Here is a 230,686-nt window from a genome sequence, read left to right as displayed (position 1 = left end):
TTGTTCGGTGTTTATATATTGGACTGAACTTCACTACGATAATTTGCTGGAAGTTGTCCAAACATGCCTTTGAAGTGTCTACTGAAGTAACTATGAGATGTAAAGCCAACCCGATAAGCAATTTCAGATATTGGGCTTTGTGTTTCCACCAGCATACGACGAGAGTTCTCTAATCTGACTTCCCGAACGAATTGCATGGGTGTTTTATCCAGATATTTTTTGAATCGCCGCTCTAGTGCACTAACCGATAAACTCGCAACCTCTGCCAAATCTTCAACCGCAATTGGCTGACTATAGTTATTTTTTATGTATTCAACTGGCCTTTTAAGTTTATCCATTCTAGAGAGAGTCTTAACCGTTTCTTTAAGGTCTCGAGCTACACCATAGGTTCCTATGATTTCTCCATTGGCACTCTTTAATGGGCGCTTTGATGTCGTAAACCAAACTAACTCGCCTGTTTTACCAATATTCAATTCCAGACGATCTGTAATCGTCTCTCCTGACATCACCCTTTTGTCATCACGTATATAGTTTTTAGCGAGATAAGAAGGGGAAAAATCCATATCTGAACGGCCAACTACCTGATGTAATGACCTGCAGCCGACATGCTCAATAAATTCCCGGTTACAATGCACCACATAGCCGGATTCATCTTTTACCCAGAAAATAATATCTGATATAAGGTCAAACACCGCAATGATCTGCTGCGTAGAGACCTGTTCCAAGACTGATTTATACTTCATTATTCTTATTTACATTTTGTATAAAACTGGAATATAGCTGAGCTTACTGGCTAACCTCTTAAAAATTAACAAACTCAATAAGTTTTTCTAATCAAGACACTAAAAGTATCAAAATGCCCCCTCTCTACACTCACCCCGCACTTCTCCCCCATATGGGGAGATAATTCGCTCAATTTCAAAATAACCACGCTCGCAGAAACCGGTTTCTATCAACTTCTGCTCCAGAGCCCAATCAAAATAGGCTTCTACCCGACGACTTGAAGGGCCACCGCTCTCCACTGGCCCTCTCGGCATACGGGACTGAGCACTGGAACCTGCCACAACTGGCGCAGGGATATCACGCTGCTTTCCCTTTAGCGTAAAAGTAAAACGCTTGGCGCCATTGGGAGCAACTTCTGTCTCAAAGGATTCCTTCATTCCTGGTATCGGGCTGTTACTGGTACAACCTGTTAATATCAGGGCAATTGCCAAGCCCCCAAATAGTCGTATTGGGGATAATGAGGAGTTAAATTTATTTTTATTCAGCACAGCAAGCCCTCTTGGCTCATCAATAGCTTCCATAAAAGGCTATTAGCCTCAGGAGACTTTATCAATTATTTGAATACCACGGTTTTATTGCCATGGATAAATACCCGCTCCTGCAACAGTAACTGCAGTGCGCGGGACAAAACCAACTTTTCCACATCGCGGCCCGCATCCGCCATGGACTCCGCCGAATAGGCATGATCCACATGTATTACATCCTGTTCAATAATCGGGCCCTCATCCAGATCATCAGTCACAAAGTGAGCGGTGGCACCGATAATTTTAACTCCGCGCTCATAGGCCTGCTGATAGGGCTTGGCCCCGATAAAGGCCGGCAGGAAGGAGTGGTGAATATTAATAATTCGGCCAGCATAATGAGCGACAAACTCCGGGGTGAGTACACGCATATACTTGGCCAGAACCAGGTAATCCGGATTGTACTCATCTACCAGAGCAGCCACTTTTTCCTCGTGCTCGCTGCGTTTCAGGTCTTGTGCCGGTACACAGTGGAAGGGAATATCAAACTTCTCTACCAACCCACCCAGGTCTGGGTGGTTGCCAATCACAGCGGCTATCTCAACATCCAGTGCGCCCGAATAGCACTTCATCAAGATGTCACCCAAGCAGTGAGGCTCGCGTGTCACCATCAACACCAGGCGCTTGCGTTTGGTGGACACCAGGCGCCGCTCGGCTCCCTGCGGCAGGGCCATATCCAAATCTTCCAGGAAGGTAGTGTCGTTGAAGATACCTTCCAGGGCGGTGCGCATAAAAAAGCGGCCCTCCGCGCGGTCTACAAATTCATCATTCTTGATGATATTGAGCTGGTGCTTGTAGCAAATATTGGTAATCTTCGCGATCAGGCCCTTATCATCGGGGCAGTCGGTTAGCAGTATCTTCTTTTCCATGGTCGAATTTCAGGCCAAATATCCAGAGTTCAGACTATACACTATGCCGTCTAATCGATTCAGCGATCCATTCCGGGGAGAACATGGATAAAAACCTTTACGCAGATCATATGGCCACCCTGTGCCGCCGCTACGATGAAATATTGGAGTCCTGCGGCTTCGATACCCTGAATGTATTCAGCGGTGCACCCAGGATGCAGTTTCTGGATGACAACCCCTACCCTTTTAAGGTCAATCCCCAGTTCAAGGCCCTGGTACCGATCACCGACAACCCCAACAGTTGGGTGATCTTCAGGCGCGGGCAGAAACCCAAACTCTTGTTCTATCGCCCGGTGGACTTCTGGCACTATGTCCCACCCGCGCCACAGACCTTCTGGAGTGAGCTCTACGATATCGAGCTGTTGAGTAAGCCAGCAGATGCCCGGGAATTCCTAAACGCGGATAACGCCGCCTTCATTGGTGAGGCCGACAGGTTCCAGGACTGGCCACTCGGTGAGATCAACCCCGAAATCCTAATCAACCGTCTACATTGGGCGCGTGCCAACAAGACCCCTTATGAAGTCGCCTGCCTGCGCGAGGCCAACCGCATTGCGGTGGCAGGGCACCGAGCCGCTGAACTGGCTTTCCGCGGTGGCGCCAGCGAGTTCGAGATCAACCAAGCCTACTTGAGTGCTACCGGCCAGGGCGAGAACACCATGCCGTACGGCAATATCGTGGCCCTCAATGAACACGCGGCGATACTGCACTACACCCACCTCTCCACCCAACGCCTGCCCGGCACAGAATTAAAAACCTTTCTGATCGACGCCGGGGCCGATTGCAATGGCTATTGTGCGGATATCACCCGGACCTATAGCTATGCCGACAGCGAGTTCGCTCAGCTGGTGGCATCGATGGATGAAAAACAGCTGCAACTGGTGGACGGCCTCAAGCCCGGTCTGCCCTACCCGGATCTACACCGCCAGTGCCATCTGAAAGTTGGCGAATTGCTGGCCCAGTTCGATATCATCAAATCTTCTGCCGAGAGTGCGGTGGAGTCCGGATTAACCCGGCCATTTATGCCTCATGGTCTGGGCCACTTCCTCGGTCTGCAGGTACATGATGTGGGTGGTCACCAGAGTGGCCCCGATGGCGGTAGCACACCCCCACCTGCGGAGTACCCTTTCCTGCGCACCAGCCGCACTATTGAAGAAAACCAAGTGTTTACTATTGAGCCGGGGCTCTATTTTATCGATAGTCTGCTTGCGGAATTGAAAGTCTCCTCCCTTACCAGTGAAGTTAATTGGAATAAGGTTGAAGAGTTCCGCCCCTACGGCGGCGTGCGTATTGAGGACAATATTGTGGTGGGTGCCGAAGCGAACGAGAACCTCACCCGCGCCTGCGAGGCAGAGTATTAATGCCATAGGTAAACAAATACTCTAACTCGCTCTCGCCAAGAGTAAGGCAATCTGGCAGGTTTTGCTGTCTTCCAGGTTGCCGGATCTCCTCAAGCTCTCCCTCACCCTTAACAGGTAAAATAAAAAACCACTGAGGTTTATCCCAACGCCCTGTCGCCCTGATTCATCCTTCTGCCGAAATTACTCCTAAAGCCATCACTCTCTGTACTGCTATCTCTTGCCTGAATAGTAAAAAACAGCCAACCTCCCCTGCGCAAAAACAACAAGAAAGGTTCACCCTATGAAAAAGTCCAGGCTAGCGACACTGGTCGCCGCAGCGGTATTTGCCACGGCCAATTGCGCCTATGCAAAATCAATCGAATATATCTTTTACGATAAAGAGGGTATCGCCGGCAGCGAGGTGATCGAACAAAAGGGCTCGAAAATTTCCGGAGAATTAAAGCTCGGTTGGAATAACCGCCGACTCAATCTAAAGGAAAGCTTCACGATCGGCGCGGCCAAAATGCCCGAGCAGGTCCACATTGAAGGTATCAGCCCCTTTGGCGCGCCAGTTAATGAAGAATTTACACTGAAAGATGGTGTGGCCACTTGGCAAGGCACCGATGAACACGGCAGCGCAAAAACTTCCGAAGCGCAGTTTTATATTCCCAAAAACTCGACTCTGGCCGTACAAACCCAGCTGGTAAAAGCGCTACTTGCCGATAAGGATCACAGCATAGGTTTACTACCCCAAGGACAAGCTCAGCTACACAAGCTGGATCAGCTCACTCTTGAGCAGGGCGATGAGAAGAAAACCGTGTATCTCTACGGTGTGAGTGGCCTGGGTTTTACTCCGGACCTGGCCTGGTACGATGAATCCGGTGATCTGTTTGCTGCCGATGAAGGAGGCTGGTTCGCCATACTGCGCAAAGGCTGGGATAAATCCCACCTGCAACAACTCAAAGAACACCAGGTTGCCGCTTCCGACCAGTATTTACTGGATATCGCCGAAAAGCACACCCATACCTCCGCCCAACCGATCCTGATTAGCAACGTCAATCTGGTCGATGTAGAAGCGGGCAAGCTTCGCAAGCGTCGCCACCTACTGGTGGAAAACGGCAAAATCACCAAGATTAGCCGCCGCCCAATCAAAGTCCAAAACGCCACCCGTATCGATGCCAAAGGCCACACCCTGATTCCCGGGCTGTGGGATATGCACGCACACCTATCACCCACTGATGGTGCCCTGAATATGGCCGCCGGTATTATTAATGTGCGCGATATCGGTAATACCCACGAAAATATTATGCGCATCTCCGGCCTGTATGAATCCGAACAGATTATCGGCGGTGACCTGTTCCGTGCGGGCTTTATGGACAGGGAAAGTGAAAATGCCATGCGCATGGGTAAAACGGCAGATAGCCTGGAAGAAGCCAAGGAAATTGTCGAGTGGTATGCGGAACATGGCTACCAGCAGATAAAAACTTACAGTTCCATGGAGCCCGAGTGGATCGCACCCTTAGCCAAACATATCCACGAAAACGGCATGCGCTTATCCGGGCATATCCCCGCCTTTATGACCGCAGAGGAAGCGGTGGATGCCGGCTTTGATGAAATCCAGCATATCAATATGCTGTTCCTCAATTTTATGGGCAAGATCGACACCCGCAAAAAACTACGTTTTACCGAAATTGGTGAACATGCCCACGAGCTGGACTTGGAAAGTGCAGAGGTTGATGAATTCCTGGATAAACTCGCTGAGAAAGGTACAGTGGTAGATGCCACGACTACCGTATTTAGCTCTATGTTGCTGCGCCAACCTGGCAAAATAGATCCGGAGTTTGAAGATATCGCCGGCCATTTACCGGTGAATATTCAGCGCGCATTTGTCGGTGCCGAGCTGGATGTAAAACCGGAACACAGGGATGACTACGACCTCTCCGCCGATGCCCTGCTGAAAATGATGCGTAAACTGCATGAGCACAAGGTGACCATGGTAGCGGGTTCCGATGGTATTCCCGGGTTTACCCTGCTGCGCGAGTTGGAGCTCTATGCCAAATCCGGTATACCCGCTATGGATGTACTACGTACTGCCACACTGGTACCTGCCCAGGTAATGGGAGCCGATCAATATACTGGCAGTATCACCGTGGGTAAAAATGCAGACCTGGTTTTACTGGAAGGTAATCCGCTGGAAGATATCAGCGCACTGCGTCGCACCGCATTGGTTATTGAAGGGCAAAATCTCTATCGCCCTGATGAACTGTATCAAGCCCTGGGCATCAAACCATTTCACCCCTCGGTACCATTTGAAATAAATGGTACGACTACCATTGCAGCCAAGTCTGAATAAAAAGACAAAGCGGTAAGCAAAAAAAGAAAAGTAAAAACCGGCAGTCAGAAAGACTGCCGGTTTTTTTATTAGCCAAATATTAGGCCAACTCGCTGCGCACAGTGCGCGCCGCTTCCACCATGTTCAGTAGGGAGGAGCCCACTTCGGCCCAGCTGCGGGTTTTTAAGCCACAATCTGGGTTCACCCAAAGCCGCTGTATCGGCACTACTTCGGCAATTTTCTTCAGACGCTCAACCAGCTCCTCCCGCTCAGGCACATTAGGGGAGTGGATATCGTAAATTCCCGGCCCTATTTCATTGGGGTAACCGCCATTCCTATCGGCAAAAGCACTGAGCAGACGCAGATCTGAGCGGGCGGATTCGATAGTAATGACATCCGCATCCAAAGAGACAATCGCCTCCATGATTGCATTGAAATTGCTATAACACATGTGGGTGTGAATCTGGGTTTCCGCTTTTACCTCGCTACAGGTAAAACGAAAACATCCCACCGCCCAGGCAAAATAATCAGCATGCTCGGATTCACGCAGGGGAACCCCCTCGCGCAGAGCCGGCTCATCAATCTGAATGATTCCTATACCCGCATTCTCAAGATCCAATACTTCCTGGCGTAATGCCTCGGCAATCTGCAAGCAACTTTCACTTCGGTGGATGTCCTCACGAGGGAAGGACCAGTTGAGAATCGTCACTGGACCTGTGAGCATGCCTTTTACCGGCCTTTGGGTCAGGCTCTGGGCATAGCGGCTCCACCCCACCGTCATAGCCTGTGGACGAGAAATGTCACCGAAAATAATGGGCGGTTTTACACAGCGGGACCCATAGCTCTGTACCCAACCATTGCCAGTATGCACAAACCCCTGCAGTTGCTCGCCAAAATACTCCACCATATCGTTGCGTTCGGCTTCACCGTGTACCAACACGTCCAAGCCAAGAATTTCCTGGCGACGGATCGCCTCGGCGATCTCCGCACGCAAATGCTGGGTGTAATCCGACTCACTGATCTCACCGCTGCGATGCTGGCGGCGTACCTTGCGCAATAGGTCCGTTTGTGGGAAAGAACCGATCGTGGTGGTCGGCAACAGTGGTAACTGCCAGCGTTTTTCCTGCAGTACCGCGCGCTCCTGATAGCGCGGTGCACGCCAGCTGTCCTGTAAGCGCTCAGTGACGGAGTTGCCGGCGATAGGGTTCTCTGCAGGAGTTACCATTGATGGAACTGGCTCGGCCAATAGTTTTTGCAACTGGGCCAACTCCGCTAACTTCTGGCGACTGAAGGCAAGCTTTTGTTTTTGCTCAGCCGGCAACGATGTTTCGGTATCCAAGTCCACCGGACTGTGCAGTAGTGAACAGCTGGCCGAAACCCATAGGCGCTCGCCCAAACGATCCGCCAGAGGCTTCAACTGTGAGTGCCACTTCTGCAAATCCGCTCGCCAAACATTGCGGCCATTCAGTACCCCCGCGGAAAGTACCTGATCTTCCCCAAGCAACTGCGTGGCTTCCGCAAGCTCCTCTGGCGCCCGTACGCAGTCAATGTGTACTCCCGCAACCGGCAGGGAAAAAGCCAACTGCAGGTTTTCCCGCAACGGGGAAAAATAGGTCGTCAGCAACAATTGCAAATTTGCCGTGTGGTTGAGTTGGGCATACACAGCGTGAAACGCTTTGCGCCACTGCTCTGGCAAATCCAAGCCGAGAATCGGCTCATCAATTTGCACCCACTCCACCCCCAGGCTTTCAAACTGGGAAAACAGCTCGGCATAGCAGGGCAATAGATTGGCGAGCAAATCCAGAACATCATCAACACCCCGCCCCAACCAGAGGTAAGTGAGCGGCCCGAGAACCACCGGCTTGGCCTTATAACCCTGGGATTGTGCTTCACGTATTTCTTCCAGCAACCAATTACTATCCAGGGTAAAAGTTTGCTTCTCGTGAAGCTCTGGCACTAAATAGTGATAATTGGTATCGAACCACTTGGTCATGGCACTCGCCGCAACCGGTTGACCGGAGGGCGCGCGGCCGCGGGCCAGACGAAAGTACTGGTCCAATTTATTGTTCGCAGCCCCTTCGGCAAAGCGCTCAGCAACCACACCAAACATCAGCGAATGATTAAGCACCTGGTCATACCAGGCAAAATCGCCAACCGTCACTGAATTGAGCCCCTCACTTGCCTGGGCCTGCCAGTTCTCCCGGCGAATACTCTCACCAACCTCCAGTAGCCGCTGCTGAGATATTTCACCGCGCCAATAGGCTTCCTGAGCTTTCTTTAGTTCGCGATCAGCGCCGATGCGCGGATAACCAAGGACATGCGTTTGCACCATTTTCTACTTTCCCAAGTCCGTTCCTGTGAGAGGGGCCAAGCCCTTTTTTCCTGCCCACACATGTCGGCGCTATTTGTCTACCGATTGCGGCTTCACCACTTGTGAGGCTTAGGACTTGATTGTGTGCCTGCAATGTTATTCAATCAATTTCATATTTTTTGCCATAAACATGAATAATTTTAATAATGATAGAAATGCGCCATCTGCGCGCCCTCTCTGTTCTGCGTGAGACTGGCAGCCTGGTGCGCGCCGCTGAGCATCTACACCTGACCCAATCGGCCCTCTCTCATCTATTCCGGGAAATGGAGGAGCGCCACAACCTGCCACTATTTGTGCGTAAATCCCGCCCTCTGCGCTTTACCAGCGCCGGCTTGCGCCTGCTGCAGCTGGCCGATGACATATTGCCGCGCGCGGCTCTAGCCCAGCGAGACTTGGCTCGGCTGGCCTCCGGCCAGTCGGGACGCTTGAATATCGCGATCGAATGCCACAGCTGTTACCAGTGGTTGATGCCGGCTTTGAATACTTATCGCGACGACTGGCCCGAGGTAGAGCTGGATCTGTGCAGTGGCTTTCACTTCGCACCGCTACCAGCCCTTACCCGCGGTGACTTGGATCTGGTGGTCACCTCTAATCCAGACCGGGATTTGAAAGGCATCCACTATCAGCCACTATTCAGCTTTGAGATGTGCCTAGCACTCAGCCGCAAACATCCCCTATTGCAAGATGATGCCAAACGCCGCTGGGTGACTCCCGGGGAGTTGGCCGGGGAGGTACAGATCACTTACCCGGTGGAGCGGGAGCGGCTGGATATTTTCCAGAATTTCCTCGAGCCCGCTGGCATCGAGCCCGCGGGTGTACGCACGGCAGAGTTGACGGTTATGATGGTGCAGCTGGTAGCCAGTGGCCGGGGTGTCTGCGCTCTGCCCAACTGGGCCTTGCACGAATATCTGCAAAAAGGATTTGTGGCGCAGCTGCGTCTGGGAAAAAAGGGTCTATGGAGTACCCTTTATGCCGCCGTACGCGAGGAAATGCTGGAGCAAGCCTATGCCGCTGACTTTCTGCGGACCGCCCGGGATACCTGTTTTAGCCATCTAAACGGGATTCGCGCGGCGAGTTAAGCGGACTAGCCACTACTATCAGCAACAGATAACTGGAGCGGGTGCACACGCCCGCCGCAACCTAACGCCCGCGCTGGGCGCTGCTTTACAGGAGACGTTCTATGTCCACAACGAATGATCGCTGGAACTCAGTGAGTAAAGGCTTACATTGGCTGTTTGTGATTCTACTACTGGCGGTATGGGGCGCCGTAGAGCTGCACGAATTCTTTGAACGCGACGATCCAATGCGCGGCTGGTTTATGCGCCTGCACTTCTCTCTGGGTGTCGCGGTGTTAATGCTGCTGGCAGTTCGTCTCTACTGGCGTGCGCGCCACAAGCGCCCGCAGATCCAGGGCCGCTCCTGGCAGAAGGCCTTATCCAACCTGACCCATGGTGCTCTCTACTTGGTTTTACTGGCAATGCCGGTTTCCGGTATCGCGATGCGTCAGCTGTTCGGCAGGGATACAGAGTTTTTTGGCCTTTTTGCCCTACCGCGCCTACTGGCAGAGAATTCAGACCTGGGCAAACAGCTCGGCTTCCTGCATAAGGATGTTCTGTGGCCGGCCCTGCTGATATTGGTGGGACTGCATATCGCCGCCGCGCTCTGGCACCACTTCGTCATGCGCGACAGCACTCTGACCCGTATGCTACCGCAGCGCTAAGCACAGCTACCCTAGATTTGCGGCATAAAAAACGGCGCTATAAGCGCCGTTTTTTATGCCTCGGGATTCCCAGGGAAAAGATTACTCCCCGCCATTATCCCGTTTGAACTTGGGCTTGCCCTTCGGTTTGCCCTTGGGCTTACCTTTTGGTTTGCCCTTCGCCTTAACGGCCGACTCATCGAAACGGGAAATCTTCATGGGCTTACCAGCCACCCGTACCTTCTTCAGATGCTGGAAAATTTCCTTGGGCATACCTTCCGGAAGGTCCACGGTGGTGAAGTCTCCATAGATCTCAATACGACCTATAAAGGAACTATCCAGATCCACCTCGTTGGCAATGGCACCAACGATACCACCCGGACGCACACCGTGCTCGCGACCAACTTCGATACGGTAGCGCTCCAGCCCCTCATCGGGTGCTGGCATCTTGCGGTCTTTTTCATAACCGTCTTTCTTACGACGACGCCCTTCAAAATCATCGTCCCGCTCGCGGCGTTCCCTTTCCCTGCGCGGCTTGGACTCTTGCTCTTTGATCAGCAGCGGCTGGTCACCCTGGGCCATGGAGGCCAAGGCAGCAGCGACATCCAGTGGGTCCACTTCATTCTGGGCGAGGAATTCCTCCACCAGCAAGCGGTAGGGTGCCAAGTCTGTCTGGCCTTCCAGGGTTGCGGTAATACGCTCGCGGAAGCGCTGCATACGGGCACTATTAACCATCTCGGCACTGGGTAACTCCAGCTTCTCAATGGGTTTCTTGGTGGCCTTCTCAATAACACGTAGCATACGGCGTTCACGCGGCGCCACAAACAAGATGGCATCCCCTTCACGACCGGCGCGGCCGGTACGGCCGATACGATGAATATAGGCTTCGGTATCGTAAGGGATGTCGTAGTTGATCACGTGGCTGATACGCTTCACATCCAGTCCTCGCGCTGCCACATCAGTGGCCACAACGATATCGAGCTTGCCGTTCTTAAGCTTATCGATTACCTGCTCGCGCAGGTTCTGCGCCATATCGCCATTCAGGGCGGCACTGGCAAAACCGCGCGCGGCCAGCTTGTCTGCAAGCTCAACAGTGCTGTTTTTGGTGCGTACGAAAATAATCGTGGCATCTACTGGCTCGGCTTCGAGGATACGAGTCAGGGCATCCAGTTTATGCAAACCGCCCACGGGCCAGTAGCGCTGGCGGATGGTCTCCGCAGTCTCTTGCTTGACACGGATTTTGACTTCAACCGGCTCGTGTAAATGCTCGCGAGCTATCCGAGCGATCTCTTTGGGCATGGTGGCGGAGAACAGCGCGATCTGGCGCTCTTCCGGAATCTGTTCCAATACCCACTGCACATCGTCGATAAAACCCATGCGCAACATTTCATCGGCCTCATCCAGCACCAAGGTACTCAGATTGGAGAGATCCAGGGAACCGCGACGCATATGATCCATCACTCGGCCAGGGGTACCCACCACTAGCTGCACACCGCGTTTTAATTGTTGGATCTGTCCACGATAGTCGGCACCGCCATAAATTGGAGCCACGTGGAAGCCTTTCAGGTTAGAAGCATAAGCCTGGCACGCCTCAGCTACCTGGATAGCCAATTCACGAGTCGGCGCTAGTACCAAAGCTTGAGGCCGACGGTTTTTCAGATCCAGTTTGGACAGTAAAGGCAGTGCAAAAGCAGCTGTTTTGCCGGTGCCGGTCTGGGCCTGGCCCAGCACATCGCGATTCTCCAACAGGGAGGGGATTGTCTGTGCCTGAATCGGAGAGGGGGTCTCATAGCCCAGTTTTTCGATGGCAGTTAGGATTTCAGGCGGCAGGCCCAGCTGGTCGAAGCCGGCCGGTTTTGGGGTATCGGTCATTTCGGAATTCACTTGAAGCCTAAGTCCCTGTCGTGGGACCGGAGCGGTGGGTCAAAAGGTCGCGCAGTCTAACAGGTTAGGCGTCCCAGATCAGCCTGTTTTTTAAGCAGATATCAGAAGAAAGCCACAACAGCTGCGAAATCTCGGCCCCACAGTGGGAGAATGATAGAAGAGAAAAGACCAGGCAGGGGCCGCAATCTAGTGAAAAAACCACTGAACACTCATTTTGCATCGGTCCTGATATTAGTGCCGACAGGCTTTGATAGCGGCAAAATGGAGTCTTTTCTACCAACTTCCTTCAAACGGGCACAAACCCTGTCCACTGTCGACTTAAGCCCTCGGGAAAAGCTGCCATCCACCTGTGTGCGCTCATACAGATAAGTATGAAAACGCCGGAAAAAATTGATGTCTACCGGCTCTGGCTGTTTCCAGAAACTAGAAAGGCTGCCCTGGTGCGTCAAACCCGGCAAATCATATAAGGACCGCCCCATTACCTTGGTAGGCACCTTGTGAAGCAGTGCGGAAATGCCCACAGTACTGTTGATAGTTACCACACCCCTTGTATGGTCCAACAAGGTCGGTAAATGCAGATCATGACAATAAATCACCCGCCCACTTATCCGATAACGCGCTTCCAGTACACTGATCAGCCTTTGATAGTGGCAAAAGCCGCGGTCCATCGGATGGTGCTTAAAAACAATGACCGTATCTTCAGGCGCATTTCGTGCAAAAGATTTACACACGACATCTATCGCATTCTCAATCGAGAGCAGGTCAGAATGCTTGCGCAACTGAAAATCATCGCAGGTCTGCAGAGGAAACAGGTAAAAACGGCCACTGTACTTTCCAGTCATCTGGCGGATAAGGCCGCGCTCGTTGAACTTATAGAGCCCCTTACGATAAAAGCTTCTCAGCCAACAGACGCCCTCCTGTAACCAACTGCGATTCCGGTGATGGCGATAACTGGCAAACTCTGATTGGGCAAAACGCATAGCCAAGTAATAAGCAGATGCGAAGTAGGCACGCCGCCAAAAAGTATGACCAACTGGCGCCGCCGGGGTACAGCCTCTAGGGAGATATTGGTCTATTGCCTGCCTGGACCAATCAGTTGAGGAAAAAGCATTAACCCCACCCCACTCCATAGTGACAAAATCGGGGCGCAGATAGCCTTCCTCGAAAACGATAAAAGCAACTCCCATCGATTGGCATACTTTTTTGGCGCTTTCATGCAGCCTTCTGCAGTCGCCATATGCAAAAACCGTATCAGCGCCATGCTCAGAAAGATAACGACGAAAAAAAGATGGCCAGTCAGCTTCTCTACCGGTGAAATCTACTTGGTAGTTCCCCCAGCCAAAGTAGCGATCACCTCCATTGAAGTTGATCTTGTGGGTAACAACACCGAGTTGCGAAAACCGCTTTGCCAGCTGGGCAAAAAACGGGCCATGCGGTCCCTGTAAAAATACTGCCACAGACATGAATAGGCCTACTCCGGAGTCACCCTACTAGGGGCATTGAAACTGAACAATGAAACATCAAGGGTACGATCGATAACTCATCACATACAAACCACTGCTATAGCAGACCAATAAACATCGCAACAAGAAACACAAAGCTGGTCATTCAATAGCCCAAAAATTTCCAAATAAAAAACGAACATCGATTGTACAGGCACTAAGTTAGCGGCATAAACAGGTCTTCAGGATACATTACCGCAAATTTATCCATCAGGCGATAGCCTGAAAAGCCACCTTTAGAGACAAGTTTGCCCGATAAATAACGATGCGGGCCTGTGGATACTTCTCTGGTAAATTGATGCAGATTCAAAATTCATTTCAGTAATGGGGTTGGAAGAAGGCTCTATAGGAACCGGAATAGACACCAGTAGCCTTCACTTTATATATAGCAGAACAGATGACTCTCTGAGATTGCTCATTTGAAGAGTGTGGCGTACTTCACGGACGGCTATTCTAGAGAGTAAAGAAAATAATGCCAAGACAACCTATTACACGAGGAACTCGCCAGCAATGTTCGTCTCTAGCGGGTTTAAAATCCTCTAATATATTTCAAATAACTTGATGCGCGCTCACTTTTTCAAGAGCCAACTTTTTCTCTGCACTACAGTGCCCAACTTAAAATAAAATGTATTTCAATCGATTGCATTCAGAATTATTCAGACTCAAGTATTTTGGAAGCCATCACACTTTTAGCACGATTAAAGGTACCAAAATAGTTACTCTGTTCTCCTCCTTCTGTTTTCCGGCTATCAATCTTCATCAACGCCTTCTTCCATATCCACTCAAATAGCAACGCTGTTGATCTCGGAAAAGGGGTGAACAAGGGGTTAAATGGGTTATCACGCGCCTGCATCCAAACCGTCATTCGGTGTGACTTTTGTAGCGCCCTACCACGGCAATGGAAACCATAAACATTGCCAATGATAAGCGTATTTTTCGGCACGGATAGCTTCTCCGCTTTAAAACCCATTTCAGCCAGTTCCTGAGCACTTACGCGAAATGAGCCATCCCAATAGCGCCCTGGAGCACGATCGGCCCCTTTCTTACATGCTTCCAAACTCTGCCTGTATTCCCATTTGAGCCGCTTCCATGTCAACCGGTTGGAACCGGGAACATAAACAAATGAGCCATTAGTATCTGAAGAATCATCTATGTATAACCAGGCTTTTACACATGGATGAAACGTGTCTGCATGCAAATCCCGCTGAGGATCTGGCCGTGGAATGACGTTCGCATGGTTACATAAATTTTCAATATAAAAGAGTGGAGGTCGATTCTTTGAAGAACAATAACGCATCAATCTATCCAAACCTTTATGGGAATAAAGCCTTTGAAAGTTTGGTGTTTTAGCTCTCTCCGTAGAGTCCATAAAGACTCGTTGGGTAACGGTAGTTCCCTCAATAACCTCTCTGACAGGGGCCTTCAGCTCAGTCAACTCTTTAGTCAAGCGTTGAAACTCAGCCTGAGAAAGAAAATTTTTCTTAAGTAAATAACCATTACGTATGAATTCACGCCGATCTTCTGAGGAGACCAAAGGAGATAATAGTAAAAGACGAAATCGAAAAAGCAGGTGGGCCAGAATAACTCTGATCACATGTAACCCACAGCGATTTAAGAAGCTATTGCCCAGCAGGGGATTATTCTTAAAACTTTTACCCCAGCTGAGCAACTCAAAAATCCACTTTGGTACTTTCCAGCTTAGCCCAACCATAGAACGCCACATAACACTCCCCAAATTAAAATATGTTCTAAGCAGGTTTTACCCCTCCCACAAAAAAGAGGGAGGCCCAACAAAATCAAACACTCAAAACCGACTTATATTTGTTGCCAAATTAATTGACAAAACATAGATAAAAAGTATTGAGCTGAAATTCAATACTTTAAAAATCGACTCCGATACCAACGAAATATCTGCAAGAAAAAGCTTGCCGATTGATCGGATTTGCGGCTTATTTGCAAGATCTCAATATTGGTTTTTGCATCAATAAATTCACCGCTCACCGGATCCACATATACAGGATAGAAAAGTAGAGTACCAGCGATTAACTGCTCCAAACTTAACCCTCTTTGCCGCCGAAGTTTAAAAGACTGCAAATCGAAAGCGTCATATACTGGCGCACTGAGAAGTATATCTTCTGTAAGCCCCCAACCAGCATAAAAAGGAAGCCCATAAGTTACCACTTTGATTTCTCGCAACAAAGCCTCAAAACCACACAGTGAACTCATGGTATGTACTTCATCCACTTTATCCAAAAGCAGAGAAATATCACCTTTTTCAATTAAACTGTCGTAAAGGGATTTTCCACCTACAGGCATCCCCCCTTCTCTTGCACCTTCAACAACATCTGGGTGGGGCTTATAGATAATATGGGCACTAGGATTTCTCACCCTCACCTCTTTCAACAAAGCATAGTTACTTTTTATTAGCGGCGATCCAGTGGCAATGGAAGCATCACTCTCAACTTGACCGGGAATTAGAATAATTTTTTTATCCCTCGGAATCTCCAGCTCATAAGGTGACAATTCTCGACCAATATTATATTTAGTTACTCTTTTACTTATTAAATTATCTCGCAATATTTTTGCTTGAATTAAACTTTCCGATGAAAATCTAGCACTATTGAGATACACTTCCAGATCACTGGAATAGCGGGCATCAAAATAAATACCACACGCATCCAATACCAATGAGCTTGGTTTTACCAGGTCAGCACCCAAACCCGCTGAGCGTAGAAAACCATCTTCAATTCTCCATAAATTTAATTGATTTTGTTGACACTGCTCAACCAAAGAATCTGTAACCTTACTGGCCCACACCAAAATATTGGTATTAGGTCTGGTTATTGCAGCCCTATCAAGAGATCTGAAGAAAGTAATCCTAGATTTACCCCCCAAAAAATTGGGAATAAAACTGCGTTTCCATGGGGAAAATCCAATTCCTAACCATGTCCCCTGAAAACGTTGCCACTGTCTTTTTTGTTCCAAAATCAATGACAACGTATCTTCAAATTCGCATGTAACACCCGTATAAGGATTGATATAACGGCAATAGCGAAGATAGGCCGCACAGAAAATTTCAGCCAGTGTTCGTTTTACATTGCGTCTGTCAACAAACTGGCGATCCTTTGTGAGCCCCCAGCCTGCATAGAAAGGAACACCAAAACAGTGCACTTCCTTACCTGCGATCAATGCATCAAAACCCAGCTGACTGGTAACTACATAGACTTTTTCAACGCGGTCAAATATTGACCATGGAGATAAATCCTGTCCAATAATCCTACAGCCTTCTTGCTTTGCAAGCTCTTGCAAATAACCACGTTTTCTGCCTGAAATAACGTCAGGATGTACTTTGACACAGATCTCAGCACCTGGATTTTCAGTAATCGCACTTCGCAGCATTTCCCGGAAGTGGCTCTCGGAAGCCAACCCAGCGGTTATTGATATATCACCATAAGTCTGGTCTACCACCAGGATCGCCGGACGCTCATCTGCTAAATCCAGAGGGATGTCAACCGATTTGTTATATTTGCACAAACGGTGGGTACGAAGAAGATAAAGTCCATTTTCAGCCCTATTGAGTTCTTCAACGCTAAAATCACTCGCACTGATCAAGCCCTCAAGATCACTGGGGCGAGAGGCGTCGTAATAAATACCGCTATAGTCCATGACCAAACTATGCGCTTGTGCTCCCTCCACTCCCAATCCCAGAGAGCGTAAAAAACCATCCTCAATACAGAAGTAAGGAAGTCCATTCCGTGTGGCTATTCGCTTTGCCTTTATCGACGTAGCCTTGAGCCCCCAGCCCACCATTTGGCTTACGTTTCTATTAGGTCTGGAAAATACATATTGACACTTAGCGCCAAGAAAACGCTCTAGGGTACGCATTCTGCTAAGTCCTAAAGAGCAGTGCCCAACTACAGGCATTTTTTTGCCTCACTCAGCAGTTTTCCTCTTAAAGCATCATCAGCTGCCAATTGTAAAATGCCTTCTATCCAGAGTGATGGCTCCATAGGTAATAGAATTCCATTCTCCTGATGTCGAACCACCTTACCGTAGATATCCCCCTCAGCATAAATGCCCACCGCACCTGCCTGCGTAATATCATAAAATTTGGTATGGGATCTTGCCCTATTGAAGGGGCTATCCAAAAGAGGAGCTAAGCCTATAGATCGTCCCGGCCTTCGCAGTAAGGATAAATAAGTAGGCCATTTCATAGGGTACAGTACCCGCACTCTTGGTACACCACTAAATAAACGATTTACATGTTTATCCCCAATAATCTCAAAACTCAGATCCGGATTTTCCGCCATTACTTCTTTAATAATTTGATAGAGCCAGTTGATATCCTCATAGTGGGACGCTGATCCATGATAGAAAATAGAAAGTTGCTGTCCTTTATCTAGATCTAGTGGCTCTGCCGACAATAACTCAGGGGACCAATCCCGATATTTACTCTGTAGAAATGGAGTTGAGACCAGTAATTTCGCCCCTATAGACTTTAGCCAACGTTGTTTGGACCAGCTATAGCGCAGGATTTTGGCCTGATAGCGCACTGGCATCCTCGCGAAGGCCGACCAATCCAACAAATCATCATCAAGAAATATCGAAACGCCAGATAACTTGCTTAAATTCTGTTGTATCAGTGATTGCCAGGAACGAGAAATATAACGTACAAAAATGAGCTGCGCCCCTTTGAGCTCACCTTCAGAAGGAAGCTCATTGAAATTCAAGCGCTTGATATTTACCCCAAGCTTGCGTAAGTAGGGAATAACAAAGTAATCGGTCGAGGGATTAGGCCCCTCCTCTACAACGATCCAACGGCTGACTACTTCCATTCATACTCCAATAGTTCAGGTAAATATAGGGTCATCACTTAAAAGGAAATATGATTGGCAGTAGTATCAAAACTGTAATTGAATAGGCAATTGTGAGGGGTAAGCCTGCACGTAAGAAGTCACGTAAATGATAACCACCCAAGTTTTGTACAATTAAATTAGTTTGATAGCCAAAAGGTGTCAGGAAGCTTGCACTGGCCCCATAGGCTACAGCCATCACAAACGGCATCCAACTAACGCCAAAGCTATCGGCTAAACTCCAGGCTAATGGAAATGTGAGCGCCGCTGCAGCATTATTGGTCATCAATTCGGTTAACAACAGAGTTAACAAAAAAATACCAATAACCCCAACAAATGGCCCGGCCCCCTGGAGTGAATCTCGCATTGACAGAGCAAGACTATCTGCCAGTCCACTACCGGAGAAAGCTTCTGCTAAGACTAACGCACTGGCAATAATGATCCAGATCTGGAATGGAAAGCGCCGCTGTAGTTCAGTGGTAGTAACGATGTTCAATATCACCATAAAACCTAGCAATACCACCAAGCCTTTTAGTAGTGAAAAAAACCCCAGAGCTGATCCTGCCACAACACTCGCAAACCCCAGCCCCAGTAACCAGCTGTCCCTAGAAGTTAGTTGGCGCTGTACATCAGTACCACTGATTACATAGAAGTTCTTATCAATATTACGATGGTGCTTAAAATCCTGTCCTACCGCTAAAAGTAAGGCATCTCCGGGTTGAAGCTCAATCTCACCAAGCTTTCCGGACAGGCGATCTCCGCCTCGGCGCATTGCCACCACGGCTGCATCGAAACGAGTTCGAAACTGACAACTTTTTAAGGTTTCACCGACGATACTGGAATTGGGAGTTAGAACGACCTCTGTCAGGTCCATATGCAGAGTATCATCATCCAATGCAAACAAATGCAGCCCCTCTATAGCCTGGAGCCTTTGTATGTCACGTACATCACCACTAAAAATCAGCTTGTCACCACTACGAATAAGTTCGGTGGGGGCCACAGGGCTAATACTCTGCCCTCCACGGACAATCTCGATTAGGTAAAGTGTTTCCAGTTGGCGCAAATTGTTTTGCTCGACACTACGACCATCCAACGGTGAAGCGGGAGTGACTTCAGCCTCCAACAAATATTGAGCCGCCTCCTCCTCTACAGTGCCTCCTTCAGGGAGCAGACGATTGCATAGAAACAATACTACCAGCCCGACCACAACCGCAGCACTACCAATAGGTAGGAAAGCAAAAAAGTCCAGTGACGCTTCCCCCCTATCCAGAACAAAGCTATTCACAATCAAATTTGTGGAGGTACCTATCAGTGTCAGCGTACCACCGAGAATAGCCGCATAAGATAACGGCAACAGCAGCTTGCCTGAGGGGTGGCGCTTCTGAGCCTTAACGCTGGATGCCAACGCCGCGACAATAGCTGTATTATTTAAAAAAGCAGAGCTCAAGGCTGTAGCACAAGTAAGTCTTAGTAAGCTGGATTTCAACCTACCACCGATCAATCCATCAGAGATCGCCCTGAGCCAGCGTGCTTTCTCCAAACCAATAGAGATTAGTAGTAACACGACCAATGTCACCAAGCCAGGGTTAACCGCTTTTTGTAGCACCGACTCGGCTGGAACCAAACCGGTCAAAAAACATACAGTAGCAGCAGAGGCAAAAACCAGAGAGGGACGAACGCGACTAAAAATCAAGGTAAAGATAACTAGAACGAAAGTGCCGGCAACAAAGAATTGGGAGAAAGTCATAAAGTTGGAGTGTCGCTCTGGTAACCTAGGTAGATACTTCACCTGATAGATATCTTTGGCAAAGGCAAACTATACTAAATCTGTTGCCAACACCCAACGATTAGCTTATCCCCCATCCTCGAGATTAACTCAGCTCTTCTATCAAAGGAGTTCATACCGTCACGTTATTCAGAGAACTCCTTAGAGAGACTAATAAGGGAGCCGGTTCTCAATACCGCAAACATGATTCTCACCGCAAAAGTTACAATCTGGTTAAAACATAACCACATAAAGCAATATACCAACCCAGAGGGTCATCATAGGATAAATTGATTTCGTCCGTGAACACTCATTAAAACCTCATATGAAATTTGGCAATGAGTATGAAAGCGGCTGTATGATAGGGAGTATCAGCTATTAATCTATATACTATCATATATACAAAATCTTATTGATAGCTGGGAACTTACTCATCTCGTGATCGAGCGATTTAGGGGGTCAGCTCTATAGAGCCGGCATATTCGGTCAACCTGAGATATAGGACAAACTGATATTACATCTACAAAAGACTTAGAAGCTTAAAACAAATCCTAAATTTTAGTTTAACCCTCATCGAGCTTTCTTTCAGTTTTTTCGTACTCCTAAACTGGAGCGCTTTACATCCTGAGTAGCTACTCAAATACTATAGTCAGAATAAATTTTTCGGTCTTGACAGACAAGCAACCGAGCAAACCATAACCCCCTGACATTTGTCGTCGGATTTTATCATTCAACGCCACAAAGGGGCTTTTGTTCTCTCATTTAGTCCTAGAGAAAAATCCTCTCTTGTGTGAGTCAAGAATGGACTGTAGTAAGGGTCTTTTCCCTCATCTGTAGACCACCGTGTCTTCAAACTCATTGCCTCACGATCAAATCGAGCCCGTTTTGTTGGCGTATTATCAATACCGCGACTGATAGATTCATGGTGATACATTTCTGCCCAAGGCGTCCATAAATTACGATAACCAGCTTCCTTAACCTTCAAACAGAAATCAACATCATTGAAAGCCACCTCAAAATGTTCTTCGTCTAACCCACCAACAGTTTCATAAATACTCTTGCGTACCACTAAGCAAGCCGCTGTAACCGCGGAGAAATTTTGTGTACACATCAGACGATTCATATATCCTTCTTCATGGCGATGATAGAACTTATGAGCATGACCTGCTAATCGCCCCAGACCAATAACGACACCAGCGTGTTGTATACGGCCATCACCATAATACAATTTGGCACCAACACAGCCTATATCTGGCCTTAAGGCATGGGAAACCATTTCATTCAGCCAGTCAGGAGAAATCACTTCGATATCATTGTTTATCAGGCCTATGATATCACCACGAACATGTTGGACGCCAAAGTTGTTGATTGCCGAGTAATTAAAAGGTGCATCGTACTTAAGTACTCTAACATTGGGATATCTTTTCAACGCAGACAAATATTTTAGTGTTTTCGGATCAACACTTTGGTTATCCAGAACCAGTATTTCGTAGTTTCTATAGATGGTCCGACAAACAATACTTTCGATGCATTGACGAAGTATCGATAACATATCTCGAGTGGGGATCAAAAGAGAAACCAGGGGTTCTTCTTTTTGAAGAGGCCAACGAACTTTAAGTACCTTATGATTTTTAATAGCCTTTACTTCAACATTCCTACGTCCTACATCATTTAAATACGCCTTTAAAATATGCTGGCTCTTTTGTAGATAGCTTGTATTATCAAAGGATTTCTGCCTGTGAAAAAGGACTCTGGGAACATGGATAATTTCCCGTTGCGGTTTCTTTATCTTTCGTAAAGCCAGGAGAAATAACGAATAATCCCATGCCTCTTCAGAAAATAATTTATAAATTTCAGAGAACTCTACCAAGCCGGGAGCAAAAAGGACAAATTCACCAATATAATTTCTTGAAAAGAAAAGATCAGGATTCCAAGCAGGCTTGAAATCAGGCAGACATCTTTTCCCAGCTTCATTAAGAAAATCCTCATCCGCATAGATTAGTTTTGCATGCGGCTTGCTCTGCAAGACATACAGTAGACAAGTGAGTGCTTTGGAGGCAAGTGATGCACGCGGAGGACATAAAAGTTGATAAGTATCAAAAGAAATAAGATTTGAAAATTGATTTATAGATATAGATTTATCAAACCATTTAATTTGATTATTTACACTCACAATTTCATCAAGCACATTAAAAGTGTCTCTTTTAATGTCATCTGAAAGCAAAATAAACAATTTCCAAGTTTTATAATCTTGGTCCAGAATAGAATCTATGGTACTTCTAATAGAGTCCAGGGAGTCACTTTTATTAATGGGCATTAACAATAAAAATTTAACTTTATCAGAGGAATCAAGCGAATCGGGCCAAAACGTTGGTTCTATTTTATTAACCCAATCTCTATAAGAAACCCGCACCCCAGCTGGTCTAAATGTGGCATCGTAACAAGCCCAGCGATTTGTGAGCCTGAATGGCACTTGTAATTGGCGGCGTTTGAGTCGTGAACGCATTCGATCACGAGCAAAAAGTAACGACACACGAACAAGGGTTAATTGGCGAATGGTAAATTTGCACTCAGTTTGAGCAGGAGAAAATTGTAGTTCCTCTCCTCCCCTGGCAAACCAAAGCAAACGCTTGGATATACGCCCATTACGAACAGGCAAACGAAGATATTGGGACCTTCGTCGACCTTGATGTTGAAGTATAAAACTAGAGTCTAAGTAGCTATGATCCGACTCAATTAAAACTTCTACCATGTACCAACCACGAGAAAACTCACCATTAGTAATAGAAAATTTAGATTGACGAGAGGTAGATTTTCCAATAATACAACCATCAATACTTTTATTGATTTTGATGCCTTGAAGCGGCCGCAACAATGGTCGTAGGTCGTATCTAGTAAAATGAGGAACAGTAATTCTTAAATGTTTAGACTCCATATACATCCCCACAAGCTCCCATTATATGAACTATGCATCTCAGGCTAATACTGCGTATTAACTTTAAAATATTATTAATAATTATTCACAAAAAAACCCAAAGAGATTGATAATTCTTGGGCGAATTAACTGCAGAAAAAGTTCCATGGATCATTTTACAACTCAAATCATTAAGAAAAGTCATACAAAAACCGGGAGGTAAAAATGGATGCCAGAAATACCAACTTAACATTTTTTCCATAACACTTAGGCCGACTATATAATTTTTTTAAATATAATATGATGTCGATATAACAAAAAATAAGATTATTAACAACCATCTTTTAAGCGTCAAAATTAATTGTCAACCTTAATATTTATAATTATTTGAGCTGCCATCTATCTAATACCCTTTATATCAGAGACAAATAGAGTGTTCGATTGAATACAAAGCACGACAAAACCAATCACCCTCTATGGACCAGCAATCAAGTATAAACATAAATCACCATAAAAACTTTATGAGGAATTTTATGCCACAATCGACTCTAAAGGGCTTCTAACTAAAAATTCGAGAATGTTACTAGAGGCTGTTTCATAACTTATCTCGCAATTACAGAGAAAAAAGTCCAGTAATAGTGAGCCGATTCAAGTCAGAGTTAACCGATGATCAATGGAGATTGATCGAACCTTGTCTTCCTGAGTTAAAACGAGGAAAGGGAGGCCCAAAACCCATTGATAATCGAGCCTGTTTTGAAGGCATCCTGTGGGTTTTGCGTTCTGGAGCGCGATGGAAAGATCTTCCCTCACACTATCCATCACCGAGTACATGCTGGAGAAGGCTTCAATTTTGGGAAGATCATGGAGCTTGGTTACAGGCATGGAGAAGATTCCTGGAGCTGGTGGATCAACAGTCTTTACTTAACTGGGAGGAGGTCTTTTCTTATGGCAGCTTTGCACCAGCAAAAAAGGGGGCTTCGAAGTCGGGGAAACCAAATTACTTCGGCCTCACCAGCAGAAGTAAAGTTATTACACCCATTACTTGATGTTACGTATAAAAATACAAAGATCCATCGCTTAGTTTATGATAAAGCGGCGGAGTCTGATTCACTTCGAGATAGGCTGTTAAGTCGTGGAATCGACCTTATCTGTCCACATAGGAGAAATAGGAAAAAAGCCTCAAGGCTGGATGGTAGGAAGCTTAGAAGGTATACTCGCCGTTAGGAAGTTGAGCGGACTTTTGCGTGGTTGGGAAATTACCACCGTTTGGTTGTTAGATGGGAGCGATATTTGTCCACTTATCGTGCTTTTTTCTATATTGCATGCATGTTAATTACGATAAAGAAGTTATGAAATAGCTTCTAGTGATGGAAGCTATTTCCGCTGTCAACCCACAAATCGATCAATAAACATCCCAATAATATTTGCTTATCAATGAAGCTGTAATTAATTAAGAGCCCGTGTAATAATTAACTCTCATAGCTGCATTCACTTAAAGTCAAATCAAAAATAAATAAGAAACAAATTAACATCCAGCGAAGAACATCGAAAAAGAAATATTTTCAACAAAAATTGAAATCAGAGTGCTCGTATCTAGTTAATATTGAAAACTCATTATAACTCTCTACTTATAAAAAGTATGATATTAAACATAAAAATCAGACCTGACATTTTGTACTGTTTAATTTAAGTATAATCTATCTTGGCATGTTTTCTTCTATCTTAAGGGAACAACTTTTATAATTATTTTTTAGCTGATACCTTATTGCTTAAGAATATTGTTAAAAAAACAATATTTGCTCGATTTAAAAAGATTTCGGGATTTTTCAGGAGGCTTAAGAGAAATATATATTTCCGGAGGGTATGTAAGACGGCTTGGCTGTAAGCAAAAGTCATATAATAAAATACGATACAAGAGGGTGAAAGATTAAATATCAATCCCCCATCAAATACCAAACAGTAACTTTATGTATCACTCATAAATTTTATATTAAAGAGGAAATTATTATATTTAATCCAGCTTTAATGTTATATATCGATTAAAATATTTTCTCTTGTATAGAGATTAGGGCATATTTCATAAACTTACCATTTTCAAGGATACAAGCCTTGGAATGCATTCCCGAAGAATTCATCAATACTGAAATTTTAACTGGGTGTTTTACAAGCGTAGTAATAGGATAAAAATGAACTATTTTGTAAAAATACAAGCCACAACTTTAAGTAAATCCAATTTTGATATTTGCATATTTTTCCAGACTACTAACTTCAGCTTTTCCCGAGATAACTTTAGAACATACTCACTGTAGAGGTTAACCATTTGATATAAAAATAATATATCAGGAACCACTGATCCATTAACAAGTACCATAGGCAGTCCATACGCGAATACGCGAATACACAAATCAATTCGCAGCTCCTAGGAAGAATCCATATGATAACATCAAAAGCATTTTTCTGAGACTTAATGTACCTTTATCTTTTATTAATTGACACATTGTAGGATATAAAAACTTAAGCAGAGAAACACTCCGCAAAATACCTTCATTATCGTTCAAAACAACTAATTAATTAGCAGTATTAATGTTTTTAGCGCAATAAAAAATAATTTTCGTTTTAGATTTGACATAGAGGTATATTTCGATAAAATAACTTTTTGGATCTCAGCCGAAAAAATCTAGCCAGAACATTAAGCAATTCAAATTAACAGTGTTTTTCTGGTCAAAAAATTGCGAAGCATACCTACGCAGTTAGTAATCGGACTAGTTAGATGGATATGAAATATATCTTCTATTAATAAGCCTCTAAGTGTCGTTAGTAAGCCAAATATTTTATTGCGGCAAAGATGTCTGTTCAGCTATCTTCGATAGTACTGTTTTTAATCGATCACGCAATACGGTTTCACTAAAGTATTTTCTTGCATGCATACGACCCGCTTTACCAAAATTCAGACGTAGGTCCTTACTCTGAACTAATTCAATTATTCTGTCAGCTACAGAATTTAAATTTTTAAATGGAATCAGGAAGCCAGTCTTTCCATTGACTATTAGCTCTGGTAGAGCCCCCCAGTGATATGCAACAACTGGTAACCCTGCAGCCATTGCCTCCAATACAGTACGCCCGAATGACTCCTGAAAATTTGATAAATTCACCACGATATCCACATTGGATAACGCTTGCCATGGGTAGGCTGTATAGTTATTAAATTCTAAGCATTTTGCTACCTCACCATTGCGCTTCTGAATTTGTAAAGACTTAATATACTCAGTCTCTGGGCCAATCAATTTACAAATTACGGGAATCTCCCGTTGCTCAAGTATATCAGCTAATTCAACAAAATCTGCTAGTCCCTTCTTGGGTAAGTTACTGCTAATAAGGGCAATGGTAATAAGCTTATTGTCAGGAGCAACAGGAGACTGAATAGACACAAATTTGGAGACATTCACTATATTTGGTACCACAACAGTGTTACTTGAAGCTATTTCTCGCTCTACGGCCAGAGAGTTAACTAAAACAATGTCTGCTAATTTACGCACTCGATCAGTGATTAATTCAGGACCCGCGCCCAAAACCCAACAAAGTGCCTCATCTGCGAATGGTAGCTCTCGTACATGCACAATATTAAGGATATTTAGCTGTTGAGCTGCTATCAACGGTTCATCAAGAACTAATGTATTGGCATAAACAGCACGAATATCAAATCTCTTGATCAGGTTCTTAAACTCTTCCAGAGTATGGGAATTAATACTTCGCCCAGCCTTCCACCAGCCATAGGGTATAACTGTAAGTGCTACTGCCTTAGACTTAATAGACTCAACATAGTCAATATTGATAGCGCTTGGTAATACAACAAATAGGTTTACTCCCAATTCGTTTAAGACTTTAAGCACATCTAGTAAGCTACGTTCTGCTCCATATAAGTGCTTGCCAGCCTGGTGTGCACATATTAATAGATTCGGTGCTCCAGAACGCTGAACTTGATTTCCAGGTATTACATCCAGAGATTTTAATCCTTGTACACGGCCCACAGTTAAAAAGTGGAGCAATGCCGGTAAATTTGCCGCCCTGGCCTGAGGGAAGCGATACTCATAGTAAGAGGTACTAAACAATGGGCCTGGATCCTTCCCCTCCGTAGATCCCACCTTCCAATAATGTTCAAATAGATCTACCGGTGCATCTTGCAAATCTGGGTACTGCTCCAAATACCACGCAGGATCAAAATAACCAGACTGCTGTACCAGATCCATAGGGTTAAATAAATTTTCAATTTTTCCGGTGGTACCGATTACGTAGGGAGCCTGGAAAGGCCTAACCTTGGGTATTTCAGGTAAATAAAGATCATTTAGGGACTTAATTTCTGAATGCCAGCGCCTAGCTGCATCCTCATAGTCTTTTCTAACCCCATAATAACGTGTAATAAGGTGGGTCTCCTCACAAAGACTTAAAGAATCCTTGTGAATACGACCAAAGCTAAGAGGTACCCCGGGTAAAATTTCGGTTAAAGCATCCTCCCCAAAATATTTGATAATTCTTAAGTAATACTCAGTATCACTATTAACAGAAACCCTATCCCAATAGCCCAGTGCGTTAAAAACTGAGCGACGAAACATTAAAGAAGAAATATTGCGATAAACCCAACTATCCTCCAATCTCCAGTGCGAAAAAAGAAAATTTTCAGTGGTCCGTACCCAATGAGAGGTACAGGCAACTTTATCAGGATTAGATAATAGGGTGTTAGCCTGATATTCGATCTTTTGAGGGTGTGACCAATCATCGCTATCATGAGTTGTAATTAGGTCACCTTCTGCAACAGAAAGTCCTGTATTACGAGCGGCATAGGTTCCTAAATTTTTGTTATGACGTAGCAATCTAATTACTATACCAGGGCGTAAAGAAGTATTTATTACGTAATTTTGCATTAATTGCCAAGTGTTATCTTCACTGGCATCATCAACAATCAAAATTTCCAAATTTCGCCAAGTTTGCTCACTCAATGAACGAAGTGCCGTAATTAGAGTCCGTTCCGCATTATAAACAGGAACTATCACCGATACTTTCGCTTCCTCACAATTTTTAGCAATAGGTAATGATTTTATCAGATAGAGAGAATCGAGATTTAGAGTAGCATTACATTTTTCATCCAGAGCATATAGCCCATGCTGTAAAAAAACTCTGTTCAGTATTGTTAAACGAGATTCGTCTTGGTTTCTATTGACAAAACCGTTAATGATTCTGAAAGAAATTAAATTAATCTCTGCAAGAGATACATCAATCTTACTTCCAAAACGTCGAGAAAATAATTCAAACGTTTTCTTCGCTATATTCCAATGATTACATTGTAATGCAGCTTCCAATAATAGTAGATAGGGACCGGCATGAGAAGGATAGTAATGATGAGAAGTTAGAAGCAGTTGAAGAGAGTTCAACACCTTCACCCACTCATTATGTACGGCATACCAACGTGCTATGGTCCAGGCTGCATATTGACGCTCTTGTTCTATTGAATTGGTCTCTAATAGAAAATGCTCTAGGCGAGGCAAAAGTATTCTATCGCCTCCCCTCCACAGATGATATTCCCATGCCATAACTCGATTTTGAAAGGGGCGTCGCCCCTCAAATCTACCATAGTTAACATAGTGAATCCAAGGGTTGACTCCTGCAGCGGCAACATCTGGGTAGGTTTTGAGATACCAATCCGAGTCGAACTGTTCGGCAGTAATCAAAAGATCCTCATTCCTCGTAGAATAGGATTTTGAAAGTTTGCCTTTTAGCATACGAAACAAGCGTTTGATACAAAACACAGGATAGAATAACTCAACAGGGTAGTGGCTGTCGGCCCTCATCCTTTCCCATAGAGATGTAGTGGATCAAAGGATTAAATCCGCTATCTTTAACATCAGGATTACTATCAAGGTACCACTGACTATCAAAATCAGGCCCTGGGTTACGCCCCTCGAAGGCACCAAGATTTAAGTAATGTAATGCTGGATTGCTTGCTGAGTTTTTATCTTCTGCTATGTCCGGATAGGAGTTTAAGTACCATTCAGCATTGAACAAACCTGATTGAGTAATTTGATCTAAATCTTTTTTCTGCTTACGCATTTTTTTCGCGCGTTTACTAAAAGGAATAGCAACCTGAAGGCTCTTTTTACTGCCAACCTGCTCTACCTCAGTTAAGCACTGGTCAAGGTTTCCATCTATCTTCATACGAAGACTAGTCATTTCTTCTTCTTTTTCTTCCAATAAACGAGTCAGTAATGAAAGTTCTTTAAAACGTTCATCGACAGCCCCTTTTGCACCAGCTAGATCCGACTTTAAAGATTGAATACGGAGCTGTAACTGTTGTTTCGATTGCAAAAGTGTATCCCGTTCATTTTCTACGGACTTCAGTCCTTGGTCTAAACTCTTACATCGAGAACTTAGTTCCTCACGTGATTTTTCTATTTCTTGTCTTTCTTGTCGAGCTTGTCTTAGATTCTCTTCAGTAGACTTAAGTGATTTTTCCAGCAGAAGCACACGTTCTTGACTTTTTTGAGAGTGCATATTTTTTGTCGATAAATCTTTTTTCAAATGTTCAAAAGCCACCTCTTGTCGATCATGAGATTCCTTAAACTCAACGAGCTTATTGTTTCGATCTATCAATTCATTCTCAAGATTTTTTATCTTGTTATTTAAATTAAGGTTCTTTTCTTCATAGTTAGACTCTAAATCCGCCTTCTGTTTTTCAGAAATAGCTAACAACTCAGTAAGATTTGATATCTTATTAGAACTATTCTTTAATAAAGACTCTTTTTCAATTAATTCCTGAGCCAGTTTTTGGCTTTTACCCTGGAATAAACTCTTATCTGATTTGATCTCATCAATCCTTTTCTTGAATTGATCGGCTTCATTCCTATATTGTTTTTCAGTATTTTGTGCTTTCTGCCACTCATCATGAAGAACACCGACCCTAATTTCCAACTCTGATTTTTCCAAGTCTTTACTCTCACATTTTTTTTGAACCTCCAAGATTTCCTGTTCTAATAGCAAAACCCTGTCTTCAAGTTTAATTTTTTCATCAAAAATAACACTTGATTTTTCCTCGAGCTCCTCTAGATCCAACTCTAATTTTTCAGTGAGATCTTGTGCTGTTTTTCTTCTCTGCTCTTCCTCTTCTAGAGCTTGTATCCACTCATTAAGCTCGCCTTCTTCAATTAAGGCAGCTTCTAATTTACTTTCTGCTTTCGCAAGGTTCCGCTCAAGTTCTTCGGCATACTCCTGAGTCTGTAGCCACTGTTTCTGAGCTTCCTCGAATACGTGGAGCTTTTGTTCAATTTTTATTTTTTCTTGATCTGCAGCATTAAACTTACTTTGTAGATCAATCAAATTTGATTCAACTTTCTTAGCCCGTTCTTGTGCTTTGTGCCAGATTTCTTTTTCCTTATTGAGAGAATCCAACTGAGTGAACAGTTGATTTTTTTCAGAGGATATTTTCTTATAGTTAGATTCCATTTCAGCAAGAGTACTTTCTAGCTTCTCAGCACGATCTCGGGTCTCTTTCCATTTTCTATGCTCTTGCTCTAGCTTCTGTGTTCGTTGCAACAACTGTGCCTTCTCTGAATAAGAAACTTTAAGCTTAAATTCAATATCTTCAATATTTTTATGCAATTTTTCTGAATTGCTTTTTACCTCATTCCACTGAAGCTTTTCCTTCTCTAATTTCTTAACCTTAAACTCAGAAGCAACTTTTTCTCTGGATTCATTTTCTAAATTTCTCACAAGGTCGGAAACTTTTTTCTCCAGTTGCGTCGACCGCTCTTTCGAGTCAAGAAGCAACTGGTTCTCGCGCTTTAATTTTTCCAGATGTTCTTGAAGTATTTTATTCTCAGCAGAAATACTTTCTGAATTTTTACCTAAATCGGAGAGACTCTTCTCAAGTTGAACCACACTATCTTGGGCCTGCTTTCTTAACTGCTTCTCACCCTTTAGGGAATTCACCTGCTCTACTAATAATATCTTTTCTTGAGCATGATTATCAGAAACCTTTTTCAACTCAACAATGCTTTTCTCAAGTTTAGAAACATGGTCTTGAGCCACTTTCCTAAGATTTTGCTCTTCGCTTAATTTCTTTAGCTGATCTTGAAGCTCTTTATTTTCTAAAGACGTACTCTCTGATTTTTTAACAAGTTCAGCATGTTTTTTTTCCAGCTGAACCAAACGGTCTTGCGCTTGCTTTTTTAGATTATGCTCCCCTTGTAAAGTTTGCATTTTTTCTTCAAGCTTCTTCTTCTCTAAAGAAATACTATCCGAATCTTTCTTAGCTTGAGCTAGATTATTTTCTAGTTGAGATAATTGGTCTTGCGTCTGCTTTCTTAACTGCTCCTCTTCCTTTAGAGAATTCACCTGCTCTACTAATGTTATCTTTTCTTTAGCATGAAGGTCAGAGGCCTTTTTCAACTCAACAATATTTTTCTCAAGCTTGGAAACATGGTCTTGAGCCATTTGTTTAAGCTTTTGTTCTTCGCTTAATTTCTTTAGCTGATCTTGAAGATTTTTGTTTTCTAAAGATGTACTCTCTGATTTTTTAACAAGTTCAGTATGGTTTTTTTCTAACTGAACTAAACAGTCTTGTACTTGCTTTCTAAGCTTTTGCTCCCCGTCTAAACTCTGTATTTTTTCTTCAAGCTTCTTCTTCTCTAAAGTAATACTGGCCGAATCTTTCCTAGCTTGAGATAGGTTTTTTTCCAGTTGAGAAACTTGGTCTTGTGCCTGCTTCCTAAGTTGTTCTTCACCCTTTAACTTAAGGACCTGTTCTTCAAACTTATTCTTGGCTAAGTCAATAGTTTTAGACTTGTTGATAACATCAGCGAGATTCTTTTCAAGCTTCAAAACACTTTCTTCAGCTTTCTCCCTGATCCGTTTTTCTTCCTGAAATTTTAGTTGCTCTTCATCAAACTTTTTCTTGTCCCGTATATTAACATCGTATTTAGCTTTAATTTCAGAAAATTTAGCTTCCAATTCTGAATAGTTTTTCTGGAGCTGAACTCTAATCTGTTCTTCTGCCTGTAATTTTTTCAAATTTTGCTCAAGTTCTTTTTTAGAAGCTCCGGCATTAACAGATTGGCATAAAACTTCTTCTAGCTCTTTCTCTAGTTTTTCAGCTCTGGTTTGAATCTTTTTTTGCTTCTGTTCCTGAATTGATAAATCTGTTTTTAGAACATCATTTATAGATTTTTGTGCATTTAATGTTTCATCGTTCTTAGAGATAACGTCTTGGAGTTCTATTTTTGTTTTTTCATTCTCCTCAAGCTTTAGCTTTAAAGCTGCAACCTCATTGTCTTTTTTTTTGTGGGAATCCCGTTCACTTGTTAATTCATGTTTTATAGCTTGCAGCTTCTCATCTTGCTTAGTTAACTCCTCTTTTCGTGAGTTAATCTCTGCAAGATTTTTAATGCCCTCATCTTTTAATTGTTTTAATAACTCATCCTTTAAGGAAAGCCTATTCTCTAAATCCTTGATATTTGTTGATAATTTTTCAGATTCGTCTTTTTGCTTCTTAAACAACTCTTTCAGCCGTTGATGCTCAGACTGAACTTTGTTCTTTTCTTCAGTGCTATATTCTGAACGTACTTGATATTTTGTTAACTCTTGTCTCAGCTCAATACCTTCTGCATGAAATTGTAAAAGTTGTTGATTACGCTCATTTACTTGTTGGTATTGTTCATCTAGCCTCTGACGTAGTTTTTCAACTTCAAGTTTCAGATCATCACGGAACTCCTGTAAAACACTGACTCTCTCAGCCAATTGGCCACGCTCATGAGCGTTTTGTTCAACAATTTTCTCCATGCGCAGGCTAAAATTTTCCAACTCTCTTTTTTTAGAGTCCAGTTGAATCTGAGCATTTCCATAATCTGCCCCCAACCGCTTCAATTTAGTCTCTTGCTCGCCTAAATTGGTCTCCAATATTTCAGCTTTTTGTTGATATTCTTTAGCCTGTAATGCATCTTTACAAGTCCTGCCCAGACGGGCAAAAACATCTCTGACTACTTGCAAGGATGAATTTGAATCAACCCTATCAAACAAATTAGTCATTAGAGGGCCTAATTCTCCACCTACAGAAACAACACCCAACCCTTCGCCATGATGAAATGTAAAAGTTGGATATTCTTTTGAAAATTCTTGAAAGACATGATTAATTTCACAGTTTGGTGCCAATTTTGAAACACCTGGTATAAGCAGTATTCCGTAGGGAGAGAGTTTTGACTTCCAACGTGTTAATAAGCCATCTAGATCCTCTTCCTCAGTGGGATTCACTAAGAGAAGATCAATAGTTCTATCTTCAAACTGACTAGCAGCTTTTAGCAGGCTACTATCTAGCCTAAGCGAGAAACTATCATAGTTCTGATCATTGAAATTTATAGCTTCAAAACTTGAAGAATCTAGATCATTCACAACTTGTGGATAAGTCACATAACAACGCGTCTCCATTCTCAGTCTTTGAACAGCTTGACAAAGTGCAAGATGAGCAACACCAGTCTCCAATCCTAAGGTCATTGAAATCCTTGGCTGGTGTGCCTCCATCAACCAAAATAGAAAGGGAACATGCTCTAACCATAAGGATTTACGAAGAAAAGTTGGCGCCCAAAACATTGAACTTTGGGCCAAGTTATTTATTGCGGGTTTTAACGCCAGATCAGATTGCATTTCAATAGTTCCCTTATCGGCCTAGTGTACTTCTTAAAAGATACATTAGATTTGTAACAATAAATGCTTTATAGGTGACTAATACATACAATTGAAAAAATTAAAAACATCAGCATGTCAAGCAAAAATATTTTTGTTAACTTAATGTTCTTATTGAACCTGTATTCTTAACAAATATTCAGAGAAAAAATTTAAATATGTTGTGATTCTTAAAATTAATAAAAACACACAAAATAGTTGGAACAAACAACCGCCAACAGTCAAGTTAGTTTTAATATCCTTACATATATAAATCTAAAGATTAATTTAGAGGTCATGAAGACTAAATTACCTAGCTATTGCTCATATTAAAATAATTGAATCTTATGAATGTAATATGCGACAACAATATATGTTTAAATTTCTCTCATCCGTAAATGTATGGCACATTCAAATTTTATATTTATATCCACTAAAAAACAGAAGTAGCAAGTATCTCACTTGGTTTTACTTATGACAAAAGAAAATTTTCCTTTGGCGGGTAATTTTATTATGGTGAAATAAGACGGCCCAAGCCTTTTTCCATTGGATAGTATTCCAAAATTAAACCGTATTTCTTCGACCACTGTTCACAGATATCTCGCTCTTCTTTACGGATAGTATCGTCCATCCATATTTCAGCCTTAGACGATAGCTTATCTGACAAAGCTGGTAGTGCAGGGTAGCGGCTATGCCGACATGTGGCACCAGGAGGCCCGTCAACCAAAACTAGATCTACAAATTCAATCCCTTTTAATAGTGATAGAGGATACCAGAGTAAAGGCATGACAATATTATCATTTTTATGCAGATGTTCCCCATTCCAGACTTCTAAGTCTCCAATGCGAAGATCTACCCATGATTGCAGAAACTCTCTTTCGAGAGCAGATTGTGTCTGCTTACCATAGTGAATACTATGTTCAATAGAGATTAGCTTGCCAAGTCCATTTTGACGCAGTGCGTCTGCCATTACTAATGTAGAGGCTCCACTACCAAATTCAACAATCACTTTTGGACGGTGTGTCATAATATGAGTATGGAGCTTTAGTAAAATATCTGGAGATGTAGCCCAACCTCTCAGTGGTGGCAACTGTCCCTTAATAGATAACCGTTGCTGTAGCCAGCTAAGGGCCTCTAATTGCATATAAAGCCGATCCTGAACCCTAATAAGATCTCGGGTGAACTTATTAGAATTTTCGTTACCAACCACACAGATCTTACTTTCTATTTTTTCCATTAACTCATTCAGGGTATCCATTTGAGTTTCAGACATAATGGTAGATAACCCCTCAGAGTTTCATGAGTATTAAGATGAATGATATCATCCCAAATGGTGAACTGGATAATGCCATGTATTCATAAAGCTTTGGTTTGTAATTTATTGATCATAATAACTTTTAAGTTTCAAAAAATAATCAATCTAATTAAATACAATTGCATTGGACAATAGCACAATTAAATTCTCTATGTTTGTCTTTTTTTGACATAATTAACATCGCCCATAACTATCTTCGAAGCGTACAATATCATCTTCTCCCAAATATTCTCCACTTTGCACTTCAATCATAATGAGAGGAATTATTCCAGGATTTTCTAATCTATGTCGATGCCCAGCTGGGATGTAGGTAGATTCATTGGTCCTCAGAAGAATATCATTATCACCATTGATTACCTTAGCCGTGCCTTTTACAACAATCCAATGCTCACTTCGATGATGATGCATTTGTAAAGACAGAGAAGCTCCAGGCTTGACCTCAATACGCTTCATCTTAAAACCTTCGCCCTCCTCTAAAACGGTATAGGTTCCCCAGGGTCGATGCGAAGTTACATGTTGATGATGTAATTCTCCACCGCTATCCTTAAGACGCTTTACTATTTGCTTGACTTTCTGACTACTATCTTGATTAGCTACCAGTAGGGCATCAGGTGTATCGATAATCATAAGATCTTCAACACCTACCGCAGCCGTTAGTCGGTATGAACTTTGAATATAGATATTAGAGCAATCCTCAAGTTCAGCAATACCGATTACTCGATTTCCATTGCTGTCTGATTCCACCAGTTTAGACATGGCTTGCCAACAGCCAATATCACTCCAACCCAAGCTACAAGGAACCACAGATATTCTTGAAGATTTCTCCATCAGTGCATAATCGATGGAATCGTCTTCTACCCTGGCAAAAATTTCTGGGTCAAACCGAGCCAACGTACAACCTCTCCCCTCACTGCGATGACAGAATTCGAAGGCACTATCTACACTCTTAGCAAGACTTGGTGAGTGAGTAGTCATCTCTTCCAATAATGTACCTACACGGAAACAAAACATGCCTGAATTCCATAAATAGCGCCCACTGGAAAAGTATTGCTTAGCCAAGCTATGACTTGGCTTTTCTACAAAGCGCTCTACATTGAATGCATGTCGACCTGAAGTGTCACATCCCTCAGCAATTTCTATATAACCAAAACTCGTTTCTTCACGTGTTGGTTGAATACCAAATGTAATAAGACGACCTTCATTAGCTATCTCTGAAGCAAATGAAACTGCTTCTATGAAGGCATCTTGATTTTTTACCAAATGATCAGCTGGAAGGACCAACATCAATGCATCACTACCATAGCGAAGCTGTAACTCCAAAGCTGCAGAATAAATCGCAGGTGCAGTATTACGTCCACAGGGTTCTAATAAATAATGAAGTGGTATGGTGGGTGATAGTTCACGATACTCGTCTTCAATACGAAAAAAAAGTTCCGTATTTGCTACTGTGGTAACACTTTCCACGGAATCTATAGAAATTCCTCTAAGGAATGTTTTCTGAAGAAGTGAAAGCCCATCATTCATTTTTATAAATGGCTTAGGGTTTGCCTCTCTTGATACAGGCCATAAACGAGATCCCGAACCACCGGCTATTATCACGATATGCACAGCACTCCTCCAATTAGCGTAATTATTTAGAATCAACATCCCTAATCATAAAATTTTAAATTCATACAAAAATCAATGAACATATTTATATATAAAAAAAAGAACCGCCTACAAATTGATTTAACGAAAACTTATAAAATAAAGTGTTTTTTACTTACTTTTCTTTTTTTAAACTAAGATCTACAATCAAATCAATCAGGAATTCATCCCTTGCTGAAAACTCATGTTTCATTGTTATTTCATTTTTTCTCTCCTTTAAAAATGGTTCGAAATCACCTTTAAGATATGGATATTTAGCAATAACTCTTTCATTAGAAACTTTACATTGATCATATATTCTTAAAACATTAGCGTGTGATAAGACTCCATATTCTTCACCAAAATCAGAATATTTTTTCCTGAATTTATGAGCCCAGCGTTCAGTTTCCATTTTTGAGAGCCCCTGCTTCCAAAAACGTGACGTAAGTCTTCTGATCAAATCTGTTAATTCGAAACTAACCCGATTATTTACATTTACTTGCGATGTATTTAAGTAGATTGATGGCACTCCTATGGTAGAAAGAAAACAAGGTAAAACGCCATCGCCATTAATGCATCTATTATAAGAAAAAAAAGTAGTATGAAAATAACTGGACCAAGAACGTAATAAATCAAAATAATTGAATCTAGGTTTTGGAAGCTGTTTTGTTACATAGTCATCGATAGATAATATGTTCTGTCCTGATTTAGTTTCCTGTAACCACAAGGACTCTATCAGTTCATATTGAGGCCTTAGATAACATATGACATCGATATCAAATCTGTATTTTTGTGCAAAGCTATAGATATAGTGGGGCATAAGATCACCCCCTTGTAAAGTTGAAAATGCTTCACAACTTAATACTACATTTTCACAATTTGATTCATTAATCTCTTTCAGTAACTCAACCCACCCTCCTAACTTAGTTTTATAGCGTGGATCATTTGTTATTTGAAACTGTAAATTATGATGAGACCCATGGCTTACTCTTGCCACTTTTGGATATAGAAAACCATATTTGATTAAATTTGAGTAATTATCTGACATGAACTTCTGAATGGATGAAGTTCCTGTTTTATGTGTACCGATATGCAAATATATTTTTCTCACATCAACCCACTTTTAAATATATTCATTACCATATAACCTTGCAGTGAAAAAAAATAATGCGTCCAGCTCATTCTATTCATTAAGTAATCTATGGTCGGCAATTAAAAGTGTTAAAAAAATATTAAGCTTCGACACAAGTCTAAAAACTTATGGATAATAGTTATTCAAGTAATATAGCCTGGATATTTGTAACCTAGGTAACCAGCAAGTTCTCCCAACTCGTTTTTAAATATATTTGAATAATCAGTATTAAGTTTTCCCTTTTTCTTAGAGTCAAAATTTATAGATGAATCATTTTCAACATGCCCGCCAGTCTCTATTAATATGTCTCTTGCCTTCCAAGCCTCCGGAAATTTTGTCTTAGCTAGAAAAAGCACATCATAAACAGAAGAATAGGTTTTTGTAATTAAATCTTCATAGCGAACAATATCATCGAAATTATTTTCTTCTTCAAATGCCAGATGATAAAAACGTTTAACATTATTTACTTGTTTAATTAAATACTCTCTATCGGAGGCCTCTGGATCTATTTGAACTCTATAAACATCTTTTCTAAAAGATCTTGAATAAGCAATATCAAATGGGTTTCTCATCAAAAGTATTAAATGATTCTCTCCCATATCCTTCACAAAAGTTGTTGGTGTATCATCCCTTAAATGCATAATGTTGACTGGTACGATATTATAGTTTTTATCTCGCAGCCCCGAAGAAGGAAAGTAGCTCACCAGATCAAAAAGCATTTTTCTTTCTTTTTCTGATAGACCAGTACCTCTTCCTCCACAGAGAGAAAGTAAAGCAGGAGGATAATAAACCTCTTTAATCAGATCAAAGTTTCCGATAGAGGAAAGGATTTCTCCAAGTAAATCACACCCTGAAGAGCCGCAACTTATTATATAAAGAGTTTTACTTTTATTTTCAAATCTTTTCTCTAGATCTTCTATAAGCTGATCAACAATCTCCTGCCTACTAAAATCCCTCATATTATTTATGGATTTCAAAATCTTTTCGCGATTTCTCTTATGAAACAGGGTGTCATCAGGCCAGAAAACTTCTGGATTGAAGAGATAACCTTTTAGGAGACTAAAAAAATTATTCAAACCCATAAGAATACCAATAGTTTCTAACAAGAGACTTTAGTGCAGACGAAAAAAAAGTTACTTTCATTGGCAGATGAACTAACTACCAATGAAGGTGCTCTAATTATTTTGGAATGGCCTACACAACGCTCGGTTTCTAGGAAATTAATATCCGTATTGTCCATGGTAAGTCGAAGGATAATTCTATTTATACAATCAGGTTTACTTATTTCAAATACACCCTCTCGAATCTGTCTTAATCCACAATTTTCTGCAAAGTTATAATATAATTCCCAATCATTATCGGATGAGATAGACTCATGAAAAATTATTGTGTCACTATAAGCATAAATCGATCTAAGGTGATTTGATGATTTGGATTTTGAATGACCTACAATTCCTGTTCGATTCAGTAAAGCCACAAGGGATAAATCGATAATATCCTGATGGTTATCATTTTTTACTGCCAATGAATTATGACCATTAGCAGCTTTAAACCAATCATATCTAAGTTTAGAGCCATATTTGTAAGGTCCACCTGAGTCAACTAGTAAACCTCCAAAATCCTGAAACCAAACATCTGTATGAAGAGGTGAATGATGTCCATGAGCACTCTCTGCATTGTGAGACAGTGTCAAGAAATGCACAGTATCATCATTCGCCCGACCCCGAAAATATCCTATTTTATCAAGCCGTTCCCAATGAGAGACCAATTGATCTGCTTCAGGTATAAATTTTTTTTGATGATTACTTAAAGTTCTACCAAGTGTTGTATCACCGGAAGCTGGGAGCGTTCCATCAGGAAATGATAAAGAAGCCATATGATAATTCATGTTTTTCTCAATCAGCCCTATATCAAAATCTAGTTCAGCTGAAAGACGAGACATGGTTTCTATTACGTTCTTAATAGCAATTATGTCAAAAAAACAGTACGTAATACACTGTTCAAGAGCAAAACCTGTATCACGATCTATCAAAGAATCAATAAAATCAGCTATGCAAAGTCTTAACTCTTCCTTTCTAATAATATCTCCAGAAGATTCAGAATGTATAAACGCAGCTAAAAGATGAAAAATTCTGTGATTATTGTTGCTCCATTTATCATCTTTAATAAAACCATTTAACCGATTTTTAATTTCATCCACATGAAAATCAATTTTTTTTGAAAGTTGATCATCAAAGTTTAATGAATCAGTGTATTTTCTTATTTCAAGCAATACACACAAACGCTCACATATTGCATGATCATCCCACAGCATGTTCCAAGCTCCCGTTCGTTCTTCTTCGGGAGTTATATTCAGTACTTTATGAATAATTTGTAAGGCAACTATAGTTTTCTCTGAATCACCACTTTCTATGACTGGAATAATCCAAGCAAAAGAGTAGAAGTAGAGCTGTATAGTCTTGTCCTCTTTATCCAAAGCCTGATAGACATCATTTTCTGATTCAATCGATAATGGCTTATGGCATGGATGGACAAGAATCTCTGTACAGCTATTCATTAAAGAGATGACTTTGTCATTATCAATATAATCGTCCAAGTGTTTAATCCAGGACACATATGGAGAAGGCTTATATTCCACCAACTAGATCACCATTTTATTTATATTATTGAAAAATAATCGCGAAACATAAGAAGGGGAAAGAGACTTCTTGGATTCACTAAAAACATTCAGTGAAATATTTTTTTTGTCTGTATACAACAACATTTGTTCTGCAAGTGAATCATCAACACAATTGTCAAAAGTGACACAAAATCCCCATTGCTTAAGATCTTGAAAACCACCACTATTTGGCCCAAGCACAGGAGTATTAAAAGTTATGGCCATCATAGCAGCACCGGAATTCATTGTCCGATAGTAGGGGCAAACAGCTAAATCGGCTGAACGAAAATATATCTGTAACTTATCATTAGGGACCGGTGTCATGTCCAAAATTACATCATCTTTCTCTGAAGCCCAATGCTTAATCTCTCCAACTAAACGACCATCGGTAGGAAGCCCTGCAATTATTAACCAAGTTTTAATTTTTGACCTTTTCCTTACAAATTCATAGGATTCCATCAATCGGTCATAACCTTTATATTCCATAATTGCCCCAAAACAGAGAAAAACAAAATCACCACCAGTAATTCCCAATTGGTTTCTTGCTTGATCTCGTGAAACTGTATCAGGTTGGGCTCCCTCATAACTGGGATGTGGAACTAAAAAGGTTTTCTTCTCATTTAGTGAATAGTAATGACTCGTCTGCTTTACACTATCACTAGCCATGATATGCACAGAGTCAGCGGCATCTGCAACTAATTGATGTATTTTTTTATCTTGATCAATCCAGACTGTTTCATGTGGCATTACATTATGTACCGTCCACACTATTTTATGACCATTATCTTTAATTCTTCTGATTAGTTTTTCCCAATACACTACAGCCTTATTGGCATCATCTTCAGTTTTAGCGTACTTTGTTTTATCGTGCAGCCAGTGAAAATGACAAATCACTTTACCGGGCCATGGTATCTCGCCGCATAGATCTAGTTTATGGATAGGTAGAAGACTAACATTATATTCAGTATGAGCAGAATATAATAAAGCTTGATATTGATTTCTCTGTGCTACAGGCCCATAGGCCAAGACGCAATGATCATTACTGGTATTTAACAGCTCCGACTCTAATACATTATTATTTTTTGAAAGTTCAGCACAGCTTTGCCATAGTTTTTCTGGTATATCAATAACTTTAAGCATGAAGAACTTCCTCTTTAATCATATTTACCTGTGTAACCAGCCCTTTATAGATTGTTTCATAACGAATAGCATTAGCACTCCAGGTACGTTCAGAAAAGACCCAATCTTTGGCTATTTTTACCTTATTCTGCCTCAAAGCTGGATCATTAATATAAATTAGTAGTTGATCGACAAGGCTATTTACATCTGCAGGTTTTGCAATTAATCCTCTATCTCCGTTCTCTCCCACAACTTCCTTTAAAGCTGGCAGGTCTGTTACTATGATTGGTCTCTCCAAAGCCATGGCCTCGTAGGGTTTGAGCGGGGTAACCCAATCCGCAGCATAATCTGGGATACGTGGAATAACAAATAGATCAATTGCTTTGTAGTAAGAATTAATCAAACTATGATCAACTTCACCAGAAAAATGAATAATTCCGGAAAGTTCTAATTGATCAGCTAAGTCCTGTAAATTTTGTCGTTCGGGACCATCACCAACCAAAAGGCCTCTAATATTCAATCCAGAGATTTCACGTAGTCTTTTAATTGCCCGAATTAAATATTGATGTCCTTCTCGACGGGACATGTTTGAAATATATCCAACCACATAATCGGCACCTTGTAACTCAGGTATTTCTACAGGCTTAAATTTTTTTCCGAGATATTTTGTCTCATCAATTGCATTTGGTATCACTCCAATCTTTTCTGGTGCAACACCTCTCTCAATCAGAATTTTTTTCATACTATATGAAATTGTGGTCACGAAATCTGCCTGAGACATACAAAAGTCTTCTTTAATTATTCGCAACTTTGTTTTCTCTAGCTCCATCACATCACCACGAACAGAAGTCCAGGTATGCTCGTGAAATGAACGGACTTCGTATAAGAGAGGCAAGCCAGTAGCTCTTTTTATAGCTAGCGCTTGAAGTGCCAACTCATATCCTCGAACACCTGATGCAGCATGAATTAAGTGAGCACCACGTGCTTTAAGGATCATAGCGATATGAAATGCTGAATAACTGCTTCGATCAGCAAGTGAAATGCCTCTCAAACCTTCTGTATTTGCACCAATGCGAAAATGTTCTATTCCTTCTATTTTTTCATAATTTCTCACACCCGAGATGCCAGCAGATCTTGGATACCCTACTGGTGAGATAATAAAAGGATCAATACCAATTCTCTGTTGTGAAAGAACCGTATTTAGGCAGCGGATTGCTCCACCTGTATTCTCATATGGATATGCAGTTTTGTGTAGATGAGCAACTGTTAATTTCTCGTTTTTTCTAATTTTTAAAATTCTGTCATTTTGAATGAGATTTGGTACCCAGGTTCGATCTAACTCAACCATTTCCTGAATTGCGCTATTGAGCTGATTCAAATCATTTTTGTGTCCCGAGACATTATATTTGTAGCTCAATAGGGCAAGCCTCAAACTTGTAGCGCCCTCTTTATGAATAAATGGTTCAATAGCCTTAACCCAATGCGTACCTGGCATTTTTTGACTAAGCCAACGAGCAGTATCCTCTACGCGTACTTTTCCAAGGTTTGCTTTTTGTATTTGAATTTTTCCAATTGTAGAAAAAGCAACAATATCTGCCTCTACCTTTGAATAATTTGAATTCTCAGGAATAGTAAATATTAGTAGCCTCAAAGCCCCCTTTTCTTTAGTTGTGTCCACGTATTGGTAGTGGGGGTATGCTTTTGAAGCAGCAAACCCAGATATTTTACCTTTAAGCTGTTTACCACTTTTATCGAAGAATCTAAAACTGGCAACTATACCCTTTGAGTTTCCACCAGTTTCATCATTAACCTCTAATTCAAGATAGTATAGACCGCTACTATCGATTGTTTGACTTATTGTAAAAATTGTTTTGGGGGAAAGAACCTTTATTGGGTCATTGTAATTTGAAGACCCTTCAATTCTGTTGATGAGTTTTAAAAATGCATCTCTATTATCCGGATCATTTGGAAATAGATAATAACTGTAGTCAGAAAATTCTTCACAAGTTCTCTCGATTCTATATTTATCAGTGAAATTAATATTCGAATAATATGAACAAGTACTTTCATCAATAAATGCATCTGCATAAAACAAATGCTCTTTAATCACTGGTAGGGAAACTTTTCTTGCTGATATTATAGCTGGTAAAGATGTTGAGAAATTTCCTGAGGCGATTAGGATAGATGGACGATGAATCTTGAACATCTCTATGTAAGCGTCAACTTCTGCTTGTAAGTAAGATTTATTATTCTTTACATATCTGTTACCAACTTCATCATATAGAATATGTGATATTCCATCTATCGTTAGTTCTCTTTTATATAACTCAGAACTTGTCCCCTTATCCAATCTATTTTCTGATCTAATAAAACAGAAAATTTTATAACCTCTTATTTGGAGTAGCTTTGCCATTTTTATAATTCGCTTAGCATAACCCTCTTTTACATTATCCGGGTTATAACTTCCTACAAACGCTACACATTTATTAACTGGAACAATTTTGGTATCTATAGGTTGTTCTATTAGTTCTTTTGCAGTATTAATAAGTTCTGTTACATCAATTAAGGGTCTACTTTGGGAAACATTCTCTACATTGTCAGTAAATCTCTCTCGTAAAGAATTTACCAGTACACTCAATTGTTCATTCATTGATGGTATCCTGTTAGAAGATACCGGCATACTTAATACTTGTTGAATCCCATTTCTTAGGCTAGTCACATTAGCTGCTTCAAATGAAATAACTCCATCATACTTAGCAGAAATTTCTAATAGTGGCTCCACATCTGATACGACTAGCCTTTTACCAAACGCTATTGACTCTAGAGCCTTCATTGGTGATACTAATTCAGATACTAGAAATTTCTTTCTAGGAATTACAATTACGTCAATTAGAGCATAATAATCTGCAACTTTCTCATGTTCTACTCTGCCTACCTGAATTATCCATGATTTGTTTGCAAGTTGACGTTGTGAATGAACCAATTGGTTAGTTGGGTTCTCATCTCCCACAAGTAAAAGCTTATAATGAGCGCGCCGATGATTAAGTTCTTTACAAGCTTCTATAAGAGTGTCTATACCCTCATACGAATTGAAGCTACCTATATAGCCTATCACTATATCATCTGGATCTATACCTAATCTTTTCTTTACTTCGGGGTCAGCATGCTTTTTTATAGGTAACCTATTAATTCCTAAAGGAAGAATATTAATCTTTTCAATTTCTATACCACGAACACTTAATTCAGTTCTCATCAAATGATTAAGTGTAAATACCTTTGTAGCTTTCTTACAAACGAATGTATTACGTTCTGCCTCTATTTTAAATAAGGAGGTTTTATCAAATCCTGGTTCTCGAGCAGCTCGAGACAATTCCCAGAATCCACGCACCTCATAATAAAAAGGTATACCATGGCGCTTAGCAGCAACCCATGCTGGAAGTCCCACAATATAATCTGACGCAGCTAATACAAATTCGGGTCTATAAATTTTAAAAAGCTCACAAAAACGAGCAACACTAGATTCGAGATGATCTCTTTCGTCATTTGGAGCTTGATTTTTTTTCCAACGGCTGTGTATATAGCGGACTCCATCAATCACTATTTCAGGGGCAACGTTATTCTTCAGTGAACCTAATTCCCATGGTCTTCCAGGACGTACAAAACACAGAGTATCAAAACCTTGCTCATTCAATGATTTAGCTACTTCTTGTGTACGAACCGCGTAACCATTACTGGCATAACTTTCTCCATGGCTCACTATATAGGCTATGCGGCCAGGTACTGATGAATACACTCTGCTTAGTGAATGTTCTGAGAGCATTTCAGCGTGTTTTAACAGCACATCCATAAAATATTTTGTCCAGTGATTAGTAAACTGTAAAATCCGTTTATGTTTACTTAATTAATCTGTCCAACCCTTAGGCGAGAAGGCCAACCGCGTCTATCAGATTACTTTTGCTTGTTAATAGGCTTTTTTGCTCTGAAAATAGGCTATGTTTAACTAATATACATACAACATCAGCGTCATTCAGTGAGTTCTCTAAAGTAGAAAGCTCAACGTTCGAATGTTCGAGCATCTTGGGCAAGTTCTCAATATTTGGTTCAACCACTTTTAATCTACAACCCAAAGTCGCAATTGCATTCACTATATTAAGGGCCGGGCTTTCACGAAGATCATCAATATCTGGTTTAAAGGCGATCCCCAAACAGGTAACTGTAATATCACCATAGGTATAACCTGATTTTTCTGCTTGAATTTTCTTTAGATGTTCCTTAACTTGATTAATAACCCACTTTGGTTTATCGTCATTAACCTCACGGGCAGTACGTATCAGTTTGGCTTCTTTAGGACACGAATCAACAATAAACCAGGGATCTACAGCTATACAATGTCCGCCGACACCGGCACCTGGCTGAAGGATATCGACACGTGGATGGCGGTTAGAAAGTGAGATCAGCTCCCAGGCATTAATACCTAGCTTATTACAAATAACAGATAGTTCATTGGCAAAAGCAATATTCACATCCCTGAAACTGTTCTCCGTAAGCTTGGTCATCTCAGCCGTTCTGGTTGTAGTTATCAGACACTCACCTTCGATAAATATCTGATAAAGATTTTTAGCCGCTTCGGAGCATTTATGAGTCATACCCCCTATAACACGATCATTATCAACTAATTCACGAACCACATGCCCGGGTAATACTCGCTCCGGACAGTATGCTATTCGAATATCGGATAGCTCACCATGAGTTTGCGGGAATGTCAGATCTGGCCTAGCCTCCGCAAGCCATAACGACATTTTCTCTGTTGTTCCTACAGGAGAAGTTGATTCCAATACCACTAAATCTCCAACCTTTAATACGGGAGCTAATGCTTTAGAAGCCATTTCAATGTAGCTAAGATCCGCTTTATGAATATTTCCTTCAGATTCTTTGATGAATGGTGTTGGTACGGCTATCAAAAAGGCATCAGCGGCTTGAGGCCTGGTCGTTGCATTTAAAAAGCCTTCAGTTACCGCGGCATGGACGATCATATCCAATTCAGGTTCTACGATATGAATATTTCCTTTATTTATGGTATCAACCACATGCTGGTCTATATCTATACCTATTACTTTCTTACGTCTGGAAGCAATTACAGCAGCTGTGGGCAATCCGATATACCCCAGCCCAATAACAGAAATGGTTTCGAATTCCATAAATATTCCTATTAATTTTCATTGGAAGTGCCATTAGAAATGGCAGTTTCATGAAGTTCCCTGTATCACTCAAAATATCACTGAAATTCAATCAGAGATTCTATTATTCTGTTACATGCTTGCCCATCTCCATAGGGATTATGAGCATAACTCATCTTTTTATATTCATCATCATCGGTGAGAAGTCTAGATAGTTCACTAGTAATATTTGAGGTATCGGTACCTACTAGCTTTACCGTACCTGCCAATAATGCTTCGGGGCGTTCGGTCGTATCACGCATTACTAGAACAGGCTTACCTAGAGATGGTGCCTCCTCTTGGATTCCCCCAGAATCGGTTAGAATAATATTTGATCTATTCATCAAATATACAAATGGCAAGTAATCTAAAGGGTCAATAAGATAGATATTATCTATATGTTTTAAAAGGCGATTTACAGGCTCCCGTACATTTGGATTTAAATGTACAGGATAAACTATCTGAGTATTAGGATGAGATTTCGAAATTTCAACAAGTGCCTTACATATACGTTCAAATCCACCACCAAAACTCTCACGACGGTGCCCAGTGACTAAAATTAATTTTCTTGTATCATCTAGGAAACTGAAGTCTCTAGTTAATCCCTCATAATGGGATTGATTGTTATCAAGTTTGCGTACGACCTCAAGCAAAGAATCAATAACTGTGTTTCCAGTTACATATATCTGATCTTCACTTACTCCATCATTTAGTAAATTTATTTTTGAATTTTCCGTCGGTGTAAAATGTAGAGTAGCCAGAGACCCTGTTAGTTTTCGATTTGCTTCTTCTGGCCAGGGTGAGTAAAGATTCCCTGTACGTAGGCCGGCTTCTACATGGCCAATAGGAATTTTATTGTAATAAGCAGCTAAACTTGCTATTAAAGTAGTTGTAGTATCCCCATGTACCAAAACCATATCCGGGTTGGCTTTAGTAATTATTCTGCTTACACCTGTCAGAATATTTGCACTCAGGTCAGCAAGATTCTGTCCTGGTTTCATTAAGTTAAGATCATAGTCTGGATTCAATTCAAACAAGCTGAGTACTTGATCCAGCATTTCACGATGTTGTGCAGTCACACAAACCTTGGTCTCGAATCTAGAATCATCTTTAAGCCTTAAGGATAATGGCGCCATTTTTATCGCTTCGGGGCGAGTACCAAAAACAATAAGTACTTTCATACAAGTATTCCTTTACTAAATCACATCTGATCCCTTTTCATCAATAATCAAGTACTCAAGTTCTTGACAACGTCTTACATACTTTTCCAGTAGACATTGAGTCTCTTTTAATTGTGATTCCACAATATTATCGGTGTCATTTTCGAAACTTCTCTCTCTATATTTTAATATGTTAACGCTTTCATCATTTTTGATATTCCAGTTACTTTGCCTTACTGGCTGAACTTCCCTACCCTCACGTCTACCAAATCGCAGGTAGTGAATAAGAGGATTTTCATTGCTTTGGGCGACATCTGGATATTTCTTTTGATAACTTGCACTGCAAAATAAAGCGGATGGACTTCTCCCCATACGCCAGCCGTAGCGTAAGTAATGTAGCTCTGGTGTTAGCTTGATACTCTCTACATCAGAATGATGCGATAGGTACCACTCAGCATCAAATAGTGGAGTATCTTTCAATAACTGAACTTGGTACTTCTCATTCATTGCTTTTTTACCATGAATAGGTGAAACCAATAATGAATTAGTTGCCAAAATTAAGTTAAATTTATTTATATTAACGGAAACACTGTTGACCACTTCATTTAAGACTTTTATTTAACTTTTATTCAACAAAATCTTTAAGAACTTTTCTAAATTTGAAATGAGCTGTTAGATTCAACGAATATATAGAACACTCTTCACTTAAAGGTAATTCAACCTTGATCGTGCTAGATTTATATTCTAACAATTATTTATAATTTTTAAGTTGCAAAATTTTATTACAGTGAAAATAATTAAATTTTTTGCTTAATGTTATTGTTTGAAAAAATTAACGCCCAAAATTATGATCTCGCACTGACTCGCCAAGTAAACGCATCAAATAGTCTCCATAGCCACTTTTCATAAGCAATCGAGCCTGAGTTTCAAGTTCATCAGCTGAAATAAAACCTTTACGAAAAGCCACTTCTTCTGGGCAGGCAATTTTTAGCCCCTGACGACGCTCAATGGTTTGTACAAAGTGTGCAGCGGCTAGTAAATTATCATGAGTACCGGTATCTAACCAGGCAGAACCTCGCCCCATTAATTCCAAATTTAATTCACCTCTATCTAGATACATTCGATTTAGATCTGTAATTTCCAGCTCACCACGATTACTTGGTCTAATCTCTCTCACCAATTCACAAGCTTTATGATCATATAAATACAAACCGGTGATGGCGTAGTTTGATTTTGGTTCTGTTGGTTTTTCCTCAACACTAATAACTTTACCTTCTGGATTAAATTCAGCAACACCATAAGCACCTGGATCTGCAATCCTATATCCAAATATAGTGGCACCCTGGAGTCTGGCATTAGCTCTATTCAACAGATCACTAAATTGGTGCGCGTAAAAAATATTATCTCCAAGAATGAGAGCACTGGGATTGTTGCCAATATGATCACGTCCGATTATAAATGCTTCAGCCAATCCATTTGGAGACCTCTGAATTGCATAACTTAAATTTATTCCCCACTGTGCACCATTTCCTAATAGTGCTTTGAAAAGACATTGATCCTGAGGTGTTGTGATGATTAGAATTTCTCTAATACCTGCTAACATCAATGTGGTAAGTGGATAATAAATCATTGGCTTGTCATATACAGGCATCAGTTGCTTACTGATACCCTTGGTCAGTGGATAGAGCCGGGTTCCAGTACCACCAGCTAATATGATCCCTCTACGCCCATAATGAGTCGCAGTCACAATTCCTCCAGCATATTTAGATTAGCGCCAGGGTCAAAATATGTTGTACTACATTTATATTGAAAATCAGTTAATTTAATTGTCTCTATAGATCAAGTAGTATCATATGAATAAAAAATTTTTTTAACACTCCTAACCTCAGAATGATAGAACAGCTGCGGTTCCAACGGCAATTCGATACAAGATTTCTGTGATATCTTTTGTCACCTGCAATTCACTTGCGTTTATCTTTGGCATCACCATAATCTCATCTCCGGGACGCAACCGATTCCCAAGGCGATTATCAAAATCTCTATCTTCAATACGCGTAATTGTTCCATCCAGATGTAATACTACTAATTCATTACGATTGGCATTATTAGCAAATCCACCAGCTAGTTCTATATAGTCTTCCAAAGTATATTTTTTATTATAAATAAGAGATGTTGGAAATATCACTTCGCCAACTATGGACACTGTAGAAGCTTTTAAAGGGACAATTATTTCATCGCCATCCTCTAGTAACATATCAGAAGCTTTTGGATTATTTGCGATAACAACCTGTCCCCTAGGTTTTGCTTTACGAGCTTGCTTGATGAAATTCTGAATCATTAAAGCATTATCTTTTTGAGAGTCCTTTTCAAGATCGGTAGTAGGCTGACGGGTCAAAACTTCCATCTGGAGTGCATCAAGGGATCTACCAAGTGCTGCTCTTTGCTTCTCCGCCACACTTTTCCGATAGAGTTGAATCGATTTTTGATCAGCATTTTCACGATAACTTAATTGAATCAATAACTCATGAAGCGTGGCACCATAAGGCAGTATATATGTAGCGGGTCCGTTTAGTTCTCCAGAAACTAAGATTGATATTGACCGTACATCATTATCACGCACCAATTCGACCTCTGCACCAGGATACAGTCGAGTTGTCATCGCCTGAGATAAGGGTAAATAGTAAGCTTGTTGTACTCCATCAATAATTTGCGTGATACGTGCGAAGTTGGCTTGTGGATCTGGTTTACTGACCAGCAACATCTCACCCAATTGAGTATAAGGACCTGAGAACTCCAATTGCGCAGCCTGTTGAACGGCTCCATCGATAGTAACAGAACCTTTTCTGGCCCCGACTACAATGACATCACCACTACGCAGCTGCAAAGCTGGCATAACACCATCGACTAAGAAATTATACAAATTGACCTGTTGTATTAATTCCCCTTGCCTAATCACCTTTATATCGACAAAGCTACCACTCTCGGCGTCTATTCCACCAGAACTATCCAAGTAGTACAAGATAGAGTCGGAACTAAAACCATTATATAGCCCTGGATTATTCACATATCCAGTGACGAATACTTTTACAGGCTGGCTAGCCTCAAGGTTCGCATAAGCTTGTACATTGTTTTTGAAAACCCGTTTTACGTGGCGAAGAACAAAATCATTTAGATCTCCGTTTTGAACACCTCCAACATGTACTGGGCCCACCTCTGGTACAAAAATATTTCCCTTAGGATCAACTGGTAAAGTAGCACTAAAGCTATATGCTCCCCATAGTTGCAAGTTAATCTGATCTCCAATTGTTATTCTATAATCAGGGTTAAATCCGTTGAAAGGTTGATCCTTAAATCCACCTTGAAAAAGAGTTTTCCCAAAAACGGGAACTTCAGATTGGTTTTTTTCACTTGTTTCTATTTTGTCTATAAGCTGTGTTTCTAGGGCAAAGACCTCACCACATGAGAAAACACTGAATATAATAAAAATAGATGCGAAATATTTAATTCTATCTTCACTGGTAAGTTTCATTTTTCAATTGAGCATCCTAGCTTATAGATGATTCATATTTAAACCGCACACCCAGAATTAGTATTACATTTAACATATATTTTTATATGCGATTATCTCTTATACTTGCTATTAGCATAACTACAATGCCATACAATAGTAAAAGTATTATTGTGAGGCTCACTAAGTTATAAATCTTATGTGGGTATTCTGCCTCTTCAGCGAGTGATGGTTGTGTTACAACCATTAGATGTTTTAATTTACCAGAAGCTTCCATTCTTGCACTTTCCAGAGCCTTAAGTGATGCTGCGTAAGCATCAGTTGCAAATTGTAGATCTAATTCTAGATTCTGAAAGTGTGCACCTAATGTATTGAGTCTCTGTTCACCTTTCTCGTCACCTATACCAACCAATCGAACTTTTTCTAGTTCGATTTGATTTTTCAAGGCGCCAATTTCTGCTTGCATTGAAATTATTTGTGATGAGTCAGTATTTAGATACGTTTTAGCGGCTGTAAGTTTGGCGCGTTCTTCGGCCAAACGAGCCTCCAAACTCTGGATAATACTGCTGATTCCCTTTGTTAGCTCTTCAGGACTTACCACATTATTACTATTTTGGAAATCCAAAATATCCTGCTTTGACATTCGGAGCTTGCTCTGCGCAAGTTCCACCTCATTCTCGACGAAGTCTACTTGCTTATCAGCAAGTTGGTTACTCAGCGCATTAACAAAGTTCTCAGATTTCAGTATTACCGTTTCAATGAGTAGCCGTGCAAAATTTGGATCGAAGGCCTGCATTTCTATAGTGATTATTCCAGTAGTTTCAGCATGATTTACTACTATGTGATTTCGATAATACTCTAGGTACTCTTCTTGAGTAGCATCAGTAGATAGGCGAGAAAATATATCACGCTTATTGCTTTTGTAGTATTCTGATAACTTCAATTCATTGTCTAAATACAAAGCCATATCTAGTGATTGAATGTAGTTCACTACCAGAAAAGAATCCTGATTATCATTCCCTATTCCAGGAATCAAAAAGCCTAAGCCAGTCGATGCCCCCTGAGAAGATGCAGTATCTTTGACTATCAACTGTGCAATGCTTATATATCGCTCAGAGACAAAAAATACATAGTAAACAGCTACCAGAAATACTGGCATAAGTACGAATAACAAAAAACCAATATGCCTAAAGAGTAATGCTCTAATTTCCTTTTTAAATTTTTTTATGAAAATACTGCTTAATAGGGTAAAATTACCCAGTGACCTTTCTAGTTTATCTGTGATGCTCCGCAACATTTCATTCATATAATTAAATTTTAAATTTTGCACAGCTTTTATCGACTTATTTATATTAATTCATTAAATGCTTACTTATTATTTTTTCTCCCCCCCCTGAGTAATCTGGTATATCTGCTCGATATAAAGCAATCGCTTTTCCTATCGACTTGCATATCTTCACACCACCATCATCAATATAGATACCTACATCACAATTTTTTCTTAAAATTGGCATTGCATGTGTCACGATAATAAAATTAGATTTTTTTCGTTTTTCAGCAATAGTTGCTTCACATTTTCTTCGAAAATGAGCATCACCCACCGACATTACCTCATCCACTAAATAAACATCAAAGTCCAAGGCAATACTCAGTCCGAAAGCTAATCGAGAACGCATACCTGAGGAATAGTTTTTTATTGGAGCATCAAAATAATTACCAATTTCTGAAAACTCTTGGACCTGTTTCATTACTTTGCATTTATCTTCTCTCCAAACACCATGTATTCCACACACAAAAGCAACATTCTCTCTACCAGTCATACTTCCTTGAAATCCGCCGGACAATCCCATAGGCCAGGATATTCTTTTATCTGTTACAATTTTTCCAGAGTCTGGGTAGTCAATTCCGCCCATAATTCTTAATAAAGTCGACTTGCCTACTCCATTTCTTCCTAGAATACCTATATTTTTCCCTTCTGGAAAATTAGCATTTACATTTTGAAATAGGATCTTTCGTCCATGGGGCGTACGGTATGACTTGGTAAGGTTTTTTAATTTGATCATTGACTTCTCACCAAATCTCTCCAATAAGCCCTGTAAGTTAATAAGCCCAACGCAAGCATACCTGCTGAAGAAAAAATCAAATATTCAAAATTAGAAAATTTACCTTCGTAGGACGCAAATAAACCTTCTCTTGTAAATTCAATAACATGCAATAAAGGGTTCCAAAGTAAATACTGATGGTACTCCTCTGGGACTTGCTCCAGTGAGAAAAATACCCCAGAAATAAAATAAAGAGGCCTATTCACCAGAGGAATTACTTTTGACACCTCGGGATGCTTTTCACCAAGTACACATAACACCAAACTAAGACCAAAACAGAAACAAAAAAATAAAATATTTACTTCAAATAATAAAAGTATATCTCCAAAAGGAACATAAATCCCAATCCAAGCAAGTATAATCATTAGAGTAAACAGACAAAGTATGTAAACTGAAAATTCTAAAAAGACTCTTGCTATTACAGTATCAAAGGGTCTCAATTGCCGATAATTGAATAAGCCACGATTAGATGATACGGCCGCAATTCCTTTTGATAAACAGTGACTAAAAAACAAAAATGGTGCAATACCACCAAGCATAAACAATGTAGTTGGGATACCTGGATAAAAATTTCTTCCAATTAAATTGAAGATGGTTGCCAACACCATTATGTGTAAAGCAGGCTCTAGTAACGCCCAAGCATATCCGAGCCGCCACTTACCGAAGCGGGTCTTCATCTCGCGAATAAGGAGTGAATATATCACATCCCGTTGGATCTGCCAGTTTGAACGTTTGGCTATAGGGTTCATAGATAATATTTCTTGAATATCGTTCTATATAACACTCTTATTATTGTGAGTGATGCTAAGGGTACACATATATATAGCGAATATTCCTGAGAATGCCACCTAAATCTCAAGTTGGCGCCACATTCCACCTAAATAAACCTTATTAGTTCCTTGGTTTTTTTAATGGCGTGGATGTGATCTTTATAGGATGATATTTGTGATGTAGAAATTTTATTTGTGTAACTGGTAATACCGGAATCCATCCTCTCTATAAATTCATCAAGTAGTATGACACTTAAAACAACTTCGAAATTGTACTACCTAATTCATAAAGAACTAATGAATTAATAATATTCATCATGGTGATTGGAACCTAACCCGCTTTTGAACGCACCTCCACTTAACTGGTATGGAGGTGTCTTATGGCACGAAGAAAGCACTACAACCGTTATGATGACGATTTTAAAGCAACAGCCGTATATCTAATCGATATCCCCGGTGTACTAGTGAAGCACGTGGCTGACGCTCTCGATATCCATGAAGTGATGATTTATTGTTGGTGCATAGAAATGTGACGGATGCAGATCATGGCAAAGAAGAAAAATATAAACATAGGTCCTGAGGTAAAGTCCGAGCAGAAGCGTCCCATGAAACTGGAGCGGGAGCATAATCTGCTTCAATAAGAGCACGCCCTTTTAAAAAAACCATCCGATTCTCTTTACAACAAAAAGGGAAATCTTCGAGTTCATCAATCATTACCGGGAGAAGCACAGTATCGCAATGATGTGCTGGATCTATGACGTCACCCTGATGGATACAATTACTGGCGCCACCGTGGCGTATGTGAACATCGATAAGAAAATAGTGAGCCGTTTGCACATATAAGATTAGTTTTTAACCGACATGATGGCTGCTATGGTAGTCCCAAGAACACCCAGGAGCTGGAAAGAGGGTATAAAAGTTGATCAAAAGCAGGGGGAGAGGATCATTCGAAATCTTGGTCTTAGGGCTGTACAATCGAAGCTCTACACGGCTAGGTCGGGTACTTACAGATATGTATACGGGATCACGCGCCGGAACCAGCTATGGATAGGTGATGTTACTTATATAAAGCTCAGAGATGGCAGCTGGTAGTATTTGTCAGTAGTCATGGATCGCTACAGTAGGAGGGTTGTCTCTTGGTCCCTGAGCGATAGAAGGGATGTCTCTCTAACAGGCTAGTATCGATAGGATGGTACGAAACCGTGGACATCATCCGGAGCTGATCTTTCACTCTGACCGTGGCAGAGAGTACTTATCGGGCCTATATCGTGAGCGATTGCGCCGATATCGGATCTGTCAGGGTATGAATCGCGTGAAGAAAATGAATGACAATGCATTCATTGAGTCATTCTTTCACCAATTTAAAACGGAGCGTATTAAGCACCAGGAATTCGATTCTGCACAACAGCTAAGAGCGATAGTGACCGAATATATCTGTTACTACAACAATCAGAGATCGCACTCGTCTATTGGGTATGTTTCACCTCAAGATTTTGAGTGTAAAATGAAATGCTAAAACTAGGTGTGTGCAAAAGCGGGTTAAGTCCCATTTCCAGCTAGAAGTTTTTTAGCAAAACTTTATTATTCCCTAGCGTGAAAATTAAAGAACAGCTCTATTTCATTTTTTTATGTTCGATAGAATGCATTCACAAAAATAAGAAACATTACTCTCAGGTTAAAGTAAGCTCTCAAGATTCCATAATGTGTCTCTGGTCATTATCAAATATTAAATGCTACATTTACAACCAACTACAGACTATTGTTATAGAGTACTTGAACTATATAACATTAACTATAGATTGGTCTATCATAGGCTAGCAAATAAAACTATGATAACTTTTTCTTGAAAAAGATAATATTTTTCCCATATCCTAATTCATATTTTCAAAAATCATGTATTATGAATTTATTGATAGCGCAGCATGAAACTCTCAAAATACTTCATCTTTTAAAGCTATAGCGCAACGATATTAAAATATGTTACCCAATGTGAAACTTTAACTATGCTAGTGAAAAGTCTTCATGCACGAGCGTCAGGTTTGGGTTGTAGGCTGGATCTGTATCCAATTGATCTCCCCAGCGGTCACGCATATATTCCGCCTCTTTTTGGGCTCGACGCCGCTTAGTGAGTGTATTGTCCGCTCCACGGGATACTGACTCATGATGATAGAGTTCTGCATAAGGAGTCCACAAATTCCTATAACCTGCTTCTCGAACCTTCAGACATAAATCTACATCATTGAAGGATATCGCTAGATTTTCTTCATCTAACCCTCCGACGTGCTCAAATACTTCTTTACGAAGAAGAAGACAAGCCGCTGTTACCGCTGAAAGATTTTGTACCAAATGCAAGCGCGAGAAGTAACCATATTCATTGCGACTAAAATATTTATGTGAGTGACCAGCCACACCACCAATTCCCAGAATTACACCGGCATGTTGAATCGTATCGTTAGGGTAATAGAGTTTGGCTCCTACACAACCAATTTCAGGCCTCACTGCCTGACTCACCATCTCAGTCAACCAAAGGACATTGATAGGCTCTATATCATTATTGATTAATCCTATAATTTCCCCTTTAGCTAAACTTACACCATAATTATTAATGGCTGAATAATTAAATGGGTGATCCCACCGATGAACAGATACACGTGAATCTGTGTTTCTGATTTCATCAAGGAATTGTAACGTTTCCTTGCAGCGACTTTGGTTATCTAAAATGATTAGTTCAAAATTGGAGTAATTGGTTTTGCAAAGAATAGCCTCAACACAAGGCCTAAGGATATCAATGCCGTCTCTTGTCGGTACCAGAAGACTCACTAACGGAGCTGGCTCAGGAATGGACCAACGGACCCGATAGCTATTTGGTGCAGTTCCAGGCTCGGCCGTTGCACTTAGCTTTTCTCGTTTTAGGTAATCAGAGACGGCTTGTAAACCCGCAGTAGCGGCATAACCCTTTGCATTACTTTCTTGTGCTGTTGATCCGCTAATGGCTCTCCAGTGGTAGAGTATCTCTGGAATATGTACCACATTGTTGGAATCAAGATGTGGCATACAACGCAACAGTAGATCATGATCCTGACTGCCCTCCACACCTACTCGATAACCACCAATTTGTTTTATCAAGCTCGTCTTGAGCACAGTAAGATGGCAAATATAATTCTGTGAAAGTAAAAGATCAGGATTCCAACCTGGTTTTAGGTGAGGATCAAAACGTTCGCCATATTCATCAATTTTGTCTTCATCACTATAAAACAGTAAAGCTTGTGGATTTTGCGAAATCGCTTCTACTATACTTTGTAAAGCATTAGACGCCAGAACATCATCATGATCAAGCAATGCAATATAGTCTCCTTTCGCTAAGGATAAAGCACTATTGCTCGCTGCAGAAATATGTCCATTTTCGGTTCGAAAGGAGACTCTAATACGACTATCTTGTTGTTGATACCCCTCTAAGCACTCCTTTACTTCTTGTTTCCGAGAAAAATCATCGGCAATACATAGCTGCCAGTTGTTATAACTTTGCCCAATTACTGATTCTAGACAGTCTCTCAATAGGCGAATATCTGTATCGTAGACAGGAAGTATAATTGAGATCAAGGGATGACTGGCATCTACCGTTATATCGTAAGAATTTTCACGTGGATAAATATTTTTTATTTCTTTTTTTTCAATCCACTCAGAATAATCATAAGTCTGACGTTTTTTAACAAATGTTTTTTCATAGTAGTTGAGAGCAATATCCTGCCAGGCACAAGACTTCTCACGGGCTTCAGCATTAATCTTTTTTAGGACATCATTCTTATTTATATTCCTAAATTTAAAGTGCATGTTAGCTAAGCGTTGTGACAGCCTATCTTTTGCAAACTGAGGGAAGAGTTTCACCAAATGGAAATGGCTCACAGAAAACATTCCTGTGCTTTCCAGAGGATCAAATCTGAGAGCGCGTGTACGTGATGTGAAATAAATGAGCCGTTTCGTAACCCGGCCAAATTTTATCGGGATAAAAAAGCTATCTGCCTCATTAAATCCATTTCCATAATCAACATATAATTTGGAATCTATGCTAGCCTGGTTATGTCTCAGTACAATTTCGATCATGTACCAACCAGAACGCAAGGTAGAGCCTTCGATAGTAAATTGTGGGTCGTTATCTATAGATTTCCACTCAAAATTTTTATCCGATTCTTTAATACACTCAACCCCTATTACAGGCTTTAGCCTAGGAGCCAAATCAGAATGAAACCACGTTTTTATTAACTTGAACACCACAAACAATCCAATTAGACAACTGAGTAACTTATAATCTGAATATACAGTATTCAATTAGCAGTTCAGCGAGAATAATTTTAGAGCCGACTTTTACATCAATTCTTCCCAAAAGACTCAATGAAAGTTAACTTTTGCTTCTACATTTGTTCCATAGATGTATGCTTCAATCTTATCTTCTGAAGATATAATTTTAGCGGTTTTAAAACTAAAGCCACATTGCAATTTTTTAGAAAGCCCTTTACGAACAACATCTGGACGACTTCGATTTACCTCTACAAGGTATTCCACACCGTTGATCAATAAACGAATCTTTATCGGGCCATCATATTCAGTAACAGCCCATCCGGTAATCAACTCTGGTTTTACATCAACAAAAGCTTTCCCGTAACAGAGAAATGGTGTCTCTGTAGCAATACGCCCCCTAAGCTCTGCAATACCTTTTTTTACATCACACGCATAACTGAGTAGTGCTTCATCAACTACATCATTTAAGTCATGTGCTTTAAAATAGGCTTCCCCTTTCTTTCTACCCGCACTACCTGCTCCGGAGCCCTTATGTTCTTTCTTCATAATATGCTCATGACGGGACTTAACAACATAGTGGTTAATTCTAATTCCACTATATGAAACCTTATTCGTTCTGGGCTCACATGGCTCACCACTTTCAAATACAGCTGGTCTGAGGTCCCCGGTGTAATATCGGCCTGATTTTAAAATGCACTCATGGACATGCATTCTATCCACCATATTAGGCTTCAGGATAGTCTTAATATGCCGATTGAAATCATGGTCTTGTATAGAGGCACGAGTGAATCGCTCTATTACCAGGCCCTCTTCTTTAAACTTATAACCTGATGAACCGAAATTTCGCCAATTTAATGCAAGTGCACCCGCATCTTCCAGCTTATGGAAATCAGATAAAATACTTTTTAATTCGCAATTATTTTCACTAACAAGAAATTCATCGGCGTCGATAAAACACAGTAAATCAACTTCAGTAGCGAAGCGGTTTAAAATATAATTATATGCAGGCATCTGTGGCCCACAGTCGCCAGTTCTGGGGAAGTGCACTCTATTTATCACTCCCAGGCTATCTAGCGCCTCTAACAGCTGAGAAGAGCCATCATCACTGATATTATCAGCGATATAAAAAGCATCTACACCAATTAGTTGATGGTATACGATCCACTCAAGAATATAGTCATATTCATTTTTAAAAATTGCGGCAATTCCAAACTTCACATGCACTTCCAAAAACTAATCGTAAACCCTAAATAAGTAGACATTCTATATAGCCCCAAAAGCCCGGGCTAGTTCTAACCTTTAGCTAACATTATATAATAATGGCTGCCCGGTAGCTGCCACGATACACTCTATAGTATTTATGTTTATGTTTCTGTCTATTTCTAGAGAGAAACCAACAAAGCCGCCTCGCCCCTGTTCCTGAGCCTTAAAGTAGGGGCGGTATTCATTGGCTTTACATTCAGCAATCACGTTACCTCCCATCCTTGCTTGAATTAATACTGCTTCATGTAAATTCTCTGCAATAGCCCAACCTTTTAGCTTACCAGCTTCAAAATTAGTTACAGAACCAGAAACATAACCTACTTTGGCATTAATAAGACGAAGACGCCAATCAAACTGAAATCTAGCACGATTATAAAACTCTATCTCTTCGGCATTGAGGCTTTTTAACTCTTCTATTTCTCCTATGGGTAACATGCATGATTCCACAGCCTTATCCTTATTGATATTTTTATGTAGATAAGGAATATCAATGTTAAACTTTCTATTGAGCAAGCGTAGAGATTCCTTATAAGACTCTACGAAACCAATAAAACCAAACTCAGTCCATGTTTTACGCCCTACGAGACGAAGTTGTCTATTAATATTTTCTGAGCGACGATAGAAACTCTGAAAGCTCTCCTCGTGATCACTATTTTTTATTAGATGATTATATTCAGAGACGATTCTTTGTACCGGATCACGCAAGAAAGTGATCATTCTACCGACACCAAAAATATTAGCGTATTTTGCTGAATGGAAATGCCCCGTTAATAATTGATATCTCTGCTTATTAAAGGTATTTGCAAAGTGCCACCCATCCCTCTCGCTTTCGACCCAGCTTTTAACAATACTGCTCGTTATCGCTGAATTCACCCCATAATCTAGGCATATTTTCTTCTTGCCGAAAAAAGAATCTAGCCCTTGACGAAAACTGGTGCCCGCTGTTTTGGGGATATGTACAAAAACAATAGGTTTCAAAACAACATACCACTATTAATAAACACTTAGATCACCTATTCCATCAGCAAACACACATAAATCTATATGATGATAAAACCAATCCTTTCTCTATACGCGAGGCTGGATACGTTTTATGCAAAATATTGCAAGTATCCTACTTGCTTAGGGTTAATTTCGACTACCCATCCACCTTAAAGAAATGGCATTTTGTACTAAAAAAAGAGCCCAGGCCTTGCCTGGGTTGACTTTTGAAAATCTTTACCTTTCAACTTTGTGTCAGCCGTGCCCGTCAGAAGTATATAGATGTTACAAATCCTCACTCTCAAGGCTTTAGTAGTAGGACTTATAACAATTATGTAACTAGAAGGGGAGCCTTGCTCAAGTTTAACCCATCCATCTGGGTCAGCCCAATATACTTCTGTGTGAAGGCGCGTCCAGTAAACCATATTGTTATATTCAATAACTACACAACGATTTTACTGGATTTAGTACATGCCTGGTTAGTAGAACAAGCTTTCACTCTATTACTTTGTTTATCTTTCATTGGTGTCAATGCCGTAGCCATGGGGATTGTTTGTCTGCCAGTGCCATGTATCAACCATCATTTGTTCTAGCCCCAATCTTGCCACCCAGCCCAGATCCTGCTTCGCCTTGGAGGCATCAGCCCAAAAAGCTGTTAAATCACCTGCTCTCCGAGGCGCCACTCTATAGGGGATGGATACACCTGAGGCCTGTTCAAAAGCCCGCACTATATCTAGAACAGATGTACCCTTTCCTGTTCCAAGGTTGAAGGCCATAGTACCAGTTTTACCTTCAAGCCACTCCAGGGCGCAAACATGCCCCTCCGCTAAATCCATCACATGTAAGTAATCCCTCAGGCAGGTACCATCCGGTGTGGGGTAGTCATCACCAAATATCGATAACTCTTTGCGTTTACCCACTGCAACCTGAGCGATGTACGGTAACAAATTGTTAGGTATACCCTGGGGATCTTCTCCGATTAGACCTGAGGGGTGCGCGCCAACGGGATTAAAGTATCGTAGGAGTGCTACAGAAAGCTCTGGGTTGGCGAGGGCCGCATCCTTTAAAACCTGCTCCACCATCCATTTACTAGTTCCATATGGGTTACTGGTGTTACCAGTTTGCAAGGTTTCCACATAAGGCACAGGAGCCTCACGACCGTAGACAGTCGCCGATGAGCTGAATACCAGCTGCTTAACTCCATACGCCTGCATTGCCTCCAGCAACACAAGGCTTCCAGTAACATTACTCTGGTAGTAGTCAATCGGCTTTTGCGAAGATTCACCTACAGCCTTCAATCCAGCAAAGTGGATCACAGCATGGATTGTATTCTCAGTAAAAATCCGCTCTAACAGCGCGCGATCTCTAATATCACCATGGTAGAAACGCACTGGTGTACCGGTGATCATCTGTACACGCTGTAGCGCTATTTCGGAGCTATTGCAGAGTGAGTCGATGACTACCACCTCAAAACCAGCCTCTTGCAGTGCCACCAAGGTATGGCTGCCTATGTACCCAGCTCCCCCGGTAACCAATACGCTTCTACCCATTGCTCACTCAACCTCCATCATGCAACAGCATCCTGTGAAATATGGTTCTGAGTTTCGGAAATCTTATTCTCAGATAAAATCAACGTATTTAGATAAGCTCTGTAACTCTTAGCTAAATCGGGATGGCGCAAACCATACTCAACATTTGCCATCAAGTACCCTAGCTTAGAGCCGCAATCATGGCTCTTGCCCACCATGCGATAGGCTTCAACGCTTTCTTTGGTCATCAAATCGGCGATTGCATCTGTGAGCTGAATTTCATTACCAGCACCTGGTAACGTTTGTTCAAGGAGTGGCCACAGCTTGCGAGAAAGTACATAACGTCCAACCACCGCCATATTCGACGGCGCCTCTGCCATAGGAGGCTTCTCCACAATAGCCGTCATTGGCTGCGAGGTATTTGGAGACAATGCGGCCCCCTGGCAATCCGCCACACCGTATTGATGTACCTCCTCTTGCGGCACCGGCTCCACCATCACCTGGCTGACACCGGTTTGATCGAACCGAGATAACATTTGCGCTAAATTATCGCGGCTAAGATCTGAGGCAGCATCATCGATAATCACATCCGGCAGTAATACTGCAAAGTCCTCATCACCCACCAATGGTTGGGCGCATAGAATTGCATGACCCAGGCCTTTCGCCTCACCCTGCCGTACGTGCATGATAGTGACGTCTTTCGGACAGATGGACCGCACCTCGTCAAGCAGCTGACGCTTGACCCTAGCCTCTAGGGTCGCCTCCAATTCAAAACTGGTATCAAAGTGATTTTCGATAGAGTTCTTACTGGAATGAGTAACCAGTACGATATGCTTGATACCGGCAGCCACCGCTTCATTAACTACATATTGAATAAGTGGTTTATCAACAATAGGCAGCATTTCTTTGGGAATAGCCTTTGTTGCTGGCAGCATACGAGTTCCCAAGCCGGCAACGGGTAAAATTGCTTTCATTTAAGATCTCAATAGAGTCATGGATTTAAGGTAAAAAAATCAACAGCCTGTAAACAGCAGACAAAAGTCGAATCATAAATTTATAATGATTAGCATTAAATTAAAATAGAACCTTTAAATGAAGGCTTCTTAACTTATAAAGCATTTAAAGTTTTTGGAAACTTTAACGTCAAGGCTTTTAAAAACATCCCAATAAATATTAGCAAGCCTTAATCTATTATTATCAAACTCTTTACCTGAAAAATTAAACTCAGAAAAAATACTCAACATCTTCTCCTTAGTATTATATATATCAGAAAAAGTTAGGCTTTCAACGGATGGAACTTTCAATACATTACAAAGCTCACGAGTCCTCGTATCAGTTGTTATACATACAGCTGGAGTTTCAGCCTGTAGGGCAAGAATGTTTCCATGTATCCGAGTGCCAACTGAGTGGCTGTGCAAAGAAAGACTTGTAAGCCACGAGTCTATATCACCATGAAATACTGAAAATTTCCGAAGGAAATTAACAAGTGCAGCCCCATCCTTTACACCAAGAAATCTTTGTGCCAGATTTTCTGTCAGTGTTGCTTCACTAGCATCTAAATTTTGATTCATTAGTGCTTTAAAGAGAATTGGTGGGTGCTGTATCGTATAGCTACCACAACCGATGCTTTCTAAAAGATTCAGTAGATCTCTTTCAACCTGCTGCACTGCAGGATTTACTTGCCCGGAAGCAATATTCAATCTACTTATTGGCCTATTAAACTTATCCTCAAGCCTCACACCTAAGTTTTTATTCCCATTTATAAAAACTGTTGAACAACCACCAACAACAACATTGAAAATTCCAAGGTTATTTAGCAAGCGCTTAGTATATTCACCTCTGCACAATATTGCAGGAGAACGTTTCGCCACAGATTGCAAAAATCTTAATGTACCATTTTTTAATTCTGGGAATGTCGCTTCATTATCTGACTGTGCACCCAAACCAATTACTAAACATGGTACATCTAGCTCTTCCACGATATCAGCAATCGCCCCCATGTCCGAATTTGGATTTAGCTGATTGGAAGCCGGAAAAACAAAAAGATCAACCTTACCTTTCAATGCTATTGCATGTGCCATTCCCTGAATAATATGGAATTTAGCATCAAACATTCTAGGCACAGAGTACCAATATGCTAAATTGCCTGTATTATTTCCAGTTTTCTTCATTATCTCTTGGGCAGATAATATCCAGGGCTCTGATATACTCCCAAAATTGGGAGAAAATATTGCTACATTCATAAAACTATTAATTCTCTAAAAGAGAAACCACTTCAGATTTTTTTTCTAAAATTGCATTTTCAAGTATGGCTCTATCAACATCATCATAAGATTGATAAAAACCTCTAATTACTTCATCAAGCCCCAGAGTTTTTCCTTGAGCAAAATATACTTCATCATCTTCAAAGTCAAAGCTCAAACTATTGCGCATGCAAGAAAGCGATGGGCACCTAATTCCATCCAGATATCCAGGCCCATCCCAATCTAGATCTGAAGAATAAGGTCGCACACCAACTCTATCCAAAATATTATTCTTCAAAAACTCAAAGACTGGTTTTCTCGGGTGATTGAATTGATTAAACAGTTTATAGGTCCGCGAATTAGCTCTTAAAAAATCAGACACTGGAAGATCTATATTGTTAACCTTTTCTCTATTATACAGTCGTTCTATAGATCTTTCGTAATAGTTAACAGCTTTCGTTTCTTCGATTAAACTTTCGCTCAGCAGCCTCTCTTTGCATAAGGCCTCTGAATAACCATCAAGATAGAATTTCAAAATGAAAAAATCATGAACTAGATTTAGTGGGGACTGAATTCCCGGCAACATCTCCAACTGGGGAAAGTATCCATCAAAGTAAAGAGGCGGAAAAGATAGAGAGATACAATTTTCTGGCAGTTTCGTTACAACCGACTCAGATGAAAGCTCCTCTACTCCCCTACCTCCAAAAGGCTGATAAATAAACAGGTCTAGATCACGTACTTTATTAAGGGTATCATTTATATCCGTACTATCTAAAGTATGAACGGGCTTTATCTCCACCAACTTATATACGCTGCTAAAGCCCTGATCACTAAGCAAAGTTTTCGCTAGTGCCACGCTCTGACAGTTTGCATAAACGCTAAACTTTTTCATTTCTTATTTCTAAACTTAAACTTCATATCCCAATGAATTTAGCTCTTCACCTAGATGCTCATTAAAAATTTCACAAAGTGACGAATCCATCTCACTTTTCCATCTAATAACTGACTCAGGTGCAGTAATGTGCTGATCCACAGAGCTTCTATTAGCAAGAACCTGATTATAATCAAGAGTCAAACCAAGCCATTCGCTGATATCATTTGTCTTATCAAATGGAGACAACATAAAATCTTCGTACTTTATAAAGTAACGCCTATCGTCACACTCCATATTGGCTACATGTCTCATAAAGCTCTTTCTCATTTTACAGAGTCTTATCGCATAACTTTCATCTGTATCGCTCTCCTCCCATCCAAACCCATTAAAGCCACGCTTTTTATTAAAGCTTTTTATGGAAAGAAATTCATCTCTAGGATCTCTCAGCAAGAATAAATTTTTAGCGGCAATAACATTATTTACTTCACTGCAAATATCATGGACGACTTTCTCCGCATAGTACACGGGATTATTACTATCTATTATATCTGAATTAGCTTTCTTTACTTGGGTAGAAAATCCATTCCAAAGCCTTTTCAAAAAATCTTTAGAAAGCTCACTCCTATCGAAGATACTTACTTCAGAATATGGTATAGGGCCAACTTTATTTAGCTCTCTATTAAAAATGGAATCTGGATTCCAATCCGAATCATTAGCAGTATCTTTACCAACCAATCCCGACAATCTGCATAAATAAGTTAAATGACGTTTTTCGAATGGATAATGCCTATCAAAAACTACATTATTAGAAGAACCTAGGACCTGCATTAACAATGTGGATCCTGACCTTCCAAAACTGCGCAACATAATTGGTGTAATCATAATTATGCCTATTACTCAATCTAAATATTAATAAATTGATAGATGAATATTTGAGCATTCACTAATGCTCAAAGGTTTAGGGGTATCGCTAGCAACCAAGTCCCAGCTATTCCTCTCATCACAAGCTTTCAAAATAGCCTGCTTAAGGGAGTTACTACTTCCACTGCGAAAATTGTAGCCATTAACGCCTTCGGTAATTTTTTCAACCATTCCGCCAATATCACTTCCGATCAATGGGCGCCCGTGGTTAAAGGCTTCCTGAATCACCATTGGTGAGTTTTCCCACCATACTGAGGGAATAATCACCCAGTCTGCCTGCTCCATTAGACGACCCATCTCATGGGACTCATAAGAGCCGTGCAAAGTAACCAAATCACCAAGGTCTTCTAGCAGAGCATGGATTTTTTCCTGAAATGCCTCTGTTTGCCCTTGCAAATTAGCACCGTGAATATCCAGATGAACTTTATCCCGAATATCTTCCGGCAGCAGTTTAAAGGCCTCCAGTAATACATCTACACCTTTGAAAGGATTAATCTGACCAAAGAAAGCAAAACGGCCGCGCCCTTCCCCTTCTGCTAACGGGCGAGGTGCTGGCGTTTCGATCTCCGGTTGACCATTTTCAATCATCACCATTTTTTCTTCAGGTATTCCCCAGGCTTTATAGCGCTCAATCAGAAAATGGCTAGGCGAGACAAACATATCCACTAAATTAAAAATGGATTTTATATATTTCTCTCTAAGGAAAAAGTCTGCAGCTGAGCGCTCAGGGAAACAGCGAGCACAGTCAGTGGGAGATGATTTATAGCACAGCTTCATCTGTTTGCCCGGCTTAACCATTTGGCCGTTATTAGCACAGATGGCTAAATATTCATGCAGTGTTACAACAATACGTGCATCCGGCAGTGTGTTTCTTACTTCACGTATTAACTCCAACCCCATATGTATATAGTGATGGAAATGAATCACTGTTGGCTTATAGCGCTGTAATAATGCGCGAAATTCCTGCCATACATGCTTTTTACAACCGGACTGGAATAGGAAGAAATCGGACATATGGGTATGAAAAAGAATTTCTTTATCCGAATTAATCGTAGAAAAGGCGGAGCCTCCATGAGAAGGCTGATCGGTACGAGCCAGAAAAACCGTATCCAAACCCAGCCGCTCATATTCCTTAAATAAATTATAGGCAGCCACTTCTGCACCGCCTTTGCTGTGATCGGGGTGACCATGGGAAACAATCAGTATTCTGTGTTCAGTCATCGATAATTCCTTAACGAACCAGCTGTTCTATCAGGCTTCCCCAGCGCTCAGTATGTTGCCAGGCATTGTAAAGTGTGATTTTAAATTTCCAGTCACGGTTTTCGAATAAATTTTGTGACATTCTCTCTAAATGGTAGAGCTTTTCATCGGTGAGTACATAGTGTCGATAGCCTGCTTTTCTTAACTGCAGACAGAGATCAGAATCCTCAAAGTCTCCGAGTACATAGGTTTCATCCAGGCCGCCCACAGAATCGTACAAGGCTTTGCTAATAAACATGCAGGCACCCGTAACCGCAGGTGATTCCATTACAGAATCAATATCAATCAGCCATTCAGGGTTTCCTTTTCCTGGATGTTCATTCAGCCATAAATTACCAAATTGCACACTTTTGGAAAAACTCATTCCAATATGTTGAATTGTGCCATCATCAAAAACCAACTTCGGTGCAACTACGCCAACATCATCTAGTGAAGAAGCTTGTTGTTCAATTCGTGAAATCCAACCGCTGCTACTTGGAATAATATCTGAATTAAGTAGTACTAACTTATCAGCACTGGCATGGCGCGCCCCCAAATTATTAGCCCCGGCATAACCTAAATTACGGCCACCGTAAATTACCTTGAAGCTTACAGGGAACAATCTACTGGTGTCATAGCAGAAAGGTATAAATGCATCATAGAGCCTGGGGTCATCCAGAACGTAAATCAGCTCTGTCTCAGCAAAATCGGCATCTTCTGTAAATTGTGCTATCTGATGTAGCAGAAAATCATAGCGCCCATAGAGCGGCACTATAACACTGCGTTTGGGCTCTTTAATTTCTTGACCGAACTGTATTACTTCTACTTGGGGTTCTTCGAGAAGATAGCGTCTATTCGTCCAAAGCGCTGAGAGCGCCGGACCTATATATTTCCGCATGTTCTTCTGGTATTCACGACCATCGACATTGAAGTTCACCAGCACCTGCTGACTTGCATGGGTAATATCCCCACGAATATTAGTCTGCTGAATCGGGACAACCCCCAGGCGGCCCTCTTTAGTGAAGAAGAGTAGCTCCAAGCGGGCTTTCTCTATCAAATGCGGCATAGGCACCCAAGTGAAGAAACCCGCTTTATAATTAGCTTCCGCTCTGCCTGGAAAGGCTTCCAAAACATCCGAGCGGGTAAACCTTGCAGATTCCTCAAGCAAATTTTTGCTGTAGCTACCATCGGTAGTGCGCAACACTAAACTTGCCAGATCCAGCTGACCGTCAAGTAGCCAACCAGAAAGAAATAGTCCATGACCAGGTACTGCCAGAATACTGTCCCAGTGCCAGTCGACCAAGGTCTTGAGTTGTTCTTCCTCCAGTTTCTTTAGGCCTGGAATCTCAAAAACTCCATTGCCCATGCTCTTAAACATCGCGTTAAGCAATTCGGCTTTTTCACCAGTACGCCAAGTCATGCAGTGGCCAAACAAGGCTTCGCCACTCAATTCCACGAATGGCTTTAGCTCAACCTCTTTAGTCTGACCTTCAACCCTTACGGTCATACGCAGGGAACTATTTTCTATAGCGATATCATAGGGCCACTCCACCAACAGGCTGTAGCCCCAACGACTATTTCCTTCGAAATTAAAGTGTCTATTTACATCCAGCCTGGTGGTACGCAGGGTACTATAATTAATCTTGTCGATACTTTCCGTATCAGTATCTTCATCACTACCAATATATTCGAGTTGAAAATCCAGAGTTTCGTGATCAGGGTGAAATGCCCAGCCCTGGATCAAAAGGTGTCGCCCGGCGATAACCCCGCAAATATCCACCCATACCTGTACCTGTTCAGAGAACGTCTTCTCTGCTGTGCTGCGGGCAGCCTTGAAACGCCTTCTAATATTAATTCCCATTATCTATCTCCCACTTGCTCAGCAGTGCTATATTGCTGGTCTATCCACTGACGATAGCTGCCATCCATCACTGCCAGCCACCAGCGGTCGTTCTCTAAATACCACTGCAGCGTTTTACGAATTCCGCTAGCAAAACTCTCCTGTGGTTGATAATCCAGTTCACTATTGGACTTCTGGGGATCTATGGCATAGCGACGATCATGTCCGGCCCTATCCTTTACAAAGGTAACCAGACTCTGTGCTTTCCCTGCTATTGCAGATACCGCTTTGGGGTACTTATTAGTGAGTTCAGGGTTCTCAGCGAATTCTGAGTTCATTAGCTCACAAATCAGCTTAACGATGTCGAGATTTGCCCATTCATTAATGCCACCAATGTTGTAACACTCTCCCAAGTGGCCTTTTTTAATTACTAAATCGATGCCTCGTGCATGGTCCTCTACATACAGCCAGTCGCGAATCTGCTGACCATCACCATAAATCGGTAATGGTTTATCCTGCAGGATATTAGTGATTACCAGTGGTATCAGTTTTTCTGGAAAGTGGTAAGGGCCGTAATTATTGGAACAATTACTGGTGGTAACCTTCAGTCCATAAGTATGGTGATATGCACGCACCAAGTGATCTGATGCAGCCTTGCTAGCTGAATAGGGGCTATTGGGTGCATAGGGTGTGATTTCGCTAAAGGCAGGATCCTCAGGGCCCAGGGTTCCATAAACTTCATCAGTGGAAACATGGTGAAAGCGGTGATTGTCTTTATTCACTCCGTCATCCAGCCAGACTTTTTTGGCGGCCTTAAGCAGGCTATGAGTACCAATAATATTGGTTTCAATAAAGGCGTCTGGACCACTGATAGACCTGTCAACATGGCTTTCCGCTGCAAAGTGAACCAATGTATCAATTCTATGCTCTTTGAGCAGCGTTTCTACCAAGTACGTATCGCAAATATTTCCTTGGAAAAAATAAAAATTAGCATTTTCCGCTACCGGCTCCAAGTTAGCCCTGTTACCAGCATAAGTTAGTGCATCTAGAACGACTACCTTATCTTGTGGGTAAGTGCTCATCCAATAGTGGATAAAGTTTGCGCCTATAAAACCAGCACCGCCGGTTACCAGTAAATTACTCATTTGTTTTTTGACAATACTTTTTTGGATGTTTAGGAAACTAAAAGCGTATCTTTACAAGATTAAACTTTTAGTTCTTCAGTACTTTCTGGTGTCTATCCAGTGCATGCGCCTTTCTCGCGTGTGTCACTTCATGCATATGGATGTCTACTAATATAAAGGACAGCATGATCTGAATTTTTTATGACGCAGTCTTTTCCTGTAAAACTTTACGTAAAACCCTACGCCAATGCTGTGGTTCAAGATTCAGATCATTCACCAATTTAGACTTATCCAGAACACTATAAGCCGGCCTAGCTGCGGGAGTAGGGTAATCTGAGGTATTGATTGGCCTAATTTCTACATTTTTCGCTTCTGCAAGTAGCTCAAGCTCCTTGGCTTCTTCATAGATTGCGACAGCAAAATCATACCAACTAGCGGTGCCAGCATCCGTACAATGGTAGATTCCGCATAAATCGGGCTTGCCTATCATTGTGAAGATTGTCTCAGCCAATGTTTGGGTGCTCGTAGGTGTACCTATCTGATCCGCCACTACACCCAATTGATTACGTTCACGCATAAGCCGAAGCATAGTGTTGGAAAAATTAGCTCCGTGGGCACTATAAACCCAGGCAGTCCGTAAAATGATTGCTTGTGGCAATACACTTTGCACGGCAGCTTCACCGGCAGCCTTACTTTCTCCATAGATACCCAGTGGGCACATCGAATCCTGGGGCTTGTATGGGGTGGAGCTCTGACCGTCAAATACAAAATCTGTGGAGATTTGTATTAAACGAGCCCCCATTTCACGACAAGCTTTCGCCAAGTTTTCTGGACCTGTCGCATTAGTGGCGAAAGCTTGCTCTCTCTCTGATTCCGCCTTGTCTACCGCTGTGTAGGCAGCAGCATTGATGAGAGTATCTGGTTGGTACTTATTAACAGCTTGCATAACCTGGTCACTATCTGTGATATCCAGATCGTTGCGATCTAGCGCTATCAGATCAATACCGGCTGGTTTGCGTTTTTGCAATTCCGTTGCCAGCTGGCCATTCTTACCGGTTACTAGGATTCTCATTCACTTATTCACATTGAATTAGGTTAGGCCAGTGGTACCCGGCCCTAATAGTGGAAACTAGCGGCGATAAAGCCTTGTATTCAGAATTATATACCGGGCCCCACTGATAGTTTATGGCTATACCTTAAGGTATAGGTCTCGTCTGCAACGAGCCGTTACTGGAAAACAATCGCGTCTTTTAGATGTTTCCCCTCAGCATCTTTCGCTGAGAGCTTGGGCGCTTGGCCATTAATCAAGGGCCATTCGATCGCCAGATCAGGATCATCCCAACGAATAGAATGTTCATACTCAGGTGCGTAGTAATCGGTACATTTGTAAACGAACTCTGCCTCAGCACTAGTAACATAGAAGCCATGGGCAAAGCCTTCCGGTACCCAAAGTTGACGTTTGTTTTCTGCTGAAAGCGTCACACCAACCCACTGGCCGAAAGTTGAGGAGCTTTTACGCAAATCGACCGCAACATCAAAGACCTCACCTTTGGTAACGCGCACTAACTTACCTTGTGTTTGCTTGGTTTGATAATGCAGACCACGTAGTATGCCCAAGGTAGACTTACTATGGTTATCCTGGACAAAGACTCTATCTGCACATTCCTGACTGAATAAATCTTGCCGAAAAGATTCGAAAAAGAAACCACGCTCGTCACCAAAAACCTTTGGCTCCAGGATTTTCACATCAGTTATTGCAGTTTCTATCACTTTCATACTGTGTATTTCTTGATTATTAACAAGGCAAAGGAAAAAGGTTGTTGTTCTAGAGTACAGCGGTCAATCGATGCTGAGTTAGAGCAGAGGTCTCTCCAGATTCTAGCAACAAGCTCATTAAATATTCGCCATAACCGCTCTTCAAGAGTGGTTGAGCCTGCTTTTCCAATTGCTCGGCACAAATAAAACCTTTGCGATATGCCACTTCCTCAGGGCAGGCAATTTTCAGCCCCTGACGCCGCTCCAAGGTTTGAACAAAATGCGCAGCCTCAAGCAGGTTGTCATGGGTTCCAGTATCCAGCCAAGCACTGCCACGGCCCAATAACTCAACATTTAGTTCATCGCGCTCAAGGTAGATATTGTTGATATCGGTAATCTCCAATTCTCCACGCGGGCTAGGTTGAACCTCCCTGGCCAAGTCGCAAACTTGACTATCATAAAAATACAAGCCTGTTACTGCGTAGTTAGATTTTGGACGGGTCGGTTTCTCTTCTAAGCTAACGGCTTTGCCTTCCTTATCAAATTCTACGACGCCATAGGCTCTTGCATCGGCAACACGGTATCCGAAGACTGTAGCGCCTTCTTCCCGATCATCTGCACGCTGCAAGATCTGACTAAAGTGCTGGGTATAGAAAATGTTATCTCCCAGCACCAGAGCACTTTTGTTGTTACCCACATGCTCACGACCAATAATAAAAGCTTGCGCGAGACCATCTGGGCTCGGTTGTATCGCGTAGCTAATATTAATTCCCCATTGAGAACCATCTTCCAACAAGCGTTGATAAAGATATTGCTCTTCTGGAGTAGTAATGATCAATATGTCTCGGATCCCCGCCAACATCAGAGTTGTCAGCGGGTAATAAATCATCGGCTTATCATAGACCCCCATCAACTGCTTACTGACTCCCCTGGTAAGAGGATACAGACGGGTACCGGAACCTCCAGCCAGAATAATCCCCTTTCTGGTTGAACTTCCCTTCGTGATCATCTTTTTCTCCTTGGAGCTATATATTGCTCACTACTTTCGCCTCCTCCTCTTCCTTTTTTATCTAAAGGTTATAAAGAAGAAGAGTTATCCGATTCACCTTAGAAAGACAGTACTGCAGCCGTGCCCACTGCTATACGATAAAGAATTTCTGTGACATCTTTAGTCACCTGTAGCTCACTGGAGCGCACCTCTGGCATCACCATTATTTCATCACCTGGACGCAAGATATCTTTCAGACGATTATCGAACTTCCTCTTTTTAACCCGGCTGATAGTGCCATCCAGATGTAGGATCACCAGTTCATCTTGATTGGCGTTATTGGAGAAACCGCCGGCCATTTCAATATAATTTTCCAGTGTATGACGCGCATTAAATACCAGTGATGTGGGAAAAATCACTTCACCTACCACTGAAACCGTCGAGTTCTTCAGGGGCACCACCAGCCTGTCACCATCTTCAAGCAACATGGTTCCAGCATTGGGATTGTTAGCCAGTACCACTTGACCACGGGGTTGTGCTTTTCGTGCCTCAGCAATAAATTTCTGAATCATTGCCGCATTTTCAGACTGAGCGCCTTTTTCTAACTCAGTGTTTGGCTGTCGGGTAAGGACTTCCATCTGAAGAGCATCAAGGGAGCGTTCTAGCGCTGCACGCTGCTTCTTAGCCACGCTCTCACGGTACAACTGCACCGCAGATTGATCGGCATTACCTCGGTACTGGAGCTGTGACAAAAGATCCTCCAGCGTTGCGCCGTAGGGAAGCACATAACTGGCAGGGCCATCCAATTCACCACTTACGGTAACGGATATCGATTTAATGTCGTTATCTCTTACCAACTCAACTCTGGCTCCAGGATAAAGCGCAGTATTTAGAGCTTCCTCTAGAGGTAAATAACTGGCTTGCTGCTGATCATCGATCACTTGGGTAATACGGGCAAAATTAGCCTGAGGATCTGGCTTGGTAACCAGTAACATCTCCCCTAATTGAGTGTAAGGACCGCTAAATTCAATTTGTGCGGCCAGTTGCACCGCGCCTTCTATAGAAACTGCTCCGTTACGTGCCCCAATTACAATGGCATCACCGTTGCGCAACTGCAATGCGGGCATGCTGCCCTCGGTGAGGAAATTGTATAAATTAACTCTTTGCAGCAGCTGATCACCACGTACAACTTTAACATCTATAAAGCTACCGCTATCGCGGTCTATACCACCAGCACTATCCAGGTAGTAAAGAATGGAGTCAGAGGAATATCCGTTATACAACCCTGGATTCTTGACATAGCCAGTTACAAATACTTTTACCGGCTGACTTGCTTCCAAATTGGCATAGGCACGTACATTTTTCTTGAATACGCCTTTTACATGGCGCAGAACAAAATCGTTGAGCTCGCCATTTTTTATGCCGGCTACATGTACAGGCCCAACCTCGGGTACAAAAATATTACCCTGCGGGTCCACAGCCAAGGTTGCACTGAAACTATAGGCACCCCAGAGCTGCAGGTTGATTTGATCACCCACGGTAATGCGATAGTCTGGGTTGAATCCACTAAAGGGCTGATCCTTAAAAGCGCCTTGGAATAGGGACTGACCAAAGACCGGCACATTGGATTTTGGAATCTCTGTAGATTCATTCTTATCCAACTGTTGGGTTTCCAGCGCCTGAGCATTTGGCAAAGCAATACTAGTCAGTAAACCTAGTAATACCCCTAGAGTTTTTAAGTTTCTCACGATCATCTTTTCGATCTTTTAGTTTGCGTATCTATTTGTAATAGTCCAGATTTTATAACGCAAAACCTAGACCAATATTGTTTTCAATAATTCAGCTGTTTTCAGCTTCCCTCTAACACTTCATCAGGAAGTAACTAATATGCTAAATCCTGTGATCGCGGATACTGGATACCAGCATCTTCACAATGCCATAAATTAATAGCAGGATAATTGCCAGGCTAGCCAGGTTATAAAGTTTGCGTGGATATTCCGCTTTCTCAGCCAACGACGGTTGGCTGACAACCATTAAGTGCTTTAGCCTTCCAGAGGCCTCCATACGCGCAGTTTCCAAAGCTTTAAGAGATGCGGCATAAGCATCGGTGGCAAACTGAAGATTCAATTCCAAATTCTGGAAGTGTGCATTCAAGCTGTTGAGGCGCTGTTCTCCCTGAGCGTCTGAGACACCAACAAGGCGCTCCTTTTCTGCGGCTATTTGTCCTTCCAGGGCATTAATTTCAGCCTGCATTGAGACAACCTGAGAGGAATCGGGGTTTAGATAGGTTTTGGCAGCCGTCAGCTTGGCACGTTGCTCGGCAAGTTTGGCCTCCAACCCTTGGATAATGCCGCTGATGCCTTTGGTAAGCTCTTCCGGGCTGACTACTTTGTTGCGGTTTTGAAAATCAAGAATTTCCTGCTTGGAAGCTCGGAGTTTATTTTGCGCCAACTCCAGCTCACTGCGAACAAAAGCCACTTGCTTATCAGCCAGCTGATTGCTAATCGCATTAACAAAATCTTCAGACTTTTGGGTAACAGTCTCAACTAACGTACGGGCGAATTCAGGCTCAAAAGCCTGCATTTCGATTGTAATAATGCCCGTCGACTCATCGTAACCAACCGCAGTATGTTCGCGGTAGTATTTCAGGTAATCTTCCTGAGTAGCGTCAGAGGTGAGCCGCGAGAAGATGTCGTAACGATCGCTTCGGTAGTAGTTACTTAACTGCAATGTCTTATCCAGATATACAGCCATATCCAAGGATTGGATATAGTTAACCACTAGGAAAGCATCCTGATTGTCAGCTCCCGCCCCAGGCAATAAGAAACCGAGAGAAGATGACATTCCCTGGCTGGAGCCGTTGTCTTTTACAATCAGCTGTGTACTGCTGACATAGCGATCCGAAACGAGGAAAAGATAGTAGGCAGACACCAGAAGCAGCGGCAAACCAACACAAAGCAGTAATCCACGCCAGGGGCCCATGCCCGAGCGGTCTGCTCCAGGTTGAGACTGCGGCTCATTCGCCGCGAAGCCTGCAAAAATACCTTTTACAACTTCAGCAGTTCTTTTTAATGCACCATTATCGGGCTTAGTCTTTTGTTCTGTGACAAGCTGCGTATTTGTTTCCATTGTCTATGCCTTAAGTGCCTGTGCGGCCCTGTTCTGTTGTTGCACCTTGGGCTTGGGGATTCCGTGCTGATAAACCTCTATGGCCTCTTCTACGGTGTCGTAAATCTGTAGCCCTTGTGGTCCGAGATAGATACCGACATCGCAATTTTTTTTCAGTTGCTGCATTGCATGGGCCACGATAATAAAATTGGCTGATTTGCGTTTTTCGGCGATAACTTGTTCACACTTGTGTTTGAAGTGTGCATCACCAACCGACATCACTTCATCTACCAGGTAGCAGTCAAAATCCACAGAAATACTCAAGCCAAACGCCAAGCGGGAGCGCATTCCGGAAGAATAAGTTTTCACAGGCGCATTGAAGTAGTCGCCTATCTCGGCAAAGTCCTGAACCCTATCCAGTACCTTTTGCCGGCTCTTACCCCAAATTCCATGAATACCACAGATAAACTCGGCATTCTCTCTACCTGTCATACTGCCCTGGAAACCACTGGCAAGCCCCATAGGCCAGGAGATGCGCTCGTTGGTAATGACCCGTCCATAATCGGGATAATCAATGCCGCCCATAATCCGCAACAGGGTTGATTTGCCGGCACCATTGCGCCCAAGGATGCCGATATTCTTACCCTCGGGGAAAACGGCATTCACATCTTTGAACAGTACCTTGCGTCCATTCGGCGTGCGGAAAGACTTGGTGAGATTGCGTAACTCGATCATTTACTGCGCACCAAGTCTTGCCATTGACTACGATAGACCAGCAAGCCAAAGCCAAGCATTACCAGTGAGCTGAAGGCTAGATATGGCAAGTTAGCAAACATTCCGTGGTAGCTACTGAACAAGCCTTCACGAGTTAACTCAATCACATGCAGTAAAGGATTCCAGGAGAGATACGGGTGGTATTGCTCAGGCACCTGTTCCAGGGAGAAAAACACCCCAGACATAAAGTACAGTGGCCTCTGGATTAAGGAACCAAACTTTGACATCTCTGGGTACTTTGCACCGCCCACACAGAGCGCCAAACTCATGCCGAAGCAAAAACACAGATAGAGAAAGTTCACAACAACCAGTAACAGGAAATTATTAAAGGTGGCAGATACTCCAAACCAAGCCAATATTCCCAGTAGCGCAACCAAACTAACCAGGTAGATTACAAACTCCAACATCACCCGGCTTACAACGGCATCAAAAGGACGCAGCTGGCGATAGTTGAATAGGCCGCGGTTGGAGTCCACAGCCGCTATAGACTTATTAAAGCAGTGAGAAAAAAATAAAAACGGCGCGATACCAGCGAGCATAAACAGCATGGTGGGAATCCCTGGGTAGAAATCTCGCCCAAGGAAGCTAAAGATCGCGGCCAGGACCATGATATGCATGGCTGGCTCCAACAATACCCAAGCATAACCCAGTTTCCATTTACCGAACCGAGTTTTCATCTCGCGTACAAGCAGCGCGTAAATCACATCCCATTGGATCTGCCAGACTGTGCGCGAAGTTGTTGGGCCCATAGCAGCTTTTCTTGAATAACTGTGAACCAGTCCCACTATCTAAAACGTGGAACTGGGATAATGATCTCAAATCCATTTGGAAGGATTTACTTCAAATAGCCGAGTGATACCTGGTAGAACTTCACTCATCTTTAGCGTGCTAGCTTCAAAGCTTGCAGAAATAGATGATGACTCCTCCTGAGTACATCAGCAGCTTTGTTGGTCAGCGCGGCATATTATCGCGGCCTTTCACCCACGTCACACCAAATTAATTACGCGCCATTACGTAAACCCGCCTGATTACTTGCTTTACAACAAGTCGCAGAACTTACACAGATTAAAATCCAGTCTCAATGTGCGTCTGGTGCCTGTCATCAATAGGCAAACCGATAGCCTCTACTTAGCCCTCCTCCTGAGCATTCACTTCCTTCAAAAGCTTTCTAGAAGCGCCGTACTATTTTTATACGAATCGATCTGATTTTATACGCATCCAGAGGGAAGACTCGAGCTAGCCCTAAAATTTTATCCCCAGCATGCAGGGTGGCTTTTGGAGGTTACTTCTAAAAAATAGTGGAGTGACCCAGATTCCAAAGGCTCCTCTAAGCCTCCTTAGGAGTATGTAGCTTGTGCTGAACGCAAATATGAAAGAGAGCAGGCTAGCACTTAAATACCCAAGTGAGTACTCGCCAACCATCTAAAAGTTATACCGACCTCACAGGTCGGCAAGTAATCAGTACGAAAAATCTCCAACCGGTTGAAGACCAAGATCTACAGGCGAAGCCCATTTTCAAAAATGACTTGAAGCTATTGTACAGTTTTCATGAGGTAGCTAGACCGAGCACCTTGAACTTGGCCATGGTTACCAGTGAGCTGGCAAAGGCCATCTGCCTGCCACCAGAATTATGAATGTACAAACGTACCAGTCTAGCAATTAAGAAATTTTGAGCGCACGGGGATCAAATCTTAAAGATCTTTCGAGCTTTACTCCTACTTTAACAGCATGCTCCATGATACTTACCAGCACTGAAGTCAAACCTTCAACATGGAAATCTGTCACGATCTTAACTTGTGCGCTGTCGGCGTCACAGAAAACACAACTCTAGCCTTCTTAGAAGTTTCAATTTTAACGGCTGTCAATGTATAAAGCATCTCAACATCCGTGTTAGCACTTGAACAAAGATATGTGGTTAACGATGGTCAGCCTAGGAACGGGCTAGACCTGTTGTCAGGTTGAGAGCAGATAAAGCAGTAGTCGAGTAAGGAAATGGGCAGGCCTAAAAAGCCCCGCATGGTGGGCGACACAGCATTACCGGGAAACCTCTAGCCTGAACCGCGCCAGGGAAAGCTGCTGGCGCTATCACTGCCCGGATGGTTCCTACAAGATCTTCAAAGTTTCCCTTGTAAATGCTCAGCGTATGGCGAAGCAGACCAACGCTCATCGGGACGATAACGTGAAACGCAATCTCAGTAGAGTACCCGGTAGAGCCTACTTTGCACATAATGTTGCACGATATATGGAATGGTGGCTAGAGAGTCACCCACGCTTAGTCAACAAAGCCAGTTGGCGTAATCGCTGTAACGCACTAAAGCGGTTTGGGGAGAGATTTGAGGCCATCCACATACACAAGGCCAAACTCGCAGATCTGCGCAATTGGTGGGAATCCCTTACCATTCACTAGCGCATACACGCCGTAGAGAATTTAATTAATTCTTTGATTTCTTAATGGTAGAAGGGTTGTGCAAACTGGAAAGCAATCCATTTACCACCGCCGATGATCGCCCGCGTCTACTAGAAAAAGGCAGACCCAACAAGAGGCGACAGCGCCTCAGCCTGGAAGCTTACTGGGCTATTTATGAAAAGGCTAATGGTAGGGGTTTTTAACATAGAAAGCCTTGATCAAATAGGGCATCAACTATGTATTAAATTACGATTCGATCTGAGAAGGATTTTATATTACATCCCCTAAACATACTTCGAAGTTAAGATGTAGATTTTCACTAATCGCATATCATTATTTGAGTTGTTCATAGGGATTGGATACTGTATATCTCAATGCATGAAAGACTTATCGGAAAAGCATAATCAACTATAAACCAATGTAGGTCCGCGTCTTCAATAAATATCTATATTTTCTATCAAATAGCTTTAGTAACTGCGATATCTGATCTGCGATAAGTACTTTTTTATTGCTCCAACTGGATTTTGAATGTCCTTTAATTGCATTTTAAAGGACTAGACATTAGCCCTGAAATTTACAGATTCTTGAGGTAAATCCAGCTCTTGATCTCGGAGGTTAGTTATAGTTTTCTCAACTTCTTCTACTTTATCAGCAGCAGATAGAACATTCTCTTTTGCACTGCCAATTTTTTTAGCTTGAGTCGACCAACAGTAGTAAAGTGTAGAGTTTCGTGGATCTTCTGGGTAACTAGGAAGAATCAGCTCATCAAGAGCTTCACTAAACGTTTTTTAAACCGCAGTTATGCGAATCTTACACTCTTACAAAGCCTCATATGAGCATCACAGAAATTGAATCAATAAATTAAAGCTGACAACAAGTAAACCATTGTAAATAAGCTCATTACTCAGATCCTCTCCAGAGAATCGAAACGCAGGCGGAAGATAAAGCCCATCCCAACAAAAAAAAGCATCAACCCTTGGGCTAACTTATGAATAGAAAGGGCTAGAAATTTCAGAAGAAAAAAAGAGCCCTGAAGGCTCTTTTTTCTTTCTTGCGAGTTTGTGTTCACGTTTATGTTCACTTGACAAGAAGCCGTGAGATTCTTCTCGCAAACCCTTGATATGCAAGGGAAATATTGTGAAGTTAAGCGGGATCAAACCGCTTATCTCAACACTGCCAGTCTTCAGCACACAAAAAGATTAGTCATTGTATCTTAAACGGAAACTGCCCTATTCCAACCTCAAGCAGCTCACTCATCTCGTTAATAGCGTACAAATGTCTTAATTGTAAGCTGTACATGAATGATAAATTTTTTGAATATGAGCTTACTCAGTATTGACCAATATCTACATGGCCTTATAAATAATCGTTGCAGTAATTGAATCAGCCGTAAAAGGCCTGGTTAGTTTTCCTTATACCCTTGATGTTTCCACTAATGTAGCAAGTAGGATGTACTTTATATCCTCAATGATATAAATACTAGAGCCAGCTTGGATTTACTGTTTCTGATAGAGACTAAGAATTTATTTCTAAGCTGCCAGGATTAGTGTTTCACATGACTAAATCTTTGCTGCCCTATCGATGCTTTCAGGGCGGCTTGATTTCCGCCCGTATAAAGCTGAGAAACCCTAGCAGATATTTATATATCCACTCTATAAATCAACGGGTAATTATTTCCGTTGCCATCCCTACAACCCTCTAAACCGAAACCTACGGTAGCAGATTTTGCAAAATATGCAGATAATAAAGATGAAAACTGCTCTTTCGTATCATGTGCATCTGTCCCATCATTGCGGTCAAATTCTATGACCACATGGTTGCTGGACCCCGAAGCGCAGCCTTCCGCTACTTCACCACCGCTAGCATCTGGTGAGAATTTAATAACTGCATAGTATTTATAGGTAGTAATACCTTCAATGGTTTTATCAGGCTCAATTGTACTTGATGCAAAGCTGTTACCAGACAGTAGCACCAAGAGTAATCCGAAGGATAGGTCAAACATTTTCATAAAAATTAACACTCCTTAATACATAGCTCAATCAAAGTGACAACATAATAATATATTAATCAATAAAATTATGAAAACCTTTCCTGCTACTTTTTGTACTGCAATATTACCATATATTGCTACCAAAGCTTCGACTTAGGTAGCACCATGACTACTATTGACCTTTCTATTTTTTTTCATGCTCTTCAACTCGAAAATAAAATTCAAATAATCATTTGTATATGATTTATCCTGGCTTAAACCACATTTCCTCAAGATACGCCATACTCGACTGAGATTTACATTCCTTGTAGTTTTCATATAACAGTAAAATTAACGTAGCAACATATTATTTAGCCCCCACTATCAGAGGGCTAAACTTAAATCTTATTTAGTATTTTATATTAATTTATAAAACCAATATCCTAACCTGCCGTATCCCAAACAACCTCTCCATTTGTGAAATTAAAATGTTGTCCAGCATTAGGGTTAAAATCAGGGATTGTATACTCTGTGGGTGATTTTTTGGGGCAACCATAGCGTGCTAGCTTATCCTTATTCAGATCAAAACCCAATATATTAATTCCTGAAATCAAATTACAAGCTGAGAAAAAGGAATTTAACATTGGCCATTTCGTATATGGAATTACTCCGTGAGAGCCAAATCCTGGTAGACTGCCGCTGCTGCCCTCTGCCATGCCATATATGCTGCCCAAACTTTGTGAAAATTGGAATGGCGTCAATTTTTCATATGTAACCGCTGCAACTATCGCACAAGAGTTGTTTGCCTCAACCTTAATTTCATTTTCACCAATAAATGAACCGTCATATACATATGAGAAAGAACCAGTTACTTCACCTTTAGATCTCCACTTATACTCCCAATCGTGCCAACCCTTATCATAAAGCTCTACTGTGGCGGGTCTTCCATTTAGCCCAACGGCTATACCGGTTGTTTCATTAAGAACACTTTCTGCTGCAAAAAAACCAGCCCCGTATTCTTTTCCTTTTCGAAAATTTAACAAATTAACAGATCTATCAATTTCATAGGCATCCCAAATAGAATTATCCGGCAACTTGCGCTTTAACAGGTCAAGATTTACTGGGTGTAGAGCACTTTCCGCATTCCAATTAATTGCCCCTTCCTTCGTTGTATAAACAATATTATCATTTTTTACAGGAATGAAGAACATAGGGTCGGAAGCTGCGATTGGAATATATTTAGGCTCACCAGATACAACTATTACCTCATCGATTTTTCCATTATTCTCTGGATATAAATTTTCTACGTTCTCTCCACCTATCAACTTATCTGCATTTGACGAATAATATAACCCCCCATCCGCCACCGTAAGAACACCACCATTGTAAGATCGAACCGCCTGAATGGCCTTTGAAGTATTCTCAATAAATTTACTACCTGTTGAACTAATAAGATCATTTATAGATCCAAATGATCTTATATCCCCCTCCTTAGTTTGAGCAAAAATATCTCCATTAGCGTACCCAATAAAATCATACATGGTAAAAAAATAGGACCCCAAAGGTCCTGAGGAGTTAAAAACATCGACACTAAGAGCGCCAAATTTTTCCCTCAGGATAAGCACCTTTGCTTCATCTTCAACCTCTACGACACTTGGCCGTACAGAAAAATTATCAAAACTTCCAACATTACCTAACTTTATCGTGCTACCGCCCCCACTCAGGTCCAATGCATTAGGGCTATAAAACACATCCCCATTTTTAACTACTGAGACAACACCAGCCTCTCCCAAAGAAGAAATCCCATAAAAATACTCGCCAGGTGCGTGCATTTGAACTGAGCCAGCCCCTCTTAAGTACTGTGGTGCCACAGAAAAATTAACACCACAGTTATTTACGCTACCAATTACCCCACCATTATACTCAGCTAAAATCTGATCATATGTAGAGGCCAATACACTATTTGATATAAGCGACAAGCAAATCGCAGAAAAAGTTTTATTCATTTTAAAACCACATACATTTTTAATATAACCTAAAGCAGAAAAATATTAATTTCTCTCCAGATTAAGCATCTTAATAATCTACATCCACTCTGTAGATAGTTGGATAACCTAATGATTCGGAGGTACAGCCACTAATACCGAATCCTACTTTTTTCTTTGCTGCAGCTGCAGCAAGTATTGACGAATACATTTCTTTAGTGCTTCCATCGTCAGTAAACTCTAATATAACTTGCTCTTGAGTGGCATGGGCACAGCCTTGAGTATTAGGGAAACCAGGTTTAAAATATACTACTGCAAACCCTTTGTAGGTCTTAACTCTGTAAATTTCTCGATCAATTGGCACCTGATCATTCCCTGCATAAGCACTGCAACAAAGAGCAACTGGCAACGCAACCAATAGTTTTTTCAACATATATTTACCTTCATTTAAGAAAAATATTTTGAACAATCAGTTAAAATGCATCTTTTAACTGAAGGGTATCTGAACAATTATTGACACCCTTAATTTTGAACCCGATTTAAAATAAATGCCTGAAGCGAGACTCTAATCTTTAAAAAATAACACATAATACAAATAAACCAAGAGCCTCATCGAAGATAGATAAAGGCCACATCTACACTGAAAATAGGTTAGATATTCTTGGCAAGCTGCACCTAATGGATTCATCGAGCATTTCTCACGACCACTTAGATTTTTCTTTTAACACAACCTAAATATTAAAAATATATATCCCCAAATTAAAACAAATGAATGAACACTTTGTTTTTTGAATAGCTCAGTCACTATTGTCTTACGTAAAATGTTTGAATTACTGGTGCTCCAGATAAACACTCTGCAGTATTCAAATCACTATATCCAACATTTACTGTTTTTTTAGCCGCTAAGGCTGCTAAGGCCGCAGAAAAAACCTCTTTATGAATTTCACTATCATTGATAGAGATTCTGACTTGAGTTTTATTTGTACACGGACTATTAATAATGTTAGGAGAAACATCAATAAAAATGGTTTTTGTAGATTCACTAATTCCCACCCCCGAAATAGTAACATCCTGAGTAGCTGACAACGCAAAACTAGACCAGGACATAAAAAAGAATAAAATACCCAATCTCATAAACACACCTTAAAAATTAAACTAAGAAATTTATTGTAAATTTTTCCTCGGACCACAGACTCTCACTTCAAAAAATTTCAGAAGCAGACAAAAACGTTATGTAGTCCTTGCTAGCAAAAAAGCCGATGAATTTTAGCTTTTTTACGGGGCTTAATCTAGCATTTTTTACCCTCAAAACCTATAAAAATAGAATTTACTACTGCAAATGAAGTCTAAGTGAGTCGTTCAAAGAAGTGCGCACTCACTAAACCCTCAATATCATTACAACCAGAAAAATTATGCATTTTAAATACCCAGTCAGCTCAACAATCATAGAGAAATATTACAAACCATATAAACCCATACGCACCAGCAGCCGCAGTCACCCCTAGATTTTCACAACAACTAACACACTTGGCGCTACCGAAAGAGGCTTATAGCTCTTGAAATAACACTAGAAGCTGTTTCATAACTTCTTTAGCGTAATTAACATGCAGGCAATATAGAAAAAAGCTCTGTATGAAGATAAGTAGCGATCCCACCTAACGACTAAACGACGGTAGTTCCCTAGCCATGCAAAAGTTCGCTCAACTTTCCAGCGTCGCACATATCTCCTAAGCTTTCTGCCATCTTGTTTCGAAGGTTTTCTTCTATTCCTACTGTGAGGGAAAATCAGATCAATTTCACGGCGGGCCAAACTATGGCGTAGTGGATCAGAATCTGCAGCCTTGTCGTACACTAGTCGTCGAATTTTTGTATTTTCATAGGTAACATCGAGTAGTGGATGTAAAAAATTTACTTCTCCTGGTGAGGCCGAAGTAACGGTGCCTCCCAATGGAATACCTTCACCACCGACCACCACCATCCGCTTTGTACCCTTGCCCCGCTTAGTTTTTCAGACTTCTGCTCCCCTTTTTTGCTAAAGCAAAGCTACTATCCGAAAAGACTTCTTCTCAATTAAGCAGGGATCTTTGATCGAGCTGTCCGAGAAATTTTCTCCAAGCCTTCAACCAAGCGCCTTCTCTTCCCAAAACTGGAGCCTTCTCCAGCAAGTACCCGGCGAAGGGTAAGATGGGGGAGATCCTTCCCTTCCATCGTGCTCCTGAGCGCAAAATCCACAAGATACCTTCAAAACATGCACAGTTATCAATGGGTTTGGGACCTCCTTTTCCACGTTTTAGCTGGGGAAGGCAAGGCTCAATCAATTTCCACTGGGCGTCGGTTAATTCTGACTTAAATCTACTCACACTTACTGGTCTTATCATTCCATGAAGTCGCAAGAATAACTGATTTCAAGTTACGAAACAGCTTCTAGCAGATCGAAGTCCTCAACGGCCAGAACTATTATTGTATAATTGCTCAATTACTCAACCGATACAACAAAACTGTCTATCTAGAGCAAAAATGCTTTAGTCCTTAACACACAGTGGGTGCTCTCCCGCAGACATTGAAACGTGGGGGGCGGGCTTGCGTGTTGTCGCCATGAGGACGCAAATCAATCACTAACTGAAAAATGCAAACTCTGAAAAGATACCCCAACACATGACGCTGGCGAAGTACATCAAGAAAGTTAGCTACTCAATCATTTATTGCTTGATCAGATAACCTTACTGACAGCCTCACCTACCACGAAAAGCCACAATCGCATGAGTCCCGAGGTGGGAGTGAAGCACGTTCCAGGCCGCATTGATATTAACGGGCGCCCAGTATTGTTGATAAAAGCCAAGGATAAGATATCTAGCTGGCGGCATTGGTGGGCGATCATCCAAGCTGTTAACCACCCACGGAACAAAAAAATAAGCAGTCAGTGAGCCTAGCGGTGAAATGGATAGATAAAGCAAAATCAGGCACTGTATAATACCATAAGCTTCGGTAACGGATACTAATTTTGGATCACCAGCCGATCGACTAAATATAATTTTTAAAATTTATTTTACTAAGCTGTAGCACTCCTAAGAACGGAAGTTAGATGAGAATGCCAAGGGGTTGTTGAAGTGTTTCTTCCCAACTAGATGAGAGTGGGCAAGCTCTCGAAAACCAGATTGACCATTAGGTCTTCCGTATCAATGCCCCGCTGAGAAAAGTATTAAATTACTGGATCCCATTAGAATTTTAGCGGGACTGTTGTGGCCCTGGAACTGAACAAATTCAACTTTACCCGCTCAGCCGAGGACAAAAGAGTGGCTATGCCCAGCTCTGTTCCTTGCCCCTACTGGCAGAGATCAGTATTGTCGCTGCCGTTAGGTTTCTAAGCACCCACTGTGAAAAGCAGCAATTGTAACAATCTGGTATACCAATCTCTCCTATAGCAGAATAACCCCCTAAACTCATAGGTATTAAATCTTCAGTATATCAGCTTTCTCGGCCAGGCTATCATCACCTGTATAACGGGCCCTGGTTACGCTATTCGCTTTTAATATCGATGCAACGGTAGCTAAAGGCCCCACAACATAGCTGTAACAGCCCGAAGCAACAAGACCAAGCCAGCCTCCTGAACGAAGAAAAGCAACTATTGACCCAGTCCATCCGCGCCAGCGAATTCGGGCACAAGCCAGTGATGCTCAACATCATTAACGATATGTGTCTCAGACACCCCACTGTTGAACCCTTTTTCGACGCCCTATAACAGACAGGCACAACTACACGCAGCGGCCAGGGGTTTGCCCTAGTACACCATGGAGGGCTGTCCAATGAGTAAGCTGGTAAAAGGAACAGCCTGGGCCAAAGAGCAATTCGAAAAGTCTCCCGCCCCGGCAAAGATAAAATCCCCGAGTGGATTGTGGCCGAGCATATCCCCGGCTAGATCATCACCGAGGAGCCCTATTTGGATGCCGACAGTTCGCCATACGCGATCACAGCGGAAAAACCCCAGCACAGAACACCGCCGCCAACGCTGGTCAGCCCAGAAGCGGGTTAGACCTGTTGGCAGGCTGAGAGCAGATTAAGCAGTAGCCGAGCAAAGAAATGGCCAGACCTAAAAAGTCCCACATATGGGGCGATATACCACTCCCAGAAAACCTCTACCCAGATGCTCGCGGCGGGGAAAAATATTGGCGTTATCGTCGCCCAGACCCGAAGGATAAAGTCTTCTCTGCATCACCTGAAGAAGCAATCCGAATGGCCGAGCAAGCCAATACTCAGCGTGGTTTGAAGGTAGAACGCAAGCCAGCAAAAGCTCCTGATAGAGCTAGCTTTACCTACCACGCTGCATGCTATATAGACTGGCACATTGAAAATTACCAACGCCTATCCAACAAGTCCATCTGGCGCAATCATTGTAGCGCCCTGAAAAGGTTTGTCGGAGACTTCGAAGCCATCTCTATACATAAAGCCAAATTAGTAGATCTACGCAAATGGTGGGAATCTCTCACCTATCACCAACAGCACGCACACCGCGCCTACTGGACGATTAAAAAACGCTAACGCTTAACCCTGGAAGCTTACTGGACCATCTATGAAAAAGCCGAGGAATTAGGCTATGCAGCGCTACAGATTGCTATGGGTATCAGTATGCTACCCACCATGCGCCGCGCCGATATTTGTGAGCTGAACTTTGAGAAACAACTGCAAGGTGACCACCTTCGCAAAACGATTAATAAATCTGAAGCGCAAAGGGGTAGCCTCGCCGCCAGCCATTTGAGTTTTAATTTAAAAACCCACCAACAACTTGACAAACTTATTAGTCGCGCCAGAGAATTCAGCCCAAGAAATTACCGCTGCCACTACATACTGAGTCATATACCTATGCAACGGCGAACGGGAAAAATTAAAGAGCATGTTTGCCAAGTAATACCCGACCGGTTAAGTGATATGCTTACCGAAGCCCGCAACGCTACCGGGCTCTATATCGGCTTCCCCAAAAACCAAACGCCACCCAGCTTCCATGAAGTGCGCAGCCTGGCCTCAGACCGGTTTAAGCGAGTGTGATTCGACGTGCAGTCATTGCAGCAATTGATGGCACATACTGATGAGCGGGTTACTCAGTCTTATTAAGCGCGACACGGTATTGATTATGAGGAGATTAGTATCTATTTGGATAGGCAAGTAATAGGAAGGGAGTTTTAATAGGGGAAATTTTTAACACTAAGATAAATACTAGTCCAGCACCTAGACTAGTTAGAATTATAATAAATTTACTAAAGCTCTATTCTGCCCAAAGTTTCAATATTATTACTGGGCTCTAAGTAGCATATCTTCTTTGATCGGTTCAGCTTGTAATAGCCAAGATTTTTCATGACTCTTCATGAGGCCTCTTAGGTAAACAATACACCGTTCAGAAGGGAAAATTTGAACCCAATTCGCTTACTCATTATTCAACAAGCCAATTTCGTGGGCAATCTCCACGATTGGTTGGTACATTGAGTTATCGGCTTTGATAAACTCTTTACGAGGAAATGCGGCAAGTAGTTTTGGATCACGCATATTCAAAATCGCCTGTTGTACCTTGTCTGTGAATCCATCACCCCAGGTATCATCGACATCTCAACGAATTGTCCAGTTGTAATCTGGATATCCCGGAGTTTTCCAGATCACTTGTACTTTACTCTCATCCACTTTGCCAGCTTTCTTTTCATTCTCCCACACTTTGTGATTCAGGGCTCCAACCTGATATTTCCCAGACTGCACATGATCCAAGGTATTGGAATGGTGGCCACCAAAACCAACGTGGCTAAACACATCGGCTGGAGACTTACCGAATGCCTTTCGGATAAAATATTCCGGCATTAGTCGTCCAGAAGTAGAGTGTTCTGAACCGAAAGTAAACGTCATACCCTCTATACCACGGGGAAAGTCTTCTGACGGTTTGAGTCCGGTGCTTTTATTGGCAATAAAGTAGGAAGTAAAATTTTGATCTTCTTCACCTTGAGCAATGGCTTTGGCGCCAGGATCCGCAATACGAGCCTGCACCCCAGTAAAACCACCGAACCAAGCCAATTGAACTTTATTATTTTTAAAAGCTTCGACCGTATCGCTATAAGACTCTACTGGTAAGTACTTAACCTCAACCCCTAGCGTATCAGATAAATACTGTGCAACTTTGCCAAAACGTTTCTGTAAGCGTACCGGATCCTGGTCCGGGATGGCAGTAAAAACAAACGGCTTTATATTTTCTTGGGAAAATATGAGGGATATGCCGAATAGCATTATGAGACTGAGAATAGACACGGTTAAACGTTTTAACATTCTATTGGTCCTCTATAGATCCACAATTCGAAACTTATAGACTAAAAGTAAGGGAGTAAATATAAGTGTTATATATAGGTCAGAAAATGTAACCAAATTGTATGGTGTTATTTAGGTTTATCAAGAGCGAGATATATTTTCACCATTATAAGTATTATCTAAAATGTTAATATAAAGACGGCGGGGAATACTTTGACGGAGGTATACGGAGGCGAAAACCTGCACCACTTTGCGCAGATCCCCTTTCCTCCGTTGATTACCCTGCTGTAATCCAAGCTACCACAGGGGTTTAGCCGGGTTATTTTAAGAATAGCTAACCGTTATAGAAGCGATCGACGATAACGCCCCACTAACGCACAGCCAACCCCGCATGCTTGATGCTTGATGCTTGATGCTTGATGCTTGATGCTTGATGCTTGATAATGTGAGCGAAACAACCTCACATAAAATGTACAATGTTGATCGCCGGCCTACAGCATTTGCATGGCATGTCACCATGGACAACCATTACAGCCCATGGCGTAATTAGTATTGAAGTTTTCTAACTCTTTAAGTCTCTGAATTGTCCTTTCTGACAAACATATATTCATTCGAATTGCCTGCCCATCACTATAAAAATTGCAATCGGAATCTCTAAACTTGACCCAAGTTCTCTGTGTACTTACAAGTCTTTTCTTATGGGTTTTATTCTCTAAGCCATCTAAATATTGCATTAGCTGAGAATATTCTTTATTAAGAAATTTATCACTTTCATTATAAACCTCTGAAAAACAAACCTCAATTTCTGGATAGTTTGTAAATCCTCCGCATTTCGCAAATTCCGACATTAAATTCTCAGATTGTTCGCCAGCATAAATTATTGGCACATAAAATATAAATATGCTAAAAAAAACCTTCAGAAATCGGTGCATCTTATTTTCTCCTTGAATGCCCGGCGCACAGAACAAAAGCCTAAATCGCAGTTTTTTAACACGCAATATTGAATAAATTGGATACATATTGAAACGACCGAAGACATAGGTCTTGCACATCGTTCTGATAAGTCTTACCCATCTTCAACTTTCTCCAAGATTATACATATCTCTAAAGAAAATTAAGTCTTTAACAAAAGGAAGATCAGGTGATTTTTTCTCAAGCTCGTCAAATACCGCGCGCACTTTTTCATAACGCCACTTAAATTCATCCACAATCCAAAGCTCATCTTCACTCTCATAGGAGAGCGTATGTTGATGATTTTCTGCCAATCTCATAAATGCTATATATGATACGACAAACTCTTCATGCTCAGATCCACGATTGATTACATACTCGTCAGCATAGTGCAGAGATTGCCCATCATTAAGTCCCATGTGCTTCTTTGAATAGTCATAGTGAGACTCTAGATCTTTAATAATGCCATTATAAAAATTAGACTTTAAAACAGAGTTCACAAAACCTAACCCCAATAGTTAACACTTTGCTAAACGATAGCCGTAACGAATTTCAGCAACTTGTTATATGCCTACCGACGTGCCACCAATAGTACACCTGCTATTATAAGTAGCGCGCCACACACCCTTGAAATTGACAATTCTATCTTGGGATACCCAAGCCATCCGTTATGATCTAGCACTAGAGACGCTATAACTTGGCCACAAACAATAGAGATTGCCAAAACTAGCGCTCCCAGCTTTGGAGCCAAAAATACAGACATTGCAATATTGAATGCTCCGAAAGCGCCACCAAGCCAAGCCCACCATGGTATGGAAGTAATTGACTCTTTAGTAAACCAGCTTTCACTTTGAAAAAGTGAGATAGATCCTAGTATGAGCGTGCCTATCAAGAAAGAGATAAATGCCGCTTGGATGGGAGTATGGAGAGCTACACGAAGCTGTGAATTCACCCCCGCTTGTGATGCAAGAGAAGCTCCAACAATCAGAGCAAAAACCAGTAAGGTATACGTACTTAAACTATTCAACTTACAATACTCTTTACTACTTATCGCACTAAGCGCTAAGCGCTTATCGTAGGAGCGGAAACTCGTCCAACGATTTTGGGGACCGGGCCTGTAGGGCCGTACTGCCGGTACTTATTATATGCTCTTACTATCATTTAGACTCATTGCTGCTTTTACTAAGATTCTCTCTACTTCCTTGTTTCTACACTCGAAGTATCGATGAACATCAAGGGCAACTAATGCAGGGGCATTTTCTTTAATAGCATCGAGAATAGCAGCCCGTTGTTCTGAGTTTGCGCTTTCTAGCTTGGCAATATTTTTTATAGTAGCAGCAATAGTTCCTTTTCTTACTCTTACCCCTTTAATAGTTTTGTAATCCTCATCATCCTTGAGTAAATCTTGTGCCTTAACTAGTCTTTCATCCATACAGTTCGACTCCTTCATCGCGAAATACTCGCAACACATAACGTCGCCAGCAGGGGCTGGAGCAAGCAGTGCGGAAGTCCCTCTGGCTTGCCTTATTAAACATTGCTTTTCAGTTTTTGAACATACTTGTACGAAGTTTTGGTGAAACCAATACTTTCATAAAACTGTTGAGTCGACTCACGTTTGAGCGATGTTGTTACTTCAAGTGTACTACAACCTTTTGCGGCAGCATTATCTCGCGCGAAATCAATTAGTCTTGTACCCACACCATACCCCCTGACATCTGAATCCACGACAATGGCTGTAATTCGGCAAAACCTTTCAGCTGAAGGAAAATAGTCAAAGTAGATGACAGACATAACGCTTACGACAGATTTGTCTAAAATTCCAACAACCGTTTCATAGCTATCGCAAATGGGATTTGATATCAGCGATTCAATTGCCTGAATGGATGGCTCATATCCTAGCTGTTGCAGCAAGCTCACAACGACTTGAATATCATTTTTCTCAACTTTTCTTATTTCGAAATTAGCCATAACTTTGAGCGATGTTTAACAACCAGCTTTGGGGCAACCAGAAGGCAGTGTAGGCTGTCCTAGCCATGTGGAGCATGGCGACAACAGCGTTTTTTATGTGTTTTTGGCATGTCGCCTAATCAGAACCTTATTGAGTATCATTGCTGATAGCACTAGGGCGAATGACAAGGCTATGCCACATGTAACCCAGAACTCTACGTATTGAAACCCGTGATTATTAGCATACAAATCTGGCGACGGATTCCTAGCCAGTTCCTCCATTATTTTGGAAGCATATATTTCGCCAAGAAAATGAATACTAACAGTTCCCAGAACAATATATATCGCAACACAGATTCCCCTAATCCTCTTACTCATTGTTGCCTCGGATTACACATAACATTGCGAGAAGGGGCGGCACGTATGCGGCGTCCACTGCCTTACCTTGTATGGTTGTTCTTGCCCTCTAAAAATCTTCCGAATCAGAATCTAGTCTGACCTGCAACTCTTCCATCGTACTAAACTTTTCTGTTCTAGGATAAGGAGCTTCCTCCTCCTTACCAGACCAAGTTAGATGAACTATATAGAATGCACTCTGGTCAGTTAAGAGTATATCGTCTTGGTCTTCACGCTTTGCGAGAGCTTGAAGCTCAATCCCATACAAGCAATGATCTTTCGAGAGTTCCTTAAACAACTCTCGCTGTAAAGCCTTGCTATGACTTTCAACGTATTCATTTATATCTGACCAAGGTTCCTTGTACATCACTACCTCTCAAGAGGCATAACGCCGCCAGCAACGGCCGCAATGTAGGGGGGGAAGGTTCCGTAAGCCGTCCCGCCCCGATAGAGACGAACAAGGTGCGCTTTTTAAGCATGACGTGGCCCAAGCATGATGATTGCCATCCCAATTAGGCAGAATATAACACCGATAAAGTCCGTGACTACTGGTCGAGTTGATTCTACTGCCCAAAGCCAAAGTAGCGCGACTGAAACATAGACGCCACCATATGCTGCATATGTACGGCCTGCAGCTTGTGGATGTAAGGTAAGCAACCAAACGAACAATGCCAAGCTTAATGCAGCAGGAACGAGCATCCAAATAGAATAACCTTGACGCAACCAAAGGTATGGGAGATAACAGCCCACAATTTCCGCTATGGCAGTAGCTATAAAAAGAAATAATACCTTTAATATTTCCATAGTTCTTTATGAATGCTTAACGCCTCAAGAAGGGGGCTAGTTACGGCGTCCCGCTTCCTTAATTTGTTAGTACCTTTGACGAATTTAGGGAGCCAAATAATTAGTGATAGTAATACTTTGAATATCAATTAAACCTGAGGAACCATCATAATCACGGATATTATCATTCAACTCTCCAGGTTGATCAGTAAACTCATTCACCCGCGGGTAGTAGTCCCTTGATAAAACAGTTTCTTTATTTGGCCCAGAGAAAAGAATTGCTTCTACATTTGTTAAGACGTTACCGCTAACGAGATTATCAAATGTGCTCTTAGTAAATTTTCCATGATAGCTCATAGTTAAATGTAAGTACCCATCTACATTCGTGAGTTCATACGAAAGGTCGCGCCCTCCAAGAGTGCAGCACCAGCCTATAATATCTCCATAGCTCCAGGTAAAGAAGTAATCTGTCTGATCGCAATCTTCATAGCCGCTTGGACAATCCATATTATAAAATAGGGCAAAGTCCTGCCCCATAATATCACCAGCTCCATCGGTAGCCACCACAACTTTTACTCCTATATCGAGAGCGTCTTCTCGCGATACGTTCTGTGAAAATCGTACAACAACTTCAAAAGAAGGAGGATCAATTGAAAGTATTTCGGAGGAGGTAAAGCTTTCTATTTCAGCGGGCATCTCTACTGGATCAGAACTATCTCCGCCGCTGCCACCGCTGCATGCGAGCAGAAGGCCCGCAAAAGAAGCTAGAGAGATCAAATGTAGAATTTTTTTAGTATATATAACATCTAAGTTTAGGCTAATTTATTTTTGGTATCACTACTAACGCCGTGTTAACTGGCCCAGTGTAGCGAAACCAGCGTGTGGCAACGTGAGCGAAAGCGAGCCACATGCTGGTAGAACGTAGCTGGATCCACGTTCAACACTTAGCTAGAAACATCATATGCCGCTTTCTGGCTTTAATCTCTGCTTATCACTTTCAGCTTTCTGTTGCCACTTAGGCAGATACTTAGATTTCAATTTTTCAATTTCACTTGCTTTGTTTTTTGCCCAATTTAAACCAGTCTCGTTAGGCACAACTTCAGCCGTGCTATTGTACCAGCTATCAATCTGTTGTTGAGATACGTCTCCACTTGCAGGATTTAAACTAAACCTAGCCTTCCATACTCCCATTCTGGGCGACACCAAAACATAGTATGTTTTATTTTCCAAAAGATTCGCTTCAAGAAAATCTGCATTTTCTCCAATTACCATAAACATATGCTTGCCCGGTTCCGCTTGGTAGGCAACTCTTGTTTGCGCTGATACTGTACCTAGATAATTAGAGTCATTATAAATCGTCGACTGAATTGCTCCGCCATAATTGGAAGGCCTCATGAAATGAACCAACGCCTTACCGTCTTCAGGTTTTGTTACAACGGATTCCGGTGTAACTCTTGTCATATGATTGCTTTGGGTTGTACAGCCTGAAAAAAACAAAACCCCAAGAAATACAATTATCAACCTATTAAACATCTATCTTTCCTCTTTCTGTGAATGAAAATTTTTTCTAACCGCTTATTAAAGAGCCAGGGGCTCACTATCCTTTTGGCTACTATTTCTGGGATGGAGCCTTCAAGCTCCACAAAAAAGCCTTTATTTACAACAGGCTATAAACCACTGTCTAAATAGCAATCAGGGATAGTGAGCCACTGACTCAAGTCGTCCGGCTCAACTTCCCGTTCTAAAACACACTTTACCCATAATTCAACCAATAAGTTAGGGAGCACCTTTCTGTAGATGTAAGCCATGGCTCTATAATTCGGGCCCTCGCACCGGCGACACGCTTTCTCCACTGCCCAGCTTTTCGCTCGAAAGAACTTATCCAGAAACTAAAGCTACAAGCTTTCTTCTTCCTTCCTTTACACGAACACGAAATAGTTCAGGGTGAGCCTCTGCCATCTCTATCCATGAACCTGCTGATTCTGGTTTTCTTTGAAGCTCTCCCCCCACCCCCTCTTCGCTTCTACTCGTGCCTTTATGATATGCAAGGACTTGTATTAACGACAAAACCTCTCCCAACCGTGCAAGCTCTAAATAAAATGATTTTTTGCCACTCATACCATCTTCCTTAATGCGCAAAAAATTAATTCAATAGAAACTTCGTTATGTGCAAGTATCTTCGCTGCTATAGAACACCTTGAGCCCCCTTAAAAAATCAACTGAATAGCACCTCTACCAGTGAATGGGTGAGTGAAGACGCTGTTGATTCTAATTAACCCAGGCAAAGAGCTTGATGTTGCACATGAGAAGAAATCAATATTTGTCCAGGCAAGCGAGTGACTAAAAGGGATTTTTTGTGAAAAGGTAAAATTTCAGACGAAAAAAAAGGGCCTAAAGGCCCTTTTTTCTTTCTTGTGAGTTTTGTCCGGTTTTTACTCACCGGATAAGAGATCATTACCCTCTTCTCACAACCCCTTGATAGACAAGGGAAATTTGGTGGAGCTAAGCGGGATCGAACCGCTGACCTCAACACTGCCAGTGTTGCGCTCTCCCAGCTGAGCTATAGCCCCAAATCCTTTTTGCTTAACGTTTCCGTTGAAAGCGAGGCGCATTTTAGCAAGGTTTAGACGCCTGTCAACAGAAAAAATAACTTTTTAATCAATTAGTTAGCAACTTACCCGGCACAGCCCCCTACCGGGGGCTGTGGGGTACTTAGGAGAGTGAGGCGTACTCTTTCTCCCAACGTTTGAGGACTTTTTTCCCGGCGCCGCCCAGGGCGTCGATGGCCTGGCGCAGGCGGGCGCGGCTGAGGTCTGGGCCCAGTAGTACCATGGCGTCCATCACAGAGAAGGAGGCGGTGGTGCCACTAATGGCAACAAACAGGGGCGCGTTGAAGTCCTTGAGCTTAATCTCCATGGACGTGGATAGAGTCTTCACCGCCTGGAAAATACTGTCGCGGTCCCAGGCACGCAGGGCTTCCAGACGCCACAGGGCGAATTGCAGCAATTTCTTCTGCTCATCCAGCTCCAACTTATTGCCACTGAAGCTCTCCTCGGTGAGCGGCAGCTTACCGGAGGCAAGGAAGCTCACCAGCGGTGCGAAATCGCCGAAAGTCTCCATACGCTCTTTGGCATGGGGCAGTACCTTAAGCAGGTTCTCGCGGTTAAACATCCAGTCTATAAGGCGGTCGGCAAGCTGCTCATTTTCCAACTCGCGAATCCACAGGCCGTTCAGCCAGGACAGTTTCTCTACATCGAACACCGGACCACCCAGGGAAACGCGGTGGATATCGAAATGTTCGAGCATTTCCTCCAGAGCAAACTTCTCGCGCTCATCCGGCATGGACCAGCCCATACGGCCCAGATAGTTGAGCAGCGCTTCGGGCATAAATCCGGCACGCTGGTAATAAAGAATAGAAGTCGGATTTTTGCGCTTGGACAGTTTGGTTTTATCCGGGTTGCGCAGCAGCGGCAGGTGGCAGAGCACCGGCATTTCCCAACCGAAGTATTCATATAGCAACTGGTGCTTGGGTGCGGAGTTAATCCATTCCTCACCGCGCAGCACATGAGTGATCTCCATCAGGTGATCATCCACCACGTTGGCCAGGTGGTAAGTGGGCATGCCATCGGACTTGAGCAGAATCTGCGCATCGACTTGGGCCCAGTCGATCTCAATAGTACCGCGCAGCAGATCTTCCACTACACAGGTACCGCTCTCCGGTACGTTCATGCGCACTACATAGGGGGCTCCGGCGGCGCGACGCTTCTCTACGTCCTCTTCCGACAGCGCCAGGTCACTGGGTTTCAGTGAGGTGCGGCCGGCTTCGCGCAGTTCTTCGCGCAGCTGCTCCAGCTCTTCGGCGGTGCGGTAACAGTGGAAGGCATGGCCTTTCTGCACCAGTTCATCGCAGTAAGTTTTGTAGATATCACCGCGCTCACTCTGCCGATAGGGGCCATGGGGACCGCCTACGTCTGGACCTTCCTGCCAGTCCAATCCGAGCCAACGCAGGCTATCGAGAATCGCCTGCTCGGATTCCGGGGTGCTGCGCTGCTGGTCAGTATCTTCGATGCGCAACACAAACTGGCCGCCCTGGGCGCGGGCAAAACACTGATTAAACAGGGCGATATAGGCGGTACCAACGTGGGGATCACCGGTTGGAGACGGTGCGATTCGGGTTCTTACGGTCATGACAAACCTGGTTGAAGATAAATAAAGGACTCTAAAGGCGCGGGATTATAGCGCTGGCCGCGCGTCGGGCACAGATACAAGCTGGTCGCCAATAAGATCTTTTAGGCGCCATAAATCAAAAATTACCCGTAAATGACGTGACTTGCATCACAAAAAAAGTATGATCCCCGCCATAAAGATGGAATAGCTTGACTAACGCATTACCCCTGACAAGTGCAGGATCTTCGCGAGCGGCTTTTCACAGAACGATAACCAACGGCTCAGGAAGATACGCCATGCACAAAAATGTAGTTCGTTCACTGGCCTCTGCTCTCGCAGCAGGCATGCTTTTCAGCGCTTCGGCCGCCACCGTGGCAGCCACCAATAGTGCCAGTAGTGATATCACCCTTACCTTTAACCCGAGCATTGTAATTGCCGATGTCGGCGATATCACAATTACCGACCCTGCCCTGGGGACCGATGCCGTTGCCAGTGATGCCTTTTGTATCGGCGGTTTTGGTTTTCCCACCTTTAGCATTACCTTTGAAAGCAATGATGGCAATAACGATACGGCTTTCAGCCTCTCCGGCAACGGCCTAGACGTTCCCTACAGCGTCGGCTTCGACAACAGCACTAACGGTCCCTTTACTGTGGTTAATGAGGGTGAGCCACTAACTGGACTAGATCGTAACGCCGCTTCTTGCAGTGGTTCCGACAATGCCAGATTCCAAATCACTGTTGCCAATAGCGCCTGGCAGACCAACGATGTGCTGGATGGCACCAGCTACACCGATACGCTGCTGATCACTGTAGCCTCAGAATAATTTTGTGGCGTGGCCGGATAGGATTTCCAGCCAAACCCATCGCAGTTTATGGCAGGACGTCTTAACCAATGGCATGCGCTGGCATTTTGTCTGGCGCAGGCCATTCACGCCGATAGCTTTGCAACAACAGCAGCCACTTTTCTGCTGGAGACCTCTGCACCGGAAGGGTTTGATTCACTGACCGAACCACAGCAGTTATTGGTAGACCTCTACTATGGCGGCCGCCAAATAGGCGCAGCGCCAATTACTGTTGACCCCACCCATATCCAATTCGACGAGCCAGAGCAATTGCTCCCTCTTCTACCTAAATTATTGGATAGAAAAACCGTAATAGCGGCGTTGGCCGATCCTTTGCCCAGAAATTCACAGTATCTCTGTCGTTCAAGCTGGCAGCGAAAGTGTGGCTATCTAGTGCCTGAGCAGGTGGCGGTTATCTACGATGAAAACCGCTATCGGCTCGATTTATTTTTCTCCGCAAAGTTACTGCCACAAGAAGCCGCCATCAGCGATCCCTATCTCCCGGCCTCCACCAGTGAATTTTCCATTGTTCAAAACCTCAGTGGCGCCTGGAGTGGTGTGGAGAGTAATCTCGGTGAAAACAGTCATAACGCCACTTTGAATGGCAACACCATTATCAGCTTTGGCGAGAGCGCCCTTCACGCCCAGTGGTCAGCTGCCACTGCGCAGCACAATCAGATTAGCGCCCTACATTGGTCCAGGGATTATCGTGGAAGAGCCTATTCGATTGGCTTACTACAACCCCAAGGGGGCTGGCACTATTTCGGTAACCACAGCAGCCTGTATGGGTTAGAGATGCGCAGCTCCCAGCTCAGCCGTACAGACATTAAATATCGGCAGGGCAGCCCACTGGAAATCAATATGCCGGTACGCGGGCGTGTGGAAATTTACCGGGATCAGCGGCTGATCCACACAGAAATGCTGGAGGCCGGTAACCGGTTGCTAAACACCAGCACCCTGCCGCATGGTTCCTACGAAATTGAGGTGCGAACTTTTGATGAAATGGGGCGCTCGCTGCACAGCCACTCAGAGTTCTTTACCAAAGACTCCCTGCTACCGGCCCCAGGGGAATGGTCCTGGAATTTTTATGCCGGACAACCCGCGCACAATTACAGTAACTATCAGACGCTACCCGAGCGCTACGAGGATGTGCTGGCTCAGGGATCTATAGCTCGACGCTTAAGTGGCAATCTTGGTTTCTTTGCCTCGGCAGCCTCAACCCGTGAGCAACAACTTTACGAGATTGGCGCCCGCTGGATAGGTGGCTTCTTCGAAGTTTCGCCGAGCATAGTGACTAACAAGGATGGGCGCAATGGTCACAGGGTTCAGGCGCTGTTGAAAACCCCATTCGCCACACTGAGTGCTATTGATACCAGGCTGGATGACGCTGCCGATTTTGATCAAACCAAGGGTCTGCAACTGCTACCACTAGGTTACTCGCAGCGCAGCCTGGCTCTACAGAGCAATCTACTGGGAGGGCAACTCTCTCTGCGCTTGCGTGAGCGAGACAGCGGGTATCGCTTGTTGCCCGGAGAGCAAGTCGACAAATTAGATAATGCGAGTAAGCTCACCAGCCTATCCTTCAAACGCAACTTCTTACAAAGTGCTAAGTGGCTGGGCAGTGCCACTTTCTCACACCATAAGGCCGACGGGCAGCAGTATACCGGCCTGGAAATAGAACTCCGACGCCGCGCCAAACACTGGCAGCACAGCGTCAATCTACACAGTGAGCGCAGTAATCACAGCGATCGCGAACAGCGCTTGCTTCTGGAGAGTCGCTGGCACGATAGGGACCTGTGGGCAGCAGAATTTGAGCAACAAATCACTGCAGAAAAAAGCACACATGGCCGTTATCTTGAGAGCAGCAGCCATCTCGCCGGCCACTTCGGATATTTAAACAGCACTCTCAGTTTTAATAACGTTAACCATAGCAAGGCTTTCAATTATCTGGGTGGCTTCAGTACCAACCTAATTGTTGCAGAAAATACCTTCGCCTGGGGTGGTGAACGCGCACTAGAAAGTGCGGTAGTTATTGAAATCGATGGCAGCGACCAACAGAATTTTGAAGTACTAGTTGATGGCAACCGGCGTGGCTATGCCAAAGGCGGTGATAGGTCTGTAATCAACTTGCCGGCATTTCAGAGTTATGACTTGTCTCTGCGCCCATTGGATAATGGTTTCTTTGATTACCGCGAACAAAGTAAAACCTTCACCCTATATCCCGGTAATGTTAGTTCCACAACTTATCAGATAGAGCAACAGCTGCTTATTTTGGGGCGTCTAACCGATATGGGTGAGGGGTTACCTAACACCCGATTATTTATCGGTGAACACAGTACCACCACCGATCGGTACGGCGTTTTCCAATTAGGTATAAATACCAACAAGAAGAGCCTGCTTACTCAAGCATTAACTTGGGATCACTGTCAGGTTCCCATAAATATTCTGTCTTCTGGGGATAGCTGGTTGAATCTAGGCAGCATTGAACAATCCAAGGCCAACTGCCACATCGAAACTACTGCGGGGTTAACCAGTGCGCAGCATTAAACACTTAATTGGAAAACTCCTTTGGCTGGGTGTTCTTTTTTTACATTGTCATAATCCGGCCAAGGCACAAAGCTGCTCCAGCAATGACAGCTTGCGCACCTGTAATCTGGGCGACACACACACCCTAAATTACCAGTCCAATAGCCAAGAAGTTCCCTTCACCTTGCGCAGTCGCAGCGCATTCAGTGGCCGCGCCCTAGCATACTACACGGAGCTCACTCCTTTAAGTGGTAGCACTTACTCTCTAACTGCCGACAATGGCGACACTTTGGATATCTCCTTTACATTAAACCCTAGCAATAGTGATGCTCAGCTACTCACACTGAACAATCTCGCTGGCCCCTTTAATGGTAGTAGCAATGATGTCAACGCCTCCTTAACCCTGAACATAGACGATACTAAAACGCCCTCCTCCAATCGCTACAATGGTAGTTTTCAAATCACCCTAGAGCAGTACTTCCTTATTTTCCTGGTTGATAGCGAAACAGTAGAATTTGATATTGTTTTGCAGGTAGAGCCCCGTATTGCAATTCGTAACCTGGGGGATATTAATCTCAGTAACTCGGGCATTTCCTTCGGCCAGGCGATTGAGGGACAGGAAGACTTCTGTATTGGCGGCATTGGATTTGACCGCTATACCGTAAATCTATCTAGCAGCAATGGAAGCACAGGTGGAACTGGGATTCAGCCTTTTTCCCTCAAAGGAGTTAATGAAAATATTACCTATTCGGTTGGCTTTAGTAATACGTTAAACAGCAACACGTTCAACAGCCCTAATAGTCAGGGTGATATCGCGGGATCATTTTCTAGACAGTCAGATGAAGCTTGTACTATTGATAACGCCAGAGTATATATCTCAGTTGCTCCCTCAGATTGGGAACAGGCCGGGGAACCTGTATATACTGATGTACTGACAATTACGGTTAGTAGCCAATAATAACTTTTACAACTTCTTACTGACCGCCAGCTTTGTAAAACAACTTTAGTATTAAATAAAATAATTACGCCAACCAAAAAAACTCCATTAGCTGGCGCTAATCCTTCAAAACTCTTATACACCTCCCTCATTAGCGTTTCTATGGGAATCGCTCTGCTAACACCTATCTCAAATTCCATGGGCGCCGCATAAGAACTCTTGATTCATATAAAACGGCATTTTAAATACTCTAAAAACCCCACAAATCCAGGCAAGCAAATATTGTGACAATTCAGGCGCACCATTTATCCAAAAATAAGAAATTATCACTATTTTCTACCGACCCACTGGGAAATTTTCCCTATTCTTTTAGCCGCAAGATCAACTATACCCTTCTCCGCTCACACTTAACAAAAGGACATCAATAATGAAGCACATGTTAAGAGGTTGTGTCATCCCTGTGGCGATGGCTGCTATATCCACCGTTGGGGCACAATTTGCCCTAGCAGCCACTGATCAGGCCAATACAGAAATAATGCTAAAGTTTAATGAGTCGATTGATATAAATGGCCTCGAAAACCTCACCTTTGAAGACCCCGCCCCAAGTACTGATGCCGAGGGCTGGGTAGATTTTTGTATTCGAGGCATTGGATTCACAAACTTCGAGATTCAATTTGACAGCTTCAATGGAGACGGTGCATACATACTAAGTAATGGCTCCACGGATATTCCCTACCAAGTTAGCTTTAGAAATGTTTCGGGAGGAAGCTTTTCTCCAACAAATGAAGGTGTAGCCCTAAACGGACAAATTCTTCAAAATCCTGGCAACTGTAATGGAGCTCCAGATAACTCCACCTTTGAAGTATTAATTCCAAATGCAAATTGGGAAAATCCCAATGTTTTAAGCGGCACTATATATACCGACGTTTTGACAGTGACAGTTACGTCAGAATAACCAATAGAAATAATAAAATATAATTTTGGTCAGGGAACAACCTCCCTATGGTAATGGTAAATAAAAGCAACGTCGGGAAGTTTCCCTGGATGCTCTTACCGCTATGGCTCTGGCATACAACTGCAGTATCAACAGAACCAATGCATCTCGTAAGCACAGATGTACCTGCAGGTTTTGCAGATCTAACCAAGCCCCAAAGGATTGTGGCAGACCTGTACTATGGCGGGCGCAGTTTGGGCTCGGCGCTAATTATTGCCGAGCCTGAATTCGTGCGTTTTGTAGAACCTGAGGAGGCTATCAAGCTTCTCCCTGTCAGCCTAAACCCCGAGCGCCTGCTGCTTTCATTACAGGCTTCACTGGAAAAAAATAGTGATCGAATTTGTCGTGATAACTCCCAAACAGATTGTGGATTTATAAATCCAGAATACTTCGCAGTAATCTATGACGAAGAGAGGTATCGATTGGATGTCTTTTTCTCACCAGAGCTACTTCCTCAACAAGAGGCCCTGACCGACCGATACTTGCCCCCAGCCAGCAATAGTTTTTCCATTGTGCAAAATATCAGTGGTTCCTGGTCGGGAGCACAAAGCGATGAAGTAGACAGCAACACACAAACTACTTTATCTGCTACCAGCATTATTGGATTTGGTGAGAGCGCTATTTACGGGGATTGGTACACAGCCAACGAAATTGGTACCCGTGTCAGTAGCCTGCATTGGGAAAGGGACTTCCGCGGAAAAGCCTATAGCCTGGGATTACTGCAACCAAAAGGAAATTTCAGTACTTTCCAATCATTACACCGTCTCTACGGATTTGAGCTCCGTGATTCTCAGTACAGCCGCACAGACATCGGCTATCAACACTCCGCCCTGGTAGAAATAAACATGCCAGTGCGTGGTCGGGTGGAACTGTACCGAGATGGTCGTATGATTCACTCCGATTTAATGGAAGCTGGTAATCACTTACTGGATACCACTACCTTACCACATGGCGCTTACAACATAGAAATTCGTATTTACGACGAAGCTGGCAGATTAATTAATAATACTACTGAATTTTTTACCAAGGATTCACAACTGCCCGCACCGGGTGAGTGGCGCTGGAGCCTGCAGGGAGGAATGCCAGTAAAACCTGAATTATCCTCCGGAATGCCGGATCATTATCAGCAAGAGTTACTGCAAGGATATATTGCCCGCCGCCTTTCAAAAAATTTTGGCGTTTTCTCTACACTAGCAGCCACAGAAGGTCAGCAATTCATGGAGGTTGGTGGTCGCTGGGTAAGCTCTTATTTAGAACTCTCCCCCTCTATGGCTCGGGAGTCCAATGGTCTAGACGCCTATAAATTACAGGCTCTGATAAAAACGCCCTATGCAATGTTGAGTGCCTATCGGATCAAGATTGATGAGCAGAGAAATGATGTAAAGCCCGATAGATATACCCTGCTAAGCAATAGGTTGTCTCAAAGCAGTATTAGTCTGAGAGCCCCACTTTTTGGTGGTAACCTAACGCTAAGACGCAGTAAGCGCAATCGAAGTCCTGGAAATTACACTGACTCACTCTCTCTAGACAGTCAATTCAGTGAAGCCCAAGAACTTAGGACCTTGGAATATCGAAGGAATATATTTCGAGGAAGAAAATGGCAAGCTACAGCCAATCTGGCCTACAGTGACGCTGACGGGGAAAAATATACACTGCTGAGTATTGAACTTCTTCAAACCAATAAAAATTGGCAAAACTCATTTAACCTACGTGGTGAGCGCCAACAAGGAAGCGGTGACAACCAATATCTAGAAGTCCAAACTCGCTGGCGTGATGCCGACCGCTGGGCAGCAGAAGTAAACCAGGAGTTCACTATAGAAGCAACGCCGGAAGATTACTATTTAAGAAGCTATAGTCGACTTGCTGGACAATATGGTTTTATCAGCTCCACCATTAGTCATAGTGACGTTAACAATAGCCGCTCTACAAATTATATTGGGAGTTTTAACACCAATATCATTGCCACAAAGGACCATATAGCCTGGGGCGGTGAACGCTCATTGGAAAGTGCCATCATTGTAGATATTGAAGGCAGCCAACGGGAAAACTTTGAAGTATTAATCGACGGTAGCCGCCAAGGTTATGCGAAAGGCGATAGTAGGTCCGTGATCAATCTTCACCCGTTTAAAAGCTACGATATATCACTTCGTCCTCTAGGGGATGGTTTCTTTCGCTACCGTGAAAATACCGATCAAGTGACGCTTTATCCTGGCAGTGTGACCACCGCTACTTACAAGATTCAACCTGTCTATCTGACCGTAGGTCGAGTTATGGCTAAGGGTCAGGGGTTAGACAATGTGTTAATTTCCATTGAGGGAGAATCAACACTCACAGATAGTTTTGGTGTTTTTCAATTGGAAATACCTCTTTCTGACGAACCCCCTTCACATCTAGAAGTCACCTGGCTTGATTGTAATGCCAAAGTTGAGGTTGTGGAGTCCAGTGAAGATTGGTTAAACCTCGGGGTTATTGATGAAAGTTCAGCCAACTGTCAAATCTCACAGACTGCTAAAACAAATGACACCCAATAAAAAATCAAGAAAATTTATTAATAATTTTTTAATAGTTATTTTTTTACTCTACCTGTCAAATAGCAGCCTTGCAAACTGTCTAGGTGACTCCCATCTACGTATCTGCAATCTATCTGGATGGCACACAATACATGGAAAAGGGAAGCATCAGGATATCCATTTTACTTTTCGCAGTCAGAAGCACAGCTCAGCCACTCCCTTTTCACTGGAAATTCAACCCGAGCGTGAGGGGTTCTATAGGTTATATGCAGAAAATGGAGAAGCTGTTGATATAATTTTGGCCTTATCAGCGCCACATCATAGATCCTTTACATTCAACCCCGGTACAGTTTATCAAGACATTCCGGGTACTAATAACGATGCCAATGCAGACTTGAGAGTAAAGCTAGTTAGACCTAGAAATTTTTCCTCTAATAGCTATCAAGGAAACTTCCAATTATTGATAGCGCAGACAGAGTCTGGAAAAACTCAAAAAATAGATTTTTCGATAGTATTAAAAATTCAACCCAAAATTTATATCAAGCAACTCGACGATATCTTTCTTAGTAATATGGGCGTCTCACCCGGGCAAGATATTGTTGGCCATGAAGACTTTTGTGTTGGTGGCAGCGGCTTTAGTCAGTACTCCGTATCCCTGTCAAGTAGTGGGGGGATCAGTGCGGGAGCCTTTGTACTTACTGGTATCAGTGAACACATGCCCTATATAGCCAGTTTCTCAGATAATATTCACCGAAGTACTCCCTCAATACCCGGTGCATCCGGGCGCATTCCAGGTCTTTTCAACCGCTCAGCGCCAGAAGAATGCCTCAGCAATAATGCCAGAATCACGATTACGGTACCTTCGCCCTTCTGGGAAAGGGCAAATGAATCGAAATACACCGATGTTCTCACCGTGACAGTTACTAGCCAATAGCCATGTGCAATGAGGACTTCGGCTTTTCTATACCAACAGGCCCCTACCAACAGTTCATTTAGAGTTTGAATGATTGGCTTAGATTAAACCCCAGACATAAAACAACAATGAGCTTCCTTCTTAAAACTGAAAAAAATCATTGCTCTGAATCAGATATACACTTTCGATATTATAAGAGGGATACCAAACCAGGCCTTAGATATCCCCTTATCGTATTTAATCTATATCACCAAGTCAGTAAAATCTTAGCTAATGACTCTTAACCACCCAAGGGAAGGCGCACTCGCTCGCTATCACGCCCTCTGAGTAAAACCTCCAACTCACCTTCGGTGGGAAGGCCCTCTAACGTCAGGCTTGTTCCAGCATAAAGACGACCTGAAATATCAAGCTTTTGACACTCACCCTCGCTTGGGCAATGGCGAGCCTCAACCACTTCAACATTGATATTTCCGGTATTCTTTAAGTAGCGTTGACTCCCGTCGGCCTGTAACTCCAGCTGGTAACTTCCATCCTCAGGCTGAACAAATACTAATGCCTGGTAGGCCACAAGAATTTTCAGTGCGGTTTGCTCCGATTTAACCTCCCCAACTACCGGCTTGAATGTAACCCGATAGACCTTCTCTTCCTTTAAATCTCTATCCAACGCCATTAGACGAAAACGTTTCCGCTCTCCTGGCGCCAATATGGCCTTGGCCGGACTCACCAACAACCTGAATTCATCCGGGTTAATCACTCGAATGCGCTCTTCGTTCTCTAGCCCGGGATTATCTACCCGAAATATTTCTGTCTGAACATACAGGGTCTCTTTATCCGGATTAGTGATAACCACGTCATCACGCGCATTGGGAGCATCATCAAGATAGAAAATTATTTTATCCAGGGACATGGCTGCCAGTGCGGGCTGCCCCAATAGCAACAAGAAAGAGAGCAGTATTTTTTTCATCGCTCTATCATCCACCTAAATTAACCATTATTTTAAAAACTGCATTCATCGAATTTATATGGCTGTTTGTAATACTCTTGCCATATTTCTGTTCCAACTCAGGGAGTCCTACAGAAATTCACCCCCATACAAAAGAATTAACTCAGAGCCAGTCATTCAAAAATGATTTGTTCTTGAAATGATTACTCCGCTGAAATCATCACTCCCGAAAAGTTCTCAATGGACTTTGTTTCCAGGCACTTATCAGCACCTGAATAATATACACGCTGCTCAGAGGAAGACAGCAGAGCTTCGCCTGTTAAACGAAAATGTTTGGCCGGTATGTTGCGTAGACAAAACCTTGCCGATTCCCTGCTTCGCTCATAACGCCACTGCACCTGAGGTGTAAAACTCAGCACTATCTGTGAAGTTGCCTGGGCAGTCTGTCCTGCAGACTGTACATGCTCCGCTAACGCTAGCACAGTGGTGGAAATTGCCAAAAGCAGAATACGTCTTTTACTACTCACGGGGGCTATATACCTCTTTAACAGCGCAGTTATGCCACAGCTGCACAGACATCTAAAGGGCACACCTTAAGTTTAGCTGGCTATTCCCTAGTCTTGAGGAATGCACTTGAGCATTGAAATTTCCGCCCAACTCTACTTGCAACAACCTCTCCAGGGTCTATTTTTCCTGTAAGACCCAATTCCAGCCTGGGTCATTTGACCCTTGGGTTACAGAGCGCCTAAGCGCCTATATCCACTCGACAATAACGCCTGCTTTCCGGATTTGACTCACATGCTAATCGCGCACCGAGGCGACAAAACCCGCCACCCGGAGAATACCATCGCCGCCTTCGAGGCGGCCCATAATCTGGGCGCCTGCGCCATTCAGTGCGATGTCCGTTTTAGCTTGGATGGCACTCCCTGGTGCTACCATAGCGATACACTGCCTATGCCAAGTGATAAGCGCCAACATTTCTTCCACGATCTAAGGGACTCCCAACTCAACCGCTTGCCTATCGACTCCTTTATAAAATTAGTGGACTGGGCCAGCTGTCACCGGCACCTGGATTGGTTTGTAGGCATCTCCGCAGCCAATATCACCAACATAGGTTTTACAGCCGCGGTAAAGAAGCTCATGGAGTTAATGCGTAACGAACGCGAGTCCTTCGCGCTGCTCACAAAAGACTGTCGCAGTCTTCGGGCCGCCCGCAGCATGGGCTGGCATAGGGTGGCCTTGCAAATCAACAGCGTTCCACGTTGCTTGTCTGCCGATATCGTCACTCTCGCCCCGGAGTTTCTGCTGATTCGCGACAGCTTCGTCGATTGCGAAGAATTACCCCCTGGCCCCTGGCAGTGGGTTGTCTATGAAATTAACTCTGCTGAAGAAGCTGTACTCTGGCGAAAGCGAGGTGCGCACCATATCCTCACCGGCAACCTGCCACTATTGATGCGCTCCTGGGAAGCGAGTGATGTCTACGGATTTTGATGTACTGGTAGTTGGCGCGGGAATTCTTGGCGCAGGCACCGCAGAGGCCCTGGCCAAGGAACGGCATTCAGTCGTGATTCTGGAACAGCTCGGCATCGCCGCAGCCACCTCCTCACGCTCATCCAAGCTTATCCATGGGGGCCTGCGCTACCTCGAGAGCGGTCAATTCCGACTTGTCTATGAGTGCCTGCGCGAACGTCACTGGCTGCTGGAAAATAAGCCGCAGTTGGTGCGTATGGTGCCCTTCTATATTCCTATTTACCGTGACAGCAAACGACCACCATGGATGGTCAGACTGGGGCTTAGCCTTTACGCGCTCCTCTCGGGTATCGGCAGTGAGGCCTCGCGCTTTCGCGCTTTACCCAAATCCGAATGGGATACCCTACCTGGCCTTAAGCAGGAGGATCTACTCGCAGTATTTCGCTATTACGATGCGCAAACAGACGATGCCGCCCTAACCCGTGATGTAGTCGCCTCAGCAATTGCGCATGGTGCGCAAATCATCTGTCCCGGCAGTTTAGTTGGGGCGGAAGTTACCGAGGAGGGGGTGCGGGTTGATTACGTTGCCGACGGCAAACTCAATACTCTACACACCCGCGCCCTGGTTAATTGCAGCGGCCCCTGGGTAGCGACCACCAACGCGCGCTGTTCTCCCTCTGTAACCCTACCTCCTATAGACCTTGTCGCTGGCACCCACATATTGTTGCCACTGTCGCTCGGCAATAAGATCTTCTATGTGGAAGCCGAAGATCATCGAGCAGTCTTCGTAATGCCCTGGCAAGACAAAACCTTAGTTGGCACCACAGAGCGCCCCTTCTTCGGCGATCCACGGGAAGTGGTTCCCACCATGGAAGAGGAGGCTTATTTGCTACGTACGGTACAGCAGTATTTTTCCCAGACACGCAGCCTACAGGTGGAGGATATATGTGATAGCTATGCTGGATTGCGGGTTCTACCGGAAGCGGAAAAAAGTCCTTTCGCCCGTTCGCGGGAATCCATGATTTGCAGTGATAATGAGCGCAAGCCTCGTATTCTCGCGGTTGCCGGCGGCAAGCTTACCAGCTACCGCGCCACCGCACGCAAGCTGGCTAAAAAATTACAAGCCACCCTGCAAGGTAAGGGCCCCCCAAGCGAAAACTATTCCTCACACATTAATACGTCCAGCACCTCAGAAAGGGAGCGCAATCTTTAAAATTATCTAAACAGCATTTAGAAGTCTGTAAATACCTAGATCCATTTATAGTGTTTTAGATAAATAATGCGATGCTTGCCCCTTGGGGCGACCGGACAAGGTTGCCATGTGCTCATAGCCATTTTTTTCATAAAATGGCTTTGCCTGCCAGCTTGTTGTCTCAACCAATGCTTTCTCACACCCTTTCTCTCTTGCGAAAAGTTCAGCGTTTTTTACAAGTTCCGCACCCACACCTTGGCCTCGGCACTCTTCCGAAAGCCAAAGCAACTCAATATGCAAAGTATTCCAATAACAAGAAGCACGGATACCACCAATTATCTCATTAGAGGAATTTCTAGCAAAAACTGTAAATTTAACCTCATCTTCATTTCGCTCAAGCCCAGGAACACTTGCTTGGTTAAAGTCGATAATACCTTGACTTAATATATTGGATTCATCTTTAGACGGTGACATTGTAATATCTATACTGAACATTTTTCACTCTTATACTTAACAACCAATAAAGCTGGACCAATACCAATTTTCACTTTTTAATTTGCATAAAAAATTGACCATCGAAGATGGTATGGTTTCCACTGTTGCAACCAAGACTTTTAATCACTTGAACTTAGTCTAATTATTATTTTTCTGCTAATACCAATTACTCCCTGAAGCACTACACAATAAGTAACAAGAGGTAGTACTCACAAGTGCGATATGGTTGAAATTTACATGACCAATTATTAACCCATCTCGCACCAAAGTACAAAAAATCCACTCTTTAGAGATTTAAGTCAAGTGTTATATATGACTGTTTCTTAACGTTGTCGCGAGAAGATAAAACCCATTTAATTTCTAAAAGGTACAAATCGATAAGCAACTGGAAGAAAATATTAAATACGAATTTACAGAGTTAAGATATTGATTGAATTACTCCTACCAACTCCCAATTACCTTAATTTCTCACTCTGAGGGCGAGCTAACTTTGTCACTCAGTTTTTTATAAAGCATTCAAGTATATTGAGCCACCCTCTAGCCCACTTCTGCCCCCTCTCTTTTATGCAATGTACCCTAACACTATGGGGTCTTTGTTTTACATCCCATATAATGGCGGGCTACTCTGTTTTTATTAGTCTTTTACATCGTAGTTTATGTCTGATTACAGTCCCCACCGCTTTTGCACCGCGCCACTACTCGATTGGAGTGACCGTCACTGCCGCTATATGTGGCGCCTACTGAGTAAATGCGCTCGCCTTTATAGCGAAATGGTGACCACTGGGGCAATTTTGCACGGAGATCGCCAGCGCCACCTGCAATTTGACGCTGCCGAACAACCTGTCGCCCTGCAGCTCGGCGGTAGCGACCCGCGCGAGCTGGCGGAGTGCGCACGAATTGCCGAGGAGTGGGGGTATGCGGAAATCAACCTCAACTGCGGCTGCCCCAGTGACCGGGTTCAGTCTGGACGTTTTGGCGCCTGCCTGATGGCGGAACCAGATGTTGTAGCTGCCGGCTTATCTGCAATGCGTGACTCAGTGTCTATTCCGGTCACAGTCAAACACCGTATCGGTATAGACGATATGGAAGACTACCCTGGCCTGACCCGTTTTGTGGAGGCGCAGGCAGCCATCGGCACAGAGACATTTATCGTCCATGCCCGCAAAGCCTGGCTGCAGGGCCTCAGCCCAAAGGAAAACCGCGAAATCCCACCGCTTAACTACGATATGGTTTACCAGCTGAAAAAGGATTACCCACAGCTGCAAGTCATCATTAATGGTGGCATTAATTCTCTGGAAGAATGCCAGCAACATTTACAGCGGGTAGATGGTGTTATGCTCGGTCGCGCCGCCTATCAGACCCCAGCACTTCTTTCACAAGTGGACAGTGTGTTGTTTGGAGAAAATGAAGGACCCGATGCCGCGCAAGTGGTCGAGCAGATGTTGCCCTATATCGAGCGAGAACTGGCAAGTGGTCAACGCCTCAACCATATTACCCGGCATATGCTCGGGCTCTTTCAGGGCCTGCCCGGGGCACGCCGTTTCCGTCGTCATCTGAGTGAAAATGCTCACAAGAAAGGGGCAGGGCCTGAGGTTGTGGAGCAAGCTTTGTCACTGGTCACCCAAGCGGCTTAACTTGGAAGGCCAGTATTTCATAGGAAGGGAAGCCAAATACTATCGAGGGAATCGCGATGAATAAACTGGATCAACTCAAACAGCGCAGCCAGGTGGTAGCAGATACTGGCGATATTGATGCCATACGCCGCTATCGCCCCCAGGATGCCACCACCAATCCCTCTTTACTCTTTAAGGCTGCCCAACTGCCCCAATACAAGGGCCTGATCCAAGAGTCACTGGACTGGGCAACTCACCACCACAGTGGCGCTAACTCCTCTGAAACAGCGCGGCTGGCTGCAATCAAGCTGGCTGTCAGTATCGGCAGTGAAATATTGCAATTGATCCCTGGGGTAGTCTCTACCGAGGTGGACGCGCGCCTGTCTTTCGATACTCGCGCCACTATTGATTACGCCAGACACCTTGTGGCCCTGTACGAGCGCGAAGGCGTAGCCCGGGAGCGAGTACTAATTAAAGTCGCCGCCACCTGGGAGGGAATAGCAGCAGCAGAGATACTGGAACGGGAGGGCATTCACTGCAACCTCACCCTGCTGTTCTGTTTGAGCCAAGCGATTGCCTGCGCCGAAGCTGGAGTGACACTGATCTCTCCCTTTGTGGGCCGCATCCTCGACTGGCATCTAGCCAATGGGGACCGCAAAGCCTTTAGCGGTGAAGAGGATCCCGGTGTACTGTCGGTACGCAATATCTATCATTATTATAAGTCGCGCGACTACTCCACCATTGTGATGGGCGCCAGCTTCCGCAACACGGAGGAGATCGAAGCGCTGGCCGGATGCGATCGCTTAACCATCAGCCCTCAGCTACTCCAGTCTCTGGAAGAGAGCGAGGGTTTATTGGTTGGTGGGCTTCCCACGGTCAACGAACCGCTGCCACGCCCTGAGGGGCGACTCTGCGAAGCAGCATTCCGCTACCAACTCAACAGTGATGCCATGGCCACAGAAAAGCTCGCCGAGGGTATCCGTAATTTTGTCAAAGACCAGGAGCGGCTCGAAATGCTGCTGCAGAGCCAAGTGATGGGACGCCGGGAAACTGATGCTGCAACAAATCCGTAAGCTGTTTGAACAGATTGGCAACAGTGCCGATGTCGAAATGCACGATGAAAAAGACGTGCGAATGATCAGTGCCGCCTTACTGGTTGAAGTGGCTACTGTGGATCAAAAGCTAGACCCGCGCGAACGTAACACTTTGATCGAACTACTTTGCCAACACTACGCGCTGAGTAGCCATGCGGCGGCAGAGATTATTGATGAAGCCATAGAGCAAAGGGAGCGAGCCACTTCCCTGTTTGAGTTTACCCAGGCCGTCAATGACCAGTTCAGCGAGCGAGACAAGTACCTGCTGGTTCGGCAGATGTGGCAGGTGGCTTTTTCCGACGATGTGATCGAGGCTTTTGAAGAGCATCTAATCCGCCGGGTTTCCGAGTTAATTTACCTTCCCCACGGACTCTTTACCCGCGCACGGGCGGAAGCTAGAGACATGCGGAGTAGCTGAAAAGTTTTGCCGGGGTGTTAAAACTTTGAAGGAGGGTGTTTGTTAAATCTCAGTGCAGGTGCGCGGAGGACTTGCTGTGGGAGCCACATTCTAGCTCGAGGGTATGGACCAGATCGCGAAAAGTTTCCGCATTCTGCTCGTTCATACTCATCAGCACCCGGTGTGCCTCTAACACCTTCTCCCGAGCAGCACATTCATCCGGGGTTTTACAGACCAGCGGTGTTGTCTCCACGGAGAAATCACGTTTCTCATCACTGATTTCCATCAGGGAATCGAAACCCATCGCATCTAGCAGGTGTTGAATACCCCTATCGGCAAGGAATACCAAGGGCTTCTGGCAGCCGCGCTCCTGGGCGCGAATCGCGATCTTGGCCATCAGCCCCAGGGTTGTGCTATCCACACCCTCGGCACCGTGTAGGTCAAAGGCCACACCGGCAAAGTCACTGCTTGCAAACATATTATCGATAAAACTATCGAAAGAAGTGCATAGGTTGAGGCGAACATCGCCCATCAATTTAATGATGTAAACGCCCTGGTGGGCCCCAACCATAATTTGCCCGGACTGCATAACAACCCCTGGCTCACCCGAACACACTCAGTGGATTAAAGTGTACTGGATGGCGAAAGTTCACTGATAGAGCAAAAATGCTTGCGGCGGTTTTGCCGCCTCGGCACTTTTGTGCATAGGATGGGCGGAGCTTACTCCTGACTGCTGGGACTGACAAGAGTGCTAGGGCATGAAATTCGACTATTTAGTCGCAGAAATGCCACCTCTAAACGTGGGCAAGGGTAAGAATTGTAATGTCATCGGGTAATGCGCCAAAAGTGTCCACTTTCAGGCTCTCACACAGTACTCCCAACTCACCGCCCGTAGCGCTTATCAACTCTAGTAACCGCTGTTCTTTTTGCAGTAAATCGCCTTCGAGTAACTCCAGTACACCATCGGAGCAGGCCACCAACCGCCAACTGCTGGGCAGCTCGGCACACATTACCTGCCAGTCACCCCGCTCAAAAATGCCCAAGGGCCGCCCCTTGCCCGGCAGCCAGTCGGCGCCAGCGACACTGGCAAGCGCCGGCATGGGAATCTGTCCGGCGACGGCATAGTGCAGTTGGCTAGCGGCGGTATCTACCACACCGATAAACATGCTGGCGTGTTTACCCATACCTGTGGATAAGAGCTCGCGGTTAATCAACTCCAAAACTTCCAACAAGTCGGAGTCCAGGGACTCCAGTTGGGAAAACAAAGGGCGCTCACGCAGGCGATGCATCACGCTGTTTTTGATCAGTGCCGTAACCAATGCGGAGGACACCCCATGCCCTGAGACATCCACCAGATAAAACGCCACAAAGCGCTCGCCGAACAAACCGTAATCGACAAAATCGCCGCTGAGATACAGAGAGGGGATCAGGCGGTAGGCGGCCTCAACGCCGCCGGGATAAAAATAGGGACTGCGTGGCAACAGGTGCTGCTGCAGCAAGCGACCGGCCTCCTGATCACGGCGCAATACTTCTACGTGCTCGCGCAGCTCGCTATTGCGCTGCTCCAGGGTGTTGCGGTACTCAATATTCTGCTGGGCGAGGTTTTCCGCGCCGGTGATACGGCAGATTACTTTATCGATCAATGCAGCCTGTTGAATGGGTTTGATCAGATAATCGCAGGCCCCCAGACGCATGGCCTGTAATACTTCGTGAAGCTCACCCTGCTCGGCAATCATTACAACCGCCGTCGCCGGGGAGCGGAGCTTGATTTTGCGCAGTACCTCCAACCCATCCATATCGGGCAGGAGTAGATCGACGATAACCAGCTGAAACAGTTCGGGAGTAAATTGTTCTATGCCTTGCTGGCCACTATCAGCTACAGCAACTGAAAGCCCTTGACGCGAAAGCGCTCCACGCAAGAAATTGCGGGAGCGCTCATCATCGGTCAGTAACAGGCTACTGGGGCCGGCCATGGCAGGCTCTTTTGGAAAGAGGGTTAACTAGCTGTTGCTCAGTAGTCACTGGACTCTTCGACTTCCCCCTGATCGATTGCCTCGGCAGCTTCGGTCGCGGTATCCACATCCACTTCACCATCCACAATCAAGAAGTCGCGGCGCTGCAGGTAGGCGTCGCGCAGCAGAATATAGCGATCACCCTGCAGAAGGGATTCAGCCTTCAGCAGGCTAGCGCGACTCTGGATAATATCGGTAGCCTTAAGCGTATAGCGAGTGGGATCGTGCTCCACATAGGTCAGAGGATTGGTGTAGTAATCCACCACTCTAGCTGGCGTATCCCGCACCGTGGAGGGCCCTAGCAGTGGCAACACCAGGTAGGGACCAGAGGGTACCCCCCAAACCGCTAGAGTTTGGCCAAAGTCCTCACCGTCACCTTTCTCCAAGCCCATATGCTTGGCAACATCAAAAAGACCGGCAATACCAATGGTGGTATTGATTAGCAGACGACCGGCGTCATTACCCGCCTGGCCCCACTTGCCCTGTAACACACCATTAAAGGTATTGGTTACTTCAGCCAGATTACTGAAAAAGTTGCTTACACCTTGCTGTACAAATATCGGGGTAATCTGCCGATAACTCACAGCCGCCGGTTTTAGCACATAGCGATCCGCGCCGTCATTGAAGCTGAATATGGCGCGGTTAAATCCCTCCCAGGGATCGCGAAGAGAAAAGTCTTCACCTTCCTCACTCTCAAACTCTTCCGCGGGGTCAAAGCCATACTCATCCAGTAGTGAACCATTGGACTCACCACTAACGTCATTCTGCTCTACCGCCTCAGGCTGGGCTGAGGGAGTGGCGGCGTCACCAAATGGGTCCTGTGTCGCCAAAGCGCCCATAGGGGAGATGGCCAGTAATGCGGCCATCAACCAGGGCGATAAATCTCTGCGTCCTAGCAAAACCCTGCTCCTCTTCTAACAAATTTCAAGGTCAAGGATTCTAACGCCCCCGCAAACTGTAAACCACCCTCGGCAGCATAGCAGCTGGTATTCATCAAAGATGCCGCAGTTTCAGGCAAGCACACGCTGTCACAGAAAGGTAATTTGCGCCAGAAATCCTAGGCCCGGCCGATCTACTCTGTCGCCTGAGGCCGCAAACCAGCGATCACTCCGTTATCCAGTAATTTCTGGAGTAACTCAATACCGAAGCCGAAAAGGGCTTCGCTATCGACTTGCGGTAGCTCGGCAGCAATTTGTGCCAAGAGCTGCTCCCCTGTGACATCACCCTCTGAGGCCAACTGCAATAGTCGTGCGGTTACTGCATTGATTTCCATAAAGCTGACTTCATCGCTAAGGTCGCGATAGACCAGCAAGAAGGTGGGAGAATCAGCTGGCTCCTGGGGCTGATAGGTAGGACCGATACGGTGCACCGGGAAACGGTAACTGAGACTCCACACCAGCGGTGACACCACCGGAATAGAGGTCAATAAATCTCCCTGGCGATCCAGGTCGGTGGGAATCTCCTCAGTACTCACATCCAGCGCCAGCTCCACCCACTCATAATGAGCCAGCTCCAATAGAAACGCTGGGTCTTCCTCCCGCTGTTCCCTCTCCTGTTGCAGGTAAGTGAGAAACTCCTCACTAATCTGCAGAAAGTAGGGGCTCTTGGAAGTGTGGTGCTGAACAAAATCACGCACCATTTTGTGCCAGTGCTCATCACTGTAGAGGCTGCGTAATACAGGGAAACCACTGGCAATAAAAGATTCGATATTGTTGTAAATCAGGTCCCGATATATGGCAACTCGCCGGTCCTCAATATCCTCTGGCGCCTCAACTTGATCAGGGGCGCGTAGGTGATTGGCTAAAGCCCGCTGTAAGCCTTGAAACCTGGCTGTCTTATCGGCGACTGATGACATAGCTCTCTTCTTCTCGGTGACAGGCCTGAATGCTCTTGATCTGTTCCACTTCCTGAAACAATTGCGGCAGCGGTGGGATATTGAAATCGCGCTCCAGCAAGGTCGGCATGACACCGTGTATCTCGTAGGCTTTGTTCAACAACTGCCACACGGGATCAATCACTGCAGCACCGTGTGTATCCACTTTCAGATCATCCGCCTCATCGTAATGCCCGGCTACATGTACATAACGCATACGCTCGGAGGGAAGCCCGCGCAAAAACTCCAGGGGGTCATAGCGATGATTGATTGAATTCACATAGATATTATTTACGTCGAGCAGAAGGTCGCAGTCCGCCTCTTGCAGGACCGCCTGCAAAAATGCCAGCTCACTCATCTCCTGACCCGGCGCCGCATAATAGGAGACATTCTCCATGGCAATACGTTGCTCCAGGGTATCCTGCACAATGCGTATTCGCTCGGCGACATACATTACCGCTTCTTCGGTAAAGGGGATGGGTAATAAATCGTAGAGATGGCCCTTATCTGAGCAGTAGCTCAAGTGCTCGCTGTAAAGACGGATATTGTGATCGCGGATAAACTGCTTGATCGAAGCAAGCAGGTCCATATCCAGCGGGTCAGACGAGCCAATAGATAGAGACAGGCCATGTAGGATAAATGGATATCGTTCGCTGAGCTGGTGAAACCAGCGGCCATAGCGCCCGCCGACGCCAATCCAATTCTCCGGCGCCACCTCAAAGAAATCCACCGCACCCGATGAAAGTTCTTCACCCATCATAGAGCGACGCAGCCCGAGACCGGCACCCTCCACTGGATAATTACGCACCGCTATTTGCCTCTAGTGATAGTGAAAAGTACTTGGGGCGGCCCTTAACACAGTGCCGCCCCAATCGCGCGTGTTGGGGTATTAGTTACCGCATTTCCCCTCGCCGCACTTACCTTCTTTCTTTTTACCTTCTCCACACTTACCTTCGCCGCATTTACCTTCTTTCTTTTTGCCTTCGCCGCATTTACCTTCTTTCTTTTTACCTTCGCCGCATTTACCTTCTTTATTCTTGCCGTGGCCGCACTTGCCTTCTTTCTCCTTGTCATCGTGATCGGCCAGAGCCAAGTTATAACCGGAGGTGAGCTCAGCAGCGGCAAACGGGTTAGCTTCAGCGGTGGATGCAGATACATTCATCGCAGCAGTTGCAATAAAAGCAGCACCAACAGCAGCTGCTACAGGGGAAAGATGCTTCTTGTTCATAATGAATCTCCTAACTAATACCCAATGTAATATAACTCTCTATGACTTTTTCTATGTCCCGCAACAGTATAATGATGCGCACTGAAAAACCGTCATATTGTGAAACCGGCTCACAGCCATCACATATTTAATGATGCCGCGTATGCTTACCGACTCTCATTCATCTGTCGGGCCAGTTTGGGAAATATTACACAAGGCCACAATTTTTTTTGTGAACTGTGGCTAAGCAGTACTCAACCGAACAGCTCCATGCCATCAATTTCTATCCAAACTTTGTGTAGGCGCTTGGCGGAGATCGGCATTAGAGTCTTTAACGTCTGTGCAAACAGGCTCACACGGAATTCCTCAAGCATCCAGCGATACTCTACCAGCGCAGGCTCTGATGCCAGCTCACTCCTCGAAAACTTCTCTATCTGATTATCGAAAGACTCGGCAGCCTTGTGGTACTCCACTTGCAACTTGCGGTCGCGGTTTGGATCGAGGGCCGCCTTTTCCAGACGCACAGAAATCGCCTTGAGATAACGGCCATACTGGCGCAACCATTGCAGAGGGGTATCAAACAAGACACCCCGGTAGAAAAGTCCTGCCAATTGCTGCTGGATATCCCCCACCGCCATAGCGACTGCCAGGTTCTTTTGCTGTTTGATCTGCTTGCGCAGGGGGACCAATTGCCCCAGGGCTTTGACCAAAAGGTCGCCAATTTCCTGGGCCACTCCCACCAAATCACCCTCTTTCTCCAGTGCAGATAGAAACTCAGCTTCACTGCGTGGCCAGTTTTCATCTCCCCAGAAGACTTCACGCGCGGCAGCCATCAGAATATCGTCTGCCACTTCTTCGCGGCGCCCCAAATCTGCGGCGGAAAGCCCCAACTCTTTGCCACGCAACAGCTCTTTACGTAGATATTTCACCTTCTCGGGCAAGTGCAACAGAGCCAGTCGGCAGATCCCAGCACGACTCAGGCGTCGCGCTTCAGCGGGATTATCCAGCAATTTCAAGGAAACACTTTCCTTAGCTTCTACGAGCGCCGGATAGGCGCGTACCTTGAGCCCTCCCTGATCGAGGGTATGAGTTTCCGGCAGTTCGCCAAAATCCCAGCTGGTAATATCATCTCGCTCGAAGCTATCGCCCGCATTAGCCAATCCCTGCTGTACCCGGTCGCGATAGCGTGCCTGCAATAGCGAGAGATCGCGATCCTGATCCAGCAATTTTCCTGACTCATCCAACACCTGAATATTAAAGCGGTAGAAATCTTCCAAGGAATGTTCCGCAGATTCCCAGGCATCTTCAGGTAGCTTCTGAGCGGTCTGACGTTGCAGCTCCAAGGCCAGCGACTGCCATAGGGGAGTATTGTCTGCGCGCAGTCGCGGCAGGGCCTTATCCACAGCCGCCGGTACCGGTACAAAGTATTTGCGCCACTGTTTCGGCAGGGCTTTTATTAGGGCGATACATTTATCTCGTAAAATTCCAGGTACCAACCAGGAGAGTCGAGCGGCAGGCACCTGATGTAACGCCCCAACGGGCACCTGGATACTGACGCCATCATCCACACTGCCAGGCTCGAAGTGATAACGGAGTGGGTAAACAATACCCCCAGCCTGCAGTTCGTTAGGGAATTGCGCCTCACCCACGTGATCAGCACTCTGCTGCATCAACAACTCACGGGGGACAAACAGCAACTGCGGATCACTGGCTTCAGCTTTCTTGCGCCAATGCTCAAACCCGGCCAGGTTGACGACATCTGCGGGAACTAGCTCATCGAAAAAGCGATAAACCACTTCATCGTCCACCAAAATATCTCGGCGACGGGACTTGGCTTCCAACTCTTCCAGGGATTTCAACAGATCAATGTAGTGCTTATAAAAACGACCCTTGCCACGATAACGCTGTTCCACTAATGCTTGGCGAATAAATACTTCCCGAGCGATTTGCGGGTCCAGCTTGCCATAGGGAATACGGCGTTTTTCTACCAGTACCAAGCCGTACAGAGAGACTTTTTCAAAAGCCATTACTTGCCCAGAGCGGACATCGTAGTGGGGCTCAAAATAATTGCGTTTTACCAGGTGCTTAGACGCAGCCAACACCCAGTCCGGTTCTATTTTCGCAACAGTGTGGGCGAACAAGCGGCTGGTTTCTAATAACTGAGCGGAAACCACCCAGCGCGGAGGTTTTTTAAACTGGCCGGAGCCGGGGAAAATATGGAAGCGACGATTACGACAACCGATAAATTCCTTATTCTCATCTCGACCGCCAATATTACCGAGTAAACCCACGACAATGGCCCGGTGTATTGCCTCGTACTCCGCAGGTTCTTTGTTTTCTTTGACTTCGAGGTCCCGGCAAGCCACACGCAATTGGTGGTGAATATCTCTCCACTCACGCATTCGCAGCCAGGATAAGAAGTTTTTCTGGCACCATTTGCGCAGCTGGTTTTGGCTCAGTTCCTGGCGCTGAGTCTCGAAGGCATCCCATAGCTGCACAAAGGATAGAAAATCCGATTGCTCATGCTGCCACTGTCGGTGCTTTTCATCCGCCGCTTGGCGCTTTTCCGCCGGGCGTTCGCGCGGGTCCTGCACGGCCAGGGCGGCGACAATAATTAATAATTCGCGCGCACTGCCATTGTCCGCACCGGCCAGCAACATTCGACTCAATCGTGGGTCCAGCGGCAAACGTGAAAGTGCGCGGCCCAGTTTGGTTACTCTGCCCTGGTCATCGACGGCCTGTAATTCCTGCAACAATTTATAGCCGTCATTGATCAGGCGCGGATCGGGCGGATCGACAAAGGGAAACTCACGGATATCGCCGATACGCAGCTGCAACATTTGCAGGATTACCGCTGCCAGATTAGTGCGCAGAATTTCCGCATCGGTAAATTCTGCACGCTGAGCAAAGTCCCGCTCTTCGTACAAACGCACACAGACACCGGCACTGACACGACCACAGCGGCCAGCGCGCTGGTTGGCACTGGCCTGTGAAACCGGCTCTATGGGCAATCGTTGGATTTTGCTGCGATAGCTGTAACGGCTGACACGCGCAGTACCCGGGTCAATCACATAGCGAATTCCCGGCACCGTAATGGAGGTCTCCGCCACATTGGTGGCTAGAACAATGCGGCGACCTTTATGACCGTGAAAGACCTTAGCCTGTTCTGCCAGACTTAATCGAGCATATAAGGGCAGTATCTCTAACTGAGCTATCTGCGCATCCCGCAAAGCCTTGGCACACTCGCGGATTTCCCGTTCACCACTCATAAATACCAGGATGTCCCCGCCGCGCCGGCTGCTGGACTTTTCCTCATGCAGTAACTCTTCAACTGCTGCGACAACCTGCTCATTGAGGTCTGCATCGCTATCTGCCGTCGGGCGATAGTGAATTTCCACCGGGTAAGTGCGACCGGATACTTCGATAATCGGTGCGTCATCAAAGTGCTGAGAGAATTTTTCTAGATCAATCGTAGCTGAGGTAATAATCAGTTTTAAATCTGGGCGCTTGGGCAGAATGGTTTTTAAATAGCCCAGTAGAAAATCAATATTGAGGCTACGTTCATGGGCCTCGTCGATAATCAACGTATCGTATTTATTCAACAGCGGATCGCGCTGAATTTCAGCCAGCAGAATACCATCAGTCATCAATTTGACATGAGTGTGCTCGGTGCTGTGGTCGGTAAAACGAACCTGGTAACCGACTGATTCCCCCAAAGGTTGCTGCAATTCTTCAGCAATTCGATTGGCCACTGTGCGCGCGGCGATTCTACGTGGCTGTGTATGCCCAATCTGGCCATAAATACCCCGCCCCAGGGACAGGCAGATTTTGGGTAACTGGGTGGTTTTACCGGAGCCGGTTTCACCAGCGATAACAACAACCTGATGCTTTTCGATCAGCTCGGCGATTTCCTCACGCCGCGCCACCACCGGCAACGACTCCGGCCACTGCACTTCGGGCAATTTGCCCCGGCGCTCTTCTGCCAAAGACTGTGAAACCTGCAGCTGCTGTTCCAGCTGGGCTAACATACGATCGACCGGCTTGCCCTCTTTCTGGCGCCGGCGCACATTTTTAACCGTTCGATACAGCTGGTAGCGGTCCCGCCCCATACAGCCGGAGATTCGGGCCTGTAAAGCGCCCAGGCTTTTATCTGCTTCGGTGTGACTCATAATTCATACAGAATTGGTAAACGGGAGATTATACCCGCACTTTGCTAAGGGGCAGAAAACCCCTTGGTGGCGCTCAACTATACTGGTCCAGATAGTGATTTTTTTCACAGGCGCACTGCTTTTGGTGGCAGTGCTGCGCCTTAGGGTCACACCTTGCGAGCAGTACTATGCAAGAGATCAAGCCCAAGCCCCCCGCCAGCGCCGGGCAGCTGTTTGGCCACCCCAAAGGGTTGTTTCTGCTGTTTGGCACCGAGATGTGGGAACGTCTCAGCTACTACGGCATGCGCGGTATTTTTGTCTTTTACCTGACTTCCACAGCCACTGCCGCAGTCTTTGGCTGGGAACAGCTCACCGATACTGAATTGCAGTCCAAAGCCCTGAGCTATCTGGGCTGGTATGCCATGTTGGTGTACCTGACCCCCATTATCGGTGGCTGGATGGCTGACAATCGCTGGGGGCAGCGCCGCTGCATCATGTTTGGCGGTACCCTGATGATGCTGGGGCAATTCTCCCTGGGTTTTCCTCATACCTGGCTACCAGACGGTAGTGAGATTTACATGCTGTGGCTGGGGCTGGCCCTACTGATTATCGGCAATGGTTTCTTTAAACCGAACATCTCCACTATGGTCGGGGATCTCTACGAAGAGGGGGACCACCGCCGCGATACCGCATTTACTATTTTCTATATGGGGATCAACCTGGGCTCAATTCTCGGTTATTTGGTCGTAGGCTGGATTGGGGAAAAGGTGGACTACCAGCTCGCCTTTATTGTTGCAGGCATTGGTATGTTGCTGGGCCTGATTCTGCAAATGACTCAAGCCAAACGCTACTTGGGAGAAATAGGCGTAGAACCCTCCGCTCATCTGGAACTGAAAAATAAAAAAGACGAGGAGGAAAATAAACACCGCCCCCTCACACAGGAAGAGCGGGATCGCATTAAAGTCATTCTGGTTCTGGGTGTGTTTATCGTGGTTTTTTGGGCTGGTTTTGAGCAAGCTGCCGGGTCAATGAATCTATTTGCCAAGTACCGCACCGACCTGAATTTCTTTGGATGGGAAATTCCTGCCAGCTGGCTACAAATGGTCAATCCCTTGTTTATTATTATCCTCGCACCGATTATGGCCTCTATCTGGGTAGGTATGGGAGATCGCGAGCCGAGTTCACCGGCTAAATTCAGCTTGGGGTTAGTTTTTCTCGGAATCGGTTTTCTCTCTATGTGCGGCGCGGCACTACAAATCGGCGACTCCGAGACCATTAAAGCAAGCATCTGGTGGCTAATTTTCGCCTACATTTTTCACACCATTGGTGAACTTTGCCTGTCACCTATCGGACTTTCTGTGGTAACCAAATTATCTCCCCTGCGTTATTTATCCCTGATGATGGGACTCTGGTTTGCCTTTATTGGTATCGCCAACAAAGGGGCGGCAGAGATCGGTAAATTAGTGGGGGTTTCTGGACCACTCGCCACTTTCGGCGGTGTCGCACTAACTGCCATAGTGGCCGGTTTTATTTTGTATTTGATTCGTGAAAAACTAGTGGATTGGATGCACGGTGCAGAAGAGGTGCATGTTACAGTGGGCGAAACCACCAGAGAAGAAATCAGCATCACTGCTGATCACGAGGGAACGCCACCCAAACACTTCAGCGGTAATAAAGAGTAGTACTTGATTAACTCTAAAATTATCTATCGGGTAGTTCGGCACAGGAGTGTGCCGCCTGCGGATAATTCCTTGCCTAAAACTCCTTAGATTAGAGCTTCTTGCAAGGAACCTTCATTGACGCCGCTATTAGCGGCCTTTGACTAAATAGGCAATCGCCCGATCCAATCCCTCAAGGGTCATCGGATACATATGGCCATCCACTAGACGCTGGGTCATGCCGATACTGGGCGTAAACTGCCAATACTCCTCATCAACCGGATTTAGCCAGATCAGATTGTGGTAAATATCGGTGATACGTTCCATCCAGGCTGCACCCGGCTCTTCATTCATATGCTCAACACTGCCGAAACGGCTGGTAATTTCGTAGGGTGCCATAGAGGCATCACCGACAAAGATTACCTTGTAGTCCTTGCCATAGGTACGCAGTACTTCCAACAGAGACGTATTCTCGCTATAGCGCCGCTGGTTGTCTTTCCACACATGTTCATAGACAAAGTTGTGAAAATAAAAATACTCCAAATGCTTAAATTCTGAGCGGCAGGCAGAGAATAACTCTTCACACACACGCACATAAGGGTCCATAGAACCGCCCACATCGAAAAAGATCAGCACTTTTATTGCGTTGTGCCGCTCTGGCACCATCTTAATATCCAACAAACCCGCATTGCGCGCAGTGGAAGAAATGGTGTTATTCAAATCCAGCTCTTCTGCTGCGCCAGTGCGGGCAAATTTACGCAACTTGCGCAGAGCCACTTGGATATTGCGAGTTCCCAGGCTGATACTGTCATCCAGATTTTTAAATTGGCGCTTCTCCCAAACCTTGGATGCCGAGCGATTACGTCCCTGCCCTCCCACCCGAATACCACCAGGGTGATAGCCACTGTTACCAAAGGAGCTGGTGCCACCGGTGCCTATCCAGCGATTGCCGCCACTGTGGCGCTTTTTCTGCTCTTCGAGACGCTTTTTGAATTCCTCCAGCAACTTTTCCAAACCACCCAGGCTTTGGACTTTAGCCTTTTCCTCTTCGCTTAATTGCTTGAGGAATTCCGCTCTGAGCCAGTCTTCCGGGATCATTTGCTCAACGATATCGTCGAGGGTTTCCAAATCTTTGAAATAGGCCTCGAAAGCGCGGTCGAACTTATCGAAATGTTTTTCATCCTTCACCAGACAGACACGAGCGAGGAAATAAAATTCCTCCAGATCTGCAAAAACCAGGCGCTGTTGTAAAGCCTCCAGCAAGGCCAACAACTCGGTGATGGATACCGGTAATTTATAGCGACGTAAATTCAGGAAAAAGCCAATCAGCATAGTAATTCGCAGTCAGCAATGGGAAAAAATGCTCAGTGGTACCGAGCGGAACATCATCAGGGGCAGAAGTTTACCCCTAATGAAAGGCACAAGGCTTGCTCAGCGGTTGTCACGACGTGCCATAAACGCCAGGCGTTCGAGCATATGCACATCTTGCTCATTTTTCAGCAAGGCGCCATACAGTGGAGGAATGGCACTGCTGTTATCGCGATTCTTGAGTACTTCTTCCGGAATATCATCGGCCATCAACAACTTCAACCAATCAATCAGCTCTGAGGTGGAAGGCTTCTTCTTTAAACCCGGTACTTCGCGCAACTGGAAGAAAATATCCATCGCTTCTGCGACCAGTTGCCCTTTAATTTCCGGGTAATGGACATCGACAATTTTGCGCATGGTATCGCGGTCGGGAAAGCTGATGTAATGAAAGAAGCAGCGGCGCAGGAAGGCATCCGGCAGTTCTTTTTCATTATTCGAAGTAATAATGACAATGGGGCGGTGTTTGGCCTTGATAGTTTCTCCGGTTTCGTAAACGAAGAATTCCATTCGATCCAGCTCCACCAACAAGTCGTTGGGGAATTCGATATCCGCTTTGTCAATCTCATCGATCAGCAGTACCACACGCTCTTCCGCAGCAAAGGATTCCCACAGCTTGCCGCGCTTGATGTAATTGGCAATATTGTGAACCTTATCCACCCCCAACTGGGAGTCGCGCAGGCGGGATACCGCATCGTACTCATAAAGTCCCTGCTGGGCCTTAGTGGTAGATTTGATATGCCATTGGATCAATTTCATTCCAAGGCTCTCGGCAACCTGTTCCGCGAGCAGTGTTTTGCCGGTGCCCGGTTCGCCTTTGATCAACAAAGGGCGCTGTAAGGTGACGGCTGCGTTCACCGCCATCTGCAGGTCTTCGGTAGCTACATAGCTATCGGTACCGGTAAATTTCATGCTTACTCCAATCCTGTCATCACGCTATCTTCAGATTTAGCGAATGATAATTGAACAGCGGGGCGGGTGGCGAGGCGGGAACGATCAAATTGGATGACCAGCCCGAGTAGAGACTAAATGAAGGGGGTTATCGACTATGGCTCAAGCCATCTGAGTGCTGCGGCGGTGTACTACTTGGCGCCCCTTACCGGTGATATACCAGCGAATCCCCAGGTGACTGTGGATTTTGCCCACCATTTCTAATACAAGCAGGCTGTTAAGGGCACGGGCAATAGAATTGGTCTCCATACCACTATCTTGCACCATACCACTTAGGGAGCGGAATACACACTCACCGTCATTTAGCAGATTGAGTACCTGCAGGGCATTGTCGTCCAGCTTGCGAATTTGGTTGAAATCCAGCACCGGCCCCTGCTCCAGATCCCCTTCTATCTCATGTTCCAGCAAAGGCATCATTTCCAATTGCATAGTGCGCAGTTCCTGCTCCATATTTTCCACTCGAGCACGGGCGATACTGGCATCGCGCAGCTGGCGACGCGCAGCATTAAACACGAACATGCGGGAAGCTATAGCGGCAAGCAGACAATAACCGGTAAAAATCAAAAGCCGCGAAGGGTCGCCTTGGATTTCGATCAGTAAATCGCTTTGGGTAAACTTCAGGAAGATTGGCACCATTAAGGCACCACACAATCCCATAATCAGGCAGCGAGCAAGGCCGGCGGGATCCTCCTCCGTAAACAGCATTTGATAATAGTTCACCAGCCCACCGAGAATGCCCGATACCAGCATTACTGCAGTGAGAATCAGCAGGTGGTCGAGCATCAGGGTTCCTCAGCCATCTGGCAACCTGCGCCATAACAATGGGCGAAAATCTACGCCAAGGGCAATTTATAAACTTTATCTGTCGTGAGTCTGGCTTACCAATAAGTAACCCTCTCCACTGGGATATTCAGGAAATACAATCCATGATTTCCCAACAGGGGCTTGTTTATTGGTCTTTATCAGTAAGCCGGCTCGTCTGGCCTCACGCCAAGTGCGTAAGCAGCCTAATAGATATAGCAGCTGTCACCATCCACAGAGAGGCTAGAGAAAGGAAGGAACGCCTTTGATAAGCAAGGGGAGAAAAGTGAGTGGGCCCAGTTGCGATGAGCCCTGTGATGAGGGAAGATCTGGATGAAAAATCCCGTTACTGTTCCTTGAAGTATGGGTCTTCGTCGAAACGACGGCGGCGACTGCGACGAAACTTAGATAATAGCGAAACCAGTCCCCACACAATCATCACCGCTAAAGCACCACCTGCAGCAAATACCAAATTTGCTGTCACTTCCGGTGCAGCCCCATTTTCTTCAAATAATACCTGGTAGAGATACAGGGGTAGTACGGGCATGGCTACTGACTCGGCCACCGGTATTTTTACCGGCAGCAGTAGTACACCAGCCAAGACCAATAACAAGGTGCGGCGCAGCCAGCTCCAGCGCCAATTGCGCATAAACCACCAGCCGGCAGCTAGTAAAACCAGTGTCGAGCCGGTATATACCAACCAGGCAAGTTGAAAATCTTCAGACATTTTTTATTTACTCTATGTTTCCCGCCCAGTTCAGGAACGAGTGACTATGCCTCACTAGCTCAACCGGCTTCCACCCAGGTGACGATGTGCTCCTCCATATCATCCGGGTGAACCAGCTCCTCACTGATGACACTGCCGCGCACAGACATACCCGCTTTGTGTACAGACTGGCTATCTCCACTCACAAGCGGATGCCACTCCGGCAAAGGGTGCCCTTCGGCCAAGCGACGGTAGGCACAGGTGCTCGGAAGCCAGGTGTATTGGTCTATATCCTCTACCCGCAACTGCACACATCCAGGCACCAATTCTTTTCGCCTTGAATACTGGCTACAGCGACAGGAGTCTGTATCCAGCAAACGGCAGGCGACATTGGTGTTGTAAAGCTCACCAGTTTCCTCATCTTCCAGGCTGTGCAGGCAGCAGCGCCCACAACCATCACACAGAGCTTCCCATTCAGATTCACTCATTTGCGCTAGAGTTTTACGTCGCCAAAAAGGCAATTGTGCCATTAATCTAACTCAGCGCTGCAGTTTGCTGTTTTTCAATGCGATCTCACGCATTTCAGAATCGGCCACCGGCGGCATCTGCAAATAGTAACCTTGCACACGTACCTCTTGCAGGACTTTGTCGGCATTTGCACGCGCAAGTTTGCGCTCTGGAGTCATTAGCATGGTAGTGACGTGCTGGGGGCTGCCAAACAACTCCAATAAATTTTTAGGTACCCGCGCAGTCCCCTCACGCTTATCGACGTACAAATACATTTCTTCTTTTTTGGGACTGCGATAAATATCACACAAGACTTTCACTTCATTTCCTCTTTGCGTAAATGTCGCAGAGCTTTAAGCAGGGGCCGACCAACCACTTCGGCGCGCCAACCACAGAGACGCCCCTGCAACTGGGGGTCGCGAGCAAGGACCAGGGCTTCCAACTCTTTTTTGCGAATTAGGATTTCTGCAGGCAGATTTTCACGCTCTGCAATACTCGCGACCTCTTTACGCAGTAACTTCAGTAACTCCCCCTGTTGTCGGTTGAGCGGCTGCGGTAAACGCGTCGGCAAATCGCTGCGCTCCAGGGCGCGGGAAATCAACTGCAACAACCTATCACCGTGTTCTCGCAGGGCACGGCCCTCGAGGCCAGCTTGGCTCAAGGCGCCTTTATGCCGCGGCAACTGCTGGGCCATGGTCATACAGAGATTTTCCTTGAGCAGGTGGTTGCGCGGCATATTTCGGGTTCGCGCCTCACATTCCCGCCAAGTACAAAGGTCCTGTAACACGGCCAAATGTTTGCCGCGCAGGCGCCAGGCACCTTTCACTTTCTGGTAATAGGACTCAGGGGGTTGCGGGCTTCGCGCAGTTGCCACCAAAGTTGCGCAGTCTTCAACTAGCCAAGTTTCCCGCTGCTGCTCCTGCAACCGCTTTAGCAAGGCACCATATAGAACCGGCAGCCAAGCCACATCGAGTGCGGCGTAGGTTTTCTGCGCATCACTGAGAGGGCGCTGCAACCAATCCGAGCGGGTCTCACTCTTCGGCAGTTCAATACTCAATAGCTCGCGCACGGTAGCGGCGTAACCAAGGCCCGCCCCCATACCACTAATCGCCGCAGCGATCTGAGTGTCAAAAATGGGCTCGGGGATCACCCCCAGCAGACGCTCCAGAGTCTCCAAATCCTCGCTGCAGCTGTGCATAATTTTTGTAACAGCCGTATCCAGCAGCAGATCACGCAACGGTTGCAGGTCTTCAATGGCGAGATTATCGATGAGGTAGCAGTGCCTGCCATCCCCAACCTGTACTAGGGCCGGCTGAGGATAAAAGGTGCGACTGCGCATAAACTCGGTATCCAGAGCCACAGCGCGCTGCTGTCGCCACTGTGCGCACAAAGCCGCCAACTGCTCGCAGGAGTCCACCCAGCGCGGAGTAGTATCTATTTCAACCATCGGTATTACTCTGCTGGGGGGAAGAAGGCGGTGCGACTATTGAAGGCGTGTGCCAGAGTACCGCCGTCGATATATTCCAGCTCACCGCCAATGGGGACGCCGTGGGCAATACGACTGACAGTCACTCCCTGCGCTTTGGCGCGCTCGGCAATGTACTGGGCTGTCGCCTCCCCCTCTACTGTGGGATTGGTGGCGACGATCAACTCTTGTAATGGCTCACTGGCCAACCTGCATTCCAGCAGGTCCATTCCAAGATCTGCGGGGCCGATACCATCGATCGGAGACAAGTGACCATGCAGCACAAAGTAGCGGCCATGGTAGTTACCAGCCTGCTCAATCGCCAGCACATCGGCGGGAGTTTCAACAACGCAGAGAGAGGTTTGTTCGCGGCGGCTGTTGTTGCATAGGGTGCATACGGCTTCTTCGGTCAATGTACGGCACTGCTGACAACGACCGACCTTCTCCACAGCCTGCGCCAGGCTGCGCGCCAGTAATTCTGCAGCGTCGCGATCCTTTTCCAACAAGTACATCGCCATGCGCTGGGCCGACTTGGGGCCCACACTGGGCAGGCAGCGCAGCGCGCGAATCAACTCTTCGATTAAGGGACTAAACATATAAGGCTAAACAACCGGGCTCTGCCCCTTAAAATGGAAACTTGAAGCCTTCCGGCAGATTCATACCAGAAGCGAGGTTACCCACCTGCTGCTTTTGTAACTCCTGGGCCTTCTCCTCAGCTCGGCGCACAGCATCGTTCACTGCCGCGGCCAAAAGATCTTCCAACATCTCTTTGTCTTCGGACAGCAGGGAAGGGTCGATTTCCACAGAGATAACATCGTGCCGGCCATTCATGGTGACCTTAACCATACCCGCGCCGGATTCACCGCACACGCGTAGCTCATTTAACTCCTGCTGTACCTTCTGCATTTTTTCCTGCATGTCGGCCTGCATTTTCTGGGCCTGTTGCATCAGATCGCCCAAACCTTTCATAGGTAACCTCTATCTCTATTATGTGTGAGCCCGGTTAGACGCCGGGTAACCAAAAACTCTATCAATCCGCCTTCGCCAGGGATTCAACAGTATCTGACACTAACTCAGCGCCCAGCTCGGACTGAAGTTCCTGAACCAGGGGGTCTGAGGTAAGGGCATCCCGCGCTGCTGCTAGGCGCGCATCGCGAGTCGCCGCAGCCAAACGTGCCGGCGTACTGCCTTGTACCTGCCCCACCTGAATCTGTGCAATAACCGGCTGCTGGAAAAAGTCTCCCAGCAAGTCCCCCAGGCGCCGCTGATGCACCTCGTCATAAAGACTGCTAAAAGATTCGTCCAGGGTAAAGGAAAGTATATTGTCCTGGCGCCCCACTAGCTCCAGATGCTGCGCGATCGAGTGCAATATGCCGCTGACGCCCAACTGCTTATAGAGTGCCGGCCAGCTACCTGATGTAAGGGCATCAAAGCGTGCCGGCGGTGCTTCAGCAACCTGAGCAACCGCTTCCGTTCTCGTGGGGGCCTGGTTTTCTACCGCAGGGGGGGAGGCCTCGACTTCCGCTACGCGTTGGCGAAGTTCAGCTAGAACCCCCTCCCGCGAGCCAGAGGGCTGCGCGCTGGGTACCTCTAGTGGTCGCTCAACTATTGCAGTCTGGACACCCAGTACTAACTCGCCGGCTTGTTCTGCATGGTATGGAGACTGCTGGGGCGCGGGTTCTTCAAGTTTAGGGGGCATATCCCCTCTAGCCGGCACCGAGTTCTGAACCGGGCTTTCATTCTGCGCAGCCGCTATCGCTTCGGCATGAGGCCCTGGAGTTGGCACAACCTCGGCACTCTCAGAATGCTGAGGCACCACAACTTCAGACTTTTTTTCGACGGCATTCTCCTGCTCGATAGGTGCCTGCTCTCTAAGAGCCGTCTGAGTTTGCGCACTAGCAGTTGTTTCAGGCAGTTCTGCCCTTGGAATTGTCGCTACGCCTTGCGGACGGAACGCCAGCATGCGCAACAGCGCCATTTCAAAGCCACTACGGGGATCTGGGGCCAGGGGCAGGTCACGGCGAGCGTGCAGGGTCATTTGATAGTAGAGCTGTATATTCTCTGGGGCTATACGACTGGCAAGCTGTCGTAGCCGCTCACCATCGCCTAGGGCATTATCTATCGACTGGGGCAAAATCTGGGCGACCGCCAGACGATGTAAGTTATCGGAGAGCTCTGCCAGGGTGGCGCCAAAGTCTGGAGCCTGTTGAGCCAGCTCAGCGACAGTAGCAAACAACGTCGCCGCATCTTCATCTGCCAAGGCATGTAGCAGTTTCCACACCAAGCCGGTATCGATACTACCGAGCATGCCGCGCACTTCGGCTTCGCTGATTTTGCCGCCGCCAAAAGCGATAGCCTGGTCGGTGAGACTCATACCATCGCGCATACTGCCATCTGCCGCGCGGCCTAGCTGCCAAAGGGCGCCTTCTTCAAAAGGCACCTGTTCCTCCCCCAGTACAAAGCGCAGATGCTCGACAATCCGCTCGGGGCTCATATTCTTAAGCTTGAACTGCAAGCAGCGGGACAACACAGTTACTGGCAGCTTCTGTGGGTCTGTGGTAGCGAGCAGGAATTTTACATGGGGCGGCGGCTCCTCCAGAGTCTTCAGCAGGGCATTAAAGGAACTGTTCGAGAGCATATGCACTTCGTCGATCAGATAGACCTTGTAGCGACCTCTGGTCGGAGCATACTGGACATTTTCCAGCAGCTCCCGGGTATCCTCCACCTTGGTGCGGGATGCCGCATCCACCTCAATCAGATCGACAAAACGGCCATCGGCTATCTCATTGCAGGCATTGCACTGTCCGCAGGGCTCAGAGCTGACACCCTCCTCACAGTTCAGGCATTTGGCCAGAATTCGGGCAATTGTGGTCTTTCCCACTCCCCGAGTACCGGCAAACAGGTAGGCGTGGTGCAGCCGGCCGTTATCCAAGGCATTGATAAGTGCCTGGAGCACATGCTCCTGCCCCACCATCTCCTTAAAAAGACGCGGGCGCCATTTACGTGCCAGTACTTGATAGCTCATCCAGTCTCCGGTGCTCGGCACACCTCTGCCAACTTATATCTCAGCGCCTTTGGCGCGGGCGCCATTATACCGGCATAGACGACGAGGCATAGCGAATAGCAGGCTATCATCCCAAGAGATCGTTTCGCGCCACTCGTAGCCCAAGCCAACCTTGTGATATAACTGCGCCAGCTCGCACTAAGAACAAACAATTCACAATGATAAAGCGAGCCTGGGACGGGGAAAGCAATACGCAATGAATAAAGCCAGGAAAACACTTCTGGAGAGGCTATTTGCCGAGCACGGCCAAGCCTTGGTACGCTTTGTCGCACGTATTGTCAAAAGCCCAGACGATGCCGAGGATATTGCTCAGCATGCCTACCTGCGCCTACAAAAACTCAGCGATGAAAAGGAGTTGGAAAACCCTCGCGCCTATCTCTACCAAATCGCAAACAATCTGGCTGTTGACCAACTACGTCGAGGCAAGCTGCATGTGGAGTACCTCAATCAGCAAGTCTCATTAGAGGGGGAGACTCACGGTAACGACCATACCGATCACCAGTCCCCAGAACGGGTTCTCGCTGCACGCCAACAATTACAGTCCATCTATGAGGCAATGGATAAACTGCCACTGAAGTGCCGACAAGCCTTTCTGCTGCATAGAACACGTGGACTCTCTTACAGTGAAATCGCCCATGAAATGAACATCTCTGTGAGTAGTGTGGAGAAATATATTCTACAGGCACTAAAAGCCTGCCGGCGCAAAGTGGATTCCTCCCCGTAAACCATTAGGGCTCATTTCATATCCCCATCAACTTTTGTTGAGGGGGGCACCTCCTTAGCCGTCTCAGTGTGCATGAGTGGAGCTTAAATCCTGGCAGAACCTGAAAAGTGAGGCACTTTCAGAATTATTCGCTGCTATACGAAGCAGTTGCGTTGCGATTATTCTGCAGAGAGATCTTTACCTTCATCGGCATCGCAAAAGTCAGGCAGTTTTGAGTAAGATGCACTGAATTTTGAGACCAAAGTCCCACTCTTATAAGCGCTATTTAACCCTTAACTACTAGAGCAAATATGAACAGCAACCCCCAAAGTCAAACAAGCGATGAGAGCCTGGACCAGGCCTGTGCTTGGGTTGCTCGCTTACGCTCAGAGGCCATGAGTAGCGCGGAAAAGCATGTATTCGAGGCTTGGCTGTCGGCTTCTGAAGCTCATCGCCAGGCTTTCGATGAGGTGGTCGAGCTCTGGGGCGACCTGGGTGCCCTCGCCCATATGCCAATCGACCAACTTTTCCCTGAGAGTGTACCCAGCCCCCACACCCAAAATGGAAAAGCTCAAGAAAAGAAAAGAGTGCAACCTATTCACTGGGGACTACCGCAATGGTTTATCGGTGGCGGACTCGCCACCTGTGGTGTATTCCTCGCCGTCTGGATTGGCCTGCAATGGCTGGGAAACGGCAAGACTGATCAACAAATTTATATCACCCAGCTAGGTGAGATTCGCACCATCAGCCTGCCTGATGGGTCCGAAGTAAAGCTGAACTCCAATAGTGAATTTCGCGTCAGCTTTAGCCGCAAGGAAAGACAAACGCAACTCCTTCGTGGAGAGGCCTTTTTTGACGTGGCTCGCCAAACTGCCCGCCCTTTCACAGTTACCGCAGGCAGTGCAAGTATCCGCGTACTGGGAACCGAATTTAATGTAGAGCTGAACCCAGAGAATACCCGAGTATCAGTAACCGAAGGTAAAGTCTCCGTCAGTGAAACAGAGAAAACACCAGGCCTAACCCCCGACTCCGTTACGCTAATCAAGAACCAAAAGGTCAGCGTATCTGACCAGGGACTCGCCCAAGTCCAGCGCACCTCACCGGAAGAGGCGACAGATTGGACTCGCGGTATCTTGGTATTTGAGAGAACTCCCCTCAAGGAGGCCTTGCAAGAGCTAAACCGCTACTTAGCCACCCCTGTTGTCGCTGCACCACAAATCGAGGGGCGCCTAGTATCTGGTACTTTTGCCATATCCGACCCAGATAACACACTCGAAGCCATTACCACTGCCCTGGACCTTCAGCAGGACCGCAGCAACAACAACCTGACTATCTTGTCTCCCAAGCACAACTAGGTTATAACCGTCTCAAATGGCGGTCGTTTATTAGGCAAATAACCAACTCCCCGCCCACAAACACAATAGATACACCCGCTCAGTTAAATTCAAATTGCTGGGCGCAATAAAAATGGGCAATTTCTTGACGGTAAAGCACTGGGCTACAGCTTTTTTAGCACTCATGCTGTCGGCAAATAGTGCAGCCGATGTACTGTGCCCAAAGCCCAGAATCGAGCTTCCAGCGAGCTCTCTGCCAGAGGCCCTCATTTCTCTGGGAAGGCAGTGCCAAGTCTCTATTCTGGTACCAACCTCCTCAGCTTCGTTATATCAACTACCTAAGCAGACACTGAGCACAGGGCAAAACCAGTTTGAAGCAACAATTGAACAACTACTAGAGGGCCTTCCATTTTCCTATCATCGAATAGGCCCGACCTCCTTCGCGGTGACTCCAAATAAGGAGTCAACCCCTCGATCTGAACAGCAATCCAGCAAAGCACCTGAAGAAATCACAGTTACCGGCCAAAGCCTTACCGGCAGCCATTTGCGCCATTATCAGCTAGACGGCTATGCTCCTATCGACAGACTAACCCGGGAGCAACTTGAACTTACCGGAGCGCAAACTGTTGCCGATGTACTCAAGTTTCTCCCAGCCATTTCGGGAAATTCCACCAGCACCTCAGTCAGCCAACAGGATGACGGCACAGCCACCGTCTCTCTCCGTTACCTTCCTGCCAGCAACACACTAGTCTTGATCAACGGCCGCCGCATAATTGGAGATGGTTACAACGGAGAGGCTACTGACCTCAACACAATTCCTTTATCTTTAGTTGAGCGTGTCGAAATCCTAAAAGACGGGGCTTCTGCAGTTTATGGATCGGATGCCATTGCTGGAGTGATCAACATTATCCTCCGCAAGGACTTCGAGGGCCTATCTATAGATAGCTACTATGGGCAATCAGGAGCTGGCGATCGCGAAACCGAATCCCACCATTTAACCTGGGGGAGACACGGCGAGCGGGGTCATATCATGCTCAACCTGGCACAATACACCCAAGGCTCAATAATGAGCCGCGACCGCAACTTATCTGAGTCTGCAGACAGCCGAAATTTTGGTGGCACAGATAAGCGCTCATCAGCCACCCCGGAAGGATTTATCGCGCTTGATAACGGTGCCACTCTGACCAGTCAAACCTCCAATAATTATCGGGACTGGTCCCTAGAAGATCGCTACAACTATAACGACTACACCTCTGCCATCACTCCACTCAAAAGTAACTCTGCTTACCTATCTGCTAATTTTGACCTTTCAGACAACCTCCTTGTATTTGCCGAGGCAATGGGTCTACACACCTCTGCAGAGTCGACCAAAGCGCCCTCCCCAGTCTTCACACGCTTCGATAACGGTGATTTGACAATAGCAGCAGATAACATTTACAACCCCTTCAATCAAACAATTACAGATGTTAGGAAGCGCATTACGGAGCTAGGTCCACGCATTCAAAAAAACCGCACAGCCACCTGGAGACTCAACACAGGAATCAAAGGGGTCTACAACCAGTGGCACTGGGAATTGAATACCTCCCTGCAAAGGGCAAAAAAATCTGAAAAACTCAGTAACCTTATTAACCCCCTAGCGCTCTCTCAAGGCTTGAAGGGACCTACCAGCTGTAATTCGAGTAACGACTGCACCCCCATCAATCTCCTCGGCCCCAGCGGCAGCATCCCTCAGGAGCAGCTGGATTTTATTCGAGGAACAAGCACCACTAACAGCCGCACGAAAATGGAATCTCTCACCTTTATCTCAGACGGATCCCTAGGGGAAACCAGAGCCGGAGAAATTTTAGCGGCAGCAGGGTTTGAGATTAGGCATGAAGCCCTGACCAGCGACTCGAATGACCTAAACGGCCTTTCCTATATTGGTGGGCACTCCCCAGGAGCAACTCAAGGCTCACGCACCATTAAAGAAACCTTCGCCGAGGTCTCAATCCCAATTAAAGAAGAAAAACTCTGGCTCGATGGGGCAGTCCGATTATCCAGCTATAGCGACTTTGGCAATACATACAATCCAAAGCTCGCCATACGCTGGCAAGCTTTGGAAGACTTAAATCTACGGGTCAGCTATGCCAGCGGCTTCAGGGCCCCCACCCTGACTGATATGTATCAGCAAGGCTATCAAAGTCAGGAGTTTATCTTCGACCCCTGCACCAGCAAGAGCGCAAGCACTTTAACTGGCTGCACAGGGCAATCAGACAGCGCACGAATTCAGTATCTTACCGAGTTTGGAGGCAGCCCCAACCTCACGCCTGAAACTTCAAAAACCCTAACAGCCAGCCTTGCCTGGACACCGGAGCAAATAGAAGGATTAAGTACTGCAGTCGAAATTTTTAACATCCAACAGGAAGATGTCATTGGCAGTAACCCTCAGTTCCTAGTTGAGCAAAATGCCTATGCTGGGCTATTCAGCGATAGAGTACTGAGAGACGAGCAAGGCGAAATCACCAAAATTCTCGCAACAAGAATCAATAAAGGCCGCAGAACCATCCGTGGTTACGATGTTGCACTCCGCTATGATCTCCCCCAGGATGAGCTTGGGCAGTTCAAACTGGCTATGAACATAAGCCATATGCTGAACTATCTCAATCAAGGAGCCGCAGGACTGCCCGAAGAGGAACTGGCAGGCACTTTTGTAGACATCACAACTGGCGGGGCGGGCTCACTGCCAAAATTTAAAGCCAACGCAGGAATTTATTGGAGCACTCACCGATGGAAAGCCGGCTACACTGTACATTTCGTCGGCAACACTAAGGAAACCTACGCTCACAACGATAAAATCGCCACCCATGATATAGGCAGTTGGTTTAGTCATGATGTACAACTCTCTTTTGATATAAAAGATAAATTTCGACTAACAGCCGGGATTCACAACCTGCTTAATGCCTCACCTCCTCTTGCCATTACAGCAATCGACAATAATTTTGACCACCACACCTACGATATGACCGGGCGGTACTGGTATAGTACATTCTCGATAAAACTTTAATTCCAGTCACTATCTATTCCTTTATGGGTTTGCTCAAACCACCCCTCTCAAACCTGTCAATTCGATCTTTAGGAAGTATTAGAAAAAAAATGAGATTTTTCTTTGAGGGATCTTTTACGCCAATCGTTAGAAGATATGTTGGGAGGGAAGCGGCCACTTGGGGGTAGCTGCTTTCATAACTCGTCGATTTTGACAAAAGATTATAAATCCAACGATCAAGAGAGGATTGACAATGAAAAAGAATCTCCTGTCCGCAGCTGTAAAGGGGGCCCTGGGGCTAACTGCAGCGGCGATCATGATTCCTGCTATGCCCGTATTTGCCCAAGAAGACGCAGCCCTAGTAGAAGAGGTTGTCGTAACAGGGTCTCGCATTAAGCGTACAAATTTTGACCAGTCCGCCCAGAATGTCTCAATCGATAGAGAAGACATTGATGCCATCGGCGCCCTGACAGTAGCTGATGTTCTACGCACTTCACCACTCAACTCTATGGGCTCTTTTAGTGAGCGCTCTGGTAGCTCCGCACAGTCTAACGCCACTATTGACCTTCGCGGCCTAGGCTCGTCTCGTACTTTAGTTATGTTGAACGGCAGACGCATGGTTGGCTCCCCCAACCTAGGCGCATCAGCTATCAACATCAACATGATCCCCATGGCCGCAATTGAGCGTGTTGACATCATGGCCGATGGCGGCTCTGCTGTTTACGGATCTGATGCCGTTGCCGGCGTAGTAAACATGGTTATGCGTGAGAACTTTGAAGGCCTAGAATTCAAAGTAACTAGCGCCGACCGCTCCCGCGATGATGGACGCGAAGAAGGCTTTGCTTTAATCACTGGTATGAGTGGTGAACGAGGCAATATTACCGTTGCAGCTGAATGGAATCGTCGCGATCCGATTTTTGATAAGGATCGTGATTACACTGCTCCCTGGGCCAAAGATTTAAATGGCGATGGAGAGATTGAAGCCTACGATGAGACTGACGGCGCCTCAATTTATGGTAAATCCATTTGGTTATTCGATCCAACGACTGGCTTTAACCAAATTCTTGCAGCGAATGGCTGCGCAGCGGGTAACGGCTTCCTTGGCGAAGTTAGTGCTGACTCAGACTGGGGCGCCCCTTCAAATCTGAACAAGCACAGTTACTGCATGTATAACTATGGCGACGTCTCAGCCAACAAGGCAGAGCTCGACAAAGTTAACACTTACGTTAATGCAAGCTATCAACTGACTGACAGCATGGAATTTTTCTCTACCTTGCTGTTTTCTCGCGTAGAGTCCTTTGGCCGCTTTGCACCTCCCGCCGCCACATGGGGTAACTGGCAAGACCCCAGTGATAACATGCCCGCTGACTATGCCGATGTACCCTTTGATATCGATGCATTATTGGCATCTGGTGAAATCAGCGAAAACTACAATCTTACCGGCTATTATCGTTGGACTAATATCGGAACGCGTGACAATCTCGTCACCGACACTCAGTATGATATAGTTGCTGGCTTCCGTGGCGACATCAATGACAATGTCAGTTACGAGACCTACTTACAGAAAAGCTACTATGACGTAAAAGAGTACGGTTACTACTACCTCTCTTACCCTGGTCTAGACTACGTTCTGGCTAGAGGCATCGATCCCTTCTCTGAAGAAGGTGCTGCAGCGATGCGTCATACTGCAACCCAAGACAATTACACTGATATGACTAAGGCCTATGGTCATGTCCAGTTCGACGCCTTCGAATTACCCTCTGGTACAGTAACCATGCTCGCTGGTGCGGAAGCCTTCTCCGTGGACTATGGAAACAAGTACGACTCCCACTCAGAGGCAGGACTAGTTGGCGGTAGCGCCGGTAACTCTTCTTCCGGCGATCGTGATGTTACAGCTGTTTTTGCTGAAGCTATTATTCCTGTAGTTGAAGGTGTAGAAGTAAATGCAGCAATACGCTATGACGATTATAGTGACTTTGGCTCTGCAGTTTCTCCATCCTTGAGCGCCACTTGGAATGTAATGGACGCCCTCACTTTGCGCGCCCGAGTAAGTGAAGGCTTCCGAGCCCCTGGCCTTGACCAACTGTATGGACCAGAGACCTTCTCTGCTGAGAGAGCTGTCGATTATGTTGCCTGCGAGCAATCTGCCATCGCCGCTGGCGAAGCGTATGATCCATCTGATTGCGGCTCTCCAAAGCAAAAAGATACTTACTACGCATCTAATGAAGACCTTGAAGCCGAAGAGTCCAGCACCTTTAGCATCGGTGCAAACTACGAGATCAACGACAATTGGAATGTTGACCTAGGCTACTGGAGTGTAGAGGTTGATAATGTAATTACCCAACCATCCACACAAAGCGTGCTATATGCTGAAGCTGCCGGCATTGAAATGACTGAGGCTGATGGCGTTTATGTAAACCGAGCCGGTGGCTTTGCCGAAGTTTATTCTACTTACAAAAACAGTGGCACATTAAGCGTCACTGGCCTGGACCTAAAAGTTAGCGGATTAATAGAGACTGATTTTGGTCAATTTACCGCTGATACACTGGTATCCCACACCCTCACTTATGAACAAATGCCTTTCTACAATGGCAAGCAACAGGAGACTGTCGGCTTCAACCTTCAGCCTGATCTACGTGCCCAGCTTGCACTAGGTTGGAACTACGACAACCATGCAGTGAACCTAATAGTTGACTATGTTGGTGAACATTCCGAAGGTGATTTCATCGAACCTGTTGGAACTGACGGTTTCCGACTAGCCACTCAAAGTGAGCAGCTAGACAGCTGGACCACTTTGAACCTTTCATACAGCTACGACTTCCAGTCATTTGGAAAAATAAAGATTGGTGCTCGTAACTTGACTGATGAGGATCCTGTTCTTGATAGAGGTGGCAAGTACCCTGGTGAACACGCTGACCTGTATGACGCTACCGGCCGTGTTGTTTATGGTGAGTACACCGTAGCTTTCTAAGAGAAATCAATTAGAAGGTTATGATGATATTGAGGGCCAGTTAAAACTGGCCCTTTTTTATTAACATGACAAAATAATAAGATCTTAAACTATCAAGGTGAGCAGCCCACGTTTTACCCTACAAAACCCCAAAGGACCCGAAAAACTAAAAAATTTCAGCAAGATGGAATCAATACAAACTGCAACATCACTAACGACCCTTCAAAAATCAAGACACCTTAATATGAGCCTCTTTTCTATAACTTGCTAGGTTACAATAAGATCTCCCTTTTTGAAGCAAAACGGTCAATTGATCTATCACTAAATACGCAGAGTAGGCAACTGCCTTTCATACACTTCTAGTCTCATATGGCCAAATATTGTTTTGGGCCTAACTCTTAAGCGGATCATTGCTCTGTTACTTTGTGTGGATACTTACAAACATCCTTAACACCCTCTCAACACCAACACAAAGTATCTACACCACCCACTCCCCCAAAAGCGGTAAACCTATCTTTCCTCCTCAACTAAACAGAAGGCAAGTGATGCAGTATTTTAGTACTTACGAAGTAGAAGTTTTAAGGGGTGCTTTTGAAAAGCAATGGGCATGACCTATTTGAATCTTCATTGTTCCAAAAGTTTAATGTATGGATAGTTACTTATGAGTCACAAATAAAATAAGGCCTATTACCACATAAAGTCCTGTGTAATAACCCAATTCTTCCGGACAATCTAATACCAGCAGTGACAAAGTTATGTAGATGCATCGCCCATCTGATTCGCAAAGGACAAATCTATTTCTCTCAACCATCATCTACGTTGCGGCTCATTACACAAATGGACCCTACTCAGCTTCACACCGTTAACACGCTACCCCATTCAATAACATTCCATATAAGAAAATGGAGGCCCACTAATACCACCTCAAACTCCTAAGTCAGATCGAAAAATATTTTTTTTAATAAACAATGCTTTCATATGACAAGTTTGCGGACCCAAGCCAAATAGAACAAAAAACACCCAGAAAAGACTGTAAAATACGAAAACATCTAGTGTAAACCTAACACTGAGAAACCTTGATCAGGGACTCTAAAAGCCTGTCGGTAGTTCCATATTGGACGATAATGAATTAAAGTCACCTTTGACAGGTTTTCTTATATAAACTTTATAGCCATAAAAGCACCTTAAGTATAAAAAGGTTCCACTATGATCAAGACCAAACTGAGCGTTGCCATTGCAGCACTGGGCACAATCGCCAGCTCTGGCGTTTTCGCCCAGGAATCTATTCCCGGACCAGAGGTTGAGGAAGTAGTTGTTACTGGTTCCCGCATTGCTCGTGACCCACTATCCACTACCGGTCCCATTACTCTAGTTGACTCTGAAGCTATCCAGCGCTCCGGTGTTGGCACCATCGATGAGTTACTCAACCAACTTCCATCCATGGGAACAACCGGTATCAATGCCAATGACAACAACGGTGGTGCTGGTCTGTCATTTGTGGACCTGCGTAACCTGGGTTCTGCCCGTACCCTAGTGCTGGTTAATGGTCGCCGCTTCGTATCTTCTAGCTCTGGTGTCGCTTCTGCCGTAGATATGAACAATATCCCGGTTGATATGATCGATCGTATCGAAGTTCTAACCGATGGTGCTTCCGCCGTTTACGGCTCTGACGCTGTAGCCGGTGTTATCAACGTAGTTTTGAAAGACTCTTTCGATGGTGTTCGTGTTAACGCCCGTGCAGGCGCTACCGAAGCTGGTGGCGGAGAGAATGGCGAGCTGTCTATCACTTTCGGTAAAGAATTTGATCGCGGTCAATTTATCGGTAACGTTACCCATAGCAAACGCGATGAAATTACTTATAAAGACCGAGACTGGGCGGGATTAACAAGCGCCGTAGCTGCCTCAGGTTCCTTATTCACCAGTTATGGTGATGGGGCTTACACCATCAAAGACGGCGGTACTGAGCTTGGAGATTACACTCCTTACGATATTGGCCAGTATATGTGGCTATCTGGTGCTATGGAGCGCACAAGCTTCACAGGAAGCGGTACCTTCTCGTTGACCGACTCCATCGAGCTTTACGGTGAAGGCTCCTATACCGTTAAGACCACTAACCAGCAAATGGCCGCTCAGCCATTATATACTGGTAATGGTTTAGCCTTAACCACAGACCATCTTCCTGCCGAAATTCAGTCACAGCTGGCTGAAGCTTGGGAGGAAGCAGAGAGTCAATATCAAATTGACAAAGCAGAATACGAGGCTGCTAAAGCAAAATGGGAAGAGCTGGGTAAACCTGATGGACTCGAGCCTGAAAAACCGGAAGCTACCCATGGTGAAAATTGGGCTGACGGTGTCGCCAATATTCTTGTTCGCCCCGTAGACACAGGAACCCGTGACTCAGAACAGAAAACGGAAACCTACCGTTTTCTTGCTGGAGCACGCGGTGATCTGAATAATGGCTGGGGCTGGGATACCTTCTTAAGCTATGGCAAAAATGAAGGTGAAAACACCTTAGTCAATGCCATCAGCAAAACAAAGCTGCAGGAGATTCTCGACGGCACCAGTGGCATTGATGAAGAGAATATTCAGTTCTTCGGTGGTCTCAGTGATGAAGTAGCCAACTATATCGGCTACACCGACCGTGAAGATAATGAGTATGAAATGATCAACTTCGGTGCCAGTCTGACAGGAGACATCGAAGCGATTCAATTCCAGGGTGGCGCCCTAGGTTTTGCTACTGGCGTTGAGTATCGCAAAGAATCTGGCGAGTTCAATCCAAGCGTAGAAACCCAAAGTGGTGACACTTTTGCCAATAAGCAGGAAGCAACTTCCGGTGACTTTGCCGTTACCGAAGTGTTTGCAGAGTTTAACCTGCCAATTTTGTCCGGGGCCAGGTTCGCAGATGAACTCTCTGTTGATGCTGCTATACGCTACTCCGACTACGATACTTTTGGCGGCCAAGCAACATACAAAGTTGGAGCCGTTTACGCACCGACGGAAAACTTGCGCTTCCGCTCCAGTCTATCTACCGCCTTCCGTGCACCTGGAATCTATGAGCTCTATAGTGGCACCGCCCAGAGTTACCCATCACTGATAGACCCTTGTGCCACTAACAAAGAAGTTAACCCTAAAGGTCGAGGTGGTAACTGTGATTCACAGAATGTTTCCGAAACCTTAGTACAGATCAACAACCAAATTCCTGTAAACATCGGCGGCAATGCGGATCTGCAACCTGAAGAGTCAACTAGTTTCACAGCCGGAGTTGTGTGGACCCCAGCATTTACTGAAGATTTATCCATTACCTTGGACTACTTCAAGATAAAAGTTGAGGACGCAATCCAGTCTCCTGACCTCCAGCAAATACTGGACGATTGTTACCGCAACGAAGGCAAAGAGGCTGCCTGTAACTTTATTACACGCCTAAATAATAACGATATCATCGACATAAATGGCGCTAAGATGAATGTTGGTGAGATCAATACCAGTGGTATCGATATCGATGTTGTACAAAACTTCCACTATGACTCTGGTAAGTTAGCCCTGCGTGCTCAGGCTACTCACTTGCTTGAATACGAAGAGCACAACTCCCAAACAGGTAGTACCACTGACTACCTCGACTACATCGGCAATACAGGCGATGCATATACCAAGTGGCGTGGCTTGGCGAGTGCAACCTGGTACGCCGATAACTGGGACTTTGGCGCAGACGTCCAGTACATTGGTGATGGCCATAGTGAAACGTTGGATATGCCTTCTCACACTTACCTGAACCTAAAGGCAGGTTGGGATGTCAGTGAGGCTATGCGCTTAACCGCTGGTATCGACAACGTAACCGATCGTGATCCATCCTATACTGCAATCAATGGTGCTAACAGTTTCGATACTAATGGCACTTACGACTACCAAGGCCGCTACGCCTGGGCTGGTGTTACTTACCAGTTCTAATTAGCGAACCTCGCAAGTCAATAAATAAGAAAGGGGCCAATCTGGTCCCTTTCTTTGTTTAGCGATTATGCATTTAATTTTAGTACGCCCTTGTACTTAACACTTAATTACAAGTAACAAAAATTCTTACTCGCTCTGCATTATTAGGTGCAATTTTCGCTGATAGGCATTGACTGTTGAGGGACTATTCACCAGCGAGAAAGCCTCTTCAAAGCTCTCCCTTGATGCCGCCATTTCCCCAAGCTGATATCTGGCCAACCCGAGTAAGAAGTGGAAGCGATGATCACCCTCATAACGCGATACAGCCTTGCGCAAACGATGTTCGGCACGCTTAAAGTCGCCCTGCTCATAGGCATCCCGTGCCTGGTAGAAGAGATAATAGGGATTGCGTTCCCGGTGGTAGCGGGCACGCTTGGCATATTCATCGGCAAGTGGTTGCTGGCCGTTGTATCGGTAGAGGCGCTCCAGATTGCTGATTGCAACGAGGTTGCTGCTTTCTAAATGCAGGGCTTGCTGGTAACTATGCTGCGCCTCGGTTAGAAAGCCGAAGTGGCTGTACATGGCTCCCAAGTTGGCCCATAAATCACTCCTCTGTGAACGCAGCTCCAGAGCCTTGCGCAGATATAAAAAGGCTTGCTCTCTCTCCCCCTCACGCATCAACTCAACCCCGCGATTACTGTAGTAGAGAGCAAAGGCCGTCGTGTCATCCAGGATATGCTGATCGTAAGCGGGGTCATAAGCGGCAAGGTTGAAATCGACTACACGGCGGCCGCGCGAGCCTTCCGATACCATATTCACATGACGGTAAACGATGAAGGTCTCAGCCTCATCATGGCTCCAGACGGGAGGCACTTCTACCTGATTGAAGGAAGCCTCAGCTCCTAATTCCCTGGCCATCGCCACCATCATCAGTGTGAAAGCTAAACAGTTACCCCGTGCCTGCCGATAGGTTTCCATGGCTGTTAAGGTAGCGCTTTCATCATACTCCACAGTGAAGTCGCGCTGCTCAAAGGCCCGTATCAGGGCTGCCAAACGACTTTGCGGACTGGCATTTGGAGCTAATTCTTTCAAATAAGCGCGTATCTCTGGGTCTAACCCCAGAAGATCTTCTTGCGGCAACTCCCCCAGGGAGACCGCTCTGCCCAGCAAAGCCTCACCGCTTAAGACATTATCCAAGTCAATAGACTGAATATGACCAGTCGGTAGCCTCGCACATGCATTCAAGAACAGGAGTAGACTTAGCAGCAATAGGGTTTTCATTGTTATTTTCCCCTTAAAATTCCATGTTACGCAGGATTTACCACTTATCACACTGCAATGGAAGCACCCGATTACCATTTCTCTAAATTGTTCCACAACGGTTCGCCTGTAATTTAGTCAGCTGGTAAACTCTGTCCGCTGTACTGGAAGCTCTGGAAGCAACCCAATCAATCCCGCCCCTTATCCGGGAGAGTGGCTAGCGGAGGTTCCCCAATAACTATTACAGACAGAGGAACTTCTATGTCTTCTAATGTCGCGGACGTCACAACGGCGGCCTCTCCGAGCTCGGGCGAATTGCTCGGCCACCCGAAAGGGCTCTATATCTGTTTTGCTACAGAGCTGTGGGAGCGATTCTCCTTCTATGGGATGAAGTACTTGCTCCTACTCTACCTCACCAAGTATCACCTTTTTACCGATAGCGCCGGTTACGACGTACTCGGCGCCTATGCCGGCTTGGTATACGCCCTGCCCCTGATCGGTGGCCTACTGGCCGACCGCTACCTGGGTATGCGCAAGGCCGTACTATTTGGCGGTGTACTGCTGTGTCTAGGCCACTTGTTAATGGCTGTGGAAGGCCATCAGGCTATCTCCTATGCGGCAGGTACAGTTCTTTCAGAAGCCATTACTTTGAATGATGGCAGCGTGATTGCGGCAGGGACCACCCTGACTGAAAACGTAATTATTCAGGATGTGGTGGCCCTCAAAGTCTTCTTTATGGCCCTGGCGCTGATCACCGTGGGAGTCGGCTTCTTAAAGCCCAATATTTCCACCATTGTCGGCCAACTCTATCCGAAAAATGATTCCCGCCGCGATGCCGGCTTTACCATCTTCTATATGGGCATCAACGTAGGCTCCTTTATTGCCACTCTGCTGTGCGGTTGGCTGGGAGAAACTTACGGTTGGGGCTATGGATTTGGTCTTGCCGGTATCGGTATGGTCTTCGGCCTGATCACCTTTGTTTGGGGCCAGAAGTACCTTGACGGCCTGGCAGAACCGAGCCGTCCGGAAGTACTGAAAGAAAAAGCGCTTGGTCCGATCAATAAAGAGTGGGCTGTTTACCTCGGCGCCATCCTGTCTCTTGGTTTGGTTTGGTACCTGGTACAGAGTGAGCCCATGGTGCACCTGGCTCAGAACAGCCTCTTGATCGTCGCAATCGTCGGCCTGATCCTGTTCTCCATGCTGTACAAAGACAATAAGAGTAAAGATGTTGTCGCCATTGGTATGGCAGCTCTGTCTGCCGGCCTTGGCCTGATTTGGGCCTTCAATGGCGACGACCTGTGGTTGGGCGGCATGTTGCTGGCTCTGGTAGCCTTTATTGGTTACGGCTTTGTCCGCCACTATAGTGAGGAGTTCTCACGCACCGTTGTACTGATGGTCCTTATTACTTCTACTATCGTCTTCTGGGCATTATTCGAACAGTCCGCAGGTTCTATGACCCTGTATGCAGACCGTGTACTGGACCGCTCCATCGGCGACGGTGAAGTACGCGCCTCCATGTTTGGCTCACTCAACGCAGGCTTTATCATGCTGCTGGCCATTCCCTTCGCCACCCTGTGGGTTTGGCTGGGCAAGCGCGGATGGGAACCAAGTACACCGGTGAAATTCGGTTTGGGCATTATCCAAGCTGGCTTGGGCTTCGGCGCCTTGGTGCTAGGTGCTGCATACCCCACAGAGGCCGGTAAAGTGGCAATGATCTGGCTGGTGCTCGCCTACCTGTTGCACACCTCTGGTGAGCTGTGCCTCTCCCCTGTTGGTCTGTCCGCCGTGACCAAGCTGTCCATTGGCAAAGTGGTCAGTGTGAGTATGGGCACTTGGTTCCTGGCAACAGCCCTGTCAGAAACCGTTGCAACCCGTATCGGTAAGATGGCAGCTGTTCCCCAGGATGGAGCAACTGATCTCGCCTCCACTCTGGCGACTTATACCAACCTGTATGAGTATCTGATGTGGTGGGGCCTGGGTGTCGGTGCATTGATGATTGTTATCTCACCGCTGCTGAAAAAAGGCATGTGTGGTATCCGCTAGGAAGAACCACCATAGCACCAAAAGGCCGCTGTTTTACAGCGGCCTTTTTATTTTTGGCCTCCCACCTCTCTGGGATAAATAAAGCTCGGCGAACCTAATTGGCGCCGAGCCAGGCAACCAATACGCAGTCAGTAGCTTTAGCTCAGCCCAATTAATAAATTGAAGTTCTGCCAAATAAATCGAATGCCGATAATGCAGAGCAATAAGGCAAAGCAAAGTTTCAATCGCTTGGCAGATATCTTATGCGCCAGGTTAGCCCCAAGCTTGGCAAAGAGCACGCTGGTAAGAACAATCCCTAAAAAAGCCGGCCAATAGATGTAACCACTGCTCCAGTCCGGCAATAACTTATTACCCCACCCCTGAACAACAAAGCTCAGCGAACCAGAGATGGCAATAGGCAAACCAAAAGCCGCTGAGGTACCCACTGCCCGCTGCATTTTGACAGCAAAGTGCGACAGATAGGGAACAATCAGCGCCCCCCCGCCAATACCAAAAATGGCCGCGAGCCAACCAATTACCCCCCCCGAACAAATCAGCGGGAGTGAGCCAGGTAAGCGGTCATCACTCTCCTTCTGGGAGGCTGCGCGCAAGCCACTCACGCCCATACGCACAGCCATAATTATGGCGAAGACACCAATCAGGAGTTGTAGCCAGGCTCCAGGCAATAGGTCCGCAGTCACGCCGCCCAACCAAGATCCCACAAGTATCCCAGGAGTCATAATCCAAAATAGATGCCAGTCGACGGCGCCCTTAGCATTGTGAGCCCACACCGAACTTATTGAAGTAATAACAATGGTTGCTAGAGAAGTACCCACAGCCATATGGGTCAGCACTTCGGGAGAAATACCCGTCGCGGAAAAGATCAGCACCAGAGCAGGAACAATGATCAGCCCCCCACCAATCCCCAAGAGGCCTGCCGCGGTACCTGCAACAGCACCGAGTAATAAATAAACAAGCAACATTTCCATGTTGCTTCAGTTTAGTCACCCCTGTGGGACTAGGATGGGTTGTGGGCAACAGAGAAGGTACAAAGCACTCACCCCCTAACTGCGCTTTGCCAAAAGCTCAGATCAATATGACCTGAGCAACCTTACCTCACAGAGCCAGTAAGCCGCTATTCAGCCAAATGAAACGTCCACCGATAACGCAGAGCAACACTGCAAATCCATGTTTCAACCACTTTGCCGGTAGACGGTGGGCCAGATTAGCGCCGAAGCGCGCGAAGATCGTACTGGTCGCAACAATCCCCAAAAAGGCAGGCCAGTAGATAAATCCACTGCTCCAGCCTGGCAGTAGAGTGTTGCCCCAACCCTGCACCGCAAAGCTGAGAGCTCCCGCAATGGCGATGGGCAAACCGCAAGCTGCGGATGTAGCAACGGCTCTCTGCATCCGCACCTTGCAACGGGACAGAAATGGCACGGTGAGCGAACCACCACCAATACCAAAGATTGCCGAAACCCAACCAATCACTGCACCTGCGCCAGCTAATATGGGGGCTGCTGGTAAAATACCGGCACCCTCTTCCGCCCCACTGTGCCGCAAGCCACTCAGCCACATGCGAATGGCAATAACGATGGCAAAGACACCGATTAACAGCTGTAACCAGGCCCCAGACAACCAATCTGCTGTCATTCCGCCAAGCCAGGAGCCAATAAGAATCCCCGGAGTCATCATTCCAAACAAGCGCCAGTCCACTGCACCTTTTTTATTATGTGCGCGCACTGAGCTGATAGAAGTAATGATGATGGTTGCGAGAGATGTCCCCACCGCCATATGAGTAAGGATATCCGGGGAGATACCCATGGCAGTAAAAACCAGCACTAGGGCCGGCACGATAATTAAACCACCACCCACCCCAAAGAGGCCGGCAATAGTCCCTGCCGCAGCCCCCACTAACAAGTAAATAAGTAAGGTTTCCATCCAGTCTCTATCCTTTAAACAACCGCTAGCACTGACCGCAGCGCCCTTGGGCCTGTGAGTTATCACTATTTTTTGAGAGGAAATTTAGGTGGCACCCGAGTGCCGATTACTCTCGGGCTTCAACGGTGAGCCAGTCAAACCCTTCCTGCTGACAGGCAAAAATGCAGTTCTCGACACTCTCCACCATTTCTGCCAGAGCCGAACGAGCAAGTTCGAGAGTATTGTTTTTTTCGCTGATATGGGCGACCACCAGATGCTGCAGCTGCTCATAACCCACACGCTGTAAAAATCCCGCAGCCTGCTGGTTACTCAGGTGCCCATAGGCACCACCTACACGCCGTTTCAGAGAGGGGGGATAGGGCCCCTGGGCCAGCATCTGTGGATCGTGGTTGGCTTCCAGAACCAGTGCATCGCAACCTGCAAAATGGGATTCCACATGGGGCGTTACTGTGCCCAGGTCGGTCAATAAGCCCAAACTACTGCCTCGGCTGCGGAATACATACTGTGCAGCTTCTCTGGCATCGTGCGGCACGGCGACAGGTGTCACCTGAATATCCCCAATCAGGAAAGGCTGATGCCCTTCGATCAAGTGCACCTGTGGTAACTTGCCGATATCACGGGCGCGAAGAGTCCCAGGAGTCAGGTAAATCGGCAGGCCATACTTGCGCGCAAGCGGAGCGACACCGTAGAGATGGTCGCTGTGCTCGTGGGTTACCAGTATCGCAGCGAGGTCAGCCGGAGACATACCGAGCCGAGACATACGTCGCTCGGTTTCCTTGATGGTAAAGCCGCAGTCCACTAACAGACATTGGTCGCCACTGGCGACCAATGTACCGTTTCCTTTACTGCCGCTTCCCAGTGAGGCGAAGCGCAGACCCATTATTAAATCAGGTTCTGCTGAATAGAGAGCAGTAGCTGGGAGGCCTTGTTGCGCGAGAGAGGCTGACCGCGGGTATCGCGGATACGCACTTCGATCTCATCGTCACCACCCCGAATCACAATTAAGTAGCCGGGGAAGCCGCCCTCAGGAATTGAGCCGACACCCAAGCCTTTGATTTCCTTGAACAGCGCAGGCTCACTACCCTCAGAGGTATCGATACCGGCAAGGATCTGCTGCAGGGTTATCTGGTCAGCATTTTCGGCCAGCTCATCGTCCTGCTTGGACTTCTTACCCCAGGAGAACCAACCACCATCATCCTCTTCACTCTCCGCCAACTCGCGCTCTTCATCGTAGGTAACGTAGAAAAGACCGATATCGGAATCCTCGCGATGCAAGCGATAGGCGCCGGCATTCACAGCGTGGGCAACGGTAGCCCAAGCACGTTCCATCTCGAGCCCCATGGAAATATAGGGTTCGTGACCTACGGGTTCACGCAGTTGTACCTTTACAGAGCTACCACCTATGGCCTGGGCCACCAGAGAGGCCGAAGCTCCGGAGGCATCTGTGGCCAGGGCAGTGGACATCTCATCGATCATCCAGCCCTCGCGCTCCGGGCTGCTTGAGAGTTGCGGCCAGTTGACCGTTCCCCCCACAGGAGCATCCACCGCAACAGATAAGTGGCGCACGTGGACCTCAGTGGTGTCCGGCTGAACACCAGTCTCTATCTGCAGGCGATATTTATCCTTAGTATCGGGGCTCTCGTTAAATGTCATCCAGGCGGTTTCCATAATACCGGCACTGGCGTCAGACATCTCCACGGTCAGCCCGGAAGTGCGCAGGAAATAGTGCAGCTGGGGCCAAACCTCTTCGGGGGGTTGGGAAATCAATACCCAGCGGCTGTTGCCCAGCTTCTGAATTTTTACCCGCTCCAGCCCCGCATTGACCGATAGTGCCTGTGGACGCGGCACTTCAAAGTCCCCATCCTCTAAGCCATTTCCGGCGATCTGTGGAATCTCGTAGAGTTCTTCCTGGTGTTTGGCGTTGATACCCTCTGGAATCTGCAGCGGCGCCAGGCTGTCCGCCTGCTGGTAATCGTTACTGCGATCGCGAAAATAGCCATCGTTGCCGAACACACCACAACCCGCCAGGCTGAGACTAGAAATACAAAGCGCGACTCCAACGGTCAATTTGTTCATTAAAGCTTTCCTGGTTAATTCACGATTCGCAGGTTTATAGTACGCCGGCACTGCGAAGAGCCTCGCGCACTGTAGCATGATGCTCGGGCGAGAGACTGGTCAGCGGCAGGCGGATGCCACCATCAATACGGCCCATCTCCCGCAAAGCCCACTTCACCGGTATCGGGTTGGACTCCAAAAACAAAACTTTGTGCAATATTTGAATACGCTGGTCTATTGCCCGGGCAATCACGGCGTCTCCAGCCAGTGCGGCCTCACACATCTGAGCCACTGCCGCTGGGGCCACATTGGCAGTGACACTGATATTACCCTGGCCGCCCATCAACATCAGTTCCATGGCAGTACTATCATCTCCGGAGTAGAGTGCAAAGCCCTCTGGCAAGGTATCCAATAAAACTTTAGCGCGCTCCAGGTCACCGGTGGCCTCTTTAATCCCAACGATATTACCAATTGATGCCAGGCGCTGAACTGTCTCTGGCAACATATCGACGGCAGTGCGACCAGGCACGTTGTATAGAATCTGAGGAATCGGCACAGCCTTGGCGATAGCGCGGTGATGTTGATATAAACCTTCTTGGCTCGGCTTGTTGTAATAGGGCGTCACCAACAGACAGGCATCGGCACCACAGCGGGCGGCACCTTCAGTTAGATCGATCGCCTCGGCGGTAGAGTTGGCGCCAGTACCGGCAATTACCGGAATACGCCCCGCGACCTGATCCACAACCCGACGGATAATCTCAACATGCTCATTAACGTCGAGGGTCGCGGACTCTCCTGTGGTACCCACGGCCACCAGTGCACGTGTACCCTGTTCAATATGCCAGTCAACTAGGTTACGCAAACTGTCCCAGTCCAAGCTTCCGTCTGCAAACATTGGGGTGACCAGGGCCACCATACTGCCGGTAAACATCCTCTCTCCTTATTTATTGCGCTCGGCCTGGAATAGCACCGCCAAAGTCGAACTGGTATGTTACTTAGGGCGCAGAATCTATGCCAGTGCCACTAGCTCGCTACCTTCCTGCGCTTCTTTTTCTTCTTGCGCACACCTTCATAGACATTGGTTGCGCCCTCTGGACGGGTCTTAAAGCGGCGGTGAACCCACATATACTGCTCGGGCGCCTCGCGGATACGCGCTTCGATGAAGCGGTTGACCAGAATCGCGTCCTGTAGTTCATCACCGGAAGGAATTTCATCGATGGGATCGTACACTTTGAGGCGATAACCGGAATTGTCATCCAGGCGGGTAAGCACGTAAGGCACAACCCTAGCCCGCCCCACACGGGCAAATCGCGAAGTCCCTGTGACGGTCGCTGCAGGCACACCAAACAAAGGCGCAAAAACACCCTGCTTAATCCCATAATCCTGATCCGGAGCATACCAGACCGCCCGACCATGTTGCAGGGCGCGCAATACTCCACGCACATCCTTACGCTGATAAACGCTGCCACCGCCAGTATGTCGCTCGCGTCCTTTGCGTTGCATATAGTCGTAAACCGGATTTTTATGGGGCCGGTACATGCCATCCAGGGTAATACTCATACCCATCAGGGCCGCCCCCATCTCCAGAGTGGTGAAGTGCATGGCCATCAACAACACACCCTGCCCCTGAGACTGAATTTCCTGTAACTGCTCAAGGCCCTCGAAAGTACATCGCTTTCGCAACCAGCGCGCTGAGCGAAACCAGGCCATACCGGTTTCCATTAACGCGATGCCACTGGATTCAAAATTGCGGATAAGTAAGTTTGCCCGCTCGGTATCACCGAGCTCGGGAAAACACAGGGCCAGGTTGCGCTCGGCTATGGTACGGCGGCTCTTGGCCATTCTGAGCATTGCTCGGCCAAAACTGCGTCCCATTGCCAGCTGCCAGCGATAGGGCAGTTGAGCCACCAGGAACCAGAGACCGAACAACAACCAGGTCGGCCAGTATCGGGGGTGCAGCAGGGCCGCTCGAAAACGAGGTTTTTCCATCGGGTATCGCTACGCGGCCGGGGAGTTCCCCCGGCTTAATCGGTTGAATTCGGCGTAGTATAACCTATGGGATACGGCGCAGGGGTGGACAACTGGCCAGTGACACGGCGGATTAATGACGCAGCAGTGAGTCCAGCTCATCGACTGCGACGCACCAGTCAGAATCTTCTTCTATGGCACTCTCGAGAAATTGTCGCTGCCCCTCGGTCCAGAAAGATGCTGCGGACAATTTCTCATGCCGATGCAGGTAATGAGTGATCAGAAACTCGTGTATTTCCGCATCCTCTGAAGCCAGCCCGAGCTGGGCGAACAAATCATTAAGAGTGTGATGCCCGGTGGTCTCCATAAAAGCTCCCTAAAGTTTTCCCTTACCGGTTACGCAATTTTCTCTCCCAATTATAGATATCTCCACCCGCGCACTAAGGTGCCGGGTTAGGGTTTTCGCTGTGGATTGCCTCAATTGCGGCCAGCACTTCCTCATCGAGCTTCAAATCAAGGCTGGCAATATTTTGGCGCAACTGCTCCATGGTTGTGGCGCCGATAATATTAGAGGTCACAAACGGTTGCTGATTGACGAAGGCCAGGGCCATCTGCGCAGGGTTTAGATTAAATTGACGCGCCAATTTCACATAGGCCTCGGTAGCTGCACCAGTGCGCCCCCCCGTATAGCGCTGGAAGCGATCATATAGTGTCAAGCGTGCGCCGACGGGCTTTTCCCCTCCCAGATACTTCCCGGAGAGGACCCCAAAGGCCAGTGGCGAGTAAGCCAATAATCCACATCGCTCGCGCAGGGACATCTCGGCACAACCAATCTCAAAAGTGCGATTCAATAGGTTGTAGGGATTTTGGATCGAGACGATGCGCGGCTTGCCCAAAATCACCGACTCCCTAAGATACTCATGCATACCCCAAGGGGTCTCATTGGAAATGCCAATGTGGCGCACCTTACCCGCCTTGACCAGCTCCTCCAAGGCATCGAGAGTCTCGGCAATAGCGATGCCATCATCCCCTCCGTGCTGATAGCCGAGACGGCCGAAAAAATTGGTCAGGCGCTCGGGCCAGTGCACCTGGTATAGGTCGATATAATCGGTAGCCAGCCGTTTGAGGGAGTGGTCACAGGCCTCCAATATCTGCGCACGGTTCAGCCGCGGGCCCGAGCGCAGATGCCCAACGCCGGAGTTTGCCTCCCCACGCCCAGCTACCTTGGTGGCGATAATCACCTTGTCGCGCCCACCGCGGGCCGAGAGCCACCTGCCGATAAACTCTTCCGTCCGCCCCTGGGTCTCTGGCCGAGGTGGCACCGGGTACATTTCGGCGCAATCAATAAAATTCACCCCTTGCTCGAGGGCATAATTCAGCTGTTCGGAGGCATCATCGGCGCTATTTTGCTCACCAAAAGTCATGGTGCCCAGGCAGATCTGGCTCACTTTGAGATTGCTGGTACCGAGCTGGCGGTATTCCATGAAGTCCTCCCCGCAAAAACAAAATGGGAATTATGCCCCCTTGCTGCAGGTAGAAAACAGGGAAGTGAAGAAGTAATTAGGGAATAAGAGAAAATGCCATGCAGACCTTAACGCTGAGGCAAAATAAAGGGGAGTAGCGACACTACTCCCCGTCAATAGGGGCTCCAACTTGAGCCCCGCAAAAATCAACGAAACTCCGCCTCTACCAATGGGCTGGTATCCGCCTCATAGTCAACACTCTCAGAGCCAAAACCAAACAGCTTGAGAAAATCCGCCTGATAACCGTTGTAATCAGTCAACTCAAACAAGTTTTCCGCCGTTACCTGAGGCCACAGGTTTTCAATCTTAGCTTGGGTCTCCGGGCGCAGCTCTTTATCATCCATACGCAGGCGGTTCTCTTCATCGAGGCGCGGCGTATCGGTATAGAGCCCTTCGGTGTAAAGACGATACAACTGCTCAATACAGCCCTCGTGAGTGCCCTCTTCTTTCATCACCTTGTAGACTAGGGAGATATAGAGCGGCATTACCGGGATCGCGGAGCTGGACTGGGTAACCAGAGCCTTGAGCACCGCAACATTAGCGTTTGCCTTACCGCTCTCGGTAATCGCCTTGGCGGCGCGATCCAGGTCTTCCTTGGCCTTGCCGATGGTGGCGTGGCCATAAATCGGCCAGGTGAGCTTTTCACCGATATAGGTGTAAGCCACCGTCTTGCAGTTATCGGCCAGAACCCCAGCTTCGCCCAGGGCCTGCATCCATAGTTCCCAGTCCTCACCGCCCATCACCTTCACGGTGTTGGCAATCTCTTCTTCGCTGGCGGGGTCGACAGTGATATCGGAAATTTCCAGTTTGTCGGTATTCAGGTTTTTGGCGGTATAGGATTCACCGATGGGCTTTAATACGGAGCTGTAGAGTTCACCGGTCTTGGGATCTGTACGGCGAGGTGAGGCGAGACTGTAGACCACGAGGTCTACTTGCCCCAAGTCCTCTTTAATCATTTCAACAGCCTGGGCTTTTACCGTGTCGGAAAAGGCATCGCCATTGATACTCTTAGCATAAAGGCCGGCCTTATGCGCCTCGGCCTCAAAAGCTGCGGAGTTATAGTAACCAGCAGAGGCTGTGCGCTTCTCCGTGGGCGGTTTCTCGAAAAACACCCCCAAGGTATCGGCGCCACTGCCAAAGGCGGCAGTAATCCGCGAGGCCAATCCGTAACCGGTGGAAGCACCCACGACCAAGACACGCTTTGGACCATTTTCGATCACTGGCTGCGACTTGATGTAGTCAATCTGCTCACGCACGTTGGCAGCACAGCCCTGCGGGTGGGCATTGGTACAAATGAATCCGCGAACTTTCGGCTGGATAATCATCCTAACAGTCTCTCCCTATGCACTTGGGGAATCGTGGTTATGTGATCACAGATACGCGGAACACGCATCGGGGAAAACGGTGCTGCAAACCCTGCGCATCGACGCCTGAGTCACACTGATAGGTCATTCTAATGGTTGTGGCCTAGGAGTCCCATAGCCCCTTTTCCCTTCAAACAGCCTCACTGTCCAGAACCTCCCCAATAGCGGCCAAAGTGGCCAAACACCCCTAAAGTGACTTTTTGCACTATTTTTGCCCATCAGGATTAATTTCATGCCGGATATACGGCTTAAATCTCTTGTTATGGCACGCATTCCACCTGAAAAGCTCAGCTAGACTTTCTCAGGCTTGGCACGCTGTGTGCAGAACACTCCATATGCGAAAGCTATCGGTTTGAATACTGGAAGCATCCAATCCGAATAGTCACTGCGCAATTACTTACCCGTCGAGCGTTAAACCCAAAGTAAGTTAGGAAGGTCAGCGTGAAATATTACTCCCGTCACTGCGTCAAACCCTGCGATCTGAATCCCGCACAGCGCCTGTTTGGCGGTCAGCTGCTCGCCTGGATTGATGAAGAAGCCGCCATTTTTGCTGGCTGTCAAATGGGCACGCCCATGCTGGTCACCAAGCTGATGTCAGAAATTGACTTTGTTAGTTCAGCCTGCTGCGGCGATGTCGTGGAATTCGGCTTTGAAGTGGTTGGTATTGGTCAGACCTCCCTGACCGTTCACTGCGAAGTGCGCAACAAGCAGACCCAACAACTGATTGTGCAGGTGGAACAGATTGTTTTCGTGGCACTGGATGCCAACGGCAAACCCACTCCTCACGCCAAGGCCGGGATGACCCTTGAGCAGGCACGTATCGCTACGCGGCGTGAGCGGGAGCTTCGCGAGCGTCGATTGGCCGGTTAAAGCGCTCTTTAATCCCCAGAAAGCTATTCCTGTGGATGGCGGTATAATGACCATTTTGTCACTGCCGTTATCCACCATGTTGCAACTACGCTTTAAAACTCCGAGGGCCTGGGCAGAGGTAGTGCTCAAAGATTTCAATCGTTTTCTACAGGATCACGCCGCAGCCGAAAAGAAGGCCTCTGGCATGGCCGTCTCCATGTTCTCCCACTACCCGGACAAACCTCTGTTGGTGGAAGCCATGGTGAACCTGGCATTAGAGGAAATGAACCATTTTCGTCAGGTCATCAAAATTATGCACGAGCGAGGTATCTACCAAGCAGCGGACGAGAAAGATCCCTATATCCACGCCCTGCGCCAGTTAATCCGCCGCGGCCCTGATGAATACTTGATGGATCGCTTGCTCACCGCAGCCATTATTGAGGCGCGCGGTTGCGAGCGCTTTGGCCTGGTGGCCGAAGTACTACCAGAGGGGCCGCTGAAAACTTTTTATCGGGTAATCACTGAGAGCGAAGCCCGCCACCATGAACTGTTTTTAGAGTTGGCACTGGAATACTTTCCTAGCCATACAGTCGAGAACCGCCTTTGCCATCTACTGGATGAGGAAGCGCGAATCACTGAGGCACTGCCCTACCGTGCGGCTCTGCACTAGTCAGGGATGGAGGGAGTAATCCGATACAACCCACGGAGATAAGCAATCGTGTATGCTGGCGCGGATATACCTTGTCTGTAATGGGGTTTCTGCAGTTATGTCCACCCTTCGCCAACACTGGTACCGCTTGGTACTACTAAGCGTTTTCGCCTTTACTTGGGGTTGGTCCGCCTGGCAGCCCCTACATCCGGATGACTGGTTGCTGGAAAACTATCTGGTCTTTGCAGCCCTTCCCGTTATTTTGCTCAGCGCCCGGGTATTTCCTCTATCCAGGGTTTCCTACACGCTAATCACCCTGTTTATGTGCCTGCATGTCATCGGCTCCCACTACACCTACGCGGAGGTACCATTCGGTTTCTCCATGGGAGAGTGGCTCGGCAGCGAGCGCAATATGTACGACCGGTTGGTGCATTTTAGTTTTGGCTTATTACTGGCCTACCCGGTACGAGAGATATTGATCCGCCTCGCCGGCTTGCGCGGTTTTTGGGCTTACTTCTTCCCGGTAGATGTCACCTTCGCCCTGTCCTCCATTTATGAAATTATCGAGTGGCAAGCGGCGCGCACAGTTTCCCCGGAATTGGGCATCGCCTTTCTCGGTTCACAGGGGGATATTTGGGATGCGCAGAAGGATATGTTGCTGGCGGGCCTAGGCGCCATAGTCGCTATGTTGATTGTACTGGCCCTAAACCTGTGGCTGAACTCCAATACTTGGAAAGAAATACGCAGTAGTATGCGGGTTCCTGAAGGGGACAGGGCCAGAGGAGAAGCCAAACTCCTGCAATGGTGGCGCAACCGGCACAGCCATTAATCCTTCAGCCTGTCCCTGCGTAAGTCAGTGGCAGGCGGGTAGTCTGTTTCATGGTCTCCATCACAAAACTGGAACTGACATCGAATAGGTCAGCTTTGATCAGCGCCTTATAAAGGCGGTCGTAACCCGGCATATCGGTAACCACCGCCTTGATCAGGTAATCAAGGTCCCCACTCATACGGTGCACCTCCAATATCTCGGCGATGCCTTGCACCAACTCACCGAACTGAGCAGCCCAATGATCATTGTGCTGATTGGTTCGAATGGAAATATATACGGTCAGTGGCAGATTGAGTTTCTGCGGGTTCAGCAGTGTCACCCGTTCGGCAATCACGCCCTCCTCCTCCAGCTTGTTAATACGCCGCCAACAGGCGGATTTTGATAGCCCCACCTGCTCGGCAATATCCCCCACAGAGAGAGTCGCATCCCGCTGCAATAACTCGAGAATTTGTTTGTCCTGCCGGTTAAGTGCCGCTGCCATACCTGTCCCCACTCTGGCCATCAAATGGCCCATCGTCTCACTTAACCTTCAGAATTCAACACAAAGAATCTAAAAGCTTAAAATTACGGCACAAAACTTCGGTAATGAGCTGAAAAACCACATAAATAGGCACATTGTTTCACTCCCAAAGCCCTAGAGTGCCCCTATAAAACAGGGAAGAGAATCATGACCACTCTTATCAAGCACATCCGTGAATCTGTTATCGGCGATCGCACACCGATTCCGACTCCTTTTGGACCGAGGCCTTTGGTTTATGCCGATTACACCGCTTCCGGTCGTTCATTGACGTTTATCGAAGATGCCATCCGTCAGCAGGTACTGCCCTACTACGCCAATACCCACAGCGAGAGTTCCTTTACCGGTGCCCAGATTAGTGCGCTGCGCGAGGAAGCGCGGGAAGAAATTCGCCGTGCGGTCAATGCAAGCCCCGAACACAAGATCATTTTTTGTGGCTCTGGCGCCACCGCTGCGATCAACAAGCTGATTGATATCCTTAACTTGCGTCTGCCGGCTGACCTGGATAAGCGACACCAGCTACTGGAGCAAATCCCTCCGCAACAACGGCCGGTGGTTTTTATCGGACCCTACGAGCACCATTCCAATGAATTGCCCTGGCGGGAAAGCATCGCCGAACTGGTTTCTATTCCCCTGAATCGCCAAGGCGGGCTGGATCTAAACGGTCTGGAGTCCATGTTGCACACTTACGCCGAGCGACCCGTGAAGATTGGCAGTTTTTCCGCTGCCTCCAATGTAACCGGCATTAAAACCGACGTAGCGGCCGTCACCCAACTGCTACACCGCTACGGCGCTCTGTCCTTCTGGGACTATGCGGCTGCCGCGCCCTATGTGGGGATCGACATGTGTGCAGTTGGGGACAACGGGGACAAGGCAAATAAAGATGCGGTCTTTATTTCACCGCACAAATTCGTCGGCGGGCCGGGTAGCCCCGGTATTCTGGTGGTACACGAGCGGCTGTTAAAAAACTCTGTACCGGCGACTCCCGGCGGAGGCACAGTACTCTATGTCACCCCGCAAGATCACCGCTACCTGGAGGACCCGGAGCGCTGTGAGGAGGGCGGCACACCCGCCATTGTTGAGTCTATTCGCGCCGGCATGGTCTTCAAACTGCAGGGGATGGTGGGCACAGAAGAAATTGCCAGACGCGAAGAGCAGTTTATCAACCGAGCGCTGCAGCGCTGGTCCCGTGAAGAAAATATCGAAATTCTCGGTAACCTGCAGGCACCTCGCCTTTCCATCGCTGCACTGCGTATTCTCTGGCAGGGCAAGGACTTGCACTACGGTTTTGTTGTGGCACTGCTCAATGATCTGTTTGGTATCCAGGCCCGCGGTGGCTGCTCCTGTGCCGGCCCCTATGGGCACGCACTGCTCGGCATCGATATGGGGCACAGCCGCGCTCTGGAAGAACAGATTCTAAAGGGGCAAAAACTACTACGACCCGGCTGGGTGCGCCTGAATTTCAATTATTTTATCGACGAAGACACCTTTGAATACTTGCTAGAGGCAGTTGCCCTGGTCGCACAGCACGGCTGGAGGCTGCTGCCCTATTACGCCTTCGACACGGTTCAAGGAGTCTGGCGCTTCCAGCAAGAAAAACTCGGCCCAGTTGTCAGCTTGGCAGAGATGGATTTTTTCGTAGGGGCAATAAGCGAAGAAGAGGAGCCTCAACCGCTAAGGAACCTGAGCGACTACCTTGCTATCGCGGAGGAGGAGCTATGCCGAGCTCGGCCGGAGGCGCATTACTGCGAATTAACACTACCTGCAGATGCCGAAGTACTGCGCTGGTTCACCAGCCCCAGGGAGGCAGCGTTGGCACTCTGAGGCCGCAACTCCAGAGCTTCAATGATCAACGCAACAGCAGCAGGGGTTGCCGGGTTTTTAGCAGCATCTTGGCGGTGATGCTCCCCATTAACAGATCACGCAGGCGATTGTGGCTGAAGGCCCCCATCACTGTGAGGTCAATCTGGTGTTCTGACTGATAGGCAATCAAAGCTTCAACCGGATTGCCCTCCAGGTGGCTGGCTGTAACCGCCAGCCCCGCAGTATCCAGCTCAGCGCTGGCCTGCGCCAGCAGCTTCTCCGCCACATCCGCAGGTCCCACATTGACCAGGTGGCAGGACATCTGCCGGAACAGAGGGCTCTCTGCCACCAGCGACAGGGCCTTGCGCGCGGCTTCGCTACCATCGTAAGCGAGCATAATGCGCTTAGGTGGCTGGAATTCCCGGTTAACCACCAGAATCGGCTTGTGCAGGGCACGCACCACCGTCTCCAATTGCGCACCCAGGCCCTGGTCAGAATCCGCGTGCTCTTCACCGCGAATACCGAGCACCAGCACACGAATCGAATCCTCAAGCTCCACCACGGACTCGGGCAAGCTGTCGTGGCGCTGGCAGCTCATTACCTGCTCCACTCCAGCAGCCTCAACGCGAGTACGCGCGGCCTGCAACATCAGTTTGCCCTGTTTTACCAGCAGCTGCGCGCGCTGTTGCTCCAGCGCGGTCAGCTCTTCCAGTAACTCTTCCTGACTGCCGAGGCCGATGCTACCGGTGAAATCCGTTACCGCCGGCACCTCACTGCGTTCGATGTTATGCAACAGCTTTAGTGGCGCACCCAAGCTATCGGCCAGCCAGGCCGAATAATCACAGACTGCGCCGGTGTAATGGGAGCCGTCGATACAGGAGAGTATCAGCGGCGGTGTAGCACCATTACTAAAGGAGTTATTGTTATTGTCGCTGTTGCTTACGGCCATCAATGTCCTCCAAGAACCCTTTCAATTTCCTCGGGTTTATCATGTACGCCGAACCGGTCGACGATTGTCTCACTGGCTTGGTTAAGTCCCACCAGCTCTACCTGGGCACCCTCGCGACGGAATTTCAGCACAACTTTGTCTAGGGCGTTCACCGCGGAGATATCCCAGAAGTGCGCGCGGCTGAGGTCGATCACTACCGTATCCACGACTTCTTTGAAGTTGAATGATGCGGTGAATTTATCGGCGGAATTAAAGAAAACCTGCCCAATCACTTTATAGGTTCGACGGCTCTGCGCCTCGTCCAGTTTACTGCTTACATACATAAAGTGGCTGACTTTGTTGGCAAAAAATAGCGCGGCCAGCAACACCCCAACAAACACACCATAAGCCAGGTTATGGGTCCACACTACCACAATCACAGTGGCCAGCATGACCAAATTGGTGGAGAGCGGATAGTGTTTCAGGTTGCGAATGGAGCTCCAATCAAAGGTGCCAATAGAGACCATGATCATGACCGCCACCAGGGCCGCCATAGGGATCACCGCCACCCAGTCACTGAGGAACACCACCAGGGTCAATAGGCCAATACCGGCCACCAGGGTGGAGAGTCTACCGCGACCGCCAGACTTCACGTTGATTACCGACTGGCCAATCATGGCGCAACCGGCCATTCCACCGAGGGAGCCGGCAGCGATATTGGCAATCCCCTGCCCCTTACACTCGCGGTTTTTATCGCTGTTGGTATCGGTCAGGTCGTCGACAATGGTTGCCGTCATCAGAGATTCCAGCAGACCGACCACAGCCAGGCCAGCGGAATAAGGAAAGATAATCTGCAGGGTTTCAAAATTCAGCGGTACTTCGGGCCAGAGGAAGATCGGCAGAGTATCCGGCAGTTCACCCATATCGCCGACGGTACGAATATCCAGCCCCATAGTTACGGCCACTGCGGTGAGCAGTAGGATACACACCAGCGGTGAGGGCACCGCTTTACCAATCACCGGAATATAGGGGAAAAGATAGATAATCCCCAGGCCCGCTGCGGTCATGGCGTAGACCTCCCAGGTGCCACCAATCAACTCGGGCATCTGCGCCATAAATATCAGAATGGCCAGGGCGTTCACAAACCCGGTCACCACCGCCCGGGACACAAAGCTCATCAGGCTGCCCAGCTTGAGGTAACCGGCAATAATCTGCAGTACCCCGGTGAGCAGCGTCGCCGCCAGCAGATACTGCAAGCCGTGCTCCTTCACCAGCGTCACCATCAGCAGCGCCATGGCCCCCGTGGCCGCGGAAATCATGCCTGGCCGGCCGCCCACAAAGGCGATCACTACGGCGATACAGAAGGAGGCGTAGAGTCCAACCCTGGGGTCCACCCCCGCAATAATAGAGAAGGCGATCGCCTCTGGAATAAGAGCCAGGGCCACTACCAGGCCTGCGAGAACGTCGCGACGTATATTGCCGAACCAGTCGGCTTTGGTCGATGAGAGCAACGATGGAAGGAACATAAACGCAATAAATTTGAATTGATCAAAAAAAGGCCGCGCACTCTACCACATGCACAGTCCCCCCGCATAAATCCCCACTACAGACCAAAGATTCAGCGGATAGACCTCGCCTTCAGTCTCCCCAGCCCTAGCTTTATGCATCTTCCACGGCCTCTTAGCACTAGCGGACAAAGCGGACAGCGGACACTTTTTGCGGACACCCCCGAAAAAGCCCCGGACTACCAATAAGTCAAAAAATTCATATTTTTCAAGGAGTTAGAAATTATTTCAAAGTTGGCACACCCCTTGCTGAATACCCGGCAAAACCAGTTTTTTTGATTTGCATCCGAATAGAAAATTTTTTGCATCCAAGTTGGAAAAGCAAAAGCCCCAATTAGAGAGTAATGGAAAGCGAGATGATCAGAGACACTTCCAGGCAAGATACAAAAATCGAAGCCGTGCCGCTGTGGAAGAATCCAAAAGTAATTAAGAGTACCCTCGGCCTCGGCCTGGCCACCGCTTTCCTCACCTGGGGTATCAGCGCCTGGCATAGCACCAGCTCCGTGGATAACACCCTATCTCTATCAAGGATCAATATCGCCCAAGTGGAGCGCGGTGATCTAGTGCGCGACCTGGTGGTTCAAGGCAAAGTCGTCGCCGCCAACAGCCCCACCCTATTTAGCCCCGCTCAAGGTATCGTGAAGTTTTCCGTGAAAGCCGGAGATAGCGTAAAGGCCGGTCAGATCCTCGCCAGCGTCGACAGCCCAGAGCTGTCCAACCAACTGGCCCAGGAAAAGGCGCAACTGAACCAGCTCGGTGTGCAGCTGCAACGGCAGAAAATCCAGGCCAAGCGCCAACAGATGGAGAACGAGCAAAAAGCCGACCTGGCCAAAGTCGATCTCACTGCAGCTAAGAGGGAGTTAAAGCGCTCCGAACTCTCGATGGAGAAACAGATTATCTCCCTACTCGACTTTGAGCGCAGCAAAGATGAAATGGCCCGCGCCCAGCTGGAATACCAACAGGCCGTACAAAATGCAGAGCTGGAGAAAGAGTCCCTCACCTTTGAAACCCAGACTCTGGAGCTGCAGCTATCACAACAACAACTGCAAGTGGAGGAATTGGAGCGCCGTGTGCGCGAGCTGCAGATCCTCTCTCCAGTGAATGGCACAGTCGGCAGTCTCGCCGTCACCCAACGTAGTGCAGTGCCCGCTAATTCACCGCTGATCACTGTAGTGGATCTCACCAGTTTCGAATTGGAAGCCGCCGTGCCAGAAAACTACGCCGACGACCTGGGTCTGAATATGGCCGTGGCTATCAACCTTGGAGGACGTGAACTGCCCGGCGAAATCACCGCGATATCCCCTGAAGTCATCGACAGCCAAGTCATCGCCCGTGTGCGCTTTAGTGAGGGACAACCCCAAAACCTTCGCCAGAACCTGCGTCTCACCGCTCGCGTACTGCTAGAGAACCGCAATGATGTGTTGCTGGTAAAACGTGGAGGCTTTCTGGATCAGAGTGGCGGCCGCTTTGCATTCCGTCTCAACGATCAACAACAGGCAGAGCGCGTTGACATCCAAGTCGGCGCGCTGGGATTGAAGCAAGTGGAAATTGTTTCCGGCCTGCAAGAGGGCGACCAAATCATTATTTCTGCCTCCGAAGGATTGGATACGGCGCAGCTGGTAGCCCTGAAAGAATAAGCCGAGCAAGACATTTAACACACGCAAGCTACACCCACTCAGCTTGCGCAACTAATCAACGATTTAAAAATTCAGTGATAAACAAGGAATATCGCCATGCTTAAAATGCATAACGTCCGCAAGAGTTTCCGTACAGACACCATAGAAACCCACGCCCTCCGCGACTTCAGCCTGGAAGTAAAGGAAGGGGAATTTGTCTCTGTCACCGGACCCAGTGGTTCAGGCAAAACCACCTTTCTCAATATCGCAGGGCTACTGGAAACCCCAACCGGTGGCCAATATTTGCTGGACGGTGAAGACGTCAGCAACCTGAATGACCGCCAGCGCTCCCGCCTGCGCAACGAGAAAATCGGTTTTATTTTTCAGGGATTCAACCTGATTCCAGATCTCAATCTATTCGACAATATCGATGTGCCTCTGCGCTATCGCGGCTTTAACACTAAAGAGCGCCGTAAGCGCATCGAAAAAGTCCTGGAACAAGTAGGTCTATCTGCCCGAGCTAAGCACCTTCCAGCACAGCTGTCCGGTGGTCAGCAGCAGCGTATCGCCATCGCCCGTGCCCTGGCCGGCGAACCGCGCTTCCTGCTCGCGGACGAGCCCACCGGAAATCTCGACTCCCTGATGGCGCGCCAGGTTATGGAGCTTCTGGAGTTTATCAATGAATGGGGCACTACTATCGTGATGGTCACCCACGACCCCGAGCTGGCCCGCCGCGCGCATCGCAATATTCAGATTGTGGATGGGCAAGTGTGTGATCTGCGCCCGGTCACCGAGCAACCTGAAGCCGCTACTGCTTAAGGAGCCTGCAGTAATGATTGGATACTATATTTCCCTGGCTCTGCGCAGCCTGCGCAGTACACCGATATTAAGTGCACTGATGGTCGCGGCCATCGCGGTGGGTGTTGGTGCCTCCATGACAGTGCTTACTTTGAACTACACGATGTCAAAAAATGCTCTCAAGCATAAAGATGACGTACTTTTCGCAGTACAGCTCGATGGCTGGGATGTTAATGAAGCCGCAAATACCACCAATGAAATTCCCTGGCAGCTAACCTATAGAGACACTCAGGCCCTGCTACGCTCCGATATCCCCACTCACCAGGTGGCCATGCACCGCTATGGTTTCACCGTGGAGCTGGAAGATTCAGCGATCCGACCTTATACCGCCGATATCCGCATAACCACTCGCGACTTCTTCGCTCTGTTCGATGTTCCTTTTATCTATGGAGGAACCTGGGAACAAGCAGCTGATAACTCCCCCTCGCAAGTGGTAATACTCTCCAAGGCCACTAATGAAAAATTATTCTCGGGAGAAAACAGCGTTGGCGAAACCGTTATATTAAATAGCCAGCCTTTTACAGTCATTGGCGTTATTGATACCTGGGAACCCTCACCCAAAGTTTACGATGTAAACAACAGTTCCTTTGCAAAAGTTGAATCCCTTTTCGTGCCTTTTGGCCTCCACCGCAAGCTGGAAATTTACAGCTGGGGGAACACTAATGGCTGGAGTAATAGTGGAGAAGGAGAGGGAGAAGGCTACGAGGGTTTCCTACAAAGTGAGAGCGTCTGGATTCAATTTTGGGTTGAACTCCGCGATAGCGAACAGAAAGCTGAGTACGAAAACTTCCTAACCGCGTATATTCAAGGACAAAAGGACCAAGGGCGCTTCGAGCGACCATTAAAGTTTGCCCTGAGTAAACCTTCCGAGTGGCTAGTTCTTAACGAAGTTCTCAGCGATGACAATCGTATATTGGGCTGGGTATCTCTGGCTTTTCTGTTGGTTTGCGTTATCAACGCGGTAGCTTTGCTACTAGCCAAGTTTCTGCGCAAAGCGCCCGAAGCGGGTGTGCGCCGGGCACTTGGTGCCAGCCGTAATGCCATCTTCACACAACACCTCATTGAAAGCTCTACCATCGGTATTCTCGGTGGGATAGTTGGTATTTTACTTGCTTTTATGGGCATCAGTGGAATCCGTTATTTGGCCATGGGACAACTGGATACAGTGGCCAAGATGGATTGGATAATGGTAATAGCCGCCATCGGGCTTGCCCTGATCGCAAGCCTGCTGGCAGGGCTTTACCCAGCTTGGCGTATCAGTCGCACTAATCCATCCATTTACCTGAAAACCCAGTAAAGGACGAGTCATGCTTGAATTAAAACCCATGTTATCCGCCCTCTGGCGTAACAAAGTTCCTGCCATGCTGATCGCTCTGCAGCTTGCATTGACACTGGCAATCATCAGCAACACGGCTGTTATCGTAAAAGATCGCATTGCAAAAATAGAAAGACCTACTGGTATTGCCGTAGAGGAGATCATAGCCATCAACGTAATGGCGATCCCTAATAACTACGATATGATTGGAGCTGTATCTTCTGATTTAGAATTACTGCGAAAACTGCCTTTCGTCCAAGATGCAACGGTTACCAATCAAGTACCTTTATCCCGGTCAGGTTCCGCGGGCACTTTTTACAATCAACCTAATCAGGAAATCGGTGGAGAAGTCTCTAACCGTTACAATACAGACCCAAACTTTATCAATACTCTGGGCCTAAAATTAGTGGCGGGGCGAAACTTTACCAGTGCTGAAATGCAATATTTTGATCCCAGTGAAAATCGGGATATCAATGTCGCAGTTATTACCCAGCAATTCGCGGATAAAATTTACCCAGACCAAGATCCTATTGGAAAACCCCTCTATGATGGCAACACTTCCCATCCAATAGAAATTATTGGTATTGTCGAACGGCATCTGGGCGCTTGGGTGGATTGGCCAAAAGCAGGCAATGTGGCCTTTTTCCCCATTGTCAGAAATACTCAGGACGTCAATTATTTAGTACGTGCCGAGCCGGGAAAGCGCGATGAAGTGTTGAAGACCTTAGTAGAGAAACTGTCAGAAAGGGATCCTCAAAGAGTTATAAGAACCAGAGTTCTCTCAGAGTATGTCGCTCGCAGTTATGCAGGCGATAACTTAATGGTAAAAGTGTTATCTATTGTTGCAGCCACGCTCAGCTTTATCGTAGCACTGGGAATTGTCGGCCTGACAATCTTCTGGATTAATCAGCGGGCCAAACAAATTGGTGTAAGGCGTGCGCTAGGTGCAACCCGCAGTAATATCAGCCGTTATTTTCTGATTGAAAACAGCCTGATTGCCGCTACTGGTATTGCCCTGGGCAGTGCCGCAGCCTTAATCGCCAACCAATATATGGTGCGCGATTACTCCCAGCCGGTATTAACCCTGCTGCCACTCACTATCTGCGCTCTATTGGTACTGATTGTCAGTCTTTCTGCAGCTCTAGCACCAGCACTTCGCGCTGCCAATATTTCCCCGGCGACTGCAACACGAAGTGTATAAAGATTGGACTTGGTGGTCAGCCTTCTTAATAGCCTGACCACTATTCTTAAGAAAACATAGAAGGATTTTTTATGCGCAATTATTTTAGAGCTGTAGGTTTTACAGCTATATCGCTTTTCATGTCCACAGCACTTGCCGAGCAGCACCCAGTCGTTGCCGGCCCTCAAGCCACAAAGGAATTAGAACAAGAAATCACAACTGTGGATTTACAACTGTTTGATGCAGTTTTCAACAGCTGTGACATCGACAAACTGAGCCAGCTTATAACCGAAGACTTGGAAATGTACCACGATAAATGGGGAAAAACGGCAAGCTCCGCACAAGAGTTTCTCGATGGTATTAGCGGTATGTGTGAACGACAAAAATCTGGCAGCGATATCAAGGCACGCCGCGAGTTAATTGCTAAAAGCGTAAAGATATTCCCAATCAACAACTACGGCGCGATCCAAACTGGAACACATAATTTTTATGGAATTCACGCCAACAACAAAGAAGTACTGCGTGAAAGTGGACAATTTACCCATCTCTGGCAAAAGGTAGATGGACAATGGAAGCTCGCCAGGGTGCTGAGCTTTGATCACCAACCTGCCATCAATAGTCAATAACTCCTAACACTTTGGTGAATTCCTTCGGCTGGGGCACATATTGCCCTAGCTGCAGTTCCCCCTTAATACCCACTCATTGCATAATGCTCAGCTTACAAGCTGGCTCTTGGTCCTATGGATAAAATACTCATTATCGACGATAACAGCGGTATCGTCTCAGCCCTAGAAATACTGTTGTCACTGCACGACCTACAGCCTCTCTGCGCCATTACCCCCCAGGCAGGTCTGCAACTGTTGCGGGAAAACCGGGATATCAGCCTGGTGATCCAAGATATGAATTTCACCGCGGATACTACCTCTGGTGAGGAGGGGCGCGAATTGTTTTTTGCCATTCGCGAAATTAACCCAGATCTACCCATCATTCTTTTGACCGCCTGGACGCAATTGGAAATGGCCGTGGAGCTGGTCCGCGCCGGTGCTGCCGATTACCTGGGCAAACCCTGGGACGATAACAAGCTGATTTCCACCATCAATAATCTTCTTGAACTCGGTGAATTGCAAAAACGGCAACGGGCTTCCCAGCAAAAGGCCATCGATGCCCGCAGTGAATTACAGGATAAATTCGACTTGCGCGAGATCATCTACCGCAGCGATAAAATGCAACAACTGCTAGAGATGGCCACGCAGGTGGCCAAATCTGATGTACCAGTTCTAATTACAGGGCCCAATGGAGCCGGCAAGGAAAAAATTGCCGAAATTGTGCAGGCCAATTCCATGCTACGTGACCAACCTTTTGTAAAGATCAATGTGGGCGCCCTACCGGAAGAGCTGATGGAGGCGGAACTATTTGGTGCCGAGCCAGGCGCCTATACCGGCGCTGGTAATAAGGCCCGTGAAGGACGTTTCGAGGCCGCCGATGGCGGCACCCTCTTTCTCGATGAGATCGGCGAACTTTCTGCCAGTGGGCAGGTGAAGTTATTGCGTGTACTGCAAACCGGCGAGTTCCAGCGGCTCGGTAGCAGTCAAACCCGCAAGGTTAAGGTACGAGTGATCAGTGCCACCAATAGCGATCTGCCCCAAGCCATCACTAATGGCAGCTTTCGCCAGGACCTGTTCTACCGCCTGAATGTGATTGAGTTGCGCCTGCCCCCCCTGTGTGAACGCCCCGAGGATATAGCCCCGTTGGCCATGAATTTTTTACAGGATAACGGCAGTTCAAAAAAACTCTCCCCCCAAGCGTTGACCGCCCTAACCCGCTATCAGTGGCCCGGCAATGTGCGTGAACTGCAAAACGTGATGCAACGCGCTTCGGTTCTCTGCCGTGGAGATACGATAGATGAAGCACTGCTTGCCCTGCCGAAACAGGCCTCAATAGACAGGGCCGAAGTACATTTCGAGCCCAGCCGCGAACTCCTACAGCAAACGCTGGCCAGCTGTAATGGCATTATCGCCCAAGCTGCCAGGGAACTGGGCATGAGCCGTCAGGCACTGTATCGCCGACTGGACAAACACGGTATTCCCTATTGATGTCGAAATATTTCTCTCTGGAAGGCCGTATCCTCGCCTTCTCCATATTGGCTCTAGCCATCGCCGCCGGCCTGCCGTGGTTATTAAGCTTTATTGGTTTGGACGCCCGTCTCTCCTGGACCCTGGGCCTTATCCTGGGAATTTGTACTCTTATCAGCCTGATACGTCTGGCACTAAAGCCCCTGACCTCCACCCTGAAATCCCTACAGGGTGGATTGCTCAACTTTCGCGATGGTGACTTTTCTATTTCACTGGTCTCTCCCCGGGATACTGAACTGAGCAAGATCACGAATTTATACAATGATATCGGCGAGCACCTCAGGCGCGAACGCGCCCATATCTATCAGCGGGAATTACTTCTGGATACAGTAATACAAAGCTCTACCCAGGCTTTGATCCTGGTGGACCAGAGTGATCATATTATTTATTCCAACAGTAGCGCTAAAAAGTTACTCAATGGCGGGAAACCTATTCAGGGTTTACTGTTGCAAAAGTTGCTGCCCAACAGCCCGAAAGAAATTGCCAGCGCCATACAAAATTGGGATAACGGCCTGTTTAATTACACGGATAAATATGGCAGCCACTCCATGCATATTGGCAACAGCACATTTGTACTCAACGCCCACAAGCACCGCCTGATTGTTATGCGCGAGATGACAAAGGAGCTCACCAAGGCGGAAGTAGAGGTATGGAGAAAAGTGATTCGCCTGATTAGCCATGAATTAAATAATTCCCTCGCCCCCATCTCCTCCCTGGCCCACTCAGGAAAAATGCTGATCGCCAAACCGGATAAAGCCGCGGCGCTTGGAAAGGTGTTCGATATTATTGCCGAGCGCTGCAAACACCTGACTGAGTTCACCCAAGGCTATGCCAGCTTTGCCAAATTACCCCCACCAAGCTGTGAACAAGTCAGCTGGCAAGAACTTGTAGAACGCACAGCCCCCTTACAGGAATTTATTTTAAAAGGTGAACTACCAGAGCGACCAGGCTACTTTGATCCGGTACAAATTGAGCAAGCTCTACTAAATTTAATCAAAAATTCCCGTGAAGCAGGTTCCAGCAGTAATGATATCGAACTGTCGATTCACACTGATGGTCTGGGTCAACAACTGGTTATTGCCGACCGTGGTTGTGGCATGAGTGAAAAAGTGTTGCAACAAGCGCTGCTGCCATTTTTCTCCACCAAAGAACAGGGAGTGGGCCTGGGCCTCGCCCTCTGTAGAGAAATTGTCGATGCACACGGAGGGCACATTCAGTTAATGAACCGAAACGGTGGCGGCTTGCAAATCTCACTATGGCTACCCTGGGAGCAAGAAGCTTAATAGCAAAAATTTAAATTAAACAATTAAAATAGAAATTAAGCCTTCCAAGAAGGGTTAAGATAAAAAAATAATTCCAGAGTGTGCACCCACTATCTCAGTGCAAAGCAACGTAAATAACCGAGTAAAAAAATACCAAGTCCATCACAAAAAAAGTGCTGTGGCTCTTCCCTCTTACTTCGTTGAACAACATGGGGCTACTGAAAAGTTCAGCCGGCCCTTAAGGCTCGGGTAACGCACCGGCAAAGTGCCCTTAAAATTTATAAAAATCTCCCGAGTTCTTTGTTAAAACAAAAATGAAAGAAGGGATCAATGCTAAAAGTAAATAGTCTGCTGCCCGTCAGCGCGCTTGCTCTCAGCCTGATGGCTGCGAACAGTTACGCTGCACCCTCACCTCAGCTACAAGGTGGCAATCAGTTCGACCTGGTAATCGCCAACGAAGCCAAGCTGATAGACATGCTCAAGCGCTCAGGCCGCATTAGTAAAAATGCATCCATTGGCGAAGCCGAGCGCACTCTACACCAGTTTCTGAAAGAACGTGCCAGTAAAAACCAGAACCTGGCCCAGGATTTGTCCAGTGAAACGGTACAAATGATGAAGCATGCCCGTGGCGGCAAGCATCCCAAATTAGGACGCGGTAAAGGCAAGGGGCGCTTTCATGGCATCGGCCGTGCACCGGCACCTATTCAGCTCGAAAACTATGAAGGTGAGATGCGTACCGCGAAGGTTCTCGCAATCCTGATGGACTTCCCCGATTTCCCCCACAACAGCATTGAGCCAGGGGAAACGGATATGTACTACGAGGACTATGCCGCACAACACTATGCAGACCTGCTGTTCTCCCAACAGGGCTTCACTGGCCCCCAGGGTGAAAACCTACTGTCTATGCAGCAGTTCTACTGGCAGCAATCCGGCAATAGCTACTCCGTCGAAGGTGCAGTAGCAGGTTGGTACACTGCCAGTCAGCCAGCAGCTTTCTATGGCAACAATGAAAACGGCGATGCCCGTGCTCTGGTGCGTGAAGCACTGCAGGCTGCCGCAGCTGATCCCAGCGTTAACCTCGCTGACTTCGATATCGAAGACCGCTACGACCTTGATGGGGATGGCAACTATTGGGAAGCCGACGGCTTGGTGGACCACATTATGATCTTCCACTCCTCAGTGGGGGAAGAAGCGGGTGGCGGCCAGCTGGGAGAAGACGCGATCTGGGCGCACCGCTGGAATCTCGGCGATGTTTTCTCTATTGAGGGAACTACCGCATCAGTGGATTACTGGGGCGGCACCATGGCGGCCTACGACTACACAGTACAGCCTGCCGACGCAGCAGCAGGTGTTGTCAGTCACGAGTACGGCCACGACTTGGGTCTACCCGACGAGTACGACACCGATGGTTCCGGCCGCGGTGAACCCGTCTCCTCCTGGTCAATCATGTCCAGCGGCAGCTGGGCCGGTGTTATCCCTGGCTCAGAACCCACGGGTTTCTCTGCTTGGGCAAAGGAGTATTTGCAAACCAACCACGGCGGCAACTGGCTGCACGGCGAGACCATCGCCCTGCAAGATATTCCCCGTCGCGGCATCCCTCTCCTGCTTGACGAGGCGGTACACAAGGGCACCAACAACGATGCGATCCGTATCGACCTTCCCAAAAAGGAAGTGGTCGTGACCGTACCAACCAGCGGTGAGTACGCCTATTTCAGTGGCAGTGATAACAACCTGCAAAACTCCATGGTAATCCCTGTCGACCTGACCGATGCTCAGAGCGCAAGCCTGACCTTCAAGGCCTGGTATGACATTGAGCAGGATTGGGATTACGGTGCGGTTATGGTTGACCTGGGTGAGGGCTTCGTCTCCATTCCCGGTAACATTACCACCGAGACCAGCCCCAATGGGCAAAACCCGGGCTTCGGTATTACCGGCAGCTCCAGTGGTTGGGTCGATGCCGAATTTGACCTGAGTGCCTACGCTGGCCAACAGTTCAACCTGTCCATCGCCTATATTACCGATGCCTATGAAGCCAACCCCGGCCTGTTTGCCGATGACATCACCATCAATATCGACGGCCAAGCCGCCCTCTTCGATGATGCGGAGAGCGACGGCAACTTCAGCCTGACCGGTTTCAGCCGCCACCCCGGCTACAACCTCCACGACCACTACTACCTATTGGAATGGCGTACCCACCGCGGTGTAGACCAAGGTCTGGCACACATAAATGTGGCCGGTCAAATGCTGACCTATAACGAGGGTCTCCTGATTTGGTATGCGGACACCAGCTATGAAAACAACTGGGTAGGTGTCCACCCCGGTAATGGCTTCCTCGGCGTAGTCGATGCAGATCAGCAGGTTCTGAAGTGGAGCGATGACTCCGTTGCATCTACTCGCTACCAGATCCACGATGCCACATTTGGTGTCGACTGGGCCCAGCGGCTGACACTGGATCTTCTGGAAGATTACGGCATCACCATGACCGATATCCACAACCGCCCCCATCGGGTATTCAACGATCGTAGAAGCTTTAGCAGCGATGAGATCCCCGATGCCGGCCGCGCGATTACCCCTTACGGTTTGAAAGTTCGCGTAGTCACGCAGAGCAGAGACAAGTCGGTAGGTAAAATCCTTATCTCTCAGAAGTAATTCTGTTTTGAGATAAATCTGGAAGGCGGCCAGATGGCCGCCTTTTTTTATAAGCGAATAAGATTTTTTCTCATTTCGTTTCCTTTCTGCAGCAATACAAACCCTCCTGCAGAAATTCCAAACCGAGCTACTCTGAAATTCTGAAGACTAAAGCAAAGCGTTTTGGAAATTTTGCCAATGGAAAAACATCAGAATATTACCCGCAGAAGGTTCCTTAAGTTATCCGGCGGTGCCCTGGCGATTCTTCCGGTTAGCATAATCGCCACTGATCGGGCCAGCGCCCAAATCAAGGCGACCAAGGAATCGGTCAATTACCAGGACACACCGAAAGATGGCAAGAAGTGTGTGGACTGCCAGCTATTTACACCACCCAATGCCTGCATAGTGGTGGAGGGCGATATCAGCCCCGAGGGCTGGTGTAGCCTGTTTGTTCTCAAACAGGGCAATGCCACTTCAGACTAAGCCGGCACCCGCAGCTCACCGCGCAGCTTACTGACATCGGCGCGAGGCGGTAGGCCGAACATGCGGCTGTATTCACGGCTGAAATGGGAGGGACTTTCGTAGCCCACCCGATAACTGGCGGAAGCTGCTTCCAACCCCTCTGAGAGCATCAGACGGCGTGCCTCGTGCAGACGCAGTTTCTTTTGGAACTGCAGTGGCGACATGCGGGTTATCTGCTTGAAGCTGTGATATAGGGAGGACTCGCTCATATTGGCTTGTTCGGCCAGATCGCTGATACGCAGGGGCTCGGAGAAGCGGTCTTTGAGCACCTCTATCACCCGCGATACCCGGTTAGCCTGGCTGTCCGCCATGGCAAACTTGCGCATGCGCGCACCGATCTCACCCATCAGAGCCCGATAGATAATCTCCCGCCTCGCCATGGGCGCCAGTATTTGCGCGTCTGTAGGATTTCCTGCCAAGTGCACTAAGCGGCTCACTGCATCGAGAATGCCCTGATCCATCTGTGTTACACAGAGGCCGCAGCTGACCTCCGGGCAGTCATAGCCCGCTTCAATGCCGGGAGCCTTATCTCCCAGCTCCAGGACCAGGTCTGCCACCTCTTTGGGGTCAATAATCAACTTTACCCCAAGAAAGGGGACATCCTTGGAGGCCCGCTCTACTCGCCCCAAAATCGGCAAATGTACAGAAGTTGCGACATAACTGAGGGGCATATAGGAAATTTCCCTATCCCCCAACTCCAGGGTTTTGCTGCCCTGGATAATAAAGTTCAGTGAAGGCGTATAGACTGACGAGGCACAGGCGAGCGGCTCATTGCAGCGAATCAAGGCCAAGCCATCCAGCTCAGTCTCCGTCAAGCCTTGCTCTGGTGCCTGACGCATCAGGGTTTGGATCAGTTTTTGCCTGGTCGTCTCCAACTCCGCCGGAATAACTTCTGCTACCGCTCTCTCTTCACTACTCATAGTTTTTCCTCGCGCCCACGTGCCCTGGGCGGCATCAAACAAGGTGGCTGACAGTATACGGAGTTTTAGGCAACTCTCGCAGGATTTTGCAGGATTGGGCAATTACTGTGCAGCAATAGATAACTTACCGTAATCTCCTACCGTATAAAGCCGTGATAAATTCATTAGTGATTCACAAACCTAGTTATATATACAGTACTAATTGATTGACTTAAAGGTCTTTCTCAGACTGTCACCTCACTGAGAAAAATAGAAATAGGCAATCAAGCCATAGTTACCGGATACCGCCCCCCTATTGCGCCCTATTAAAGTTGCCTCCCAACTGAGAGGAGTGCCAAACGGCCCCTCTCTTCCGAAGCAAAGGGAGTACACGCGTTATGGTGAAGAAACTTACCGCCACACTGTTCGGCCTCTCCGCACTGGTCCTGGCTGGCTGCGGCAGCGAAGAGCCCACTGGGCAGCAACCGCCCCCTCCGGCCGTAGAAGTTGCCCAGGTTAGCACCGAGGCAACCACTTTGTGGCGCAGTTTTACCGGCCGCGTTGTCGCTCCGGAGACCGTTGAACTACGCCCCCGTGTCAGCGGGTATATCGACCAGGTATCTTTCACTGAAGGCGCCCTGGTAGAGCGAGGTGATGTGCTATTCACTATCGATCAGCGCCCCTACAAAGCCAAACTGCGTGCCGCTGAAGCGGATTTACAGCGGGTACGCAGCGAACTGGAATTCAATACGAAGCAGGCCCGCCGCGCCCAGCAGCTGCTCGACAGTAAAGCCATCTCGCGAGAAGAATACGACCGCCGCATCGCCGCGCGGGATGCCAAGCACGCAGCCCTGAATGCCGCCGAAGCCGCTGTGGAAAACGCGCGCCTCAACCTGCAATACACCGAGGTGACAGCCCCTATTAGTGGCCGTGTTAGCCGCGCCCAGATAACCCGCGGCAATCTGGCCAACGCGGATACAACCCTGCTGACCACCCTCGTGTCTGTAGATCCCATGTACGTGTATTTCGAAAGTGACGAGCAAACTTTTGCCGCCAGTCGCAGCCTACTTAACAGCGATGCCAGGCCCCCAGTTCATATCGGCTTAGCTGGTGAACACGGCTACCCGCATAAAGGTCAGTTGGATTTTATCGACAACCGCCTCAACAGCCACACCGGCACTATCCAGTTCCGAGCTGTAGTCTCCAACCCCGAAGGCACATTTAAGCCAGGGCAGTTCGCCCGCGTGGAAATGCCTATCGAAGAAATGGCCCAGGCAGTACTGATCGATAGCAAGGCAGTACTCACCGACCAGGATCGCCGCTATGTCTATGTGGTCACGCAGGAGAACTTGACGGAACGTCGCCCGGTAGAATTGGGCCCACGGCAGGGGGAGCGCACGGTAATCCGTAGCGGCCTTCAAACTGGCGAACGAATTGTAGTCAACGGCCTCCAGAAGATCTTCTTCCCCGGCATGCCGGTCGCACCCGAGATGATCGCCCAGCAGGGTCAAGGCAGTAGCGCTCAGGCCGCCGGACACTGAGCCTAGGTGTTTCCACTACTTTTGGACATCGAGTTTTGGGCACCGAACGCCCAACGAATCCTATCAATGGAATCCGAGCGGCCTGAAAGCCGCTTCCCAGGTAGCAGCGTATGAATTTTTCCCGTTTCTTTGTCGACAGGCCCATCTTTGCCTCGGTGCTGTCGATCATTATTTTTGTAGTGGGATTGATTAGCATCCCGTCATTACCAGTCAGTGAATATCCCGAGGTTGTACCGCCCAGCGTGCAAGTAAGTGCCCGCTACCCTGGTGCCAATCCCAAGACGATATCCGAAACTGTTGCCACACCACTGGAAGAAGCCATCAATGGTGTGGAAAACATGATCTACATGAAGTCGGTAGCAGGCAGTGACGGCACCCTCACTTTGAACGTCACTTTTAAACTCGGCACCGATCCAGACCAGGCACAGGTTCAGGTACAAAACCGGGTATCCCAAGCGCTACCCCGTCTACCGGAAGACGTGCGCCGCCAAGGGGTAACCACGCAGAAGCAGTCGCCCAACCTGATGATGGCGGTGCATCTGATCTCTCCAGACGACAGCCTCGATGCCACCTATATTCGCAACTATGCGGTATTGCATATCCGCGATGAGCTGTCGCGTATTCCCGGTGTGGGCCTGGCAGCAGTCTTTGGCTCCGGAGACTATGCCATGCGCCTGTGGGTAGACCCGCAAAAAGCGGCGGCCCTGGGCGTGACTGCAGCGGATATCGTCAGCACAGTGCGTGAGCAAAATGTGCAGGTGTCCGCCGGACAGATCGGCGCCTCGCCGATGCCCAATGGCTCTGATTTCCTGATCTCTATCAACGCCAAGGGCCGCCTGCAAAGCGAAGAAGAATTTGGCAATGTGGTACTGAAGACCGGCAGCGATGGTGAAATTACCCGATTGCGTGACGTGGCGCGGGTTGAACTGGCCTCATCCCAAGACTCTCTACGCGCCTTACTAAACGGCCGCCAGGCGGTCGCCATTCCGATTTTCCAGTCTCCAGGCTCCAATTCCCTGGAAGTCTCCGCTGCAGTGCGCGAGAAAATGGCGGAACTGGGAGAACAGTTCCCCGAAGGCCTGGAATGGAAAGTTGCCTACGACCCAACCGTATTTGTCAGCACTTCCATCAGCTCTGTGATCAAGACCCTGCTTGAGGCGGTATTGTTGGTAGTGCTGGTGGTTATCCTGTTCCTGCAGACTTGGCGCGCCTCCCTGATTCCACTCTTGGCCGTGCCGGTATCCATTGTTGGTACCTTTGCGGTGCTACTGATGCTGGGCTTCTCGATCAACACCCTGACCCTGTTCGCCATGGTACTGGCCATCGGTATCGTGGTGGATGACGCCATCGTGGTGGTGGAAAACGTCGAGCGCAATATCGAGGAAGGACTGACACCCTTAGCCGCTGCCCACCAGGCCATGCGCGAGGTGAGCGGCCCGATTGTCGCCATCAGTTTGGTGCTCTGTGCAGTGTTTGTGCCCATGGCCTTCCTGGACGGCATCACCGGCCAGTTCTACCGCCAGTTTGCCACCACTATTGCCATCGCCACCATTATCTCCGCGATCAACTCCCTGACCCTATCCCCGGCCCTGGCGGCTACCCTGCTGAAGCCCCACGGTGCCAAGCCGGATATGCCCGCGCGCATTATCGAGCGCCTGTTCGGCTGGTTATTCCGCCCGTTCAACCGCTTCTTCCAGCGCAACTCTGAACGCTACCAGCGGGTGGTGGGCCACAGCCTCAAACGCCGCGGTATCGTATTTGGGGTCTACCTGATATTGCTCGGCGGTACCTTCACCCTGTTCCAACAGGTGCCCGGAGGCTTTATTCCGGTTCAGGATAAGACTTACCTGGTGGGCAGTATCCGCCTGCCGGAAGGTGCCTCCCTGGACCGCACTGAAGAAGTTGCACGCCGCGTGAGTGAATTAGCTCTGGAAACAGAGGGCGTTGCCAACGCGGCCGCTTTTGTCGGCTTTAACGCCCTACAAGGCACCAATACCCCCAACGTGGGCACGGTATTTATCTTATTCGACGACTTCGATGTGCGCGAACGCAGTGCCACCGAAATCGCCGCGGAGCTAAACGGCAAGCTCTCCCAGATCAAGGAAGGCTTCGCCATGACCTTTATGCCACCGCCCATCTTCGGGCTGGGCGCTGGCTCCGGTTACTCCCTCTATGTCCAGGACCGTCGTGGTGCCGGCTACGGTGAGCTGCAAAATGCCACCAATATGCTGGCTGGGGCCTTGAGCCAAGCCAGCGGCCTCAGCTATCCCTTCAGCTCCTACCAGGCCAATGTGCCGCAGATGGACGCCGAGGTAGACCGCCTGCAGGCCAAAGCCCAGGGCGTGCGTATGGACGACCTGTTCGGCACCTTGCAGCTGTATTTCGGCTCCATGTATATCAATGACTTCAACCTGTTCGGTCGCACCTACCAGGTGGTTGCCCAGGCAGATGCGCCTTTCCGCGATGAAGTGCAAGATCTCGACAATCTCTACACCCGCAATATGAATGGGGAAATGGTGCCCATCAGCACCATGGTGACCCTGCGCCAAAGCTACGGACCCGACCCGGTTATCCGTTACAACGGCTATCCCGCAGCCGACCTGATGGGACAATCCGATCCCAGTATGCTGTCTTCCTCTGAAGCACTGGCGGCAGTTGAGCAGGTAGCCGACCAGGCCCTGCCTCCGGGTATGCAAATTCAATGGACCGACCTCAGCTTCCAGCAGGTTAACCAGGGCAACGCCGCTATGGTGGTCTTCCCTCTCGCAGTACTGCTGGTATTCCTGGTACTCGCCGCACTCTATGAGAGCTGGGTAATGCCGCTGGCGGTTATTCTGATCGTGCCCATGTGTCTGTTGGCTGCACTATTCGGTGTTTGGGCTACTGGCGGCGACAACAATGTATTTGTTCAGGTAGGGCTGGTTGTATTAATGGGGCTCGCCTGTAAAAACGCCATTCTAATTGTGGAGTTTGCCCGCGAGCTGGAAATGGACGGCAAGGGTACCGTAGAGGCAGCCTTGGAGGCCTGTCGCCTGCGTTTGCGTCCAATCATTATGACTTCCGTAGCCTTTATTGCCGGCGTGGTTCCCCTGGTACTAGCCAGCGGTGCCGGTGCCGAAGTGCGCAACGCCATGGGTATTACCGTATTTACCGGCATGATTGGCGTAACCCTGTTTGGCTTGTTCCTGACCCCAGTGTTTTATGTTGCACTCCGCAAACTTGCCGGTGGCAGCTTGTCCAACACAACAAAAACTAATGAGCCAGCACTGATTCAGGATTCAATGGAACAACCGGCGCATAGCTAGAAATACCCCCCAACTTCAAGCCCCCGTTGCGCTCTGCTCGGGGGCTTTTTTTTGCTCTATGGCTCTTCTTTTTTCCAGCGGGCACTGGGGAAAACCAATACATAAAGCCAGGTAAACAGACAGAGAGGCATGCAGAAAAAAATTACGATCACCCCCAGCAGCACACGCATAAAGTCACTGCCCTCTTCATGCTTTTCTGCGCGATCCCACAGATAAGACCGGTAGCAATGATCCGGCCCATCGATGGGGATAAAGGTAAAATTGATCACCCATTCCAAAATCCGCCAATAACGGCGTAAACGTGTCTCCTGCACCCGTGAAAAATAACCGCAACGACCAGAGATAGTGGCATCGGGATTGCCACCAGCAATAGCATTACCGAGCTGATCAATCGCGATGCAGACATTGATTATCCAGCTTCTTCTGGCGCCTCTCATTACACGCTCGTCTAATTAAAAGAAATCCGGCAAGCACTGCCACTCGCCAAGTAATGTATAGACGTATCGAGACAAGAGCAGCCCCCGAGTTGTACAGACCTGTCACTTCAGATAAAAGGGTCGGCTAGACTTCTCACAGGTGGCAAAGAAACCTTTGCCGGCTTAGAAAGTTGTAGGCGCAGGGGTTTCTCCTAAAAAATGTTGCATATCGCCACCATTGCCACCCACTCGGAAAGAATGTTTCCCGTACTCCAGGAATCCGCCAGACGCAATGGCGTATCACTTACCATTCTTGGGCGCGATCACCCCTGGAAAGACTTCTCATCCAAAATGGATATTTTGCTTCCTTTTTTTCAAACGCTGCCTGAGGAGGACATAATCTGCTATCTCGACGGTTTCGACTCATTGATATTACCGTCAGTACGCCTGCTCGAAAAAAATTTTCACTCCTTTGGCAAGGATATTATTTTTTCCAATGACTACCGGCACGATGGTGTTCAGGGGTATTTTGAAAAAAAATTCTTTCCTAACGAACATGTTTTTTCCACGGGAATATTTATTGGAAAAAATAAAGCGCTACAAAACCTATTCCAAGCAGCCCGCGGAATGTATCCCAATTACTGCGATGACCAGAAAATACTGCGGCGCTATTATGCGCATCACACTTGTGAGCAGGTGGATATAGATCACGAGGCCAAGTTATTTTATAATTTTGACATGGCCGATCCCAGTTACAACCTGCTCAATCAAGTGGACCATATTCAGGGAGGAAAAATTTACCTGCTCAACGGGCAGAGTCCCAGCATTATTTCCTTCCCCTGCAGCTGGTTCGCCATTGGTATCAAGAAAAACCTGCATATCCTGCTGGAAAAGCTGGGCTATGACTACTACCCGGAAGTGAATATCAAGGGCACACTTAACGGCTTAAAGTACTATATAGGCACTTCGATAAAAGAAAGTATTAAAACACTGCTGAAGTAACGCAATACCTTTGCCGCTTCCATAATTTTACCCCTGACTTCACCCGAAGCAGTCACGAGCAATATCGATCAATAGAAGCTGTAACTTAATTCAAATGGTGAATAGGGCCCGGCACACCAGTCGCCAGTATCCAATTGATAACAAGGCACTCCCGCAGCAATGCAGTTGTCCAGTTCACCCATATAGGGATCACAAACCAGGCAAAAGCGTGGGAATGCAGTCAGTTCATCGGGCGGAACGGGACTGTGCTTATAGGAATAATAAATTGCGGTGCCATTTAAATCCTGCCAAAAACCATCGGCACAGCCACCGAGCAGCTGCGCCACAATCAATGACAGTAAAACTTTACTCTTCATAGGAAATACAACGCCTTCCACCGGAAATATCAAAGCAACGGGCACTCTCAGGACAAATTGATCCGGGCGCCAACTCCTCAGAGTCACCGGGGCAACTGGAATGACTGGACCTGCGTGTTGAGGGAGCTGCGGGCATTGCTTGAGAGGGATATGCGCGATATTCCGCATGGCGGGGTATCGGCGCACTGGTTGGGTAGACCACCTGGTTGCGCGTATCCGGGGTACCGCAAGCTGGAAGCAGCAAGCTGGTACACAACGCGGCAATGGCTATAGGGAATTTTTTCATGGGCTTGCCTCCGTATCGGCACCACGCGAAACCTAATTCGCGTACTTCGGTAAATGATCGGACGGTGCAGCCACAACCTTGCGCACTACATTCCCAGACTCGCAGCTCGGTGCTTAGTACACCCTCAGAACCGGGAAGAACCAGGCGGTGGAGTCGTACACCTGGTGAGTGCAATGCCCTTCACACTCATTATTAACAGGCAAGGCCTGAGCAGGCGATGAAACAATCGAGTCGGCTTCGACAAAGCCACCTTCCTGCCCGCTAGCCTGAGCCTCGAAAAAGAAAGGGTCTTCCCCTTCCACTTCCTCCGCGGGTAAGAATAAGCAACCCTGCACCGCCAGAGCCGCTACAAGCGGCAGAGCGAATTTCCTTGAAGGCCTCATGATCCGACACTCCACTTTCAGTGTTGCGCTGATAGCTGTCTTTCAAAAAAGTCTAGCCGGCGAGGATTATCCAGCCAGTTGGCGCCAGGTCATTTCTGCGTGCAATTCATTTTTATAAAGTTTTATGCGCCATTTTAGGTACTTTTGTGGGTAACTGGTTAAAAGTTTCTTCGCAGTAAGGCACCTAGGAGTCCGTTCTGACAAAAAAAAGCGGCCATAGGCCGCTTTTTGAGGGTTGTGCTGTAGCTTATGAATAGGCTATAGCAGCAGGCGCCGCACATCCGCAAGCACACTCACCAGGTAGGTCATAAAGCGTCCGGCATCGCCACCATTGACCGCGCGGTGGTCGTAAGAAAGCGCCAAAGGCAGCATCTGCCGCGGCTCGAAGTCCTCGCCGTTCCACACCGGCTTCACCGCCAACTTGGAAACACCGAGGATGCCCACTTCTGGCGAATTGACGATCGGGGTAAATCCGGTACCGCCAATAGCACCCAGGCTTGAGATGGTGAAACAGGCACCCTGCATCTCGTTGGGCTTCAGCTTGCCATCGCGGGCTTTCAGGGCCATTTCAGTGGCCTCGGCCGCCAGCTCGTACAAGCCTTTTTTATCCACATCGCGGATAACCGGCACCATCAAGCCTTTTGGCGTATCCACCGCCATACCCACATGTACATAGTCCTTGCGCACAATCTGCTCGCCATCGTTGTGCAGGGACACATTGAAGCTGGGCTCTGCGCGCAGGGCCGCGGCTACCGCTTTCAGCAGGAAAGGCACAGGCGTGAGTTTCACACCGCGCTTCTCCGCCTCAGCCTTCATAGACTTGCGGAAGGTTTCCAGCTCTGTGATATCCGCATCATCAAACTGGGTGACGTGAGGCACATTGAGCCAGTTGCGCGACATATTGGCTGCGGTGATCTTGTGGATCTTGCTCATCGGCTCCACGCTCACCGGGCCAAACTGGCTGAAGTCGATATCCGGCATCTTGGCGATACCGATTCCACCGCCGACACCAACCGCACCGCTCTCGGCTTTCTTCACCTGCTCGCGGATATAATTATGCAGATCGTCCTTGGAGACCCGGTTGCGCGGACCGGTGGGCTTCACCTTGTTCAAGGTAACACCCAACTCACGGGCCAATTTGCGTACGGCGGGACCGGCATAAACCTGGGCTGCAGCAGTGAGATTGCGTTCCAGCTGGTAATCTTTCTGCGGCACTGCCGGCGGCTCAACAGATAAAGGGGCCTGCTGTGGAGCACTCTCGACAGGCGCAGCAGCTGCCGGAACCGCGGCTTGAGCTGCGGGCGCGGCGGCACCGCCTGCGGCAACCACGTTCAATACACCGAGGGTATCGCCCGTAGAAACCTTATCGCCTTCTTTAACGGCGATAGAAACTACAGTACCGGCGCTGGGGGAAGGGACATCCATGGAGGCTTTATCGCCTTCCACCACAATCAGAGAATCACCCTCTTCGACGGTATCACCGGGTTGCACACTGATCTCGATCACATCAACCGCATCGGCACCGCCCAGGTCCGGGATCTGGATCGTTTCCTCTTTCGGCTCGCCGCTCGCTGCTGCCGCAGGGGCTTCAGCTACAGGCTCTGCCGCCGGCGCAGCTTCTTGCTTGGCGGGGGCTGCAGCGGGCTCCTCTGCTGGAGTTTCCGCGACATCGGTTTCGATCTCACCGATCACATCGCCTTCAGAGACCTTATCGCCCTCTTTTACGCTGATGCTGAGGATTTTGCCGGCCACCGGGGCCGGCACATCCATGGAGGCCTTGTCGCCCTCCACCACAATCAGAGAATCCTCTTGCGCGACGGTATCACCGACGGCAACCGTAATTTCAATCACATCCACCTGATCGGCACCGCCGAGATCAGGCACTTTAATGACTTGTTTTGCCATAGGAGTTCTGCCTTCTCTTAGCTGATGCGCGGGTTAACTTTTTCGGCGTCGATATTGAGCTTCACGATCGCTTCGGACACTTCTTTCGCATCAATCACACCCTGCTTCGCCAGCCCATTCAGAGCGGCAATCACCACATAGTTGCGATCCACCTCGAAGAAGCGACGCAGCTGCTCGCGGCTGTCACTGCGGCCAAAACCATCAGTACCCAGGGTGGTCAAGTCCCCATCGATAAATTCACGCAGGGGCTCCACATAGGAACGGATATAGTCAGTGGAGGCGATTACCGGTGAGGTATTGCCCTCAAACTGCTCGGTGATCCAGGCTTTGCGCAACTCGGCTTCCGGGTGCAGCATATTCCAACGCGCCACATCCTGGCCTTCGCGGGCCGCTTCCACAGCAGAGGTGAGGCTCCAGACATCGGAGGTCACGCCAAATTGATCGGCGAGGATATCCGCTGCTGCCAGCACTTCGCGCAAAATAGTACCGCCACCAATCAACTGCACATGCTTCTTGGCAGTCTTGCCCTTGGCGCCTTTCTTGACGTTGGACTGGAGTTTGTAGATACCGCGAATAATGCCCTCTTCCACGCCCTGGGGCATTTCCGGTTGCAGGTAATTTTCATTCTCGATGGTGATGTAATAGAAGACATTCTTCTGCTCCTCGTACATCTCCTTGAGGCCCCGCTGCATAACCACAGCCAACTCGTAACCGTAGGCCGGATCGTAGCTGCGACAGTTGGGGATAGTGGAGGACAGTACATGGCTGTGACCATCCTGGTGCTGCAGGCCCTCACCATTCAAAGTGGTACGGCCGGCGGTGGCGCCAATCAGGAAGCCGCGCGCCTGCATATCGCCAGCGGCCCAGGCCAGATCGCCCACACGCTGGAAGCCGAACATGGAGTAGTAGATATAGAAAGGCACCATCGGCACGCCGTGGTTGCTATAGGCCGTAGCCAACGCCATCCAGGCAGACATGGCACCGGCTTCGTTGATACCCTCTTCCAGCACCTGGCCTTTCTTATCTTCCTTGTAATACATGATCTGGCCGTGATCCACCGGGGTATAGCGCTGCCCTTCAGAAGAGTAGATACCCAGCTGGCGGAACAGGCCTTCCATACCGAAGGTACGGGCTTCATCGGGCACAATCGGCGCGATGTTCTTGCCGATATTCTTGTCTTTCACCAGTGCGGCGATAGCGCGCACAAATGCCATGGTGGTGGAAATTTCGCGCTCGCCGGAGCCTTTGGTCAGCGCGCTGAAGGCATCGAGACCGGGCACTTCCAGTTTTGGGCACTCAATCGGGCGACGGGGAACCGGACCGCCCAGGGTCTTGCGGCGCTCCGCCATATATTTCATTTCCGGGCTATCCGGAGACGGACGGTAGTAAGGCACTTCTTCCAGCTCTTTATCGGTGAGCGGAATGGCAAAACGGTCGCGGAAGCGCTTAAGGGAATCCAGATCCAGCTTCTTCACGGAGTGGGTATCCATCGCCGCTTCACCGGCGGAGCCCAGGCCGTAGCCTTTAACTGTTTGCGCCAGGATCACAGTGGGCTGGCCTTTATGGGCCATGGCAGCCGCGTAAGCTGCGTAGACTTTATAGGGGTCGTGGCCGCCGCGATTGAGCTTCATAATCTCATCGTCGGACATATCCTTAACCAGCTCCAGCAGCTCCGGGTACTTGCCGAAGAAGTGTTCGCGGGTATAGGCGCCGCCGTTGGCCTTGAAGTTCTGCATCTCGCCATCGACCACTTCGTCCATGACTTTCTGCAGTAGCCCCTTGTCGTCTTTCTCCAGCAGCGGATCCCACAGGCGGCCCCAGAGTACTTTAACGACATTCCAGCCAGCACCGCGGAATACACCTTCCAGCTCCTGTACGATTTTACCGTTACCGCGCACCGGGCCATCCAGGCGCTGCAGGTTACAGTTAACCACGAACACCAGGTTTTCCAGTTGCTCGCGGCCGGCCAGGGAAATGGCGCCCAGAGTTTCCGGCTCATCACATTCGCCGTCGCCGAGGAAAGCCCACACCTTGCGGTCACCGCGCGGCGATAAACCACGGGCGGACATATAGCGCATAATATGCGCTTGATAAATTGCCTGAATCGGTCCCAGCCCCATGGAAACTGTGGGGAACTGCCAGTAATCCGGCATCAACCAGGGGTGTGGATAAGAGGAGAGACCGTTACCGTTCACTTCGCGGCGGAAGTTATCCAGCTGCTCCTCATCGAAGCGTCCTTCCAAGTAAGAACGGGCATAAATACCCGGCGCACTGTGGCCCTGGAAGAAAATCAGGTCGCCGCGCTCCTCACCTTCATTGCCGCGGAAAAAGTAGTTAAAGCCCACATCGTAGAGTGTGGCGGCAGAGGAGAAACTGGAGATATGGCCGCCGAGATGGTCGTTATTCTGGTTGGCACGCACCACCATTGCCAAGGCATTCCAGCGAATCAGGGAGCGAATACGGCGCTCCATAAATAGGTCGCCGGGCATGCGCTTTTCCGCATTGGGCGGAATGGTATTGCGGTAAGGGGTAGTGATAGCCGCGGGTAGCTGCACACCGACATCGGTAGCGCGATCAGACAGCTGCTTTAGAAGGAAGGCGGCGCGCTCTTTGCCGCTGTAGCGGATAACCGCCTGCAGCGCATCCAGCCATTCCTGCGTTTCGAGGTTATCGGTATCTTCGTGCATCAAATGCTCCTCGGCGAATTAGGCGACGTCGAGTCGGTCTATTTCTCAAAAATCGGTACGCGGGCAAACTACAGCGCAGGCGAAAAAATGCTTCCTTTTTTTCAGGCTTCCGCCAATTCACCGCCGTTGGTGGCGGAAATGCAATGTGTGAATCTTCACCCGATCGCGGCGGAGAGGAAAAGCGGCGCCAGTCTGTGCCGCGAGTGCTTAGTTTGACTGTAATTATCTGTTCCGGGCCCACTCTAACGTGGCGGACAAAGCCCCATTCCCGGCTATTAGCGGAGGCGATTGTAGTATTACTACAAAAATTTTTCCAGATAGGACGGTTAGTAACAAACAAAACAAAACGGCAAAACAATTATTTGCCATTTTGCTGTTTTACCGGAATATTTTATGGAAAGTTTGAGAAATCAAATTACAAAATCGAGTCTCAAATAAAGGTGCCAGTCACAGCTGCACCAGCTCCCCGCCAGATTGGTATTCAGCGTAGACCAAGTAGCGCAGTGGACCACCCGCCGCCATAGCATCGAAGGGATAGCAGGTCACCAGTAGCAGGCCGCGCTCGGCAAAAACCGGCAGACGTTCGCGCGCACTATTTACGATGCGCAGCTCCGTCACCCGATACGTGTGCCAGCGCCCGTCTTCACCCTGCAGGTAAATGCCATTGCCGCGCCGCAGGGTTTGCAGCCCGGCAAAGTGCGTATCCCGATGCGCAGCGATTACCGTGGTGCGAAAGTCACCGGGCTTGCCGGAACCATTAAGCAAGCCGGGACCAAAGGCGAGGGATTCTCCACTGCCTCCCGCCAGCACTATAAAAGGACGCTGGCCCTGCAGCTTGAGCTTGGCCACCGGCCGGGTATCCGCCCAGGGCCAGGGCTTTTGCGGAACCCCGCCCTGCAACTGCTCCTCCCAGGCACTGGCAATCAGCAACTGAGCCAGCTGCGCCTTGGCCAGCAGCCAGGAGGCGGAGCCCAACTGCCACAACCCCACCAGCAGGCACGCTGAAAAAAGCAGCAGGCGCATCACTGCGGCGTACTCCCCAGCCGCGCCTCCAGCCCACTGTTACAGCGGCGCAAATCCGGCACCACCTTGCGCAGCAGGCGGCGGATTGCCCCCATCAAATTGGCGCGCATTGAGCGGCCGCGGCGCAACAATGCTGCCAGGCTGAGCAGGCTCATGGCAGCAAACAGCTGCGCATAAACGCCTGTGGCCGTACTGGGGTAAGCCTGGCGCTGCAACACCTGCCCTCTGGGCACCATGTTGGTGAGCGCACTTTGGGAGAGCTTTTCTTCGGGCTTGCGCACCAGCTCTTCCTCAACCGCGACAAAGCTGGTGTAGGGGCTGGCGAGTTGATGATCCAGGGCAAGCTGTAAAATCTGTGCACGCAGAGCCTGGCCCGCATCGCTCTCCTCACCCAGCTGGGTCTGGCGGTCGCGCAGGGATTCCATTTTTCTGCGCGCCCACAAACTGCCGATGCCCTTGCTACTGGGGGCCTGCTCCAGTGTCAGCGCCAGGTTGCGCGCAAACTGCTTACCGGCCATACGCCCACGCAACTGAATGTCCCCATGCAACGACTCCCCTTCCACCCTGGCCACCAGCTGCAACGGCTCGCCGCGATAGAGATCGGGGATTCGTTTTGGATAGGCATCCGCCACCACACCCTCGGGCCAGCTCAACTGCAGATCGGTGGCCATAGGGTTTTCCAGCTTGGCGAATAAGGTCTGCATGCGCCTGCGCACCTCGGAAAGATCGCCGATGGTGACGAAAGAACCGCGGCCAAACTGGGCGGCTTTACGCATAAAATGGCTGTTAGGGGCCGAGCCAATGCCCACCGTAAATAAACGCGCATCGCCCAGGTGTTGGTGGATTAACTCGAACAGCGCCTGTTCATTGCCCACCGCACCATCGGTAATAAATACCACCTGGTGCACCAGGTTATTGTTATCGGGCAACTGCTGGCCCAGCGCTAAACGTAGCGCAGCAGCCATCTCGGTGCCGCCATCGGCATTTAAGCGTTCCACCTCCCGGCGCGCGCGCTGAATATTCTCCGCACTCGCCGCCAGCGGGCGCGGGAAAAAAGCACGAGGGCTGTTATTAAATTCGATTACATTAAAACGGTCATTACCATCTAGACGCGAAAGCGCCAGGGTAAGACTCTCCTTGGCCTGGCGGATAGAGTTACCGCTCATAGAACCGGAGGTATCGATCACGTAAACCACTTCCCGTGGCAGGCGCTGGGCACGAGTGCCCTCATCCGGTGGCAGCAGCATTAGCTGCAAATAGGTACCGGATTTTTTATCCGCACTTTCCCTACCATCCGCCTGCACCCCGGCGGCACTCTCACCAACATGCTCACTAACACGCTCTCTAAAGAGCGCCGCACGCGGCATGACCGAGGGCTCCGGCTGCCAATTTAAAAGAAAGTCCCGATCCATTTTTGCCCTGCCCTTGCGCAGACGAATCGAGTAGCGCTCTCCGGCTTTTTCATCGATGGCAATATCGTGATAGGGGCTAGCGATTTTCACCAGCGGCAAGCCGCCCTCCAGCTCCACCTCAATGGCAATATTGTGACTGCCCGCCGCTTCCAATTCTGCCGCCGGCTGCATCAACGGGGTTATCGCTGCGGCATCCGGTACCTGATCAGTGGGAAGCGCCCAGCCACTGCTCTGAGTGGCCAGTTCCAGTTCGGTACCACCGAGGGCTTGTGAGGGGATGGGTTCACCGGGGATATAACGGGGAGTCAGGGTGGTTGGCAGCCGCAAAGAAAAAACGCCGCTGTCATAGGTCACCGGCTGCAGGTAGCGAATATTCACCTGCACCGTTTCTCCCGGTGCAATATTGGCTACTTTGTTGGTAAACAGGTTGGGGCGCTGCTGCTCCAGGAGTGCCGCGCGCTTACCCGCCGCGCGCGCGGCCTTATAAATCTTTGCCGCCTGCTTGCGTTCACGCACCTTGCCGACAATACGGCGCTCGCCCAATTGAATCTCGAGGCCAGCCACCGCTGCCTGCTCTGGCAATGGCAGTGCGTAAACCGCCTCCTGCCAGCTATCGCTGGTATTCTGAAAAGCCTGCTGTAACTGCACTTCCGCAACCAGACCGCGCACCACCATTTTGACACTACTGTGCAGATGCGCTGCGGGCACATAACGGCCTGGCTCTGCGCCGGTAAACAGTAAATCCCCCGCCTGCACATCATCCAGGGTAACCGGTTCAGCGGTAGCCGTATCATTTTCAGAGACAAGCGCCTGGGCACTGACCTCGGCCCCGATTGCCGCAATGACCACCGCCAATACCACCACTATAAATAACAACCAGCGCCCGGTACCACCGCTCTTCTGGCGGCGGCGGTAATATTCCTCCGTCGGCAACATCAGATCGTCTTTATGGAACCGCTGCCCAAACAACATCACCCTGTTCACTCACTCCCCTCCACTTTTAAATTGGATGTTGAAGTGATTAAACAGGGGCAAGCGGGCGAAAGGTGGCAGGGAAACGGGCGGGAAATGGGAGGCATTATGGCGAATTGTGGCGGGAGAGTAATATGTCGCTAAAATCCTTAGGTTTTATAAGACCTGCAACAATTCACTAGGATCTAAAAAAACGTATGATGGGGCTTTCGATGGCATCAAGGAATTACTCAAAGTTGCTGTAATCAAGCCCAATCATATGTTCACTCTCGCTGGCAACTAGGGCGCGATACTAAAAAATAATGCGTATTTCCAGTAACTCGCCTAGCCACTTACACCCTCACATGGCACTGCAATATCCGCATCTTCGCCAGAACTCTTCCAGTTTTGCACCTTATCTAAAATTTGCCCAACATTTTTAAAAAAGTCCTCACCGCTTCTGTACGCAACTAACTCAGTAAAAAACTTACAAACTGATTTAAACCTGACAGCCTCACTCAGCAAAAGGACCATCACTCCAAGGGGAATACAGTAGCTATCGTTTTTGCCACCACCATATTTCCCATCAATATTGCATAAATGATTGAAGACACCGGCAATCTTCTCACTATCTATTACATCCCCTCTGTTGCCGGTAAGATTAAGATCGTTGTAAGTTCCATTATGCCTTAGATCGACAACGGATTTCTTTTTACTAAAAGTTATTCCCGCCACCTGAGGCAAACCATCCCCACCTACCCCCCTCTTATCGTCCTTATCCCAGATGGCAATAGTCTGAACTTTATATAGCGCACGGTCTACACTTTGTTTATTCAGCACCTCCTCTAAAAACGCACTCTCCATTTTCATAGAGTCCGTATCCTTACCTTGTGCAACACCAGGAAGTCTATCGCTTAAAAAATATCTCATCCCTCCAGTTGACACATACGCCTTCGGATCAAAACCAACAACATATACACTTACAGGCTCTATATAAAAATCTATAGCTGCATCACCACCATAAGAAACTCTTGCAGCAACGTACCTACTAGCCGACCCCACATTCAAAAAACCATCAGACTGAGCACTACTTTCTTTTATTTTTTTTCTCGCATCCAATATAACACTGCGCAACTCTTCAATACCGTTCAAATAGCCCTGCTCGGTCAGATTAACCTCTACATGCTTCACAACAACCTCCAAATTAACACACCAATCATGAATTAAATATTTGAAGCACTGTACCACAAAGAGAAATATAAAATATTACAGGAGATAACGCAGCAACATATAAAGGCAACTAAAGAAACCTGCATAGCAGTACGCAAACAATACCATCGACGTTTTTTTCACTAAAAAAATAACACTCAACCCTTTCCAATAACTACCAAACTCAATCCAACAAAATCCAATTAAGGCAGCCGCATATTCACCCATCCCCTGACATATTTATCCGTAATGAAGTGTCAAATTATCTAATTGCAGTGCAACCTTAAGAGATAACCCTCAGCAAAATCATGAGTGATAGCAATCCGGTTTTACAAAAGCCAAGATAGAGGATAGCACGGGACAAATTTAGCAGAGAGTGATCGCCAGAGTTTTCCATTCCTGTCACCCTGAGCAACACTCTAACGGCTAATGCTATTGACCCAATAATGACTACCTCTCTTATTTGGCCAAATTAGGTATTAAAACCAGCACCGAAATAAAGACTTTATTCTTATTATCTACATTAAATTCTGCATGGACCTTCATACTTCAAGAATAAAAATACAGATGAAAAATACTGCTGATACCTCTCTCTGAGCCATCAGACTTATTCATTAGCTGCAAACAGACATAAAAAAACCGGCGCAAGCGCCGGCTTTTTTATTTAGGCCCAGATCAGTCGACCAGGCCATAATCCTTACGCAACACTTCAAGCAATTCCGCTTTGGGGTTATCGGATATCTCCAGTTTCGTACCAATAATCTTCTCAGCGATACCAACATAAGTATTAGAGAGATCCATCAGCATAGATTCTGGCAGCTCGTTATCGCGAGCCAGAGCCAGGCGCTCATCCATGCGGTCTTTGTTTAGCAGGATATCGGCATCGGGGAAGTAGTTGAGCAGGGCCTGGCGGAAACCCTCTTTGGATTTTTCCACAACCTTGCCCGCGCGGTACTCTTCGCCGTCCCAGATACGGGAGGAGTCCGGGGTACCCACTTCATCCATATAGATCAGTTTTTCTTCACCATTGGCATCGGTGACATAGCCGAACTCAAACTTGGTATCGACAAATACCTGATCGAGCTTTTCCAGCTCGGCAGAAATCAAATCGAAACCTTCTTTCAGCAACTGCTCGTACAGGTCGATATCGCCCGCGCTGCGAAAGCCGAAGGCCGCGAAATTGTCTTCGATATTCTTGCGAGTGACATTGACGTCATCTGCTTCCGGCACGCCGGGGATGCCCTTGAGAATACCTTTGCTGGAGGGGGTAATCAGCAATTCTGGCAACTTCTGGTCTTTCTGCAGGCCATCGGGAATTTCAATGCCGCAGAACTCGCGCTCGCCCTTTTGGTAAGAGCGCCACATAGAGCCAGTGATGTACTGGCGGGCGATCGCTTCGATCATCACCGGGCGCGCCTTCTGTACGATCCACACCAGCGGATGTGGGATATCCAAAATATGGCTGTCGGCCAGGCCCTGCTCTTTAAACCGCTTGAACCAGTGGTTGGAAATCGCGTTCAGTGCCGCGCCCTTGCCGGGTACGCCGCGCATGCCGCCTTCGCCGATCCAGATGCAGTCGAATGCGGAGATGCGGTCGGAAATCACCATTACCGCGAGAGGGGTGTCCGGGGAAACCGGGTAGCCTTTTTCCTCAATCAGGCGGCGGCTATCTTCTTCGCTCAGCCAGTAAACGGAACGGACTTTGCCGCTGTGGACAGGCTTGTCGGTACGGATCGGCAGGTCATTATTGACCGCTAGAACTTTGTCAGCCAGGCTCATGGGCTCTCACCTATTCGAAGGAGCAAATAAAAGAAAGCGCGGCATTCTAGCAATGGCCCGCGTCGATACAAAGAAAAGAAGTTGGCAGGGAGCCCCTGAACAATTCCGTGATGCCTCTGGCTTTCAGGCCGGTTACAGGCAGGGCTCGGCTGTGCAGGAGTGCCTAGACGTTTCAATAAGTCGCAACGCAGAGTGTGAGTCACTCTAAAAGCTCTCTAGGGCGGGCCAGGTATTGCGAAATAACAATGGCTCAGAGGCTCCCTGCGGGTGCGCCGGCATTACTCCGATATACGCTTGGCCTCCCACTCGGCCTGGTGCTCGCTGGTGGGCCAGGCACTCATAATGGCCTTAAGCAGGGTCGCCAGCGGAATAGCGAAGAAGACGCCCCAGAAGCCCCAGATACCGCCGAAAAACAGTACCGCCAGGATAATTGCCACCGGGTGCAGATTGACGGCCTCAGAGAACAACAGTGGCACCAATACATTGCCATCGAGCAGCTGGATAATGCCGTAGGTCATAATCAGGTAGAAAAACTCATTGCTCCAACCCCACTGGAACAGGCCAATGGCCGCCACCGGGATGGTCACCACCGCCGCGCCGATATAGGGAATCAATACACTCAGGCCCACCGCCACCGCCAGCAGCAGGGCGTAATTGACCCCCAGCAACAGGAAGGCGGCGTAGCTCACCGCTGCCACTATACCGATCTCCACTACTTTGCCGCGCACATAGTTGGCCACCTGGTCGTTCATCTCGTGCCAGATCTGGTGCAGCATGGGGCGCTGCTTTGGCAGGAAAGAGGTACACCAGCGGATCAGCTGGTCGGAGTCCTTCAAGAAGAAAAATACCAGGATCGGCACCACCACCACATAAATCAGCAGGCCGGCAAAAATAGGCAGGTTGGTGAGAGAGAAAGCCAGCAGGGTCTGCCCCATGCCACCCAGCTCTTTGCCGAGGGTATTAAAAACCTCGTCGATCTGCGCCGCAGAAATCAGGCGCGGGTAACGCTCCGGCAGTAGCAACAACAGCTCCTGGCCGCGCTGCACCATATTCGGCAACTCCGCACCGAGGCGCACCAGCTGGCGCCAAATAATCGGTAGCACCACAAATAGCAGGCCCACGATAGTGCCCACTAACACCAAGCAGGAAAGTGTTACCGCGAGCCAATGGGGCACCCGCCAGGACTTCAACTTTTGCACCATGCCCTGCATCAGGAAGGCGATTACCAGGGCCGTAAGCACAGGCGCCAGCACACCGCCGAGCGTGGCCAGTACCACCAGCGCTACGGTGAGCAGCAGCACGAGCAACACCACTTCTTCCTGACTGAAGTAGCGGTTCACCCAGCCTTTAACAATCGACAACATAGACTCTCGGGATTGATTCTTCATTTGCCAGCGTACAGCCAATATAGAAAGGTATTATCACGCCTCTCGGCGCGCAGCAGGGGCCTGCCACTCAGTGCGGCAAAGCTGTGAAAATCGCGCCAGGAACCCTCATCGGTGGCCATCACACACAGTAAGGTCCCCGCTTCGTATTGGCGCAGAGCCCTGCGCATAGCCAGCAGAGGCTGGGGGCAGGGCAACTGGCGAGCGTCCACCGTTACCGCCGCATGCCAGTTCGGCACAGGGTTTTTATCAACGGTATCGGAAGGGGGCACGGCCATTGGCTATTTGGTCACAAGCTTTACAGAGCCGCGGATTATAACGCGTAATCTGCGCCAGTTACCGACAATGCTTAACCCTTTTTAACCTTCCCACTGGCGCCGGCCAGAACCTTTACCGCCCCACCCTGTCTAACCCTCGACAGTTCAACGGGGTTGCGTATAGAGTTGGACTATAGATCCTTCATGGACAGACCGAGCAGTAATCAAAATGACTGATCCCCAAAAAAGCCTGCCTCGTCGATCAAACAAAGCGCCTCTCTCACTGCGATTGCGCAATACCCTAAAGGCACTCGGCTTAGGCCTGTTGCTCAGCAGCACTCCCATTGCAGCCACCGCTGACTCTGAGGGAATCCGCCTGCCGGAACTTGGAGACAGCACCAGCGGCCTGGTATCCCCCCAGCGCGAGAAAGAACTGGGCCAAATGTGGCTGCGTATATTTCGCAGTCAGGTTAAAACCTCCTCCGATGCACTGCTGCAGCAGTACGTCGAAAAAACCGTTAAGGGCCTGGCAGAATACAGCCCCCTGGAGGACAAGAATATTGATGTGGTCGTGGTAAATAATGAAACCATGAACGCATTTGCGGTACCCGGTGGCATTATGGGTATTCACACCGGTCTCTTCCTATTTGCGAAAAACGAAGATCAGTTTGCTTCGGTGGTCGCCCACGAACTGGGCCACCTCAGCCAGCGCCACTACGCCCGCTCCCTCGAAGCCCAGCGCAACAACACCCTGCCCACCCTGGCCGGCATGCTCGGCGCCCTGGTACTCGCCGCCACCGCCGGTGGCGAAGCGGGGCTCGCCGCCCTAACCGCAACTCAGGCCGCAGCGCTCGACAGTCAGCTGCGCTTTAGCCGCAAGAATGAACAGGAGGCCGATCGGGTCGGTATCGAAACCTTGGCAAGATCCGGCCGCGATCCAGATGCCGCCGGCGAGATGTTCGAGCAGATGCTCAAAGCCACCCGCTACTACCGCCGCCCACCAGAGTTTCTGCTGACCCACCCGGTGACAGAGAAGCGTATCGCCGACGCCAAGCTGCGCTCCCAGCGCATGGAGGATGTCGAACCCAGCGATAGCCGCGATTACCATATGATGCGCGCGCGAATTCGCCTGGCCACTGAAGCCACGCCACAGCAGGCCGTTAAACGCTTCCAGGCCGAACTTAATGGTATCCATGACAACGAAGATGCCGCCCGCTACGGCCTGGCATTGGCACAAATCGCAGCAGGAAGGCCGGATTCCGCCCTGGACACCCTGCAGCCGCTCCTCGATAAGGAGCCCTCCAAAGCGGCTTTTGTCCTGGCGCGCGCCGATATTGACCTGGTACGCCAAGACTATTCAGGCGCCACCCAGCGCTTACAACAGGCACTGGACCGCAACCCCGGCGACCACGCCCTGGTGATGGGGCTCGCCAACGCTCATTTTAAAGCGGGCAATTATCTGGCGGCAGAGCGCATGCTGGCCAAATACAGCCGGGTGCGCAAGAAAGACCCCGCCGTATGGTACCTATTGGCCGAGAGCCATGGCTTGGCCGGGGATATCGTCGGGGTGCACGAGGCACGAGCCGAATACTATATTTTGATCGGTGTTTTCGATAAGGCCCTGCAGCACCTGCGCCACGGCATTCGCATGACCAAAGACGACTATCAAACCAATGCCATCCTGAAACAGCGCCTTAAAGACGTCATCAAGATGCAGGAAAAAGCCAAGGAGCTTTGACCTCACTCATTAACAACACAAACAAAAAGAGCGGCCTCTAGCCGCTCTTTTTTATTGGCACTGGAGCCCGCTAGGCACCTTTAACCCTTGCGGAAATCCAGCATTCTCTGCAGCGGAATCATCGCCTTACGGCCCAACTCCGCATCTACAAAGATCTCGTTATCACCGCGCTCCAACACCCCACACAAATTCTCCAGGGAGTTCATCGCCATCCAAGGACAGTTCGCACAGCTGCGGCAGGTGGCGCCAGCTCCGGCAGTGGGGGCAACCATCAATTCTTTATCCGGGCACTCCTGCTGCATCTTGTAGAAGATGCCCTGGTCGGTAGCCACGATAAAGCGCTTCTCTGGCCGGGTCTTGGCTGCATTGATTATCTGCGAGGTGGAACCCACCACATCCGCCAGTGCAACCACCGAGGCAGGGGATTCCGGGTGCACCAACACTACGGCATCCGGGTAGAGCGCCTTCAGGTCCTCCACACCTTTCGCCTTGAACTCCTCGTGCACAATACAGGAGCCATCCCAAAGCAGAACATCCGCACCGGTTTCACGCTGCACATAACCACCGAGATGCTTATCCGGGGCCCACAGGATTTTTTCACCGTTGGCATCCAAGTGGTCCACTACATCCAGGGCGATACTGGAGGTAACCACCCAGTCCGCTCTCGCCTTCACCGCCGCAGAGGTATTGGCATAGACAACGACCGTGCGATCCGAATGCTGATCACAGAACTCGGAAAACTCATCCGGGGGACAGCCCAAATCCAGGGAGCAGGTAGCCTCCAGGGTGGGCATTAACACACGCTTATTCGGCGTCAGGATCTTGGCGGTCTCGCCCATAAACTTCACACCGGCCACCACCAGGGTATCGGCGCTATGCTTGGCACCAAAGCGGGCCATCTCCAGAGAGTCGGATACACAGCCACCAGTCTCTTCGGCCAACGCCTGGATTAATGGGTCTGTGTAATAGTGAGCCACTAACACGGCATTCTGCTCTTTAAGCAGACGCTTGATACGCTCGCGCCAGGCTTGCAACTCCTCCTCACTGTACTGAGACATAACCGGCTCCGCCAAGTGCGCCTGCACCAGGGAGAGGGAATCTACCGTTTCTGCAACAACGGACTTTTGGGTCATGGCTAACTACCACCAGCGAAAAACGCGCAGTATACCGCATTGCGACGCCATATCAGCGCACCTAAAGTATCAACAGCTGGTAATTCGACAGCACCGCAAGATGAGTTACGCCCCATGCCCGGGCTACAGAGCCCAGGAGAACAGAGAAGCAGTTTTGCGAGCCCACATCCAGGCAAAAAAGCCTTCCTATTAATGGGGAACCCCTAAAATGGAGCAGGTTGAAAACATTGTGATTGGTGCTGGAGCCATTGGCCTCGCCAGTGCCTATACCCTGGCCATTAGAGGGCAGGATGTGCTGGTTCTGGAACAACACACCAATATCGGCACAGAGATTAGCGCCCGCAGCAGCGAGGTGATCCACGCCGGCATTTACTACCCAAGCAGCAGCTTAAAGGCTAAAGCCTGTGTCGCGGGCAAAGCCAAGCTGTATCGTTTTTGCCGCGAGCATGCGGTCCCACACAAAGCCATCGGCAAATTAATCCTGGCTACCAACGAAGCCCAACTCCCCCAACTCAAAGCCTTGAAAGCCCAAGGAGATAAGAATGGCGCCGGCCATTTACAGCTGCTGAGCGCAAAAGAAGCCAAGGTAATGGAACCCCAGCTGCAGTGTCACAGTGCAATTTATTCACCCACCACAGGTATCTTCGATAGCCACGCCCTACTATTGGCACTGCAGGGCGCCCTGGAAGCACATGGCGGCCAAGTGGCACTAGACACAGCGGTAAAAAAACTATCGCGTGAAAGTGACCACTACCAACTCACCATGAGAGATGGCTACCAGCTCGGTACCAAGAATTTGATCGTAGCCGCAGGGCTACACAGCCACCAACTGCTCTGTAAAATCAACGACAAAAGTATTCGACAACTAGTCCCAAACCAATTCCTGGCAAAGGGGAATTATTTTTCTCTCGACCACAAACCCCCTTTTTCCCACCTGATCTACCCCCTGCCAGAACCCGGCGGACTGGGCACTCATCTCACACTGGATTTGGAGGGCTATGCCCGCTTTGGACCCGACGTTGAGTGGGTAGAAAAAATTGATTACACCGTGGATAAAAAACGAGGGGAAAGGTTTTATAAAAGTGTTCGCCTTTATTGGCCCGAGCTCCCCGCAGAAAGCCTAAAGCCAGATTACGCTGGCATTCGCCCAAAGCTCACGGCAAAAGGCGGCCCAACCGAGGACTTCAAAGTATTCCACTGGGGCGAAAATCAAGAACCACAACTAGTAGCCTTTTTCGGCATTGAGTCACCCGGCCTTACCAGTTGCTTATATTTAGGGGAGATGGCAGCAGACTGTATTTGCCGCTAAATACTGCACTCCGTGAAGACAAATAAATGCCTTAAAGGCTCAGCCAAGTAGGGAATTTTCAGGCGCGAGCAAACCAGTGCTCACATGAAAGTAAAAAAATAAAAGTAAATCTGTAGAGAAATGGTGGGTCGTGCTGGATTCGAACCAGCGACCAATTGGTTAAAAGCCAACTGCTCTACCAACTGAGCTAACGACCCTTAGGAAGTTGGGCGAACTTGGTATGTCCCAACTCAGGATGCTTTTACTTCTCTCGCAGATCTGTAAAAGCTGTGGGGTTACTGTGGATATCCCCGGCGGAAATGGTGGGTCGTGCTGGATTCGAACCAGCGACCAATTGGTTAAAAGCCAACTGCTCTACCAACTGAGCTAACGACCCTTTTCCGTGCCTCGATGTGAGGAGCTGCGTATCTTACGGATCTATTTTGAAAAGACAATACCTAACCCGAAAAAAAATCTAACAAATTTAAGGGGTTAGGTATTTCCCATAAAAATGACACCAACTGACAATCAGCTGGCATACACCGTAGGGTCCGCCAGGCCTGCTTCCGTAAATCCCGCAGCACGCAGCCGACAACTATCGCAGCGACCACAGGCCGCACCATCTGGGCGCGCCTGGTAACAGGATACCGTCAAACTGTAATCAACCCCAAGACGGGTTCCCTCGAGTACAATATCCGCCTTACTCATCTGCATCAGCGGCGCTCTCACAGAGAGCTTGTTTCCCTCTACCCCAGCGCGGGTAGCGAGGTTGGCCATCTTTTCATAGGCCTCGATATACTCCGGCCGGCAATCCGGATAGCCAGAGTAATCCACCGCATTGACGCCGACAAAAATATCCTGAGCTCCAAGCACCTCGGCCCAGCCAAGGGCAATAGAGAGGAATACCGTATTGCGAGCCGGTACATAGGTAACCGGGATGCCACTGGTTTCCTCTTCGGGAACCTCAATACTGTCATCGGTTAGGGCCGAGCCGCCAATTGAACGCAGATCGAGCTTCACCACTTTGTGCTCTGCCGCTCCGAGATCAGCGGCTACGCGCTTTGCCGCTAACAATTCAGCTTCGTGCCGCTGACCGTAATCAAAACCCAAGGCATAACATTCATAACCTTCTGCACGCGCCATGGCGAGCACTGTGGCCGAGTCGAGGCCACCGGACAGCAAAATTACCGCTTTCTTTGCAGTCATCTCTTCCTCAATTTTTCAATCCACAATCACCGGGCCAATCAGACACCCGGGATATCTCCCCACAGCAATTTGTGCAGCTGCATCTGCATGCGCACCGGCAACCCATCGGCCAGCACCCACTCCGCCAGCTGCCGCGCCGGCAATTGCTCATAGCTGGGCGAGAAAAGTACCTCCCCTACACGCTCTGGCAAGTTGTACTGATCCAGGGTAAATCTGGCCCACTCGTAATCGCCCCGGTCACAGATCACAAATTTGATCTGGTCATCGCGGGTGAGCACCTGCATATTTTCCATGCGGTTGCGGTGCTGCTCTCCGGAAGCTGGGGTTTTCAGATCCACAACCCGGGATACCCGTGGGTCCACCTGATCCACCGGCATGGCGCCACTGGTCTCCAATGATACCGAGTAGCCGGCGTCGCAAAGAGCTTCAAGTAAGGGCAGGCAATTGGGCTGGGCCAGAGGTTCGCCGCCAGTTACACACACATGGCGTGCGGGATGGCTTTGCACCTGCTGCAATATTTGCTCCAGGGTCATGCGCTCGCCGCCATAAAAAGCATATTCCGAGTCACAATAGGTACAGCGCAACGGACAACCGGTCAGTCGAACAAAAACCGTAGGCAGGCCACTTTCCCGCGCTTCTCCCTGAAGGGAGTAGAAAATCTCACTAATTCTGAGTGATTCTTTAGACAGATTGGTCATACACACCCGACACAAAAACGCCCGAATGGCACATGCCATCCGGGCGCGGGATCATAGGCTTTTTCTGCTCAAAAAACCAGCGATGCGAATTAGGCAACAGCAGCAGTTATTACTGCCACACCGGGCTAGAAGTTCTCCTGCAGATATTTTTTAGCCAGGTTTGATGCACGGGCATCACTCGCCGCCACCTGCTCCAGCAGGTTGCGCGCTTTCTGCTGATCTCCCAGCTGGTGGTAAACCGTTCCCAGCTTGTAACGACCATCCCAGACTTTATTAGAGTTCGGGTAGCCGTCCAGCAGGGCCACAAACCATCCGCGGGCCTCTTCCAAATTTCCCTGTACCAGCGCTATCTCACCCAGCCAATAATTGGCATTGGGGGCATACTGACCGTTGGGAAAGTCTTGTAGCAGACTCTTGAATTCAGCACTGGCGCCACCGTAGTCACCATTGCGAGCCAGACCAAAGCTGGCCTGATAGCGGTCGCGTTCACTCTTGCCGTCTTTCGGCCCCTGGGGCTTGGGCGGCATTGAGGAACCCCCTCCAACAGAGGCGCCACCACTGCCTTTAGTATCCACCGGCGGCTGAGCTGAGGGCTCTGTACCACTCAGGCGCGCTATACGCCGGTCCAGATCCATATAGTCCTCGGTGCGCTGTTGTTTGAGACGCTTTATCTCGTGGCGCAGCTCCTCAACCGTACCGCGCAATTCGCGCACTTCCTGCTGCAATACCTGCATCTGGTAGTAGGCTTCAGCCTGGGGGTTGGTCTTAGCTTTGGGACTGGGGGTTGTGGCGCGGGCGAGGTAGATGTCCTCGTTACTAGCGTCACTTGAGACGGTCGACGACTCCTGGCTGCTGGCAGTCAGGTCGACAATCGGGGCTTGGGAGAATACGGGCGATGCCGCAGCCATTATGGCAGCGGCGATCGCCAGTTTTCTAATCGTAAAAGCCATTGGCATCCATTTTGACGATTAGTTAATAACAACGCGACGGTTCATCGCACGGGCAGCTTCGTTAGAGCCCATTTGAGCCGGGCGCTCTTCACCGTAGCTGATTACTTCCAGGTTAGCTGCGTCTACGCCCTGCAGTACCAAAAAGTCGCGTACAGCATTGGCGCGGCGCTCACCCAGAGCCAGGTTGTACTCGCGGGTGCCCAGTTCGTCAGCGTGGCCTTCGAGGCGAACAGCAGTAGCATTACTGCGCATGCGGTCGGCGTGACGGATCAGCAGTTCACGGGTTTCCGGCTTCAGCAGGGACTGGTCGAAGTCAAAGTAAACCACATTTTCCAACGGAGCCATGGTTTCAGCTTCATCTACAACGTTAGTTTCAACTTGAGTATCAGCCTCAGGCTGAGTGTACTCTTCACCGCTGGTGTTGTCGCTGCTGGTATTGCTACAACCGGCCATTACTGCCAGAACACAGGCCAACCCCAGGCCCGTTTTTACTGATTTCAACATAAGCTACTCCGCTTTTAGTGTTATCGAAAATCCTGAAAGATTTTTAAAATTGGTCTTATAAATACCCTACGCTTCAGAGCGCTGGGCCCCCACCTCAATCAAAGTATGGCGACCATGCCGGTTCACGGACATCGCCTCTCTGTGAGGGTAAGTTGTACTTCACCCCGGCATCCAGCGATACCGCAGCCAGAATGCCCTTGTCTCCGCGCTTGGTTGCGTACATCAGCATGGCCCCATTGGGTGCAATGCTGGGGGACTCATCCAGGGTGGTCTCCGTGAGGACACGCATCCTGCCCGAGTTAATATCCATCGTGGCGATGGTAAAGGTTCCCCGGTTGCGATGTACCATGACCAACGTTTTCCCATCAGGAGAAACACGCGGCCGCGCATTGTAGTCGCCATCGAAGGTTAAGCGGTCGACTTGACCAGTGGCAAGAGTCAATTGGTAAATTTGTGGCTTCCCTCCCCTATCTGAGGTGAAAACCAGCGATTTACCATCCGGCATCCAGTTCGGCTCGGTATCGATGGAGAAGTGTCTGGTCATACGGGTGAACTTACCACTCGCCAAATCCAGTACATAGATCTCCGGGTTGCCGTCCTTGGAGAGCACCATCGCCAACTTGGTTCCATCAGGAGACCAGGTTGGCGAGCTATTGATGCCCTTGAAGTTGGTTAGTTGTTTGCGTTCGCCTGTGCGCAAGTTTTCGCGGAAGATCGCCGGGCGACCGGTTTCGAAAGAAACATAGGCCAACTCCTGGCCGTTGGGCGACCACATGGGTGACATCACCGGCGCACTAAAGCGACGGATCTGCTTGGCGCGGGCACCGTCGATATCCGAGCGCATCAGCACATAGCTGGGCTTGCCGCCACGCCTCTCTTCCTGCACATACACCATCTCTGTGGAGAAGGCGCCGCGAATACCAGTGATGGCCTCAAAGATTTCATCGGCGGCGCGGTGGGCGATATCGCGCAACTGGGTTTGGCCGCCGCGTACCTGTTTGGTGAACATCTTGTGCTGGCCGAAAACATTAACCAGGTCAAAAGTCAGCAGGTAGCCCGAGGCCTGAGGCTCGATACGGCCGGTAACAATGTACTCGGTGCCGAGGATACGCCAATCGCGGAACACCACATCTTCCGGAGTTTTAGGGAAGGACAGCATGTCCTCCTTGGGTACCGGAGAAAAAAGGCCGCTGCGGCGCAGGTCGGCAGAAATAATTCCAGAGACATCCTCTTTGAGGACACCACCACCTGACCAGCTGAATGGGGATACCGCGATCGGGGTGGGGTCATCGATACCACTGGTGATATCCACCACCAGCTGGGCGCGAGCCCCCAGGCTCACCGAGGCGATTGCAATAATGACGACTGTCTTCAGTAAACTCTTGATCATTGGCGCAGATCTTCAGGGTTAAAGTTCAAAGTTGTAGTTCGGACATGCCGCTCAAACGCTGTCGGCTCCTCCCTGGCCAACTCAGCCACCTCGGGAAAAACTTCCACTTTGCGAATGGCGGTAAGCACCGAGCGATCGAAAGGCGCATTGCCACTGCTCTCAATAATATTCGCTGCCACCACCCGGCCGGTGGGGACAAAATTAATTTTCACTACTGTGCGCATACCATTGCGAGCACTGGGTGGACGACTCCATACAGACTGTATACGCTGTTGAATTGCCTCACCAACTGAACCTACTGCTCGCAATCCATCATTGGCATCGAGCAGCTCCTGCTCATCTTCCAGCGCTTCATTGAAAGAGCTCTCTCGCTCTTTGGCCAGCTGCTCCTTGAGTTCTTTTTCCTTACGCTCTTTTTCTTTGCGCTCTTTCTCGCGCTGGGCCTTCTCCTGCTTAGCCTTGCGATCGGCTTCGACTTTGGCCTTGCGTTTTTTCTCCGCTTCCTGCTTTTTCTTTTGCTCCAGGGCCGCGCGGCGCTTGCGCTCGACTTCGGCCTTGCGTTTTTGCTCAGCCTCGCGCTGGGCGCGCTGCTGAATTTTGTCTACTTTTTTGGGCAGTTTCTTCTTTGGCGTCGCCGCCTCAATAGTTACCAGCTTGGCCTGCACAAACTTCGGCATCGGTTTGCGCTCGGGCATACTGCTGGCTTCCCAACCATAGGTAATGGCAGTAATTAGCGCCCCGTGTAACAGGAGGCTAATTATTATCGCCAATACATAAAAGCCTTTATTCACCGGCACCCTACCCCTGCGGTGGCTCTGTCACCAAGCCGACACTGGGTGCACCCGCCTGCTGCAGCTCGGTCATGGCATTGACGATTAAACCGTAGCGGGCCTCGCTATCGCCCCACACCAGCACCGGAGTTTTCGGCTTTTGCCGCAACACCTTGGCCACCGTCTCCTTGATCTCAGTGAGAGACTTGGCCTCCTGCTCATCGGTACCCAGATTTAGGTAATAGGTGCCATCGCCACGCACCGAAATAATCAAAGGCTCCTCATCGGTGTCCTCCATCGGCGCCGAGGGCGCATTTGGCAGGTCCACTTTGACCCCTTGCATCAACAATGGTGCCGTGACCATAAAGACAATCAACAGCACCAGCATCACATCGATGTAGGGCACCACATTGATCTCGGAGACCAGCTTTTTCTTGGTTCCCTTGCGAAACACACTCATAGGGTTCGCCTACTCACTACTCAGCCGGAGTGCACTTTGCGGTGCAGGATAGAGGAAAACTCCTCGGCGAAAGTTTCGTAGCTGGACAACAGCCACTCCGCCTTGGCCGAGTAACGGTTGTAGGCCATTACCGCGGGAATCGCCGCGAACAAACCCATGGCCGTTGCCACCAATGCCTCACTGATACCCGGGGCTACAGTGGCAATGGTGGCTTGGTGCATAGTGGCGAGCCCGCGGAAGGAGTTCATAATCCCCCAAACGGTGCCGAACAGGCCGATATAGGGGCTAACGGAGCCTACAGTCGCGAGAAACGGCAGGTTCATCTCTACCTTTTCCTGTTCCCGGGACATGGCCACGCGCATGGCGCGCTCGGTACCTTCCATAACCGCTTCCGGGCCACTACTGCCCTGCTGGCGCAGGCGGGTAAACTCGGTAAAGCCGGCGCGAAACAGGGATTCGACCCCATCGGTCTTTCCTTTTTCGGCACGCTCGTTGCCCTCGCGGAACAGTTTGTTCAGATCTGCACCGGACCAGAAACGACGTTCAAAATTATTGAGCGCGCGTTTGGCCTGGGATAAGTAGAGCCCGCGCTGGATAATCATGACCCAGGACACCACAGAAGCCAGTAACAGCAGCAACATGACGAGCTGTACCAACAGGCTGGCGTTCTGAATTAGCCCCCAAAGAGAAAGTTGTTCACCGGCGTTCATCTTCTTAAATAACTGCCTTTAATGCTGAATAAATAGGTTCCGGCAGGGCACAGGGCCTGCGGCTGTCGTCAGCGACACAGGCCACTTTGACCACGCCTTCGCAAATTAGCTCATCGCCGCGCCAAATTTTTTGCTCAAAAGTCACTGCGGCACGCCCCAGTTTGCCAATCGCCGCCGTGGCGCGCAACGCATCATCGAGCCTGGCGGAACGACGGTACTGGACCTCGGCGGAATGTACCACCAACAGTACACCTTCCTGCGGCATCGCCGGCTTATCATACCCGAGGAAGCGCAACAGTTCTGTGCGCGCGCGCTCCATATACTTCAAATAATTCACGTAATACACGATGCCGGCCGCATCGGTATCTTCGATATAAACCCTTACAGGAATACCGAACTCTTCCTTCATTGAATTTCCCTCACTTCCACAGCCACCCAACCCAACAGTACCAGGTGCTGAATCATCAACTGACCTTATCCGGCTTAGGCAGGCCAAAATGTTCATAGGCGAGCCCGGTAACTACTCGCCCACGGGGTGTCCGGGCAATATAGCCCTGCTGGATCAGGTAGGGCTCCAATACATCTTCCAGAGTATCCCGCTCTTCGCTCACAGCAGCGGCGAGACTATCCACCCCCACGGGACCACCATCAAATTTCTCGATCATCGCCAACAGCATACGTCGATCCAGAGAGTCGAAGCCTTTTGCATCCACATTGAGCATATTCAAAGCGGCATCGGCGATATCAGCATCCACCGCACCATCGCCCTTAACATCTGCGTAATCGCGCACACGGCGCAGCAGGCGATTGGCAATCCTCGGGGTACCGCGGGCGCGACGCGCCACTTGTAAGGCTCCGCCTTCATCCATCTCAACCCCCATCAACCTAGCGGAGCGACGCACGATACTGGTGAGGTCTTGCACGTTGTAGAATTCCAGCCGCTGCACTATGCCGAATCGATCGCGTAGGGGCGAGGTGAGCAGGCCCGCTCTGGTAGTGGCCCCCACCAGAGTAAAGGGTGGCAGATCCAACTTGATTGAACGCGCCGCCGGCCCCTCGCCGATCATAATATCCAGCTGGTAATCCTCCATGGCCGGATACAAAACCTCTTCTACATGGGGGCTGAGCCTGTGAATCTCGTCGATAAACAGTACGTCCCCAGGTTCCAAATTCGTCATTAGCGCGGCTAGATCACCGGCCTTCTCCAGTACCGGGCCCGAGGTGGTCTTAATGGCCACTCCCATCTCTGCGGCAATAATATTGGCCAGAGTGGTTTTACCCAGACCTGGAGGACCGAATACCAATGTGTGATCCAAGGCCTCTTTGCGCAGTTTGGCCGCCTGAATAAAGATCTCCATCTGCTCGCGCACCACTGGCTGACCCACATAGTCGGCCAGTGCTTTGGGGCGCACAGCGCGGTCGTACTGTTCTTCCTGCCCAGAGGGCCCCGCTGGTTCGGGGGCCACTAAACGATCGGCTTCAATCATCGCAACAACTCCAAGCCTCCCGCTTTAGGCGGGTGCCATGCCCTTTAGGGCCAGGCGGATAAGGGTGGCACTGTCGGCTTCCGGCTGCTCCTTGCTCGCGCGGGCCACCATTTTGCTGGCCTCAGTGGGCTTGTAACCCAGGGCCACCAGGGCGCTCTCGGCCTCGCCGGTATGATCTACCTTGGGTGCTGTGGCTGCCGCCATCAATGGAATATCGTTGGAATCACCGAAATCCGGGGTCAACTTATCGCGCAGCTCTACAATCAAACGCTCGGCCGTCTTCTTGCCAACGCCTGGTACCTTTACCAGTGCCGCAACATTATCCTCAGCCACACAGCGTGCCAAAGCCGCACCATCGAGACCGGATAAAATCGCCAGAGCCATCTTGGGGCCCACACCACTGACCTTGATCAGGGTCCTGAACAGTTTGCGATCGGCGTCGCGGATAAAGCCGTAGAGTTGCTGGGCCGTTTCGGAAACCGCCAAGTGCGTGTGTACTCGAACCGGCTGTCCCAGGGCGGGCAATTCAAAAATTGTGGTCATAGGCGCGAGTACTTCGTAGCCCACCCCTTGCACATCAATCAGTAACAAAGGGGGCTGTACCGCGGCCAGAGTGCCACTCAGTCTTCCAATCATGTGTTGTTCCAGGTTTATCTATCGCTGCCCACAATGAGAATGAGGGCCAAGTTCTGCAGAGTTTTCTAAACGCTGAGGCGACCGCGGCGAAAGCGGCTGCGCGCTCCGCCGGCGGTAAATAGCAGAGTCTGCTCCGTGTGCATATGGCAGAGAGCCACGGCGAGTGCATCGGCGGCATCCTCCTGGGGAGTCCCCGGTAGTGACAGCAAAGTTTTGACCATGTGCTGCACCTGCAGCTTATCGGCTGCACCACTGCCCACCACCGCCTGCTTGACCTTGCGCGCCTCATACTCAGCCACGGCGAGACCACTATTGGCCCCGGCCACTATGGCTGCACCGCGCGCCTGGCCCAGTTTCAGTGCTGAGCCCGCACTCTTAGACATAAATACATTCTCAATTGCCATCTGCGCCGGTTGGTATTGCTGGGCAATCTGAGAAACCGCATCGAAAATCAGCTTTAGGCGCTCAGGTAGGGGGCCTTCGGGAATACGAATTACCCCACTGGCCACATAGCGGGCATTACCCCGTTCTACATCAATAATTCCATAGCCGGTTTTACGCGAGCCGGGGTCAATACCCAGGATTCGGGTCAAGAGGTGTTCCCCAAATATCTGTATGTTTATATAGTGGCGGGAGTGTCCCAAGGTGGGAGCGAGGCGTCAAGGGAGATCGCAGACAGCATAGAAAAAGTGGCTATCTGCTGAAGCGATATGAGGGTAAACCGGAGCAAACACCGTCCGCCCCGGTCTGAACTGGGACTCAGCCCAGCTCTTCCATCACCTCTGCTGGAATATCCGCGTTGGTGTAAACATTTTGCACATCGTCGAGATCTTCCAGCATCTCGATCAGGGCCAACACCTTCTCTGCCCCCTCTTTATCCAACGGGATAGTGGTGGACGGAATCATGGCGATTTCAGCGCTGTCCGGCGTGAAGCCTGCGGCTACCAGCGCATCTTTCACCGTGAGGTAATCCTGGAATTCAGTGGTCACCTCAACGCTGCCATCATCGTTGGTTTCGATATCCTCAGCACCCGCTTCCAGGGCCGCTTCCATCAGCGCGTCTTCATCCACGCCAATATCGTAAAACATCTGGCCTTTGCGGGTGAACAGATAACTTACGGAGCCATCGGTACCCAGGTTGCCGCCGCGCTTGGAGAAAGCGTGGCGAACCTCGGCCACTGTACGGTTGCGGTTGTCGGTCAGACACTCCACCAGTACTGCGACACCGCCGACACCGTAACCTTCATAAACCACAGCTTCATAGTTATCACCCTCCGCATTGCCGGCGCCGCGGGCAATGGCTTTATCGATGGTGTCGCGCTTCATGTTCGCGCCCAGAGCCTTGTCGATAGTCGCGCGCAATGTCGGGTTATCGTCCGGGTTGGGGCCCGCCTTGGCAGCTACGGTCAGCTCACGAATGATCTTGGTAAAGATCTTACCGCGCTTGGCATCCTGAGCCGCTTTACGGTGCTTGATATTGGCCCATTTACTATGTCCGGCCATGTTCCGTCTCTCTTCAATCTGTGCGAGGGATGGGCCAATAAGCGAAGCGAAATGCCCATCACCACGATTTGACAGGCCCGCTTCGCCCGGCCCGTCGGGGGAAAATCAGCTGATTTTTTCTTCTTTCTGGCGCAGGCGGATATTCAGCTCGCGCAACTGCTTGGCATCCACCGTGCCCGGAGCATCCGTCATGACACAGGCGGCACTCTGGGTTTTGGGGAAGGCAATCACATCGCGAATAGAATCGCTGCCAGTCATCAACATTACCAAGCGGTCCAAACCAAAGGCCAGGCCTCCATGGGGCGGCGCACCATACTTGAGAGCATCCAGCAGGAAGCCAAATTTCTCGCGCTGCTCTTCTTCATCGATACCGAGAATACGGAATACCGCCTGCTGCATGGCCTGGTCGTGGATACGCACAGAACCACCGCCCAGCTCGGTACCATTCAGCACCATATCGTAGGCGCGCGACAGTGCCCCCAGTGGGTTCTGCTCTAATTCTTCTGGGCTACAGGAAGGTGCAGTAAACGGATGGTGCAACGCGGTGAGGCTGCCGTCTTCATTTTCCTCGAACATCGGGAAGGCCACTACCCACAGGGGCGCCCACTCACTGGTGTACAGATTGAGGTCTTCACCCAGTTTGCAGCGCAGCGCACCCAGCGCTTCGGAGACCACTTTGGCAGTATCCGCGCCGAAGAAAATAATATCGCCGCTCTCAGCCTCAAGCCGATCAAGAATGGCAGCACGAGTCTCAATGGGCAGGAATTTCACGATCGGCGACTGCAGGCCATTCTCCAGGTCGGAGCGGTCGTTCACCTTCACATAGGCCAGACCCTTGGCACCGTAGATGCCCACAAACTTGCCGTAGTCATCGATCTGCTTGCGGGTCAGCTTGTCGCAACCACCGCTCACCTTGATAGCCGCTACGCGACCTTTGGGATCATTGGCCGGTCCAGAGAACACCTTGAAGTCCACTTCGGTCATCAGGTCTTTGATCTCTACCATTTCCAGCGGAATGCGCAGATCCGGCTTGTCAGAGCCGTAGCGCAACATCGCCTGGTAATGGGACATACGTGGGAATTCACCCAACTCAATGCCTTTCAATTCCTTGAACAGCTTGCGCACCATGCCCTCAGTGATCGACATAATCTCTTCTTCGTCGAGGAAAGAAGTCTCTATATCGATCTGAGTGAATTCCGGCTGGCGATCGGCGCGCAGGTCTTCATCACGGAAACACTTGGCAATCTGGTAGTAACGATCGAAGCCGGACACCATCAACAACTGTTTAAACAGCTGCGGAGACTGCGGCAGGGCAAAGAATTTGCCATCGTGGGTGCGGCTCGGCACCAGGTAATCGCGCGCGCCTTCGGGGGTGGCGCGGGTCAGGATCGGGGTTTCGATATCGAGGAAACCGTGCTCATCCAGATAATTGCGAATGGCCGTGGTGAGCTTGGAGCGGAAATACAGATTGTTCTGCATCTCGTTGCGACGCAGGTCCAGGTAGCGGTACTTGAGGCGCACGTCCTCACCCACAGCGGTGTGCTCATCCAGCTGGAAAGGCACCGTCTCTGCCGTGTTGAGAATTTCAAGCTCAGTGCCGTAAACCTCAACTTCACCAGTCACCATATTCGGATTAAGGGCTTCGGGCGCGCGGGCGCGCACACGGCCGGTGACCTTGAGAACATATTCGCTGCGCACGCGATCGGCCATTTCGAAATGCTCGGCCGCATCCGGGTCGAATACCACCTGAACAATTCCCTCGCGGTCGCGCAGGTCGATAAAGATTACACCGCCGTGATCGCGGCGGCGGTCGACCCAGCCACAGAGGGTTACTACACGGTCTATGTCCGCGGAACGAAGGACGCCACAGTAGTCGCTGCGCATGGATGAAAATTCCCGTTATCGATAGGTAAAAAGGTTAAATAGAGAGTACACCGCACAAGCGGCTCCGCACAGCGGGTTTAAGCCGTCTTCGCCGTTTTTGCCGGCTGGCCACTTTTAGCTTTACTGCCATTGGCCGCATCACCGGCCAAATTTTTCTTACTGCCGGTCTTAAAATCTGTCTCGTACCAGCCGCCGCCCTTGAGGCGAAATCCCGCTGCTGAAATCTTCTTGTGCAACTCGGCCTTGTCACAGGCTGGACAGTCTTTGAGGGGGTTGTCGCTCATGCGCTGCAAGGCCTCCATCTCGTGGCCGCAGGCATTGCACTGGTATTCATAGATCGGCATTACTCGGTACCCGATGCTGGAAAAAGGGGGACAGAGTATACATGAGCCCCCCAGAGGGAAGAAGCAGGCACCCCCTTTTGGCCTTTGCAGAAGGGGTTTGGGATCTCAAAATAGGTACAAAATAAGGAAAAAGCACTATTTTTCTAGTATTTTCCCGTGCGGCCAAACAAAAACTATATATACTTCCCACCATCACCCGCTGAGACGCCGTTTTGTGGATGCAGCGCAGCGGGAGACCGAACACACTTTTACCGGATATACACCGAACAACAAAGAAGGAAGTAAGCTATGGCAATCGCCAAGAAAGCTGCCAGCAAAACCACTGCTGCCAAAAAGGCTCCAGCCAAGAAAGCCGCTGCCGCTCCAGTTAAGAAAGTAAAAGCGATCAAAGAGAAGTTCACCAAAACCCAGGTGCTGAACCAGATCGCAGAAAATACTGAACTGTCCCGCAAGCAGGTACAGTCTGTTCTGGACGAGCTGAGCGATATTATTGAAGGCCACATCAAGAAGCGCGCTGTTGGCGAATTCTCCCTGCCGGGCCTGATGAAAATCACCACTGTGAAGAAGCCAGCCAAAAAAGCCCGTAAAGGTATCAACCCCTTCACTGGTGAAGAGACTGTCTTCAAGGCCAAGCCTGCAAGCATCCAGGTAAAAGTTCGCCCGCTGAAGAAGCTGAAGGAAATGGCTGAGTCCTAAGACTCCCAGCCTCAGGCACTAAACCCCGCAACTGCGGGGTTTTTTTATGCCCCTATATACCATCTAAAGATTGGCCATAGCCCCATTCTTAGCTACACCAATTTCCCCTTTAACCACGCCCTTATCAATATCAGCAGGGTGTAGCTTCCACAAAAAATAACCGATCCCATACGGGAGTCTATCCGGCAATATTTATTAGCTGATGAATAGCGTAAAATAACCAGCTTACCGATAATTGAACCCAGTTTATTCCTATGCGCGCATCCCGTTACCTTATCGCCACCCAGAAAGAAACGCCCAACGACGCGGTAGTAATCAGCCATCAGCTGATGCTGCGCGCCGGTATGATCCGCCGTCTCTCCTCCGGCCTCTACACCTGGCTGCCCACCGGCCTGCGCGTACTGCGCAAAGTAGAGCGTATTGTGCGTGAAGAGATGAACAGTGCCGGTTCCCTGGAAGTATTGATGCCGGTAGTACAGCCGGCGGAGCTGTGGGAAGAGTCCGGCCGCTGGCAGCAGTACGGCCCGGAATTACTGCGTATCCAGGATCGTCACTCCAATGACTTCTGCCTGGGGCCAACCCACGAGGAAGTTATTACCGACCTGATCCGCAATGAGATCAAAAGCTACAAGCAGCTGCCGGCCAATTTCTACCAGATACAGACAAAATTCCGCGATGAAATTCGCCCGCGCTTTGGTGTGATGCGCGCGCGTGAATTCACCATGAAGGATGCCTACTCCTTCCACATTGATGCGGATTCCCTGCAGGAAACTTACGACATTATGCACGGCGCCTACTGCCGCATTTTTGATCGTATTGGCCTGGACTACCGCCCGGTGCTGGCGGATACCGGCTCTATCGGCGGTTCCAGCTCCCATGAGTTCCACGTTCTGGCACAGAGCGGTGAAGACGATATCGCTTTCTCCACCGAATCCCGCTACGCCGCCAATGTTGAGCTGGCCGAAGCCTTGGCCCCTGCCGGCGAGCGCGCCGCACCGAGCCAGGAAATGCAGGAAGTACACACGCCAGGGCAAAAAACCATCGCCGATGTCAGCGAATTCCTGAACAGTGACTCCACCCATTCCGTAAAAACCCTGATCGTGCTGGGTGAATGCGAAGAGGGTGAAACCGCGCCCCTGGTTGCGCTGGTGCTGCGCGGCGACCATGAACTGAACGAACTGAAAGCAGAAAAATTGGCCGGCATCGCCAGCCCATTGCAGTTCGCCCCGGAGCAACGTATTGCCGATGAACTGGACTGCAATATCGGCTCTTTAGGACCCGTCGGCATGAAGCTCGAAACCATTGTGGACCGAGCTGCGGCACACCTGGCGGACTTTATCTGTGGCGCCAACCGCGACGATTATCACTTCACCGGCGTGAACTGGGGCCGCGACGTGGAACTCGGCCGCGTTGAAGACCTGCGCAATGTCGTTGCCGGTGACGCCAGCCCCGACGGCCAGGGCACCCTGGAAATCAAACGCGGAATCGAAGTCGGCCATATTTTCCAGCTGGGTGACAAATACAGCCGCGCCATGAACGCCACCGTACTCGATGAGAACGGCAAGGAGCAGGTCATGTCCATGGGCTGTTACGGCATTGGAGTATCCCGGATTGTCGCCGCCGCTATTGAGCAAAACCACGATGACTCCGGCATTATTTGGCCAGACGCCATAGCGCCGTTCCAGTTGGCAATTGTGCCCATCAATATGCACAAGAGCGATGTGGTACGGGAAAAGTGTGAGCACCTGTATGAATCCCTGCGCAGCAAAGGCGTGGATGTACTGCTAATGGATGAGCCCAAGGCTCGCTTGGGTGGCATGCTCGCAGATGTCGAATTGATCGGTATCCCCCACCGCATCGTTATCGGCGACCGCGGCCTGGAGAAAGGCATTGTGGAATACAAGGGCCGCGCCGATGCTGAAAGCCAGGAGTTTGCGGTATCCCAGCTGGAGGAAGTACTGCTGGAGAAATTCGGCCTGCGCTAATCTGATGGTGAAATAGATATTCCTTATCTATCTCAAAATACCTCCGTGAAATGCCAACGCAGCACTTTAAGTCCGTTGGTATTTCACAGCCCCATTCAATTCAAATGCCTCTTCCTGTCCAGATTTGCGTAAAAGGCCCATAAAAGGCGCTACCCAATCTCTCTGGATCTCGTAAAATTCCCAACATGATAAGAAAAGCTATTACCGTACTGGGGTTCTGCCTTATCTGCTGCAGTGCGATATCCCAGACTAACACCAAGCAAGTGGACCCCGAGTTGCGGCTCGCCCTGCGCGAGGCCATTACTCAGGCAGACAGCTTTGTCGATCGCTTCGATGCGGAGGTGTGGCTGATGTCAAAATCCCAGCCCCTAGCACGCTACATCAAAGACCCTAAAAGGCGCATGTACGTTCTTAAGGCTGTGCATCGCGAGGCAACCCGAGCGGGTTTACGCCCGGAAATTGTTCTAGCGGTAATCCAGATCGAGAGTGCCTTTAACCCCTACGCAGTATCCCGGGTAGGCGCGCAAGGCATGATGCAGGTAATGCCATTTTGGAAAAAAGAGATCGGCCGTCCCGGTGACAACCTGATTGATATGGATACCAACCTGCGTTACGGCTGCACCATCCTCAAGCACTACATCAAAAAAGCGAAGGGCAATCTGGCCAACGCCCTCGCCTACTACAACGGCAGCTATGGCCGCCACACCTATAGCAGTAAGGTGCTGGATGCCTGGGCCAACCGCTGGAGATAAGTCGTGACTTCAGGCTATTTATTTTTTTCCGGCGGGGCCTGCGCCTTACTCTTACTGGCCGCAACCAAGGTTTCCGTCAATCATCGACGCCTCGCGGCGGGCCGCTGGCTGATTTTGGTTTTGATCGGTGTTATCTGTTATTTACTGTTACCGACACTCCCTCCCCTTGTCGGGCTCATGGGGCTGCTGATTCACCTGCCGGTGATTCTGGTGCCCGCCGCCTTCTGGCTGTTTACCCACTTGCTCTGTCGCGAGGAAGAACCCTTTCCCCGCTGGGGCTGGATGCCTATCGGCCTCTCCATTGCCTTTAGTGTCGCCGCTAGTCACTCACCAATCCCTTTAGGCAATAGCGCCGAAGAGGTTTTTTTTAATCTGTCCCAATTTACCCGCTTAGGTCTGATTGGCCTGGGCATGCTCACTCTACTCGGGCAGTTTCACTCGGATTTGGTGGAGGAGCGCCGTCGCTTGCGCGCCATACTGTTGATTGCGGTAGGCACTTATATGCTGATCGTTATCAGTGCTGAATCATTGTTTGCCTACCGCCCCGTCCCCAATGGTGTGCCAACTCTTCACGCCCTACTCGCCAGCCTGCTGTCCCTGGCAGCCTGTTTATGGCTGCTTGCGCTCTCACCCAGCGCCCTGGGCGACTCTCTACCACAACCTGCAACAGATATCCCTGAAGAGGAAGCCCCACCTCCAGCACCTGTACCAACCTTGGATGAGCAGCAGCAGATGCAATTGGCTAAATTGCAAAAGCATATGGAAAGTGGAGGCTATCGACACACCGGGTTGACCATTCGCGAACTGGCGGAGCAACTGGATACCCGCGAGCACCTGCTGCGTACACTGATAAACCGCCACTTGGGCTATCGAAACTTCAACGAATATCTCAATCAATTTCGCATTGATGAGGCCAGCGCCCGCCTGGCCGATCCGGAACAGGCGCATCTACCAGTGCTGACCATCGCCCTGGATATCGGCTACCGATCTCTCAGCCCGTTTAATGCCGCTTTTAAGCGTCGTCACAACCAGACCCCAACCGAGTACCGTCGCGACAAGCTGCCCGCCTAAGAGGGCAGCAATTCGGAATTCGTCAGCATTTTTTCATTTTCCGTAAGCCTCAGTCAGCAAAGCCCCCCAGACTGCAAGCACTGATGCAAAAGCTCCCCATGTGGGTAGCACTTAGAATCCCAAAAGATCCTCAATATCCAACGCTGCCCCTTTAGCAACGCCGATGAAAAAGGATGGTGAAAAAGATGGATTTCTTCGCAGATGTGGCTGATTACGGAACCACCCACTTTAAATTGACCCTATTTCGCTATGTGTTGGCGGCTACTGTGATGAGTATCTGCGCGAGCTGGCTGTTTCGCGCCTGGATGAACCGGCGCCGCATCCAAAAACGGCGTGCTAGCTGGGGGGATATTCGCCGGGAAGTCAGCTACTCCATGCTGACTGTTTGTATTTTCACCCTGTTTGGCATCAGCATAAATTTGCTACAGGATATGGGGATCGCCAAGCTGTATTGGAACTGGAATGACTACCCGCTCTGGTGGAGCATCTTGAGCCTGCCTGTGGTAATTCTCCTGCATGACGCCTATTTCTACTGGACCCATCGGGCAATGCACCACCCAAAGCTGTTTAAGCACTTCCATAAGTTGCACCATATGTCGCGAACCCCAACTCCCTGGACTGCCTATAGCTTTTCTATCGGTGAAATATTTATCAACGGACTTTTCTCTCCACTGATCGCCCTAACGATACCATTGCACCCAAGTATCTGGCTTAGCTTCCTTTTCATAATGATTTTCCGCAACGCCATGCTGCATACAGGCCGCGAATTCCACCCACGCAGCTGGGTCGATGGCGTGCTGGATAATATGACCACCACAACTCATCACGACCTGCATCACCAGCGTTTTCAGGGCAATTACGGTTTTTACTTCACTTGGTGGGACCGCCTAATGGGCACGGAATTTAAGGACTACAAAGAAGTTTTCCGCCAGGCTGTAGACGGCAAACTACACGGCGGACAGCAGGTGGAAACTACCACGCTGGAACAGCACTCCGCAGATGACAACTCTGGGAAAATAACCGCCTGATCAATGGCTACAGTGCAATCACTGGCTTTCAAAGTAGAGAGTCAACGGAAGTGTTATCAAACTGATAAAAGAGGTGGCAACCACCATTGCGGATGCAACACCGCCATCGCATCCATAGCGTTTCGCCAGTACGGCGGCAATCGCCCCAGAGGGCATTGCCGCCTGTAAAACCAATAGCTCCCGCTCGATGTGCGGTAACTCAATTGGCATTGCCAGAGCCCATGCCACCATAGGCTCTGCCACCAGCTTTAACAGGACGACCACCAGGATCAGGCCCGCCAGTTGGCGCACAGCGATGGGGCGCAGGGCCAGACCGATACTAAATGCCACCAGCACTATCAAGGATTGTCCGGAAATCCGTAATATATCCTCCAGCAGCTGCACAGTAACATTCCCCTGGGGCAGGCCAAATAGGGAAATAATTGTGCCTAAAACCATCGTGATAAAAATTGGTGATACAAAGAAAGGCTTACAGGCCTGCCAAACATTGACCTGCTCTCCCTCATCCCGGCCGAAATAAATGGCCACAGCAACACCGACAGTAAATACAGATAAAAGTGCGCCATATTCACCAATGAGAACACTGTCTCTCATAACCAGAGGGTTATCGTGAAAAATCCGACGAATCAGCGATAACCCTAAAGTCGAAGAGCCGCCAAAACCCGCAACCAACACAATCGAGCCGAGGGTCTTACGCCCCAGCCCCATCAATTTACCCACTGCCCACGCAGGCACCATGATTGCAATACTCACAGCAAATAAGGCCAGTGCGGGAAGAAGAGCCTGGGAAGAAAAAGGGACTTTAATCAAGCTATGTAAAATTACTGCGGGCAGCGCAAAGTCTGTTGCCAGACGCCCAAATACTCCTTGCTCTTCTCTAAGAATCACCCCGCGACTTCGCAACCAAATCGCGCAGGCACAGAGCGCAACCAGGATAACCAGAGCTTCCACCAAACTTTGGAATTGAGACATTACTCATATCCATCAGTGACAGGATGCGGCAAACACCAGGCCAGTGCCTTTGAACACAGGCCAGACTTCTCTCAGTATTAACGCGAAAAGTAAGAACTGCCCACAGGCCAAAGTCACCGGTGAACAGAGCTAAGGGCGATCCCAGTATTTAGCTGTTTTGGATTAATGCCCGTGTTGCAGGGGAAGCCAACGAGATTCCCGATAACAGTAGAGTCCCCAAATTACCATGATCACTTCCAGGGCGAAGAACAGTAAATTGCGTTCATCGAAGCTACCGCTGGAAAACATGCCAAAGAGACGGCCAGCCGCGAATCCAATGTAAGAGATTGAGAGTGAAGCATAGGCGGCACGGCGGTGAGGGCGCATGGCCAACGCAATCAGTAAGAGAACGGCGATTGCCAACATAAAGCCGGCGTAAGTTGCAAGAAATTCGGGCACAGCGGTAGGTGAGGTAAATGTAAATCCAATAGCCGCGGCAAACGACTCCGGATTAAACAGGGCCCCAAGACCGATAGACGCAAAAGCCAATAAATTGAGAGTCAGGTAGACTCGCCCTAAATATTTCAACTGCCACTCCCCTGCACCAGCGGTGATTACCAGCCTCTTGATAGCAGCTTTCCAACCGCTGTCGCTACACAGAAGCCTGTCTAAAGTATATATGAGGTTACAGCCGCCACTCTTTCAATTGGATCACCAACCTCACAAAATGGACATAAAAGGGAGGTAAGTTCTTTAAATTCGTCACAGGATCAAGCCAGACTACTCGCCTGGCAGCTAATTCAACCGATTAGAATCCCCGAAGAAAACGGCTCAAAACAACATGGGCACCCGCCACCTAGGACAGCCCGAAATTAATCTGGCCGACTAGAGACACCACATTTAACACGCTTGTACAAGAAGGCAGGGTTTACCGCAACAAAATTGTCATACGCATGGCACAGACTGAGCAGCTCTCCGCAATCTCTAGGCTGGATAACTATTAATCATGCTCAACTCTTTGAGCTGGGGGCTTCAAGCTATTGAACAAACAGCAAAGAAAGCAAGAGAAAGGATTCTTGACCAGCGGGCAACAGTCTCTATTCGCTGTAGGTATCGTCGAAGAATAAGGATCACTTTTTGACCAGCATGTCAGAAAGTGCAAACGAAAGCCGCACCATAAAATAAGGAGCAGGCAGTGGCATTAAACCTGCCCACTGCCTGGCCTGTTCCTAATCCTGGAAGAGAAGCTCCAATGGATAACCGGTAAAAGGCTTGGTTTTCTCGATCACCAAATGCGAAGTCATACGCGAGATAGCGGCCTCCTCATTGGCCAGTAACTGCTCGGAAACCCGGTTGAAGTCTGCCGCATCAGGGCAAATAAAGCGCAGCATATAATCGAATTCACCAGACATCTTCACGCAGGAAACGATCTGTGGGATATCACTGATAATTCGCCGGAAGTTTTCACTGGTGCGCGCATCCTGGCGCTTCAGGGCCACATTCACATAAAACTCAGCGTGGCGCACCTTGTCCAGATTGATCTCGGCAAGGAACTCACGGATATAACGCTCACTGGTAAGGCGCTTCACCCTGGCCAGGCAGGCGCTCTCCGACAAGCCAATTTGTTCACTCAAATTCAGGTTGCTAATACGGGCGTTAGTTTGCAGAGCCTGCAAAATACGCAAATTATGCCGGTCAATTTTCACGGAACTGATTTCTTTTGAATCTGAAAGGGGGCAAGGATAGCGGTAATCGCCGGAGGCTGAAACTCTATAACCTCCAGAGATGAAAAAGCCAGCCCCCGGCAAGAGAGGCTGAGAGCTGGCTACCGCCACTTGGGTTAACTAGCCTGGCGATTAGCGCAGGTGACAAAACGCTCGATTCGGTCCAGAGCGCGCGACAACTCACTGTCATCGGCTGCTAGCGTCAAACGCACATGATTCACCGCACTTTCACCAAAAGGTGTACCCGGCAATACTGATACCCGCTCGGCTTCCAGCAGGGCCTCGGCGAATACCTGACCAGAGCTGGCCAACTCGGAAACATTGACCATCACAAACATACCCGCATCCGGGCTGTAACAGCTAAGCCCCGGAATTTTGCCGATTCTCTCAACGATCAAATTGCGGCGACGTTCATAGGCGTCACGCATCTGTTTCACGAAATAGGTATCGAACTCCAGGGCAAAAGCCGCAGCTTCCTGGATAAACTGTGGGCAGCCAAAGATAGTGGCTCCGGCGAATGCCGCAAGGCGCTCCACCAGGGGGCCACGCGCTACCGCCCAGCCCAGACGCCAACCACTCATGGCATGAGACTTAGACAGACCATCAATCACCACAATATTGTCCAGAGACTCTGCTGCTGTGCGCAATGAGGTATGGCGGCGGGCAAAAGTGATCATGGAGTACATTTCATCGGACACCAGCCAGATATTGCGCTCACGGCAAAAGGCAGCCAGTTCACGCAACTGTTCGGGAGTTGCCATTGCACCGGTGGGGTTGACCGGGGTATTGATCATGACCACTCGGGTCTCTTCGGTGACTGCCGCTTTGATCGAGTCCACATCGAACGCAAAATTCTGTTCCGCCGGGCAGGCTACGCGCTTTACAGACAGCCTGAGACTGTCACAAATGGGGACATAACCGATATACATCGGTTCTGGGATAACAATCTCCTCACCAGGGTTCAACAGGCAGGAAAGTACCGCGTAGATAGCATTGGTACCGCCGGGAAACACCACAACATCATCGGGATTGCAAGGGTGGGGTGATACCTTACTCTCGATATCCGCGATAGCTCTGCGCAACACCGGCTCACCGGCGGCGGGAGAGTAATGAGTCCGCCCAACACCCAGGCGAGCGCGGGCAAAATCCAGAATTGGCTCGGGGGTATCGAAGTTGGGGTCCCCCACACAGAGGAAAATGACATCCTCCCCCTTATCGGCAAGATCATGGGCCCGGTCACTGACCGCCCAGACATTGGAATCCTCACAGTTCAGAGCCTCGCTTTGAAGGCTGAATTGGGGGGTAAAATCTGTCACGTTTTTCACTATTTATCTGCCATTTATGCCTGCTAAGGTAGCAACCATCAAAGTAATCTATACCGCTATATAGCCGCATATTTCGCATTACTCAGGAGTTTCTATGGGGATTACCGCAGAAAATTCTGAAGGCATTGTCTATGCATAAAGGTGGGGTAGACTATTTGATATCAGCCGGTCATAAAATATCTATCGCAGGCGACCGAATAGCCTATTAGGCAGATGCCAGTACATCTGCTCCCTCCGATCACACACAGAAACAGATTCTCCAAACTGGCTCTATAAACGAATCCAGACTCCAAAGATGGCGCTCAGTTTAAGGCGCATTTCAACAGCAGAAGAAAAGATAAGAGTCATACATCCCTCACTTACCGCCAAGCCCCCAGTCAACCCCTCCCTACCGACTTAACTGAGGCAAATGTGCCAGAAATTATCTTTGGCAGCCTCTTTTTTCTGCAATCCAGGCCCATATATTGATTTCGAAGGAATAACGAAAACAGAGGGTTACTGTAATGAAGAAATATCTAGCGGTTGTATTCTTGCTTATCTCGTCGCACGGCTTCTCCGCCACCTTCTCAGCAGAGCAAAAAAAGTCTCTCATTGATGCCCTTGAGCTTGAGATTTCCAACCGCTATATACTTCAGGAGAACATCTCCTCAATTCGTGAAAGCTTGCAAAAAATTGCACACTCCGAGGCCCTAAAAAAAACTAAAACTCCAAAACAAACAGCCGATCTACTTACTAAGACACTGGAAAAACACGATAAGCATTTTGGTGTGCGTTGGTACGATCCAAACATCCCAAAGAAACAACCAAAGCGAGAGGATTGGTTCAGTAAACTGGCCAGGAAAAATTCTGGTTTTACGCGCGTTGAAGTGCTCGAAGGTAACATTGGCTATATCGATTTCTGGGGCTTTGATCATGTCAACGAAGCCTCAAAGAAACGTCTAGAAGCCGTAATGACCTTGATTGAAGATACCGATGCCATCATCTTCGATCTTAGAAATAATGGCGGCGGTGATGGCAATATGGGCCGCCTAATTAGCAGTTATCTTTTTGAGAAGCCCACCCACCTAAACAGTATTTACTGGAGAGCAACAGATAGCACCACCGAATTCTGGACTTTCGAAACCCTCAATGGAAAAAGAAAAGCCAAAGTGCCAGTCTTCATTTTAACCAGTAAAGATACCTTTTCGGCCGCGGAAGCATTTACTTATTATCTAAAACATCTCGGACGAGCCACAATTATTGGCGAAGTCACCAAAGGTGGAGCCCATCCCATACAATTTCTCAGCCTTGAAAAGGAGTTCAAGGTATCAATTCCTATCGCAAGAGCTGTAAATCCAATTACCAAAAGCAACTGGGAAGGTACCGGCGTTTTACCAGATATTATCGCTTCAAAAGAGGAGGCTTTTGATATTGCTTACCAAAAGTCTCTACATATCATTCAAAACACAACAAACAACCCACAACAACTCAAGGAAGTTAGTGAACAGTTAGAAGTAATGACTAACAAAGAAAAACTCAACTAGATCAGCTTCAGCCTGAGTGATTTCCTCGAATGAAGAACTTAAAGAAGAATTTAAATCAAACAAAACACATCGGTCTTGTTGGTTGCTCCTCTGAGGGCGCAGCCCTATGCTATAAGACAATTTGCACAGAAAGTGGCAAATATCTTGGTGAACATGCTCATCCCGAGATATCCATGCACACTCATTCTCTGGCTCGTTATGTAGAATATTTGGATTCCAATGATCTTCAAAGTGTTGGCGATCTAATGCTCTCTTCCGCTGACAAGCTCGAATCCCAGGGGGCCGACTTTCTGATCTGCCCCGACAATACTATTCACCAAGCCTTTAACTATGTAACAGAGAGATCCCCCCTACCCTGGCTACATATTGCCGACAGTATTATTGCTGAAGCCACTATCAAGGGCTACAGAAAGCTGGGGCTACTCGGTACCCAATGGTTAGTTGAGAGCGATGTTTATCCGTCGAAACTAGAGGCGGCAAACATAGGTTGGTTACGGCCGCCTAAGAAGGCTGTTGAAAGGATCGGGCAGCTGATTATGGGAGAGTTAGTCACTGGGGTATTTCGACAGGAAACAGTGCAATACTTCCAAGACACTATTAACAACCTTAAACAGGATGGATGTGATGCAGTTGTCCTGGGTTGCACCGAAATACCATTGATTATCGATGATAGTAATTCTGTGTTACCAACGCTAAACTCTAACCGCCTTTTAGCTGAGGCCGCGATAAAAGAGGCGATAGTAGCCTCTTGAATCAGGTGTCAGTCAAAGAATCATAGTACCAATTCTCAATTAGTTAAAAGTTTCAAGCAGTGACTCCTCACCTACCAGCTGTATTAGCTACTCTTCTGTCTCTAATTCCACTAAACGCAACAGCCAATATCTACAAGTGGATCGATGAAAATGGCCAAGTCCACTTCAGTGACAAGAAAATAGAAAATATTAAACAAGAAGTTATTAAGTCTAGAAAGCACAAGTCTGATTGGTCTCGATTTGATATTTCCGTCGAAGCCATTGACACCAACCTGAGCAATCAGGAATTAAACAGGATTGTTACAGATGTCAACCTCGTCTATGAGTTTTACGATCGCGTTCTGTTTTTTGACTTTTATAAAACGGTACCCGTTAAGGTCTTGGTTCTAAAGGATAAAAAAGCCTACTACGAACACCTAAGAAAGAGAATGGGAAAAGAACCATCAGCCTCTTATGGGATATATTTCTCTCAAGATAACCAAATTATTGTTTACATCCAAGAGGATAGAGCCAGAACATTCCGCACTATTAAACACGAGGTTAGTCATGCAATAACCGATACTGTCACTCCCTACGCCCAATCCTGGCTAAATGAAGGTTTGGCCGAGCAGATGGAAACCCTCACTAAAGTGAACGGGCAACTGCGCATCACTAGTCACTGGGAAAATTATAGATGGGTAAATCCTCTCAAGCGCCATGAGAGGCTTATGGATATCAGTACATTCCTTAGGCTCCCTAACACAAGATGGCGACATGCACAAAGAAATGGGACTGCGCCTTTACAAGCACAGGCCGGGCAATTTTTATACTTTCTATTATCAACACCAGTCGGTAAAAGCTTTGTAATTCGTTTAGTCCATAAGCTGGAGCGTGGTGATCGTACGCACTCGTATTATCTGGTCGATAAAGACTATATTGGCGGGATCAGAGGTCTGGAAATCAACTGGAGAAATTGGTTAAGTGGGGAAACTGATAAATACATCACTTTCTAAACTGAAAGATTAGTTCACTCTTATAAAATTTATTGAGCTAAAACCAATAAAAACATTAGATCGAGCATTACATACAAGACTCATCATGAAAAATCGTTTAACTATTGCAATTACACTTTTACTTTTAAGCCCACTCTCTTTTGCGAAGAATAAGGATTCATTTGATCATATGGTTGACATTGCGAGCTTCAAAAGCAAAGTATCGGGCTCCACATGGAATTACAAATGGAGGAATCGAAACTATATTTTCACTTTTGAACCCGACGGCACCATCTCCAAACTTAAAAGTTGGTCAGGGGTGACCTGGGATATCACTCAAAAAAATGAAGTCATTCTTAAAGCAAAAACTGACAATATGTACCTTTACTTTAATGAAGCCGTAACAGAATTTCAGACAGTTGACTGGAATAGAGAAAAAGCGAGCGGAGAGTTGGCATTCAAAAATAACAAATAGATCACTCACCTCAAAAATACAACCTTCTTCGCGAGTATTTTAGACGATCTCCATATTACAATACTGCTAATTAATCTAGATTTATCCGGCACATTTATGGAACATAAAATAAAAGTTTAAGGCTAGGTTTTTTTAATTTATGTACTTATAGGAACACCCCTATAATGAAAACTCTAAACTGGCAGCAGTTAGCATGACCACCATCTACTTCCAACTATACAAAAAAGGCCAGGGATAAGAGTGAGCTTATACAAATTAACAATATCTTTTTCTGTACTGATAAATACCGCACAAAAATCAACCAACTCAAAAAATTAAAAAAACTATCCCCAAACTCTTAAAACCAAGATCATCCACCTCAAATATAAAGCCAGACATTATTCCGGCATATAACTTGAAAGCTCTTGACAATCTGACCACAATCGATACTTTATGGTCATACTCTTCGAAAAAAATAAAAAAAATAATTGAAAAATCAGAAAATAACGTTACTAAAAATCATTAAATTTAAGAAACCTGCAACACCATATAACTAACAACTACATAGCGCAAAAGCTTACCTGCCGTCACCAAAATCAAAAACCATAACAGTCGTATTCTTAACACCCCAGCCATAACAGTTAATGGATCACCGACAACTGGAACCCAAGCAAAAGCTAATGAAATCAGGCCATATTTTTTAAAGCGCTGCTCAGCCTTTATAAATTCATTTTCTGACATCCTCAACCATTTTTTTATAAGACCCAAACTTGCCCAATAGCCAAGAGCATAATTCACCAATGAACCGGCCACATTACCAATTGTTGCGACAGTTACCAATGCAACTGGTGAAAGACCATTGATCAGCAGGGTGGTCAATACAATCTCTGAACTTAGCGGCAGGATTGTTGCCGCCAGAAAGGCTGAAATAAAAAGGCCGACAAAGCCCAGTTCAATCAAACTCCCCATTTAACAAAAGCATCCTTTAGGAAAACCATAAGAAACCTATAGAATTTATGCAAAATAAATGGAATCACTATCTTTCCTTTGCACTAAACCCTAAAACTGCCAACACCCACATTCATAAAATAAATATACTCCCCTTGAGTAATCATATACTTCAACTCCCCCAATACTACTAATTTACTAGCTAAATTATTAGCAAGAATTACAGAAAGGTAGAATTTCCGATGACATTTTTGGACACCCATCAAACATAAAGTATAAACCGCCAACACCATTGACAAAAGAGTACGAACCTACAAAATACTGGATATTCATCCAGATTAATGCGCGTGTAATCAATTACTCTACCGTGAAGCACCCAGATATCTCTTGACGCAACGCCTTATTACCACTGCGTATCCCGCTGTGTACGGCGAGCATTCCTTTGCTGTCGGGATACTGTATCCGGGAAAGATTACCAGCATCGGCGCGAGTGGATTGAAAATCGTATGCATAATTTGGCTGAGGTTTTTGCCCTGGATCTTGCCGCCTATGCAGTAATGAGCAATCACTACCATGTGGTACTCTATATTGACAAAAAATCTGCTGATAAGTGGTCTCTTTTCGAGGTGATTGATCGCTGGCAAAAAATATTCAAGGCCTCTAATTTGGCTCAGCGCTATCTAAACGGCGATACTCTTGATCCCTGCGAGCTTAAGGCACTAGAAGATGTCGCTTCGATATGGCGAGAACGCTTAACGGATATCAGCTGGTTTATGCGCTGCTTAAATGAGTCTATCGCTCGCCAAGCCAATGCTGAAGACAAGTGCATGGGGCGCTTCTGGGAAGGCCGTTTTAAATCCCAGGCTTTATTGGATGAAAGGGTCCTTGCCGCCTGTATGGCCTATGTAGACCTAAACCCCATCCGCGCCAATATGGCAAAAACCCCAGAAGATTCTGACCACACTTCCATTCAACAGCGTATTCGTGCAGCAATCTTGGGCGAAAACTACTTCCACTTGTAGGCGGTGAGCGGCTGAATATGCCTAAAGGACTTCCTTTTCGGCTGGATCATTATTTAGAGCTAGTCGATTGGAGCGGGCGGCACCTAGACCCTAGAAAGCGCGGGGCCATTGCTGAAAATACTCCTCCCATACTCAAGCGACTGGGTATTCCACCAAGACACTGGCTCTATCTCAACCGAAATTTTGAAAGCCGCTTTAAAGGCTTGATAGGGTCTGCTGGGACCGTACGAAACGCTTGCAGGCGACTCAATAAACGCTGGGTACACGGCATAAGCGATTGTCAGCGCTACCTTTCTGTAACACCCTGCTAATTCCCCTCCATTCTCTCGATACTGTTTCCCACGCTCACCCATAACCGCAATTTTTCTAAGGCCAGCATAGATCTTCAGCGCTTCACCTCAACTTAACTAGCAAACAGGAAGAAACAGACACTGGAACTGGCGCCAGCAACACTGCTGGCGCCTTTCTCTATTCTATGGGTGTCCGGATTTGTTCGTAGGTGAAGGTCAGAGTGATGGAGGGATGTTTGGTGTTGACTCGCGAACCGTAAAAATTAAAAAGCCCTAACTTTTAAGCTAGGGCTTTTTGTATTAACCAATAAGTTAATTAATTTTTAATAAGTTTAATTGCTTACTTGGGCCTTCTCCAGGCTTAACTAGGCGATAATAAATTGATAACTCATTAAAATTTTCCGGGATTACATACCGAGATAATTCATAATCACCATTTTCATACTTGCCAAAAACCAAATTATTAAAAGGAAGACTATAAACAAAGTTTTCACCCTCAACAGAATGTAGGTTCAAATTTATATCATCCAAATCAATATCATAATTGCTCACTTTAAGACTCGAACCATCTACGACTATTTTTTCAATAGTGACGCCCCAAACCGGATCAACATAAACATTTGAGGGTTTTGACAAAGTAACAACGAACGGCAATAAACCGTATTCAATATTCTTATCAACCTCATAAACGTTTGCAGCAGAAACCACCAATCCCATATTTTCAGACCTTATAGGTAAACTCACTAAAAGCGCAGTAACCACACTCATCATGAATACAATAAATTTCATGCAAACTCCTCTAATGTGTTGGTACAGGCCAAGCACCATAAGCAGTCCGCTGAGGAACACCCATAGCTTTCCTATGCCAATTTTCAATTGATGTAGCACTTACCTCACGACCCTGCCTAGTTGGACTACTTATGCCCTGGGTATACTCCCAAGCATGATGTATCTCATGAACTAAAGAGGCCTCAGGAATACGGAAGGTTCCATCACCATACGCACCTACTTTCCACGGATTAAAATGAACCGTGCCAGGCGTCCCAATGGAAGGATTCTGACTATCTGCTCTTGTAGCGGGAGGAGTAGGCCCGGCACTATTACCTTGCGAACCAACCATTACTGAAATTACTTTATCACAATTTTCTGCTGCCTCTAATGACAGTACAGATTGAGGCTTACTTCCGTCAGCTAACCGACGACCTTTTGCTAATGCATACAATCTCTTTGCTTCAGCTAAATCAGCATCAGTCGCTCCTGCTTGCTTACCCCAAACAATCCCTCCCCCAAAGCCAGGAGTAT

189 protein-coding genes, 3 tRNA genes and 1 pseudogene (1 of these 193 running past the window's edge) are annotated in these 230,686 nt (G+C 47.6%); 57 read left to right on the top strand and 136 right to left on the bottom strand.

The genetic code is table 11. From position 1 onward, the window contains the following. Positions 1–11 precede the first annotated feature (11 nt). From ACJJIO_RS14240 to purU, 3 genes are all read right to left on the bottom strand, one after another. Positions 12–743 (bottom strand): PAS domain-containing protein, encoded by a 732-nt coding sequence (locus ACJJIO_RS14240; RefSeq protein WP_444882582.1) that lies wholly within the window; start codon positions 741–743, stop codon positions 12–14. A gap of 108 nt (positions 744–851) precedes the next feature. Next, positions 852–1,304 (bottom strand): hypothetical protein, encoded by a 453-nt coding sequence (locus ACJJIO_RS14235; RefSeq protein ID WP_444908853.1) that lies wholly within the window; start codon positions 1,302–1,304, stop codon positions 852–854. Positions 1,305–1,336: 32 nt separating this feature from the next. After that, complete coding sequence (gene purU, locus ACJJIO_RS14230; protein ID WP_444882584.1) at positions 1,337–2,173, bottom strand: formyltetrahydrofolate deformylase; 837 nt, start codon at positions 2,171–2,173, stop codon at positions 1,337–1,339. 83 nt (positions 2,174–2,256) lie between these two features. On the opposite strand from purU, the gene pepQ reads away from it, so the two are divergent. Both pepQ and ACJJIO_RS14220 read left to right on the top strand, forming a co-directional pair. Then, positions 2,257–3,570: a Xaa-Pro dipeptidase gene (gene pepQ, locus ACJJIO_RS14225; protein ID WP_444888166.1), complete on the top strand. Its 1,314-nt coding sequence runs from the start codon at positions 2,257–2,259 to the stop codon at positions 3,568–3,570. Positions 3,571–3,850: 280 nt separating this feature from the next. Next, complete coding sequence (locus ACJJIO_RS14220) at positions 3,851–5,902, top strand: amidohydrolase family protein (RefSeq protein WP_444888165.1); 2,052 nt, start codon at positions 3,851–3,853, stop codon at positions 5,900–5,902. Between the two features lie 79 nt (positions 5,903–5,981). On the opposite strand, the gene metE is transcribed toward ACJJIO_RS14220, so the two are convergent. Next, positions 5,982–8,213, bottom strand: coding sequence for a 5-methyltetrahydropteroyltriglutamate--homocysteine S-methyltransferase (gene metE / locus ACJJIO_RS14215; RefSeq protein WP_444908852.1), 2,232 nt, complete (start codon positions 8,211–8,213; stop codon positions 5,982–5,984). Between the two features lie 185 nt (positions 8,214–8,398). Between metE and ACJJIO_RS14210 the strand changes: the two genes are divergently transcribed. Beyond that, complete coding sequence (locus ACJJIO_RS14210) at positions 8,399–9,331, top strand: LysR family transcriptional regulator (protein WP_444908851.1); 933 nt, start codon at positions 8,399–8,401, stop codon at positions 9,329–9,331. Positions 9,332–9,432: 101 nt separating this feature from the next. Then, positions 9,433–9,972, top strand: coding sequence for a cytochrome b (locus tag ACJJIO_RS14205; protein WP_444888162.1), 540 nt, complete (start codon positions 9,433–9,435; stop codon positions 9,970–9,972). Positions 9,973–10,053: 81 nt separating this feature from the next. Here the strand turns inward: ACJJIO_RS14205 and ACJJIO_RS14200 are convergent, their stop codons facing one another. The 7 genes from ACJJIO_RS14200 to ACJJIO_RS14170 form a co-directional block, all read right to left on the bottom strand. Then, positions 10,054–11,823 carry a DEAD/DEAH box helicase gene (locus tag ACJJIO_RS14200; RefSeq protein ID WP_444882590.1) on the bottom strand — a complete coding sequence of 590 codons (1,770 nt, stop codon included), beginning with the start codon at positions 11,821–11,823 and terminating at the stop codon, positions 10,054–10,056. A gap of 221 nt (positions 11,824–12,044) precedes the next feature. Next, complete coding sequence (locus tag ACJJIO_RS14195) at positions 12,045–13,298, bottom strand: capsule polysaccharide biogenesis protein (RefSeq protein ID WP_444898952.1); 1,254 nt, start codon at positions 13,296–13,298, stop codon at positions 12,045–12,047. A 691-nt stretch (positions 13,299–13,989) separates the two neighbouring features. Then, positions 13,990–15,060, bottom strand: coding sequence for a phytanoyl-CoA dioxygenase family protein (locus ACJJIO_RS14190; protein WP_444908850.1), 1,071 nt, complete (start codon positions 15,058–15,060; stop codon positions 13,990–13,992). A gap of 149 nt (positions 15,061–15,209) precedes the next feature. Further along, on the bottom strand, positions 15,210–17,222 hold the full coding sequence (locus ACJJIO_RS14185; protein ID WP_444908849.1) for a capsule polysaccharide biogenesis protein: 2,013 nt from the start codon (positions 17,220–17,222) through the stop codon (positions 15,210–15,212). A 29-nt stretch (positions 17,223–17,251) separates the two neighbouring features. After that, a complete protein-coding gene (locus ACJJIO_RS14180; protein WP_444908848.1) occupies positions 17,252–18,172 on the bottom strand; it encodes a glycosyltransferase in 921 nt (306 codons plus the stop codon). Positions 18,173–18,206: 34 nt separating this feature from the next. Beyond that, complete coding sequence (locus ACJJIO_RS14175; RefSeq protein ID WP_444908847.1) at positions 18,207–19,979, bottom strand: SLC13 family permease; 1,773 nt, start codon at positions 19,977–19,979, stop codon at positions 18,207–18,209. Between the two features lie 706 nt (positions 19,980–20,685). After that, positions 20,686–22,890 (bottom strand): glycosyltransferase family 2 protein, encoded by a 2,205-nt coding sequence (locus ACJJIO_RS14170; RefSeq protein WP_444908846.1) that lies wholly within the window; start codon positions 22,888–22,890, stop codon positions 20,686–20,688. A 617-nt stretch (positions 22,891–23,507) separates the two neighbouring features. On the opposite strand from ACJJIO_RS14170, the gene ACJJIO_RS14165 reads away from it, so the two are divergent. Next, the gene (locus ACJJIO_RS14165) at positions 23,508–23,915 is read left to right on the top strand and encodes a transposase (protein ID WP_444908845.1); all 408 of its coding nucleotides are present in this window, start codon (positions 23,508–23,510) and stop codon (positions 23,913–23,915) included. 1,785 nt (positions 23,916–25,700) lie between these two features. On the opposite strand, the gene ACJJIO_RS14160 is transcribed toward ACJJIO_RS14165, so the two are convergent. The 17 genes from ACJJIO_RS14160 to ACJJIO_RS14080 all read right to left on the bottom strand — a co-directional run bounded on the left by ACJJIO_RS14160 (position 25,701) and on the right by ACJJIO_RS14080 (position 54,156). Then, a complete protein-coding gene (locus ACJJIO_RS14160) occupies positions 25,701–28,592 on the bottom strand; it encodes a glycosyltransferase (RefSeq protein ID WP_444908844.1) in 2,892 nt (963 codons plus the stop codon). Between the two features lie 91 nt (positions 28,593–28,683). Then, on the bottom strand, positions 28,684–33,552 hold the full coding sequence (locus ACJJIO_RS14155; RefSeq protein WP_444908843.1) for a hypothetical protein: 4,869 nt from the start codon (positions 33,550–33,552) through the stop codon (positions 28,684–28,686). Between the two features lie 529 nt (positions 33,553–34,081). Then, a complete protein-coding gene (locus ACJJIO_RS14150) occupies positions 34,082–34,843 on the bottom strand; it encodes an O-methyltransferase (protein WP_444908842.1) in 762 nt (253 codons plus the stop codon). Positions 34,844–35,059: 216 nt separating this feature from the next. Further along, positions 35,060–36,493 (bottom strand): mannose-1-phosphate guanylyltransferase/mannose-6-phosphate isomerase, encoded by a 1,434-nt coding sequence (locus ACJJIO_RS14145; RefSeq protein ID WP_444908841.1) that lies wholly within the window; start codon positions 36,491–36,493, stop codon positions 35,060–35,062. Positions 36,494–36,647: 154 nt separating this feature from the next. Further along, entirely contained in the window at positions 36,648–37,622 is a 975-nt protein-coding gene (locus tag ACJJIO_RS14140) for a hypothetical protein (protein ID WP_444908840.1), read from the bottom strand. Positions 37,623–37,786: 164 nt separating this feature from the next. Next, on the bottom strand, positions 37,787–38,725 hold the full coding sequence (locus ACJJIO_RS14135) for a hypothetical protein (RefSeq protein ID WP_444908839.1): 939 nt from the start codon (positions 38,723–38,725) through the stop codon (positions 37,787–37,789). A 17-nt stretch (positions 38,726–38,742) separates the two neighbouring features. Then, on the bottom strand, positions 38,743–40,239 hold the full coding sequence (locus ACJJIO_RS14130; protein WP_444908838.1) for a heparinase II/III domain-containing protein: 1,497 nt from the start codon (positions 40,237–40,239) through the stop codon (positions 38,743–38,745). 45 nt (positions 40,240–40,284) lie between these two features. Further along, positions 40,285–41,442 (bottom strand): glycosyltransferase, encoded by a 1,158-nt coding sequence (locus tag ACJJIO_RS14125; RefSeq protein WP_444908837.1) that lies wholly within the window; start codon positions 41,440–41,442, stop codon positions 40,285–40,287. After that, complete coding sequence (locus tag ACJJIO_RS14120) at positions 41,435–45,268, bottom strand: glycosyltransferase (RefSeq protein WP_444908836.1); 3,834 nt, start codon at positions 45,266–45,268, stop codon at positions 41,435–41,437. The genes ACJJIO_RS14125 and ACJJIO_RS14120 overlap by 8 nt, the downstream gene beginning before the upstream one ends. Positions 45,269–45,338: 70 nt before the next feature. Beyond that, complete coding sequence (gene wecC / locus ACJJIO_RS14115; RefSeq protein WP_444908835.1) at positions 45,339–46,619, bottom strand: UDP-N-acetyl-D-mannosamine dehydrogenase; 1,281 nt, start codon at positions 46,617–46,619, stop codon at positions 45,339–45,341. Between the two features lie 77 nt (positions 46,620–46,696). Next, positions 46,697–47,818, bottom strand: coding sequence for a non-hydrolyzing UDP-N-acetylglucosamine 2-epimerase (wecB, locus tag ACJJIO_RS14110; RefSeq protein ID WP_444908834.1), 1,122 nt, complete (start codon positions 47,816–47,818; stop codon positions 46,697–46,699). Positions 47,819–47,833: 15 nt separating this feature from the next. Continuing rightward, positions 47,834–48,397 (bottom strand): hypothetical protein, encoded by a 564-nt coding sequence (locus tag ACJJIO_RS14105; RefSeq protein ID WP_444908833.1) that lies wholly within the window; start codon positions 48,395–48,397, stop codon positions 47,834–47,836. A gap of 232 nt (positions 48,398–48,629) precedes the next feature. Next, positions 48,630–49,544 carry a glucose-1-phosphate thymidylyltransferase RfbA gene (rfbA, locus tag ACJJIO_RS14100; RefSeq protein WP_444908832.1) on the bottom strand — a complete coding sequence of 305 codons (915 nt, stop codon included), beginning with the start codon at positions 49,542–49,544 and terminating at the stop codon, positions 48,630–48,632. Positions 49,545–49,682: 138 nt separating this feature from the next. Further along, the gene (locus ACJJIO_RS14095; protein ID WP_444908831.1) at positions 49,683–51,326 is read right to left on the bottom strand and encodes a polysaccharide biosynthesis/export family protein; all 1,644 of its coding nucleotides are present in this window, start codon (positions 51,324–51,326) and stop codon (positions 49,683–49,685) included. Between the two features lie 82 nt (positions 51,327–51,408). Further along, entirely contained in the window at positions 51,409–52,635 is a 1,227-nt protein-coding gene (locus tag ACJJIO_RS14090) for a KpsE/RkpR family capsule polysaccharide export protein (protein ID WP_444908830.1), read from the bottom strand. Positions 52,636–52,657: 22 nt separating this feature from the next. Next, entirely contained in the window at positions 52,658–53,368 is a 711-nt protein-coding gene (locus ACJJIO_RS14085; RefSeq protein ID WP_444908829.1) for an ABC transporter ATP-binding protein, read from the bottom strand. Then, positions 53,365–54,156 carry an ABC transporter permease gene (locus ACJJIO_RS14080; protein WP_444908828.1) on the bottom strand — a complete coding sequence of 264 codons (792 nt, stop codon included), beginning with the start codon at positions 54,154–54,156 and terminating at the stop codon, positions 53,365–53,367. The genes ACJJIO_RS14085 and ACJJIO_RS14080 overlap by 4 nt, the downstream gene beginning before the upstream one ends. 401 nt (positions 54,157–54,557) lie before the next feature. Here ACJJIO_RS14080 and ACJJIO_RS14075 point away from each other — a divergent pair, with 401 nt between their 5' ends. Both ACJJIO_RS14075 and ACJJIO_RS14070 read left to right on the top strand, forming a co-directional pair. Beyond that, positions 54,558–54,710 carry a hypothetical protein gene (locus ACJJIO_RS14075; protein ID WP_444908827.1) on the top strand — a complete coding sequence of 51 codons (153 nt, stop codon included), beginning with the start codon at positions 54,558–54,560 and terminating at the stop codon, positions 54,708–54,710. 656 nt (positions 54,711–55,366) lie between these two features. Then, the gene (locus ACJJIO_RS14070; protein ID WP_444908826.1) at positions 55,367–55,693 is read left to right on the top strand and encodes an integrase core domain-containing protein; all 327 of its coding nucleotides are present in this window, start codon (positions 55,367–55,369) and stop codon (positions 55,691–55,693) included. Between the two features lie 485 nt (positions 55,694–56,178). Here ACJJIO_RS14070 and ACJJIO_RS14065 read toward each other — a convergent pair whose 3' ends face one another. From ACJJIO_RS14065 to ACJJIO_RS13980, 18 genes are all read right to left on the bottom strand, one after another. Continuing rightward, complete coding sequence (locus ACJJIO_RS14065; RefSeq protein ID WP_444908825.1) at positions 56,179–58,446, bottom strand: glycosyltransferase family 2 protein; 2,268 nt, start codon at positions 58,444–58,446, stop codon at positions 56,179–56,181. 117 nt (positions 58,447–58,563) lie between these two features. After that, positions 58,564–59,691 (bottom strand): glycosyltransferase family 2 protein, encoded by a 1,128-nt coding sequence (locus tag ACJJIO_RS14060; protein ID WP_444908824.1) that lies wholly within the window; start codon positions 59,689–59,691, stop codon positions 58,564–58,566. 81 nt (positions 59,692–59,772) lie between these two features. After that, a complete protein-coding gene (locus tag ACJJIO_RS14055) occupies positions 59,773–60,714 on the bottom strand; it encodes a sulfotransferase family 2 domain-containing protein (protein ID WP_444908823.1) in 942 nt (313 codons plus the stop codon). 515 nt (positions 60,715–61,229) lie between these two features. Further along, positions 61,230–62,267, bottom strand: a complete 1,038-nt coding sequence (gene galE, locus ACJJIO_RS14050; protein WP_444908822.1) for a UDP-glucose 4-epimerase GalE — start codon at positions 62,265–62,267, stop codon at positions 61,230–61,232. A 17-nt stretch (positions 62,268–62,284) separates the two neighbouring features. Beyond that, complete coding sequence (gene galU, locus ACJJIO_RS14045; RefSeq protein ID WP_444908821.1) at positions 62,285–63,220, bottom strand: UTP--glucose-1-phosphate uridylyltransferase GalU; 936 nt, start codon at positions 63,218–63,220, stop codon at positions 62,285–62,287. A gap of 129 nt (positions 63,221–63,349) precedes the next feature. Next, positions 63,350–64,417 (bottom strand): polysaccharide pyruvyl transferase family protein, encoded by a 1,068-nt coding sequence (locus ACJJIO_RS14040; protein WP_444908820.1) that lies wholly within the window; start codon positions 64,415–64,417, stop codon positions 63,350–63,352. A gap of 79 nt (positions 64,418–64,496) precedes the next feature. Beyond that, the gene (locus ACJJIO_RS14035) at positions 64,497–65,381 is read right to left on the bottom strand and encodes a WcbI family polysaccharide biosynthesis putative acetyltransferase (protein WP_444908819.1); all 885 of its coding nucleotides are present in this window, start codon (positions 65,379–65,381) and stop codon (positions 64,497–64,499) included. A gap of 15 nt (positions 65,382–65,396) precedes the next feature. Further along, the gene (locus ACJJIO_RS14030; protein WP_444908818.1) at positions 65,397–66,245 is read right to left on the bottom strand and encodes a sulfotransferase domain-containing protein; all 849 of its coding nucleotides are present in this window, start codon (positions 66,243–66,245) and stop codon (positions 65,397–65,399) included. 27 nt (positions 66,246–66,272) lie between these two features. Then, the gene (locus tag ACJJIO_RS14025; RefSeq protein ID WP_444908817.1) at positions 66,273–67,505 is read right to left on the bottom strand and encodes a glycosyltransferase family 4 protein; all 1,233 of its coding nucleotides are present in this window, start codon (positions 67,503–67,505) and stop codon (positions 66,273–66,275) included. A gap of 10 nt (positions 67,506–67,515) precedes the next feature. Beyond that, positions 67,516–69,384 carry a glycosyltransferase family 2 protein gene (locus ACJJIO_RS14020; RefSeq protein WP_444908816.1) on the bottom strand — a complete coding sequence of 623 codons (1,869 nt, stop codon included), beginning with the start codon at positions 69,382–69,384 and terminating at the stop codon, positions 67,516–67,518. Further along, positions 69,384–70,508, bottom strand: coding sequence for a dTDP-glucose 4,6-dehydratase (gene rfbB / locus ACJJIO_RS14015; RefSeq protein ID WP_444908815.1), 1,125 nt, complete (start codon positions 70,506–70,508; stop codon positions 69,384–69,386). The genes ACJJIO_RS14020 and rfbB overlap by 1 nt, the downstream gene beginning before the upstream one ends. 178 nt (positions 70,509–70,686) lie before the next feature. Further along, positions 70,687–71,559, bottom strand: coding sequence for a dTDP-4-dehydrorhamnose reductase (rfbD, locus tag ACJJIO_RS14010; RefSeq protein ID WP_444908814.1), 873 nt, complete (start codon positions 71,557–71,559; stop codon positions 70,687–70,689). Between the two features lie 155 nt (positions 71,560–71,714). Next, complete coding sequence (gene rfbC / locus ACJJIO_RS14005) at positions 71,715–72,263, bottom strand: dTDP-4-dehydrorhamnose 3,5-epimerase (protein WP_444882625.1); 549 nt, start codon at positions 72,261–72,263, stop codon at positions 71,715–71,717. Between the two features lie 49 nt (positions 72,264–72,312). Continuing rightward, positions 72,313–73,251, bottom strand: coding sequence for a glucose-1-phosphate thymidylyltransferase RfbA (gene rfbA, locus ACJJIO_RS14000; protein ID WP_444908813.1), 939 nt, complete (start codon positions 73,249–73,251; stop codon positions 72,313–72,315). A gap of 98 nt (positions 73,252–73,349) precedes the next feature. Beyond that, on the bottom strand, positions 73,350–74,984 hold the full coding sequence (locus ACJJIO_RS13995; RefSeq protein WP_444908812.1) for a polysaccharide biosynthesis/export family protein: 1,635 nt from the start codon (positions 74,982–74,984) through the stop codon (positions 73,350–73,352). Between the two features lie 136 nt (positions 74,985–75,120). Then, the gene (locus tag ACJJIO_RS13990; RefSeq protein WP_444908811.1) at positions 75,121–76,359 is read right to left on the bottom strand and encodes a KpsE/RkpR family capsule polysaccharide export protein; all 1,239 of its coding nucleotides are present in this window, start codon (positions 76,357–76,359) and stop codon (positions 75,121–75,123) included. 3 nt (positions 76,360–76,362) lie between these two features. After that, positions 76,363–77,073: an ABC transporter ATP-binding protein gene (locus ACJJIO_RS13985; protein ID WP_444908810.1), complete on the bottom strand. Its 711-nt coding sequence runs from the start codon at positions 77,071–77,073 to the stop codon at positions 76,363–76,365. After that, positions 77,070–77,861 (bottom strand): ABC transporter permease, encoded by a 792-nt coding sequence (locus ACJJIO_RS13980; protein WP_444908809.1) that lies wholly within the window; start codon positions 77,859–77,861, stop codon positions 77,070–77,072. Before ACJJIO_RS13980 ends, ACJJIO_RS13985 begins: the two co-directional genes overlap by 4 nt. A gap of 1,394 nt (positions 77,862–79,255) precedes the next feature. On the opposite strand from ACJJIO_RS13980, the gene ACJJIO_RS13975 reads away from it, so the two are divergent. Further along, the gene (locus ACJJIO_RS13975; RefSeq protein WP_444908808.1) at positions 79,256–79,519 is read left to right on the top strand and encodes a hypothetical protein; all 264 of its coding nucleotides are present in this window, start codon (positions 79,256–79,258) and stop codon (positions 79,517–79,519) included. Between the two features lie 1,639 nt (positions 79,520–81,158). On the opposite strand, the gene ACJJIO_RS13970 is transcribed toward ACJJIO_RS13975, so the two are convergent. From ACJJIO_RS13970 to ACJJIO_RS13945, 6 genes and pseudogenes are all read right to left on the bottom strand, one after another. Then, complete coding sequence (locus ACJJIO_RS13970) at positions 81,159–81,527, bottom strand: hypothetical protein (RefSeq protein WP_444908807.1); 369 nt, start codon at positions 81,525–81,527, stop codon at positions 81,159–81,161. 404 nt (positions 81,528–81,931) lie between these two features. After that, positions 81,932–83,494 carry a hypothetical protein gene (locus ACJJIO_RS13965; protein WP_444908806.1) on the bottom strand — a complete coding sequence of 521 codons (1,563 nt, stop codon included), beginning with the start codon at positions 83,492–83,494 and terminating at the stop codon, positions 81,932–81,934. Positions 83,495–83,564: 70 nt separating this feature from the next. Then, positions 83,565–83,906, bottom strand: coding sequence for a hypothetical protein (locus tag ACJJIO_RS13960; RefSeq protein WP_444908805.1), 342 nt, complete (start codon positions 83,904–83,906; stop codon positions 83,565–83,567). A 371-nt stretch (positions 83,907–84,277) separates the two neighbouring features. Next, complete coding sequence (locus ACJJIO_RS13955) at positions 84,278–84,607, bottom strand: hypothetical protein (protein WP_444908804.1); 330 nt, start codon at positions 84,605–84,607, stop codon at positions 84,278–84,280. Between the two features lie 445 nt (positions 84,608–85,052). After that, positions 85,053–85,463: pseudogene (locus ACJJIO_RS13950) on the bottom strand (transposase); the annotation flags it as partial. A gap of 76 nt (positions 85,464–85,539) precedes the next feature. Further along, a complete protein-coding gene (locus tag ACJJIO_RS13945; RefSeq protein ID WP_444908803.1) occupies positions 85,540–85,851 on the bottom strand; it encodes a transposase in 312 nt (103 codons plus the stop codon). A 1,699-nt stretch (positions 85,852–87,550) separates the two neighbouring features. Here ACJJIO_RS13945 and ACJJIO_RS13940 point away from each other — a divergent pair. Continuing rightward, complete coding sequence (locus tag ACJJIO_RS13940; RefSeq protein ID WP_444908802.1) at positions 87,551–88,009, top strand: phage integrase Arm DNA-binding domain-containing protein; 459 nt, start codon at positions 87,551–87,553, stop codon at positions 88,007–88,009. A 75-nt stretch (positions 88,010–88,084) separates the two neighbouring features. Next, positions 88,085–88,513, top strand: a complete 429-nt coding sequence (locus ACJJIO_RS13935; protein ID WP_444908801.1) for a hypothetical protein — start codon at positions 88,085–88,087, stop codon at positions 88,511–88,513. Between the two features lie 555 nt (positions 88,514–89,068). Here the strand turns inward: ACJJIO_RS13935 and ACJJIO_RS13930 are convergent. The 13 genes from ACJJIO_RS13930 to gltX form a co-directional block, all read right to left on the bottom strand. After that, a complete protein-coding gene (locus tag ACJJIO_RS13930; protein WP_444908800.1) occupies positions 89,069–89,770 on the bottom strand; it encodes a putative selenate ABC transporter substrate-binding protein in 702 nt (233 codons plus the stop codon). A gap of 491 nt (positions 89,771–90,261) precedes the next feature. Further along, a complete protein-coding gene (locus ACJJIO_RS13925) occupies positions 90,262–90,681 on the bottom strand; it encodes a lysozyme inhibitor LprI family protein (RefSeq protein WP_444908799.1) in 420 nt (139 codons plus the stop codon). A gap of 144 nt (positions 90,682–90,825) precedes the next feature. Beyond that, positions 90,826–91,200 carry a hypothetical protein gene (locus tag ACJJIO_RS13920; RefSeq protein ID WP_444908798.1) on the bottom strand — a complete coding sequence of 125 codons (375 nt, stop codon included), beginning with the start codon at positions 91,198–91,200 and terminating at the stop codon, positions 90,826–90,828. Positions 91,201–91,271: 71 nt separating this feature from the next. Beyond that, positions 91,272–91,727: a DMT family transporter gene (locus ACJJIO_RS13915; protein WP_444908797.1), complete on the bottom strand. Its 456-nt coding sequence runs from the start codon at positions 91,725–91,727 to the stop codon at positions 91,272–91,274. 114 nt (positions 91,728–91,841) lie between these two features. Then, positions 91,842–92,132, bottom strand: coding sequence for a hypothetical protein (locus ACJJIO_RS13910; RefSeq protein ID WP_444908796.1), 291 nt, complete (start codon positions 92,130–92,132; stop codon positions 91,842–91,844). A 95-nt stretch (positions 92,133–92,227) separates the two neighbouring features. Beyond that, on the bottom strand, positions 92,228–92,668 hold the full coding sequence (locus tag ACJJIO_RS13905) for a GNAT family N-acetyltransferase (protein WP_444908795.1): 441 nt from the start codon (positions 92,666–92,668) through the stop codon (positions 92,228–92,230). Positions 92,669–93,113: 445 nt separating this feature from the next. Further along, positions 93,114–93,410, bottom strand: a complete 297-nt coding sequence (locus tag ACJJIO_RS13900; protein WP_252084716.1) for a hypothetical protein — start codon at positions 93,408–93,410, stop codon at positions 93,114–93,116. A 104-nt stretch (positions 93,411–93,514) separates the two neighbouring features. Then, the gene (locus ACJJIO_RS13895) at positions 93,515–93,847 is read right to left on the bottom strand and encodes a YnfA family protein (protein WP_444908794.1); all 333 of its coding nucleotides are present in this window, start codon (positions 93,845–93,847) and stop codon (positions 93,515–93,517) included. Between the two features lie 84 nt (positions 93,848–93,931). Further along, positions 93,932–94,522 (bottom strand): hypothetical protein, encoded by a 591-nt coding sequence (locus ACJJIO_RS13890; RefSeq protein WP_444908793.1) that lies wholly within the window; start codon positions 94,520–94,522, stop codon positions 93,932–93,934. 261 nt (positions 94,523–94,783) lie between these two features. Then, the gene (locus tag ACJJIO_RS13885) at positions 94,784–95,359 is read right to left on the bottom strand and encodes a hypothetical protein (protein ID WP_444908792.1); all 576 of its coding nucleotides are present in this window, start codon (positions 95,357–95,359) and stop codon (positions 94,784–94,786) included. Between the two features lie 345 nt (positions 95,360–95,704). After that, entirely contained in the window at positions 95,705–95,944 is a 240-nt protein-coding gene (locus ACJJIO_RS13880; protein WP_444908791.1) for a hypothetical protein, read from the bottom strand. A gap of 376 nt (positions 95,945–96,320) precedes the next feature. Beyond that, positions 96,321–96,396 (bottom strand) — tRNA-Ala (locus ACJJIO_RS13875). 142 nt (positions 96,397–96,538) lie between these two features. Beyond that, positions 96,539–98,014: a glutamate--tRNA ligase gene (gene gltX / locus ACJJIO_RS13870; RefSeq protein ID WP_444908790.1), complete on the bottom strand. Its 1,476-nt coding sequence runs from the start codon at positions 98,012–98,014 to the stop codon at positions 96,539–96,541. 275 nt (positions 98,015–98,289) lie between these two features. Here gltX and ACJJIO_RS13865 point away from each other — a divergent pair, with 275 nt between their 5' ends. The 6 genes from ACJJIO_RS13865 to ACJJIO_RS13840 all read left to right on the top strand — a co-directional run bounded on the left by ACJJIO_RS13865 (position 98,290) and on the right by ACJJIO_RS13840 (position 106,736). Then, the gene (locus ACJJIO_RS13865) at positions 98,290–98,817 is read left to right on the top strand and encodes a hypothetical protein (protein WP_444908789.1); all 528 of its coding nucleotides are present in this window, start codon (positions 98,290–98,292) and stop codon (positions 98,815–98,817) included. A 48-nt stretch (positions 98,818–98,865) separates the two neighbouring features. Continuing rightward, on the top strand, positions 98,866–101,382 hold the full coding sequence (locus ACJJIO_RS13860) for a TcfC E-set like domain-containing protein (RefSeq protein ID WP_444908788.1): 2,517 nt from the start codon (positions 98,866–98,868) through the stop codon (positions 101,380–101,382). Beyond that, complete coding sequence (locus tag ACJJIO_RS13855; protein WP_444908787.1) at positions 101,369–102,319, top strand: hypothetical protein; 951 nt, start codon at positions 101,369–101,371, stop codon at positions 102,317–102,319. Before ACJJIO_RS13860 ends, ACJJIO_RS13855 begins: the two co-directional genes overlap by 14 nt. Before the next feature lie 406 nt (positions 102,320–102,725). Next, positions 102,726–103,253, top strand: coding sequence for a hypothetical protein (locus ACJJIO_RS13850; protein ID WP_444908786.1), 528 nt, complete (start codon positions 102,726–102,728; stop codon positions 103,251–103,253). Positions 103,254–103,393: 140 nt separating this feature from the next. After that, positions 103,394–105,823 carry a TcfC E-set like domain-containing protein gene (locus ACJJIO_RS13845; protein ID WP_444908785.1) on the top strand — a complete coding sequence of 810 codons (2,430 nt, stop codon included), beginning with the start codon at positions 103,394–103,396 and terminating at the stop codon, positions 105,821–105,823. After that, positions 105,765–106,736 carry a hypothetical protein gene (locus ACJJIO_RS13840; RefSeq protein ID WP_444908784.1) on the top strand — a complete coding sequence of 324 codons (972 nt, stop codon included), beginning with the start codon at positions 105,765–105,767 and terminating at the stop codon, positions 106,734–106,736. The genes ACJJIO_RS13845 and ACJJIO_RS13840 overlap by 59 nt, the downstream gene beginning before the upstream one ends. 259 nt (positions 106,737–106,995) lie before the next feature. Here the strand turns inward: ACJJIO_RS13840 and ACJJIO_RS13835 are convergent, their stop codons facing one another. Together ACJJIO_RS13835 and ACJJIO_RS13830 are read right to left on the bottom strand one after the other, a co-directional pair. Beyond that, on the bottom strand, positions 106,996–107,679 hold the full coding sequence (locus ACJJIO_RS13835) for a fimbria/pilus periplasmic chaperone (RefSeq protein WP_444888093.1): 684 nt from the start codon (positions 107,677–107,679) through the stop codon (positions 106,996–106,998). Between the two features lie 182 nt (positions 107,680–107,861). Then, positions 107,862–108,185 carry a hypothetical protein gene (locus tag ACJJIO_RS13830; RefSeq protein ID WP_444908783.1) on the bottom strand — a complete coding sequence of 108 codons (324 nt, stop codon included), beginning with the start codon at positions 108,183–108,185 and terminating at the stop codon, positions 107,862–107,864. Positions 108,186–108,456: 271 nt separating this feature from the next. Here ACJJIO_RS13830 and ACJJIO_RS13825 point away from each other — a divergent pair, with 271 nt between their 5' ends. After that, positions 108,457–109,149, top strand: a complete 693-nt coding sequence (locus ACJJIO_RS13825) for a glycerophosphodiester phosphodiesterase family protein (RefSeq protein WP_444903928.1) — start codon at positions 108,457–108,459, stop codon at positions 109,147–109,149. Continuing rightward, complete coding sequence (locus ACJJIO_RS13820; RefSeq protein WP_444908782.1) at positions 109,133–110,341, top strand: glycerol-3-phosphate dehydrogenase/oxidase; 1,209 nt, start codon at positions 109,133–109,135, stop codon at positions 110,339–110,341. The genes ACJJIO_RS13825 and ACJJIO_RS13820 overlap by 17 nt, the downstream gene beginning before the upstream one ends. 45 nt (positions 110,342–110,386) lie before the next feature. Here ACJJIO_RS13820 and ACJJIO_RS13815 read toward each other — a convergent pair whose 3' ends face one another. After that, a complete protein-coding gene (locus tag ACJJIO_RS13815) occupies positions 110,387–110,815 on the bottom strand; it encodes a GNAT family N-acetyltransferase (protein WP_444883868.1) in 429 nt (142 codons plus the stop codon). 656 nt (positions 110,816–111,471) lie between these two features. Between ACJJIO_RS13815 and dusA the strand changes: the two genes are divergently transcribed. From dusA to ACJJIO_RS13800, 3 genes are read left to right on the top strand one after another with little or no spacing between them, the layout of a single operon-like run. Further along, positions 111,472–112,449 (top strand): tRNA dihydrouridine(20/20a) synthase DusA, encoded by a 978-nt coding sequence (gene dusA, locus ACJJIO_RS13810; RefSeq protein ID WP_444883867.1) that lies wholly within the window; start codon positions 111,472–111,474, stop codon positions 112,447–112,449. Positions 112,450–112,505: 56 nt separating this feature from the next. After that, the gene (gene tal, locus ACJJIO_RS13805; protein ID WP_444883866.1) at positions 112,506–113,501 is read left to right on the top strand and encodes a transaldolase; all 996 of its coding nucleotides are present in this window, start codon (positions 112,506–112,508) and stop codon (positions 113,499–113,501) included. After that, a complete protein-coding gene (locus ACJJIO_RS13800; protein WP_252084695.1) occupies positions 113,482–113,940 on the top strand; it encodes a tellurite resistance TerB family protein in 459 nt (152 codons plus the stop codon). The genes tal and ACJJIO_RS13800 overlap by 20 nt, the downstream gene beginning before the upstream one ends. A 49-nt stretch (positions 113,941–113,989) precedes the next feature. Here the strand turns inward: ACJJIO_RS13800 and ACJJIO_RS13795 are convergent, their stop codons facing one another. The 7 genes from ACJJIO_RS13795 to hrpA form a co-directional block, all read right to left on the bottom strand. Then, positions 113,990–114,508, bottom strand: coding sequence for an STAS domain-containing protein (locus ACJJIO_RS13795; RefSeq protein WP_252084694.1), 519 nt, complete (start codon positions 114,506–114,508; stop codon positions 113,990–113,992). Positions 114,509–114,713: 205 nt separating this feature from the next. After that, entirely contained in the window at positions 114,714–115,892 is a 1,179-nt protein-coding gene (locus ACJJIO_RS13790) for a PP2C family protein-serine/threonine phosphatase (protein ID WP_444908781.1), read from the bottom strand. A 38-nt stretch (positions 115,893–115,930) separates the two neighbouring features. Further along, positions 115,931–116,830 (bottom strand): MlaA family lipoprotein, encoded by a 900-nt coding sequence (locus ACJJIO_RS13785; protein ID WP_444908780.1) that lies wholly within the window; start codon positions 116,828–116,830, stop codon positions 115,931–115,933. 173 nt (positions 116,831–117,003) lie between these two features. Further along, positions 117,004–117,786, bottom strand: a complete 783-nt coding sequence (locus tag ACJJIO_RS13780; protein WP_252084691.1) for an HvfC family RiPP maturation protein — start codon at positions 117,784–117,786, stop codon at positions 117,004–117,006. Continuing rightward, positions 117,767–118,612, bottom strand: a complete 846-nt coding sequence (locus ACJJIO_RS13775; protein ID WP_444888087.1) for an HvfB family MNIO-type RiPP peptide maturase — start codon at positions 118,610–118,612, stop codon at positions 117,767–117,769. The genes ACJJIO_RS13780 and ACJJIO_RS13775 overlap by 20 nt, the downstream gene beginning before the upstream one ends. A gap of 81 nt (positions 118,613–118,693) precedes the next feature. Further along, positions 118,694–119,032: an HvfA family oxazolone/thioamide-modified RiPP metallophore gene (locus tag ACJJIO_RS13770; RefSeq protein WP_252084690.1), complete on the bottom strand. Its 339-nt coding sequence runs from the start codon at positions 119,030–119,032 to the stop codon at positions 118,694–118,696. 233 nt (positions 119,033–119,265) lie between these two features. Beyond that, positions 119,266–123,180: an ATP-dependent RNA helicase HrpA gene (hrpA, locus tag ACJJIO_RS13765; protein WP_444908779.1), complete on the bottom strand. Its 3,915-nt coding sequence runs from the start codon at positions 123,178–123,180 to the stop codon at positions 119,266–119,268. A 167-nt stretch (positions 123,181–123,347) separates the two neighbouring features. Here hrpA and ACJJIO_RS13760 point away from each other — a divergent pair, with 167 nt between their 5' ends. Further along, a complete protein-coding gene (locus ACJJIO_RS13760; protein WP_444908778.1) occupies positions 123,348–124,841 on the top strand; it encodes a peptide MFS transporter in 1,494 nt (497 codons plus the stop codon). A 126-nt stretch (positions 124,842–124,967) separates the two neighbouring features. On the opposite strand, the gene ACJJIO_RS13755 is transcribed toward ACJJIO_RS13760, so the two are convergent. From ACJJIO_RS13755 to dnaX, 10 genes are all read right to left on the bottom strand, one after another. Then, positions 124,968–126,149 carry a vWA domain-containing protein gene (locus tag ACJJIO_RS13755; RefSeq protein WP_444908777.1) on the bottom strand — a complete coding sequence of 394 codons (1,182 nt, stop codon included), beginning with the start codon at positions 126,147–126,149 and terminating at the stop codon, positions 124,968–124,970. 99 nt (positions 126,150–126,248) lie between these two features. Next, positions 126,249–127,094, bottom strand: coding sequence for an AAA family ATPase (locus tag ACJJIO_RS13750; RefSeq protein WP_252084686.1), 846 nt, complete (start codon positions 127,092–127,094; stop codon positions 126,249–126,251). Between the two features lie 141 nt (positions 127,095–127,235). Continuing rightward, positions 127,236–127,916, bottom strand: coding sequence for a YEATS-associated helix-containing protein (locus ACJJIO_RS13745; RefSeq protein ID WP_252084685.1), 681 nt, complete (start codon positions 127,914–127,916; stop codon positions 127,236–127,238). Positions 127,917–128,280: 364 nt separating this feature from the next. Next, entirely contained in the window at positions 128,281–128,661 is a 381-nt protein-coding gene (locus ACJJIO_RS13740; protein WP_252084684.1) for a hypothetical protein, read from the bottom strand. 59 nt (positions 128,662–128,720) lie between these two features. Continuing rightward, positions 128,721–129,170, bottom strand: coding sequence for a YcgN family cysteine cluster protein (locus ACJJIO_RS13735; protein ID WP_444908776.1), 450 nt, complete (start codon positions 129,168–129,170; stop codon positions 128,721–128,723). Positions 129,171–129,179: 9 nt separating this feature from the next. Then, complete coding sequence (locus ACJJIO_RS13730) at positions 129,180–129,467, bottom strand: YcgL domain-containing protein (protein ID WP_252084682.1); 288 nt, start codon at positions 129,465–129,467, stop codon at positions 129,180–129,182. Next, on the bottom strand, positions 129,464–130,594 hold the full coding sequence (rnd, locus tag ACJJIO_RS13725) for a ribonuclease D (RefSeq protein WP_444908775.1): 1,131 nt from the start codon (positions 130,592–130,594) through the stop codon (positions 129,464–129,466). The genes ACJJIO_RS13730 and rnd overlap by 4 nt, the downstream gene beginning before the upstream one ends. Positions 130,595–130,599: 5 nt before the next feature. Beyond that, positions 130,600–131,208 carry a recombination mediator RecR gene (recR, locus tag ACJJIO_RS13720; protein ID WP_444891255.1) on the bottom strand — a complete coding sequence of 203 codons (609 nt, stop codon included), beginning with the start codon at positions 131,206–131,208 and terminating at the stop codon, positions 130,600–130,602. A gap of 28 nt (positions 131,209–131,236) precedes the next feature. Continuing rightward, on the bottom strand, positions 131,237–131,581 hold the full coding sequence (locus ACJJIO_RS13715) for a YbaB/EbfC family nucleoid-associated protein (protein ID WP_152451685.1): 345 nt from the start codon (positions 131,579–131,581) through the stop codon (positions 131,237–131,239). 61 nt (positions 131,582–131,642) lie between these two features. Continuing rightward, positions 131,643–133,637 (bottom strand): DNA polymerase III subunit gamma/tau, encoded by a 1,995-nt coding sequence (gene dnaX, locus ACJJIO_RS13710; RefSeq protein ID WP_444908774.1) that lies wholly within the window; start codon positions 133,635–133,637, stop codon positions 131,643–131,645. 235 nt (positions 133,638–133,872) lie between these two features. Here dnaX and ACJJIO_RS13705 point away from each other — a divergent pair, with 235 nt between their 5' ends. The 5 genes from ACJJIO_RS13705 (at position 133,873) to ACJJIO_RS13685 (ending at position 145,630) form a co-directional block, all read left to right on the top strand. Continuing rightward, positions 133,873–134,400, top strand: coding sequence for an RNA polymerase sigma factor (locus ACJJIO_RS13705; RefSeq protein WP_252084678.1), 528 nt, complete (start codon positions 133,873–133,875; stop codon positions 134,398–134,400). Between the two features lie 290 nt (positions 134,401–134,690). Further along, on the top strand, positions 134,691–135,734 hold the full coding sequence (locus tag ACJJIO_RS13700) for a FecR family protein (RefSeq protein WP_444908773.1): 1,044 nt from the start codon (positions 134,691–134,693) through the stop codon (positions 135,732–135,734). A 112-nt stretch (positions 135,735–135,846) separates the two neighbouring features. Next, on the top strand, positions 135,847–138,756 hold the full coding sequence (locus ACJJIO_RS13695) for a TonB-dependent receptor (RefSeq protein ID WP_444908772.1): 2,910 nt from the start codon (positions 135,847–135,849) through the stop codon (positions 138,754–138,756). A gap of 232 nt (positions 138,757–138,988) precedes the next feature. Then, the gene (locus ACJJIO_RS13690) at positions 138,989–141,706 is read left to right on the top strand and encodes a TonB-dependent receptor plug domain-containing protein (RefSeq protein WP_444908771.1); all 2,718 of its coding nucleotides are present in this window, start codon (positions 138,989–138,991) and stop codon (positions 141,704–141,706) included. A gap of 1,185 nt (positions 141,707–142,891) precedes the next feature. Beyond that, positions 142,892–145,630, top strand: coding sequence for a TonB-dependent receptor plug domain-containing protein (locus tag ACJJIO_RS13685; protein WP_444908770.1), 2,739 nt, complete (start codon positions 142,892–142,894; stop codon positions 145,628–145,630). 126 nt (positions 145,631–145,756) lie between these two features. On the opposite strand, the gene ACJJIO_RS13680 is transcribed toward ACJJIO_RS13685, so the two are convergent. Beyond that, positions 145,757–146,890, bottom strand: a complete 1,134-nt coding sequence (locus ACJJIO_RS13680; RefSeq protein WP_444908769.1) for a tetratricopeptide repeat protein — start codon at positions 146,888–146,890, stop codon at positions 145,757–145,759. Positions 146,891–147,130: 240 nt separating this feature from the next. On the opposite strand from ACJJIO_RS13680, the gene ACJJIO_RS13675 reads away from it, so the two are divergent. Beyond that, the gene (locus ACJJIO_RS13675; protein ID WP_252084672.1) at positions 147,131–148,912 is read left to right on the top strand and encodes a peptide MFS transporter; all 1,782 of its coding nucleotides are present in this window, start codon (positions 147,131–147,133) and stop codon (positions 148,910–148,912) included. 137 nt (positions 148,913–149,049) lie between these two features. On the opposite strand, the gene ACJJIO_RS13670 is transcribed toward ACJJIO_RS13675, so the two are convergent. The 9 genes from ACJJIO_RS13670 to fabV all read right to left on the bottom strand — a co-directional run bounded on the left by ACJJIO_RS13670 (position 149,050) and on the right by fabV (position 157,703). After that, positions 149,050–149,874, bottom strand: coding sequence for a sulfite exporter TauE/SafE family protein (locus tag ACJJIO_RS13670; protein WP_444908768.1), 825 nt, complete (start codon positions 149,872–149,874; stop codon positions 149,050–149,052). 133 nt (positions 149,875–150,007) lie between these two features. After that, a complete protein-coding gene (locus ACJJIO_RS13665; protein ID WP_252084670.1) occupies positions 150,008–150,832 on the bottom strand; it encodes a sulfite exporter TauE/SafE family protein in 825 nt (274 codons plus the stop codon). Between the two features lie 106 nt (positions 150,833–150,938). Further along, a complete protein-coding gene (locus tag ACJJIO_RS13660; protein WP_444908767.1) occupies positions 150,939–151,712 on the bottom strand; it encodes an MBL fold metallo-hydrolase in 774 nt (257 codons plus the stop codon). 2 nt (positions 151,713–151,714) lie between these two features. Next, on the bottom strand, positions 151,715–152,908 hold the full coding sequence (locus ACJJIO_RS13655; RefSeq protein WP_252084668.1) for an NlpB/DapX family lipoprotein: 1,194 nt from the start codon (positions 152,906–152,908) through the stop codon (positions 151,715–151,717). A gap of 34 nt (positions 152,909–152,942) precedes the next feature. Next, the gene (dapA, locus tag ACJJIO_RS13650) at positions 152,943–153,818 is read right to left on the bottom strand and encodes a 4-hydroxy-tetrahydrodipicolinate synthase (RefSeq protein ID WP_444908766.1); all 876 of its coding nucleotides are present in this window, start codon (positions 153,816–153,818) and stop codon (positions 152,943–152,945) included. 92 nt (positions 153,819–153,910) lie between these two features. Then, positions 153,911–154,876 (bottom strand): LpxL/LpxP family Kdo(2)-lipid IV(A) lauroyl/palmitoleoyl acyltransferase, encoded by a 966-nt coding sequence (gene lpxL, locus ACJJIO_RS13645; protein WP_444908765.1) that lies wholly within the window; start codon positions 154,874–154,876, stop codon positions 153,911–153,913. 112 nt (positions 154,877–154,988) lie between these two features. Next, positions 154,989–155,222 (bottom strand): DUF2789 family protein, encoded by a 234-nt coding sequence (locus ACJJIO_RS13640; protein ID WP_252084665.1) that lies wholly within the window; start codon positions 155,220–155,222, stop codon positions 154,989–154,991. A gap of 73 nt (positions 155,223–155,295) precedes the next feature. After that, positions 155,296–156,339, bottom strand: a complete 1,044-nt coding sequence (locus ACJJIO_RS13635; protein WP_444908764.1) for an NADP(H)-dependent aldo-keto reductase — start codon at positions 156,337–156,339, stop codon at positions 155,296–155,298. Positions 156,340–156,524: 185 nt separating this feature from the next. Continuing rightward, on the bottom strand, positions 156,525–157,703 hold the full coding sequence (gene fabV / locus ACJJIO_RS13630; protein ID WP_444908763.1) for an enoyl-ACP reductase FabV: 1,179 nt from the start codon (positions 157,701–157,703) through the stop codon (positions 156,525–156,527). Between the two features lie 480 nt (positions 157,704–158,183). On the opposite strand from fabV, the gene ACJJIO_RS13625 reads away from it, so the two are divergent. The 3 genes from ACJJIO_RS13625 (at position 158,184) to ACJJIO_RS13615 (ending at position 160,069) form a co-directional block, all read left to right on the top strand. Next, positions 158,184–158,612, top strand: a complete 429-nt coding sequence (locus ACJJIO_RS13625) for an acyl-CoA thioesterase (protein WP_252084662.1) — start codon at positions 158,184–158,186, stop codon at positions 158,610–158,612. Between the two features lie 76 nt (positions 158,613–158,688). Next, positions 158,689–159,261, top strand: a complete 573-nt coding sequence (locus ACJJIO_RS13620) for a tRNA-(ms[2]io[6]A)-hydroxylase (protein ID WP_444910997.1) — start codon at positions 158,689–158,691, stop codon at positions 159,259–159,261. A gap of 97 nt (positions 159,262–159,358) precedes the next feature. Next, the gene (locus ACJJIO_RS13615; RefSeq protein WP_444908762.1) at positions 159,359–160,069 is read left to right on the top strand and encodes a DUF2238 domain-containing protein; all 711 of its coding nucleotides are present in this window, start codon (positions 159,359–159,361) and stop codon (positions 160,067–160,069) included. 4 nt (positions 160,070–160,073) lie between these two features. Here the strand turns inward: ACJJIO_RS13615 and ACJJIO_RS13610 are convergent, their stop codons facing one another. Beyond that, positions 160,074–160,550 (bottom strand): Lrp/AsnC family transcriptional regulator, encoded by a 477-nt coding sequence (locus tag ACJJIO_RS13610; RefSeq protein WP_444883841.1) that lies wholly within the window; start codon positions 160,548–160,550, stop codon positions 160,074–160,076. Between the two features lie 186 nt (positions 160,551–160,736). Here ACJJIO_RS13610 and ACJJIO_RS13605 point away from each other — a divergent pair, with 186 nt between their 5' ends. Beyond that, positions 160,737–162,410, top strand: a complete 1,674-nt coding sequence (locus tag ACJJIO_RS13605) for an aminotransferase class V-fold PLP-dependent enzyme (protein WP_444908761.1) — start codon at positions 160,737–160,739, stop codon at positions 162,408–162,410. A 25-nt stretch (positions 162,411–162,435) separates the two neighbouring features. On the opposite strand, the gene ACJJIO_RS13600 is transcribed toward ACJJIO_RS13605, so the two are convergent. Together ACJJIO_RS13600 and ACJJIO_RS13595 are read right to left on the bottom strand one after the other, a co-directional pair. Then, positions 162,436–163,338: a universal stress protein gene (locus ACJJIO_RS13600; protein WP_444908760.1), complete on the bottom strand. Its 903-nt coding sequence runs from the start codon at positions 163,336–163,338 to the stop codon at positions 162,436–162,438. Next, on the bottom strand, positions 163,338–164,843 hold the full coding sequence (locus ACJJIO_RS13595; protein ID WP_152451629.1) for a SulP family inorganic anion transporter: 1,506 nt from the start codon (positions 164,841–164,843) through the stop codon (positions 163,338–163,340). Before ACJJIO_RS13595 ends, ACJJIO_RS13600 begins: the two co-directional genes overlap by 1 nt. Before the next feature lie 395 nt (positions 164,844–165,238). Here ACJJIO_RS13595 and ACJJIO_RS13590 point away from each other — a divergent pair, with 395 nt between their 5' ends. The 9 genes from ACJJIO_RS13590 (at position 165,239) to ACJJIO_RS13550 (ending at position 176,356) form a co-directional block, all read left to right on the top strand. After that, positions 165,239–166,519 carry an efflux RND transporter periplasmic adaptor subunit gene (locus tag ACJJIO_RS13590; protein WP_444908759.1) on the top strand — a complete coding sequence of 427 codons (1,281 nt, stop codon included), beginning with the start codon at positions 165,239–165,241 and terminating at the stop codon, positions 166,517–166,519. A 96-nt stretch (positions 166,520–166,615) separates the two neighbouring features. Beyond that, positions 166,616–167,317 carry an ABC transporter ATP-binding protein gene (locus ACJJIO_RS13585; RefSeq protein ID WP_444908758.1) on the top strand — a complete coding sequence of 234 codons (702 nt, stop codon included), beginning with the start codon at positions 166,616–166,618 and terminating at the stop codon, positions 167,315–167,317. Between the two features lie 13 nt (positions 167,318–167,330). Further along, positions 167,331–168,653: an ABC transporter permease gene (locus tag ACJJIO_RS13580; protein ID WP_444908757.1), complete on the top strand. Its 1,323-nt coding sequence runs from the start codon at positions 167,331–167,333 to the stop codon at positions 168,651–168,653. A 10-nt stretch (positions 168,654–168,663) separates the two neighbouring features. Continuing rightward, positions 168,664–169,872, top strand: coding sequence for an ABC transporter permease (locus ACJJIO_RS13575; RefSeq protein ID WP_444899029.1), 1,209 nt, complete (start codon positions 168,664–168,666; stop codon positions 169,870–169,872). Between the two features lie 71 nt (positions 169,873–169,943). Next, a complete protein-coding gene (locus ACJJIO_RS13570) occupies positions 169,944–170,477 on the top strand; it encodes a nuclear transport factor 2 family protein (protein WP_444908756.1) in 534 nt (177 codons plus the stop codon). Positions 170,478–170,591: 114 nt separating this feature from the next. Next, positions 170,592–171,944 (top strand): sigma-54-dependent transcriptional regulator, encoded by a 1,353-nt coding sequence (locus tag ACJJIO_RS13565; protein WP_444891276.1) that lies wholly within the window; start codon positions 170,592–170,594, stop codon positions 171,942–171,944. Continuing rightward, positions 171,944–173,266, top strand: coding sequence for a sensor histidine kinase (locus tag ACJJIO_RS13560; protein ID WP_444908755.1), 1,323 nt, complete (start codon positions 171,944–171,946; stop codon positions 173,264–173,266). The genes ACJJIO_RS13565 and ACJJIO_RS13560 overlap by 1 nt, the downstream gene beginning before the upstream one ends. Before the next feature lie 309 nt (positions 173,267–173,575). Beyond that, positions 173,576–175,894: an immune inhibitor A domain-containing protein gene (locus ACJJIO_RS13555; protein WP_444908754.1), complete on the top strand. Its 2,319-nt coding sequence runs from the start codon at positions 173,576–173,578 to the stop codon at positions 175,892–175,894. 177 nt (positions 175,895–176,071) lie between these two features. After that, positions 176,072–176,356, top strand: coding sequence for a hypothetical protein (locus ACJJIO_RS13550; protein ID WP_444888065.1), 285 nt, complete (start codon positions 176,072–176,074; stop codon positions 176,354–176,356). On the opposite strand, the gene ACJJIO_RS13545 is transcribed toward ACJJIO_RS13550, so the two are convergent. Next, positions 176,353–177,315 (bottom strand): AraC family transcriptional regulator, encoded by a 963-nt coding sequence (locus ACJJIO_RS13545; protein ID WP_444908753.1) that lies wholly within the window; start codon positions 177,313–177,315, stop codon positions 176,353–176,355. The two genes, ACJJIO_RS13550 and ACJJIO_RS13545, sit on opposite strands and share 4 nt — an antisense overlap. A 377-nt stretch (positions 177,316–177,692) precedes the next feature. On the opposite strand from ACJJIO_RS13545, the gene ACJJIO_RS13540 reads away from it, so the two are divergent. Together ACJJIO_RS13540 and ACJJIO_RS13535 are read left to right on the top strand one after the other, a co-directional pair. Next, a complete protein-coding gene (locus ACJJIO_RS13540; protein ID WP_444908752.1) occupies positions 177,693–178,835 on the top strand; it encodes an efflux RND transporter periplasmic adaptor subunit in 1,143 nt (380 codons plus the stop codon). A gap of 110 nt (positions 178,836–178,945) precedes the next feature. Continuing rightward, entirely contained in the window at positions 178,946–182,140 is a 3,195-nt protein-coding gene (locus tag ACJJIO_RS13535; protein ID WP_444908751.1) for an efflux RND transporter permease subunit, read from the top strand. Positions 182,141–182,196: 56 nt separating this feature from the next. On the opposite strand, the gene ACJJIO_RS13530 is transcribed toward ACJJIO_RS13535, so the two are convergent. Next, positions 182,197–182,577 carry a hypothetical protein gene (locus ACJJIO_RS13530; RefSeq protein ID WP_252084645.1) on the bottom strand — a complete coding sequence of 127 codons (381 nt, stop codon included), beginning with the start codon at positions 182,575–182,577 and terminating at the stop codon, positions 182,197–182,199. 198 nt (positions 182,578–182,775) lie between these two features. Between ACJJIO_RS13530 and ACJJIO_RS13525 the strand changes: the two genes are divergently transcribed. After that, on the top strand, positions 182,776–183,558 hold the full coding sequence (locus tag ACJJIO_RS13525) for a glycosyltransferase domain-containing protein (RefSeq protein ID WP_444883826.1): 783 nt from the start codon (positions 182,776–182,778) through the stop codon (positions 183,556–183,558). Positions 183,559–183,626: 68 nt separating this feature from the next. Here ACJJIO_RS13525 and ACJJIO_RS13520 read toward each other — a convergent pair whose 3' ends face one another. The 5 genes from ACJJIO_RS13520 to aceE form a co-directional block, all read right to left on the bottom strand. Further along, positions 183,627–183,914 carry a hypothetical protein gene (locus tag ACJJIO_RS13520; RefSeq protein ID WP_444899035.1) on the bottom strand — a complete coding sequence of 96 codons (288 nt, stop codon included), beginning with the start codon at positions 183,912–183,914 and terminating at the stop codon, positions 183,627–183,629. Beyond that, positions 183,904–184,200, bottom strand: a complete 297-nt coding sequence (locus tag ACJJIO_RS13515) for a hypothetical protein (protein ID WP_444883825.1) — start codon at positions 184,198–184,200, stop codon at positions 183,904–183,906. The genes ACJJIO_RS13520 and ACJJIO_RS13515 overlap by 11 nt, the downstream gene beginning before the upstream one ends. A gap of 113 nt (positions 184,201–184,313) precedes the next feature. Further along, positions 184,314–184,583, bottom strand: coding sequence for a hypothetical protein (locus ACJJIO_RS13510; RefSeq protein WP_444883824.1), 270 nt, complete (start codon positions 184,581–184,583; stop codon positions 184,314–184,316). A 258-nt stretch (positions 184,584–184,841) separates the two neighbouring features. Beyond that, on the bottom strand, positions 184,842–186,488 hold the full coding sequence (aceF, locus tag ACJJIO_RS13505) for a dihydrolipoyllysine-residue acetyltransferase (RefSeq protein WP_444908750.1): 1,647 nt from the start codon (positions 186,486–186,488) through the stop codon (positions 184,842–184,844). A gap of 17 nt (positions 186,489–186,505) precedes the next feature. Further along, on the bottom strand, positions 186,506–189,175 hold the full coding sequence (gene aceE, locus ACJJIO_RS13500; protein ID WP_252084639.1) for a pyruvate dehydrogenase (acetyl-transferring), homodimeric type: 2,670 nt from the start codon (positions 189,173–189,175) through the stop codon (positions 186,506–186,508). On the opposite strand from aceE, the gene ACJJIO_RS13495 reads away from it, so the two are divergent. Beyond that, positions 189,170–189,391 (top strand): hypothetical protein, encoded by a 222-nt coding sequence (locus ACJJIO_RS13495; protein ID WP_444888059.1) that lies wholly within the window; start codon positions 189,170–189,172, stop codon positions 189,389–189,391. The genes aceE and ACJJIO_RS13495 overlap by 6 nt on opposite strands. A 231-nt stretch (positions 189,392–189,622) precedes the next feature. Here ACJJIO_RS13495 and ACJJIO_RS13490 read toward each other — a convergent pair whose 3' ends face one another. The 6 genes from ACJJIO_RS13490 to ACJJIO_RS13465 all read right to left on the bottom strand — a co-directional run bounded on the left by ACJJIO_RS13490 (position 189,623) and on the right by ACJJIO_RS13465 (position 197,212). Then, positions 189,623–190,198, bottom strand: coding sequence for a class GN sortase (locus ACJJIO_RS13490; RefSeq protein WP_444910996.1), 576 nt, complete (start codon positions 190,196–190,198; stop codon positions 189,623–189,625). Beyond that, positions 190,198–192,594 (bottom strand): marine proteobacterial sortase target protein, encoded by a 2,397-nt coding sequence (locus ACJJIO_RS13485; protein WP_444908749.1) that lies wholly within the window; start codon positions 192,592–192,594, stop codon positions 190,198–190,200. Before ACJJIO_RS13485 ends, ACJJIO_RS13490 begins: the two co-directional genes overlap by 1 nt. Positions 192,595–192,906: 312 nt before the next feature. Next, on the bottom strand, positions 192,907–193,752 hold the full coding sequence (locus ACJJIO_RS13480) for a hypothetical protein (protein WP_444908748.1): 846 nt from the start codon (positions 193,750–193,752) through the stop codon (positions 192,907–192,909). A 693-nt stretch (positions 193,753–194,445) separates the two neighbouring features. Next, complete coding sequence (locus tag ACJJIO_RS13475) at positions 194,446–195,549, bottom strand: phosphoribosylaminoimidazolesuccinocarboxamide synthase (protein ID WP_444908747.1); 1,104 nt, start codon at positions 195,547–195,549, stop codon at positions 194,446–194,448. Positions 195,550–195,827: 278 nt separating this feature from the next. Next, complete coding sequence (locus ACJJIO_RS13470) at positions 195,828–196,913, bottom strand: AI-2E family transporter (RefSeq protein WP_252085962.1); 1,086 nt, start codon at positions 196,911–196,913, stop codon at positions 195,828–195,830. 20 nt (positions 196,914–196,933) lie between these two features. Next, positions 196,934–197,212 carry a sulfurtransferase TusA family protein gene (locus ACJJIO_RS13465; protein WP_444908746.1) on the bottom strand — a complete coding sequence of 93 codons (279 nt, stop codon included), beginning with the start codon at positions 197,210–197,212 and terminating at the stop codon, positions 196,934–196,936. 208 nt (positions 197,213–197,420) lie between these two features. Here ACJJIO_RS13465 and ACJJIO_RS13460 point away from each other — a divergent pair, with 208 nt between their 5' ends. Further along, a complete protein-coding gene (locus ACJJIO_RS13460; protein WP_444908745.1) occupies positions 197,421–198,929 on the top strand; it encodes a M48 family metalloprotease in 1,509 nt (502 codons plus the stop codon). Between the two features lie 80 nt (positions 198,930–199,009). Here the strand turns inward: ACJJIO_RS13460 and nadA are convergent, their stop codons facing one another. Beyond that, positions 199,010–200,062 (bottom strand): quinolinate synthase NadA, encoded by a 1,053-nt coding sequence (gene nadA, locus ACJJIO_RS13455; RefSeq protein ID WP_444908744.1) that lies wholly within the window; start codon positions 200,060–200,062, stop codon positions 199,010–199,012. A gap of 208 nt (positions 200,063–200,270) precedes the next feature. On the opposite strand from nadA, the gene ACJJIO_RS13450 reads away from it, so the two are divergent. Then, a complete protein-coding gene (locus ACJJIO_RS13450; protein WP_444908743.1) occupies positions 200,271–201,371 on the top strand; it encodes an NAD(P)/FAD-dependent oxidoreductase in 1,101 nt (366 codons plus the stop codon). Positions 201,372–201,492: 121 nt separating this feature from the next. Here the strand turns inward: ACJJIO_RS13450 and ACJJIO_RS13445 are convergent. The 17 genes from ACJJIO_RS13445 to ACJJIO_RS13365 form a co-directional block, all read right to left on the bottom strand. Beyond that, positions 201,493–201,568: transfer RNA gene (locus ACJJIO_RS13445), tRNA-Lys, on the bottom strand. A gap of 103 nt (positions 201,569–201,671) precedes the next feature. After that, a tRNA-Lys gene (locus ACJJIO_RS13440) sits at positions 201,672–201,747 on the bottom strand. 131 nt (positions 201,748–201,878) lie between these two features. Continuing rightward, positions 201,879–202,556, bottom strand: a complete 678-nt coding sequence (gene queC / locus ACJJIO_RS13435) for a 7-cyano-7-deazaguanine synthase QueC (protein WP_444883815.1) — start codon at positions 202,554–202,556, stop codon at positions 201,879–201,881. 38 nt (positions 202,557–202,594) lie between these two features. After that, complete coding sequence (gene queE, locus ACJJIO_RS13430) at positions 202,595–203,254, bottom strand: 7-carboxy-7-deazaguanine synthase QueE (RefSeq protein WP_252084629.1); 660 nt, start codon at positions 203,252–203,254, stop codon at positions 202,595–202,597. A 125-nt stretch (positions 203,255–203,379) separates the two neighbouring features. Next, positions 203,380–204,204, bottom strand: coding sequence for a YbgF trimerization domain-containing protein (locus tag ACJJIO_RS13425; protein WP_444908742.1), 825 nt, complete (start codon positions 204,202–204,204; stop codon positions 203,380–203,382). Positions 204,205–204,222: 18 nt separating this feature from the next. Next, positions 204,223–204,708: a peptidoglycan-associated lipoprotein Pal gene (pal, locus tag ACJJIO_RS13420; RefSeq protein WP_444908741.1), complete on the bottom strand. Its 486-nt coding sequence runs from the start codon at positions 204,706–204,708 to the stop codon at positions 204,223–204,225. Positions 204,709–204,802: 94 nt separating this feature from the next. Beyond that, the gene (tolB, locus tag ACJJIO_RS13415) at positions 204,803–206,098 is read right to left on the bottom strand and encodes a Tol-Pal system beta propeller repeat protein TolB (RefSeq protein WP_444891298.1); all 1,296 of its coding nucleotides are present in this window, start codon (positions 206,096–206,098) and stop codon (positions 204,803–204,805) included. Then, positions 206,095–206,889 carry a cell envelope integrity protein TolA gene (gene tolA / locus ACJJIO_RS13410; RefSeq protein WP_444908740.1) on the bottom strand — a complete coding sequence of 265 codons (795 nt, stop codon included), beginning with the start codon at positions 206,887–206,889 and terminating at the stop codon, positions 206,095–206,097. Before tolA ends, tolB begins: the two co-directional genes overlap by 4 nt. Positions 206,890–206,896: 7 nt before the next feature. Next, a complete protein-coding gene (gene tolR, locus ACJJIO_RS13405; protein ID WP_444908739.1) occupies positions 206,897–207,328 on the bottom strand; it encodes a protein TolR in 432 nt (143 codons plus the stop codon). 20 nt (positions 207,329–207,348) lie between these two features. Next, positions 207,349–208,038 (bottom strand): protein TolQ, encoded by a 690-nt coding sequence (gene tolQ / locus ACJJIO_RS13400; protein WP_152451559.1) that lies wholly within the window; start codon positions 208,036–208,038, stop codon positions 207,349–207,351. Between the two features lie 4 nt (positions 208,039–208,042). Continuing rightward, entirely contained in the window at positions 208,043–208,447 is a 405-nt protein-coding gene (gene ybgC, locus ACJJIO_RS13395) for a tol-pal system-associated acyl-CoA thioesterase (protein ID WP_444908738.1), read from the bottom strand. Positions 208,448–208,502: 55 nt separating this feature from the next. Next, positions 208,503–209,525 (bottom strand): Holliday junction branch migration DNA helicase RuvB, encoded by a 1,023-nt coding sequence (gene ruvB, locus ACJJIO_RS13390; RefSeq protein WP_252084622.1) that lies wholly within the window; start codon positions 209,523–209,525, stop codon positions 208,503–208,505. Positions 209,526–209,549: 24 nt separating this feature from the next. Next, a complete protein-coding gene (ruvA, locus tag ACJJIO_RS13385) occupies positions 209,550–210,161 on the bottom strand; it encodes a Holliday junction branch migration protein RuvA (RefSeq protein WP_444891301.1) in 612 nt (203 codons plus the stop codon). Positions 210,162–210,226: 65 nt separating this feature from the next. Continuing rightward, complete coding sequence (ruvC, locus tag ACJJIO_RS13380) at positions 210,227–210,754, bottom strand: crossover junction endodeoxyribonuclease RuvC (protein WP_444903889.1); 528 nt, start codon at positions 210,752–210,754, stop codon at positions 210,227–210,229. A 166-nt stretch (positions 210,755–210,920) separates the two neighbouring features. Further along, complete coding sequence (locus tag ACJJIO_RS13375; protein ID WP_252084619.1) at positions 210,921–211,664, bottom strand: YebC/PmpR family DNA-binding transcriptional regulator; 744 nt, start codon at positions 211,662–211,664, stop codon at positions 210,921–210,923. A 105-nt stretch (positions 211,665–211,769) separates the two neighbouring features. Further along, complete coding sequence (aspS, locus tag ACJJIO_RS13370; protein WP_252084618.1) at positions 211,770–213,548, bottom strand: aspartate--tRNA ligase; 1,779 nt, start codon at positions 213,546–213,548, stop codon at positions 211,770–211,772. Positions 213,549–213,625: 77 nt separating this feature from the next. Further along, complete coding sequence (locus ACJJIO_RS13365) at positions 213,626–213,892, bottom strand: FmdB family zinc ribbon protein (protein WP_252084617.1); 267 nt, start codon at positions 213,890–213,892, stop codon at positions 213,626–213,628. 288 nt (positions 213,893–214,180) lie between these two features. On the opposite strand from ACJJIO_RS13365, the gene ACJJIO_RS13360 reads away from it, so the two are divergent. The 5 genes from ACJJIO_RS13360 (at position 214,181) to ACJJIO_RS13340 (ending at position 219,424) form a co-directional block, all read left to right on the top strand. Next, positions 214,181–214,588 carry an HU family DNA-binding protein gene (locus tag ACJJIO_RS13360; protein WP_252084616.1) on the top strand — a complete coding sequence of 136 codons (408 nt, stop codon included), beginning with the start codon at positions 214,181–214,183 and terminating at the stop codon, positions 214,586–214,588. 254 nt (positions 214,589–214,842) lie between these two features. Continuing rightward, positions 214,843–216,573 (top strand): proline--tRNA ligase, encoded by a 1,731-nt coding sequence (locus tag ACJJIO_RS13355; protein WP_444908737.1) that lies wholly within the window; start codon positions 214,843–214,845, stop codon positions 216,571–216,573. A gap of 185 nt (positions 216,574–216,758) precedes the next feature. After that, positions 216,759–217,325, top strand: a complete 567-nt coding sequence (locus ACJJIO_RS13350) for a lytic transglycosylase domain-containing protein (protein WP_444908736.1) — start codon at positions 216,759–216,761, stop codon at positions 217,323–217,325. Between the two features lie 3 nt (positions 217,326–217,328). After that, complete coding sequence (locus ACJJIO_RS13345; RefSeq protein WP_444908735.1) at positions 217,329–218,396, top strand: helix-turn-helix transcriptional regulator; 1,068 nt, start codon at positions 217,329–217,331, stop codon at positions 218,394–218,396. Between the two features lie 185 nt (positions 218,397–218,581). Continuing rightward, positions 218,582–219,424: a sterol desaturase family protein gene (locus ACJJIO_RS13340; RefSeq protein ID WP_444903886.1), complete on the top strand. Its 843-nt coding sequence runs from the start codon at positions 218,582–218,584 to the stop codon at positions 219,422–219,424. Between the two features lie 18 nt (positions 219,425–219,442). Here the strand turns inward: ACJJIO_RS13340 and ACJJIO_RS13335 are convergent, their stop codons facing one another. From ACJJIO_RS13335 to ACJJIO_RS13320, 4 genes are all read right to left on the bottom strand, one after another. Continuing rightward, positions 219,443–220,396, bottom strand: a complete 954-nt coding sequence (locus tag ACJJIO_RS13335; protein WP_252084612.1) for an AEC family transporter — start codon at positions 220,394–220,396, stop codon at positions 219,443–219,445. A gap of 162 nt (positions 220,397–220,558) precedes the next feature. Next, positions 220,559–220,963, bottom strand: a complete 405-nt coding sequence (locus tag ACJJIO_RS13330; protein ID WP_444891307.1) for a DUF4345 family protein — start codon at positions 220,961–220,963, stop codon at positions 220,559–220,561. A gap of 641 nt (positions 220,964–221,604) precedes the next feature. Further along, positions 221,605–222,081 (bottom strand): Lrp/AsnC family transcriptional regulator, encoded by a 477-nt coding sequence (locus tag ACJJIO_RS13325; RefSeq protein ID WP_226644702.1) that lies wholly within the window; start codon positions 222,079–222,081, stop codon positions 221,605–221,607. Positions 222,082–222,215: 134 nt separating this feature from the next. After that, a complete protein-coding gene (locus tag ACJJIO_RS13320; RefSeq protein ID WP_444899052.1) occupies positions 222,216–223,424 on the bottom strand; it encodes a pyridoxal phosphate-dependent aminotransferase in 1,209 nt (402 codons plus the stop codon). Positions 223,425–223,927: 503 nt separating this feature from the next. On the opposite strand from ACJJIO_RS13320, the gene ACJJIO_RS13315 reads away from it, so the two are divergent. The 4 genes from ACJJIO_RS13315 (at position 223,928) to ACJJIO_RS13300 (ending at position 227,145) form a co-directional block, all read left to right on the top strand. Beyond that, positions 223,928–224,947, top strand: a complete 1,020-nt coding sequence (locus ACJJIO_RS13315) for a S41 family peptidase (RefSeq protein WP_444908734.1) — start codon at positions 223,928–223,930, stop codon at positions 224,945–224,947. A 29-nt stretch (positions 224,948–224,976) separates the two neighbouring features. Next, the gene (locus tag ACJJIO_RS13310; RefSeq protein ID WP_444908733.1) at positions 224,977–225,699 is read left to right on the top strand and encodes an aspartate/glutamate racemase family protein; all 723 of its coding nucleotides are present in this window, start codon (positions 224,977–224,979) and stop codon (positions 225,697–225,699) included. Between the two features lie 59 nt (positions 225,700–225,758). After that, a complete protein-coding gene (locus tag ACJJIO_RS13305; RefSeq protein WP_444908732.1) occupies positions 225,759–226,691 on the top strand; it encodes a DUF4124 domain-containing protein in 933 nt (310 codons plus the stop codon). An 85-nt stretch (positions 226,692–226,776) separates the two neighbouring features. Continuing rightward, on the top strand, positions 226,777–227,145 hold the full coding sequence (locus ACJJIO_RS13300; protein WP_444908731.1) for a hypothetical protein: 369 nt from the start codon (positions 226,777–226,779) through the stop codon (positions 227,143–227,145). Positions 227,146–227,652: 507 nt separating this feature from the next. Here ACJJIO_RS13300 and ACJJIO_RS13295 read toward each other — a convergent pair. Further along, positions 227,653–228,093 carry a YqaA family protein gene (locus tag ACJJIO_RS13295; RefSeq protein ID WP_444908730.1) on the bottom strand — a complete coding sequence of 147 codons (441 nt, stop codon included), beginning with the start codon at positions 228,091–228,093 and terminating at the stop codon, positions 227,653–227,655. 485 nt (positions 228,094–228,578) lie between these two features. Here ACJJIO_RS13295 and ACJJIO_RS13290 point away from each other — a divergent pair, with 485 nt between their 5' ends. Further along, positions 228,579–229,094: a hypothetical protein gene (locus tag ACJJIO_RS13290; RefSeq protein ID WP_444908729.1), complete on the top strand. Its 516-nt coding sequence runs from the start codon at positions 228,579–228,581 to the stop codon at positions 229,092–229,094. A 602-nt stretch (positions 229,095–229,696) separates the two neighbouring features. Here the strand turns inward: ACJJIO_RS13290 and ACJJIO_RS13285 are convergent. Next, complete coding sequence (locus tag ACJJIO_RS13285; protein WP_444908728.1) at positions 229,697–230,173, bottom strand: hypothetical protein; 477 nt, start codon at positions 230,171–230,173, stop codon at positions 229,697–229,699. 10 nt (positions 230,174–230,183) lie between these two features. Further along, positions 230,184–230,686 carry the 3' portion of a toxin TcdB middle/N-terminal domain-containing protein gene (locus ACJJIO_RS13280; RefSeq protein ID WP_444908727.1) on the bottom strand. It continues 5,455 nt past the right edge of the window, so only the last 503 of its 5,958 coding nucleotides appear in the window; the start codon falls outside the window, past its right edge; the stop codon is at positions 230,184–230,186.

This window comes from Microbulbifer mixtoriginis (SeqCode) (genome assembly GCF_052467235.1).
Note: the sequence above shows the minus strand (reverse complement) of the source record. Positions and strands in the feature narration are given on the sequence as shown.

Excerpts from the sequence above, each read along its gene's own strand:
- ACJJIO_RS13780 (WP_252084691.1), bottom strand. The coding sequence starts at position 117,786 with ATGTCATCAGTCGCCGATAAGACAGCCAGGTTTCAAGGCTTACAGCGG.
- ACJJIO_RS13695 (WP_444908772.1), top strand. The coding sequence starts at position 135,847 with ATGGGCAATTTCTTGACGGTAAAGCACTGGGCTACAGCTTTTTTAGCA.
- ACJJIO_RS13660 (WP_444908767.1), bottom strand. The coding sequence starts at position 151,712 with ATGGGTCTGCGCTTCGCCTCACTGGGAAGCGGCAGTAAAGGAAACGGT.
- ACJJIO_RS13820 (WP_444908782.1), top strand. The coding sequence starts at position 109,133 with ATGTCTACGGATTTTGATGTACTGGTAGTTGGCGCGGGAATTCTTGGC.
- ACJJIO_RS13620 (WP_444910997.1), top strand. The coding sequence starts at position 158,689 with ATGTTGCAACTACGCTTTAAAACTCCGAGGGCCTGGGCAGAGGTAGTG.
- ACJJIO_RS13715 (WP_152451685.1), bottom strand. The coding sequence starts at position 131,581 with ATGAAAGGTTTGGGCGATCTGATGCAACAGGCCCAGAAAATGCAGGCC.
- ACJJIO_RS13885 (WP_444908792.1), bottom strand. The coding sequence starts at position 95,359 with ATGTTTAATAGGTTGATAATTGTATTTCTTGGGGTTTTGTTTTTTTCA.
- ACJJIO_RS13975 (WP_444908808.1), top strand. The coding sequence starts at position 79,256 with ATGGCGAAGCAGACCAACGCTCATCGGGACGATAACGTGAAACGCAAT.
- ACJJIO_RS14020 (WP_444908816.1), bottom strand. The coding sequence starts at position 69,384 with ATGGGAATTAATATTAGAAGGCGTTTCAAGGCTGCCCGCAGCACAGCA.
- ACJJIO_RS13880 (WP_444908791.1), bottom strand. The coding sequence starts at position 95,944 with ATGAGTGGCAAAAAATCATTTTATTTAGAGCTTGCACGGTTGGGAGAG.
- tal (WP_444883866.1), top strand. The coding sequence starts at position 112,506 with ATGAATAAACTGGATCAACTCAAACAGCGCAGCCAGGTGGTAGCAGAT.
- ACJJIO_RS13540 (WP_444908752.1), top strand. The coding sequence starts at position 177,693 with ATGGTGAAGAAACTTACCGCCACACTGTTCGGCCTCTCCGCACTGGTC.
- ACJJIO_RS13700 (WP_444908773.1), top strand. The coding sequence starts at position 134,691 with ATGAACAGCAACCCCCAAAGTCAAACAAGCGATGAGAGCCTGGACCAG.
- ACJJIO_RS13860 (WP_444908788.1), top strand. The coding sequence starts at position 98,866 with ATGGCAGGACGTCTTAACCAATGGCATGCGCTGGCATTTTGTCTGGCG.
- ACJJIO_RS13745 (WP_252084685.1), bottom strand. The coding sequence starts at position 127,916 with ATGCTCGACCACCTGCTGATTCTCACTGCAGTAATGCTGGTATCGGGC.
- lpxL (WP_444908765.1), bottom strand. The coding sequence starts at position 154,876 with ATGGAAAAACCTCGTTTTCGAGCGGCCCTGCTGCACCCCCGATACTGG.
- aceE (WP_252084639.1), bottom strand. The coding sequence starts at position 189,175 with ATGCACGAAGATACCGATAACCTCGAAACGCAGGAATGGCTGGATGCG.
- ACJJIO_RS13310 (WP_444908733.1), top strand. The coding sequence starts at position 224,977 with ATGAAGAACTTAAAGAAGAATTTAAATCAAACAAAACACATCGGTCTT.
- ACJJIO_RS13760 (WP_444908778.1), top strand. The coding sequence starts at position 123,348 with ATGCAAGAGATCAAGCCCAAGCCCCCCGCCAGCGCCGGGCAGCTGTTT.
- ACJJIO_RS13995 (WP_444908812.1), bottom strand. The coding sequence starts at position 74,984 with ATGATCGTGAGAAACTTAAAAACTCTAGGGGTATTACTAGGTTTACTG.
- ACJJIO_RS13285 (WP_444908728.1), bottom strand. The coding sequence starts at position 230,173 with ATGAAATTTATTGTATTCATGATGAGTGTGGTTACTGCGCTTTTAGTG.
- ACJJIO_RS14210 (WP_444908851.1), top strand. The coding sequence starts at position 8,399 with ATGATAGAAATGCGCCATCTGCGCGCCCTCTCTGTTCTGCGTGAGACT.
- tolQ (WP_152451559.1), bottom strand. The coding sequence starts at position 208,038 with ATGAACGCCGGTGAACAACTTTCTCTTTGGGGGCTAATTCAGAACGCC.
- tolB (WP_444891298.1), bottom strand. The coding sequence starts at position 206,098 with ATGATCAAGAGTTTACTGAAGACAGTCGTCATTATTGCAATCGCCTCG.
- ACJJIO_RS13925 (WP_444908799.1), bottom strand. The coding sequence starts at position 90,681 with ATGCACCGATTTCTGAAGGTTTTTTTTAGCATATTTATATTTTATGTG.
- ACJJIO_RS13595 (WP_152451629.1), bottom strand. The coding sequence starts at position 164,843 with ATGTTCCTTCCATCGTTGCTCTCATCGACCAAAGCCGACTGGTTCGGC.
- ACJJIO_RS13295 (WP_444908730.1), bottom strand. The coding sequence starts at position 228,093 with ATGGGGAGTTTGATTGAACTGGGCTTTGTCGGCCTTTTTATTTCAGCC.
- ACJJIO_RS13450 (WP_444908743.1), top strand. The coding sequence starts at position 200,271 with ATGGAGCAGGTTGAAAACATTGTGATTGGTGCTGGAGCCATTGGCCTC.
- ACJJIO_RS13570 (WP_444908756.1), top strand. The coding sequence starts at position 169,944 with ATGCGCAATTATTTTAGAGCTGTAGGTTTTACAGCTATATCGCTTTTC.
- ACJJIO_RS13750 (WP_252084686.1), bottom strand. The coding sequence starts at position 127,094 with ATGAAATTTACCGGTACCGATAGCTATGTAGCTACCGAAGACCTGCAG.
- ACJJIO_RS13865 (WP_444908789.1), top strand. The coding sequence starts at position 98,290 with ATGCACAAAAATGTAGTTCGTTCACTGGCCTCTGCTCTCGCAGCAGGC.
- ACJJIO_RS13560 (WP_444908755.1), top strand. The coding sequence starts at position 171,944 with ATGTCGAAATATTTCTCTCTGGAAGGCCGTATCCTCGCCTTCTCCATA.
- rfbA (WP_444908813.1), bottom strand. The coding sequence starts at position 73,251 with ATGATCACGAAGGGAAGTTCAACCAGAAAGGGGATTATTCTGGCTGGA.
- ACJJIO_RS14220 (WP_444888165.1), top strand. The coding sequence starts at position 3,851 with ATGAAAAAGTCCAGGCTAGCGACACTGGTCGCCGCAGCGGTATTTGCC.
- aceF (WP_444908750.1), bottom strand. The coding sequence starts at position 186,488 with ATGGCAAAACAAGTCATTAAAGTGCCTGATCTCGGCGGTGCCGATCAG.
- ACJJIO_RS14205 (WP_444888162.1), top strand. The coding sequence starts at position 9,433 with ATGTCCACAACGAATGATCGCTGGAACTCAGTGAGTAAAGGCTTACAT.
- ACJJIO_RS14120 (WP_444908836.1), bottom strand. The coding sequence starts at position 45,268 with ATGGATGTGCTGTTAAAACACGCTGAAATGCTCTCAGAACATTCACTA.
- ACJJIO_RS13510 (WP_444883824.1), bottom strand. The coding sequence starts at position 184,583 with ATGAGGCCTTCAAGGAAATTCGCTCTGCCGCTTGTAGCGGCTCTGGCG.
- ACJJIO_RS13845 (WP_444908785.1), top strand. The coding sequence starts at position 103,394 with ATGCATCTCGTAAGCACAGATGTACCTGCAGGTTTTGCAGATCTAACC.
- ACJJIO_RS13790 (WP_444908781.1), bottom strand. The coding sequence starts at position 115,892 with ATGGCCGGCCCCAGTAGCCTGTTACTGACCGATGATGAGCGCTCCCGC.
- ACJJIO_RS13520 (WP_444899035.1), bottom strand. The coding sequence starts at position 183,914 with ATGAAGAGTAAAGTTTTACTGTCATTGATTGTGGCGCAGCTGCTCGGT.
- ACJJIO_RS13850 (WP_444908786.1), top strand. The coding sequence starts at position 102,726 with ATGAAGCACATGTTAAGAGGTTGTGTCATCCCTGTGGCGATGGCTGCT.
- ACJJIO_RS13655 (WP_252084668.1), bottom strand. The coding sequence starts at position 152,908 with ATGAACAAATTGACCGTTGGAGTCGCGCTTTGTATTTCTAGTCTCAGC.
- tolR (WP_444908739.1), bottom strand. The coding sequence starts at position 207,328 with ATGAGTGTGTTTCGCAAGGGAACCAAGAAAAAGCTGGTCTCCGAGATC.
- ACJJIO_RS13945 (WP_444908803.1), bottom strand. The coding sequence starts at position 85,851 with ATGATAAGACCAGTAAGTGTGAGTAGATTTAAGTCAGAATTAACCGAC.
- ACJJIO_RS13335 (WP_252084612.1), bottom strand. The coding sequence starts at position 220,396 with ATGTCTCAATTCCAAAGTTTGGTGGAAGCTCTGGTTATCCTGGTTGCG.
- ACJJIO_RS14075 (WP_444908827.1), top strand. The coding sequence starts at position 54,558 with ATGGCACGAAGAAAGCACTACAACCGTTATGATGACGATTTTAAAGCA.
- ACJJIO_RS13680 (WP_444908769.1), bottom strand. The coding sequence starts at position 146,890 with ATGAAAACCCTATTGCTGCTAAGTCTACTCCTGTTCTTGAATGCATGT.
- ACJJIO_RS13555 (WP_444908754.1), top strand. The coding sequence starts at position 173,576 with ATGCTAAAAGTAAATAGTCTGCTGCCCGTCAGCGCGCTTGCTCTCAGC.
- ACJJIO_RS14125 (WP_444908837.1), bottom strand. The coding sequence starts at position 41,442 with ATGCTTAAAGTTATTGATATACCAGAAAAACTATGGCAAAGCTGTGCT.
- ACJJIO_RS13340 (WP_444903886.1), top strand. The coding sequence starts at position 218,582 with ATGGATTTCTTCGCAGATGTGGCTGATTACGGAACCACCCACTTTAAA.
- ACJJIO_RS13580 (WP_444908757.1), top strand. The coding sequence starts at position 167,331 with ATGATTGGATACTATATTTCCCTGGCTCTGCGCAGCCTGCGCAGTACA.
- ACJJIO_RS14235 (WP_444908853.1), bottom strand. The coding sequence starts at position 1,304 with ATGGAAGCTATTGATGAGCCAAGAGGGCTTGCTGTGCTGAATAAAAAT.
- ACJJIO_RS13360 (WP_252084616.1), top strand. The coding sequence starts at position 214,181 with ATGGCAATCGCCAAGAAAGCTGCCAGCAAAACCACTGCTGCCAAAAAG.
- ACJJIO_RS13365 (WP_252084617.1), bottom strand. The coding sequence starts at position 213,892 with ATGCCGATCTATGAATACCAGTGCAATGCCTGCGGCCACGAGATGGAG.
- ACJJIO_RS14025 (WP_444908817.1), bottom strand. The coding sequence starts at position 67,505 with ATGACTGAACACAGAATACTGATTGTTTCCCATGGTCACCCCGATCAC.
- ACJJIO_RS14070 (WP_444908826.1), top strand. The coding sequence starts at position 55,367 with ATGGTACGAAACCGTGGACATCATCCGGAGCTGATCTTTCACTCTGAC.
- ACJJIO_RS13890 (WP_444908793.1), bottom strand. The coding sequence starts at position 94,522 with ATGCCCGCTGAAATAGAAAGCTTTACCTCCTCCGAAATACTTTCAATT.
- ACJJIO_RS13770 (WP_252084690.1), bottom strand. The coding sequence starts at position 119,032 with ATGAACAAGAAGCATCTTTCCCCTGTAGCAGCTGCTGTTGGTGCTGCT.
- ACJJIO_RS13835 (WP_444888093.1), bottom strand. The coding sequence starts at position 107,679 with ATGAAAAAAATACTGCTCTCTTTCTTGTTGCTATTGGGGCAGCCCGCA.
- ACJJIO_RS13735 (WP_444908776.1), bottom strand. The coding sequence starts at position 129,170 with ATGGCACAATTGCCTTTTTGGCGACGTAAAACTCTAGCGCAAATGAGT.
- ACJJIO_RS13605 (WP_444908761.1), top strand. The coding sequence starts at position 160,737 with ATGACCACTCTTATCAAGCACATCCGTGAATCTGTTATCGGCGATCGC.
- ACJJIO_RS13375 (WP_252084619.1), bottom strand. The coding sequence starts at position 211,664 with ATGGCCGGACATAGTAAATGGGCCAATATCAAGCACCGTAAAGCGGCT.
- ACJJIO_RS13290 (WP_444908729.1), top strand. The coding sequence starts at position 228,579 with ATGCATAATTTGGCTGAGGTTTTTGCCCTGGATCTTGCCGCCTATGCA.
- ACJJIO_RS14150 (WP_444908842.1), bottom strand. The coding sequence starts at position 34,843 with ATGTCTGAAACTCAAATGGATACCCTGAATGAGTTAATGGAAAAAATA.
- ACJJIO_RS14040 (WP_444908820.1), bottom strand. The coding sequence starts at position 64,417 with ATGAAGAAAACTGGAAATAATACAGGCAATTTAGCATATTGGTACTCT.
- ACJJIO_RS13515 (WP_444883825.1), bottom strand. The coding sequence starts at position 184,200 with ATGAAAAAATTCCCTATAGCCATTGCCGCGTTGTGTACCAGCTTGCTG.
- ACJJIO_RS13425 (WP_444908742.1), bottom strand. The coding sequence starts at position 204,204 with ATGGCTTTTACGATTAGAAAACTGGCGATCGCCGCTGCCATAATGGCT.
- ACJJIO_RS13545 (WP_444908753.1), bottom strand. The coding sequence starts at position 177,315 with ATGAGTAGTGAAGAGAGAGCGGTAGCAGAAGTTATTCCGGCGGAGTTG.
- wecB (WP_444908834.1), bottom strand. The coding sequence starts at position 47,818 with ATGAAAGTACTTATTGTTTTTGGTACTCGCCCCGAAGCGATAAAAATG.
- ACJJIO_RS13970 (WP_444908807.1), bottom strand. The coding sequence starts at position 81,527 with ATGAAAATGTTTGACCTATCCTTCGGATTACTCTTGGTGCTACTGTCT.
- ACJJIO_RS14240 (WP_444882582.1), bottom strand. The coding sequence starts at position 743 with ATGAAGTATAAATCAGTCTTGGAACAGGTCTCTACGCAGCAGATCATT.
- metE (WP_444908852.1), bottom strand. The coding sequence starts at position 8,213 with ATGGTGCAAACGCATGTCCTTGGTTATCCGCGCATCGGCGCTGATCGC.
- ACJJIO_RS13965 (WP_444908806.1), bottom strand. The coding sequence starts at position 83,494 with ATGAATAAAACTTTTTCTGCGATTTGCTTGTCGCTTATATCAAATAGT.
- ACJJIO_RS13530 (WP_252084645.1), bottom strand. The coding sequence starts at position 182,577 with ATGAGAGGCGCCAGAAGAAGCTGGATAATCAATGTCTGCATCGCGATT.
- ACJJIO_RS13575 (WP_444899029.1), top strand. The coding sequence starts at position 168,664 with ATGCTTGAATTAAAACCCATGTTATCCGCCCTCTGGCGTAACAAAGTT.
- ACJJIO_RS13465 (WP_444908746.1), bottom strand. The coding sequence starts at position 197,212 with ATGGCCGTGCCCCCTTCCGATACCGTTGATAAAAACCCTGTGCCGAAC.
- ACJJIO_RS13470 (WP_252085962.1), bottom strand. The coding sequence starts at position 196,913 with ATGTTGTCGATTGTTAAAGGCTGGGTGAACCGCTACTTCAGTCAGGAA.
- queC (WP_444883815.1), bottom strand. The coding sequence starts at position 202,556 with ATGACTGCAAAGAAAGCGGTAATTTTGCTGTCCGGTGGCCTCGACTCG.
- ACJJIO_RS13535 (WP_444908751.1), top strand. The coding sequence starts at position 178,946 with ATGAATTTTTCCCGTTTCTTTGTCGACAGGCCCATCTTTGCCTCGGTG.
- ACJJIO_RS13935 (WP_444908801.1), top strand. The coding sequence starts at position 88,085 with ATGGGTATCAGTATGCTACCCACCATGCGCCGCGCCGATATTTGTGAG.
- recR (WP_444891255.1), bottom strand. The coding sequence starts at position 131,208 with ATGTTTAGTCCCTTAATCGAAGAGTTGATTCGCGCGCTGCGCTGCCTG.
- galU (WP_444908821.1), bottom strand. The coding sequence starts at position 63,220 with ATGAAAGCAATTTTACCCGTTGCCGGCTTGGGAACTCGTATGCTGCCA.
- ACJJIO_RS13800 (WP_252084695.1), top strand. The coding sequence starts at position 113,482 with ATGCTGCAACAAATCCGTAAGCTGTTTGAACAGATTGGCAACAGTGCC.
- ACJJIO_RS13905 (WP_444908795.1), bottom strand. The coding sequence starts at position 92,668 with ATGGCTAATTTCGAAATAAGAAAAGTTGAGAAAAATGATATTCAAGTC.
- pal (WP_444908741.1), bottom strand. The coding sequence starts at position 204,708 with ATGTTGAAATCAGTAAAAACGGGCCTGGGGTTGGCCTGTGTTCTGGCA.
- ACJJIO_RS13980 (WP_444908809.1), bottom strand. The coding sequence starts at position 77,861 with ATGGGCCCAACAACTTCGCGCACAGTCTGGCAGATCCAATGGGATGTG.
- ACJJIO_RS13910 (WP_444908796.1), bottom strand. The coding sequence starts at position 92,132 with ATGGATGAAAGACTAGTTAAGGCACAAGATTTACTCAAGGATGATGAG.
- hrpA (WP_444908779.1), bottom strand. The coding sequence starts at position 123,180 with ATGAGTCACACCGAAGCAGATAAAAGCCTGGGCGCTTTACAGGCCCGA.
- ACJJIO_RS14085 (WP_444908829.1), bottom strand. The coding sequence starts at position 53,368 with ATGATCAAATTAAAAAACCTTACCAAGTCATACCGTACGCCCCATGGA.
- ACJJIO_RS13690 (WP_444908771.1), top strand. The coding sequence starts at position 138,989 with ATGAAAAAGAATCTCCTGTCCGCAGCTGTAAAGGGGGCCCTGGGGCTA.
- ACJJIO_RS14180 (WP_444908848.1), bottom strand. The coding sequence starts at position 18,172 with ATGGAAGTAGTCAGCCGTTGGATCGTTGTAGAGGAGGGGCCTAATCCC.
- nadA (WP_444908744.1), bottom strand. The coding sequence starts at position 200,062 with ATGACCCAAAAGTCCGTTGTTGCAGAAACGGTAGATTCCCTCTCCCTG.
- ACJJIO_RS14095 (WP_444908831.1), bottom strand. The coding sequence starts at position 51,326 with ATGAAACTTACCAGTGAAGATAGAATTAAATATTTCGCATCTATTTTT.
- ACJJIO_RS14185 (WP_444908849.1), bottom strand. The coding sequence starts at position 17,222 with ATGCGTACCCTAGAGCGTTTTCTTGGCGCTAAGTGTCAATATGTATTT.
- ACJJIO_RS13755 (WP_444908777.1), bottom strand. The coding sequence starts at position 126,149 with ATGCTGATTGGCTTTTTCCTGAATTTACGTCGCTATAAATTACCGGTA.
- ACJJIO_RS13475 (WP_444908747.1), bottom strand. The coding sequence starts at position 195,549 with ATGAGCCTGGCTGACAAAGTTCTAGCGGTCAATAATGACCTGCCGATC.
- dnaX (WP_444908774.1), bottom strand. The coding sequence starts at position 133,637 with ATGAGCTATCAAGTACTGGCACGTAAATGGCGCCCGCGTCTTTTTAAG.
- galE (WP_444908822.1), bottom strand. The coding sequence starts at position 62,267 with ATGGGTAGAAGCGTATTGGTTACCGGGGGAGCTGGGTACATAGGCAGC.
- ACJJIO_RS13585 (WP_444908758.1), top strand. The coding sequence starts at position 166,616 with ATGCTTAAAATGCATAACGTCCGCAAGAGTTTCCGTACAGACACCATA.
- ACJJIO_RS13795 (WP_252084694.1), bottom strand. The coding sequence starts at position 114,508 with ATGCAGTCCGGGCAAATTATGGTTGGGGCCCACCAGGGCGTTTACATC.
- ACJJIO_RS13675 (WP_252084672.1), top strand. The coding sequence starts at position 147,131 with ATGTCTTCTAATGTCGCGGACGTCACAACGGCGGCCTCTCCGAGCTCG.
- rfbC (WP_444882625.1), bottom strand. The coding sequence starts at position 72,263 with ATGAAAGTGATAGAAACTGCAATAACTGATGTGAAAATCCTGGAGCCA.
- ACJJIO_RS13460 (WP_444908745.1), top strand. The coding sequence starts at position 197,421 with ATGACTGATCCCCAAAAAAGCCTGCCTCGTCGATCAAACAAAGCGCCT.
- ACJJIO_RS13825 (WP_444903928.1), top strand. The coding sequence starts at position 108,457 with ATGCTAATCGCGCACCGAGGCGACAAAACCCGCCACCCGGAGAATACC.
- ACJJIO_RS13985 (WP_444908810.1), bottom strand. The coding sequence starts at position 77,073 with ATGATCGAGTTACGCAATCTCACCAAGTCTTTCCGCACGCCGAATGGA.
- rfbD (WP_444908814.1), bottom strand. The coding sequence starts at position 71,559 with ATGAGAATCCTAGTAACCGGTAAGAATGGCCAGCTGGCAACGGAATTG.
- aspS (WP_252084618.1), bottom strand. The coding sequence starts at position 213,548 with ATGCGCAGCGACTACTGTGGCGTCCTTCGTTCCGCGGACATAGACCGT.
- ACJJIO_RS13640 (WP_252084665.1), bottom strand. The coding sequence starts at position 155,222 with ATGGAGACCACCGGGCATCACACTCTTAATGATTTGTTCGCCCAGCTC.
- rfbB (WP_444908815.1), bottom strand. The coding sequence starts at position 70,508 with ATGAGTAATTTACTGGTAACCGGCGGTGCTGGTTTTATAGGCGCAAAC.
- ACJJIO_RS14135 (WP_444908839.1), bottom strand. The coding sequence starts at position 38,725 with ATGGGTTTGAATAATTTTTTTAGTCTCCTAAAAGGTTATCTCTTCAAT.
- ACJJIO_RS13665 (WP_252084670.1), bottom strand. The coding sequence starts at position 150,832 with ATGGAAACCTTACTTATTTACTTGTTAGTGGGGGCTGCGGCAGGGACT.
- ACJJIO_RS13600 (WP_444908760.1), bottom strand. The coding sequence starts at position 163,338 with ATGGCCGTAAGCAACAGCGACAATAACAATAACTCCTTTAGTAATGGT.
- wecC (WP_444908835.1), bottom strand. The coding sequence starts at position 46,619 with ATGGAATTCGAAACCATTTCTGTTATTGGGCTGGGGTATATCGGATTG.
- ACJJIO_RS13610 (WP_444883841.1), bottom strand. The coding sequence starts at position 160,550 with ATGGCAGCGGCACTTAACCGGCAGGACAAACAAATTCTCGAGTTATTG.
- fabV (WP_444908763.1), bottom strand. The coding sequence starts at position 157,703 with ATGATTATCCAGCCGAAAGTTCGCGGATTCATTTGTACCAATGCCCAC.
- ACJJIO_RS13930 (WP_444908800.1), bottom strand. The coding sequence starts at position 89,770 with ATGTTAAAACGTTTAACCGTGTCTATTCTCAGTCTCATAATGCTATTC.
- ACJJIO_RS14200 (WP_444882590.1), bottom strand. The coding sequence starts at position 11,823 with ATGACCGATACCCCAAAACCGGCCGGCTTCGACCAGCTGGGCCTGCCG.
- ACJJIO_RS13355 (WP_444908737.1), top strand. The coding sequence starts at position 214,843 with ATGCGCGCATCCCGTTACCTTATCGCCACCCAGAAAGAAACGCCCAAC.
- dusA (WP_444883867.1), top strand. The coding sequence starts at position 111,472 with ATGTCTGATTACAGTCCCCACCGCTTTTGCACCGCGCCACTACTCGAT.
- ACJJIO_RS13670 (WP_444908768.1), bottom strand. The coding sequence starts at position 149,874 with ATGTTGCTTGTTTATTTATTACTCGGTGCTGTTGCAGGTACCGCGGCA.
- pepQ (WP_444888166.1), top strand. The coding sequence starts at position 2,257 with ATGGATAAAAACCTTTACGCAGATCATATGGCCACCCTGTGCCGCCGC.
- ACJJIO_RS13705 (WP_252084678.1), top strand. The coding sequence starts at position 133,873 with ATGAATAAAGCCAGGAAAACACTTCTGGAGAGGCTATTTGCCGAGCAC.
- ACJJIO_RS14170 (WP_444908846.1), bottom strand. The coding sequence starts at position 22,890 with ATGGAGTCTAAACATTTAAGAATTACTGTTCCTCATTTTACTAGATAC.
- ACJJIO_RS13300 (WP_444908731.1), top strand. The coding sequence starts at position 226,777 with ATGAAAAATCGTTTAACTATTGCAATTACACTTTTACTTTTAAGCCCA.
- ACJJIO_RS13490 (WP_444910996.1), bottom strand. The coding sequence starts at position 190,198 with ATGCGCCTGCTGCTTTTTTCAGCGTGCCTGCTGGTGGGGTTGTGGCAG.
- ACJJIO_RS13895 (WP_444908794.1), bottom strand. The coding sequence starts at position 93,847 with ATGGAAATATTAAAGGTATTATTTCTTTTTATAGCTACTGCCATAGCG.
- gltX (WP_444908790.1), bottom strand. The coding sequence starts at position 98,014 with ATGACCGTAAGAACCCGAATCGCACCGTCTCCAACCGGTGATCCCCAC.
- ACJJIO_RS13955 (WP_444908804.1), bottom strand. The coding sequence starts at position 84,607 with ATGAGATTGGGTATTTTATTCTTTTTTATGTCCTGGTCTAGTTTTGCG.
- ACJJIO_RS14080 (WP_444908828.1), bottom strand. The coding sequence starts at position 54,156 with ATGAACCCTATAGCCAAACGTTCAAACTGGCAGATCCAACGGGATGTG.
- ACJJIO_RS13685 (WP_444908770.1), top strand. The coding sequence starts at position 142,892 with ATGATCAAGACCAAACTGAGCGTTGCCATTGCAGCACTGGGCACAATC.
- dapA (WP_444908766.1), bottom strand. The coding sequence starts at position 153,818 with ATGTTTACCGGCAGTATGGTGGCCCTGGTCACCCCAATGTTTGCAGAC.
- ACJJIO_RS13815 (WP_444883868.1), bottom strand. The coding sequence starts at position 110,815 with ATGTTCAGTATAGATATTACAATGTCACCGTCTAAAGATGAATCCAAT.
- ACJJIO_RS13740 (WP_252084684.1), bottom strand. The coding sequence starts at position 128,661 with ATGTCTGAAGATTTTCAACTTGCCTGGTTGGTATATACCGGCTCGACA.
- ACJJIO_RS13960 (WP_444908805.1), bottom strand. The coding sequence starts at position 83,906 with ATGTTGAAAAAACTATTGGTTGCGTTGCCAGTTGCTCTTTGTTGCAGT.
- ruvB (WP_252084622.1), bottom strand. The coding sequence starts at position 209,525 with ATGATTGAAGCCGATCGTTTAGTGGCCCCCGAACCAGCGGGGCCCTCT.
- ACJJIO_RS13635 (WP_444908764.1), bottom strand. The coding sequence starts at position 156,339 with ATGGAATACCGCCAGCTCGGTACCAGCAATCTCAAAGTGAGCCAGATC.
- ACJJIO_RS13315 (WP_444908734.1), top strand. The coding sequence starts at position 223,928 with ATGAAGAAATATCTAGCGGTTGTATTCTTGCTTATCTCGTCGCACGGC.
- ACJJIO_RS13590 (WP_444908759.1), top strand. The coding sequence starts at position 165,239 with ATGATCAGAGACACTTCCAGGCAAGATACAAAAATCGAAGCCGTGCCG.
- ACJJIO_RS13350 (WP_444908736.1), top strand. The coding sequence starts at position 216,759 with ATGATAAGAAAAGCTATTACCGTACTGGGGTTCTGCCTTATCTGCTGC.
- ACJJIO_RS13550 (WP_444888065.1), top strand. The coding sequence starts at position 176,072 with ATGGAAAAACATCAGAATATTACCCGCAGAAGGTTCCTTAAGTTATCC.
- ybgC (WP_444908738.1), bottom strand. The coding sequence starts at position 208,447 with ATGAAGGAAGAGTTCGGTATTCCTGTAAGGGTTTATATCGAAGATACC.
- ACJJIO_RS13615 (WP_444908762.1), top strand. The coding sequence starts at position 159,359 with ATGTCCACCCTTCGCCAACACTGGTACCGCTTGGTACTACTAAGCGTT.
- ACJJIO_RS13940 (WP_444908802.1), top strand. The coding sequence starts at position 87,551 with ATGGCCAGACCTAAAAAGTCCCACATATGGGGCGATATACCACTCCCA.
- purU (WP_444882584.1), bottom strand. The coding sequence starts at position 2,173 with ATGGAAAAGAAGATACTGCTAACCGACTGCCCCGATGATAAGGGCCTG.
- rnd (WP_444908775.1), bottom strand. The coding sequence starts at position 130,594 with ATGGTTGAAATAGATACTACTCCGCGCTGGGTGGACTCCTGCGAGCAG.
- ACJJIO_RS14155 (WP_444908843.1), bottom strand. The coding sequence starts at position 33,552 with ATGCAATCTGATCTGGCGTTAAAACCCGCAATAAATAACTTGGCCCAA.
- ACJJIO_RS14195 (WP_444898952.1), bottom strand. The coding sequence starts at position 13,298 with ATGTCTGTGGCAGTATTTTTACAGGGACCGCATGGCCCGTTTTTTGCC.
- ACJJIO_RS14030 (WP_444908818.1), bottom strand. The coding sequence starts at position 66,245 with ATGATTACACCAATTATGTTGCGCAGTTTTGGAAGGTCAGGATCCACA.
- ACJJIO_RS14035 (WP_444908819.1), bottom strand. The coding sequence starts at position 65,381 with ATGAAAAAGTTTAGCGTTTATGCAAACTGTCAGAGCGTGGCACTAGCG.
- ACJJIO_RS13565 (WP_444891276.1), top strand. The coding sequence starts at position 170,592 with ATGGATAAAATACTCATTATCGACGATAACAGCGGTATCGTCTCAGCC.
- ACJJIO_RS13990 (WP_444908811.1), bottom strand. The coding sequence starts at position 76,359 with ATGGAAACAAATACGCAGCTTGTCACAGAACAAAAGACTAAGCCCGAT.
- ACJJIO_RS13900 (WP_252084716.1), bottom strand. The coding sequence starts at position 93,410 with ATGTACAAGGAACCTTGGTCAGATATAAATGAATACGTTGAAAGTCAT.
- ACJJIO_RS14190 (WP_444908850.1), bottom strand. The coding sequence starts at position 15,060 with ATGTGGCGTTCTATGGTTGGGCTAAGCTGGAAAGTACCAAAGTGGATT.
- ACJJIO_RS13840 (WP_444908784.1), top strand. The coding sequence starts at position 105,765 with ATGAAAGTTCAGCCAACTGTCAAATCTCACAGACTGCTAAAACAAATG.
- ruvA (WP_444891301.1), bottom strand. The coding sequence starts at position 210,161 with ATGATTGGAAGACTGAGTGGCACTCTGGCCGCGGTACAGCCCCCTTTG.
- ACJJIO_RS13525 (WP_444883826.1), top strand. The coding sequence starts at position 182,776 with ATGTTGCATATCGCCACCATTGCCACCCACTCGGAAAGAATGTTTCCC.
- queE (WP_252084629.1), bottom strand. The coding sequence starts at position 203,254 with ATGACCAATCTGTCTAAAGAATCACTCAGAATTAGTGAGATTTTCTAC.